The 223107-nt window shown below is 70.3% G+C and carries 213 protein-coding genes, 1 tRNA gene, 3 pseudogenes and 1 riboswitch (2 of these 218 only partly in view); of the genes and pseudogenes, 96 read left to right on the forward strand and 121 right to left on the reverse strand.

The features are described from left to right. Together ACIRB1_RS13810 and ACIRB1_RS13815 are read left to right on the forward strand one after the other, a co-directional pair. Positions 1 to 4, forward strand: partial view of a DUF2530 domain-containing protein gene (locus ACIRB1_RS13810; RefSeq protein ID WP_352183244.1) — the 3' end only. It extends 278 nt beyond the left edge of the window; 4 of the gene's 282 nt are visible here — the last part of the coding sequence; its start codon lies off the left edge, out of view; it ends in the stop codon at positions 2 to 4. Between the two features lie 113 nt (positions 5 to 117). After that, complete coding sequence (locus ACIRB1_RS13815) at positions 118 to 2514, forward strand: cation-translocating P-type ATPase (protein ID WP_403465659.1); 2397 nt, start codon at positions 118 to 120, stop codon at positions 2512 to 2514. A gap of 68 nt (positions 2515 to 2582) precedes the next feature. Here ACIRB1_RS13815 and ACIRB1_RS13820 read toward each other — a convergent pair whose 3' ends face one another. From ACIRB1_RS13820 to ACIRB1_RS13835, 4 genes are all read right to left on the reverse strand, one after another. Next, positions 2583 to 3434, reverse strand: coding sequence for a hypothetical protein (locus ACIRB1_RS13820; protein ID WP_403465660.1), 852 nt, complete (start codon positions 3432 to 3434; stop codon positions 2583 to 2585). Between the two features lie 218 nt (positions 3435 to 3652). Further along, positions 3653 to 4432: a calcium-binding protein gene (locus tag ACIRB1_RS13825; protein WP_403465661.1), complete on the reverse strand. Its 780-nt coding sequence runs from the start codon at positions 4430 to 4432 to the stop codon at positions 3653 to 3655. Between the two features lie 124 nt (positions 4433 to 4556). Continuing rightward, positions 4557 to 7685: a sacsin N-terminal ATP-binding-like domain-containing protein gene (locus tag ACIRB1_RS13830; protein WP_352183240.1), complete on the reverse strand. Its 3129-nt coding sequence runs from the start codon at positions 7683 to 7685 to the stop codon at positions 4557 to 4559. Between the two features lie 235 nt (positions 7686 to 7920). Next, on the reverse strand, positions 7921 to 8847 hold the full coding sequence (locus ACIRB1_RS13835; protein WP_352183239.1) for a DUF3027 domain-containing protein: 927 nt from the start codon (positions 8845 to 8847) through the stop codon (positions 7921 to 7923). A 443-nt stretch (positions 8848 to 9290) separates the two neighbouring features. Here ACIRB1_RS13835 and ACIRB1_RS13840 point away from each other — a divergent pair, with 443 nt between their 5' ends. From ACIRB1_RS13840 to ACIRB1_RS13855, 4 genes are all read left to right on the forward strand, one after another. After that, a complete protein-coding gene (locus ACIRB1_RS13840) occupies positions 9291 to 10715 on the forward strand; it encodes an MFS transporter (protein ID WP_352183238.1) in 1425 nt (474 codons plus the stop codon). A 72-nt stretch (positions 10716 to 10787) separates the two neighbouring features. After that, on the forward strand, positions 10788 to 11252 hold the full coding sequence (locus ACIRB1_RS13845) for a DUF2771 domain-containing protein (RefSeq protein WP_352183237.1): 465 nt from the start codon (positions 10788 to 10790) through the stop codon (positions 11250 to 11252). After that, positions 11222 to 11917 carry a futalosine hydrolase gene (locus tag ACIRB1_RS13850; RefSeq protein ID WP_352183236.1) on the forward strand — a complete coding sequence of 232 codons (696 nt, stop codon included), beginning with the start codon at positions 11222 to 11224 and terminating at the stop codon, positions 11915 to 11917. The genes ACIRB1_RS13845 and ACIRB1_RS13850 overlap by 31 nt, the downstream gene beginning before the upstream one ends. After that, positions 11901 to 12761, forward strand: coding sequence for a 1,4-dihydroxy-6-naphthoate synthase (locus ACIRB1_RS13855; RefSeq protein WP_352183235.1), 861 nt, complete (start codon positions 11901 to 11903; stop codon positions 12759 to 12761). Before ACIRB1_RS13850 ends, ACIRB1_RS13855 begins: the two co-directional genes overlap by 17 nt. Before the next feature lie 114 nt (positions 12762 to 12875). On the opposite strand, the gene ACIRB1_RS13860 is transcribed toward ACIRB1_RS13855, so the two are convergent. Continuing rightward, a complete protein-coding gene (locus ACIRB1_RS13860; RefSeq protein ID WP_019072514.1) occupies positions 12876 to 13259 on the reverse strand; it encodes a cold-shock protein in 384 nt (127 codons plus the stop codon). Positions 13260 to 13410: 151 nt separating this feature from the next. Between ACIRB1_RS13860 and ACIRB1_RS13865 the strand changes: the two genes are divergently transcribed. Next, positions 13411 to 13659, forward strand: coding sequence for a hypothetical protein (locus tag ACIRB1_RS13865; RefSeq protein ID WP_352183234.1), 249 nt, complete (start codon positions 13411 to 13413; stop codon positions 13657 to 13659). Here the strand turns inward: ACIRB1_RS13865 and ACIRB1_RS13870 are convergent. Together ACIRB1_RS13870 and ACIRB1_RS13875 are read right to left on the reverse strand one after the other, a co-directional pair. Continuing rightward, positions 13638 to 14282 (reverse strand): HAD family hydrolase, encoded by a 645-nt coding sequence (locus tag ACIRB1_RS13870; RefSeq protein WP_403465662.1) that lies wholly within the window; start codon positions 14280 to 14282, stop codon positions 13638 to 13640. The two genes, ACIRB1_RS13865 and ACIRB1_RS13870, sit on opposite strands and share 22 nt — an antisense overlap. A gap of 60 nt (positions 14283 to 14342) precedes the next feature. Next, the gene (locus tag ACIRB1_RS13875) at positions 14343 to 15338 is read right to left on the reverse strand and encodes a hypothetical protein (protein ID WP_352183232.1); all 996 of its coding nucleotides are present in this window, start codon (positions 15336 to 15338) and stop codon (positions 14343 to 14345) included. A 346-nt stretch (positions 15339 to 15684) separates the two neighbouring features. On the opposite strand from ACIRB1_RS13875, the gene ACIRB1_RS13880 reads away from it, so the two are divergent. Further along, positions 15685 to 18669 (forward strand): helicase-associated domain-containing protein, encoded by a 2985-nt coding sequence (locus tag ACIRB1_RS13880; protein WP_403465663.1) that lies wholly within the window; start codon positions 15685 to 15687, stop codon positions 18667 to 18669. Here ACIRB1_RS13880 and ACIRB1_RS13885 read toward each other — a convergent pair. After that, positions 18614 to 19144 carry an NUDIX hydrolase gene (locus ACIRB1_RS13885; RefSeq protein ID WP_403465664.1) on the reverse strand — a complete coding sequence of 177 codons (531 nt, stop codon included), beginning with the start codon at positions 19142 to 19144 and terminating at the stop codon, positions 18614 to 18616. The genes ACIRB1_RS13880 and ACIRB1_RS13885 overlap by 56 nt on opposite strands. A 135-nt stretch (positions 19145 to 19279) precedes the next feature. On the opposite strand from ACIRB1_RS13885, the gene ACIRB1_RS13890 reads away from it, so the two are divergent. Further along, on the forward strand, positions 19280 to 20923 hold the full coding sequence (locus ACIRB1_RS13890) for a DNA repair helicase XPB (RefSeq protein ID WP_403465665.1): 1644 nt from the start codon (positions 19280 to 19282) through the stop codon (positions 20921 to 20923). Positions 20924 to 20982: 59 nt separating this feature from the next. Here ACIRB1_RS13890 and ACIRB1_RS13895 read toward each other — a convergent pair whose 3' ends face one another. Then, positions 20983 to 21165: a hypothetical protein gene (locus ACIRB1_RS13895; RefSeq protein WP_352183228.1), complete on the reverse strand. Its 183-nt coding sequence runs from the start codon at positions 21163 to 21165 to the stop codon at positions 20983 to 20985. Between the two features lie 276 nt (positions 21166 to 21441). Between ACIRB1_RS13895 and ACIRB1_RS13900 the strand changes: the two genes are divergently transcribed. Then, the gene (locus ACIRB1_RS13900; RefSeq protein WP_403465790.1) at positions 21442 to 23526 is read left to right on the forward strand and encodes a HelD family protein; all 2085 of its coding nucleotides are present in this window, start codon (positions 21442 to 21444) and stop codon (positions 23524 to 23526) included. A gap of 35 nt (positions 23527 to 23561) precedes the next feature. Here the strand turns inward: ACIRB1_RS13900 and ACIRB1_RS13905 are convergent, their stop codons facing one another. Both ACIRB1_RS13905 and ACIRB1_RS13910 read right to left on the reverse strand, forming a co-directional pair. Beyond that, on the reverse strand, positions 23562 to 24254 hold the full coding sequence (locus ACIRB1_RS13905) for a copper homeostasis protein CutC (RefSeq protein ID WP_403465666.1): 693 nt from the start codon (positions 24252 to 24254) through the stop codon (positions 23562 to 23564). A 106-nt stretch (positions 24255 to 24360) separates the two neighbouring features. Beyond that, positions 24361 to 25044, reverse strand: coding sequence for a maleylpyruvate isomerase family mycothiol-dependent enzyme (locus ACIRB1_RS13910; protein WP_403465667.1), 684 nt, complete (start codon positions 25042 to 25044; stop codon positions 24361 to 24363). 36 nt (positions 25045 to 25080) lie between these two features. On the opposite strand from ACIRB1_RS13910, the gene ACIRB1_RS13915 reads away from it, so the two are divergent. Continuing rightward, entirely contained in the window at positions 25081 to 25743 is a 663-nt protein-coding gene (locus tag ACIRB1_RS13915; RefSeq protein WP_352183225.1) for a hypothetical protein, read from the forward strand. Positions 25744 to 25816: 73 nt separating this feature from the next. Then, a complete protein-coding gene (locus ACIRB1_RS13920; RefSeq protein ID WP_403465791.1) occupies positions 25817 to 26881 on the forward strand; it encodes a GNAT family N-acetyltransferase in 1065 nt (354 codons plus the stop codon). 64 nt (positions 26882 to 26945) lie between these two features. Here the strand turns inward: ACIRB1_RS13920 and ACIRB1_RS13925 are convergent, their stop codons facing one another. Next, the gene (locus tag ACIRB1_RS13925; RefSeq protein WP_352183224.1) at positions 26946 to 27212 is read right to left on the reverse strand and encodes a DUF4031 domain-containing protein; all 267 of its coding nucleotides are present in this window, start codon (positions 27210 to 27212) and stop codon (positions 26946 to 26948) included. Further along, positions 27209 to 27616, reverse strand: coding sequence for a hypothetical protein (locus ACIRB1_RS13930; RefSeq protein WP_403465792.1), 408 nt, complete (start codon positions 27614 to 27616; stop codon positions 27209 to 27211). The genes ACIRB1_RS13925 and ACIRB1_RS13930 overlap by 4 nt, the downstream gene beginning before the upstream one ends. Before the next feature lie 75 nt (positions 27617 to 27691). Here ACIRB1_RS13930 and ACIRB1_RS13935 point away from each other — a divergent pair, with 75 nt between their 5' ends. The 3 genes from ACIRB1_RS13935 (at position 27692) to ACIRB1_RS13945 (ending at position 31175) form a co-directional block, all read left to right on the forward strand. Beyond that, entirely contained in the window at positions 27692 to 28603 is a 912-nt protein-coding gene (locus ACIRB1_RS13935; protein ID WP_352183223.1) for a MurR/RpiR family transcriptional regulator, read from the forward strand. A gap of 210 nt (positions 28604 to 28813) precedes the next feature. Further along, positions 28814 to 29749, forward strand: coding sequence for an N-acetylmuramic acid 6-phosphate etherase (murQ, locus tag ACIRB1_RS13940; protein ID WP_403465668.1), 936 nt, complete (start codon positions 28814 to 28816; stop codon positions 29747 to 29749). Positions 29750 to 29765: 16 nt separating this feature from the next. Then, positions 29766 to 31175 (forward strand): PTS transporter subunit EIIC, encoded by a 1410-nt coding sequence (locus tag ACIRB1_RS13945; protein ID WP_403465669.1) that lies wholly within the window; start codon positions 29766 to 29768, stop codon positions 31173 to 31175. 93 nt (positions 31176 to 31268) lie between these two features. Here the strand turns inward: ACIRB1_RS13945 and ACIRB1_RS13950 are convergent, their stop codons facing one another. Next, positions 31269 to 31937: a class I SAM-dependent methyltransferase gene (locus ACIRB1_RS13950; protein ID WP_403465670.1), complete on the reverse strand. Its 669-nt coding sequence runs from the start codon at positions 31935 to 31937 to the stop codon at positions 31269 to 31271. Positions 31938 to 32102: 165 nt separating this feature from the next. Here ACIRB1_RS13950 and ACIRB1_RS13955 point away from each other — a divergent pair, with 165 nt between their 5' ends. Further along, the gene (locus tag ACIRB1_RS13955; protein ID WP_352183219.1) at positions 32103 to 32669 is read left to right on the forward strand and encodes a hypothetical protein; all 567 of its coding nucleotides are present in this window, start codon (positions 32103 to 32105) and stop codon (positions 32667 to 32669) included. A gap of 208 nt (positions 32670 to 32877) precedes the next feature. Here the strand turns inward: ACIRB1_RS13955 and ACIRB1_RS13960 are convergent, their stop codons facing one another. The 6 genes from ACIRB1_RS13960 to thrC form a co-directional block, all read right to left on the reverse strand. After that, positions 32878 to 33747 carry a metallophosphoesterase family protein gene (locus ACIRB1_RS13960; RefSeq protein ID WP_403465671.1) on the reverse strand — a complete coding sequence of 290 codons (870 nt, stop codon included), beginning with the start codon at positions 33745 to 33747 and terminating at the stop codon, positions 32878 to 32880. 126 nt (positions 33748 to 33873) lie between these two features. Further along, a complete protein-coding gene (locus ACIRB1_RS13965) occupies positions 33874 to 35004 on the reverse strand; it encodes an NADH:flavin oxidoreductase (protein WP_403465672.1) in 1131 nt (376 codons plus the stop codon). Between the two features lie 249 nt (positions 35005 to 35253). Continuing rightward, positions 35254 to 36882, reverse strand: coding sequence for a chaperonin GroEL (gene groL, locus ACIRB1_RS13970; RefSeq protein WP_033281228.1), 1629 nt, complete (start codon positions 36880 to 36882; stop codon positions 35254 to 35256). A gap of 327 nt (positions 36883 to 37209) precedes the next feature. Further along, positions 37210 to 37416 (reverse strand): cold-shock protein, encoded by a 207-nt coding sequence (locus ACIRB1_RS13975; protein ID WP_007493268.1) that lies wholly within the window; start codon positions 37414 to 37416, stop codon positions 37210 to 37212. A gap of 431 nt (positions 37417 to 37847) precedes the next feature. Then, positions 37848 to 38123: a MoaD/ThiS family protein gene (locus ACIRB1_RS13980; protein ID WP_352183216.1), complete on the reverse strand. Its 276-nt coding sequence runs from the start codon at positions 38121 to 38123 to the stop codon at positions 37848 to 37850. Between the two features lie 59 nt (positions 38124 to 38182). Beyond that, positions 38183 to 39499 (reverse strand): threonine synthase, encoded by a 1317-nt coding sequence (gene thrC, locus ACIRB1_RS13985; protein WP_403465674.1) that lies wholly within the window; start codon positions 39497 to 39499, stop codon positions 38183 to 38185. Positions 39500 to 39516: 17 nt separating this feature from the next. After that, a riboswitch (SAM riboswitch) is annotated at positions 39517 to 39673 on the reverse strand. A 168-nt stretch (positions 39674 to 39841) separates the two neighbouring features. On the opposite strand from thrC, the gene ACIRB1_RS13990 reads away from it, so the two are divergent. Then, positions 39842 to 40813: a glucosyl-3-phosphoglycerate synthase gene (locus tag ACIRB1_RS13990; RefSeq protein WP_352183214.1), complete on the forward strand. Its 972-nt coding sequence runs from the start codon at positions 39842 to 39844 to the stop codon at positions 40811 to 40813. A 169-nt stretch (positions 40814 to 40982) separates the two neighbouring features. Beyond that, on the forward strand, positions 40983 to 42353 hold the full coding sequence (locus ACIRB1_RS13995; protein WP_352183213.1) for a trehalose-6-phosphate synthase: 1371 nt from the start codon (positions 40983 to 40985) through the stop codon (positions 42351 to 42353). Positions 42354 to 42490: 137 nt separating this feature from the next. On the opposite strand, the gene otsB is transcribed toward ACIRB1_RS13995, so the two are convergent. The 3 genes from otsB to ACIRB1_RS14010 are packed head-to-tail and all read right to left on the reverse strand — an operon-like array spanning position 42491 to position 44948. Continuing rightward, on the reverse strand, positions 42491 to 43354 hold the full coding sequence (gene otsB / locus ACIRB1_RS14000; protein WP_352183212.1) for a trehalose-phosphatase: 864 nt from the start codon (positions 43352 to 43354) through the stop codon (positions 42491 to 42493). A 43-nt stretch (positions 43355 to 43397) separates the two neighbouring features. After that, complete coding sequence (locus tag ACIRB1_RS14005) at positions 43398 to 43649, reverse strand: DUF3263 domain-containing protein (protein ID WP_266771149.1); 252 nt, start codon at positions 43647 to 43649, stop codon at positions 43398 to 43400. Positions 43650 to 43700: 51 nt separating this feature from the next. After that, positions 43701 to 44948: an extracellular solute-binding protein gene (locus tag ACIRB1_RS14010; RefSeq protein ID WP_403465675.1), complete on the reverse strand. Its 1248-nt coding sequence runs from the start codon at positions 44946 to 44948 to the stop codon at positions 43701 to 43703. Positions 44949 to 45078: 130 nt separating this feature from the next. Here ACIRB1_RS14010 and ACIRB1_RS14015 point away from each other — a divergent pair, with 130 nt between their 5' ends. The 3 genes from ACIRB1_RS14015 (at position 45079) to ACIRB1_RS14025 (ending at position 48281) form a co-directional block, all read left to right on the forward strand. Then, positions 45079 to 46023: an ROK family protein gene (locus tag ACIRB1_RS14015; RefSeq protein WP_352183210.1), complete on the forward strand. Its 945-nt coding sequence runs from the start codon at positions 45079 to 45081 to the stop codon at positions 46021 to 46023. Then, positions 46023 to 47234: an N-acetylglucosamine-6-phosphate deacetylase gene (gene nagA / locus ACIRB1_RS14020; RefSeq protein WP_352183209.1), complete on the forward strand. Its 1212-nt coding sequence runs from the start codon at positions 46023 to 46025 to the stop codon at positions 47232 to 47234. The genes ACIRB1_RS14015 and nagA overlap by 1 nt, the downstream gene beginning before the upstream one ends. Before the next feature lie 117 nt (positions 47235 to 47351). Further along, on the forward strand, positions 47352 to 48281 hold the full coding sequence (locus ACIRB1_RS14025; RefSeq protein ID WP_403465676.1) for a 1-phosphofructokinase family hexose kinase: 930 nt from the start codon (positions 47352 to 47354) through the stop codon (positions 48279 to 48281). Between the two features lie 70 nt (positions 48282 to 48351). Here ACIRB1_RS14025 and ACIRB1_RS14030 read toward each other — a convergent pair whose 3' ends face one another. Continuing rightward, positions 48352 to 49329, reverse strand: a complete 978-nt coding sequence (locus ACIRB1_RS14030) for a carbohydrate-binding protein (protein ID WP_403465677.1) — start codon at positions 49327 to 49329, stop codon at positions 48352 to 48354. Between the two features lie 115 nt (positions 49330 to 49444). Beyond that, on the reverse strand, positions 49445 to 51103 hold the full coding sequence (gene cdgB / locus ACIRB1_RS14035; protein WP_352183206.1) for a diguanylate cyclase CdgB: 1659 nt from the start codon (positions 51101 to 51103) through the stop codon (positions 49445 to 49447). Positions 51104 to 51408: 305 nt separating this feature from the next. On the opposite strand from cdgB, the gene ACIRB1_RS14040 reads away from it, so the two are divergent. Further along, the gene (locus ACIRB1_RS14040) at positions 51409 to 51981 is read left to right on the forward strand and encodes a flavin reductase family protein (RefSeq protein WP_352183205.1); all 573 of its coding nucleotides are present in this window, start codon (positions 51409 to 51411) and stop codon (positions 51979 to 51981) included. Positions 51982 to 52075: 94 nt separating this feature from the next. Beyond that, the gene (locus ACIRB1_RS14045) at positions 52076 to 52558 is read left to right on the forward strand and encodes a GNAT family N-acetyltransferase (protein ID WP_352183204.1); all 483 of its coding nucleotides are present in this window, start codon (positions 52076 to 52078) and stop codon (positions 52556 to 52558) included. Positions 52559 to 52822: 264 nt separating this feature from the next. Here ACIRB1_RS14045 and arfB read toward each other — a convergent pair whose 3' ends face one another. Next, positions 52823 to 53251 (reverse strand): alternative ribosome rescue aminoacyl-tRNA hydrolase ArfB, encoded by a 429-nt coding sequence (gene arfB, locus ACIRB1_RS14050; RefSeq protein ID WP_266771131.1) that lies wholly within the window; start codon positions 53249 to 53251, stop codon positions 52823 to 52825. A 175-nt stretch (positions 53252 to 53426) separates the two neighbouring features. Between arfB and ACIRB1_RS14055 the strand changes: the two genes are divergently transcribed. The 3 genes from ACIRB1_RS14055 to ACIRB1_RS14065 all read left to right on the forward strand — a co-directional run bounded on the left by ACIRB1_RS14055 (position 53427) and on the right by ACIRB1_RS14065 (position 56130). After that, positions 53427 to 54002: a TerD family protein gene (locus ACIRB1_RS14055; protein WP_200717071.1), complete on the forward strand. Its 576-nt coding sequence runs from the start codon at positions 53427 to 53429 to the stop codon at positions 54000 to 54002. 295 nt (positions 54003 to 54297) lie between these two features. Beyond that, complete coding sequence (locus ACIRB1_RS14060; protein ID WP_352183203.1) at positions 54298 to 55554, forward strand: DUF1266 domain-containing protein; 1257 nt, start codon at positions 54298 to 54300, stop codon at positions 55552 to 55554. A gap of 60 nt (positions 55555 to 55614) precedes the next feature. Continuing rightward, the gene (locus ACIRB1_RS14065) at positions 55615 to 56130 is read left to right on the forward strand and encodes a GNAT family N-acetyltransferase (RefSeq protein WP_352183202.1); all 516 of its coding nucleotides are present in this window, start codon (positions 55615 to 55617) and stop codon (positions 56128 to 56130) included. Positions 56131 to 56171: 41 nt separating this feature from the next. Here the strand turns inward: ACIRB1_RS14065 and ACIRB1_RS14070 are convergent, their stop codons facing one another. Continuing rightward, positions 56172 to 57680: a M1 family metallopeptidase gene (locus tag ACIRB1_RS14070; protein ID WP_403465678.1), complete on the reverse strand. Its 1509-nt coding sequence runs from the start codon at positions 57678 to 57680 to the stop codon at positions 56172 to 56174. A 202-nt stretch (positions 57681 to 57882) separates the two neighbouring features. Between ACIRB1_RS14070 and ACIRB1_RS14075 the strand changes: the two genes are divergently transcribed. Beyond that, entirely contained in the window at positions 57883 to 58383 is a 501-nt protein-coding gene (locus ACIRB1_RS14075) for a hypothetical protein (protein ID WP_403465793.1), read from the forward strand. A 439-nt stretch (positions 58384 to 58822) separates the two neighbouring features. Here ACIRB1_RS14075 and ACIRB1_RS14080 read toward each other — a convergent pair whose 3' ends face one another. Then, positions 58823 to 59497: a pentapeptide repeat-containing protein gene (locus ACIRB1_RS14080; protein ID WP_352183201.1), complete on the reverse strand. Its 675-nt coding sequence runs from the start codon at positions 59495 to 59497 to the stop codon at positions 58823 to 58825. A 166-nt stretch (positions 59498 to 59663) separates the two neighbouring features. On the opposite strand from ACIRB1_RS14080, the pseudogene ACIRB1_RS14085 reads away from it, so the two are divergent. Beyond that, positions 59664 to 60628: pseudogene (locus ACIRB1_RS14085) on the forward strand (zinc-binding dehydrogenase). A 134-nt stretch (positions 60629 to 60762) separates the two neighbouring features. Continuing rightward, entirely contained in the window at positions 60763 to 62277 is a 1515-nt protein-coding gene (locus ACIRB1_RS14090; RefSeq protein ID WP_403465679.1) for an MFS transporter, read from the forward strand. 237 nt (positions 62278 to 62514) lie between these two features. Here ACIRB1_RS14090 and ACIRB1_RS14095 read toward each other — a convergent pair whose 3' ends face one another. Together ACIRB1_RS14095 and ACIRB1_RS14100 are read right to left on the reverse strand one after the other, a co-directional pair. Continuing rightward, positions 62515 to 63945: an FAD-binding oxidoreductase gene (locus tag ACIRB1_RS14095; RefSeq protein WP_352183198.1), complete on the reverse strand. Its 1431-nt coding sequence runs from the start codon at positions 63943 to 63945 to the stop codon at positions 62515 to 62517. Positions 63946 to 63954: 9 nt separating this feature from the next. Then, a complete protein-coding gene (locus ACIRB1_RS14100; protein ID WP_352183197.1) occupies positions 63955 to 64608 on the reverse strand; it encodes a rhomboid-like protein in 654 nt (217 codons plus the stop codon). Positions 64609 to 64630: 22 nt separating this feature from the next. Between ACIRB1_RS14100 and ACIRB1_RS14105 the strand changes: the two genes are divergently transcribed. Continuing rightward, entirely contained in the window at positions 64631 to 65584 is a 954-nt protein-coding gene (locus ACIRB1_RS14105; RefSeq protein WP_403465680.1) for an aminoglycoside phosphotransferase family protein, read from the forward strand. A 3-nt stretch (positions 65585 to 65587) separates the two neighbouring features. Here the strand turns inward: ACIRB1_RS14105 and ACIRB1_RS14110 are convergent, their stop codons facing one another. Then, the gene (locus ACIRB1_RS14110; protein ID WP_403465681.1) at positions 65588 to 66526 is read right to left on the reverse strand and encodes a LysR family transcriptional regulator; all 939 of its coding nucleotides are present in this window, start codon (positions 66524 to 66526) and stop codon (positions 65588 to 65590) included. A 233-nt stretch (positions 66527 to 66759) separates the two neighbouring features. On the opposite strand from ACIRB1_RS14110, the gene ACIRB1_RS14115 reads away from it, so the two are divergent. From ACIRB1_RS14115 to ACIRB1_RS14125, 3 genes are all read left to right on the forward strand, one after another. Then, complete coding sequence (locus ACIRB1_RS14115) at positions 66760 to 68079, forward strand: MFS transporter (RefSeq protein ID WP_403465682.1); 1320 nt, start codon at positions 66760 to 66762, stop codon at positions 68077 to 68079. Positions 68080 to 68124: 45 nt separating this feature from the next. Further along, positions 68125 to 68604 carry a GNAT family N-acetyltransferase gene (locus ACIRB1_RS14120; RefSeq protein ID WP_403465683.1) on the forward strand — a complete coding sequence of 160 codons (480 nt, stop codon included), beginning with the start codon at positions 68125 to 68127 and terminating at the stop codon, positions 68602 to 68604. A 116-nt stretch (positions 68605 to 68720) separates the two neighbouring features. Further along, on the forward strand, positions 68721 to 69725 hold the full coding sequence (locus tag ACIRB1_RS14125) for a DUF4037 domain-containing protein (RefSeq protein ID WP_403465684.1): 1005 nt from the start codon (positions 68721 to 68723) through the stop codon (positions 69723 to 69725). A gap of 30 nt (positions 69726 to 69755) precedes the next feature. Here ACIRB1_RS14125 and ACIRB1_RS14130 read toward each other — a convergent pair whose 3' ends face one another. Next, positions 69756 to 70067: an NIPSNAP family protein gene (locus ACIRB1_RS14130; RefSeq protein ID WP_352183192.1), complete on the reverse strand. Its 312-nt coding sequence runs from the start codon at positions 70065 to 70067 to the stop codon at positions 69756 to 69758. Between the two features lie 97 nt (positions 70068 to 70164). Here ACIRB1_RS14130 and ACIRB1_RS14135 point away from each other — a divergent pair, with 97 nt between their 5' ends. Then, entirely contained in the window at positions 70165 to 70479 is a 315-nt protein-coding gene (locus tag ACIRB1_RS14135; protein WP_403465685.1) for a hypothetical protein, read from the forward strand. Positions 70480 to 70611: 132 nt separating this feature from the next. On the opposite strand, the gene ACIRB1_RS14140 is transcribed toward ACIRB1_RS14135, so the two are convergent. The 19 genes from ACIRB1_RS14140 to ACIRB1_RS14230 all read right to left on the reverse strand — a co-directional run bounded on the left by ACIRB1_RS14140 (position 70612) and on the right by ACIRB1_RS14230 (position 96550). After that, positions 70612 to 71397, reverse strand: coding sequence for a LuxR C-terminal-related transcriptional regulator (locus tag ACIRB1_RS14140; RefSeq protein WP_403465686.1), 786 nt, complete (start codon positions 71395 to 71397; stop codon positions 70612 to 70614). A gap of 496 nt (positions 71398 to 71893) precedes the next feature. After that, positions 71894 to 72916, reverse strand: a complete 1023-nt coding sequence (gene gntD / locus ACIRB1_RS14145) for a guanitoxin biosynthesis L-enduracididine beta-hydroxylase GntD (RefSeq protein WP_352183189.1) — start codon at positions 72914 to 72916, stop codon at positions 71894 to 71896. 41 nt (positions 72917 to 72957) lie between these two features. Then, on the reverse strand, positions 72958 to 73578 hold the full coding sequence (locus ACIRB1_RS14150; protein WP_403465687.1) for a hypothetical protein: 621 nt from the start codon (positions 73576 to 73578) through the stop codon (positions 72958 to 72960). Further along, positions 73575 to 74828, reverse strand: a complete 1254-nt coding sequence (locus ACIRB1_RS14155; protein WP_403465688.1) for an MFS transporter — start codon at positions 74826 to 74828, stop codon at positions 73575 to 73577. Before ACIRB1_RS14155 ends, ACIRB1_RS14150 begins: the two co-directional genes overlap by 4 nt. Positions 74829 to 74866: 38 nt before the next feature. After that, positions 74867 to 83185: an amino acid adenylation domain-containing protein gene (locus ACIRB1_RS14160; RefSeq protein ID WP_403465689.1), complete on the reverse strand. Its 8319-nt coding sequence runs from the start codon at positions 83183 to 83185 to the stop codon at positions 74867 to 74869. Further along, a complete protein-coding gene (locus ACIRB1_RS14165) occupies positions 83182 to 83412 on the reverse strand; it encodes an MbtH family protein (RefSeq protein ID WP_403465690.1) in 231 nt (76 codons plus the stop codon). Before ACIRB1_RS14165 ends, ACIRB1_RS14160 begins: the two co-directional genes overlap by 4 nt. Positions 83413 to 83417: 5 nt before the next feature. Further along, positions 83418 to 84494: an alpha/beta fold hydrolase gene (locus tag ACIRB1_RS14170; protein WP_403465691.1), complete on the reverse strand. Its 1077-nt coding sequence runs from the start codon at positions 84492 to 84494 to the stop codon at positions 83418 to 83420. Between the two features lie 72 nt (positions 84495 to 84566). Then, positions 84567 to 85577, reverse strand: a complete 1011-nt coding sequence (locus tag ACIRB1_RS14175; RefSeq protein ID WP_403465692.1) for a TauD/TfdA family dioxygenase — start codon at positions 85575 to 85577, stop codon at positions 84567 to 84569. Positions 85578 to 85678: 101 nt separating this feature from the next. After that, a complete protein-coding gene (locus ACIRB1_RS14180) occupies positions 85679 to 86416 on the reverse strand; it encodes a thioesterase II family protein (protein ID WP_403465693.1) in 738 nt (245 codons plus the stop codon). Then, on the reverse strand, positions 86413 to 87642 hold the full coding sequence (locus ACIRB1_RS14185; protein ID WP_403465694.1) for a cytochrome P450: 1230 nt from the start codon (positions 87640 to 87642) through the stop codon (positions 86413 to 86415). Before ACIRB1_RS14185 ends, ACIRB1_RS14180 begins: the two co-directional genes overlap by 4 nt. Beyond that, entirely contained in the window at positions 87639 to 89441 is a 1803-nt protein-coding gene (locus tag ACIRB1_RS14190; RefSeq protein ID WP_403465695.1) for an amino acid adenylation domain-containing protein, read from the reverse strand. Before ACIRB1_RS14190 ends, ACIRB1_RS14185 begins: the two co-directional genes overlap by 4 nt. A gap of 17 nt (positions 89442 to 89458) precedes the next feature. Further along, complete coding sequence (locus ACIRB1_RS14195) at positions 89459 to 90274, reverse strand: thioesterase II family protein (protein ID WP_403465696.1); 816 nt, start codon at positions 90272 to 90274, stop codon at positions 89459 to 89461. Then, the gene (locus ACIRB1_RS14200; RefSeq protein ID WP_403465794.1) at positions 90214 to 90429 is read right to left on the reverse strand and encodes an MbtH family NRPS accessory protein; all 216 of its coding nucleotides are present in this window, start codon (positions 90427 to 90429) and stop codon (positions 90214 to 90216) included. The genes ACIRB1_RS14195 and ACIRB1_RS14200 overlap by 61 nt, the downstream gene beginning before the upstream one ends. A gap of 107 nt (positions 90430 to 90536) precedes the next feature. Beyond that, the gene (locus ACIRB1_RS14205; protein ID WP_352183179.1) at positions 90537 to 91781 is read right to left on the reverse strand and encodes a cytochrome P450; all 1245 of its coding nucleotides are present in this window, start codon (positions 91779 to 91781) and stop codon (positions 90537 to 90539) included. Beyond that, complete coding sequence (locus ACIRB1_RS14210) at positions 91778 to 92092, reverse strand: acyl carrier protein (RefSeq protein ID WP_403465697.1); 315 nt, start codon at positions 92090 to 92092, stop codon at positions 91778 to 91780. The genes ACIRB1_RS14205 and ACIRB1_RS14210 overlap by 4 nt, the downstream gene beginning before the upstream one ends. Positions 92093 to 92146: 54 nt before the next feature. Beyond that, positions 92147 to 92917: a thioesterase II family protein gene (locus ACIRB1_RS14215; protein WP_403465698.1), complete on the reverse strand. Its 771-nt coding sequence runs from the start codon at positions 92915 to 92917 to the stop codon at positions 92147 to 92149. Between the two features lie 206 nt (positions 92918 to 93123). Beyond that, positions 93124 to 94839 (reverse strand): 2-isopropylmalate synthase, encoded by a 1716-nt coding sequence (gene leuA, locus ACIRB1_RS14220; protein ID WP_403465699.1) that lies wholly within the window; start codon positions 94837 to 94839, stop codon positions 93124 to 93126. A 1079-nt stretch (positions 94840 to 95918) separates the two neighbouring features. Next, positions 95919 to 96077, reverse strand: a complete 159-nt coding sequence (locus tag ACIRB1_RS14225) for a hypothetical protein (protein WP_403465700.1) — start codon at positions 96075 to 96077, stop codon at positions 95919 to 95921. An 86-nt stretch (positions 96078 to 96163) separates the two neighbouring features. Next, the gene (locus ACIRB1_RS14230; RefSeq protein WP_403465701.1) at positions 96164 to 96550 is read right to left on the reverse strand and encodes a hypothetical protein; all 387 of its coding nucleotides are present in this window, start codon (positions 96548 to 96550) and stop codon (positions 96164 to 96166) included. A gap of 281 nt (positions 96551 to 96831) precedes the next feature. On the opposite strand from ACIRB1_RS14230, the gene ACIRB1_RS14235 reads away from it, so the two are divergent. Beyond that, complete coding sequence (locus ACIRB1_RS14235; protein ID WP_403465702.1) at positions 96832 to 97041, forward strand: hypothetical protein; 210 nt, start codon at positions 96832 to 96834, stop codon at positions 97039 to 97041. Here the strand turns inward: ACIRB1_RS14235 and ACIRB1_RS14240 are convergent. Together ACIRB1_RS14240 and ACIRB1_RS14245 are read right to left on the reverse strand one after the other, a co-directional pair. Continuing rightward, positions 97023 to 98711, reverse strand: coding sequence for a hypothetical protein (locus ACIRB1_RS14240; RefSeq protein WP_403465703.1), 1689 nt, complete (start codon positions 98709 to 98711; stop codon positions 97023 to 97025). The two genes, ACIRB1_RS14235 and ACIRB1_RS14240, sit on opposite strands and share 19 nt — an antisense overlap. Positions 98712 to 99088: 377 nt before the next feature. Beyond that, positions 99089 to 99162: transfer RNA gene (locus tag ACIRB1_RS14245), tRNA-Thr, on the reverse strand. A 260-nt stretch (positions 99163 to 99422) separates the two neighbouring features. Between ACIRB1_RS14245 and ACIRB1_RS14250 the strand changes: the two genes are divergently transcribed. From ACIRB1_RS14250 to ACIRB1_RS14260, 3 genes are all read left to right on the forward strand, one after another. Next, a complete protein-coding gene (locus ACIRB1_RS14250) occupies positions 99423 to 100559 on the forward strand; it encodes a sn-glycerol-3-phosphate ABC transporter ATP-binding protein UgpC (protein WP_352183172.1) in 1137 nt (378 codons plus the stop codon). 369 nt (positions 100560 to 100928) lie between these two features. Beyond that, entirely contained in the window at positions 100929 to 101384 is a 456-nt protein-coding gene (locus tag ACIRB1_RS14255; protein ID WP_352183171.1) for a hypothetical protein, read from the forward strand. A gap of 96 nt (positions 101385 to 101480) precedes the next feature. Continuing rightward, on the forward strand, positions 101481 to 102212 hold the full coding sequence (locus ACIRB1_RS14260; protein WP_352183170.1) for a nucleotidyltransferase family protein: 732 nt from the start codon (positions 101481 to 101483) through the stop codon (positions 102210 to 102212). A gap of 124 nt (positions 102213 to 102336) precedes the next feature. Here ACIRB1_RS14260 and ACIRB1_RS14265 read toward each other — a convergent pair whose 3' ends face one another. The 6 genes from ACIRB1_RS14265 to ACIRB1_RS14290 all read right to left on the reverse strand — a co-directional run bounded on the left by ACIRB1_RS14265 (position 102337) and on the right by ACIRB1_RS14290 (position 108706). Beyond that, positions 102337 to 103983 (reverse strand): DoxX family protein, encoded by a 1647-nt coding sequence (locus tag ACIRB1_RS14265; protein WP_403465704.1) that lies wholly within the window; start codon positions 103981 to 103983, stop codon positions 102337 to 102339. 118 nt (positions 103984 to 104101) lie between these two features. Continuing rightward, the gene (rlmB, locus tag ACIRB1_RS14270) at positions 104102 to 105043 is read right to left on the reverse strand and encodes a 23S rRNA (guanosine(2251)-2'-O)-methyltransferase RlmB (RefSeq protein WP_352183168.1); all 942 of its coding nucleotides are present in this window, start codon (positions 105041 to 105043) and stop codon (positions 104102 to 104104) included. Positions 105044 to 105154: 111 nt separating this feature from the next. Beyond that, complete coding sequence (cysS, locus tag ACIRB1_RS14275) at positions 105155 to 106555, reverse strand: cysteine--tRNA ligase (RefSeq protein ID WP_352183167.1); 1401 nt, start codon at positions 106553 to 106555, stop codon at positions 105155 to 105157. Positions 106556 to 106691: 136 nt separating this feature from the next. Beyond that, positions 106692 to 107186 (reverse strand): 2-C-methyl-D-erythritol 2,4-cyclodiphosphate synthase, encoded by a 495-nt coding sequence (gene ispF, locus ACIRB1_RS14280; protein ID WP_403465705.1) that lies wholly within the window; start codon positions 107184 to 107186, stop codon positions 106692 to 106694. Continuing rightward, entirely contained in the window at positions 107176 to 107928 is a 753-nt protein-coding gene (gene ispD / locus ACIRB1_RS14285; protein ID WP_352183165.1) for a 2-C-methyl-D-erythritol 4-phosphate cytidylyltransferase, read from the reverse strand. Before ispD ends, ispF begins: the two co-directional genes overlap by 11 nt. 295 nt (positions 107929 to 108223) lie before the next feature. Beyond that, positions 108224 to 108706: a CarD family transcriptional regulator gene (locus tag ACIRB1_RS14290; RefSeq protein ID WP_003953493.1), complete on the reverse strand. Its 483-nt coding sequence runs from the start codon at positions 108704 to 108706 to the stop codon at positions 108224 to 108226. A 588-nt stretch (positions 108707 to 109294) separates the two neighbouring features. On the opposite strand from ACIRB1_RS14290, the gene ACIRB1_RS14295 reads away from it, so the two are divergent. Continuing rightward, positions 109295 to 109918, forward strand: a complete 624-nt coding sequence (locus ACIRB1_RS14295) for a DUF461 domain-containing protein (RefSeq protein ID WP_403465706.1) — start codon at positions 109295 to 109297, stop codon at positions 109916 to 109918. Positions 109919 to 110009: 91 nt separating this feature from the next. Here ACIRB1_RS14295 and ACIRB1_RS14300 read toward each other — a convergent pair whose 3' ends face one another. Both ACIRB1_RS14300 and ACIRB1_RS14305 read right to left on the reverse strand, forming a co-directional pair. After that, positions 110010 to 110690 (reverse strand): response regulator transcription factor, encoded by a 681-nt coding sequence (locus ACIRB1_RS14300; RefSeq protein WP_009340348.1) that lies wholly within the window; start codon positions 110688 to 110690, stop codon positions 110010 to 110012. Further along, positions 110687 to 111940: a cell wall metabolism sensor histidine kinase WalK gene (locus ACIRB1_RS14305; RefSeq protein WP_266771034.1), complete on the reverse strand. Its 1254-nt coding sequence runs from the start codon at positions 111938 to 111940 to the stop codon at positions 110687 to 110689. Before ACIRB1_RS14305 ends, ACIRB1_RS14300 begins: the two co-directional genes overlap by 4 nt. Before the next feature lie 257 nt (positions 111941 to 112197). Here ACIRB1_RS14305 and phoU point away from each other — a divergent pair, with 257 nt between their 5' ends. The 5 genes from phoU (at position 112198) to ACIRB1_RS14330 (ending at position 115637) form a co-directional block, all read left to right on the forward strand. Further along, positions 112198 to 112887, forward strand: coding sequence for a phosphate signaling complex protein PhoU (phoU, locus tag ACIRB1_RS14310; RefSeq protein ID WP_352183163.1), 690 nt, complete (start codon positions 112198 to 112200; stop codon positions 112885 to 112887). 270 nt (positions 112888 to 113157) lie between these two features. Further along, the gene (locus ACIRB1_RS14315; protein ID WP_019062518.1) at positions 113158 to 113313 is read left to right on the forward strand and encodes a hypothetical protein; all 156 of its coding nucleotides are present in this window, start codon (positions 113158 to 113160) and stop codon (positions 113311 to 113313) included. 170 nt (positions 113314 to 113483) lie between these two features. Next, positions 113484 to 113732, forward strand: coding sequence for an SCO4226 family nickel-binding protein (locus tag ACIRB1_RS14320; RefSeq protein WP_200677255.1), 249 nt, complete (start codon positions 113484 to 113486; stop codon positions 113730 to 113732). Between the two features lie 149 nt (positions 113733 to 113881). Next, the gene (locus ACIRB1_RS14325; RefSeq protein WP_328830079.1) at positions 113882 to 114073 is read left to right on the forward strand and encodes a hypothetical protein; all 192 of its coding nucleotides are present in this window, start codon (positions 113882 to 113884) and stop codon (positions 114071 to 114073) included. 187 nt (positions 114074 to 114260) lie between these two features. Then, positions 114261 to 115637 (forward strand): S53 family peptidase, encoded by a 1377-nt coding sequence (locus tag ACIRB1_RS14330; protein WP_352183162.1) that lies wholly within the window; start codon positions 114261 to 114263, stop codon positions 115635 to 115637. A 60-nt stretch (positions 115638 to 115697) separates the two neighbouring features. On the opposite strand, the gene ACIRB1_RS14335 is transcribed toward ACIRB1_RS14330, so the two are convergent. Further along, the gene (locus tag ACIRB1_RS14335) at positions 115698 to 116249 is read right to left on the reverse strand and encodes a hypothetical protein (RefSeq protein WP_403465707.1); all 552 of its coding nucleotides are present in this window, start codon (positions 116247 to 116249) and stop codon (positions 115698 to 115700) included. 332 nt (positions 116250 to 116581) lie between these two features. Further along, the gene (locus ACIRB1_RS14340) at positions 116582 to 117967 is read right to left on the reverse strand and encodes a macro domain-containing protein (protein WP_403465708.1); all 1386 of its coding nucleotides are present in this window, start codon (positions 117965 to 117967) and stop codon (positions 116582 to 116584) included. A gap of 119 nt (positions 117968 to 118086) precedes the next feature. On the opposite strand from ACIRB1_RS14340, the gene ACIRB1_RS14345 reads away from it, so the two are divergent. Then, a complete protein-coding gene (locus tag ACIRB1_RS14345) occupies positions 118087 to 118971 on the forward strand; it encodes a macro domain-containing protein (RefSeq protein WP_403465709.1) in 885 nt (294 codons plus the stop codon). A gap of 68 nt (positions 118972 to 119039) precedes the next feature. Here ACIRB1_RS14345 and ACIRB1_RS14350 read toward each other — a convergent pair whose 3' ends face one another. From ACIRB1_RS14350 to ACIRB1_RS14360, 3 genes are read right to left on the reverse strand one after another with little or no spacing between them, the layout of a single operon-like run. After that, positions 119040 to 119765 (reverse strand): TIR domain-containing protein, encoded by a 726-nt coding sequence (locus ACIRB1_RS14350; RefSeq protein WP_403465710.1) that lies wholly within the window; start codon positions 119763 to 119765, stop codon positions 119040 to 119042. A 2-nt stretch (positions 119766 to 119767) separates the two neighbouring features. Further along, a complete protein-coding gene (locus ACIRB1_RS14355) occupies positions 119768 to 121372 on the reverse strand; it encodes a hypothetical protein (RefSeq protein ID WP_403465711.1) in 1605 nt (534 codons plus the stop codon). 31 nt (positions 121373 to 121403) lie between these two features. Next, positions 121404 to 122093, reverse strand: coding sequence for a hypothetical protein (locus ACIRB1_RS14360; RefSeq protein ID WP_403465712.1), 690 nt, complete (start codon positions 122091 to 122093; stop codon positions 121404 to 121406). 433 nt (positions 122094 to 122526) lie between these two features. Here ACIRB1_RS14360 and ACIRB1_RS14365 point away from each other — a divergent pair, with 433 nt between their 5' ends. The 4 genes and pseudogenes from ACIRB1_RS14365 to ACIRB1_RS14380 all read left to right on the forward strand — a co-directional run bounded on the left by ACIRB1_RS14365 (position 122527) and on the right by ACIRB1_RS14380 (position 125723). Then, positions 122527 to 123579 carry a DUF262 domain-containing protein gene (locus ACIRB1_RS14365; RefSeq protein WP_403465713.1) on the forward strand — a complete coding sequence of 351 codons (1053 nt, stop codon included), beginning with the start codon at positions 122527 to 122529 and terminating at the stop codon, positions 123577 to 123579. A gap of 2 nt (positions 123580 to 123581) precedes the next feature. Continuing rightward, positions 123582 to 124232, forward strand: coding sequence for an MAE_28990/MAE_18760 family HEPN-like nuclease (locus tag ACIRB1_RS14370; protein ID WP_403465714.1), 651 nt, complete (start codon positions 123582 to 123584; stop codon positions 124230 to 124232). 200 nt (positions 124233 to 124432) lie between these two features. Further along, positions 124433 to 125171 (forward strand): annotated as a pseudogene (locus ACIRB1_RS14375) (tyrosine-type recombinase/integrase); the annotation flags it as partial. A 57-nt stretch (positions 125172 to 125228) separates the two neighbouring features. Next, complete coding sequence (locus tag ACIRB1_RS14380; protein WP_403465715.1) at positions 125229 to 125723, forward strand: DUF5959 family protein; 495 nt, start codon at positions 125229 to 125231, stop codon at positions 125721 to 125723. 100 nt (positions 125724 to 125823) lie between these two features. On the opposite strand, the gene ACIRB1_RS14385 is transcribed toward ACIRB1_RS14380, so the two are convergent. Next, complete coding sequence (locus ACIRB1_RS14385; protein ID WP_352183154.1) at positions 125824 to 126585, reverse strand: phosphoglyceromutase; 762 nt, start codon at positions 126583 to 126585, stop codon at positions 125824 to 125826. 169 nt (positions 126586 to 126754) lie between these two features. Between ACIRB1_RS14385 and ACIRB1_RS14390 the strand changes: the two are divergent. Further along, positions 126755 to 128015: pseudogene (locus ACIRB1_RS14390) on the forward strand (MDR family MFS transporter). Between the two features lie 28 nt (positions 128016 to 128043). On the opposite strand, the gene ACIRB1_RS14395 reads toward ACIRB1_RS14390, so the two are convergent. Further along, a complete protein-coding gene (locus ACIRB1_RS14395) occupies positions 128044 to 128583 on the reverse strand; it encodes a DUF2000 family protein (RefSeq protein WP_403465717.1) in 540 nt (179 codons plus the stop codon). On the opposite strand from ACIRB1_RS14395, the gene ACIRB1_RS14400 reads away from it, so the two are divergent. Beyond that, on the forward strand, positions 128582 to 129415 hold the full coding sequence (locus ACIRB1_RS14400; protein ID WP_403465718.1) for an AraC family transcriptional regulator: 834 nt from the start codon (positions 128582 to 128584) through the stop codon (positions 129413 to 129415). The two genes, ACIRB1_RS14395 and ACIRB1_RS14400, sit on opposite strands and share 2 nt — an antisense overlap. 9 nt (positions 129416 to 129424) lie before the next feature. Beyond that, complete coding sequence (locus ACIRB1_RS14405) at positions 129425 to 130072, forward strand: class I SAM-dependent methyltransferase (RefSeq protein ID WP_352183150.1); 648 nt, start codon at positions 129425 to 129427, stop codon at positions 130070 to 130072. Between the two features lie 19 nt (positions 130073 to 130091). Here the strand turns inward: ACIRB1_RS14405 and ACIRB1_RS14410 are convergent, their stop codons facing one another. The 3 genes from ACIRB1_RS14410 to mshA form a co-directional block, all read right to left on the reverse strand. Then, positions 130092 to 131732 (reverse strand): glycosyl hydrolase family 28-related protein, encoded by a 1641-nt coding sequence (locus ACIRB1_RS14410; protein WP_403465719.1) that lies wholly within the window; start codon positions 131730 to 131732, stop codon positions 130092 to 130094. A gap of 158 nt (positions 131733 to 131890) precedes the next feature. Then, the gene (locus ACIRB1_RS14415; RefSeq protein ID WP_352183148.1) at positions 131891 to 132412 is read right to left on the reverse strand and encodes a YbjN domain-containing protein; all 522 of its coding nucleotides are present in this window, start codon (positions 132410 to 132412) and stop codon (positions 131891 to 131893) included. Then, positions 132405 to 133742 (reverse strand): D-inositol-3-phosphate glycosyltransferase, encoded by a 1338-nt coding sequence (gene mshA / locus ACIRB1_RS14420; RefSeq protein ID WP_352183147.1) that lies wholly within the window; start codon positions 133740 to 133742, stop codon positions 132405 to 132407. Before mshA ends, ACIRB1_RS14415 begins: the two co-directional genes overlap by 8 nt. 508 nt (positions 133743 to 134250) lie before the next feature. On the opposite strand from mshA, the gene ACIRB1_RS14425 reads away from it, so the two are divergent. The 4 genes from ACIRB1_RS14425 to ACIRB1_RS14440 all read left to right on the forward strand — a co-directional run bounded on the left by ACIRB1_RS14425 (position 134251) and on the right by ACIRB1_RS14440 (position 138986). Beyond that, complete coding sequence (locus ACIRB1_RS14425; RefSeq protein ID WP_403465720.1) at positions 134251 to 134955, forward strand: LAETG motif-containing sortase-dependent surface protein; 705 nt, start codon at positions 134251 to 134253, stop codon at positions 134953 to 134955. Positions 134956 to 135063: 108 nt separating this feature from the next. After that, positions 135064 to 135876, forward strand: coding sequence for a class I SAM-dependent methyltransferase (locus tag ACIRB1_RS14430; protein ID WP_403465721.1), 813 nt, complete (start codon positions 135064 to 135066; stop codon positions 135874 to 135876). A 227-nt stretch (positions 135877 to 136103) separates the two neighbouring features. Beyond that, the gene (locus ACIRB1_RS14435; protein ID WP_403465722.1) at positions 136104 to 137207 is read left to right on the forward strand and encodes an NlpC/P60 family protein; all 1104 of its coding nucleotides are present in this window, start codon (positions 136104 to 136106) and stop codon (positions 137205 to 137207) included. A 282-nt stretch (positions 137208 to 137489) separates the two neighbouring features. After that, a complete protein-coding gene (locus ACIRB1_RS14440; RefSeq protein WP_403465723.1) occupies positions 137490 to 138986 on the forward strand; it encodes a PP2C family protein-serine/threonine phosphatase in 1497 nt (498 codons plus the stop codon). A gap of 427 nt (positions 138987 to 139413) precedes the next feature. Here ACIRB1_RS14440 and ACIRB1_RS14445 read toward each other — a convergent pair whose 3' ends face one another. The 9 genes from ACIRB1_RS14445 to ACIRB1_RS14485 form a co-directional block, all read right to left on the reverse strand. Then, on the reverse strand, positions 139414 to 139749 hold the full coding sequence (locus ACIRB1_RS14445) for a DUF2516 family protein (protein WP_352183333.1): 336 nt from the start codon (positions 139747 to 139749) through the stop codon (positions 139414 to 139416). Positions 139750 to 139880: 131 nt separating this feature from the next. After that, on the reverse strand, positions 139881 to 140537 hold the full coding sequence (locus ACIRB1_RS14450) for a hypothetical protein (RefSeq protein WP_403465724.1): 657 nt from the start codon (positions 140535 to 140537) through the stop codon (positions 139881 to 139883). A gap of 58 nt (positions 140538 to 140595) precedes the next feature. Then, entirely contained in the window at positions 140596 to 141108 is a 513-nt protein-coding gene (locus tag ACIRB1_RS14455; RefSeq protein WP_403465725.1) for a helix-turn-helix domain-containing protein, read from the reverse strand. A gap of 152 nt (positions 141109 to 141260) precedes the next feature. Continuing rightward, complete coding sequence (locus tag ACIRB1_RS14460) at positions 141261 to 141632, reverse strand: VOC family protein (protein ID WP_403465726.1); 372 nt, start codon at positions 141630 to 141632, stop codon at positions 141261 to 141263. Positions 141633 to 141781: 149 nt separating this feature from the next. After that, the gene (locus ACIRB1_RS14465; protein ID WP_403465727.1) at positions 141782 to 142390 is read right to left on the reverse strand and encodes a TetR/AcrR family transcriptional regulator; all 609 of its coding nucleotides are present in this window, start codon (positions 142388 to 142390) and stop codon (positions 141782 to 141784) included. Positions 142391 to 142858: 468 nt separating this feature from the next. Beyond that, the gene (locus ACIRB1_RS14470; protein WP_403465728.1) at positions 142859 to 143296 is read right to left on the reverse strand and encodes a hypothetical protein; all 438 of its coding nucleotides are present in this window, start codon (positions 143294 to 143296) and stop codon (positions 142859 to 142861) included. 55 nt (positions 143297 to 143351) lie between these two features. Beyond that, positions 143352 to 143804, reverse strand: coding sequence for a GNAT family N-acetyltransferase (locus ACIRB1_RS14475; RefSeq protein ID WP_403465729.1), 453 nt, complete (start codon positions 143802 to 143804; stop codon positions 143352 to 143354). Positions 143805 to 143856: 52 nt separating this feature from the next. Then, a complete protein-coding gene (locus ACIRB1_RS14480) occupies positions 143857 to 144345 on the reverse strand; it encodes an HAD domain-containing protein (protein ID WP_403465730.1) in 489 nt (162 codons plus the stop codon). Between the two features lie 143 nt (positions 144346 to 144488). Continuing rightward, positions 144489 to 145112 (reverse strand): RraA family protein, encoded by a 624-nt coding sequence (locus tag ACIRB1_RS14485; RefSeq protein ID WP_403465731.1) that lies wholly within the window; start codon positions 145110 to 145112, stop codon positions 144489 to 144491. A gap of 215 nt (positions 145113 to 145327) precedes the next feature. Between ACIRB1_RS14485 and ACIRB1_RS14490 the strand changes: the two genes are divergently transcribed. Beyond that, positions 145328 to 146176, forward strand: a complete 849-nt coding sequence (locus ACIRB1_RS14490; RefSeq protein WP_403465732.1) for a nitroreductase/quinone reductase family protein — start codon at positions 145328 to 145330, stop codon at positions 146174 to 146176. On the opposite strand, the gene ACIRB1_RS14495 is transcribed toward ACIRB1_RS14490, so the two are convergent. The 3 genes from ACIRB1_RS14495 to ACIRB1_RS14505 all read right to left on the reverse strand — a co-directional run bounded on the left by ACIRB1_RS14495 (position 146173) and on the right by ACIRB1_RS14505 (position 150301). Then, positions 146173 to 148377, reverse strand: coding sequence for an aminoglycoside phosphotransferase family protein (locus ACIRB1_RS14495; RefSeq protein ID WP_403465733.1), 2205 nt, complete (start codon positions 148375 to 148377; stop codon positions 146173 to 146175). The two genes, ACIRB1_RS14490 and ACIRB1_RS14495, sit on opposite strands and share 4 nt — an antisense overlap. 308 nt (positions 148378 to 148685) lie before the next feature. Further along, positions 148686 to 149396, reverse strand: a complete 711-nt coding sequence (locus ACIRB1_RS14500) for an HAD family hydrolase (RefSeq protein ID WP_403465734.1) — start codon at positions 149394 to 149396, stop codon at positions 148686 to 148688. A gap of 26 nt (positions 149397 to 149422) precedes the next feature. Then, positions 149423 to 150301: a GntR family transcriptional regulator gene (locus tag ACIRB1_RS14505; protein ID WP_403465735.1), complete on the reverse strand. Its 879-nt coding sequence runs from the start codon at positions 150299 to 150301 to the stop codon at positions 149423 to 149425. A 166-nt stretch (positions 150302 to 150467) separates the two neighbouring features. Between ACIRB1_RS14505 and ACIRB1_RS14510 the strand changes: the two genes are divergently transcribed. After that, entirely contained in the window at positions 150468 to 150656 is a 189-nt protein-coding gene (locus ACIRB1_RS14510) for a hypothetical protein (protein WP_352183127.1), read from the forward strand. A 15-nt stretch (positions 150657 to 150671) separates the two neighbouring features. On the opposite strand, the gene ACIRB1_RS14515 is transcribed toward ACIRB1_RS14510, so the two are convergent. From ACIRB1_RS14515 to ACIRB1_RS14530, 4 genes are all read right to left on the reverse strand, one after another. Then, positions 150672 to 151586: a winged helix-turn-helix domain-containing protein gene (locus ACIRB1_RS14515; protein WP_352183126.1), complete on the reverse strand. Its 915-nt coding sequence runs from the start codon at positions 151584 to 151586 to the stop codon at positions 150672 to 150674. Between the two features lie 256 nt (positions 151587 to 151842). Continuing rightward, positions 151843 to 153108 carry a GNAT family N-acetyltransferase gene (locus tag ACIRB1_RS14520; protein ID WP_403465736.1) on the reverse strand — a complete coding sequence of 422 codons (1266 nt, stop codon included), beginning with the start codon at positions 153106 to 153108 and terminating at the stop codon, positions 151843 to 151845. 506 nt (positions 153109 to 153614) lie between these two features. After that, positions 153615 to 154592 (reverse strand): asparaginase, encoded by a 978-nt coding sequence (locus ACIRB1_RS14525; protein WP_403465737.1) that lies wholly within the window; start codon positions 154590 to 154592, stop codon positions 153615 to 153617. Positions 154593 to 154636: 44 nt separating this feature from the next. After that, the gene (locus tag ACIRB1_RS14530; protein WP_352183123.1) at positions 154637 to 155236 is read right to left on the reverse strand and encodes an aerial mycelium formation protein; all 600 of its coding nucleotides are present in this window, start codon (positions 155234 to 155236) and stop codon (positions 154637 to 154639) included. Positions 155237 to 155396: 160 nt separating this feature from the next. Between ACIRB1_RS14530 and dtd the strand changes: the two genes are divergently transcribed. Continuing rightward, a complete protein-coding gene (gene dtd, locus ACIRB1_RS14535) occupies positions 155397 to 155822 on the forward strand; it encodes a D-aminoacyl-tRNA deacylase (RefSeq protein ID WP_403465738.1) in 426 nt (141 codons plus the stop codon). 7 nt (positions 155823 to 155829) lie between these two features. On the opposite strand, the gene ACIRB1_RS14540 is transcribed toward dtd, so the two are convergent. The 6 genes from ACIRB1_RS14540 to ACIRB1_RS14565 all read right to left on the reverse strand — a co-directional run bounded on the left by ACIRB1_RS14540 (position 155830) and on the right by ACIRB1_RS14565 (position 160436). Further along, positions 155830 to 156795 (reverse strand): YgfZ/GcvT domain-containing protein, encoded by a 966-nt coding sequence (locus ACIRB1_RS14540; protein ID WP_403465739.1) that lies wholly within the window; start codon positions 156793 to 156795, stop codon positions 155830 to 155832. Between the two features lie 10 nt (positions 156796 to 156805). Then, the gene (locus ACIRB1_RS14545) at positions 156806 to 157255 is read right to left on the reverse strand and encodes a transcriptional repressor (protein WP_352183120.1); all 450 of its coding nucleotides are present in this window, start codon (positions 157253 to 157255) and stop codon (positions 156806 to 156808) included. A 16-nt stretch (positions 157256 to 157271) separates the two neighbouring features. Next, the gene (locus tag ACIRB1_RS14550; RefSeq protein WP_352183119.1) at positions 157272 to 157847 is read right to left on the reverse strand and encodes an FABP family protein; all 576 of its coding nucleotides are present in this window, start codon (positions 157845 to 157847) and stop codon (positions 157272 to 157274) included. Between the two features lie 206 nt (positions 157848 to 158053). Next, on the reverse strand, positions 158054 to 158923 hold the full coding sequence (locus ACIRB1_RS14555) for a hypothetical protein (protein WP_352183118.1): 870 nt from the start codon (positions 158921 to 158923) through the stop codon (positions 158054 to 158056). Next, positions 158920 to 159732 (reverse strand): hypothetical protein, encoded by an 813-nt coding sequence (locus ACIRB1_RS14560; RefSeq protein ID WP_352183117.1) that lies wholly within the window; start codon positions 159730 to 159732, stop codon positions 158920 to 158922. Before ACIRB1_RS14560 ends, ACIRB1_RS14555 begins: the two co-directional genes overlap by 4 nt. Further along, complete coding sequence (locus ACIRB1_RS14565) at positions 159729 to 160436, reverse strand: hypothetical protein (protein WP_352183116.1); 708 nt, start codon at positions 160434 to 160436, stop codon at positions 159729 to 159731. The genes ACIRB1_RS14560 and ACIRB1_RS14565 overlap by 4 nt, the downstream gene beginning before the upstream one ends. A gap of 129 nt (positions 160437 to 160565) precedes the next feature. On the opposite strand from ACIRB1_RS14565, the gene ACIRB1_RS14570 reads away from it, so the two are divergent. After that, positions 160566 to 160928: a DsrE family protein gene (locus ACIRB1_RS14570; protein ID WP_403465740.1), complete on the forward strand. Its 363-nt coding sequence runs from the start codon at positions 160566 to 160568 to the stop codon at positions 160926 to 160928. On the opposite strand, the gene ACIRB1_RS14575 is transcribed toward ACIRB1_RS14570, so the two are convergent. Beyond that, on the reverse strand, positions 160922 to 161119 hold the full coding sequence (locus tag ACIRB1_RS14575) for a DUF397 domain-containing protein (protein WP_403465741.1): 198 nt from the start codon (positions 161117 to 161119) through the stop codon (positions 160922 to 160924). The two genes, ACIRB1_RS14570 and ACIRB1_RS14575, sit on opposite strands and share 7 nt — an antisense overlap. Beyond that, positions 161101 to 161943: a helix-turn-helix transcriptional regulator gene (locus ACIRB1_RS14580; protein ID WP_403465742.1), complete on the reverse strand. Its 843-nt coding sequence runs from the start codon at positions 161941 to 161943 to the stop codon at positions 161101 to 161103. Before ACIRB1_RS14580 ends, ACIRB1_RS14575 begins: the two co-directional genes overlap by 19 nt. Positions 161944 to 162113: 170 nt before the next feature. On the opposite strand from ACIRB1_RS14580, the gene ACIRB1_RS14585 reads away from it, so the two are divergent. Beyond that, positions 162114 to 162479 (forward strand): hypothetical protein, encoded by a 366-nt coding sequence (locus ACIRB1_RS14585; RefSeq protein ID WP_352183112.1) that lies wholly within the window; start codon positions 162114 to 162116, stop codon positions 162477 to 162479. Further along, positions 162476 to 162751, forward strand: coding sequence for a hypothetical protein (locus ACIRB1_RS14590; protein ID WP_352183111.1), 276 nt, complete (start codon positions 162476 to 162478; stop codon positions 162749 to 162751). Before ACIRB1_RS14585 ends, ACIRB1_RS14590 begins: the two co-directional genes overlap by 4 nt. Positions 162752 to 162797: 46 nt before the next feature. Here ACIRB1_RS14590 and ACIRB1_RS14595 read toward each other — a convergent pair whose 3' ends face one another. After that, positions 162798 to 163922, reverse strand: a complete 1125-nt coding sequence (locus tag ACIRB1_RS14595) for an FAD-dependent oxidoreductase (RefSeq protein WP_403465743.1) — start codon at positions 163920 to 163922, stop codon at positions 162798 to 162800. 103 nt (positions 163923 to 164025) lie between these two features. On the opposite strand from ACIRB1_RS14595, the gene ACIRB1_RS14600 reads away from it, so the two are divergent. After that, complete coding sequence (locus tag ACIRB1_RS14600; protein WP_403465744.1) at positions 164026 to 164751, forward strand: TetR/AcrR family transcriptional regulator; 726 nt, start codon at positions 164026 to 164028, stop codon at positions 164749 to 164751. A 34-nt stretch (positions 164752 to 164785) separates the two neighbouring features. On the opposite strand, the gene ACIRB1_RS14605 is transcribed toward ACIRB1_RS14600, so the two are convergent. The 8 genes from ACIRB1_RS14605 to ACIRB1_RS14640 all read right to left on the reverse strand — a co-directional run bounded on the left by ACIRB1_RS14605 (position 164786) and on the right by ACIRB1_RS14640 (position 170642). Beyond that, entirely contained in the window at positions 164786 to 165169 is a 384-nt protein-coding gene (locus ACIRB1_RS14605) for a VOC family protein (protein ID WP_403465745.1), read from the reverse strand. Positions 165170 to 165198: 29 nt separating this feature from the next. Beyond that, on the reverse strand, positions 165199 to 165459 hold the full coding sequence (locus ACIRB1_RS14610) for a DUF3099 domain-containing protein (RefSeq protein WP_366323801.1): 261 nt from the start codon (positions 165457 to 165459) through the stop codon (positions 165199 to 165201). Positions 165460 to 165709: 250 nt separating this feature from the next. Beyond that, the gene (locus ACIRB1_RS14615; protein WP_019064558.1) at positions 165710 to 165997 is read right to left on the reverse strand and encodes a DUF1416 domain-containing protein; all 288 of its coding nucleotides are present in this window, start codon (positions 165995 to 165997) and stop codon (positions 165710 to 165712) included. A gap of 39 nt (positions 165998 to 166036) precedes the next feature. Beyond that, positions 166037 to 166876, reverse strand: coding sequence for a sulfurtransferase (locus ACIRB1_RS14620; protein ID WP_403465746.1), 840 nt, complete (start codon positions 166874 to 166876; stop codon positions 166037 to 166039). Positions 166877 to 167379: 503 nt separating this feature from the next. Beyond that, on the reverse strand, positions 167380 to 168126 hold the full coding sequence (locus ACIRB1_RS14625; protein WP_403465747.1) for a DUF2993 domain-containing protein: 747 nt from the start codon (positions 168124 to 168126) through the stop codon (positions 167380 to 167382). Between the two features lie 176 nt (positions 168127 to 168302). Beyond that, on the reverse strand, positions 168303 to 169424 hold the full coding sequence (locus ACIRB1_RS14630) for a hypothetical protein (protein ID WP_403465748.1): 1122 nt from the start codon (positions 169422 to 169424) through the stop codon (positions 168303 to 168305). Between the two features lie 8 nt (positions 169425 to 169432). After that, a complete protein-coding gene (locus ACIRB1_RS14635; protein ID WP_352183104.1) occupies positions 169433 to 169687 on the reverse strand; it encodes a MoaD/ThiS family protein in 255 nt (84 codons plus the stop codon). A gap of 52 nt (positions 169688 to 169739) precedes the next feature. Next, positions 169740 to 170642: an alpha/beta hydrolase gene (locus ACIRB1_RS14640; RefSeq protein WP_403465749.1), complete on the reverse strand. Its 903-nt coding sequence runs from the start codon at positions 170640 to 170642 to the stop codon at positions 169740 to 169742. Positions 170643 to 170835: 193 nt separating this feature from the next. On the opposite strand from ACIRB1_RS14640, the gene ACIRB1_RS14645 reads away from it, so the two are divergent. The 6 genes from ACIRB1_RS14645 (at position 170836) to ACIRB1_RS14670 (ending at position 176875) form a co-directional block, all read left to right on the forward strand. Next, complete coding sequence (locus ACIRB1_RS14645; RefSeq protein ID WP_328830149.1) at positions 170836 to 171636, forward strand: response regulator transcription factor; 801 nt, start codon at positions 170836 to 170838, stop codon at positions 171634 to 171636. Between the two features lie 119 nt (positions 171637 to 171755). Then, positions 171756 to 172781 carry a LacI family DNA-binding transcriptional regulator gene (locus ACIRB1_RS14650; RefSeq protein ID WP_078652459.1) on the forward strand — a complete coding sequence of 342 codons (1026 nt, stop codon included), beginning with the start codon at positions 171756 to 171758 and terminating at the stop codon, positions 172779 to 172781. A 164-nt stretch (positions 172782 to 172945) separates the two neighbouring features. Beyond that, on the forward strand, positions 172946 to 174208 hold the full coding sequence (locus ACIRB1_RS14655) for a S1C family serine protease (protein WP_403465750.1): 1263 nt from the start codon (positions 172946 to 172948) through the stop codon (positions 174206 to 174208). Between the two features lie 36 nt (positions 174209 to 174244). Then, positions 174245 to 174451 carry a hypothetical protein gene (locus tag ACIRB1_RS14660; RefSeq protein WP_352183101.1) on the forward strand — a complete coding sequence of 69 codons (207 nt, stop codon included), beginning with the start codon at positions 174245 to 174247 and terminating at the stop codon, positions 174449 to 174451. A gap of 151 nt (positions 174452 to 174602) precedes the next feature. Then, on the forward strand, positions 174603 to 175340 hold the full coding sequence (locus ACIRB1_RS14665) for a response regulator transcription factor (RefSeq protein WP_352183100.1): 738 nt from the start codon (positions 174603 to 174605) through the stop codon (positions 175338 to 175340). Positions 175341 to 175390: 50 nt separating this feature from the next. After that, a complete protein-coding gene (locus tag ACIRB1_RS14670; RefSeq protein WP_352183331.1) occupies positions 175391 to 176875 on the forward strand; it encodes a HAMP domain-containing sensor histidine kinase in 1485 nt (494 codons plus the stop codon). 137 nt (positions 176876 to 177012) lie between these two features. Here the strand turns inward: ACIRB1_RS14670 and ACIRB1_RS14675 are convergent, their stop codons facing one another. Next, a complete protein-coding gene (locus tag ACIRB1_RS14675; RefSeq protein WP_403465751.1) occupies positions 177013 to 178185 on the reverse strand; it encodes an epoxide hydrolase family protein in 1173 nt (390 codons plus the stop codon). Between the two features lie 58 nt (positions 178186 to 178243). On the opposite strand from ACIRB1_RS14675, the gene ACIRB1_RS14680 reads away from it, so the two are divergent. Together ACIRB1_RS14680 and ACIRB1_RS14685 are read left to right on the forward strand one after the other, a co-directional pair. Beyond that, complete coding sequence (locus ACIRB1_RS14680; RefSeq protein WP_403465752.1) at positions 178244 to 178783, forward strand: CGNR zinc finger domain-containing protein; 540 nt, start codon at positions 178244 to 178246, stop codon at positions 178781 to 178783. Between the two features lie 83 nt (positions 178784 to 178866). Further along, positions 178867 to 179592, forward strand: coding sequence for a response regulator transcription factor (locus ACIRB1_RS14685; protein ID WP_352183096.1), 726 nt, complete (start codon positions 178867 to 178869; stop codon positions 179590 to 179592). 1 nt (position 179593) lies between these two features. Here ACIRB1_RS14685 and ACIRB1_RS14690 read toward each other — a convergent pair whose 3' ends face one another. The 3 genes from ACIRB1_RS14690 to ACIRB1_RS14700 form a co-directional block, all read right to left on the reverse strand. Beyond that, complete coding sequence (locus tag ACIRB1_RS14690) at positions 179594 to 181426, reverse strand: ABC transporter ATP-binding protein (protein WP_403465753.1); 1833 nt, start codon at positions 181424 to 181426, stop codon at positions 179594 to 179596. Positions 181427 to 182485: 1059 nt separating this feature from the next. After that, entirely contained in the window at positions 182486 to 182614 is a 129-nt protein-coding gene (locus ACIRB1_RS14695; RefSeq protein ID WP_403465754.1) for a hypothetical protein, read from the reverse strand. 282 nt (positions 182615 to 182896) lie between these two features. Continuing rightward, positions 182897 to 184708, reverse strand: a complete 1812-nt coding sequence (locus ACIRB1_RS14700) for a bifunctional metallophosphatase/5'-nucleotidase (protein WP_403465755.1) — start codon at positions 184706 to 184708, stop codon at positions 182897 to 182899. 144 nt (positions 184709 to 184852) lie between these two features. Here ACIRB1_RS14700 and mshD point away from each other — a divergent pair, with 144 nt between their 5' ends. Beyond that, positions 184853 to 185782, forward strand: a complete 930-nt coding sequence (gene mshD, locus ACIRB1_RS14705) for a mycothiol synthase (protein ID WP_352183092.1) — start codon at positions 184853 to 184855, stop codon at positions 185780 to 185782. Positions 185783 to 186084: 302 nt separating this feature from the next. On the opposite strand, the gene ACIRB1_RS14710 is transcribed toward mshD, so the two are convergent. The 5 genes from ACIRB1_RS14710 to ACIRB1_RS14730 all read right to left on the reverse strand — a co-directional run bounded on the left by ACIRB1_RS14710 (position 186085) and on the right by ACIRB1_RS14730 (position 190698). Further along, positions 186085 to 186801 (reverse strand): ABC transporter, encoded by a 717-nt coding sequence (locus ACIRB1_RS14710; protein ID WP_403465756.1) that lies wholly within the window; start codon positions 186799 to 186801, stop codon positions 186085 to 186087. Further along, entirely contained in the window at positions 186792 to 188309 is a 1518-nt protein-coding gene (locus ACIRB1_RS14715) for an ABC transporter permease (protein ID WP_403465757.1), read from the reverse strand. Before ACIRB1_RS14715 ends, ACIRB1_RS14710 begins: the two co-directional genes overlap by 10 nt. Beyond that, positions 188306 to 189166, reverse strand: coding sequence for an ABC transporter ATP-binding protein (locus ACIRB1_RS14720; protein ID WP_403465758.1), 861 nt, complete (start codon positions 189164 to 189166; stop codon positions 188306 to 188308). The genes ACIRB1_RS14715 and ACIRB1_RS14720 overlap by 4 nt, the downstream gene beginning before the upstream one ends. A gap of 147 nt (positions 189167 to 189313) precedes the next feature. Next, the gene (locus tag ACIRB1_RS14725; RefSeq protein WP_352183088.1) at positions 189314 to 190150 is read right to left on the reverse strand and encodes a zf-HC2 domain-containing protein; all 837 of its coding nucleotides are present in this window, start codon (positions 190148 to 190150) and stop codon (positions 189314 to 189316) included. Continuing rightward, complete coding sequence (locus tag ACIRB1_RS14730) at positions 190147 to 190698, reverse strand: RNA polymerase sigma factor (RefSeq protein WP_403465759.1); 552 nt, start codon at positions 190696 to 190698, stop codon at positions 190147 to 190149. The genes ACIRB1_RS14725 and ACIRB1_RS14730 overlap by 4 nt, the downstream gene beginning before the upstream one ends. A 169-nt stretch (positions 190699 to 190867) precedes the next feature. Here ACIRB1_RS14730 and ACIRB1_RS14735 point away from each other — a divergent pair, with 169 nt between their 5' ends. The 12 genes from ACIRB1_RS14735 to pstB all read left to right on the forward strand — a co-directional run bounded on the left by ACIRB1_RS14735 (position 190868) and on the right by pstB (position 203479). Beyond that, positions 190868 to 191254, forward strand: a complete 387-nt coding sequence (locus ACIRB1_RS14735; RefSeq protein ID WP_352183086.1) for a GntR family transcriptional regulator — start codon at positions 190868 to 190870, stop codon at positions 191252 to 191254. Further along, positions 191251 to 192141: an ABC transporter ATP-binding protein gene (locus tag ACIRB1_RS14740; RefSeq protein ID WP_403465760.1), complete on the forward strand. Its 891-nt coding sequence runs from the start codon at positions 191251 to 191253 to the stop codon at positions 192139 to 192141. The genes ACIRB1_RS14735 and ACIRB1_RS14740 overlap by 4 nt, the downstream gene beginning before the upstream one ends. After that, positions 192138 to 193166 carry an ABC transporter permease gene (locus tag ACIRB1_RS14745; RefSeq protein ID WP_403465761.1) on the forward strand — a complete coding sequence of 343 codons (1029 nt, stop codon included), beginning with the start codon at positions 192138 to 192140 and terminating at the stop codon, positions 193164 to 193166. Before ACIRB1_RS14740 ends, ACIRB1_RS14745 begins: the two co-directional genes overlap by 4 nt. Further along, positions 193163 to 193921, forward strand: a complete 759-nt coding sequence (locus ACIRB1_RS14750) for a hypothetical protein (protein WP_403465762.1) — start codon at positions 193163 to 193165, stop codon at positions 193919 to 193921. Before ACIRB1_RS14745 ends, ACIRB1_RS14750 begins: the two co-directional genes overlap by 4 nt. Further along, entirely contained in the window at positions 193918 to 194868 is a 951-nt protein-coding gene (locus tag ACIRB1_RS14755; RefSeq protein ID WP_403465763.1) for a hypothetical protein, read from the forward strand. Before ACIRB1_RS14750 ends, ACIRB1_RS14755 begins: the two co-directional genes overlap by 4 nt. Positions 194869 to 195007: 139 nt before the next feature. Then, positions 195008 to 197377 carry an RNA degradosome polyphosphate kinase gene (locus ACIRB1_RS14760; RefSeq protein WP_403465764.1) on the forward strand — a complete coding sequence of 790 codons (2370 nt, stop codon included), beginning with the start codon at positions 195008 to 195010 and terminating at the stop codon, positions 197375 to 197377. Beyond that, entirely contained in the window at positions 197358 to 198512 is a 1155-nt protein-coding gene (locus ACIRB1_RS14765) for a CHAD domain-containing protein (RefSeq protein ID WP_352183080.1), read from the forward strand. The genes ACIRB1_RS14760 and ACIRB1_RS14765 overlap by 20 nt, the downstream gene beginning before the upstream one ends. Positions 198513 to 198553: 41 nt before the next feature. Then, positions 198554 to 198994, forward strand: coding sequence for an NUDIX hydrolase (locus ACIRB1_RS14770; RefSeq protein WP_352183079.1), 441 nt, complete (start codon positions 198554 to 198556; stop codon positions 198992 to 198994). A gap of 326 nt (positions 198995 to 199320) precedes the next feature. After that, a complete protein-coding gene (gene pstS, locus ACIRB1_RS14775; protein ID WP_403465765.1) occupies positions 199321 to 200454 on the forward strand; it encodes a phosphate ABC transporter substrate-binding protein PstS in 1134 nt (377 codons plus the stop codon). Positions 200455 to 200562: 108 nt separating this feature from the next. After that, positions 200563 to 201573, forward strand: coding sequence for a phosphate ABC transporter permease subunit PstC (gene pstC / locus ACIRB1_RS14780; protein ID WP_352183077.1), 1011 nt, complete (start codon positions 200563 to 200565; stop codon positions 201571 to 201573). Next, complete coding sequence (gene pstA / locus ACIRB1_RS14785; protein ID WP_352183076.1) at positions 201570 to 202631, forward strand: phosphate ABC transporter permease PstA; 1062 nt, start codon at positions 201570 to 201572, stop codon at positions 202629 to 202631. Before pstC ends, pstA begins: the two co-directional genes overlap by 4 nt. A 71-nt stretch (positions 202632 to 202702) precedes the next feature. After that, a complete protein-coding gene (pstB, locus tag ACIRB1_RS14790; protein ID WP_328830174.1) occupies positions 202703 to 203479 on the forward strand; it encodes a phosphate ABC transporter ATP-binding protein PstB in 777 nt (258 codons plus the stop codon). Positions 203480 to 203795: 316 nt separating this feature from the next. On the opposite strand, the gene ACIRB1_RS14795 is transcribed toward pstB, so the two are convergent. Further along, positions 203796 to 204794: an anion permease gene (locus ACIRB1_RS14795; RefSeq protein ID WP_403465766.1), complete on the reverse strand. Its 999-nt coding sequence runs from the start codon at positions 204792 to 204794 to the stop codon at positions 203796 to 203798. A 7-nt stretch (positions 204795 to 204801) separates the two neighbouring features. Then, positions 204802 to 205422, reverse strand: coding sequence for a DUF47 domain-containing protein (locus ACIRB1_RS14800; RefSeq protein WP_266770821.1), 621 nt, complete (start codon positions 205420 to 205422; stop codon positions 204802 to 204804). 197 nt (positions 205423 to 205619) lie between these two features. Between ACIRB1_RS14800 and ACIRB1_RS14805 the strand changes: the two genes are divergently transcribed. Then, complete coding sequence (locus ACIRB1_RS14805) at positions 205620 to 205973, forward strand: metal-sensitive transcriptional regulator (protein WP_403465795.1); 354 nt, start codon at positions 205620 to 205622, stop codon at positions 205971 to 205973. A gap of 20 nt (positions 205974 to 205993) precedes the next feature. On the opposite strand, the gene ACIRB1_RS14810 is transcribed toward ACIRB1_RS14805, so the two are convergent. After that, complete coding sequence (locus tag ACIRB1_RS14810) at positions 205994 to 206176, reverse strand: hypothetical protein (protein WP_403465767.1); 183 nt, start codon at positions 206174 to 206176, stop codon at positions 205994 to 205996. A 107-nt stretch (positions 206177 to 206283) separates the two neighbouring features. Then, on the reverse strand, positions 206284 to 207072 hold the full coding sequence (locus tag ACIRB1_RS14815) for a hypothetical protein (protein ID WP_403465796.1): 789 nt from the start codon (positions 207070 to 207072) through the stop codon (positions 206284 to 206286). A gap of 227 nt (positions 207073 to 207299) precedes the next feature. Here ACIRB1_RS14815 and ACIRB1_RS14820 point away from each other — a divergent pair, with 227 nt between their 5' ends. Further along, positions 207300 to 207488, forward strand: a complete 189-nt coding sequence (locus ACIRB1_RS14820) for a hypothetical protein (protein WP_403465768.1) — start codon at positions 207300 to 207302, stop codon at positions 207486 to 207488. A 65-nt stretch (positions 207489 to 207553) separates the two neighbouring features. Next, positions 207554 to 209125, forward strand: a complete 1572-nt coding sequence (locus ACIRB1_RS14825) for an FAD-binding oxidoreductase (protein ID WP_352183071.1) — start codon at positions 207554 to 207556, stop codon at positions 209123 to 209125. A gap of 198 nt (positions 209126 to 209323) precedes the next feature. Here ACIRB1_RS14825 and ACIRB1_RS14830 read toward each other — a convergent pair whose 3' ends face one another. From ACIRB1_RS14830 to ACIRB1_RS14840, 3 genes are all read right to left on the reverse strand, one after another. Next, positions 209324 to 210031: a phosphatase PAP2 family protein gene (locus ACIRB1_RS14830; RefSeq protein ID WP_352183070.1), complete on the reverse strand. Its 708-nt coding sequence runs from the start codon at positions 210029 to 210031 to the stop codon at positions 209324 to 209326. Positions 210032 to 210197: 166 nt separating this feature from the next. After that, positions 210198 to 211217, reverse strand: coding sequence for an NlpC/P60 family protein (locus ACIRB1_RS14835; RefSeq protein ID WP_403465797.1), 1020 nt, complete (start codon positions 211215 to 211217; stop codon positions 210198 to 210200). 219 nt (positions 211218 to 211436) lie between these two features. Continuing rightward, entirely contained in the window at positions 211437 to 212237 is an 801-nt protein-coding gene (locus ACIRB1_RS14840) for a trypsin-like serine peptidase (protein WP_403465770.1), read from the reverse strand. Positions 212238 to 212491: 254 nt separating this feature from the next. Between ACIRB1_RS14840 and ACIRB1_RS14845 the strand changes: the two genes are divergently transcribed. Then, the gene (locus ACIRB1_RS14845; RefSeq protein ID WP_352183068.1) at positions 212492 to 212875 is read left to right on the forward strand and encodes a VOC family protein; all 384 of its coding nucleotides are present in this window, start codon (positions 212492 to 212494) and stop codon (positions 212873 to 212875) included. Here ACIRB1_RS14845 and ACIRB1_RS14850 read toward each other — a convergent pair. Then, positions 212872 to 213810, reverse strand: coding sequence for an oxidoreductase (locus tag ACIRB1_RS14850; RefSeq protein WP_352183067.1), 939 nt, complete (start codon positions 213808 to 213810; stop codon positions 212872 to 212874). The two genes, ACIRB1_RS14845 and ACIRB1_RS14850, sit on opposite strands and share 4 nt — an antisense overlap. 98 nt (positions 213811 to 213908) lie before the next feature. Here ACIRB1_RS14850 and ACIRB1_RS14855 point away from each other — a divergent pair, with 98 nt between their 5' ends. The 8 genes from ACIRB1_RS14855 to ACIRB1_RS14890 form a co-directional block, all read left to right on the forward strand. Further along, the gene (locus ACIRB1_RS14855) at positions 213909 to 214505 is read left to right on the forward strand and encodes a TetR/AcrR family transcriptional regulator (RefSeq protein WP_352183066.1); all 597 of its coding nucleotides are present in this window, start codon (positions 213909 to 213911) and stop codon (positions 214503 to 214505) included. Positions 214506 to 214884: 379 nt separating this feature from the next. Then, entirely contained in the window at positions 214885 to 216246 is a 1362-nt protein-coding gene (locus ACIRB1_RS14860; RefSeq protein ID WP_352183065.1) for a S53 family peptidase, read from the forward strand. Positions 216247 to 216636: 390 nt separating this feature from the next. Beyond that, a complete protein-coding gene (locus tag ACIRB1_RS14865) occupies positions 216637 to 217953 on the forward strand; it encodes a peptidase S8 (RefSeq protein WP_403465771.1) in 1317 nt (438 codons plus the stop codon). A gap of 370 nt (positions 217954 to 218323) precedes the next feature. Beyond that, positions 218324 to 218632, forward strand: coding sequence for a hypothetical protein (locus ACIRB1_RS14870; protein WP_352183063.1), 309 nt, complete (start codon positions 218324 to 218326; stop codon positions 218630 to 218632). Positions 218633 to 218800: 168 nt separating this feature from the next. After that, positions 218801 to 219640 (forward strand): hypothetical protein, encoded by an 840-nt coding sequence (locus ACIRB1_RS14875; protein ID WP_403465772.1) that lies wholly within the window; start codon positions 218801 to 218803, stop codon positions 219638 to 219640. After that, the gene (locus tag ACIRB1_RS14880; RefSeq protein ID WP_403465773.1) at positions 219630 to 220946 is read left to right on the forward strand and encodes a hypothetical protein; all 1317 of its coding nucleotides are present in this window, start codon (positions 219630 to 219632) and stop codon (positions 220944 to 220946) included. The genes ACIRB1_RS14875 and ACIRB1_RS14880 overlap by 11 nt, the downstream gene beginning before the upstream one ends. Then, on the forward strand, positions 220943 to 222502 hold the full coding sequence (locus ACIRB1_RS14885; RefSeq protein ID WP_352183060.1) for an SCO6880 family protein: 1560 nt from the start codon (positions 220943 to 220945) through the stop codon (positions 222500 to 222502). The genes ACIRB1_RS14880 and ACIRB1_RS14885 overlap by 4 nt, the downstream gene beginning before the upstream one ends. Positions 222503 to 222509: 7 nt before the next feature. Next, a protein-coding gene (locus tag ACIRB1_RS14890; RefSeq protein WP_266770788.1) for an ATP-binding protein crosses the window boundary here: on the forward strand, positions 222510 to 223107 show its start. The gene runs 836 nt beyond the window's last position; only the first 598 of its 1434 coding nucleotides appear in the window; it begins with the start codon at positions 222510 to 222512; its stop codon lies beyond the right edge, outside the window.

The following is a 223107-nucleotide window of genomic DNA, read 5'->3' on the forward strand; positions in this document are numbered from 1 at the left end:
GTGATGAGTCCCCTCTCCACCCGGGGCATCAGCCCGCCCCGCCCGCCGTCCTCCCCTGGTCGGATCTTCCGGGCACTCGGCGGGTGAAGCCGTAAAACCGCACGTACCGTCGAATGCATGACGCACACCGACGCGGGCGCCGAACTCGACCCTGTGCACCCCGTCCCCGTCCCGGCGGCGCGGGCACGCGGGCTCTCCACCGCCGAGGTCGCCGAACGGGTGGCGCGCGGGGAGGTCAACGACGTCCCCGTGCGCAGCAGCCGCTCCCTGGCCGAGATCGTCCGCGCGAACGTCTTCACCCGGTTCAACGCGATCATCGGCGTCCTCTGGCTGATCATGCTGTTCGTCGCGCCGGTCCAGGACAGCCTGTTCGGGTACGTGATCATCGCCAACACCGGGATCGGTGTCTTCCAGGAGTGGCGGGCGAAGAAGACCCTCGACTCCCTCGCGGTGATCGGCGAGGCGAAGCCGACGGTACGGCGGGACGGGGCCGCGGCGGAGGTGAGCACCTCCGAGATCGTGCTCGGGGATCTCATCGAGATCGGGCCCGGTGACAAGGTCGTCGTCGACGGGGAGTGCGTCGAGGCCGACGGCCTGGAGATCGACGAGTCGCTGCTCACCGGTGAGGCGGACCCGGTCGTCAAGCGGCGCGGGGACCCGGTGATGTCCGGGAGTTTCGTGGTCGCCGGCGGCGGGGCGTTCGAGGCGACGAGGGTGGGGCGCGAGGCGTACGCGGCCCAACTCGCCGAGGAGGCGTCCCGGTTCACGCTCGTCCACTCCGAACTGCGCACCGGTATCTCCACGATCCTCAAGTACGTGACGTGGATGATGATCCCGACCGCGATCGGCCTGGTCATCAGCCAACTCGTCGTGAAACAGCACGGGTTCAAGGACTCCGTCGCGCGGACGGTCGGCGGGATCGTCCCGATGGTCCCGGAGGGGCTCGTCCTGCTCACCTCGGTGGCCTTCGCGATCGGGGTCATCCGGCTTGGCCGGAAACAGTGCCTGGTGCAGGAGTTGCCGGCCATCGAGGGGCTCGCCCGCGTCGACACGGTCTGCCTCGACAAGACCGGCACGCTCACCGAGGGCGGGATGGACGTCACCGAACTGCGCCCGCTGGGCGGGGCCGACGAGACGTACGTACGCAAAGTCCTCGGCGCGCTCGGGAAGTCGGACCCGCGGCCGAACGCGTCCTTGCAGGCGATCATCGCGGCCTGTCCGGACAGCGGGGAGTGGCGGTGCGTGGAGTCGCTGCCGTTCTCGTCGGCACGGAAGTACAGCGGGGCGACGTTCAGCGAGAGCGACGGGGAGTCGAGCACCTGGCTGCTCGGGGCGCCGGACGTGCTGCTGGCCGACGACGATCCCGCGCTCGCGGAGACCGCGCGGCTGAACGAGCAGGGGCTACGGGTGCTGCTGCTGGCGCGGGTCTCGGGAGAGCTGGACGATCCCGAGGTGACGCGGGAGGCGTCGGCGACCGCGCTGGTGGTGCTGGAGCAGCGGCTGCGGCCCGACGCGGCGGAGACGCTGGCGTACTTCGCGGACCAGGACGTGCACGCGAAGGTCATCTCCGGGGACAACGCGGTGTCCGTGGGCGCGGTGGCGAAGAAGCTGGGGCTCACCGGGAAGGTCGTGGACGCGCGTCAACTCCCCTCGGACAAGGAGGAGATGGCCAAGTCCCTCGACGAGGGCACGGTGTTCGGGCGGGTCACTCCGCAGCAGAAGCGGGACATGGTGGCGGCGTTGCAGTCGCGCGGGCACACCGTCGCGATGACCGGGGACGGGGTGAACGACGTACTCGCCCTCAAGGACGCCGACATCGGGGTGTCGATGGGGTCCGGGTCCGAGGCGACGCGGGCGGTCGCACAGATCGTGCTGCTCAACAACAGCTTCGCCACGTTGCCTTCGGTGGTCGCGGAGGGGCGGCGGGTGATCGGGAACATCACCCGGGTGGCGACGCTGTTCCTGGTGAAGACGGTGTACTCGGTGCTGCTGGCCGTGCTGGTGGTGTGCTGGCGGGTCGAATACCCGTTCCTGCCAAGGCACTTGACGCTGTTGTCCACGTTGACGATCGGGGTTCCGGCGTTCTTTCTCGCGCTGGCGCCCAACACGGAGCGGGCGAAACCCCATTTCGTGCGGCGGGTGATGCGGTATTCGATCCCGGGTGGGGCGATCGCCGGCGTGGCGACTTTCGTGACGTATCTGATCGCCCGTCACTACTACACGGGGAAGGGATCGTTGGGTGCGGAGACCAGCGCGGCGACCCTGACCCTGTTTCTGATCTCGATGTGGGTGCTGGCGATCATCGCCCGGCCCTACACCTGGTGGCGGATCACCCTGGTGGCCTCGATGGGCGCGGCGTTCGTGGTCGTGCTGGTCGTGCCCTGGCTTCAGCACTTCTTCGCTCTGAAGCTGGTGGGGGTGACCATGCCGTGGATCGCCGTGGGGATCTCGGTGGTGGCGGGGGCGGTGCTGGAAGTGGTGTGGCGGCTTGTCGACCGGCGGGCGGTGGGGTGAGCGGGCCCTGAAAAGGCGGCTGCCCGCGGCCCTTGTTGCGGGGCGCGGGCAGCTGCTCTTGGGGATGGTTACTTGACGTCCACGTAGTCGCCCGCGGCGTTGACCGGGGCCGTGGTGGGCGTGCCCGCGAAGCTGTAGCGGAAGTAGCCGTCGACCGTGGCCTTGACGGTGGTCTTCAGGCTGCCGTTCGTGGTGGTCTTGATGGTCTTGACCGTGGTGTACGTGGTGGAGTTCTTCTTGCGGAACTGGAGCTTCACCGGCTGGGTGGAGTAGCCGGTGTAGTTGTTGGCGTCCCAGTTCGCACGGGTCAGCTTGCCGACGACCGTGATGGTCTTGCCCTTCTTCACGGGCTCCGGGGTGGCGTTGACGGTGAGCTTGCCCAGGCGGGTCACCGGGACGTTGCCCTGGTCGCCCTGGGTCTTGAGAGCGCCGTCGGCGGTGATGGCGAGGCCGCCCGCCTTCCAGGTGCCGGCTTCGGCGTTCGTCACGTCGCCGTCGGACGGGCGGATGTAGATGGTGCCCTTGCAGTTCAGGACGGTGGTCGAGGCGGCGGTGCAGGTGCCCGGGTCGTCGCTGATGAGCTCGCTGGTCGCGGTGGTGATGGAGGAGCCGCGGTAGATGAGCGGGCCGCTGGCGAAGTTGTCGGTGCTGACGTCGAGGCTCGCGTCGTGCGTCACGGTGTAGGTGACCGGGATGGCGACCTTCGCGGTGGCGCCGACGACGACGGCCTTGCCGCTGTTGACCTTCACCTTGGAGAAGGTGACGTCGAGCGTGGCGGCGGCGGTGGCGCTGCCGTCGGCGGTGGCGGCGCCGAAGGCGGCCTTGCCGGACGGGGCGTCGGCGGCCTGCGCGGCCGGTACGGCGAAGGCGGAGAGGACCAGGGCGCCGGAGACGGCTGCCACGGTGGCGCTTATGCGCATGCGTTCCCCAAGTGGAGAAAGGGGGCCCCGACGCGCTGGTCGTTCCGAACGGCTCGTCGTCTGCGCCGGGACCCAAGTGATGGCGGAGCCTGTTGGCTCACGTGATCTGATCCGCGACGGGTGGGAACGGTTGTACGTCTGAGGCGGATTTTATGCGGGGATGACGAAGTCCTGGTGAAAGGCTGGCATTCCGCCTTCCACCAGGACCGGGGGACGCCTTACCTCACGTCGATGAAGTCACCCGTGGCGTTGACCGCCGGGGTGGTCGAGGTGCCCGAGAAGCTGTAGCGGAAGTAGCCGTCGACCGTGGCCTTGACGGTGGTCTTCAGGCTGCCGTTGGAGCTGGTCTTGATGGTCTTGACCGTGGTGTAGGTGCTGGAGCTCTTCTTGCGGAACTGGAGCTTCACCGGCTGGGTCGAGTAACCGGAGTACGTGCCGGCGTCCCAGTTCGCGCGGGTCAGCTTGCCGGTGACCGTGATGGTCTTGCCCTTCTTCACGGGCTCCGGGGTGGCGTCGGCCGTGAGCTTGGACAGCCGCTGGACCTGGAAGGTCTTGGCGTTGCCCTTCTGGACGTAGTCGCTGTCCTTGCCCGTGGCGATCGCCCAGACCTTCCAGCCGCCGGCCGCGAAGTTGAAGGCGTTGGTGCCCGACTGCACGTCGAAGGTCGACTTGCAGGTGGAGGTCGTGGCGTTGACCTTGGTGCAGGTGGCGCGGTGGTCGCTGCTGTTGGCGACCGCACCGGTGTCGGAGGAGTCGATGTCCGCACCGTGGTAGAGAACGGCCTGCGCCCAGCCGACGCCGGAGGCGTCCTTCACGGTGAAGCTGACGGTGAAGGTCTTCTTCGCGGTCGCGGCGACGACGACCGGCTTCCCGCCGTTCACCACGACGCCCGAGATCGTGGTGTCCCCGTGGACCTCGTCGGCCTGTGCGGCGGGTACGGCGAGGGCCGAGAGGGCCAAGGCGCCGGTGACGACGCCGAGGGTGGCACGCATGCGCATGGATTCCCCAGTTACAGAAGTGATCGTGGGCCGGTCGGCCCGGACGATCAGATCCGCGACGAAAGGGAATGGTCGTACGACTCGTGGAAGATTTCCGCGAGAGTCGTGAAGCTCGCTCCTCGGCTCAGTCGAACCACCGGTCCCGGGCCAGCTCCCCCGTCCTGGACGGGTCCTCCAGCAGCGCCGCCACCTCGAACCGCCGGGGCCACTGCCCCGCCGCCCAGGCGAGGCCGGCGGCGACGCCTTCCAGGGTGGAGGCGTGCAGGACGCCGTCCCGGCCGCGGCGCCAGTCGATCTCGGTGCCGTCCACGACGAGTTCGTCGTGTTCGACGTAGGTCGTGGGGGTGAGCGGGCCGAGGAGGACGCGGACGGACTCCGGTACGTCGTGTTCGGTGCCCTCGGAGGTGACCTCGCCGGTGACCGACTCGCTGAGCCGGCGGACCTGGAAGAGCTCGGCCAGCTCGGCGGCGCGGGACGGGCGGACGGGCAGCAGCGGGACTCCGGTGGTGAAGGGGAGCAGGTCCGGGGAGTCGACGACCACCGCGTCCGCCGCGTCCACGACCGTCACCTCGCCGTCGACCACGGCCCGCAGGTCGTCCGGGAGGGTCACCTGTTCCGGGTCGAGGTCGGCCAACGCGCCGTACAGGGCGTGCAGTTGCGCGCCGGTGACCTCTCGGTCGGGGTCGGCGAGGCGGTCGAGGAGTTCGGCGGCGCCGCCGGGCTCGTCCAGCAGGGCGGCCACGGAGGTGCGGACGCCGAGCGCCCGGAGTACCTGTTCGTCGTCGAAGCCGGTCGCGTCGGCCTCGTCGTAGAGACCGCGCAGGAGCGGGTCTCCGCCGGCCGCGAGCAGGCCCGCCGGGCGGCGGCCGTCGAGGACCGGGTGGCCACGCAGCCACCAGGCCGTGTACGGGCGTACGACCTCGTGGGTGCCGTCGGGCAGCAGGATGCGGACCTGCTGGGTGATCGCGTCACGGAGCGGGGGCTGGGCGAGGAGGGCGAGGGCCTGGGGCCAGCGGTCGTCGTCGACGAGGTCCAGGTCGCGGACGGCGACCAGTTCCGTGGCGACGGGGGGTACGGGGGTGTCCGGGAAGCGGTCGAGGACGTCCTCCGACCACACGTCCACGGAGTCCAGCAGACCCGGGTCGTCGGGTTCCGCGAAGTCGCCGTCGCGGGGCTCCAGTTCGTCCGGGTCGAGGACGACGTCGGTGGCGCGGACGAGGGCGAAGGTGGCGAGGACTCCGCAGGCGGCGAGCGGCTGTTCGCCCCAGCGATCGGCCAACTCGGCATCGACGAAGGCGAGTTCCCCCTCCCGCATGATCTGTGCGAACGGGCTTCCGGGCAGCACCAGTTCACCGGCGGGGGCGAGTTCGCCGTCCTCGTCGGGCAGGGCGAGGGCGCCGAGCCAGGGTTCGTCACCGGGTTCGAGGCCCGCGTCCCGGACCAGGGCGAGCACGGTCTCCGCCAACTCGTCGCTGTCCGGGGCGGCTTCGTCCCACATGGCCCCGCCCTCCTCGTCGAGGGAGGCGGCCACGGCGGCCCGTACCTGGGGGGTCGTGAGCACCGCGCGGGGCGTCGCGGGCAGGGCGCCGAGCTTCTCCAGGAGAGGATGCGCGGCGTCCGGGTGGGCGACCTTGAGGCCGAGGCGGGCGAGGACTTCGGGCTCCACCTGGGCGGAGTCGGCGGTGGGGAGGAGGACTTGGCGCGGCCCGATCGTCGTCCTGCCTCCCCCGGCTAGCGGCACGGGCAGTCCGGTGAGCCGGTCGGGGTCGACGCCCGCGAGGCTGTCGTAGAGCCGCCGCCACCACTCCGGGTCCTTCTCCAGGCCGGCCAGCCGGTCGACGGCGTCGGTGAGGGGGAGCCGGGCGACGCCCAACGTCCTGAGTTCCACGCGCCGTTCGAGGCCGGCGGGCAGGAGGGTGGGGAGCACCTCGGCGAGGACGCGCACGGTGTCGGCGCCCGCGCCCTCGACGACCTCGGCGTCCCGGGGCCGTAGCGCCTCGGGCAACTCCGTGTCGTCGGGGGCGGGTTCGAGGGCGGGCGGGAGGAAGGAGGTGCGCGGCAGTCGCGCCAGGATCGCCTGGCGCAGGGTGCCGTCCAGCTCTCCCTTGCCCAGCGGGCCGGGCACGAGGTCGATGATGCCGGCGGTCACCGGCCGCCAGGCGGCGAGGAGTTCGACGTAGGCTTCCGCCGCGCGCTCCACCACGAAGTCGGTCAGCGGGCCGGGCGCGGCGTGGCGGCGCGTGGTGTCGAGGGGCAGCGAGGCGATCAACAGGGCCGGTACGCCCAGGGGTTCCTCGCTGGGCGTGGGCGCGTGCACGACAGGGCTGGTGCGGGGCCGGGCGGGCGTCCCGTCCTCGTCGACGGGCACGGCCCAGGTGACGGACCAGTAGGGCCGCAGCCGCTCTTCTACGGGCCGGTCGGCGAGCAGTTCCTTGGCGAGTTCCCCGTGCGCGGCGACGGTACGCCAGCGGGTGCTGCCGTCCCGGCTGTCGTCCACGACGGTGTCGGCGCGGTCGGTGCGGCGGGTGAGGGTGCGGGGTGCCTGGTCCCCGACCTCGACCACGACCTCCATGAGCCCGGGGAGCGCGAGCAGAAGAGCGTCGTCCACGGCGTCGAGGAGGCGCTCGGCGAGGTCCTCGGCGGCGGTGTCGCGCAGGGGGAGGATGACGACGGTGTCGTAGGAGTCGGGGGCGGTGCCCTCGGCGGCGAACGGGAGGCGCAGCAGCGGGATGTGGCCGTCGCGGCGGCGGATCTCGGTGCCGAGTCCCGGGCTGTGCCGGGCGGTGTCGTCGGCGAGGTCGCGGGCCTCGGCGAGGGACCAGCGGACGCCGCCGTGGCGGCCGACGACGGCGGGTTCGTCGGTGACGGCGACTACGGCGGCGAAGCCGACACCGAACCGTCCGACGGCGCTGTCACCGGCGTCGCGTTTCGCGGAGGCGCGCAGGGTGGCGAGGGATTCGACGCCGGTGGCGTCGAGGGGAGCGCCGGTGTTGGCGGCGCACAGCACGCCGTCGCGGAGGGTGAGCCGCAGCCGGCCGGCCACGCCCGCGCGGGCGGCGGCGTCGGCGGCGTTCTGGGCGAGCTCGACGACGAGCCGGTCCCGGTACCCGCCGAGGACGAGGTCCTCCTCGGCGTTGGCGTCCTCCCGGAACCGGGCCGGGCTGGTCGCCCAGGCATCGAGCACCCCACGCCGCAGACGGGCGGTCCCGAACGGGTCGGCACCCTCGGCAGCGGGCCGCACGAACTTACTCACGTACGTTCACTCTCCTCATCGGCGTCGCGACGAAGGTACCGCGCGGAGGAGGGTGGAGCTGCCGGGGAGGGGGCGCCGGCCCGCCCCACGTCGGGCAGCGCGCGCCGGCCCCTGACTCGGGCTCCGGAACCGGGAGTTCATCCAGGTCGAGGGTGACGGTGCGGTGGACGGGGATGCCGTAGCGGCCGTACGTGGCCGTGCGGTCGTCTCCCGTGAGCCGTCGGATGACGGAGAGCTACGAGTGCCCCAGCTCCGCCGTCTCCTCGTCCGCGCCCACCGGCACCGATCCGGAATCCGGCGCGGGCCGCAGCGGGAAGGGGTCGACCATCGTCTCGTCGATCACCGGGGCCGGCGGCTGGGGCGGTTTGGGCATGACGGCTGCTTCGGAGTGGCCGCCGCAGCCGTAGGCCAAGGACACCACGTGGCCGTCGGCCGGGGAGAACTCGTTGGCGCAGATGCCGAAGGCCTGGCCCAGGGAGCCGCCGATGGCGACGAGGAAGCCGCAGCTGACGCAGGCCGCCGGGGCCGCCTGGGCCATCGGGGTCTTCGGGCCGAAGCCGTCCTCCCAGCGGTCGGCGGCGACATGCAGGCCGTAGCGGGAGAGGACGCGGGCGCGGCGGATGCCGAGTTCTTCGGCGACGGCGGCGATCGAGCCTCGGGTGGGGGCGACCGGGAGGGTGGCGGGGGTGCCCGCCATCACCTCGGCGTCCTCCGCCTCGATCAGTTCCGCCATCTCCTCGGAGACGGCGGAGTTCGGCGGGGGCTCGTCCTCGCCGGTGTAGCCGGGCTCCAGGCGCAGATCCTCCGCGTCGGTGGGGAGCAGGTCGCCGGGGCCCATGTCGCCGGGGCGGAGGCGCTCGCTCCACGGGACCCATTCGGGGGCCAGCAGGGAGTCGGGGCCGGGCAGCAGCACGACCTCGTCGAGCGTCACCAGCTTGGCGCGGGACGCCCTCGCGACCGTCACGGCCCAGCGCCAGCCCCGGTAGCCGAACTCCTTGCACTCGAAGAAGTGCGTGACCACCCGGTCACCGTCGGATTCGAAGCCGGCGTGCTCGCCGACCACGCCGGGCGCGGCGGCCTCCTCGGCTGCGGCACGGGCGAGGTCGACGGCCTCGGCGCACAGGCGGTCGGGGGTGCGGCTTCGCGTGGTCGCTGCGCTCACAGGTATCGCTTCTCTCCTACGCCGTCTCACGGGTGCGCCTGTTGCGGCGAAGGGAGCGGACGGAGCGGCTGAAAGACATGTACCAGGCCCTTGGGGGCACTGGTGGAGGGCCGCGTCGACGTCCGCACCCGATCGCGCTCGGGCACGCCTACGCCATCCATTCTGCGGGATGGCCGAGAGGCGCGCGGCCGAGAACAATCGCCACGGCGCGCTACGCACGCTACCTTCTCCCGCGCCATGCGCCCACACCGACGGTCCCGGTACGGCATCGAATACCGTCCGCGATCCCTCTCCGACGGGGCCGAGATCCGTCTGCGACGGGCCCGTGATCCGTCTCCGACACGTTCCCGATCCGTCTCCGGCCTGTCCGCGATCCGTCTCCGCACGGCTCCATACGCGCGGTAACGGCGATACTCGCGCCGTTCTCGGGGCACTATGACGGGGTGGCAGCCGCGAGGTCGCCCCAAGGCGCCACCGGAGTCGGTGGCACGAAGGGGAACATCCGAGGTGGCGGTTCGGGCCGGGTGAGCGGTTCCGTCCGCGCGATGGGTCGTGCCCTGCACTTCCCCGTCACCGGTACCGCCCGCGGTATCCGCAAGGCCACCCACGCGCACGGCGCGGGCGAGTCGGGCCTCGGCCGCCTCATCGAACTGCACGCGGTGAACGGCGCCGGCGACGTGATGATCACGGTCGCCCTCGCGTCGACCGTCTTCTTCTCCGTACCGACCGACGAGGCCCGGGGCCGCGTCGCGCTCTATCTGGCCATCACCATGGCGCCGTTCACCGTCCTCGCGCCGGTGATCGGCCCCCTCCTCGACAAGCTCCCGCACGGCCGCCGCGCCGCGATGGCCGCCGCGATGCTCGCCCGCGCCCTCCTCGCGCTGATCATCTCCGGCGCGGTCGCCAGCGGCAGCCTGGAGCTGTATCCGGCCGCACTGGGCGCCCTGGTCGCCTCGAAGGCGTACGGCGTCGTCAGAAGCGCCGTGGTGCCCCGGCTGCTGCCGCCCCGCATCTCCCTGGTGAAGGCCAACTCCAGAGTCACCCTCGCCGGCCTCCTCGCCACCGGCGTCGCCGCGCCCATCGCGGGCGGCCTGCACGCCATCGGCGACCCCTGGCCGCTCTACGGCGCCTTCGTGATCTTCGTCGCGGGTACGGTCCTGTGCTTCTTCCTGGACCCCAAGGTCGACTCCGCCAAGGGCGAGGACACGGCGCTGCTCGCGGCCGACGAGGACCATCTGCACGGCCCGCACCCCAAGGAGGTCAAGCGGCCGGGCCTGCGCACGGTCGGCATCGCCGTCACCCACGCGCTGGGCGCAAACGCGGCGCTGCGCTGGCTCTCCGGGTTCCTGACCTTCTTCCTCGCGTTCCTGCTGCGCGAGCATCCGATGACCGGGCAGAGCGCGGCCGTGTCGCTGGGCATCGTCGCGGTCTCGGCGGGTGTGGGCAACGCGCTCGGTACGGCGGTCGGTTCCTGGCTGCGGCAACGGGCCCCGGAACTCATCATCGTGACCGTCGTCGCCCTCGTGCTGGGCGCGGCCGTCACCGCCGCGATCTTCTTCGGCGCCGTGCTCGTGGCCTGCCTCGCCGCCACCGCCGGGTTCTGCCAGGCGCTGGCCAAGCTGTCCCTGGACGCGCTGATCCAGCGGGACGTGCCCGAGCTGGTGCGCACCTCGGCGTTCGCCCGCTCCGAGACGATGCTCCAGATGGCCTGGGTGCTCGGCGGCGCGATCGGCATCGTCATGCCGCTGAACGGCACCCTCGGCCTCACCCTCGCCGCCGCGGTCATCGCCGTGGGCTGGCTGACCACCCTGCGCGGCCTGCTCACCTCGGCCCGGCACGGCGGCACGGGGAGCCCGCGAGTGGCCTAACCCGCGGTACCCGGCCCGGCACGCCGCACCCCAGGTGGGGGGAGGACCGGACGGGCCCGATAGCCTTCGCCCATGACCATGCAATCCGCTGTGCGACGCCGCCGCGCCGTCGCCGCCGCCGGCGCCGTTTCCGCCGGACTGCTCGTCCTGTCGGCGTGCGACAAGCCGACGCCGATCTCGACGATCACCGTCGGGAGGAACTCGGTCCACACGGAGGCCACCTGCTACAACGACGGCGACGCGGTGAAGACCGCCGACCTGCCGAAGTGCCTGAAGGCCTCCACGTCGATCTCGGTCGACCCGGACGCCACCGTGCGCTTCGGCGTCGACCCGAAGATCGCCGACAGCGGCTGGACGATCCTGATGAACGGTCAGCCGCTGACCGACTCCAGCAAGAAGACGTACCGGACGATCCCCGGCAGCGTGTTCTTCAACACCCAGTACGGCGCGACCGGCAACTCGACCGTCGTCTCCATCAAGGAGGGCGACAAGACGGTCAAGGGCCTGTGGTCCTTCAAGTTCAAGAAGGACTCCTGACCACGTCCTCCCTCCGTGTCCTCGTCGCCACCGCCGTCCCCGCCGAACGGGACGCGGTGGCACGGGCGTTCACCGGCGACACCACCGTGGATGTCATCGCCGCCGGGGTGGGCCCGGCCGCTGCGGCAGCCGCCACGGCCACCGCCCTGGCCCGCACCCCCTACGCCCTCGTCGTCTCCGCCGGGATCGCCGGCGGCTTCCAGCCCGAGGCGCCCGTCGGCTCCCTCGTGATCGCCGACGAGATCACCGTCGCCGACCTGGGCGCCGAGACCCCGGACGGGTTCCTCCCGGTCACCGAACTCGGCTTCGGCACCGTCACCCACCGTCCGCCGAATGCACTCGTACGAGAGCTCGCGACCGCGACCGGCGCCCGCACCGGAGCCGTACTCACCGTCTCCACGGTGACCGGCACGGCCGCCCGCGCCGCGGAACTCCGCGCCCGCCACCCCCGTGCCCTCGCCGAGGCGATGGAGGGCTTCGGCGTGGCCGAGGCAGCCGCCGCCCACGGCGTCCCCGTCCTGGAACTGCGCGCGGTCTCCAACCCCGTCGGCCCGCGCGACCGCACCGCCTGGCGGATCGGCGACGCGCTCGCGGCACTCACCGCGGGATTCGGGAAGTCCGCGACCGTACTGGAGAGTTGGAACAGGCATGACCTCATCCGCTGAATCCACCGAGCCCCTTCAGATCGCCTTCTCGCCCTGCCCGAACGACACGTTCGTCTTCGACGCCTGGGCGCACGGCCGGGTGCCGGGCGCGCCCGCGCTCGACGTGACCTTCGCGGACATCGACATCACCAACGGCATGGCCGAACGCGGTGAATTGGACGCGCTGAAGGTGTCGTACGCCGTGCTGCCGTATGTGCTCGACGCGTACACGCTGCTGCCGTGCGGGGGTGCGCTGGGGCGCGGGTGCGGGCCGCTGGTGCTCACCCGGGGGCCCGGGGACCTGACGGGCCGTACCGTCGCCGTGCCCAGTGAGCGGTCGACGGCGTATCTGCTGTTCCGGCTCTGGGCCGCGGACACGATTCCGGGCGGGGTCGGGGAGATCGTGGTCATGCCGTTCCACGAGATCATGCCGGCCGTGCGGGACGGGAAGGTCGACGCGGGACTCGTCATCCACGAGGCCCGCTTCACGTACCAGAACTACGGGCTGCACAAGCTCGCGGACATGGGCGAGCACTGGGAGGCGACGACCGGACTGCCCATCCCGCTGGGCGCGATCATCGCCAAACGGTCGCTTGGCGCCGAGCGGTTGAAGCTGATCGCCGACTCCATCCGGGAGTCCGTCCGGGCCGCCTGGGCCGATCCCGAGGCTTCCCGGCCGTATGTCATGGAGCATGCCCAGGAGATGGACCCGGGCGTCGCCGACCAGCACATCGGGCTCTACGTCAATGAGTTCACGGCGGACCTCGGGGACGACGGGTACGCGGCGATCCGGGGACTGCTGACGCGGGCGGCGGCGGAGGGTCTTGTGCCCGCGCTCGCACCGGACGCGCTCACGTTTCCCTGAGCCGCGCCCACCGGGAAGCCCCGACGCAACGGGCCGAGAGGCTGGTGTCGCCGCTCGGCCCGCACTCGCCCGGATTCTCCCGGGCCGTCGAACTCCCCTGGATCTCCCGGATGTCTACACGTCCAACTGGTCCGCCACCGCCCGCAGCAGCCCCGCGATCTTCCCGCCGGAGGCCTTGTCGGGGTAGCGGCCCTTCTCCAGCATCGGGGTGATGTTCTCCAGGAGGGTCGTCAGATCCTGGACGATGGAGGCCAGTTCGTCCGGCTTCTTGCGCTGGGCCGCCGCCACCGACGGGGTCGGGTCGAGCAGGGTCACCGAGAGGGCCTGGTCGCCGCGCTGACCGGCGACGACCCCGAACTCCACGCGCTGTCCGGGCTTCAGGGCATCAACTCCGGCGGGCAGAACCGAGGAATGGACGAAGACGTCACCGCCGTCGTCACGGGAGAGAAAGCCGAAGCCCTTCTCGCTGTTGAACCACTTGACCTTGCCGGTAGGCACGTCTGTCCTCGTCCTCGTACTCGTCGGAAAACTGCTTCGGATAGCAGACCGGCGGGTCGTCGGGACCCGCCGGTACCAAGGCTAATGGTCTTCAGGCCGGTGACAAGACGTCGCCGGGTTGTTCCTTTGCGCAGGGAACTACCCTGGTCCAGTGCGCGACAAAACCCAAACGAATTCCGCCGCGGCCGGTGACCGACTCATCCGTGCCGGTGCCATCGTCTTTTTCCTCGGCGCGGTGGCCACACTCGTCACCGTGGTACCGCTGCTGCTCCACACGACGCCTTTTCCCACGTACATGTACCTGTTGAGCATGCTCATGGGCGTCGGATTCCTGCTGGCCGCCGGAGGCGTGCTCCAGTCGGTCGCCGCGGGCCGCCGTCAGGCGCGCACCGGAAGGTAGTCCGAAAGCCATCGCGGGAACTCGGTGAGATCGCCGAGCACCACGTCCGCCCCGGCCGCGCGCAGCTCGTCGGCGTCGCACGGGCCGGTCGCCACCGCGACCGCGAGGGCCCCGGCGGTGCGGGCGCCGCGCACATCGCCGACATGGTCGCCGACGTAGACGCTCGCACCCTCCTCGCGCAGCGCCTCCGCCTTCTGCTCGGCCCACAGGTTGCCGATCACCGCGTCGGCGTCGATACCGAGGTGCGCGAGGTGCAGCTTCGCGTTCGGCTCGTACTTCGCGGTGACGACGACCGCCCGTCCGCCGGCCGCCCGCACGGCCGCGATCGCCTCGGGGGCGCCGGGCATCGCGGGGGTCGCGGCGATGGCGATCGACGGGTACATCTCGCGGTACAGGTCGGCCATGGCGGGCAGGTCGTCCGCCGGGAACCAGTTGATCAACTCGTCCGCGAGCGGCGGCCCGAGCCGGGTGACCGCCAGATCGGCGTCGATGTACGTCCCCGTCCGCTCCGCCAGCGCCACATAGCAGGCGTGGATACCGGGCCGGGAGTCGATGAGGGTCATGTCGAGGTCGAAACCGACGGTCAGGGCGGGCGGGACGGAGTTCTGGGCGCGCGAGGTCATATGGGCCATTGTGCCCAGTCGCTACGACAATCCCACCGGGCCCTCGGATCGGCCGCCGCCCTACCTTTGCCGCTGCGACCGCCACACCAGGAACAGCGCCGACGCCACCGCCGCCCCCCGCACCACCCACGGCCAGGTCTCGGAGATCGCGTCGTTCATGTGGCCCTGGGCGATGGGTGTGCCCCAACGGCCGTCGTTGCGGCCCCACAGCCAGACGATCCCGGCCGCGACGGCCGCCGTCGGCAGACCGATCACCGCCGCCTTGGTCTCGGCGTCGGACAGCCGCCGGGACGCATAGGCGATGAGCCAACCCAGCAGCAGGGCGAACCAGTTGCCGAGCACCGCGCCCACGACGAGCAGCGCGGCGGCGATCAGCAACAGCGGGTTGGACCAGCGTCCGACGGGGAGCCGCGGGACCATACGGCGCCGGCGGGCCGGGGTCTCCGGCACCTGCTCGATCACCGGAGCGACCACCGTCTCCGGCGCCTTCGCCGGCTCCTTCGGGGTCTCCTTCGGCGGCGGGGGCTTGAGGAGTTCGGGGATCTCGATCCCGCCGGTGAACCCGGGCACGCTGTCGCCGAGCGCGAACCCGTTGCCGTTGCCGCTCCCCGTCCGCCACCAGTCCGGTTGCAGCACGCTCGAGCCCAGCTCGGACGCGCTCGCGAGATGCGGCGCGGAGGGGGCGTCGTCGGGCTCGGGTGCGGGTGCGGCCTTGGTGAGGCGGGTACGCGGCAGCGGTACGACCCGGCGCAGTCCCTTCGGCCGTAGATCGTCCTCGTGGTCGCGTTGTACGGGGACGGAGGGCGTCGGGGCCTGGGGGACGCCTGCGCCGGTGCCGGCCGCGGCGACGATCTCGTCCGGGGTGCCGAGGCCCTTGAGGATGCGCTGGACGGCGGCCGGTGTGTCGACGGTGGCCCCCGCTCGCCGCCGGTCGATCTCGTTGCGCAGCTCGGACACCAGCCGCATACGCGTGACCGAGGGCAGCTGGCGTTGCTGCGCCACGTCACCGACGCGGCTCAGATACTCGTAGACGACCTGGTCGCTCTCGATACCCACGAAGTCCCCTCCGGGGCGGGTGCGTTGGATACCCCGCCGGAACGACCGTAGCGCAGGTCGGGGCTCGCGTCGGCCGCGCGTCGGGGGCGCACGGCGGGTCCTGGTGCGGACCGGTACCGGATGCGGGCGGATCGGACGAGGGCCGGGCGGGAGGTGATCGCCGTAGGCGTGCGGCCTCCGGCCGGGGAGGGGGTGGCCGCCGCGTTGCCCGGGTGCGGGGACGTCTCCGGCCGGCCACCGGCCGGTCACCGACGGGCGGGTACCGTCCGCACGCGGATCGTCGCGGTGCGCTCACCTCGGGGCGGAGGACACCGGCCCGAGGCCCGCACCCGCTACCGTGGGTCGGATGAGCACCCCGGCCACGCCGCCCCGTTCGCTCGCGGAGGCCCTCCGAACCAGGGACGACGCCTCCCTTGCCGCGCTGCTGCGCAGCCGCCCCGACCTCATCACGCCCGTCCCCACCGACCTCACCCAGCTCGCGACCCGGGCCGGTACCCGCGGGTCGGTCGTGCGCGCCCTCGAACGCCTCGACCGTTTCGCGCTCCAGACGGCGGAGGCGCTGGCCGTGGCGGCGGACCCCGCGTCGTACGACGAGCTGCTCGCGCTGATGGCGGGCGACCGGCGCGATCCCGCGGTCGTGCACGCGCTGCCGCGCGCCCTCGCCGCGCTGCGCGAACAGGCGCTGGTGTGGGGCGCGGACGACCGGCTGCGGCTGGTGCGGACCGCGCGTGAGCTGCTGGCGCCGTCGCCGCAGCACCCGTCGCCGACCGGCCTCGGGCCCACGGTCGCGGAGGCCACGGCGGGCATGTCGCCGGGCCGGATTCAGGAGATCGTGACGGCGGCGGGCCTGCCCTCCACCCATGACCCGGTGTCCGCGGTGGCGTCCCTGACCAAGCTGTTCACGGCCCGGCGGCGGATGAAGGCACTGCTCGCCGGGGCCCCCGAGGAGTCGCTGGGGGTGCTCGACCGGCTGGTCTGGGGACCGCCGTACGGCCAGGTCACCGCCGACCCCGCGCCCTGGCTGCGCTGGCTCATCGACCGGGGTCTGCTGCTGCCGACGGCGCCGGGCACGGTCGTACTCCCCCGCGAGGTGGCCCTGCATCTGCGGGCCGGGCGCGCGCACCGGGAGGTCGAGCCGGTGGCGCCCGTGGTCGAGGCGAAGGCGACGCACCGTCCACAGGTTGTGGACACGACGGCGGCCGGGCAGGCGTACACCGCGCTCGCGACGGTCGAGGAGCTGCTGAAGGACTGGGACGAGGGCGGACCCACGGTCATGCGCGCGGGCGGCCTCAGCGTCCGCGACCTGAAGCGGACGGCGGTCGCCCTGGACGTGGCCGAGCCCGTCGCCGCGTTCTGGGTCGAACTCGCCTACGCGGCGGGCCTGTTGGCCTCCGACGGCGACGCCGACGAACGGTACGCGGCGACCCCGGCCTACGACGAGTGGCTGGAGCGGCCCGCCGCCCAGCGCTGGGCCCGGCTCGCGGAGGCGTGGCTGACGTCGACCCGGACGTCGGGCCTGGTCGGCGGCCGGGACGCGAAGGACCGGACCCTGTCCGCGCTGGGCCCCGGCCTGGACCGCTCCGCGGCTCCGGAGGTACGGCACCGGGTGCTCGGGCTGCTCGCCGGATTGCCCGAGGGCGCCTCGCCGTCCACGGAGTCGGTGCTGGCACGGTTGCGGTGGGAGCGGCCCGTGCGGGGGGCGGGTGGGGGGCAGCGGAGTACCGGGAGTACCCAGGGTGCGGGTTCCGGTGCGGGTGCGGGTACGGGTGCCCAGGGGGACGACGATCTGCGGAGTCGGCTTGCCCGGTGGACGTTGGACGAGGCGGAGATGCTGGGGGTGACCGGGCGGGGAGCCTTGTCCCGGCAGGGACGGGCGCTGCTGGGGCTGGAGTTGGCGGGAGCGGGTGGTGGTCGCCGGGGGGCGGCGGACCCGGCCCGGGGTGAGAGCGGGGGCGGCGGCATGGCGACCGCCGACTCTTCCGGTGTCCCGGGCGGTTCCGGTATCGGCGCTTCGGGGGTTCCGGGATCGTCCGGTGTCGGCGCTTCCGGTGTCCATGGATCATCCGGTGTCGGTTCCTCCGGTGGCCATGGATCGTCCGGTGTCGGCGCTTCCGGTGTCCCGGGCGCTTCCGGAATCGGCTCCTCCCGGGGCTCCGGCTCCTCTGGTGTCGACGCTTCCGGTGTCCCGGGCGCTTCCGGTGTCGGCGTCTCCGGGGGCTCCGGCTCCCCCGCCATCGGCTCCTCCGGGCGCCCCGGCGCTGCCGGTTCCCTCGACGGCGCCGGTTCCTCCGGCCACTCCGCCCTTGTCGCCGATCCCTCCGGCCCCGGCGACAAGCTCCCCGTCCATCACCACCGTCCGCCCACTCCCCCGGACCCCCTCTCCCCCGCCGAGCAGGCCGCCGCGAGTGCCGCCGCCGCGCGGATTCTCGCCCCGCTGCTCCCCGAGCCGTTGGACCACGTGCTGCTCCAGGCGGACCTGACGGCGGTGGCGCCGGGCCCGCTGGAGCGGCCGTTGGCGGACATGCTGGACGTGCTCGCGGACGTGGAGTCGAAGGGCGGGGCGACGGTGTACCGCTTCACCCCGGGCTCGGTGCGCCGCGCGCTGGACGCGGGCCGTTCCGCGTCCGACCTGCACGACTTCCTCACCGCGCACTCCCGTACGCCGGTCCCGCAGCCCCTCGCCTACCTGATCGACGACGTGGCCCGCAGACACGGCCATCTGCGGATCGGCGCGGCCTCGGCGTACGTCCGCTGCGACGACGACGCGGTGCTCAGCGAGATCCTCGCGGACAAACGGTCGGCCGGCCTGCGCCTGCGCCGCCTCGCCCCGACCGTGCTGGCCGCCCAGGCCGACCCGGCGGCGCTGCTCGACGGGCTGCGCGCGATGGGCTTCGCGCCGGCCGCCGAGTCCGCCGAGGGCGATGTCGTCATCACCCGGGCCCACGCCCGGCGCACCCCGCCCCGCACGGCCCCGGAACCGGTACCGGACGGCCCGCCGACCCCGGACACGACTCTCCTGTCGGCGGCGATCCGCGCGATCAGGGCGGGCGACCGCGCCTCGACGACCCCCCTCAAGACGACAACGCCCCCCAACGGTGAACTCCCCCGCACCAGTTCGGCCGAGACCCTCGCCACCATGCAGGCCGCCGTCCTCACCGGCACCACCCTCTGGATCGGCTACGTCAACGCCGAGGGCACCGCCAGCCAGCGCGTGATCGCCCCCATCCGCGTGGAGGGCGGCTTCGTCACGGCGTACGACCACACGGCGGACGAGGTCAGGACGTATCCGCTGCACCGGGTGACGGGGGTGGCGGAACTGGCCGAGGACTGAGGTAGCGGGCCAGCGCCTCCGCGCCGTCCGGTACGAAGGTCGGCCTGCCCGCCATCTCCCGCAGTTCGCCCTCCGTGACCCACGCGTGCCAGGCGATCTCGTCCGGGTCGGGGGTGATGTCCCGGTCGACGACCGCTTCATGAATGCCGAGCCAGTAGGGGCTGATCACTCCCCGGCACAGGAACTTGAGCGCGAACCGCACCGGCGCCCGCACCCCGAGTTCCTCGGTGAGTTCACGAGCCGCCGCCTCCTCGTACGACTCCCCGGCCTCCGCACCGCCCCCGATCAGCCAGTTGTACTGACCCGGGAACCGTGACATGTCCGCCGCCCGCCGATGCACCAGTACGCGGCCCTCCGGGTCCCGGCAGACAGTCGTCGCCACCCGGTGCAGCCAGTGACGGGTGATCGCCTCACCCCGCTCCACCACCCCGAGCACCCGGTCCCGCTCGTCCACCCGGTCCACCAGTTCTCCCACGGCCCCCACCCTCCGCTCGCCCGAGCCCCCACCCTCCCAGACCCCGCCGTGATCACCGGCCGGTAGTGCACACTGGACGTTTGGCCGTCCCGAGTCCTCCAGGCCCGGCCGAGGCCCGCAGAAAGGCAGTCGCGCGTGAATGGCCCCCTCATCGTCCAGTCCGACAAGACCCTTCTCCTAGAGGTCGATCACGAGCGAGCCGACGACTGCCGGCGCGCCATCGCGCCGTTCGCCGAGCTTGAGCGGGCGCCGGAGCACATCCACACCTACCGGGTGACCCCGCTCGGGCTGTGGAACGCGCGGGCCGCCGGGCACGACGCCGAGCAGGTCGTGGACGCGCTGGTGGAGTACAGCCGGTATCCCGTGCCGCACGCGCTGCTCGTGGACATCGCCGAGACCATGGACCGGTACGGCCGGCTGACCCTGAGCAAGCACCCCGCGCACGGGCTCGTCCTCACCACCACGGACCGGCCGGTGCTGGAGGAGATCCTGCGGTCGAAGCGGATCGCCCCGCTGGTCGGCAACCGCCTCGACCCCGACACCGTCGCCGTGCACCCCTCCGAGCGCGGGCAGATCAAGCAGGTGCTGCTGAAGCTGGGCTGGCCGGCCGAGGACCTCGCCGGGTACGTCGACGGCGAGGCGCACGCGATCGACCTGGACGAGGACGGCTGGGCGCTGCGCCCGTACCAGAAGCAGGCCGTGGAGAACTTCTGGCACGGCGGCAGCGGGGTCGTCGTGCTGCCCTGTGGTGCCGGGAAGACCCTCGTCGGCGCGGGCGCCATGGCGCAGGCCAAGTCGACCACGCTGATCCTCGTCACCAACACCGTCTCCGCCCGGCAGTGGAAGCACGAGCTGATCAAGCGGACCTCGCTGACCGAGGAGGAGATCGGGGAGTACAGCGGGACGCGCAAGGAGATCCGGCCGGTCACCATCGCCACCTACCAGGTGCTGACGACGCGGCGGAAGGGTGTCTACCCGCACCTGGAGCTGTTCGACTCCCGCGACTGGGGGCTCATCCTCTACGACGAGGTGCATCTGCTGCCCGCGCCGGTCTTCAAGTTCACCGCCGATCTCCAGGCGCGGCGGCGGCTGGGCCTGACCGCGACCCTCGTGCGTGAGGACGGCCGGGAGTCGGACGTGTTCTCGCTCATCGGGCCGAAGCGGTTCGACGCGCCCTGGAAGGAGATCGAGGCGCAGGGTTACATCGCGCCCGCCGACTGTGTCGAGGTCCGGGTCAACCTCACGGACTCCGAGCGGCTCGCGTACGCCACCGCCGAGGCCGAGGAGAAGTACCGCTTCTGTGCGACCACCGCGACGAAGCGGAAGGTCACGGAGGCGATCGTGCGGCGCTTCGCCGGTCAGCAGATCCTCGTCATCGGGCAGTACATCGACCAGCTCGACGAACTGGGCGAGCACCTGAACGCGCCCGTGATCAAGGGCGAGACCTCCAACGCGCAGCGGGAGAAGCTCTTCGGGGCGTTCCGCGAGGGGGAGATCAGCGTGCTCGTGGTGTCGAAGGTCGCGAACTTCTCGATCGACCTGCCGGAGGCGACCGTCGCGATCCAGGTGTCGGGTACGTTCGGCTCGCGTCAGGAGGAGGCCCAGCGGCTCGGGCGGGTGCTGCGGCCGAAGGCCGACGGGCACCAGGCGCACTTCTACTCGGTCGTCGCGCGCGACACGATCGACCAGGACTTCGCCGCCCACCGCCAGCGCTTCCTGGCGGAACAGGGGTACGCCTACCGGATCATGGACGCGGACGAGATCCTCGCGGAGAACTGACCGTCACGCGGAGACGCGGACGCGGCGAATGCGGCGGGTCGAGCGGGCCAAGCGGGCGGTCACTTACGGAGAACGCCCGCTTCCTCGCCGTACTCACCGAGGACGACCACGCTGAACGCGGCGCCCGCGAACACTTTTATCGCGCGCAGGGCATTGCCGAGGCGGTGGGGGTGGCTGCCGCCGGTGACCGGTGTCGCGCCGGTCGGGCGGGCGGGGATCGGGGTGATGGTTGCTGCGCTCATGTCTCCATGGTGCGTCTTGGGACATAAGGTCGGCATCGGTCCGTGGAGCCAACCTCCGGGCCCCCTTCTACGCCTCCGGGCTGACCCGTTCCCCTCCTGGGTGGAGGGGGTGTCCCCTAGGGGACACCCGCGCCGGCGTCAACGCGGCCGTAAAACCATTCGCCTCGCCCGTGTCCGGCGACCTAGAATCTCCGCTCTTGCCCGCCTCCCCGCAGGGAGTGCCACCGCCCGGACGGAAACCGGCCGGTACCCATCGAGCACACACCCAGCAGCCGCATCAGCAGGCCCTCCGGAGGCACCCCCTTGTCCACGCCCACCGACGATCCGCTCGCCCGCGAGCGCGCCCACCTGGCCTCCTCCCGTTCCGCGCTGCGCGCCATGCGCGAGGACGTCGAGTCCCTCGACATCAAGGACGTCACGGCGAACTGGGTCAACGCCGAGGTCCTCGCCCGCCAGATCGACGACCGCATCAAGGCGCTGGCCGACCTGAGCGACACCCCGCTGTTCTTCGGCCGCCTCACCTATCTGCACGCTCCCGGCGCCGAGCAGGCCGAGGGCGCCGAGGGCGAGCAGTTCTACATCGGCCGCCGCCATGTGCACGACGCCGACGGCGACCCGATGGTGATCGACTGGCGCGCGCCGGTCTCGCAGCCGTTCTACCGGGCGTCCAAGAAGGACCCGCTGGACGTCTCGCTGCGCCGCCGCTTCGGGTACACGGGCGGCGACCTCACGGCGTACGAGGACGAGCACCTCATGGACCCGGCCGAGGCGGCCGCCACCAGCAAGCTGCTCCAGCAGGAGATCGAGCGCCCGCGCGTGGGCCCGATGCGCGACATCGTCGCGACCATCCAGCCCGAGCAGGACGAGATCGTACGGTCCGGTCTCGGCGGGACGGTCTGTGTGCAGGGAGGCCCCGGCACCGGAAAGACGGCCGTCGGCCTGCACCGCGTCGCCTATCTCCTCTACGCCCACCGCGAGCGGCTCGCCCGCACCGGCACCCTCGTCATCGGGCCGAACAAGTCCTTCCTGCACTACATCGAGCAAGTCCTGCCCGCCCTGGGCGAGTTGACGGTCCGCCAGGGCACCGTCGACGACCTGGTCGCGCATGTCGAGGTGCGGGGCACGGACGAGGCACCGGCCGCCGTCGTCAAGGGCGACGCCCGGATGGCCGAGGTCCTCCGCAGAGCCGTCTACTCGCACGTCACGATGCCCACCGAGCCGGTGATGGTGGTGCGCGGATCACGCCGCTGGCGGGTCCCGGCGTACGAACTCGAAGCCATCGTGCGGGAGTTGCTCGACCGCGGCATCCGCTACGGCGCCGCCCGCGAGGCCCTTCCGCAGCGCATCGCGCATGCCGTGCTGGTGCAGATGGAGCGGTCCGGGGAGGCGCCGGACGACCGGGTGCAGGACGCGGTGGCGCGCAACACCGCGGTGAAGGCGGCCGTCAAGGCGGTGTGGCCGCCGGTCGAGCCCGCGAAGGTCGTGCTGCGGCTGCTCACCGACGCGGACTTCCTCGCCGCGCACGCGGACGGCATCCTCGACGAGGACGAGCAGAAGACGATCCTCTGGGCGCTGCCTGGTTCCGGAAAGCGGGCGGTGCGGAGCGTCAAGGCCGCCAAGTGGGCCGCCGCGGACGCCGTGTTGATCGACGAGGCGACCGACCTCGTGCAGCGGACGCACTCGCTCGGGCATGTGGTGCTCGACGAGGCGCAGGACCTCTCCCCCATGCAGTACCGGGCGGTCGGCCGCCGCTGCACCACCGGTTCCGCGACCGTCCTCGGCGACCTCGCACAGGGCACCACGCCCTGGGCGACGCGGAGTTGGGACGAGGCGCTGGCCCACCTCGGCAAGTCGGACGGCGTGATCGAGGAGTTGACGGCCGGTTTCCGTGTGCCGACGGACGTCATCACGTACGCCTCCCGGCTGCTCCCCCACATCGCGCCGGGCCTGACCCCGGTCGCCTCGGTCCGGGAGAACCCGGGTTTCTTCGACCTCCGCGAGACGGCCGGCACGAGCGAAGTGGTCGCCGCCTGCGAGGAGTTGCTGCGCCAGGAGGGCTCGACGGGCCTGATCGCCGCCGATGCGCGCATCCCGGCGCTGGCGGAAGCCCTCACCGCGGCGGGCATCGGCTACATCGACCCGGGCGAGGAGACGACCGCGGACACCCGGCTGACGCTGGTCCCGGCGTCGCTCGCCAAGGGCCTGGAGTACGACTACGTGGTGCTCGACGAACCGCAGGCGGTGGTCGACGGCGAGCCGGACGAACGCACCGGCCTGCGGCGCCTGTACGTGGCGCTGACCCGAGCGGTGTCGGGCCTGATCGTCACGCACACGGCGCCGCTTCCCGCCCAGCTCGCCTGAGCGAGAAGGGTGGTTCGCACAGGGGGCCGGACGGTTCAGGCGCCGTCGAGGACCGCCCGCCACTCGCTCACGGCCTCCGCCGACACCGGCCGCTCCCAGCCCCCGGGCCGGGCGGCCCCGCCGATGTGGAAGGCGTCGACGCCCGCGGCGATCAGGGTCGGCACATGGTCGAGGCGCAGGCCGCCGCCGACGAGGACGCGCTGCTCGTAGCCCGGTTCGCCGTGCAGCGCCGCCTCGCGGAGCAGGGTGGGCAGGCCGTCGTCGACGCCGTCGGCCGAACCGGCGGTGAGATAGGCGTCGAGGCCCGGCAGGCCCGCGAGCTGCTTGCGCAGGGCGTCGCGGTCGACAGCGCGGTCGATCGCGCGGTGGAACGTCCAGGCGCAGCCGTCCAGTTCGGCGACGACCCGCTCCACGGCGTCCAGGTCGACCCCGCCGTCCGGGCCGAGGAACCCGAGCACGAACTGGTCGGCGCCGGCGGCCCGCAGTTCCCCGGCGATCCGCACGAGCCGGTCGACGTCGCCCGCGGCGAACCCGTCCGCGAGGCGCAGCATCACGCGCAGGTCGATGTCGACGGCGGCACGGATGGCGGCGAAGGTCTCCACCGGCGGGGTGAGCCCGTCGGCCGCCATGTCGGTGACCAGTTCGAGACGGTCCGCGCCTCCGGCCTGGGCGGCGACCGCGTCCTCGGCGCCGAGGGCGATCACCTCCAGGACTGCACGCGTGCTCATAGGACCCCTTCCGTCGTGTTCCCTGGAGCGGCTACAGGTCTAGTCCAATATCAGGGTACGCGTGAGGATCGGGGCCCGCGAGATCACCCCCGGCGCCTGACCCGGATCACCCGCCGAAGATGTTCAGCTCCGCGGGATCGGCCCCCGCCAGCTCGTACCCCGTCCCGTCCGGCACCGGCCGTCCCGCGTACAGGCGTACGAGCGTGGGGGCGTCGCCGATGTAGCGCGCCGGGGTCAGCTCGCCCGACAGATCGCCCAGCAGCAGCGGATCGTCCAGGTCGTCGAGGTCGGCGTGCAGAGGCCGGTGGTTTCGCTGCCGGGTCACGTGGCCGAGCAGGGTGAGGGCGGACCCCAGCCCCTCGCCCCCATAGGCGCCGGGCACCCCGAGCACGTCCCGCACGTCACCTGCGTGCACCCACTCGCCCAGCGCGACGGCGTCCAGCGGTCCGCCCGCGCGGGCGATCGCCGCCCCGGCCTCGGTCATCCCCCGCTCCAGCTCGTCGACGACCTGCCCGTTCGTCCAGTCGGCCCGCTCCGCGATGTCCCGGTCGTTGGCCTCCGGCGAGAACACCCCCTCCTCGAAGCGCCGCTCCACCACCCGCGTCAGCGCGGCCGCGCAGTGCGCGAGCACGTCCCGCACGGTCCAGCCGGGACACGCGAGGGTCGCCAGCGCGAAGTCGTCGTCGGGTCGGGAACGGAGCAGCGGAATCAGGGCGTCCCGCTCGGTGACGAGCAGCCTGCCGGGCAGTTCGGGATCGCGTACGTCGTGTGCTGTGTCGGCGTAGGTCATGCGTTCCACGCTAGGGCCTGGAGGAAAATAAGGGGCATGCCCGATCTCGACGCCCTCCGCGCCCGCTGGACCCGCGCCCTCGACGGCGCCCGCCCCTCCGCCGACGGCCCCGACCCGTCGCCGTACGCCGAGAACCTCCTCGCCCGCTGGCAGGAACCCCAGCGCCACTACCACACGCTCACCCACCTCACCTCGGTCCTCGACCACATCGACGTCCTGGAGGAACACGCCACCGACCCGGACGTCGTACGGCTCGCGGCCTGGTTCCACGACGCGGTCTACCTCCCCGACCGCTCCGAGAACGAGGAACGCTCCGCGCGGCTGGCCGAGCGCGCGCTGACGGAGGCAGGCGTACCGGAGGCGAAGACGGCCGAGGTGGCACGCCTGGTCCGGCTGACCGTCACACACGCCCCGGCGGACGACGACCCCGACGGCCAGGTCCTGTGCGACGCGGACCTCGCGATCCTGGCCGCACCCCCGTCGGCGTACGCCGCGTACACGGCGGCGGTCCGGGAGGAGTACGCGTTCGTCCCCAACGAAGCGTTCAGGGAGGGCCGTTCGGCGATCCTGCGCCAACTCCTGTCCCTACCGCGGCTGTTCAGGACGCCGCACGGGGCAGCGGAGTGGGAGGCCACGGCACGCTACAACCTGACGTCGGAACTGGATCTCCTGGCCTCGGCGGACCCGACCGCCGGATGACGTCGCGGCCCGTATGCTCCCCCGCATGGGGACCACGGGCGGAAACACGGACGGAAACGCGGGCGCGGACACGCTGGAAGAGGCCGTCGCGGGCTGCGTGGCGCTGCTGCGCACGGCGACCGGCACGGACTGGCACGGTCCGGACTGGGAGAAGGCCACGGCGGGCCGGCTGGAGTGGAACTGCCGGTACACCGCCGAGCACATCGCCGGCGATCTCATCGCGTACGCGGGGCAGTTGGCCGGTCGGGCGCAGAACGCGTACTTCCCCTTCGACATCACCTTCGACGAGGGCACCGACAACTCCGGTGTCCTGGAAGTGATCTGGACGACCGGCGCCCTGCTCGCCGCCGCCGTCCGCACCACCCCGCGCGAGGTGCGCGCCTTCCACCCGTACCCGTTCCGCAGCGCGAACCGCGAGGGCTTCGCCGCGATGGGCACCGCCGAGGTGCTGCTGCACACCCATGACATCGCCGAGGGCCTGGGCCTGGACTACCGGCCCGACCCGGAACTCGCCGAGTTCGTCCTCACCCGGATCTTCCCGCACGTCCGCCCCGGCGCCTCCCCCTGGCTCACCCTGCTGTGGGCCACCGGCCGCGGCGACCTCCCCGGCCGGGACCCCGTCACCGACTGGCGCTGGCACAACAACCTCGTCCACGACACCGACCGCCTCACTCTCCAGGGCGTCACCCCCGCGTCCGCGACCGACCTCGTCGGCGGCGGTGACGGCGGCTTCGAGTGGATCGAGGGCGGCCCGTACTCGGGCACCCGGGAGGCCGCGACCTTCCTGCTCAAGGCGTATCAATCGGGCGTCCACCGCCCGGAGTTCGGCGTCTTCACCCTCGTCCGCCGCGAGGACGGCCGCGCGGTCGGCGGCCTGGGCTTCCACGGCGTCCCCGACGAGGAGGGCCGGGTGGAGGTCGGCTACGACCTGGCGGCGGGCGCCCGCGGCCAGGGCTATGCGACGGAGGCGCTCCGCGCGCTCTCCGCCTGGGCGCTGGCCCGCGACGACGTACGCACGGTCTTCGCGACGATCGAACGGGACAACCTAGCGTCACAGGCGGTCGTCACCCGGGCGGGATTCAGGAAGGTGGGCGAGGACGAGGTGGAGGGCGAGTTCACCTACGAGTTGGGCCGCTGAGGAGGGGCCGCCGGGCCAACTGGGCCGCTGAGCGGGCACGTTCGGCCGACGCCCGCCAACTCCCTCACCCGGCGCGCCCCTTGGGCCTGCGCAGCCCCGCCGCGGTCAGCAACCGCACCACCTCCCGGCTCCGCACCTCCACCGCCCCGGCGGCCACCGCGTCCGCGTAACGATGCGACGGGATGTCGTAGTGATCGCGCTCGAAGGCCCGGCGCGGTACGCCCAACTCCTCGGCGAACAGGTGGAGTTCGTCGAACGAGACATCGCTGACCAGGTGCGACCAGAGGCGGCCGTGCCCCGGCCAGGTGGGCGGGTCGATGTAGACGGTCACAGGGAGCCCAGGCTCCCGACGGCGGCGACCTTCACACCCGCCTGGTGGCAGACCCAGTGCGGGTCGGGTCCGAGTTCCGGCTCGACCTCCAGGGCGTGCGGATCGCCGGCCTCGCAGACCGGGCAGAGCGGCCAGCGGCCGTACGCCTCCAGCAGCGCGTCCTGCACATCCTGGGCGACCAGCCCGGCGACGTACGCCACGCCCTCCGGCCACTGCTCCACCCACCAGCGCCGCTCCACGACGGACTCCTCCACCATGGACACCACGTCCGCCGCGACGACCTCACGGGCGGCCAGATCGGCCAGCACGAGGGCACGGGCGGCGTGCAGCGCCCGCTCCAGCGGGCTTATGGGAACGGGCTCGTCACGGGGGGCGTCCACGGGGCCGTCCACAGGCTCGTCCATGGGGTCGTTGTCGGGGTCCATGCACCTATTGTGCGCACTCTTGACCCGACCACCGGACGAAAATATCTTTCAAGGGTGACCCAGGAAGTGAAGGAAATTTTCGGAAGCGCCTCCGGGAGTACGCCACCCGCCGCCCTGGCCGCCAAGGTGCGCACCCTCGCCCCCTCCATGACCCGCTCCATGCAGCGCGTCGCCGAGACCGTCGCCGCCGACCCGGCGGGCTGCGCGGCCCTCACGGTCACCGGCCTCGCCGAGCTGACCGGCACCAGTGAGGCCACGGTCGTCCGCACCGCCCGCATCCTCGGCTACCCCGGCTACCGCGACCTGCGCCTGGCCCTCGCCGGGCTCGCCGCGCAGCAGCAGTCCGGGCGCGCGCCCGCCCTCACCACCGACATCGCGGTCGACGACCCGATCGCCGACGTCGTCGCGAAACTCGCCTACGACGAGCAGCAGACCCTCGCGGACACGGCCGCCGGGCTCGACACCGCGCAGCTCGGCGCGGCCGTCACCGCGCTCGCCGCGGCCCGCCGTACCGACATCTACGGCGTCGGGGCGTCCGGGCTCGTCGCGCAGGACCTCGCCCAGAAGCTGCTGCGGATAGGGCTCATAGCCCACGCCCACAGCGACCCGCACCTCGCCGTGACCAACGCGGTGCAGCTGCGGGCGGGCGACGTGGCCATCGCGATCACCCACTCCGGGTCCACCGGTGACGTCATCGAGCCGCTGCGGGTGGCCTTCGAGCACGGGGCCACGACCGTGGCGATCACCGGGCGGCCGGACGGCGCGGTCACGCAGTACGCCGATCACATTCTCACGACGTCCACCGCGCGGGAGAGTGAGCTTCGGCCGGCGGCGATGTCGTCCCGTACGAGTCAGTTGCTGGTGGTGGACTGTTTGTTCATCGGGGTGGCGCAGCGGACGTATGAACAGGCGGCACCGGCGTTGTCGGCGTCCTATGAGGCGCTGGCGCATCGACACAGGCGTTAGAGGTGCGTTGTCGTCTGCGGGCGCGTTGTGGCTGGTCGCGCAGTTCCCCGCGCCCCTAGGGGGTGTGGCACCAGCGGCACTTCCAAGTGCGCGACGACAAGCCCGACATCTTCAGGGGCGCGGGCCGTATCGATGTGCGGCTCCGCCGCGTGGGCGCCACCAGCCCCCACCGGCCCGCGGACAAGGAACAACAGAAAGAGCCGCTTCTCCATGACCTCGACGTCCAACCCCCGTGAGCTCCGTGCCGAGTTGGAGACCCTCACCACGGAAGCCTTCCGCCCGGAACTCGCCGGTATCGACCAGCTCCCCACCCTCGACATCGCCCGCCTGATGAACGCCGAGGACGCCACGGTCGCCGCAGCGGTGGCGCACCGCCTCCCCGAGATCGCCGCCGCGATCGACGCCGTCGCGGAGCGGATGGGCAGAGGCGGCAGGCTGATCTACATGGGCGCGGGCACCGCCGGACGCCTCGGCGTGCTGGACGCGTCCGAGTGTCCCCCGACCTTCAACACGGCCCCCTCCCAGGTCGTGGGCCTGATCGCCGGCGGCCCGGACGCACTGGTGACGTCCGTCGAGGGCGCCGAGGACTCACGGGACCTCGCCCGGGCAGACCTCGACGCGCTGGCCCTCACCCCCGACGACACGGTGGTCGGGGTCTCGGCCTCGGGACGCACCCCGTACGCGATCGCGGCCGTGGAGCACGCGCGGAGCGACGGCGCCTTGACCATCGGCCTCTCCTGCAACGAACACAGCGCCCTCGCCGCAGCCGCGGCCCACGGCATCGAAGTCGTCGTGGGCCCCGAACTCCTCACCGGATCAACGAGGTTGAAGGCGGGCACGGCGCAGAAGCTCGTCCTGAACATGCTGTCGACGATCACGATGATCCGGCTGGGCAAGACCTACGGGAACCTGATGGTCGACGTACGCGCGTCGAACGAGAAGCTGCGCGCCCGCTCCCGCCGTATCGTCGCGCTCGCGACCGGCGCGGACGACGCGGAGATCGAGCGGGCCCTCGCGGCCACCGACGGCGAGGTGAAGAACGCGATCCTGCTGGTCCTCGCCGGGGTGGACGGCCCGACGGCCGCCCGCCTTCTGGAGGAGTCCGGCGGTCGCCTGCGCGCGGCGCTCGCGGCGGCGGGCGACTGACCAGCAGGCTCAGGGTGTGGATACTCCGTACGACACCGCCGCCGCCCTCCTCCCGCTCGTCGGCGGCCCCGCGAACGTCACCTCCGTCGCCCACTGCATGACCCGTCTGCGCCTCGGCCTGGCCGACCGTTCGCTGGTGGACGAGGCGGCGCTGCGGGCGCTGCCCGGCGTGCTCGGGGTCGTGGACGACGACACGTACCAGATCGTGCTGGGGCCGGGGGTGGTGGCCAAAGTGACCCCGGAGTTCGAGAAGTTGGTGGGCAGAGCGGGCGAACTGGCCGCGCAGGGAGCCGAGTTGAAGGAGCGGCAACAGGCGCGCAACGCCACCCCCGGCAAGCTGCTCCTCCGCCGGATCGCCAACATCTTCGTCCCGCTCATCCCCGCCCTGATCGGCTGCGGAGTCCTCGCGGGCCTCAACGGACTGCTGATCAACCTGCGTTGGCTCCCTGGAGTGACAGGGGCCCTGGCCGTCATCCCCTCCGCCTTCCTCTCCCTCATCGCGGTGTTCGTCGGGTACAACACGGCGAAGGAGTTCGGCGGGACGCCGGTGCTGGGCGGGGCGGTGGCGGCGGTCGTCGTCTATCCCGGGGTCGCGAAGGTGACGGCGTTCGGGGTCGCCCTCGCCCCCGGCCAGGGCGGAGTGCTCGGCGCGCTGGCAGCCGCGTTCCTCGGCACCTGCGTCGAGAAATGGTGCCGCATCTGGGTTCCCGCGACCCTCGACGTCCTGGTCACCCCCACCCTGACGGTCCTCGTCTCGGGCCTCGCGACGCTCTACGGCCTCATGTACGCGGCCGGGGAGATCTCCACCGCGATCGGCACCGCGTCGAACTGGCTCCTCTCCACGACGGGCCCCTTCGCGGGCCTGGTCCTCGGTGGCCTGTTCCTCCCGCTGGTGATGCTCGGCCTCCACCAGGCCCTCATCCCCATCCACACCACCCTCATCGAACAGCAGGGCTACACCGTCCTGTTGCCCATCCTCGCGATGGCGGGCGCGGGCCAGGTGGGTGCGGCGGTCGCGGTCTACTTCCGCCTGCGCCACGACACGTCGATCCGTACGACCATCAAGTCCGCCCTCCCGGCAGGCCTGTTGGGCGTCGGCGAACCCCTCATCTACGGCGTCTCACTCCCCCTCGGCCGCCCGTTCCTGACCGCCTGCGCGGGCGGGGCGGCGGGCGGGGCGTTCGTCGGCTTCTTCGCGATGCTGGGCGACAAGGTCGGCGCGACGGCGATCGGACCGTCGGGGTGGGCCCTGTTCCCGTTGCTGGCGGGGAACAGGGGGCTGGGGATGACGGTGCTGATCTACGCGGGGGGCCTGCTGACCGGATACGCGGTCGGCTTCCTGACGACGTACGCCTTCGGCCTCACCGGAATCACCCCCACCCCTTCGAACAACACCGACCCCCGAACACGGGCCCGCACGACGTGACGGGGCGTGCCGAGTCGCGACGGGGCGTCCCGAGTCGTGCCAGGGCATGCCGAGTCGTGCCGGGGCCGCCCGACTCCCTGCGCAGAACCCCTCTCACACCGCCCCCTTCCGCCACACCAGCGTGTACCGCCAGAACAGCCGGCGGCGGAGCCGGACCTTCGGCAGGACCCGGACCGCCTCGCGGCGGATCTCCGCGAAGGTCATCTCCGGCGGCCGGGTGACGGCGGTCATGGCCACCGGGCGGGACGCGGCCCTGCGACCCCGGTTCTTCAGCCAGCCGATGACGACGTTCAGGGCGACGGAGACGGCTCCGAGGAGCGAGTCGACGGCATCCGCCTCACGGGCGCAGCCGACCACCACGAGGGTTCCGCCCGGGGTGAGTCGATCGCGGAAGCGGGTCAACGTCTCGGCGAAGGGGAGGTGGTGGAGGGCGGCGACGCAGGTGATGACGTCGTAGGGGCCGGCGGGTATCCCGTCCCGGGCATCGACGACGGTGAAGACCACGGGGGCGCCGGGCGGGGTCGACAGCCGTGCCCTGGCGATGATTTCGGGATCGGAGTCGATGCCCTCGACACCGCCCGTGGTCCGTACGGTCAGCAGCCGCGCGAGGTCACCGGTCCCGCACCCCACGTCCAGGGCCTGCCCGAAGCCGCTGGGCAACCGCCGTAGCAGCCACGGGTGGTAGTACGCGTTGTGGCTCCAGGGGTGGGCGGAGTTGAAGGAGTCCAGGGCTCGGAGCAGGCGGGGCGGGATCAGGGCCATGGGGTCAGTCGATCACGGGGGAATGATCCCTTCTGCATGGATGGCAGTTTGTGCCACCAGTGCGCGATGCGCCCACCCCCGCCATCCACGGCACAGCCTCCCTTCGCCCCCGGCACAACCCCCTCCGCCCCCGGCGCGGCAAAGCCGACTATGGTCGGCAGAACCATGAACCACGCCCAGCAGACCGCCCTCGGCCGTGCCCTCCGTCTTCTCGGTGAGCACGGCGAGGCGCTCACGTCCGACACCCCCGACGCCCGGCTGCACGAGGTCAAGGCGGATCTCAGGCGCGCCCTGGACCTGCTGGACGACAGCGTCAGCGGCTCCGCGCCCACCACCCGCTGCCTGGAGCACCCGGGCGGCCCGGTCGACGAGAGCGCGCCGGACCTGTGCCTGCTCTGCGAGACCCGTCGCCGCTCGGCCCGCCGCTCCGAGTTCAACGGCCCGGCGGCGCCCCGGCCCACCGACACCACCCCGTCCCGCTACGGCGTCCGTGAGGACCGCCCGCAGGCGCAGCAGCGCTGGCTCCCCGAACTCTGGAACGGCCAGGCCTGGCAGCTCTGCGGGACCCCGCGCCGCGACCGCCACGAGGCCGAGCTGTACCTCACGGCCCAGCGCCGGGGTTCCCGCCCGGCGATGGCGTACCGCCTCGTGCACGAGTTCACGGACTACGAGGTGCTGCGGGTCTGGGGTACTCCGGTGCACGTGGACATCGAGCCGCTGGGCAACCTCTGAGGGCCCGCACAGCGAAGTCCCCGACCCGCGCGATGCGGGACGGGGACTTCAGTGGAGCGCCGGGCAGGCCTTGCACCTGCATTTCCCCGCGGGAAGCGGGGCGTCTTTCCTTGGACCACCAACGCAGCACCAGCCGACCGGAGTTACGGCGACGGGCTCAAGATCTACTATACCCGGTCCTCGCGCCGCTCCGCCAACACAGCCCGCCCTACGCTCCGTTGGGCGCATGCCGCTCGATGACCGACCGGACCTGTTCCGCGTCCAACTGGTAGACCGTCTCGTGCGCCCGGGGGTCCCGCGCGTGGAAGGTGTGGAACATGGGCCCGGTCTCGCCGCCCAGTTCGACGAGCGAGGCGGAGGCTCCCCGCACGGCCCGCTCCGTGCCGTGAGCGGTGGTGAGATCGATCCGGTTGACGACCCCGGGCGTGACCCACACCGGCGTCGCCTCCAGAAAGCCGAAGAGCTGAAGGTGGAAGTGCCCGGTGAGAACGGCCCGTACGTCACTCCCCCGGATCGCGTCCGCCAACTCCTTCGGGTTCACGAGCCCGAAGGCCCGCTGGGTCGGCGTATCGAGGGAAATCGGCGGATGATGGAAGGCGAGCACGGTCCCGTGCTCGGCGGGAGTCCTCAACTCTTCGCCGAGCCAGTCCAGTTGGGCCGCGCTGAGCCGGCCGTAGACCTCCCCCGGCACGAGCGAGTCGAGCGTGATGAACCGGTATCCGCCGACCGTGCTGACGGCCGCACACCCGAACTCCGCCGGAAACACGGCGTCCGGGGCCCCGTGCCCGCTCCCGAGCACCTTGCCGAACGCCTCCCGCTCGTCATGGTTCCCGGTCGTGTAGAAGACCGGCACTCCACCCATCAGCCGTGCGAACCCGCCCACCAACTCCTTCGCCGCCGCATACGCCTCCACCGCGCCGTCATCGGCGATGTCCCCCGTCACGACGACCGCGTCCACCCCCCGCTGGTGCCGCAGCTCCCCCAGCATCAGCCGGAGCGAGTCGGTCGCGTCGACGCCGTGACGGTTGGGGGCGTCGGTGCGCTCCAGATGGGTGTCGGACAGGTGCAGGATCCTCATGTGCGCGAACGCTAGCCGGAGTTGGGGGGCACCGACAGGTCCCGGTGCGGACGAGGCACCTTCAGGCCGATGGGGCCCGGGGGGTCAGTCCCCGGGCCCCATCGGCCCGTATCCACAACTCGACGCTCAGCTCAGCGACTTCAGCGCCGCCGCGTCATACGCCGCCAACTCCGAAACCCGCCCGGCGAGCACCTTCGCCGCCCACTCCGGGTCCTGAAGCAGCGCCCGCCCCACAGCCACCATGTCGAACTCGTCCCGCTCCAGACTGTCGAGCAGGTCGTCGATGCCCTTGACCGGAGCCCCCTCGCCGCGGAACCCCTTGAGGAAGTCCCCGTCGAGACCGACGGACCCCACGGTGATGGTCTGCTTTCCGGTGAGCTTCTTCGTCCACCCCGCGAGGTTCAGCTCGGACCCGGTCTCCTCGAACTCGGGAATCCAGTAACGCCGGGTGGACGCGTGGAAGACATCGACACCCGCCGCCGCGAGCGGAGTCAGGATCGCCTCCAACTCCTCCGGCGTCTCCGCGAGACGGGCCCCGTAGACCTCCTGCTTCCACTGCGAGTACCGGAAGATGATCGGGAACTCGGGCGACACGGTCTCCCGGACCGCCGCCACGATCTCCGCCGCGAACTTCGTACGGGCCACCGCGTCACCGCCGTAGGCGTCCGTACGACGGTTCGTCCCCGCCCACAGGAACTGGTCGAGGAGATATCCGTGCGCGCCGTGCAGCTCGACCCCGTCGAATCCGATCCGCTCGGCCGCGGCGGCGGCCTCGGCGAACGCCCCGATGACATCGTCCAGGTCCCGCTGCGTCATCGCCTTGCCGGTGGCCTCGTCACTGCCGATCCGCAGCCCGGACGGGCCCACCGCGGGCGCGTCCGCGTACGGCGGCTGTCCCTGCTCACGGACCATGCCGATGTGCCACAGCTGCGGCACGATCGTGCCGCCCGCCGCGTGCACGCCCTCGGCCACCTTCGCCCAGCCCGCGAGCTGCTCCGCGCCGTGGAAGCGCGGCACGTCGTCGCTCTGCCCGGCCGAGTCGTGGCCGACGTAGGTGCCCTCGGTGACGATGAGGCCGACGCCGGCGCCCGCGCGGCGGGAGTAGTACGACACCACGTCATCGCCGGGGATGCCGCCCGGCGAGAACTGCCGGGTCATCGGCGCCATCACGATCCGGTTAGGGACGGTCAGGCCGTTGAGGGTGATCGGACGGCCGAGGAGGTCGGCGGCTCGGGAGGCGGGGGCGGTCGTAGACACGTGTGGGGGCTCCTCGTAACTGCTGGGTACCAGTCGGTATGTGCGTATGCATTGATCATGCGTCAACGACAACCTCCCGGCCAAGCCCCTCATTCCGTCCGCCCGGCACCAGGCCCTGTGATCCCGGCCACGGCGACCCCGAAGGCATCGGGCCGGAACGCACCGGACCCGGACATGCCCGAGGGCGGTACCCCCTGTCGGAACAGGAAGTACCGCCCTCGGTAAGACCGTTGATCAACCAGAGGTCGATCAGAAGTCCATGTCACCGCCCGGCATGCCGCCACCGGCACCCGCGCCGGCACCGGCCTTCTCGGGCTTGTCGGCGATGACGGCCTCGGTGGTGAGGAAGAGCGCGGCGATGGACGCGGCGTTCTGCAGGGCAGAGCGCGTGACCTTCGCCGGGTCGATGATGCCCTCGGCGATCATGTCCACGTACTCACCGGACGCGGCGTTGAGGCCGTGACCGATGGGCAGGTTGCGGACCTTCTCGACGACGACTCCGCCTTCGAGGCCACCGTTGACGGCGATCTGCTTCAGCGGGGCCTCGAGGGCCAGCTTCACGATCGCGGCGCCCGTGGCCTCGTCACCTTCGAGCTCGAGCTTCTCGAAGACGTGGCCCGCCTGGATGAGCGCGACGCCGCCACCGGCGACGATGCCCTCCTCGACGGCCGCCTTCGCGTTGCGAACGGCGTCCTCGATGCGGTGCTTGCGCTCCTTGAGCTCGACCTCGGTGGCCGCGCCCGCCTTGATGACGGCGACGCCGCCGGCGAGCTTGGCGAGGCGCTCCTGGAGCTTCTCGCGGTCGTAGTCCGAGTCGCTGTTCTCGATCTCGGCGCGGATCTGGTTGACGCGACCGGCCACCTGGTCCGCCGAGCCCGAGCCGTCGACGATCGTCGTCTCGTCCTTGGTGATGACGACCTTGCGGGCGCGGCCGAGGAGGTCCACGGTCGCGTTCTCCAGCTTGAGGCCGACCTCCTCGGAGATGACCTCGCCGCCCGTGAGGATGGCGATGTCGCCGAGCATGGCCTTGCGGCGGTCGCCGAAGCCCGGAGCCTTGACGGCGACGGACTTGAAGGTGCCGCGGATCTTGTTGACGACCAGCGTGGACAGGGCCTCGCCCTCGACGTCCTCGGCGATGATCAGCAGCGGCTTGCCCGACTGCATGACCTTCTCCAGGAGCGGGAGCAGGTCCTTGACGTTGGCGATCTTCGAGTTGGCGATCAGGATGTACGGGTCGTCGAGGACGGCCTCCATACGCTCCATGTCGGTGGCGAAGTACGCCGAGATGTAGCCCTTGTCGAAGCGCATACCCTCGGTGAGCTCAAGCTCGAGCCCGAAGGTCTGGGACTCCTCGACGGTGATGACGCCTTCCTTGCCGACCTTGTCCATCGCCTCGGCGATGAGCTCGCCGATCTGGGTGTCGGCGGCGGAGATGGAGGCCGTGGAAGCGATCTGCTCCTTGGTCTCCACGTCCTTGGCCTGCTCCAGCAGGGCACCGGAGACGGCCTCGACGGCCTTCTCGATACCGCGCTTGAGGGCCATCGGGTTGGCGCCCGCGGCTACGTTGCGCAGACCCTCCTTGACGAGGGCCTGGGCGAGGACGGTCGCGGTGGTCGTACCGTCACCGGCGACGTCGTCCGTCTTCTTGGCGACTTCCTTGACCAGTTCGGCGCCGATCTTCTCGTACGGGTCCTCGAGCTCGATCTCCTTGGCGATGGAAACACCATCGTTGGTGATCGTGGGGGCGCCCCACTTCTTCTCGAGGACGACGTTGCGGCCCTTGGGGCCAAGGGTGACCTTGACGGCGTCGGCGAGCTGGTTCATCCCGCGCTCGAGACCGCGCCGTGCCTCCTCGTCGAACGCGATGATCTTGGCCATGTGAAGTGGTCCTCCCGGACTGGGGTGGATTGCTCCGGACCGCGCTGGCGCCCGCGACGGACGGCCTGCCTGCCCCGTGGTTCCTTGCACCACCTGGCCTGCGGGCCTCACCGACCCGGTCCTTCGTTATCACTCTCACCTTCAGAGTGCTAACGCCAATGATTAGCACTCGGCATGCCCGAGTGCAAGGCGCGCTCGCGAAGCGGGCTCCCCCAGGGGTGGCGGCCGGGCATGCCGAAGGGCCCGTACCCCAGGAGGTGACCCCCCAGGAGTACGAGCCCTTCGGTGAGGAACGAAGAACGTCGCTGCTGTTCGTCGGCGCGTGCTTCAGCCGGTCGCGAGCCGGACCATGTCCGCCTGCGGCCCCTTCTGACCCTGCGAGATCTCGAAATCGACCCGCTGACCCTCTTCCAGGGTGCGGTAGCCGTCCATCTGAATCGCGCTGTAGTGGACGAAAACATCCGCACCACCGTCGACCGCGATGAAGCCGTACCCCTTCTCCGCGTTGAACCATTTGACGGTGCCCTGAGCCATGCCTAACTCCCCTATTACTGGCCCTTGCACGGACCCGCACTTCGCGGATCCGGGTCAGACCTCACCCCCCACAGGATTGGGGGCGTGCGCCGGAACGCGTCGACCGCGGCCGAATGTATCCGTCCAACTGCCGTCTGCAACAGGTCAATCAGACGAGAATTCCGGGCAGGACCGGTCGGGAATTTACGGAGAATTCGTCCGACTTCAGGGCAAGTCGGGCCCGATAAAGGGAACATAAGGCGCAAAAGACCTGCACACTTTGGCTACTTCTCATCGCACGCGGAGCCAGTACTCATATGCGTTCGGCATGCGGAGTGGAGCGGGTTCCCCAACTGTACCGTGCTCAACCATAGAGAATTGCCCCCTCCGCTTCTCTCACGGAGGAGGCAATTGGATGAACTCTCGGTAATCTGCGTTACCCAGGGTAACGATCAGCCTCCGGCAACCGCCGGAATGATCGACACCCCGGCCCCGTCCGGAGTGGCCGTCTCCAGCCCCTGCTCGAACCGCACGTCGTCGTCATTGACGTACACGTTGACGAACCGGCGCAGCTTGCCCTGGTCGTCCAGCACGCGGGCGGAGATACCGGTGTGGTTCTTCTCCAGGTCGCTGATGACCTCGGCGAGGGTGCCGCCTTCGGCGGTGACTTCGGCCTGCCCGCCGGTGTAGGTGCGCAGGATGGTGGGGATGCGGACACTGACGCTCATGCTGATGACCTCCGGTCGGGTACGACTCATGGCTGTGGGGGGCGCGAGGAAGAACGACGCTACGACGCGAGCCCAGCTTCCCTGAACGAGTCGAGGTTCGGTCGGATGGTCGCGGTGAGCCCCGTACCGGCTACCGCGTCCAGCGTCTTGAGCCCGTCACCCGTGTTGAGGACCACCGTGGTGAGCGTCGGGTCCAGCAGCCCGCTCTCGATCAGCTTCTTCGCCACACCCACCGTGACACCGCCGGCGGTCTCCGCGAAGATCCCCTCGGTCCGCGCGAGCAGCTTGATCGCGTCGACGACCTGCTCGTCGTTGACGTCCTCGACCGCCCCGCCGGTCCGCCGGGCGATGTCCAGTACGTAGGGACCGTCCGCGGGGTTCCCGATCGCCAGCGACTTGGCGATCGTGTTCGGCTTCTGCGGCCGTACGACGTCGTGCCCGGCCTTGTAGGCGACGGACACCGGCGAGCAGCCCTCGGCCTGGGCGCCGAAGATCTTGTACGGCTTGTCCTCGACGAGCCCGAGCTTGATCAGCTCCTGGAGCCCCTTGTCGATCTTCGTGAGCTGCGAGCCGGAGGCGATGGGAACCACGAGCTGGTCCGGGATCTGCCACCCCAGCTGCTCGCAGATCTCGTACGCGAGGGTCTTGGAGCCCTCCGCGTAGTACGGGCGCAGGTTGACGTTGACGAAGCCCCAGCCCTCGCCGGCCGGGTCGCCGATCAGCTCGGAGCAGAAGCGGTTGACCTCGTCGTAGTTGCCCTCGATGCCGACCAGCTCGCCGCCGTAGATCGCGGCCATGACGATCTTGCCCTGCTCCAGGTCGTGCGGGATGAACACGCAGGAGCGGAAGCCGGCCCGGGCGGCGGCGGCGCCGACGGCACCGGCGAGGTTGCCGGTGGAGGAGCAGGAGAGGGTGGTGAAGCCGAAGGCGCGGGCGGCCTCGATGGCCTGGGCCACGACGCGGTCCTTGAAGGAGTGCGTCGGGTTGCCGGAGTCGTCCTTGACGAACAACTTGCCCGCGTCGACGCCCAGTTCACGGGCGAGGTTGTCGGCCTTGACGAGCTTGGTCCAGCCGGGGTTGATGTTCGGCTTGTCGGCCACGTCGGCGGGGACGGGCAGCAGGGGCGCGTACCGCCAGATGTTCGCGGGGCCCGCCTCGATGCGCTTGCGGAGCTCTTCGGTGTCGTAGGCCGAGAAGTCGTAGGCGATCTCCAGCGGGCCGAAACACTCCTCGCAGGCGAAGACCGGGCCGAGCGGGACGCGGTGGCCGCACTCGCGGCAGGAGAGCGCGGTGGCGGGGCCGAGATCGACGGTGTTCGCGGAGGTCGTGTCCGGGTTCGCGGGGTTCGTGGTGCTTGCGACAGTCTGCGCAGCCATGGAGGGGAGGCCCTTTCTCCTCATCTTCCTCACGACGCATCTCGCCGTGAGACGGATTTGGCACCTTCCCGAGCCGGGAGCCTCACCACGTCAGCGCGCAGCTGAGTGCCAAGACCGGCTGGAGGGTTGCCGGGGCTTCATCGGGCCGTATCCCTCTGCCCCTCTGGATGAGCGGTATTCGATTGTGTACGCCGACGGCCCCCGACATGCGATGGTCATCAGCGTTGTTCAAGACTGTAACCGAAGGCCAGGACAGTTGAAGAGAGCCGTCCGAACCGCGAGACGGATCACACACACCGTGTGACCCGCTCCCGCCGAGAGAACGTAGAGGAGCCGCGCAACGTGCTGAAAGATGTCGAGCACTGGCTGAGCACTCGCTCCTGGTCCCTGACGGACCGGCCGCTGCACAAGATCCTGGCCGCCAAACACCGCACGGGGCAGTCGGTCTCCGTGGTGCTGCCCGCGCTGAACGAGGAGGCGACGGTCGGCGAGATCGTCGCGATCATCCGTCACGACCTCATGCAGCAGGTCCCCCTCGTCGACGAGATCGTCGTCGTCGACTCCGGGTCCACCGACCGCACCTCCGAGGTGGCCGCCGCGGCGGGCGCCCGGGTCGTGCACCGTGACGACATCCTGCCCCGCATCCCCGCCGTGCCCGGCAAGGGCGAGGTGCTGTGGCGCTCGCTGCTGGTGACGAGCGGTGACATCGTCGCGTTCGTCGACGCGGACCTGAAGGAGTTCTCCTCGGACTTCGTCACCGGGATCGTGGGCCCGCTGCTCACCGACCCCGGCGTGGACCTCGTCAAGGCGATGTACGACCGCCCGCTCGGCACCGAGTCGCATGCGACCGCTTCCGGCAGGACGGCCGCGCAGGGCGGCCGCGTCACCGAGCTGATGGCCCGCCCGCTGCTGAACATGCACTGGCCGCAGCTGGCCGGTTTCGTGCAGCCGCTCGGCGGCGAGTACGCGGCCCGCCGCTCGCTGCTCGAACAGCTGCCGTTCCCGGTCGGGTACGGCGTCGAACTGGGCATGCTGGTCGACGCGTTGCACCTGGTGGGTCTCGACGCCCTCGCCCAGGTCGATGTCGGCGTCCGCAAGCACCGGCACCAGGACGGGCATGCCCTGGGCCGGATGGCCGCGCAGATCTACCGCACAGCCCAGCTGCGGCTGGCCCGCGGCCACCTCATCCGGCCGGTCCTGACCCAGTTCGAGCGGGGTCCGGACGGCTTCGAGCCGCGCACCTACTCCGTCGACCTGGAGGAGCGGCCGCCGATGGTGGACATCACCGAATACCAGTCCCGCAAGGTCGCATAAGCGGCGCAGACGGTCACGGACGGTCGTATACGGACTCATACGGTCCGCAGACGGCCGTCCGTACGTTTGAGCGTTTCCGGGCCGGGCTAGGTTGTGGCGTATGGCTTCCACGGCTTCCACCACAGCTTCCACTTCTGCGGCCTCCACGCCCCCTCGCGGTGCTGCTCAGGTGCTCGTCGCGTCCAATCGCGGTCCCGTCTCGTACGAGGTGGGCGACGACGGTTCGCTCCGCGCCAGACGCGGTGGCGGCGGGCTGGTGTCCGGACTCTCGGCCATCGGGCCCGACGCCGACGCGCTGTGGGTGTGCTCGGCGCTCTCCGACGGCGACCGCGAGGCGGTGCGGCGCGGAGTCGGCGAGGACGGCGTACGGATGCTGGACATCCCGGCCGACGTGCACACCGACGCCTACAACGGCATCGCCAACTCCGTGCTGTGGTTCGTCCACCACATGCTGTACCAGACCCCGCTGGAGCCGGTCTTCGACGCGGAGTTCCGGCGCCAGTGGGCGTCGTACGAGGCGTACAACCGGGCGTTCGCGGAGGCGCTGGCCCAGGAGGCGGCCGAGGGCGCGGTCGCGATCGTGCAGGACTACCACCTGTGCCTGGTCCCCGGGATGCTGCGCGAGCTCCGCCCCGACCTGCGCATCGGCCATTTCTCGCACACGCCGTGGGCGCCGGCCGACTACTTCCGGATGCTGCCGGACGACATCCGGGAGCAACTGCTGACGGGCATGCTCGGCGCGGACCGGCTCGGCTTCCTCACCCACCGCTGGGCGGACGCGTTCACGGCCTGCTGTACGGAGTTCGCCGGAGGCGTCGGGGACACCCGGATCGGTGTCCACGGTCTGGGCGCCGACGCCGACTTCCTGCGGGCCCGCTCGCACGAGGCGGACGTGGAGGAGCGGATCACCGCCCTCCGGGAGGAGATCGGCGCGGGCCGCCGGACGATCGTCCGGGTCGACCGCACCGAACTGTCCAAGAACATCGTGCGCGGGCTGCTCGCCTACCGCCAGCTCCTCGACGACCACCCGGAGTTGCTGGAGCAGGTCGTCCATGTGGCGTTCGCCTACCCGTCCCGGCAGGACCTCGCCGTCTACCGCGACTACACGGCGGAGGTGCAGCGAGTCGCCGACGAGATCAACTCCCGCTACGGGACCGCGGGTTGGACCCCGGTGGTGCTTCACGTCAAGGACGACTTCGCCCGCTCGCTGGCCGCGTACCGGCTGGCCGACGTGGCCCTGGTGAACCCCATCCGTGACGGCATGAACCTCGTCGCCAAGGAGGTCCCGGTCGTCTCCGACGAGGGCTGTGTGCTGGTGCTGTCCCGGGAGGCGGGCGCGTACGAGGAATTGGGCGAGGACGCGATCCCGGTCAACCCGTACGACGTGATCGGCACGGCCGCCGCCCTGCACGAGGCGCTGACCATGCCGGCCGGCGAACGGGCCGAGCGCACCAAGAGGCTGACGGCGGCGGCCACGGCCCTGCCCCCGGCCCAGTGGTTCCTGGAGCAGCTGAACGCACTGCGGAATCAGGCCGGTTGAGCGGGGCTGGTCAGTTCAGGGCGGGTGGTCGGGCGGGGCGGCCGTAGGGGTCTCTGGAAGCTGTGTGTTTTTCTAACCATCGCACTGCGTCATGACCGGTTAGAACAGGCCCCAGCTTCCCGAGGGTGCCACGCCTCTCACTCCAGGTGTGCCGCGAGCGCCGACAGCAGTTCCACGACCCCTGCCGCGCCGTCCACCACCAGGTCCGCCCGTTCCCGCAACTCCGTGACCTCGTCGTTTCCGCTGCACACCAGCAGGCCGGGGATGCCGTCCGAGCGGAGTTTCTCCACCGCCGCGAACGCGGGGAGGTCGCCGAGGTCGTCGCCAGCGTAGAGGACGGACTCGGCGCCGGTCTCGCGGAGGTAGTCGGTGAGCGCGACGCCCTTGTCCATGCCGGGCGGGCGCAACTCCAGGACCAGACGGCCGGGTTCGACGATCAGGCCGTTGCGGGCGGCGAGGTCGGTGAGGGGCGCGCGGAGGGCCTCGAAGGCGGCCTGCGGATCCTCGGCGCGGCGGGTGTGGACCGCGAGCGCGCGGCCCTTCTCCTCGATCCAGGTGCCCTGCCAGGCGCCGAACCGGTCCAGGAAACCCGGGAGTTCGGCGCGGACCGCGGCCACACCGGGGTGCGGGGCGGGAGCCGTGACCCTGCCGCTCACCGCGTCCCAGCGCTCCGCGCCGTAGTGACCGAGGACGACCAGGTGCTCCAGGCCCGGCACGCCCGCGAAGCCGCCGTTGCGCACCGCCACACCGGCCGGGCGCCCGGTGACGACGGCCACGGAGGCCACCTTCGGGGCGAGCGCGGCCAGCGCGCGCACCGCGTCCGGGTGGGCCCGGGCCTGCTCGGGGTCCGGCACGATCGGGGCGAGGGTGCCGTCGAAGTCGAGTCCGACCACCGCGGCGGCCGGTTTGGCGAGGATGGCCGCCAGGCCTTCGCGTCCGGCGCGGGTGGCAGGGGTCGGCAGTACGGCCAAGGGATCGGTGGAGTCCTGAGGGCTGCCCATGACATCGACCCTATCCGGGCGGGGCCGGGACCCACACCTGCCGCTACCGCTCCGTACGCCTGGTTTCGCGGACCCGTCTCAGCCTGTTCACCGTCACCGGGTCGTGGGCCAGGGCCCGCTCGTCGTCCAGCAGGGCGTTGAGCAGCTGGTAATAACGCACGGGGGCCAGGCCCAGCTCCTCGCGTATCGCGCGCTCCTTCACGCCGGGGCCGGGGAAGCCGCGGCGCTCCAGCGCGAGGATGTCCTGTTCCCTCCGGTTCAGCGCGGGAAGCCGGGCGGGCCTGTCCTTCTCCATGTCTGCACCGTAGCCCCCGCCACTGACAACGGCCCCGGGCACTCCGCGCCGCTACTCCCCGCCGCTCTCCGCCAGCGACGCCGACGCCTGGAGCTGCCCCAGCACCCCGCCCGGGCTGCCGTTCGCGGCCACCGCCTGGCCTATGCGCTGCTTGATGTCGGAGCTGACCGCGGCCCAGGAGGTGTTGCCGACCGGGTAGAGCGTGGACAGCGGGAGCTCGTCGAGGAACGGCCGCAGAGCCTTGTCCTGCGGGGACTCCGCCATCGTCTTGGAGGCGGAGTTGGTCACCGGCAGGAGGTCGTACTCGCGGGAGAAGGCGAGGACGTTCTTCTCGCTGTAGACGAAGTCGAGGAAGTCGCCGATCTGCTCGCGGTGGCCGTTCTGCTTGAAGGCGGTCATCCAGTCGGCGACGCCCATCGTGGACTTGGCCTTGCCGTTGCGGCCGGGCATGGGGACCGTGCCGAACTTGACGCCCTTCTTGGTGGCCTGCTGCATGAGCGTCGGGTGGCCGTTTAGCATGCCGACGTCACCGTCGGCGAAGGCGGCGAACGCGTCCGCGCGGTTGAGCTTGGCGGGGGCGACGGGCCCGGTGAGGCCCTTGGCGACGAGGTTGTCGCGCAGCCAGGTGACGGTGGAGATGTTCCGCGTGGAGTCCAGGGTGTACGTGCCGATGTCGTCGGTGTAGCCGCCGCCCCCGCCGAGCAGCCACTGCATCGTCTCGGCCTGTGCCTCCTCCGGGCCGAGCGGCAGCGCGAACGGGTACTTCACGCCCCGCGCCTTCAGCGTCTGCGCGTCGGCGGCCAGCTCGCTCCAGTCCTTCGGCGGGGTCAGCCCGGCGTCGGCGAAGAGGGTCTTGTTGTAGAAGAGGACGCGTGTGGACGCGGCGAACGGCATGCCGTACTGGATGTGGTTCACCTGCCCCGCGTCCAGCAGCGGCTCCAGGAAATCGGCTTCCACGGGGATGGAGAGCAGCTCGGCCGTCGAGTACAGCTTGTCGGCGGCGGCGTAGTCCGCGTACGCGCCGATCTGCGCCATGTCGGGCGCCTTGCCGGCCGCGACCATCTCCTTGACCTTGCGGTCGACGTCGTTCCAGGAGTAGACGCTGACCTCGACCTTGACGTTCTCGTGCTTCGCCTCGTACGCCTTGACGACCCCGTCCCAGTACTTCCGCGAACTGTTCGACGCGGAGTCGCCGTAGTCGGCCGCGACCAGCCGCAGGGTCACGTCACCCGATCCCCCGCCGAGGCCGCAGCCGCCGAGGACCGCCGTCATGCCCAGAACGGACGTCGCCGCGATCATTCCTGTCCTACGCCGCTGCACTGCCGCATCCCCACCTTTGCTCTCGTGACGTTCGCTCTGTGAACCCATAAGGTCTACACCACGTGAGTGGACTAGACCTCTCGCGGGTAGACGGGCCACACTGTCCCCCGTGAGACATGTCATCGCCCTCGACGTGGGCGGCACCGGGATGAAGGCCGCCCTCGTGGGGGCGGAGGGCGAGTTGCTGCACCGGGCCCGCCGGGCGACCGGCCGCGAGCGCGGTCCGGACGCGGTCGTCGAGCACATCCTCGACTTCGCCGCCGAGCTGCGCGCGTACGGCGAGGAGCAGTACGGCGAGCCCGCGTCCGCCGCCGGTGTCGCCGTCCCGGGCATCGTCGACGCCGAACGCGGCATCGCGGCCTACTCGGCGAACCTCGGCTGGCGCGACGTACCCCTGCGCGACCTGCTCGCCGCCCGGCTCGGCGAGGTCCCGGTCGCCCTCGGCCACGACGTGCGCACCGGCGGTCTCGCCGAGGGCCGCATCGGCGCGGGCAAGGGCGCCGACCGCTTCCTGTTCGTGCCGCTGGGCACCGGTATAGCGGGCGCGATCGGCATCGACGGCCGGGTGGAGGCGGGCGCGCACGGCTTCGCGGGCGAGGTCGGCCACATCGTCGTACGCCCCGGCGGCCTGCGGTGCCCCTGCGGCCAGACCGGCTGCCTAGAGCGGTACGCGTCGGCGGCGGCGGTGACCGAGGCGTGGGCCGCGGCCTCCGGCAACCCCTCGGCGGACGCGGCCGACTGCGCCAAGGCCGTCGACTCCGCCGACCCGATCGCCACGGCCGTCTGGCACGAGGCGATCGACGCCCTCGCCGACGGCCTCGTCACCGCCCTCACCCTCCTGGACCCCCGCACCATCATCATCGGTGGCGGCCTGGCGGAGGCGGGGGAAACCTTGTTCACACCGCTCCGGGAAGCGGTCCGACGCCGGATCACCTTCCAGAAGCCGCCGTCGATCGTCCCGGCGGCCCTGGGCGACACGGCTGGATGCCTAGGTGCAGGCCTACTGGCCTGGGATCTCCTCAACCACACCGACCGTACGGAGGTAACCGCCTGATGGCAGCCGACCCAGGGGCGCGGGGAACTGCGCGACAAGCCACGACGCACCCGCAGCCCGCAACCGGCACGAGCCCCCTCATCCTGTCCGGCGCCACAGTGGTCCTCCCCACCGGAACCGTGCGGGACGGCCGAGTGATCATCGACGGCACCCGCATCACCGGCGCCGCCCCCGAGAACGCTCGCCTCGTCGACGTCACCGGCTTCACCCTGGTCCCGGGCTTCGTGGACATCCACAACCACGGCGGCGGCGGAGCCTCCTTCACCTCCGGCACCGTCGAGGACGTCCTCCAGGGCATCCACACCCATCGTCTCCACGGCACCACGACAGTCGTCGCCTCGACGGTCACCGGCGAGATGGACTTCCTCGCCCAGCGCGCCGGCCTCCTCTCCGAACTGGCCGAGCAGGGCGACCTCGCCGGCATCCACTTCGAGGGCCCGTTCATCTCCCCGTGCCGCAAGGGCGCCCACTCCGAGGCGCTGCTCCGCGAGCCCGACCCCGCGGACGTCCGCAAGCTGGTCGACGCGGCCCGCGGCCAGGCGAAGATGGTCACCCTGGCGACCGAACTCCCCGGCGGCCTCGACTCGGTACGCCTGCTCACCGAACTCGGCGTCATCGCGGCGATCGGCCACACCGACGCGTCGTACGAGCAGACGGTCGCCGCGATCGACGCGGGCGCGACGGTCGCCACGCATCTGTTCAACGCGATGCCGCCGCTCGGGCACCGGGAGCCCGGACCGATCGCGGCGCTGCTCGAAGACGGGCGCGTCACCGTCGAGTTGATCAATGACGGTACGCATCTGCACCCGGCGGCACTGGAGTTGGCGTTCCACCACGCCGGTGCGGAGCGGGTCGCGTTCATCACGGACGCGATGGACGCGGCGGGCTTCGGGGACGGCCGGTACATGCTCGGCCCGCTTGAGGTCGAGGTGAGCGAGGGGGTCGCGCGGCTGGTCGAGGGCGGTTCGATCGCGGGGTCGACGCTCACGCTGGACCGGGCCTTCAAGCGCGCGGTGACGGTCGACCGGCTGCCGGTGGAGGACGTGGTCGCGGCGATCTCGGCCAACCCGGCCCGCCTGCTGGGCAGTTACGACGAGGTCGGCTCGCTGGAGCCGGGCAAGTACGCGGACCTGGTCCTGCTGGACGGGGAGTTCGACCTCAAGGGCGTGATGAGGCGCGGTGAATGGGTGGTAGATCCCCAACTGGGCTGAATTGCACCGCCGTTGAGGCGGCGGCCGACCCGGGAGACTGGGCGGACCGCCGCCTCTTTGGCATGATCGGGACCGAACTGGACGGCAGCGGCACACACTTCGGGGGAGGTCGGCCCGGTGATCCTCACGGTCACGCTGAACACCGCTCTCGATATCACCTATCGGGTAAGGGAGTTGCGACCGCACGGTTCGCACCGCGTCTCCGAGGTGACGGAACGGCCGGGCGGCAAGGGCCTGAACGTGGCCCGGGTGCTGGCAGCCCTGGGCCACGAGGTGACGGTCACGGGCTTCACGGGCGGCCCGACAGGACGCGAGCTCCAGGCCCGGCTCACCGGCACCTCAGGTGTCGTGGACGCGCTGCTGCCGGTCTCCGGCACCACCCGCCGCACGATAGCGGTCGTGGACGAGCTGACCGGTGACACGACTCAACTCAACGAGCCCGGCCCGACGGTCACGCCGGCGGAGTGGTCGGCGTTCCAGAAGACGTACGAGTCCCTGCTGTTTGGTGTCTCGGCGGTGGCCCTGTGCGGAAGCCTGCCCCCCGGACTCCCGGTCGGCGCGTACGCCGGCCTGATCCGCACGGCCCGAACCGCCGGCGTCCCGGTCCTGCTGGACACCAGCGGCGAACCCCTCCGCCGAGGAGTCGCCGCCCGCCCCGACCTCGTCAAGCCCAACACCGGCGAACTCGCCGAACTCACCGGCTCCCACGACCCGTTGCGCGGGGCCCGGGACACCCGCCGCCGAGGCGCCCACGCGGTGGTCGCCTCCCTGGGCGCACAGGGCCTCCTGGCCACCACCCCGGACGGCACCTGGCACGCGACCCCGCCGACCCACATCCCCGGCAACCCGACCGGCGCGGGCGACTCGGCGGTCGCGGGCCTGCTCTCGGGCCTGGTGGAGCACCTGCCCTGGCCGGACCGTCTGGCACGAGCGGTCGCCCTGTCCGCCGCGACCGTACTGGCCCCGGTGGCGGGCGAGTTCGACCGGTCGGCCTACGAGGAGCTGCTGGGGCGGGTGACGGTGACGGGGGAGGCCGGCGCGGCCTGAGACAACGGGCCAGCGCCGGCCGACGACCACCAGGCACCCGACACCGCCGTGGGCGCGCGACGCGCCCCGGTTACTTCTTGACCTGGCCCTGCTTCACCCACAACTGGTCCAGGAGGACGTTGCAGTTGTCGCCGTTCTCGCAGGACAGGGTGAGGGTGTTGCTGCCCTTGGTGAGGCTCGGCCACACGAAGCTCGTCGTCCAGCCCTTCGCGAAGTCGCCGTCGGCGGCCTTCGCGTAGTTCTTCAGGCTGAACGGGCTGCCGAACTTCTTGCCGTTGACGCTCAGCGTCATCTGCTGGTCGTCGCTGGTCGAGCTGTAGTGCGCGAAGACCGTGTACGTGCCGTCCGAGGGAATGCCGTTGACCTGCCAGCTGACCGAGGCGCCGACCGTGTTCAGGCCCGTCACATAAACGCCGCCGGCCGCGTCGGCGCCCTCGACGTCCGATGCCAGGGTCGCGCCGCCCTGGAGGTTCAGCGCCTTGGCGTCGATGGTCTGCGTCTCCAGGCCGCTCGACGCGCTGCTGCTCGCCGACGGGCTCGACGACGCGCTCTGGGACGCCGACGGGGTGGAACCCGCCTGGTCGTTCGTCTTGTTGTCGTCGCTGCCGTTCATCATCGCCACGCTGATGCCGATGACGACCGCGGCGACGACCGCGATCGCGCCGATCAGGAGGCCCTTGGTGTTGGGGCCCCGTCCTCGGCCGCCGTTGCCACCGCTGTGGTTGTACGCCGGGGGCTGCTGGCCGGCCGGGGGGCCGCCGGGGAAGGTCTCCGGGGCCTGGTAGTGGGCGTTGGGCTGGGCGCCGTAGGACTGTTGCTGCGGGACCGTCTGGCCGTACGGCTGCTGGTACTGGGCGGTGGGGGCCGCGGCGGCCTGCTGGCCGCCGTACTGGCGCTCGCCCACCGGGCGCACACGGTTGACCGAGCCCGGGTAGCCGTAACCGCCACCGGACGGCGGCTGGGCTCCGTTGGCCTGACCGTCGGCGTAGAGGTAGCCGAACGGGTCGTCGTCCTCGGGCGTGCTCGCGCCGTTGTTGCCGGGCGTCATCCCTAGGTACTCCTCAACAGGTGCGGGTGCAGATACGTCAGCAGAACTGCGAGCCTACCCGCTCCGCGTCGTCCAAACGGGTGACTCGGACCGCATCAGACCGCTGACCTGGAGATCATCCCGCGCGTCTGTGCTGTTTGGGACGAGATCGTTTCTCGATGTACATCCGTTCGTCAGCGGACTTCAGGACCTCGTCCGCCGTCATGCCGCAGTGGGCCCACCCGATACCGAAGCTGGCGCCGACCCGCATGGCCCGCCCGTCGACCCGGATGGGCTGGATGATCTCGTTCCGCAGGCGTACGGCGAGGTCGGCGGCGTCCGCCCGGCCGAGCCCGTCGGCCAGGACGACGAACTCGTCACCACCGAGCCGGGCCACCGTGTCACCGTCGCGCACGGCCCGTCCGAGCCGCCGCGCGACCTCGATGAGGACGGCGTCGCCCGCGTTGTGACCGAACCGGTCGTTGATCGACTTGAAGCCGTCGAGGTCGCAGAAGAGGACCGCGAGCCCCTTCGTGCCGTCGTCCCGCTCGCCCTCGGGGGCGACGGTGTGCACGTGGTGGTCGTAGGCGTCGAGGAGGTCGGCACCGGGCCGGAAGTCGAAGCCGTGGCCGTTCGCGTCGTAGGCCGGATGTCCGTACGCGGCGTCGATCGACTCGATCTCGCCGGGGTGGGTGGCCTGCGGGCGCTGGCAGAGGCGGGCGGAGAGGCGGGTGCGCAGCTCGGCCGAGTTCGGCAGGCCGGTCAGCGCGTCGTGCGCGGCGCGGTGGGCGAGTTGCAGCTCACGGCGCTTGCGGTCCTCTATGTCCTCGACGTGGGAGAGCAGGAAGCGCGGCCCGTCCGCGGCGTCCGCGACGACGGAGTTGCGGAGCGAGACCCAGACGTACGTGCCGTCCCGGCGGCCCAGGCGCAGTTCCGCGCGCCCGCCCTCCGCCGAGGTTCTGAGCAGGGTGCCTATGTCCTCGGGGTGGACGAGGTCGGAGAAGGAGTAGCGGCGCATCGCGGACGCGGGGCGGCCGAGCAGGCGGCACAGGGCGTCGTTGCTGCGCAGTATGCGGCCGTGCTGGTCGCCGCCCATCTCGGCGATGGCCATGCCGGAGGGGGCGTACTCGAAGGCCTGCCGGAAGCTCTCCTCGCTCGCCCGCAGCGCCTGCTGCTCGCGCTCGAGGCGGACCAGGGCGCGCTGCATGTTGGCGCGCAGCCGGGCGTTGCTGATCGCTATGGCCGCCTGGAACGCGTACATCTGGAGCGCCTCACGGCCCCACGCGCCCGGCCGCCGGCCGTTGCGCGGGCGGTCCACGGACAGGACGCCGATCAGCTCGCCGCACGAGCCGCCGGAGACGCCGGGGGTGTACATCGGCGCGAAGAGCCGGTCGGACGGGTGCCACTCGTCCTCGAAGCGGGGGGCGGGACCGTCGGTGTACCACTGCGGTACGTCGTCCTCGTCGAGGACCCAGCCCTCGGTGTGCGGGATGAAGCGCAGGTCGCCCCAGGCCTCGCCCATGCCGAGGCGCCGCTCCCAGGACTCGCGGGAGCCGACGCGGCCGGTGATGAGTGCCTCGGCGGCGGAGTTGCCCGCGAAGGCGGCGACCACGAGGTCGCCGTCGGGGCGAACGAGATTGACGCACGCCAGCTCGTACCCGAGACCGTTGACGACGCCGTCGGCGACGGTTTGCAGGGTGTCCGCCAGGCTGCGGGCGGTGTTCATGTCCGCCATGACCGTGTGCAGCTGTCGCAGGGTCGCAAGACGGACGTAGGGTTCCGACTCGGTCTCCATACTCGCCCTCCCCCCGAGACCTCGCAGTGAATCAAGGGTCATCTTCCCCGCCACTGAATCACAGCGCGCTCCCCACTCGGTACACAGGGTCAACAATTAGTACCTCTTGTGACTCAAGTCACAGCGGAAGATGAACAATTGAGGGGAGTTTCTGCATTTTCCCTGTGCGTTTACTGAACGCAAACTTTGTGGGTGTGTGGACATGATGCACGACGATGTTCCGCCGCGTGGGCCATTGGACCTAGGTCCCGACTGGGCCGCAGGTCCGATGCGGTGCGCGGTCGCCGGAGGCTAGCGTCTCAGGCGTGCTGAAGACCGCCCCGACCTCGAAGACCGTTCCCTCCGGGCATGCTGTGGGGGTGAGCAACGACGAGTTCCGCGCCGCCCTCTCCCGGCTGGCCGCGGGCGTGGTCCTGGTGACCGCGCAGGAGGAGCCGTACGACCCCGACGACCCGCAGGCTCCGGTCGGCGAGGACGTGGGCATGACGGCGACCGCCTTCATGTCGGTCTCCCTGGACCCGCCCCTCGTCCTGGTCAGCCTCCGCAACGGCTCCCGCATGGACGACCTCCTCGACGAACAGCCCCTGTGGGCCGTCTCCGTCCTCTCCGAGAGCCAGCGCCACATCGCGGGCCGCTTCGCCATGAAGGGCCGCATCAGCGACCGCCTGCTCTTCGACGACATCCCCTACGCCCGCGGAGAGGCGTCCGGCGCGCCCCTGGTCCGCGGCGCCCTCGCCACCCTTGAGTGCCGGACCGAACAGCGGGTCCCGGCGGGGGACCACACGCTGGTGATCGGGCGGGTGCTCACGGCGGAGGTGGGGAGCGCGGAGGGCGGGCCGCTGTCGTACTTCCGGGGCCGGTACCGGCAGTTGGGGTAGGCGGCGAGGACGCCGTTCCGGGCCCGGTGACAGCGGTCGGGGTGCCGGCGGGAATTCGGTGGCCCACCGGTGATCGCCCGCCTACCGTGCACGCATGACGACCAACCCCGTCCCTGGACCAGGGCCGCGCCTCGAAGAGATCACACCGGCCAACTTCGAGGCCGCCGTGGGCATCCGGGTCCGCCCCGACCAGGAGTTCGCGGTCTCCCCCGTCATGAAGTCCCTCGCCGAGGCCTACGTCCGTCCGGGCACCGCGTGGCCCCGCCTGATCGTCGACGAGGACCGGCCCGTCGGCTTCCTCATGGCCTTCTTCGACATCGACTGGCACCTGGACGGCTCCGTCATCCGCTCCGGCCTGTGGCGGCTGAACATCGCGGCGGACCAACAGGGCCGCGGCTACGGCAGGTTCGCCGTGGAGTCGGTCGCCGCGGAGATCCGGCGGCGCGGCGGCGAGGAGCTGTACGTGACGTGGCACGAGGGTCCGTCGGGCCCGGCGGAGTTCTACCTGGGTCTGGGGTTCCGGCCCACCGGGGAACTGAGCGAGGGCGAGACGGTGGGCGTGCTGCACCTGACGTAGCGAGGTCAGGGTGGGTCGGGTCGTAGCAAGGTCAGGGTGTGTCAGGGGATTCGAATCGGGCGACGAGGAATTCGCCGTCGCTTTCCGTGCCGTTCCGGGGCCCGTTCTCTTCGGGCCCGTTCTGGGGCACGCCTCTTATCGGGGAATTCGAAGCCGCCCATGGGTCACGCTCCCCCTCACCATCCGCCCCTTCTCCGTCCGCCCCTTCACCGACCGGACGGACACGACGGAGGAATGCGCCGACGGGCACCCGGCGTGGAGGAACTACCCCCAGTCCCGCCCGTTCCGCCCCCGCTTGGTGTCGGACCGCTGCTTCTTCTCCCGCAGCCGCCGTTCGTTGATACCGCGCGGAATCCGGGTGGCCCGGCGCGGCTTCGGCGGCGGCGCGGTGGCCTCCGCGAGCAGCGCGGCGAGGCGTACGGCGGCGGTCTCCCGGTTGCGCCACTGGGAGCGGTGCTCGGAGGACCGTACGGTCACGACGCCGTCGACGAGCCGTGAGGCGAGCCGCTCCAGCGCGCGCTCCTTCCACACCGGGGGCAGCGCCTCGGTCTTGGCCAGGTCGAACCGCAGTTCCACCTGGGAGTCGCTGGTGTTGACGTGCTGCCCACCCGGCCCTGACGACCGCGAGAAACGCCACATGAGCTCGGCCTCGGGCAGGGAGACGGAGCCGCGGATGGCATAGGGACCGGACATGTCCCCATGGTCGCGCGTCTGTCCGGTCCACGTCACTCCAATTACCCCGGGAGTTACGGGTAAAGAAAGTAAAGTCACCTGGAACCTTCGGTACCCCTCTTGGCGTTCATAGGGGTACCGGTAGCTTCGTCCACAGTACGAAGCCCGCACCGTAACGAGGGAAGGACTCCCAACCATGGCTGTAAGCCTGTCCAAGGGTGGCAACGTCTCGCTCACCAAGGAGGCCCCGGGCCTGACCGCCGTCACCGTAGGCCTCGGCTGGGACGTCCGCACGACCACCGGCACGGACTTCGACCTCGACGCCTCGGCGATCGCGGTCAACCCCGAGGGCAAGGTCTACTCCGAGGGTCACTTCATCTTCTTCAACAACAAGTCGACCCCGGACCAGACGATCGTCCACACCGGCGACAACCGCACGGGCGAGGGCGCGGGCGACGACGAGGCGATCAACGTCAACCTCGCCGGCCTCCCGGCCGACGTCGAGAAGATCGTCTTCCCGGTCTCGATCTACGACGCGGAGACCCGCTCGCAGAACTTCGGCCAGGTCCGCAACGCGTACATCCGCATCGTGAACCAGGCCGGCGGCGCCGAGATCGCCCGCTACGACCTCTCCGAGGACGCAGCGACGGAGACGGCGATGGTCTTCGGCGAGCTCTACCGCAACGGCGCGGAGTGGAAGTTCCGCGCGGTGGGCCAGGGTTACGCCTCGGGCCTGGTCGGCATCGCGCAGGACTTCGGCGTCAACGTCTGAGTTCCGCCACGCTCGTAGTGCCGTAGGTGAGGCCCCTGGCTGCGGTTGCGGCCGGGGGCTTCGGCATGGACGGGATGACGGAGAACACAGGGGGCGGGCCCACTCAGGAAGGTCTCAGCCACGTATGTCACTGTGCCGGGACCAGCAGCGGTGTTGATCGGACCGCCCTGGCCCGCCGATCCGCCCGGTCGGCCGTGCTGTGGCCGTCACTCGTCGGTCGTCGCTCGTCGGTCGCGGTTGCCGTGGCCGATCTGGTGTGTCGTCGTCGGCCTGCCCTGGAAGGACAGCGAGCCCTATGTCGTTCGGATCGTCCCCCGCCGGTTTCGGGCCCCCGCCACCACCCGCATGGACCCCGCCGACCGACACGGAGCACGCGCTGGTCGAGGCGCGGGCGCGCGGGGACTGGACGGCGTACTACGACGTACTGTCCCGCGTCCGCATCTACTACCAGATGTCCCGCGCGGCCTACGACGCCCAACCCGAGCGCGTCCACCGGGTGTTCACCCGCGACGAGCGCACCGGCGCCCGGTACTGGGAGCTCTTCACCGACGGCCTGCTGCCCGCACCCCGCCCCGACGACCTGGTGTATTCGGGCGCCTCACTGCGCTGGATCGCGGAGGTCTGGAATCCGCAGGACCCGCCCACGATCGTCATCAACCCCGGCACCCCCTGCGAAGTGGCCCTCCCCTACGGCCCACCCGGCACGACGGACTGGTCACGCGCGGCGAACCGCCCCGACATCCCCTCCGCCGCGATGCGCCTGCGCGCACTCCACGTGGGCGGCGCACTGCACGGCCCGGTCGCCCACGGCCTGGCCTGCGGAGCCCTCCTCTGCGTCAGCAACGGCTCCCTCTGGAACGCACTGGCCTGGCACGGACAGGGCTACGACGGTGAGCGCAGGCGGCTGCGGGAGTGGTGGGGCATCACGACCCGCGCCGAGTGGCAGTACCACCTGCGGAACCTGCTCGCCTGCGAAGCGTCCAGCTCCGTATGGGAGTTCGCGCTGAGCCTGCGCCGTACGATCGCCCGCGACTTCGGCGGTCACGTGGACACCGCCTACTGGCGCCAGGCCGTGGCCACGGTCATCCGGGCCGGCTCCGAGGGTGCCACGGTGATCACGGAGGACGGCGTCACGAAGACCGACCCGCGCCCCGAGCCGGAAACCGAGGCGCGCATAGCGGGCGTGCAGCGCCTCATCGGCCGTATCACCCGCTACGAAGCCCGTATGCGCGCCGACGGCATCCTCGACGAGAACCGCTACGTCACGTCGGTCGAGGCCTGGGACCTGGGCCGCGCCTCGAAGATGGCCCGCTGGGGCCTGGGCGCCCGCTTCGCGACCCTTCCGGAGACCGAGTCGGCCGTGGCCCGCGCGGGTCGGGCCGCAGCCCTCGCCTACCGCTCCTGGCCCGACTTCTCCGCCGGCTACATCCTCGGCCGCTGCCTCCACTTCGACGAGGAGGAGTTCGGGGAGTGGTACCAGGACATGGTCTCGGCGCACCGGATCCTGATGTCGGAGGCGGGAAGCCCTTGGCTGAACATCCCGTTCCGCTAGGCGGGGAAACGGTTCCGGTTGGAGCGCGGCGGAGCCCCAGACAGGCCCTATCGTGCCCCCATGTTCCTCGAACCGCTCACGCCGACCGAGGCCGGTGCGCTCCCCGGTGAGCTGCTCACCGAGCTGACCGCCCTGTACGCCTCGAACCACGCGTTCCACGCGCTCAGCGGCGACTTCCCGGACCCGGCGGACATCCGGCCGGAGCAGGTGGCGACCGCGCTGGCCGACGAGTTGGCCGACCCGGACGTGGAGGTCCTGCTCGCCCGCGGCGCCGGGCAGCTGATCGGGATCGCGATCACCCTCGGAACGCACCCCGACCCGGCCGACGGCGACCCCTGGATCGGCCTCCTGATGATCGACGCGGCACAGCAACAGCAGGGCTACGGCAGGCAGTTGGCGTCCCTCGTGGAGACCCGCTTCCGCGCCTCCGGCCGAACCGCCGTACGCCTGGCCGTCCTCGACAACAATCCGGGCGCCCTCACCTTCTGGACCGCCCTCGGCTACACCGTCATCGACCACCGCGTGGACCGCCAACTCGGCCGCCCCTGCACGGTATTGCGCAAGCAGCTCCGCTGATCCGGCCGCGCCTCCGCCCCGGGCAGGGGCGTGCGGGCCGGTCAGGGGCGGGCCGGTTTCCCGTCCCCGTACAGCCAGTCCTTCCAGATTCCGCCGAAGTCCTTGCCCGGGGCCATCTTCTCGACGTAAGCCGTGAAGTCCGCCGTGTCCGCGTTGCCGTGGCGGTGGGCGGCTGCCCAGCCCTGGATGATGTCGTAGAAGCGGGCGTCGCCGACCGTGCGGCGGATCTTGTGGAGGACCATCGCGCCGCGTTCGTAGACGGGGCTGTCGGAGATGTGGGCGGCGGAGGTCGGGGTGGCCGGCGGGAACGCCCAGACGGCGTCGTCGTCCGCCTTGTCGTCGAAGTAGGTGCCCTTGTAGAGGGCGTCGAAGGTCTGCTGGGCGGTGTCGCCGTCGTGGTCCTCCGCCCAGAGCCACTCGGCGTAGGTCGCGAACCCCTCGTTGAGCCACATGTCACGCCAGGTCTTCGGGGTGACGGAGTCGCCGTACCACTGGTGGGCGAGTTCGTGGACGAGGGTGGCGGTGTCGGGGGCGCCGGGGAAGAAGGGCCGGTTCTGCGTCTCCAGGGCATAGCCCGCGTCGCCGCCGCGGTCGACGATCGCACCGGTGGAGGAGAAGGGATACGGGCCGAAGTTGTACTCCTCCCACTCCATGATCTCGGAGAGCCGGGCCAGCACCTTGCGGCTCACCGCGGTCTCCTGCGGGTCCACCGCGACGTAGACGGGGAGGCCATCCTTTGTGGTGGTGCGGGTGATGTCGTAGCGGCCGATCGCGACGGTGGCGAGGTAGGTCGCCATGGGCTGCGGGGTGTGCCAGCTGTACGTCGTGGTTCGGGCGGTCCCCGTGGTGCCCGTCCCCGTGGTCGTCTCGCTTCTCAACTCGCCGTTGGAGACCGCCTGGAGGCCCTTCGGCACGGTGATCGTGATGTCGTACGTCGCCTTGTCGGACGGGTGGTCGTTGCCGGGGAACCACGCCATCGAGCCGGTCGGTTCACCGAGCGCGAGCGCGCCGTCCGCCGTGGGCAGCCAGCCCTCGTCCGAACCGTCGGGGTCGGTGATCGTCTCGGGAGTGCCGGAGTAGCGGACCGTCGTCCTGAACGTCCGCCCCTTGCGGAGAGCCTCGGACGGCCGCACCTTCAGTTCCTGACCGCTACGGGTCCAGGATGCCTTCTTGCCGTCCACGGTAAGGGAGTTGACCTTCATGCCCTGGAAGTCGAGGTCGAAGGCGGAGAGGGCGGTGGTGGCGCGGGCTGTGACCGTGGCGGTGGCGGTCAGGGCGGGGGCGGTGGGGGTGTCGCGGGTCTCGGAGGTGTCGGACGTGTCGGGGGTGTAGGCGAGGGTCAGGTCGTAGTGGGTCACGTCGTAACCGCCGTTGCCGGACTTCGGAAAGTACGGGTCGCCTACGCCCGCGCTGCCGGGGGTGGCATGAACCCCGCTCGGTCCGCTGCACGCCGTCAGACCCAGGATCAGGCTGAGGGAGAGGGCGACGGTGAGGGTGAGGGAGAGCAGGGAGGGCGTGGCAGTCGGGGCGAGCCGTGCGGATCTGGACACGTGCGCGATCCTATGAGCTCGGGGGGGCGTCGACCCCGGGCCGTCCGGCCGGTGCCGGGGCGCGCACTTCGTGCGCTCGGGCTGCTGGCCCGGCCTCCGGAGGCCGCGGAGGTGGCGGAGGCCGCGGATGTGGCGGAGGCCGCAGAGGCTCCGAAGACTCCGGCTGACCTTGGATCTCCCCGACCGTGACACCATCTCCTACGTGCTCGACATCGGCTACGCCCTCTCCAACCGCTTCCCGGACCCCCCGCAGACCGACTACCGCCGCGCGGACGTCCACGCGCTGCGGCACGACCTGTTCTGCGGTGACGTGTACCTCGCCGACACCAAGGCGGACCGGGAAGTGTCCACAGCGTGGGGATGGGTGCCGGTGCTCGACTTCGCGTGGGCGCTGTGCGACATCGTGGAGCGGATCGATCAGGACCCGGCGGGGTCGCGGGCGTCGCGGCCGCAGCGGGCGGAACTGGACTTCACCGAGTCGACGGACCGGATGCTGTTCGAGCGGCGGTTCGGGTGGGTGGATGTCGAGGCGGACTGGATGCGGGGGGATGAGGAGGCGTTGACCTTCTCCCACGCCGAACTTCGGCGTGAGGCGCGGGATTTCCTCCACGACCTGATCGCGGACCTGGTCGATCTGCACGAGGCGCTCGGCGAAAACCCGGCGATCTGGACGCTCCAGGCGAGATTCCCGAGGGTCCCTTGACACCCTGAGCTTGCCGGTTGCGGTTGCCGGTTGCCGGTTGCCCTGAGCTTCCCCGTCACCCCGCACTGATGGCGCCGTCCCTGGGGGCTGCGCCCCCAGACCCCCATCGGCCCTGAAGGGGCCTCGTCCTCAAACGCCGGACGGGCTGAATAATGCCGGCCTGAGCTGAGAGGTGGGCGGGATAATTCCAGCCGGAGTTAAGAGGTGGACGGGCCGAAGTCTGCGTGCCTGCACCCCAGGACCGGACGGACCGGAGTCTGCGAGTTCTGCGCTCAAGGACCGGACGGACCGGAGTCAGCGAAGCTTCCGCTAAAGGACCAGACGGACCGGGTGATGCCCCCCGCACCACAAGAAGCGCCCCTCACAAACCCCTGGCCCCTCCCCCTAGCCCCCTCCCCCCTCAGCCCCTCACCCCCCTCACTCCCTCACGCCTCCCCTCTCACCCCTCCACCCGAATCCCCATCTGCACGGCCAACACAGGCGCCAAATCCACCAGTTGCCCCATGCTGATCACCGCCCCGGACAACCGCTCGACCCCCCGCGCGATCTCCAGCTCCACGGCGCCCCGCAGATCCACATCCGTGAACGTCACCCCCGTGAAATCCGCCCCCTTCAGCGCGCAGTCCACGAACTCGACGCGTTCGAGGCGGGCATCGAGGAAGTCGGGCTCGACGAGGACGCAGTTCTCGAAGACGACGTCCCGGAGCCTGGCCTTGCGCAGGTTCAGGTAGTCGATCTTGCCGCCGCGGATCACCACGCGTTCCAGCACCGCACCGTGCAGCTGGACCCCGCCCATCCGCGCGTCGATCACTTCGACGTCACGCAGGGTCGACTCCGCGAGGTCCGTGCCGACGCCCCGTATGCCGGTGAGGACGGAGTCCAGTACGCGGGCGTGGTGCAGCCGGGTCTCGTCCAGCGCGCACCCCGTCAGCGCGCAGTCCATGAAGCGGGCGCCCCCGCCGTCCTGGCCCACGAAGTCCTGGTCGCGGAAGTCAAGGCCGTCATAATCCCCGTCCGGCTCCAACTCCCCACCCTCGTAAGCCTCCAGCACGGGCAACCGCACCTCCGGCCGCCGCGCCCCCTTCACTCCACCCGTCGCCGCTCTCCTCGCCATGCCCCCATCCTGCACCCCACCACTGACAACGAGGACGGCCGGCACTTGACCTCAAGCGCGCTTGAGGTCGAAGAGTGGGGACCCGCACAGCCCGTACAAGCCTGCACAACCCGTACAAGCCCGCCCAGCCCATCCGCCGGAACACGCTCGTCACCCTGGGGGCCCCATGCACGCCATCCGACTCCACGCCTTCGGTCCCGCCGAGAACCTCATCTACGAACCCGCCGCCGACCCCTCCCCCGCCCCGGCCAGGTCCGCATCGCCGTAACCGCGGCGGGAGTCCACCTCCTGGACACGGTTCTACGGAAGGGAGAACGCGGCCCCCTCCCCGAACTACCGGCCCTCCCCACCATCCCCGGCCGCGAGGTCGCCGGTGTCGTCGAGTCGCTCGGGGACGGGGTCGCCGGGCTGTGGCTCGGGAAGCGGGTGGTGGCGCATCTCGGGTTCGCGCCGGGCGGGTACGCGGAGCTGGCCGTGGTCGACGTCGACCGCGTCCACGAGATCCCGGCGAACCTCGACTTCGCGCAGGCCGTAGCCATGATCGGAACGGGCCGTACGGCGATGGGAATCGTGCAGTTCACCGAGCTGAACCCCGACTCCGTGGCGATCGTCCCGGCCGCCGCCGGTGGCCTCGGCACGCTCCTCGTCCAGTACGCCAAGCACGCCGGTGCCACCGTCATCGGCCTGGCGGGCAGCCCCGAGAAGGCAGCCCTCGCGCAGGCCAACGGCGCCGACCTGGCCCTCGACTACACGGCCCCCGAGTGGCCCGCCAAGGCACGGGCATGGCTGGGCGGGCGGCGCGCGACCGTCGTATTCGACGGAGTGGGCGGCGACATCGCGCGCGAGGCGACCGACCTCCTCCGGGAGGACGGCCGGCACCTCGTCTTCGGCTGGTCGAGCGGCGAGCCGTACGCCATCGAGGGCCGGTCCGAGCAAACGCTCGGCCCCGCGATGACGCAGAAGGCAGGCGGCCCGAGCCCGATCCGAACCCTGGAGCTGCGCGCCCTCACCGAGGCAGCGGAAGGCCGCCTCAGCCCGGCCCTGGAACGCTTCCCCCTGCCCAAGGCAGCAGACGCCCACCACGCCCTGGAAACCCGAAGGACAACCGGAAAGGTGGTGCTGGAACCATGACCGCCCCACGCCCAACCGAATCCGACCCCACCCGCACGCCCACACCCGTACCCGCACCCCCACCCGCACACACGACTCCGACTCCGACTCCGACTCGGGATGCGATAGATACCGATTCATGGTCTTCTGGCCAGATGAGTGTCACCCAAACAGGTGAATCAGCCGCGACGGACGGGCCCGATCCCCGGCGCTGGTGGGGCCTGGTGATCATCGCTCTCGCGCAGCTCATGGTCGTCCTGGACGCGACGATCGTGAACATCGCACTCCCCTCCGCACAGCGCGACCTCGGCATGTCCGACGGCAACCGGCAATGGGTCATCACGGCGTACACACTCGCGTTCGGCGGCCTGCTCCTGCTGGGCGGCCGGATCGCGGACCTGGTGGGCCGCAAACGGACGTTCATCATCGGCCTGATCGGCTTCGCGGGCGCCTCCGCACTCGGCGGCGCGGCCACGACCTCGGGCATGCTCTTCGGCGCCCGAGCCCTCCAGGGCGTCTTCGCCGCCATCCTCGCCCCCTCCGCCCTCAGCCTCCTGACCACGACGTTCACCGACCCGAAGGAACGCGGAAAAGCCTTCGGGATCTACGGCGCACTCGCGGGCAGCGGTTCGGCGATCGGCTTCATCGCGGGCGGCCTGCTCACGGAGTACCTGAACTGGCGCTGGTGCCTCTACGTCAACATCCCCATCGCGATCATCGCGGTCTTCGGCGCCTTCGCCCTGCTCCACGACCGCCCCGGCCACACCGGCGCCCGCCTCGACGTCCCCGGCGCACTCCTGGGCTGCGGCGGACTCGTGGCGATCGTCTACGGCTTCAGCGAGGCGGAGCCGCGCGGCTGGACGGACCCCCTGGTCCTGGCCCTGTTCGCGGCAGGCGTCGCACTCCTCACGGCCTTCGTCTGGTGGCAGAACAGGGCCCCCAGCCCGCTCCTGCCCCTCCACATCGTCAAGGAACGCAACCGCGCCGGCTGCTTCCTGACCATGGGCCTCGCGGTCATCGGCATGTTCGGCATGTTCCTGTTCATGACCTACTACCTTCAGGTCATCCTCGACTACTCGCCCGTGAAGACCGGCATGGCCTTCCTGCCCCTCACGGTCGCGATCATCATCGGCTCGACCCAGATCTCGGCACGGCTGATGCACCACGTCCCACCGCGCACGCTCATGGTCCCGGGCGCGGTACTGGCCGCCGCGGGCATGTCCTTCTTCACCCGCCTGACGGTCAACTCGGACTACACCACCGAACTGCTCCCCGGCCTGCTCCTGATGGGCCTCGGCATGGGCCTCATCTTCATGCCGGTCTTCGCGACCGCCACGGCCGGCGTGGCCCCGCAGGACTCGGGTGTCACCTCGGCGACCGTCAACACCGCCCAGCAGGTGGGCGGTTCGATCGGCACGGCCCTCCTCAACACGATCGCCACCACCAGCAGCACGGCCTACATCGTCGCCCACCTCCACGACCCCGCCCAGAAGGCCCTCATCACCAGCAAGGGCATCGTCCACGGCTACACGGTCGCCATCTGGTGGGCCGTAGGCGTCATGCTCCTGGCGGGCCTGGTCGCGGGCCTGATGGTCACAGCGCGAGCCCCGAAGCACGCCCCCACGGCACAGTCCCCGCTACCGGAGTCGCACTCTCAGTCGGTGACCTGACCCGAGCGGTCCGCAGCCGCGTACGGCGGCAAGGCGTCGTGTCGGGGGGTGTCCGCCCGCAGCGGTCGGCGCTCAACACCGCCGCACTCTGCACGAACCTTGCCGCGCCGATCCGAGGACGGAGACCCCCCGGCGCGGCGCCGCCCGACAACGCACCGCGGGCGACCCCAACGCACAGACACGCACTCACGAAGCCGCACCCCAAACAACCCGGGGACGCGGCACTGCGGCACCGCATCACCCCCGCCCAGCCACCCGATCCGCCCACCGAGCCAAGCGCGAGGACTCCACCCCGTACCCACCGGACTCCCGCCGATCCGCAGCCCGGTACGTCGCGTACATCCCCTGCACCCCCAACCACCGAAACGGCTCCGGCTCCCACTTCCGCACCGCATGCCCCACCCAGGGCAACCCCGTGAGCTCAGTGGCCCCCGCCTGCCCGGAATCCAACTGGACCAGATCCCGCAGGGTCCGCGCGGCGAGATTCGTCGTAGCCACCCCGGACCCGACATACCCCCCGGCCCATCCCAGCCCCGTAGCCCGATCCAACGTCACCGTCGCGCACCAGTCCCGAGGCACCCCGAGCACCCCCGACCACGCATGCGCGACCCGCACCCCCGCGAGCGCCGGAAAGAACCGCACGAGGATCTCCCGCAGCGCCTCGACCGTGGAGGCGTGCGTCCGCCCGTCGTTGTCCGTCTTCGACCCGAACCGATACGGCACCCCCCGCCCGCCCAACGCGATCCGCCCGTCGGCGGTGCGCTGCGCGTACATATAGGCGTGGGCCATGTCCCCCAAGGTCTCCAGCCCGTCCCACCCCACCGACTCCCACTGCGAGTCGGTGAGCGGCTCGGTGGCGATCATCGACGAGTTCATCGGCAACCAGGTCCGCCGCTGCCCCTTGAGGCTCGCGGTGAACCCCTCGGTGCACCGCAGGACGTAGGGCGCCCGCACAGTCCCGTACGGCGTCACCGCGTGCTTGGGCCGGATCTCCGTCACCGGCGTCGACTCATGGATGACGACGCCCAACGCCTCGGCCGCGGCGGCAAGCCCCTTCACCAGTTTCACGGGATGCAGCCGAGCCCCGTGCGGAGTCCACGTGGACCCGACCGCGTCCGCGACCCGAATCCGCTCGCCGGTCTCCCGCGCGCCGTACAGCTCCCGGTCGGTCTCGCCGTAGGACAGCTCGTGTTCGTGGAAGGCCTTCAGCCGGGCCAACTGCGCGGGCGTACACGCGACTTCGAGCACGCCACCCCGATGGATGTCGGCCTCGATCCCCTCCGCCTCCGCCACCGCGACGACCTCGCCGACGGTGTCGTTCATGGCCTTCTGCAACCGCACAGCGGCATCCCGGCCGTGAAGTTTCGCGTACCGGTCGCGGCCGGCGATCCCGTTGTACAGCCACCCGCCGTTCCGCCCCGAAGCGCCGTACCCGCAGAACTTCTGCTCCAGGACTACGACCCGCAGGAAGGGCGCCGCCTTCTTCAGGTAGTACGCCGTCCACAACCCGGTGTATCCGCCCCCGACGATCACGACATCGGCGGAGGCGTCACCACCGAGGGGCTCCCGTCGCACCGGGATGCCGTCGTCCGCGTACCAGAAGGAGACGCCACCGTTCACGACACCGTTCAGGACGCCGTTCGCGCCACCGCTCACCGAGCTGCTCATGACCGGACGCTAACCCCTGAGCGCGGCCAGTGTCTCCTTCGGATTCCATGCTTTTCCACAGCCTCTGACCAGCGGATAACACGCGAGCCCGATCACCACGGCGGTGAAATGCCCGAGATCGGTGAAGGTACGGCCGGTCGCCAGCGGCACTCCGTAGACGGCCAGTACGACCACCAGGTACGGGTACCGCCACGGCACCGCGATCCGGTACGCGAGCACCCCGACGACCCCGGCCAGCGCGTAACTCACCCCGACGTCAAGGGTGTCGACGGCGGACTCCGGCGCCATGTCGTGCTTGATCGCCCACAGCAGCGCCCCCTCACTGATCAGCGTCGCCAGCACATGCGCGGCCACACACACCATCAGCCACCGCGCCGTACCGATCCACCGCTCGGCCTGCGCGTGGAACACCGTGTAGAGCACCGCGTACGGCACCCAGCGACCCCCGTCGATCCACATCGCGCTGGCGAACAGCACCCGTACCGGCCTGTTCGACAGCTCGTGGATGTTGGTGGACCGCTGCCGCAGGAAGTCCTCTTCGAAATCCGGCGACATGTGGTGCATGGCGACCGTGGTGACGAAGAGGATCCCCAGCCAGACATACGTGCCGGGGGCGCTGCGGACGTACGCCCACACCCTGTGGAGGCCCCGGGTAATTCGCATGAGCCGATTCACGCACGCAAGTATGGTCGGAGCCGTGATCGACATCCCGGCCGCGCTGGTCACCTCGCAGGAGAGGTTCAACGGAGCGGCGGGACGCGCCTTCGTGGCGGAACTCCCGCATCGCGCGGCGGGCTTCCTCGACCGCTGGTCGCTCCGGCTCGACGGCCCTTCGATGTACGGCATGTGCGCCCTGGTCCTGCCCGTCCTGCGCGCCGACGGCACCCGGGCCGCGCTGAAACTCCAGTACCTCGACGAGGAGACCGCCGGCGAGCCGATCGCCCTGCGCGCCTGGGGCGGCGACGGCGCCGTACGGCTTCTGGAGTACGACGAGGGGACCGGCACCCTGCTCCTGGAACGCCTCGACGCGTCCCGCGCCCTCACCCACGAACCGGACTCCCGGGCCGCGGCCCTCGTGATCGCCCGCCTGCTGGCCCGCCTGACCGCGGTATCCGCACCACCGGAACTGCGCCGCCGCCTCGGCCCGCTGACGACGGCCATGCTGGAGCGGACGCCGTCCGCCCTCCTCCGCCTCCCCGACCCGGCGGACCGACGCCTGATCGGGGACTGCGCGGCGGCGGTGCGCGAGGTCGCGGCCGAGCCCGGGGACCGGCTGCTGCACTGGGACTTGCATTACGACAACGTGCTCGCCCCCACCGAACCCGAAAGCGGCACCACCACCGCCACCGCCACCGCCACCGCCACCGAAGACCGTGGCCCCTGGCTCGCGATCGACCCCAAGCCCCTCGCGGGCGACCCCGGTTTCGAACTCTTCCCGGCGCTGGACAACCGCTTCGCCCCCGACGAAATCCGTTGGCGCTTCGACGCGATGACCGACGTGATCGGTCTCGACCGGGCGCGGGCGCGGGCCTGGACGCTGGGGCGGGTGTTGCAGAACGCGCTGCGGTCGGTGGCGGACGGGCGCGCCCCGGCGCCGGATCACCTGGAGATCGGACGACGGCTGCGCGACCTGTACTGACCGTCACGCCCAGGCAGGTGTCCAGGTCTCGACGGTCTCGGCGTCGGCGTGGTCCGGGGTCGGCGCGGTGCCGAGGTGGTCGCGCAGGGCGGCAAGGCCGGGGTGCCGGTTGTCGCGGTGGCGGACCAGGGAGTGCGGGTAGACCGGCGTCGGGTTCCGGACGGCGATCCGGCGCAGGTCGTGGTGGGCGGGCCAGACCAGCCGGGTCTGCTCCCCCACGAAGGTCGCCAGCGCACGCGACCCGGCGATGGTGTCGAGCAGCGGCTCCACCCCGAAGTCCGGTCCGTTGCTCTCGATGGTGAGTCCGAACGCGGCGGCGAGTGCGTCGTAGTACGCGGCCCACTCGGTGCCCGGGACGAGGCCGGGCATCCAGATCCGGTGCCCGACGAGGTCGGCCGGGGTGACGGTCCCGGCGCCGGCGAGGGCGTGGGCGGGGCCGGTGAGGAGCTGGACGGGTTCGTCGAAGGCGCGGCTGACCTCGATGTCGTCGGGGAGCCGGCGCCCGGTCATGGTGACGGCGCGGAAGGACGCGTCGACCGTGCCGGACCGGATCGCGTCGACGGCCGCGTCGGCGTCGAACAGGGTGACGACGTCCAGCTCTATCTCGGGACGGGCGCGGTGGAAGTCCCGCAGCAGCGCGGCCGGGGCGAGCCCGCGCCCGATCACGTCGACGCGCAGCGCCCGGTGCCCGGGCCGCACGGAGGCGAACGCCCGCGCCTCGGCGCGCAGCAGATCCCGCGCGGGCGGCAGGAACGCCCGCCCGTCGACGGTCAGCTCCGCCCCGCGCGGCGTCCGCGCGAAGAGCCGCACGCCTATGGCCCGCTCCAGCGCGGCGATCCGCTTGGAGACGGCCTGCTGGGTGATCGACAACTCCGTGGCCGCATCCTGGAAACGGCCCGCGTCGGCGATGGCCACGAAGGTGCGTACGGCGTCCAGATCCACGCCTGCGACGATACTGGCGGCCACTGACAACGGACCGCCGGAAGCCGCTGAGCAGCCACTGAGTAGCCGCTGAGCAGCTGCCACAACCACGGGTTGTGAATCCCCGGCGAGTCGGTTGTTTGATCCCGGGGTCCGGCACTCGCTTTGATGCCGGTGGCCCGGACGCCGAGGTATGGCCCCGGGTCCGGATCGACGGATGTGCGCGGGCGAGCAGCGGAACGGATGGGGCGGGAATGGCGGGGAGACGGGCGCTGGGACGCCGTTTCGGCTGGCTGTGGGCGTCGTTCGCGGTCAGCTCCTACGGCACCGGGCTCGGCTTCGGCGCGTTCCCCTTCATGGCGATCCTCGTGCTGCACTCCGGCCCGACCCAGGTGGCCGCGCTGGCCGCGTCGGGGCGGGCGGTGGGCGCGCTGGCCGCCGTACCGCTGGGACCGTGGGTGGAGTTCCGCCGCAAGCGGCCGGTGATGATCGCGATGGACCTGACCCGGTTCGGGGCGCTGCTGACGGTCCCGGTGGCGTTCGCGTGCGGGCTACTCACCTTCGCGCAGCTCCTCGTCGTGTCGACCGTCGTCGCCGCGGCGAACATCGCGTTCAACGCGGCGAGCGGCTCGTATCTGAAGTCGCTGGTCCCGCCGGAGGATCTGCTGGTCGCGAACTCCCGCTTCGAGTCGACGACCTGGACCTCGACGATGCTCGGACCGCCGCTCGGCGGAGCCGCGATCGGGCTGTTCGGACCGGTGACGACGGTGGTGGCCGACGCGGTCAGCTATCTGCTGTCGGCGCTCGGCATCCGCGCCATCGGCGGCACGGAACCGCGCCCCGAGCGGAGCGGCGGGCCCCGGCTGCGCGCGGGCGATCTGCTCGACGGCTGGCGCTACATCCTCGCCCACCCCACCCTGCGCCCGCTGCTCCTCAACGCCATGACGGTCAACGGCCTGATCATGGCCGCCGAGCCGCTGCTCGCCGTACTCCTGCTGGGCCACCTCGGCTTCTCGCCCTGGCAGTTCGCCCTCGTCCTCGCGGCCTCCTCCGGCGCGGGCGGCTTCATCGGCTCCCGCCTGGCGCGCCCGCTCGCGGCTCGGTTCGGCCGGCGCAGGGTGCTGCTGACGTCCGGAACGCTCCGCGCCTGCTGGCCGGTCGGCCTGGCGTTCGTCACCCCCGGACTGCCCGGGATGCTCCTGGTCACCGCCCTCCAACTCGCCATGGTGACCTGCATCGGCGTCTTCAACCCCCTGCTCGCCACCGCCCGCCTCGAACAGACCGCCCCCGACCGGGTCGCTCGCACCCTCACGGCGTGGTCCGTCAGTACGAGCGCGGCGATCGCGGCGACGACGGCCCTGTGGGGGGTGCTGGCGGCGGCCACGACACCGCGGGCGGCGATCGCGGTCGCGGGGGTGTTGCTGCTGACGTCGCCGTTACTGCTGCCGTGGCGAGGAGAGCGGGAGCGGGAGCGCGACGAACAAGGGCCGCGGGAACAGGAGTTGCGGGAGGAGGAGTCCCGGGAGCTGCCCGCCGCTGCCGCCGAGGTGCCGGACGCGGTCGAGGGCGCCTGACGATCCGGCGCTCCGCCGCCACCCCGCCCCGGCTAGCCTCCCCTCATGATCCGCACCGCGACCCCCACAGACGTCCCCGTCATCCACGCCCTGATCCGCGAACTCGCCGCCTACGAGAAGGAACACCAGGAGGCGAGAGCGACCCCGGAGCAGCTCCACGAGGCCCTCTTCGGCGAACACCCCGGCGCCTACGCCCACATGGCGACCGACGACACCACCGGCGAACCGGTCGGCTTCGCGCTGTGGTTCCTCAACTTCTCGACCTGGCGCGGAGTCCACGGCATCTACCTGGAGGACCTCTACGTCCGCCCCACCGCCCGGGGCGCGGGCCACGGCAAAGCCCTCCTGACCGAACTGGCCCGTATCTGCGTGGCACGCGGCTACGAACGCCTGGAGTGGTCCGTCCTCGACTGGAACCGCCCCGCGATCGCCTTCTACGAGGCGCTGGGCGCCCGCCCCCAGGACGAGTGGACGGTGTACCGGCTGACGGACGAGGCGTTGCGGACGCTGGGTCAGCCCGGCTGACCGGCGATCAGCCCGCCCGACCGGCCTGCCGCGAGCGGGAGTTGGGAGGGACCGGCGAAATCGGCGTGCACGATCATGCGCGGACTGGGCAGGGTCGGGGCATGAGCTTCACGGATATGACACCTTTCTTACCGGGCCTGGAACTCTCCCGCCGTTTCTACACAGAAGCCGTCCGTCCGCTCCTGGAGGACGCGGCCCCCGACATCCCGCACTCCGCCGCCCGCATCGGCAGCGGCTCCGAGGTCCTTGGCTACGACACCCCGCGCTCGCGGGACCACGAGTGGGGCCCGCGGCTCCAGCTGTTCCTGCGCCCCCGGGACGTCCCCCGCCACGCGGGCCGTATCCGGCACCACCTGGCGGAACACCTCCCGAAGACCTTCCACGGCTACCCGACGAACTTCGCCGCGACGGCCGACGGCGACATCCGGGTCATGCGCGCCACCACCGGCCCGGTCCACCACAGGGTCGAAGTCACCCACACCGCGGCCTGGTTCAGATCCACGCTCGGCTTCGACCCCGGCCAGGAGGTGACGACCACCGACTGGCTGACCACCCCCACCCAGCTCCTCGCGGAGGTCACGGCGGGCGCGGTCTTCCACGACGGCCTGCACGAACTGGGGCCGGCCCGCCACTCGCTCCGCTGGTACCCCCGGGACGTCTGGCTCCATGTGCTGGCCCGCGAGTGGAACCGGATCGCCCAGGAGGAGGCCTTCGTGGGCCGCTGCGGCGAGGCGGGCGACGAACTCGGCTCGGCGACGGCAACGGCCGCCCTGACCCGGACCCTGATGCGCCTGTGCCTGCTCATGGACCGCCGCTATCCCCCGTACGACAAATGGCTGGGCACGGCCTTCGCCCGCACCGCCGCGGGCCACCGTCTGACCCCGGTCCTGACGGCCGCCCTCGCCGCCACGGACTGGCACACGAGGGAGAAGCACCTGGTGTACGCCTACGAAGCGACCGCGGGCATCCACAACCAGCTGAACCTGACCGACCGCGTGGACCCCGCCACCCGCCCGTTCCACTCCAGACCCTTCCAGGTCCTGCACGCCGCCCGCTTCACCCGCGCCCTCACGTCCCGCATCACGGACCCGGTCCTGAAGACCCGCGACCTGTCCGCCTGATGCCGTGGACGGTCCATGGTCGTGGATGGTCTAGGAGGTGACGTCGAGCGGCCGTAGGAAGCGGCGTTCGTACCGTTTGATGCAGCGGGTCTCGCGGGCCAGTTCGAAGGCGGCCTGGCACTCCGGGTCGGTCTTGCTGTCCGTGCGGTACTGCTCGTATGCGGCGAGGCTGGGAAAGGAGAAGAGGGCGTAGGCGATGTCGCTGTCGCCCTCGCTCGGCAGGAAGTAGCCGTGGTGCGTCCCGCCGAAGCGGTTGACGAGCCCGACCCAGCGGCGACCGTACTCCTCGAAGTCCTCGAGTTTGTCGGCGTCGATCTCGTACCTCAGATGAATGGTGATCACGCCGACATGATGCAGCAGACGGTTCGCGCTCAAGGACCGCTCTCGACAAGGGTGCACACCCCGCTCAAGGGCGCCGAACTGCCGTAATCTGGGCCGTATGACTGCCCGGTTGGACGACGACGGTGACCGTGAGGGTGTCCCCTCTCCTGGCGAGGAGGTAGCCGACCAGGAGCGTGAGTACTGGGAAAATCGCCGGCTCACCCAGGAACTGGACGACGATGAAGCCGGTCGGCGCGAGCGGCGTCGGCTGAAGGCGCAGGAACGGAAGATGCATCTGCGGGTCCGCACGCATCGCTACGCACGCCAGCAGGACCAAGGCCCGCTGCCCAGTGCCATGGTGCTCCCGCCGCTGCCCGGAGATGACGATCTCTACGATCGCGACCTCATGGACTTCGACGACGACTCGTACTGAGATGCCTCTGCCGGTCGCGTAGCTGCCCAGCGCCTGTTCCACCGGTATTCCAGCAGTGCTTGAGGATTTCCCGAGTGGGACTTGACTTCCTCGTCCTGCCGACAACCCGGATTGAGCCGCGGTGATGCTCGATCAGACCCCGACGACGGTTATCCAGCCGCGCTGGGCCGCTTTCACTCCGGCCTGGAACCTGCTGCGGGCGCCCAGCTTCTCCATGACCTCGGCGGCCATTCGGCGAGCGGTACGGGGGGAGACTCCGAGGCGCCTGGCGATCACCTCGTCGGTGTGACCGTCGGAGAGCAGCCGGAGATATTCCACCTCCACCGCGCTGGGCCGGTGCTCGTCGATTTCGCCGGGCACATCACCGAGCGGGACGGCTCGCTGCCACACCGAATCGAAGAGTTCACACAGGGCCGTGAGAACTCCCTTTCCCTTGAGGAAAAGGGCGCCGTCCGCGCTCGATTCCTCGTCCATCGGAATGACGGCCGTCTCCCGGTCGACGATCAGCAGCCGGACCGGAAGGGTGGGGACCGTGCGCACCTGACCGCCTCTGCTCGTCAGCCATGTCGCGTAGGCCACGGTCGGCTGGCTGTTGCGCAGGCTGTCGAGGTAGAGGGTGCGCATCCGCACCCCGCGCTCCAGCAGCTCCATGTCCTGTGGCCTGGCCGCCTCCATGTTCTCGACGGTCTGGGCCCCGGACGGGGCGAACGCCATGACCTCGGTGCGCACCTCGTGGCAGAGCAGGCTGATCCGGTCGCGGATCTCGTCGATGCCGGTCGCCTGCTCTATCGCGCCGGCCGCTCCCCCGGAGCGCTGCGCGAACTCCGCCACCATGCTTTCGACGGCGAGCCGTACGTCCTCGGTGCGCTTCTTCTCGGCGGCGAGCCGGGCCTCCTGACGCGCCAGGAGCAATTTCATCGCGACTTCCGGTCCGACCGCGTGCAGAGTCCTTGAATCATCCGGAGGGAGCCGGACGAGCGAGAGTTCACTCAATCGATCCAGGTGAGCACGGAGAACGGTTTCGGAAAGACCGGTTATCTGCCTGATCTCCTCGAATCCTTTATTGGGATGGCTCAGCACCGTGCGATATATCGTCGCTGTTTCCCCTTCGATGCCCAGGACGTCGAACATCCATGTCCCCCTTAGAACCTGGTGAGTTCACTTACCTCATCTCGCTCGGAGCGTACCCGCACGCTCCGGGTTCCAGAAGAACCGTCCTGGTAAGCGGGAGGCGGGCGCACAGCGCTCAACACACGTTCCGGGCCCTTTAGCGGCGCGATAAAAGGGGTGCAGACGTCGGCTGCCAGAACCTCGCCGACCTCGCCGTTCCCCGCGAAACGGGCCGGTCCTCGCGCTGGTGCGCGAGGACCGGGCGACGGCGGTGCCCGTCGGCATCGCCTCCGTGCAGCCTGGATCAGACCACGAGGCGTCCTGCGGCGGACTCCCGTGCGGACCTCGACTTACGGAGATCACGTGCGACGACCGCCTTCTGAAGCCAGCGGTCGGCTCCGTCGTAGCGTGCCGTGAACGCACGACGACCGTGCACGGCAAGGTAGTTGTCGACGACCAGCAGGGTGCCCGCTTCCACCACCACGTCCTGCTGCACACGTTCCAGCTCCGTCACCAGCTCCTTGAGCGCCATCTCCGCCACGGCGTCGCCGTCGACGCAGCGCATGAAGTACGGGTCGATGCGCAGGTACGGGGAGTCCCCGGCGCCGAAGAGCACGGCGACGGGTTCGGGGTTGTCCCTCATCTCGCGCATCCGCAGCAGGCCGGGGTCGTTGGGCCGCTGTACGGCGAGCTGACGCAGGTGCTCATCGTCGGGGAGGATGTAGAACCGCGGTTCGGACAGCACCTGCCGGGTGTCCGCCGACAGCGCCACTTCCTTCACCGAGGCCAGCGTCGTCGGAACCCGGTCGTGGTTGCGGATGCCGAAGAGGGCCAGGTAGTCACAGCGGTAGGGGTGAAAGGCGTCCTCGGTGTGCCATTCGAGGAGGACCCCACTGCCGTGTCCGCTCTGCTCGCTTTCCTCGCCTGCGATGGGCAGCACGTTCTGGATCATCCGTCCGGACTGAAGTGTGGGCCAGCTGAACACCTCGCCGAGGCACTGGCCCATCAGCGCGAGGAACAGCTCTTCTCGGCGGGTGCGTCCGGCGGCGGCGCCCTCGGCCCAGTTGCGGGGGGTCGGGCCGACGGCGTCGTCGTCGACGCCGAAGCCGCTCAGCAGGAAGCCGGCCGCTGCGTCATTGCGCCGAAAATCCTCCAGGAACCGACGAAGTCCCACCGGTACGTGCGACACCAGCTCCCAGGCGTTGTCGTAGAACGCCTGCTCACCGGGATCGTTCTGTGCCACGCTCGGGTCGGCGAGCAGCTGCTGGAGGGTGGATATCTCCTCGGCGGAGAGTTCATAGCTCAGAATGCCGCGGTACTGACTCATTAACGCCTCGCTTCTGGTGTCGAATGGTTGCTGTCAGCCTTTTATTTCGCGGGGTCGCCCGCAGGGCTCCACCATGAGATGTGACGGTCAAGAGGGCCGATCGGCATGACGGCCTTGAACATGTCGTTCTCCACATTGGCCAGTCGCGCGTCATACGGTTTGCCGACCGCGGTGAAAGCGCGACTGATTCCCGTTCGTTGCCGATCGATGGCTTTGGCGTGCCGCTCGAAAGTGCTGGCGGGCTGTAGCAGGAAGTAGGTCCGCCGGTCGCCGTAGGTGTACCGCGGGGATGTCTCCGGATAGCAGGGAGCGAAGGAGACCAGGAAGAAGAGTTCGCCTTCGATCATCGCGTACCAGCGTTCGTCCGGCCGCGGATCATCGGGGATGTACACGCTGGAGAACAATTGCGTGAGCACGGTGAAGAAGCGTCGGGTGAGATCCACCAGCGCGTCCAGCGTGACTCCGACCGACTCTTCTTCGAAGGTGATGATCATTCCGTCGCGTGAGCGTTCGGCGGCCGTGCGGAAGAATTCCGAGATGAGGTCCCGGTGCCCTGCCAGCTCACTCTCGACATCCGTGGTCCGCAGGGTGATCCCGGGCCCCATCTTCGACGTCTTGGCGAAAGGGCAGTACGACTTCCGCGTGATCTCCTCGAAGCTCATCTCCCGCTCACCACCGGCACCTTCGCCGGTTCCTGAACGGCCGCCGTGGCCCGGCATCCGATGACGTAGAACCACAGGCTGACGACCACGACCGCGATCAGGACGTAGAACATCGCGGCCGGCGCGAAATGCTGGAGGAGGAAACCGCAGAGGATCGGCCCCAGAGCTATGCCGACATGGATGAGGTTCTGTGCGCCGAAATAGCTGCCGCGCAGTTTCTCCGGAGCGATGGCGTCGATGAACGTGAACTCCGCGGGCACCACGATGACTTCGCCGAGACTGAAGATCACCACGGCGATGACGATGATGGCCGCGTTCGTGGAGAGCGACATCGCGAGCAACCCGACGGCGAAGGCGCCGATCCCGATGGTCAGCCACTTCAGCAGGTTGTCCTGCTTCAGACGGCTGCCGAGGGCGTACTGGGCGCCGATGACCGCGATGGCGTTGGCGGCGGAGATATAGGCCACCAGCTTGTAGGCGGTGTCGCGGTCCTCCACCAGGACGAGGTACTGCGACATGAAGGTCAGGAGCGGCCCATACACCACGATGCTGAGAATTCCGCCGATGGTGAAGTAGGTCAGCCGCCGGTCCGCTCCCATCACCTTGAGCACCTGACGGAACGTGGGCGTCTCTTCCTCGTCCTGCTTTTCCGCGCTCTGCTCTGATGCGCCCTGCTCTACTGCCGCGGCCGGTGTCGTCGCGCCCTTTCCGGTGGACAGGAACCGGGGGCGGAAAATGATCAGCGGCAGCAGGGAGGCGCCGATGACGGTGACGCTGAGAAGGAACGGCCCGCCCGATCCGACCGCGACCGCGGCGACACCCAGGAATGGACCCACCGCGGCACCGATGTTCTGCAACGAATAGCGCAGGGAAAACACCTTGGTGCGGTTCTCGGGTGGCACCAGTTCGGAGAGCAGGGCACTGCCGGCGACGCCCATGGATGAGGAAGCGACATTGGTCAGCAGCAGGACGCCCGTGACGGTGAACGGGTCGTGGAGGACCGTCAGACTGAGGTAGAGCAGAATGATCGCGAGGTCCAGCAGGATGACCAGGTTGATTTTGGTGACCCGGTCCGCGAGATAGCCGCCGTAGACGCTCGCCATCGTGCCGACCAGTACGCTGCCACCGATCACATAGCCGATGGCGGCACCGTCCATGCCCACCGTGTCGTACAGGTAGATGGGCATATAGGCCAGGATCGCGAAGAAGCTCAGGCTTCGTGCGGCGGTGGAGGCCAGGAGGACCTTCATCGCGAACGGAAGTTCGCGGACCATCGTCAGGAAATTCTTCATCGGCCTTCCCCCGCCGTGATCGTTTCGAGCGTACTGATGATGGACTCCTTGATGTCGTTGATCTGGTCGTCGTCGAACACATCAGGGTGGTATCCGACGGTGAAGCCGAGCTGTCGGCCCGGAGTTACCGTGATGCCGAGCGGATAATGCGGGAGGCCCTTCGCGCCGAGCGCCTGTTCACGCACCCGCAGTCCGCCGATCTCGCTTTCCGCGAGGGAATCCTCGGGGTAGCTCTGGAACACGTAGCAGGTGTCGAAGAGTTCGCCTTCTCCGAGCAGCCGCTGGATTTCGGTGAGTTCGAGGGAGCGGTGCGGGAAGATGTCCAGCTGCGATTCCTGCACCCGGGCCATGGTCGTGCCGACGGGCTCGCCCGGCTGGATGCGCACGCGCAGCGGCACGGTGTTGAGCAGCAGTCCGACCATGGACTCGACGCCGTCGAGGTCGGCCGGCCGTTCGGAGACGGTGTTGCCGAACAGCACGTCGTCGCGCCCGGTGAGACGGCCGAGCGCGATGCCCCACGCCGTTTGGAGGGCCGTGTTGAGCGTCACCCCGGCCTGGGCGCACCGGTGTTGGAGTGATCCGGTCAGCTCCGGTGACAGCGTGACGTTCAGGGTGCGCAGCGGGACGTCCGGTGCCGGCCTGGCCGTATGGACCCTGGTCGGGCCGTCGATGTCCGCCAGGTGGCGGCGCCATGCGGATGCCGCGGCATCGCGGTCGCGGGACGTGAGCCACGCCAGGTAGTCGCGGAAGGGCGGTGCCGCCGACAGCGGTTCGCCGCGGTACAGGGCGAACAGCTCCTGCCAGACCAGCGAGTTGGACCAGCCGTCGAGCAGGATGTGGTGGTCGCCGACGAGCAGCCGGTGCCGCTCCGCTCCCAGCCTCAGGAGGGTGAAGCGCATCAGCACGGGCGCCGACAGGTCGAACCGCCGGCCGCGGTCCGCGGCGAGGATCTCCGCCTCCCGGCGCTCCTGCTCCGCCGGTGCGAGCCCGGTCAGATCGTGCACGGTCCACGGCGTCTCCACCCGCTCCCGCACCACCTGCACCGGAGCCTGAAGGCCTCGGTGGGTGAAGCCGACGCGCAGGTTGTCGTGCCTCATCAGGAGTGCGTGGGCCGCCTGTCGCAGCCGCTCCGGGTCGAGCGGCCCGTCCAGGTCGAACAGGGTCTGGCTCTGATAGGGGTCGGGGCCGTGGTGGCCGGCTGCGGTGTACAGCAGGAAGCCCTGCTGGAGCGGGGTGAGCGGCAGGATGTCGCAGAGGCCCGGGTAGTCGGTCTCCAATTGGTTGATGGTCGACTGCTTGACCTGGACCAGGCCGACATCCGACGGGGTCAGCCCACCCAGTTCCGGATGTTCGGCGAGTTCCGCCAGCGCGGCCAGGAAGGTCACCCACCGGTCGGCGAGCGCCTCCACGGCGGCTTCGGAGAACCGTGTGGCATCCCAGGACCAGACGGTCTCCAGCGTCCGGCTGTCGTCGGCCTGCCGGACATCGACGCGGAGAGGGTGTTCGGTGCCGTCGTCCCCGGTGCGCATGTCGCTGTCGGCCTGGGCCGGACCGGCGGGCAGCAGGCGGAGGCAGACTTGGGAGGCCCCGTACGCGGACAGGCGCTGTGCGGCCGCGGGGTCGGCGAGCAGCGCGGGGTAGTCCCTGCCGCCTTCCGGTACGGCGCGCACCTGCTCCTTGACCCGCTTCAGCACCCGCGCCAGTTCACGCGGCTCGGCCAGCGCCTTGTCCGGGTCCGGGACGCCCGGGTTGAGTCGGACCGGGTGCGCGGTCGGCAGGCTCGTCGTGGCCATGTCGAGGCGCAGCCAGGCTCCGGCCTGCGGCAGTTGCTCGCGGCGCCACTCGACGAGCACGGGAGCGAGCGCGGCGACCGCGATGTGTTCGGGGCCGCAGCGGTAGAGGCGCGGCAGATCGGTCAGCAGCCGCTCGGCGTCCCTGCCGGCGACCCGCCGGGTGATGCGCCCCCGGTGCGTGGCGGGTGAGGCGTCGGTCACCGGGTAGGCCGGGTCCGGAGTCCGCAGGATCTTCTCCCAGGCGTCGATGTCGACGTCCACGACCGCGCCGTCGTCCGTCGGATGCGCCTCGGCGTGCTGAGCGGCCCGAGCCACCAGAGCCTCGACCGTCTGGTCGTGGAACACATCGCGCGGGGTGATCCGGAACCCCTCCGCGCGTGCCCTGCCGACGAGTTGGATGGACCGGATGCTGTCGCCGCCGAGATCGAAGAAGCGGTCGTCGGCGCCGACCGCCGCCAGGCCGAGGACGTCGGCGAAGAGTGCCGCCATCGTGGCTTCCCGCGGCGTGGCCGGTGGCCGTCCCGTCCGGGAGCCGAACTCGGGTGCGGGCAACTGCCGTATGTCCAGCTTGCCGTTGGGCGTCAGCGGCAACGCGTCCAGGACGACGACGGCGGCGGGCACCATGTGGTCCGGCAGCCGTCGTGCCGCGTGGCGGCGCAGTTCGGTGGCGAGGACGCGGCCCCGATCGGAGGCCTGGGGGTCGTTGGCCAGCAGCCGCGGCGGACGCTCGTCCTCGTCCGAGGCGAGGAACACATCGGTCAGCCCCTGCCCAGCGGCCCGCCCGGCGGCGGCGAGGAACACCACGTCGAACCGGTCGCCCTCCTCGGTATCTGTCCAGGTCGGGTGCACGGTGTAGCCGAGTGCGGCGCCGATCTCGCACAGGGTCTCGGGGTCGATCCCGGCCGGTATGCCGGCGGCCTCGGACAGGTCGCGTACGAGAGTGCCGGTGCCGGAGGCCACCCGCTGGGCGGTCGCCACCTGAGCGGTCACCCGGTCGTTGGGAACGCCGGTGACGCGCAGCGCGTGCGGCCGGGCCGTGCTCAGGTGGGTGTCGACGTCCTCGGCGCAGCTCCACTCCCGTACGGGCACGTCGGCGAGCGACACCAGGTCCGCTCCCCGCTTGTGCAGGACCACGTCGTAGCGGAAGTCCGTCAGCTCGTTGCGAAAGGAGCCTCGCTTGAGCTGCACGTCCACACCGACGACGTCCGGGACCAGATCGCCGATCCGGGTGAAGAAGGCCGGATCGAGCAGCAACTCGCTCTCCAGCTCCTGTTGGTGGGTGACCATGTCCCGCACCGTGGCCGCGGACTCGCCGGCCTCCGCGCCGTCGTGCAGGACGATGGCGGTGACGAAGGCCCGCAGCAGCCGCAGATTGCGGATGTCGCCCAGCAGGATGCGCCCGCCGGGAGCGAGCATCGCCATGGTCTGGCGCACGACGTCGATCAGGTAGTCGACGCTGGGGAAGTACTGCGCCACCGAGTTGATCACCACGGTGTCGAAGCGGGCGGGCGCCAGCGCACCGACCTCGTGGGCGGCCATGGTGTGCAGATCGACCCGGTCGTGCAGGTCGCTGCCCTCGATCGCCCTGCCGAGGGTCTGGATCAGGGCGTGGGAGAAGTCCACACCGGTGTACGTGGCGCAGTGCGGTGCGACCGGCCGCAGAATCAGACCGGAGCCGACCCCTACCTCCAGGACTCTGGCCGGCCGCAGGTCCAGAACGCGCCGGACCGTGGCCGCCTGCCACTCGGTCATGTGCTCCAGTGGCAGCGGCTCGTTGTCGTAGCTGGAGTTCCAGCCGGTGAAGTCCTGCTCGGTGCCGAGGTCGCGCTGCTCGCTGTATCCCTGCTCGTGGATCTGGTGCCACTTGCCGACGTGCTCGATGTCGTGGGCCCCGCCGTGCGCCCGGGGGACCACATAGCCGACGAGCTGCTGATGGCCCGGGGTGTCCTCGCGGACGACGACGACGGACTGCGCCACCTCCTGGTGGTCCTTCAGCACCGCGTCGATCTCGCCGAGTTCGATGCGCATCCCGCGGATCTTGACCTGGTCGTCGGCGCGGCCGACGAAGTCCACCACGCCGTACGCGCCGTTCGCGCGCCAGCGCGCCAGGTCCCCGGTGCGGTACATACGGCTGCCGGGTGCGCCGAACGGGCAGGCCACGAACCGCTCGGCGGTCAGGGCCGGCCTGCCGAGATAGCCGCGCGCCAGACCGTCGCCGCTGATGTACAGCTCTCCGGTGACGCCGGGCGGCACCGGGGAGAGCGCGGCGTCGAGGATGTACACCTTGGTGTTGCTCAGCGGGCGGCCCACCGGAATCGACGCGTCCTCGAAGCCGTCCGGGCCACTGCCGCACTCCCAGTACAGGGTGTCGACGGTGGCCTCGGTCGGCCCGTACGCGTTGATCAGCCGGCGGCCCGGCGCCCAGGCGGCGGCCAGTGCGGGCAGGCAGGCCTCACCGGCGACCATCACGTTGCCGCAGTCCGCGAGGGCGTCCTGGGCCATGCCGCTGAGGATGGTGGGCGAGAAGGTGATGTGCGTCGGCCGGTACCGGCTCATCACCTCGCGCTGCCGGTCGGCGGAGAGCAGTTCGTCGGGCGAGGTGAGCACGACGGTCGCGCCGGCGAGCAGGGTGCAGCACAGCTCGCAGAACGTCGGGTCGAAGTTGATCGAGGAGAACTGAAGGAACCGCGAGCCCTGCTGGAGCCGGAACCGCTCCAGGTAGCTGTGGGCGAGGTTGGGGATTCCGCGGTGGGTGACGGCGACGCCCTTGGGGCGCCCGGTGGAGCCGGAGGTGTAGATGACGTAGGCCAGGTCGTCCAGGCGCAGCGGTGAGCGGCGGTCCGCGTCCGTCGGCGCGTCCACGCGGTAGCGCGCCAACTCGCCCGCCGTGTCCGGGTCGTCGAACTCCAGGCGTGGCAGCTGCCGCGCCTCGCCGGTCAGCTTCGCGACGACGTCGCTCGTGGTCAGGAGCATGACGGGAGCACTGTCCGCGATCATGAAATCCAGCCGGTCCGGTGGGTAGTCCGGGTCGAGCGGAAGGTACACACCGCCCGACTTGAGGATGCCGAGCAGTGCGCACAGCAGCTCGGGACCGCGCCGCAGCGCGAGTCCGACCAGGTCCTCGCGGCCGACGCCGCGGGAGATCAGCCAGTGGGAGACCTGGTTCGACCTGCGGTCCAGTTCGGCGAAGGTCAGCTCGGTGTCCTCGTGGACGAGCGCGACGGCGTCGGGGGTACGGGCCACCTGCTCGGCCAGCAGCTGCGGATAGGTGGCGCCGGACAGCTCCAGGCCGGTGTCGTTCCACTCCTGGAGAATCGTGCGCCGCTCGGCCGCGCCGAGGACGTCGATGGACGCCAGCGGACGCGCCGGGTCGTCGGCCACCGACCGCAGCACCCGCAGCAGCCGTTCGGTCAGGGTCTCGGCCGTGGACCGGTCGAACAGGTCGGTCGCGTACTCGATCTCACCGCTGAGCCCGTCCTGCCGTCCGTCCGCGGTGAACCGCTCGGTCAGCTCGAAGGTCAGATCGAACTTCGAGGTGCGGGTCGGCACCACCTCGTGCGCGGCCGCCAGATCGCCCAGCCGCCACTGCGGGGCCACGTTGTTCTGGAGCACCAGCATGACCTGGAACAGCGGGTGGTGGCTGGTGCCCCGGGTCGGGTTCAGCACCTCGACGAGGTACTCGAACGGCAGGTCCTGATGCTCGTAGGCGGCCAGGTTGGAGGTCCTGACCCGGGCCAGCAGGTCGGTGAAGGCCGGGTCCCCCGAGGTGTCGGTGCGCAGCACCAGGGTGTTGACGAAGAATCCGACGTTGTCGTCGACGGCACGGTCGGCGCGCCCGGCGAGGACACCGCCCAGGGGCACGTCGGTGCCGGCGCCCAGCTTGGTCAGCAGGGTCGCCAGGGCCGCCTGGAGCACCATGAACAGGCTGACGCCCTCGTGCCTGGCCAGCTGCGTCAGCCGGTCGGTGAGCGCGGCCGGCACCTCGAAGGGCACGACGTCGCCCCGGTAGGTCGCCGTGACCGGGCGGGGACGGTCGGCGGGCAGCTCCAACAGCTCGGGCGCACCCGCGAGTTGCTCGCGCCAGTAGGCGAGCTGGCGTGCCATGAGGCTGTCCGCGTCCTCGGCCGATCCGAGGAGTTCGCGCTGCCACAGCGTGTAGTCGGCGTACTGGACCTCCAGCGGCGGTGTCGCGGGAGCCGTGCCGGCCCGGTGGGCGGTGTACGCGTCGCAGAGGTCGCGCACCAGCGGGGCCAGCGACCAGCCGTCGCTGGCGATGTGGTGGATGCACAGCAGCAGCACGTGCTCGTGGCCGCCGGTGCGGAACAGGTCGACGCGTACGGGGATGTCGGTGGTGAGGTCGAAGAGGTGTCCCGCCGCGCTGTCGACGGCGGCCGGCAGTTCCTCGTCCGTGATCTCGTGCACCCGGATGTCGGCTGCGGCCGTCACGGCGGCGTCCGAGGCGTCCACCACCCACTGCTCGGCTCCCAGGGGCCCGTCCACGAAGCGGGTGCGCAGGCTCTCGTGCCGCCGCAGGAGGTGGGCGACGGCCGCGCGCAGGGCCGCCAGGTCGAGTTCGCCGGTCAGCCGGACCGCGAGGGGCAGGTTGTAGGTGGAGCTGGGACCTTCCATCCGGTGGAGGAAGTACAGGCGTTGCTGGGCGTACGACAGCGGGAGCGAGGCGGCGCGGTCCATCGTGCGCAGGGCGGGCCGGGCCCGCTCGGCATCGGTGAGCCGCAGCGCGAGGGCCGCCGGGGTGGGTTCGTCGAAGACGGCGCTGATCGGTATCTCGACGCCGAGTCCGGCCCGGACGCGGGAGACGAGACGGGTGGCGAGGAGCGAGTTGCCGCCCCGGTCGAAGAAGCTGTCGTCGGCACCGACGTCGTCGCCGAGCCCGAGCACCTCACCGAACAGCTCGGCCAGCACCCGCTCCTGCGGGGTGGCGGGAGTGCGGCCCGCGCCGGTACGGGCGAAGTCCACCGGTGGCAGCGCCTTGCGGTCGACCTTGCCCGCCGGGGTCAGGGGGAACCGGTCGAGGACCCCGATGCCGGCGGGCACCATGTACGCCGGGAGCCAGGCGCCGAGGGCGTGGCGCAGTTCGTCCGGTGCGGGTGTGTGGCCGGCGGCCGGCACGACGTACCCGGTCAGCCGGGCCACGCCCGGGATGTCCTCACGCATGACCACGCGGGCCTGGGCAACCTGCGGGAGCCGGCGCAGCGCCGCTTCGATCTCGCCGAGTTCGACGCGGTAGCCGCGGATCTTCACCTGCTCGTCGACGCGGCCGACGAAGTCCAGCGTGCCGTCGGCGCGTTGCCGCACCAGGTCTCCGGTGCGGTACATACGGCTGCCGGGGGCGCCGAACGGGCAGGCCACGAACCGCTCGGCGGTCAGGGCCGGCCTGCCGAGATAGCCGCGCGCCAGTCCGTCCCCGGAGAGGTACAGCTCGCCCGTGCCGCCCCGCGCCACCGGCGCCAGGTGTTCGTCCAGGACGTGGACTCCGGTGTTCCACAGCGGGCGTCCGATGGTGACGGGCTCCCCCTCGGCCACCGGTGCCAGGAGCGACCAGATGGTGGTCTCGGTCGGGCCGTAGAGGTTCCACACCGCGGCCGTGCCCGTGGCGAGGAAGTCGGCGAGATCCTGCGGCAGCGCCTCGCCTCCGCACAACAGGCGTGCGGTGCGCGGGAGTTCGTCCGGGCTCCAGCCGGCCTCGCGCAGCAGCTGCCACAGCGCCGGAGTGCCCTGCACCAGCGTCGGCCGGGCCTCGGCCAGGCGGCGGCGCAGTGCCACTCCGTCCACGGCGGTGCCGCGCGGCACCAGGTGCACCACGGCGCCGTTGACCAGCGGCAGGTAGAGCTCAAGCCCGGCGATGTCGAAGGAGATCGAGGTGGTGGAGAACACCACGTCACCGGAGTGCACCTGGAACCGGTCCGTCAGGCAGTCCAGGAAGTTCGCCAGCGAACGGTGCGTGACGACCACGCCCTTGGGGCGGCCCGTCGAACCCGAGGTGTAGATGGTGTAGGCGCCGCGGTCCGGGTCGTAGCCGGTACGGGCCCGGCCGGCCGGCACCGGTTCCTGCCGGTCCTCCCGCTGGTCCAGGTACAGCACCGCACCCGTGCCGGCCCCGGTCGGGCGGTCGAGTCCGGCCGCCGCCTCCCGGGTGGTGATCAGCGCCCGGGGTGCGGCGTCGGCCACCATGTACGCGAGCCGGTCCGGGGGGTAGCCGGGGTCCAGCGGCAGATACATCGCCCCGGCCTTGAGGGTGCCGAGAAGCGCGGCGACCAGGTCGGGGGAGGTCGGCAGGAGGACGCCGACGACGTCCTCCGCCCGCACACCCCGGTCGATCAGCCGATGTGCCACCCGGTCTGCCAGGACGTCGAGTTCGCCGTACGTCACGACGGTGTCCCCGGCGATCAGTGCCGGTGCGTGCGGGGCACGGGCGGCCTGTTCCTCGAACCGGGCGACGAGACCGGCCGACGGTTCCGCTCCCTGGGCCCGGGGGGCGAGACGCTCCAGTTGCGTGGTCATGACGCCGGCTCTCCCGCCTCGGCACCCCGGCGCACGGGGGCCGCGTCCGTCCAGTTCTGCTCGATGTGCCCGGCGCAGGCCGTCTTCGGTCCGGGGCCGAAGACGGGGTGCCAGCCGGGGGGCACCCCGACGGAATCCGGCCACAGGGAGTACTGGCCCACGGTGTTGCGCAGCACGAGGTACACGCCGGTGGTGTCCTCGAACGGGTTGGTGGCTGTGCTGTCCATGCTGATCAGCTCTCGCCCAGGTAGTCGGTGGTGCGGGCCACGAGGTACGCGGCCTCCTCGATGCAGAGCCGCTGGCCGTAGAACTCGGAGTCCAGCACTTCCGCGGTCAGCTCTCCCTTGACGACCGAACTCCAGCCGTCGAGCGTGTAGTTGTCCTGCGCGAGCAGCAGGAGCAGATCGACGTCGGCGGGCTCGGGACGGTACGACTCCAGCGCCCGCGCGGTGCTGACGTAGGAGGTGTGGAGGCGGCGGCAGAACGCCTCGGCCCGCTCGTCGAAGCCCAGGCCCGTGCCGAACATGGCGGCGGCCGAGTTGCGCAGCGCCAGTTCGAGGTCGGCGTCCTGCGGGGTCATCGCCGGATACAGTCCCGTCGCGCCCGCCATGCGCAGGAGGCCCTCGTAGAAGTCCACGATCAGCTCGTCCTCGGACATCGGGGCGTCGGGGTCCAGCTCGATGTAGCCGTCGACCACGATCGTCCGGCCGACGGTGAGCCCGCGATCGGCGGCGATGCGGTTGAGTTCCAGGCAGAGCGCGCCGCCGCCGCAGGCGCCGAAGAGATGGAACTCGTCCTCGCCCAGTTCGTCCTGGAGCACGTCCGCGTAGAGCGCGGCGAGCCCCGGGATGTCGTCCGGCACGCTCCCGGCGCCCTCCACCAGCAAGGGGGACTGAAGCCCGTAGCAGGCCCGGTCCGCGGCCAGCTCACGGACGAGCCGGCCGTAGCCGTCGACCATGCCGTGCCCGCCGTGGACGAAGACGATCGGGGTGCGCGCACCCTGGTTGCTCATCCGGATCAGCGCGTTCTCGTTGTTGGCGGCCTGCGGCTGCGCCTTCTCCTCGCTGAGTGCGGCGATGGTCTGGAACCGCATCAGGTCGCCCATGTTGAGCCGCCAGCCGAGGCGCTGGTTGATCTGCTCGATGGTGACCAGGGCCGTCAGCGAATCGCCGCCGGCCTGGAAGAAGTTGTCGTGCACGGTCACGTCGTGCTTGAGCGTGGTGCACCAGATGTCCAGGAGGATCTGGCGCACCAGGCTCGGTCGCGCCGGTTCGGCCGACGGGAGGGCAGCCGACTGAGCTGCGTTCATGTGCTGTGTCCTTTCGGGAGTATCACGGGCGCTCGACGGGGAGTTGTCCGGCGGATCGGGCCGTGGGCCGGGTCAGGGCCGGGGTCGGCACGGTCCCTGGGCCAGTACGGGCCCCGGGCCGATCCGGTGCGACAGGCTGGGCCGCCCGTTCAGCTGGACGTAGACCCGGTGCAGCCAGCGGTCGTTGCCGTCATAGCGGGGGGTGAACCGGGTACGGCCGTGCACCACGAGGCGGTTGTCCAGGAACGCCATGTCGCCCGGCCGCAGCACCAGTTCCGACGCCACCTCGGCCAGGGCGTCGCCGAGCCGGCGCAGCGCTGCGCCGGCCTCGTCGTCGACCGCCCTGGTCGCGTTGAAGTCGACCTGGATGTCCGGATCGTCGAACGAGCCGTTCAGGACGCGGTGCGTGGTGGTCGCGTCGCCCGCGTGGAACGACGGTGGTGCCTCGGTGACGAAGCGGGGCTGGCGCAGGATCGCCAGGTCGGTGTCGTCGAGCAGCACCCGCGCCCTCCTGATGGAGGAGAACAGGGTGCCCGCCGTTCCCTCGTGGTCGCTGCGCAGGCACAGCAGCCCGATGAGGTCCGGCCGGTGCGGATGGAAGGCGTTCTCGTTGTGCAGGTCGAGCCGGACGGAACCGCCGTTGCTCTGCGAGGCGGCCAGTGCCGGGACCGGCACGACGTTGTGCACCAGCGCGCCGCGCTTCTCGTCGCGGAAGGCGAACACATCGCCGAGCTGCTGGCCGAGGAGCATCGCCGTGGAAGCGGGCACCGTGACCCCGCGCTCCACCGAGTCCGGCACCGACGGAGTGTCGGGCAGCGTCTCCGCGTCGATGGGGAGGTTGCCGACCAACAGGGTTCCACCGGGGCCGGGTTCGGAGCGGAAGTCGCGCAGGGCCTCCAGCAGCCGGACCGGCAGCCGGCAGCTGTGCAGCCGTGCCTGCGCCAGCCAGCGGGGATCGTCGACCTGCCCGGCGGCCGGGTGACGGCGCAGTTCCGCCGCCACCGCGCGCACCTCGGCGCGCTCCTGGTCGGTCAGCGTCACGCGCGACCGGTCGATGACCTCGGGGGTTCGATGTCTCACCATGGGAAGGGGCATGTCTGGTCCTTTGCGGTCTGCGCAGCCTCGATTCCGTACGGCCGCGTTCGTATGCGTGATGTCCGGCGGTCACGAGCCGCGGCAGCCGGCTACTGGTTGATCGCGGCGGCCATCTCGCGCTCGACGAGGTCGCGCAGTTCCTGGGGGAAACGGAGGAATTCCCAGTGATCGCCCGCCAGGACGTGGTAGGTCGCCGAGGCGCACTCGTCCCATCCGGGCCATACGTCGGCCTGGGGGACGACAGCGTCCTCGGTCCAGCCGATCACCGAGACGGGGATGTTCCGGCTGGGCAGTGCCTCGGCCCGGTAGCCGCGCTGCAACCGCACGTCGGCGAGCAGGGTTTCCGCGGCGATCTCAAGGAATTCCGGGGGCAGCCGGTAGCCCAGGGCCGTGCACCGCTCCTCGATCTCGGCGGTCATGTCGACCTCGTCGAGGTCGACGAAGTTGAGCCTGCCGTAGAGCCCCTTGTGCGGAGCACCCCACCCGGAGGCGAACAGCCGCCGGGGAGCCGGCAGGTCCTGCTTCTCCAGGTGCGCCGCGATCTGCAACAGGAACGGCACCGCACCGCAGTGACCGATCAGCGCGTACGGCCGGTCCAGCCGGTCGGCGATCTCCGCCACCAGGCCCTCGGCGAACTCCTGGTGGCTGCCGACATGGTCCTCCCCGAACCGGTTCTCCCGGCCCGGCGGTTGCACGGCGCAGAACCGGCCCGCGCCGAGTTCCCGCGGCCACGCCTTGAACGAGGCGGCTCCGGTGCCCGCGTACGGCACGCCGAAGACCAGGTAGTCGCCGTCGGCCGGAACGGGTTGCAGCGTCCAGACGCTCATGGCGCGGTCACCTCGACGGGAACGCTCTTGTACTCCAGCATGAAGTTCGACCGGAGCCGCACGGTCGGGCCGGCCGGGACCAGCCGGCCGGGCCGCTCCCGCAGTCCCTGGAGCAGGGCGGCGAGCGCGGTACGGCCCATCGCGGCACCGATGCAGTGATGTGGTCCGCTGGCGAAGCCGACATGGCGGTTCGGGGTACGGCCGAGGTCGAACCCGTTCGGGTCGGGGAACTGGTCCTCGTCGCGGTTGGCGGACGCCGTCCACAGCGTGACCGAGTCGCCCTCCGCCAGCTCCACACCGCGCACCACGACAGGCCTGGTGACCTGCCGCTGCACATAGGAGGCGGTGGACGTCCAGCGGACGAACTCCTCAAGACCGGTGCCGACCAGCTTCGGGTCCGCCCGCAGGCCCTCCCACTGCGCCGGGTCGTCCATCAGCGCGAGCAGACCGCCACTGGCGCTGTGCTGGGTCGTCTCGTTGCCGCCGATGGCCAGGTTCATCAGGTTGAACAGGAGCGTGTCCTCGTCGAGTTCACGCTCACCCGGCTCGGGTTGCAGCAGGATGCTCACCGCGTCGTCGCCCGGTTCGGCCCGGCGCTCGGCGATCAGGTCCAGGAAGAAGTCGAAGATGTCCGCCTGGGCGGTCGCGAGCCGGAGCCCTTCGTGCGCGATGCCGAGGGAGTGGTCCTCGTCCCGGTACCCGATCATGGTCTGGGTGAGGCGCAGCAGGTGCAGCGCGTCGGCGTGTCCGATGTTCAGCTGGGCCATCAGACCGCCGGCCGGCAGCTCGCGGGCCACGTCGGTGGCGAAGTCGCCGCCGCCGTCGGCCCACATCCTGTCCAGTACGACGGCGACCCGCTCGCGGACCGTCTCCGACACCCGCTCGATCATCTTGGCGGAGAACACCCGGTGCATCCGGCGGCGCAGCTGACGGTGGCGTTGCGCGTCGGAGGTGACGAGCATCCGCCCGGAGGCGGTGTCGACCTCGTTGCGGAACGAGCCGCCGATGACGGTTCCGTGCTCCGAGCTGAACGTCTCGGTGTCCCGGAAGGCCATCAGCACGTCGTCAAACTTGGTCAGCGCCCAGAACCCGCCCTCGGGTGTGGGGTTCCAGTGGACCGGGGCCTCCTTGCGCAGCCGCGCCCACAACTCGTGGGGGTCGCCCGTGACGAAGGCCTGGGTGTCGTTGAGGTCGATGTCCACGGCCGACTCCAGAATCCGCGTCATCCCGCCTGCCCCTTGCTCTGCGAGGCGTCGAGGGCGAGCGCCATGTCGGCCAGCACGGTGTTGCCGAGCACGTCTTCCAGACCGATGCCCGCCGCCTGGTCCCGGCTGATCCGGCGGCTCATGCGGAAGGCCAGCATCGAGTTGCCGCCGAGCTCGAAGAAGTCGTCACCGACGCTGATCCGCTCGGTGCCGAGCAGCTCCTCCCAGACCCGGGTGAGGTAGTGCTCGCTGTCCGTGCGCGGTGCCACGTAGTCGCTGCGGCGCCGGTCCCGGTCGCCCAGGAGCTCAAGGAGGGCGGCCGTGTCCCGCTTGCCGTGCGGGGTCGACTGGATCTCCGGCACCTGGACGAACTCGGAGGGCACCTGGTAGTCCGGGATGGTCGACTCGGCGTAGGCGCGCACCTCGGGCATGGTGGTCCGGCCGTGGGAGACGACGAACGCGACGAGTCGCTTGTCCTGGCCCTCTCCCTGTGGCAGCACGGCGGCGTCGAGAACGCCGGAGCAGGCCAGCAGGGCACGCTCCACCTCGCGCGGCTCGACCCGGTAGCCGCGGATCTTCACCTGGTCGTCGTTGCGGCCGAGGTAGTCCAGTACGCCGTCGGGGCGCTTGCTGACGAGGTCGCCGGTCGCGTACATCACGGACCCGGGAGTGCCGAACGGGTCGGGCAGGAACCGCTCCGCCGTGCGTGCGGGATCGTGCAGATAGCCGCGGGTCACGCCGGCTCCGCCGATGTGGAGCTCGCCCGGTGTGCCCAGCGGGACCGGCCGCAACCGCGCGTCGAGGACGTGCAGTTCCACGCCGGCGAGGCCCGCGCCGATGGGCACGCTCGTCGCGTCCGGCGCCACGTCTGTGATGGTGTACGCGGTGGCCGCGGTGGTTCCCTCGGTGGGCCCGTACAGATTGACCAGTTGACCCGCGAACCTGCTCGCGAGCACGTCGCGGCAGGCGGCGGGACGGACCACGTCGCCGCCGGTCTGGAGCACGCGGAGCGAGGAGAACACGTCGGAGTCCTCGGCCGCGATGTGGTTGAAGGCCATGGTCGGCGAGAGCAGCGCGGTGATCCGGCGGCGGCGCAGCTCGCGGCCGGGGTCGCCCTTCACCAGGTCGGGCACCGAGGGCATCATGACGATCTCGGCGCCGGCCCAGAACGAACTCCACAGCTCCCAGTGGAAGGTGTCGAAGGAGATGTTCGCGATCTGGGCCACGCGGTCGGCGGGGCTGAGCTCCGGCAGCAGCGGATTCACCGCGAAGTGCACGAGGTTGTGGTGCTCGACCACGACGCCCTTGGGGATGCCGGTGGAGCCGGAGGTGAACAGCACGCACGCGGCGTCCTGCGGAGCGGCCTCGGGGAGGTCGGCCATCGGCGCGCCGGCCAGGGCACGTTCGGCGTCGTACTCCCAGACCATGGTGCGCACGTGGTCACCGAGCTGTTCGCGCTCGCCCGGGCCGACCAGGGTGACGCGGCCGTCTGCCGCGCGGAGCATGAGTTCGCGCCGGGCCTTCGGGTAGCGCAGGTCCACGGCCACGTAGGCCGCGCCGGCTCGCAGTACGCCGAGGATGCTGATGACGAGGTCGACATCGCGCTCGCGGTGGATGCCGACCCGGTCCTCGCGTCGTACGCCCTCGTCGATGAGGCGTTGGGCCAGTTCCGCCGACGCGCGGTCGAGTTCGGCGTAGGTGAGGCGGCGGCCGGAGTCGTCCGACACCGCCGGAGAGTCGCCGTGTGCGGCGGCCGACCGGGCGAAGAGGTCGGTGAGGGTGAGGGGCACGCCGAGGGCAGTGCGGTCGTCCGTGTTCACGGTGTGAGCACTCCTGTTCATTCGGGGAGACCGTCTGCGATGACCTGAAGCAGGTCCGCCGGTGCCGATCGGTGGGTGAAGTCGTCGCCGGTCAGCAGGACTTGGTGCACGTCTCCGTAGGCCGACCACTCGTCCATCTCCTCGGGACGCATGTGCGTGTCCCCGGTCCAGGAGATGGTGGTGACGTTCAAAGGGGTGCTGCCGGGGCCCGGGGGCTGGTAGTCGCAGGTCAGTGCGATGTCGGCCCGCAGCACCTGGATGGACAGGCCGAGCAGTTCGTCCGGGGGCGTGGGCTCGCCGCGCTGCGCGCATCCGTGGCGCAGCTCCTCCCGGTACTCCTCGTCCGTGGTCTCCGGTGTGAAGGGGCCGGAGCGACCGCCGCCGAAGTAGCCACCGCGGTGGGGAGCCAGGCAGGAGGAGGCGAAGATCCGCTGGGGCAGCGGACCGCCGCGGGTGGCGAGCTCGACCGAGAGGCCGTAGCTCAGACGCGCCCCGAAGCAGTGGCCGAAGAAGGCGAAGGGCTTGTCCAGGTACGGCTGGAGTGCGTCGGCCGCCTCCTTGGCGAACGCCTCCATGGACGTGTGAGCGGGGGTCCTGAACCGGTTCTCACGACCCGGGAGCTGGATGGGGCAGATCTCGATGTCACCTGTCCGCGTGGGCCAGCCGCGATAGGCGGAAGCGCCCATTCCAGCCACCGGAAGACAGAACACCCGAGCTCGCGCATCAGGATCGGTGTCGCGGACGAGCCATTGCCGGCCGCCTTCTCGGATCCTCACGTCCGCACCCGACCCACACCGGCCGGACGCGAGTCCGCCCAGTTCTCCGATATCCACTCCAGGCAGCCGGGCTTGTCACCGCGGTATCCGGCCTCGCTCCATCCGGGGGGCACGGAAAGGCCGGCGGGCCAAATGCTGTGCCGCCCCTGCTCATTGCGCACCGCCAACCATGTGGCGCTCTCCGCTGCTTCCGATGAGGTTTCTTTCATCATCACTCCGGTCGGGATATGGGTGGGTGATATCAAGGACGGCGACACCTGCCGATTACTCGACTTCCGCCTTTTCGGCAGGTCCTGCCGAGTACCTAACACGGGGCTTCTCACAGTCTTTTCTGGACAGTGACGGGGAAATGCGTCATCCCCGCGATGAAGATCGACCGCAGATGCTGAAGCTCTCCGTCGAGTTCGATCGAACTGAACCGCACGAGCAGTTCCTCGAAGAAGACGCGCAGGGTCATCCGGGCCAGCGGTGCCCCGATGCAGAAGTGCGGTCCGAAGCCGAAGGCGACCTGACGCTTCGCATTGCCGCGCGTGATGTCGAATGTGTGCGGGTCGGGGAACTGGGACTCGTCCCGGTTGGCCGACCCGATCCACGCGACGACCGCTCCGCCGGCGGGGACCGTGCCGCCGCCGATCTCCACGTCGCTCACCGCGTACCGCATGAAGTTGCACGCGGACGATGTCCAGCGCAGCCCCTCCTCGACGAGGTTGGGCACCAGGGACAGGTCGGCGGCGGCCTTCTCGTACTGCTCGGGATGCTCGACGAGCGCCTGCACCGTGCCCGAGATGGTGTACGGAGTGGTGATGTTGGCGCCCAGAAGGATGCTGTAGCCGTCGAGGGCGATCTCCTCGTCGGTCAGCGGCGCGTTTCCCGCGCGGACGCTCATCAGGTGGTCGAGCAGACTCCCGCCCCCGCCTCCGTCCGACCGCCGCCGCCTGACCCACTGGGTCACGTAGTCGACGAGTTCGTGGTGGGCGATGGCCAGCGTCGCCGCTTCGCTGCCGAGGCTGAAGTGGGGGTCCGAAGGGGCCATCACCATCGACGTCAGCTGTACGAGTTCGTCCCAGTCCTTCTCCGGGATGCCCAGAAGCGGACCCGTGACGATCGCCGGCAGGCGCTGCACCTGCTCGCCCAGGTCGAAGGGGGAACCGTCGAGGGCCGGTTCGAGGAACCGTACGACCGCCCGCCGGATACCGTCCTGCCAGGACTTCACCTCCCGTGCGGTGAGCTTGGGAGCGATCGGCCGGCGAACCTCGCTGTGCCGGGGCGGGTCGGTGGACGTCAGCAGCACGCCGGCCGCGACGTCGTCCTCCCCGAGATGGGTGATCACCGTGCCGCGCTCCGAGGTGAACTCCCGATGGTCGCCGAGCACGCGGCAGACATCGTCGTAGCGGGTCACCGACCAGAACTCCCGGCCGTCCGCGAGCACTTGGTGATGCAGGGGCGCCTTTGCCCGCATCACGTCCCAGATCCGGTGTGGATCGCCCGATGTGTAGAGGTCCAGGTCGAGCAGATCGACGTCATCGAGGTCGATGTCGCGGCCGGCTCCCGGGGTCAGCCTCACGTCCGGTCCCTGCCCCGCTCGATCAGCTCGGCGATCCGGGCCGGGGTCTGCGCCAGATAGAAGTCGCGTACGGACAGCTGGACGCCGTACGTCTGCGACAGGCGGTCAAGGATGCGGATACCGACAAGGGAATTCCCGCCGATCTCGAAGAAGCTGTCATCCGCCCCGACTTCACGACCGTCGAGGAATTCTGCCCATATCTCCGCAACCCCTTGCGCAAGGGGAACAGACGGGTCCGGGCACGCGCCCGGCTGTTCTGACGTCTCGCCACGCTCGTATTGCGGATGGGTGGTCTTCAGTGACGATTCCATTGCCGGAATTTCCTTCGCAGTCGGGATCGATCTCTTGCTTCAGGTGGACCGTGATCACAGCAGTGCGGTCTCTTTGACCCGCTCTATGTCCTCGGCCATGAGCCGGGCCAGGCTTTCCGCTTGCTCGAACAGGTAGAAGTGGCCCCCGGGCAGGGAGTGGAACCGCACGGGCCGGGTGCAGTACGACTGCCAGTCGTCGATCAGCTCGGGCGTGGACAGCTCGTCCTCGGCCCCCATGAAGACCGACAGCGGCACCGTGACGGGTGGCCCCTCCGCGTATGCGTAGGTGTCCACCAGGTGCAGATCGCCCCGCAGGATGCCGACCACCCAGTCCGCCGTACCGGGATCGGTCAGCATCTCCTCCGGAGTACCGCCCAACTTCCTTACGAAGCCGATCAGTTGCTCCGGCTGCCACAGATCGCGGCGCTCCGAGAAGTGGGCACTCGCCAGCTTCGGCGCCGGCATCGCGGACACTCCTAGCCAGACCGGCGGACGACCGGCCCGCTCCAGCTCCCGGACGAGTTCGTATCCGATCAGGGCGCCCATGCTGTGCCCGAACACGGCGTACGGGCCGCTCACTTCGCCCAGGATGGCGGGCATGAGCAGTTCCACGGCCTCCGCCGCGTCACGGCAGTGCGGCTGATGGGAGGCCGCGCCCCGGCCCGGGAGATCGACGGCGCGCAGCCGCCAGCCAGGTGGGAAAGTCCGGGCCAGCGGCATGTAACCGGCGGCGGAACCACCCGCATGGTGAAGGAAATAGCAGGTCAGCTCCTCGGCCAGCCCGTCGGGGGACGCCTCGGGACGCTTCCGGAGATCTCTGAACATCGATGTCTCACCTCTCTCTCCTGAGCTCCGGTCGCCCGGTTGCCAAGTCGACCGTGCTGTGGCGGGCGCCCGGTCCGACGCGGGCCTACGGGGTCTGCTGCGGGCTGACGCGGACTGCCGCTGGCTTGCGCCGGCTGACGCGGACTACCGCTGGCTTGCGCCGACTGACGCGGACTGACGGCTGGCTTGCGCCAGCCGACGCGGTGTTACCGGAAGGCCCGGTTGACCGCGGAGGCGATGGCACGCACGGCCGCGTCGCCCTCGTTGGCGTGGAGGCCGACGCCCCAGACGCTTTCGCCGCCGATCGCGCACTCGGCGTAGACCACCACCGAGGAGTTGTCAGCGGTGACCGGCTGGACGGTGAGGGACTGGGCGACCACGTCCGTCCCGGCGGCCCGCAGCGCCTCGGCGAATGCCTCGCCGCCGTCGGCCCGGAAGGAGCGGGTGCTTCCGTCGAGTTCCGCATCGACCACGCCGGCCGCCGCGCCGGTCACCCGCAGCCGCGTGCCCTCGGCCAGGAACTCCCTGGTGAACAGCTCCCACACCTGCGCGGAGCCGACCTCCGTGGCACTCTCCTCGCTGTGCCGCTGGACCAGGCGGGAGAACTCCACCTGGAGGCGGCGGGGGAGGTCGAAGCCGTGCCCCGTCTTGAGCAGGTACGCGACCCCGCCCTTGCCCGACTGGCTGTTGACGCGAATGATCGCCTCGTACGAACGGCCGATGTCCTTCGGGTCGATCGGCAGGTAGGGGACGCCCCAAGGGGTCTCGTCGACGAGGACTCCGGCGCTCCGCGCCGTTCGCTCCATCGAGTCGAACCCCTTCTTGATCGCATCCTGGTGGGAACCGGAGAACGCCGTGTACACCAGGTCGCCCGCGTACGGGTGACGTGGATGGGTCGGCAGCTGCGTGCACTCCTCGGCGACCCGCCGGATCGTCTCGATGTCCGAGAAGTCGATCATCGGGTCGACACCTTGGGAGAAGAGGTTCATGCCGAGCGTCAACAGGTCCACGTTGCCGGTGCGCTCGCCATTGCCGAACAGGCATCCCTCCACCCGGTCGGCCCCGGCCAGAACCGCGAGTTCGGCCGCGGCCACTCCCGTGCCCCGGTCGTTGTGCGGGTGCACGGACAGGCTGATGTGCTCGCGACGGGTCAGGTTGCGGTCCATCCACTCGACCTGATCGGCGAACTCGTTGGGCAGCGTGCACTCGACGGTGGCAGGCAGGTTGAGGATGATCGGACGCCCCTGGGCCGGCTGCCAGACGTCCATCACGGCTTCGCAGATCTCCAGCGCGTAGTCGGGCTCGGTCGCGGTGAACGACTCCGGCGAGTACTCGAACAGGATCTCCCCGCCTACGTGTTCCTCCGCGAGCTTGGTGATCAGCCGGACCGCCTCGACCGTCATGTCGAGGATGTGCTCGCGGTCCGCGTTGAACACCACCTCGCGCTGGAGCGGGGAGACGGAGTTGTACAGGTGGACCACGGCGCGCGGGGCGCCGCGCAGCGACTCGAAGGTGCGCTCGATCAGTTCGGTACGCGCCTGCACGATGACCTGGATCGTCACGTCGTGCGGGATCAGGTCCTGCTCGATCAGCTCGCGTACGAAGTCGAAATCGACCTGGCTCGCCGACGGGAAACCGACCTCGATCTCCTTGAAGCCCATGGCGACGAGCTGCCGGAACAGCCGGTGCTTGCGCGCCAGATCCATGGGCTCGGGCAGAGCCTGGTTGCCGTCCCGGAGGTCCACCGAGCACCACAGCGGAGCCTTGCGCAGCTTGCGCGTCGGCCACCGGCGGTCGGGCAGTTCCGGGCCGACGAAGGGCTTGTACCGATGCACCGGCATACCGCTCGGCTGCTGGACGGTACCGGTCAGGGAGGTGCCGGCCGCGGAGGTGGGCCGTTCCGCAAGTGTGCTTGACATCATCTGTCCTCTGCCTGAGTCGGAAAGGAGGGTCCGTTTCTTGGTGGGCGCGCTGGCCCGGGGGGGGCGGCCTGTGGGGGTGGTGCGGGTGGTGATGGGGGATGACTGGTGGTGAGGGGTGGTTTGCGGGTGATTGCGGGTGGTGACGTGAAGGTCGGACCCGCGGGGCGGGCGGCGCGTCCCCGTCGACTGGCACGGGGTGCGGACCAGGCCGGTGAGGCGGGGAGTCCGGTGAGGCGGGGAGCGGGTGAGGCGGAGAGCGGGTGAGGCGGAGAGCGGGTGAGCGGGTGAGGCGGGTGCGCGAGTGGAAGGAGCCCGACCGCGTCCGGATCACCGGTCCGGTTCGGCGGCTACGAGTGACGCGGGGCGCGTGTTCGTACCGTGCCGGTCGATCTGCTTCTGGCAGCTCCGCCGCAGTTCTGTCGCTGCTCCACCGACTGATGGGTCAGGCGAAGACGAGGTGACGGGATCGGCCCGCGTGCCGATCGGTGGGTGGCCAGCGCCGGTGCGTGCTCCGCGGTGACCCGGCTACTCGGTGAACTGAGGGGCGCCGGCAGGGCGCGTACGGAAGAACGGACGGCCTGGTGGCGGCCGAAGGGCCCGGGGAAAGGTGCCGCGGCCCATCGGTACGGAGGGCGGGGAACATCGTCCTCGGACGGTCGTCGCGTCGGTCCGGACCGCGGGCGGGTTCGGGTTCGGGAGGGCGGCGGGCCGGCAGATCGTCGGACGCCTACGAAGGGGCCGGGGGGAAATCCGCGTAACGGCTGTGGGGCGGCGTTGTCGAAGGCGACCGTCCAGCCCTGTCGGGCGGCTTCGTCGCAAAGGCATGTCAGGAGGGCGCTTTTCCGCGTCCGGCGGTCGCTCTGCATATCGGCCGCAGTGGCCGTCGGCGACTCGTCGAAGGTCCAGTCGAGTTGTTCGGGCGGAGAAACGCGACCGAGGGTTTTCGACTGGGTTCCCTTGGTGCCGAGGAGCGGGATATTCGCCTCGATAGTCATCTGACAAGCCTCTTCCGCGGGGAAAGCGCAGGGAATCGCAATCAGGTGCGAGGGACCTCGTCCGGCAATGGAGCCGGCTCCGCGTCACTGCCAGCCGGTGGTGTCCTCACCGGCCGACGGCGTCACCGTGACGGTGTCGGCGCGGTCGACGGTGGAGCCCGTCCGCGGGGTGGCGGCGAGAGCGACGGCGGGGACGATCAGGAGGGCGACGAGGGAGGTCTTGAGGGCGTTGGCGACAGGCATGACAGCTCCTTGTTTCAGGGCAGGGCCGACCAGGGCCCCGGGTGGTGGGAGTTGGCCTTTCGGGGGAACCCCCTGGCCGATGACCATTACTTTTCCCGACCCGTATCGGGCTTGTCATCGGTTTCCACTGGCCTAAAGCGCCCTGGCATAAGCCGTCCACCCTCATCGGGGAGAAGCGCGAGCCACTCGTAGAAGGGCAACACGAACGGCACCTCGCACCGCACGAGCGCGCCCTCGTCCAGTACTGGATGCCGCGTCAGCGCACGCTCCACGAGAGCCCGAGCGGTGCCCTCGGCCGCGGCCATGGAAGGGGCTGTCACAAAGAGGCCGAGTACCGGCCCGTCCTCGGCGTCCGGGTGCAGATCAGCGTGGTCGAGTTGATCGTCGGGTTCCGCGCAGTCGCTGACGAAGGCCGCGAAATCGGTTGGCACAGGGTGATCGGAAGGGTGCAGAAGCGCGTGAACGAGATACATGCTCCCGAGCATCGGGGAACGGTACGACGCTCACCACGACAGGCACCTGGACGCTTTGTGCAACGGCCGGAAAAGGCCTCGGTCCGCGCGCCTGTCATATTGCGGACCGGGCCACTTCATGCCGACGAAAAAAGCCGGTGAAGACCATTTTTCAGCGCAGACTTGACTTCCGACTCAGCGGCGACGAGCCGACATCACTTTCGGGAGGGTCCGTCGCATCGCTGCATCCGCGCGACGCCGACGTCCCGCACCGGCTCGCCGGCCATGCGCTCCCCTTCACCATGGCTCGGGCATTCGCCGCCCCGGACCAGGCGGCCGGGGACTTCGAGCTGAGCGCCGTCCACCTGTTGTGCACCCGGGGCCTGGTGCGCCTGTCCAGCTATGACGCCGGCGGCACCCCCAGGTTCACCGTGCTGAACCCGGTACGCCACCTCCTGGCAGAGACCGCCGCGGCAGCGGCACCGGCGGGTGTTCACCGGACGTCGACGTAGTCGGTGACCCGGGCACTCCTGAGGTACCGGTCTCCGGTCTGACGGCTGAGGGCGAGGGCCCAGGTGCCGTCCTGCTTGGCGGTCACCATGCCGATGAGGTGGCCGTGTTTGTCGGTGCCCAGTTCGGTGACGTAGCGGTATGCGGTGGAGCCGCGGGGCTTGAAGTAGAGGGTGGGTGCTTGGTCGCTGAGCGGCTTCCAGGCAGTGCCGTTCTTGTACTGGAGCGTGCCGGCGAACCGAATGGGCTGGTTCTTGCGGACCGGGTCGGGCGAGGCGTGGAAGCCGGTGATACGGGTGGCGTAGCGGACCAGGTGAACGGGCTTGGTGGTGCTGGTCGCCAGGTCGGGGTTGCCGTTGAACTGGGCACGCCAGTAGGCGTTGGTGTTCGTCGTGGTGAAGGTGCGGGCGAACTCCTCCTCGAACTGGGGCTTGTTGTGCCGGATCGGGACGGGGATGGTGGTGGCGTTCTTCCAGCCGCTCTTGCCGTCCTTGGAGTACTGGAGGGTGACAGTGGGCTTGGCGGGCCAGTGCGCGCGTGCGTCCTCGTAGTAGACGTAGCCGGAGACGTGCAGGGACGAGTCGTCGTTGAGCTGCGCGCTCGTGTCGATGTGGGTGGTGTAGGCAACGTGGAGGCTGAAGGGCTCGGTGGCGACCTGCTGGAAGGGCATGTAGTCGGTGCCGGCTATGAGTTCGGCGGCCGGAGCGGCGTTGTACGAGGAGACGTGCAGCGTGTAGGAGCCGTGGCTGTCGGTGGTGGTCTCGCCGACTTCGAACGAGGGCTGGTTACGGGAGTCGAGCCCGGCAAGGCTGATCGTGGTGTTCGGCAGCGGCTGCCAGCCGGCGGTGGTCTGGATCTCCGCGCGGCCGGTGACGGTGCCGGTGGCTCCCTGCTTCAGGTTCAGGGCGTGGGTGCTGGCGGTGAAGCGGACCGGGGCCTGCGTGGTGTGCAGGTGGTACTTCTTGGGTGTCTGCAAGTCGATCGCGCCGGGGTAGGTGTCGGAGGCCCCGGGTGCGGCGGTGAGGTCGACGGACTGCTCGACGGGGATGAAGGCGGCGGTGAAGCGGCCGTCGGCCCCGGTGGTCGCGTTCAGCCGGCCGCGTCCGGTCTCGATGTCGACGGGCACACCGGCGGCGGGAGTTGGGGTGTCCGGGTGGCGGGGGTCCGTGGCGACAGCAGTGCCGCTGACGGTGACCTGCTGGTGGAGATAGTCGGGCACGGCGGGGGTGGCGGTCAGCTCGGGAATCCTGACCAGGGTCTGATACCGCAGGGTGTGCGGGGAGAGGGCACCGGTGACGGTGGCGCCCGAGGCGTCCTCAAGGTCGACGGTCACCCGGTAGTCGCCGAGGTCGGCCAGATGGACCGGCGCTCGCCAGACCCCTGACGTCGCGTCCTGCCCGGTGTACTGGGTGAAATCCTCGGCCGACCCGGCTTCCGGTCCGCCGGCTGGTCCGTCCAGCGGGTAGAAGTGGGCCGTGATGTGAGTGAGGGGGCTGTCGGAGTGCGCGGTCACGAAGATCAGCCCGGGTTCGTCCCAGCCGTCCGCGTCGGAGAGAACGGGACCGCCGGTGGCGTCGTCCGCCTGAGCCGGGGAAAGTCCCGTGAACCCCGTGAACAGGGTGGCGGACAGGGCGGCTGCCGTGGCCGTCGCCAGGAAGGTGCTGCGTCTCAAGGTGGTCCCCCCAGGGAATCGGTCGACTTCAAGCGTGAGTGTGCGGAGCGCGCGGAAGGGCTGCGCCAGGTCGAGAACCTTCAGGCCGACACTTGGACGCGAGTTCGAGAATCAGCTGATCGAGAACTTTAGTGACGCGCTCTGACAGAGCGGTGCCTGGGAGCGCCGTATGGACGGTCTGCCACCTGACAGCTCCCGAACACCCCTTGCAGATCACCCGAGTTGGCCGACAAGGGGTGATCGCCCTTCACGTCGGCGTCGGCCGGGACGAGGCGGGGCAGGGGGGGCGATAACGTCGCGCCCCCGGTCGACCCGCATCCGCATCCACAAAACACGAAAGCCCAGCTCAGACACAGTCTGGGCTGGGCTTCGGAGAGAGCCCCCTGTCGGATTCGAACCGACGACCTACGCATTACAAGTGCGTTGCTCTGGCCAACTGAGCTAAGGAGGCCTGCGCATGTGTCACCGCGCGCTTCGCCACGCGTACCGCCACGTACGGAACCGCCCGCGCGATCACATGCCCGAGCAGTGTACCCAGGTCCCCGCACCCCCCTGTCGAAAATTTCCGCGAAGTTCACATGCCCGGAGGTACTGACACGCAGGCGAACGCCAGGTACCGTCCTGACCCAGTTCACTCGCGTGGACTACACCACCACCTTCCTACAACGGATCGTCCGGCACGTTCCTGCCGGTAGAAGGGGGCCCTTCACCATGGCCACTGTTTCGTTCGACAAGGCGACCCGGATCTACCCGGGTTCCGAGAAGCCCGCCGTAGATGGACTCGAGATCGAGATCGAGGACGGGGAGTTCCTCGTTCTGGTCGGTCCGTCCGGCTGTGGCAAGTCCACCTCGCTCCGGATGCTCGCGGGGCTCGAGGACGTCAACGCCGGCGCCATCCGCATCGGTGACCGCGACGTCACGCACCTGCCGCCGAAGGACCGGGACATCGCCATGGTGTTCCAGAACTACGCGCTGTACCCGCACATGACGGTCGCCGACAACATGGGCTTCGCGCTCAAGATCGCCGGCGTCAACAAGGCCGAGATCCGCCAGAAGGTGGAGGACGCCGCGAAGATCCTCGACCTCACCGAGTACCTCGGCCGCAAGCCGAAGGCCCTCTCCGGCGGTCAGCGCCAGCGTGTCGCGATGGGCCGCGCCATCGTGCGTGAGCCCCAGGTCTTCCTCATGGACGAGCCGCTGTCGAACCTCGACGCCAAGCTCCGTGTCTCGACCCGTACGCAGATCGCCTCGTTGCAGCGCCGCCTCGGCATCACCACCGTCTACGTCACCCACGACCAGGTCGAGGCCATGACGATGGGCGACCGGGTCGCCGTACTGAAGGACGGTCTGCTCCAGCAGGTCGACTCGCCGCGCAACATGTACGACCGCCCCGCCAACCTCTTCGTCGCCGGCTTCATCGGCTCCCCCGCCATGAACCTGATCGAGGTCCCGATCACCGACGGCGGCGTGAAGTTCGGCAACTCGGTCGTGCCCGTCAACCGCGAGGCCCTCAAGGCCGCCGCCGACAAGGGCGACCGCACGGTCACCGTCGGCGTGCGTCCCGAGCACTTCGACATCGACGAGCACAACGGCGAGGCCGCGAAGTCCCTCACCAAGGACTCCGAGGACGCCCCGGCCGGTCTCGCGGTCTCCGTGAACGTCGTCGAGGAGCTGGGCGCCGACGGTTACGTCTACGGCAGCGCCAAGGTCGACGACGAGCTCAAGGACCTCGTCGTCCGCGTCAGCGGCCGTTCGGTGCCGGAGAAGGGCTCCACGCTCCACGTGGTCCCGCGTCCGGGCGAGATCCACGTGTTCTCGACCTCCACGGGCGAGCGCCTCACCGACTGACCGGATTCACCGACTGACCGGATTTCACCGGCCGGCCTGACGTCACTGCCTGACCGGATTTCCCCGGCCGGCCTGACGTCACCGGCCGGTCGGCGTCACCGACCAGTCAGGCTTCGGCGACAGCCGGCCGGGCAGCATCGGTGAGTCAGAACTCACCGTCTGATCAAACGTTCCCAGGAAGGGCCCCGCGGATCGCCGCGGGGCCCTTCCTGCTGCGTCCGGACGCCCGGCCGTGTCGACAAATACCCCGGCAGACCGGTCATTTCGAGCAGCGTTCGTCAACGCCTTACCCAATTCGAGGCACCGATCCATCCCCCGAATTGGTGACTAAATGTCGCCAAATCATTACCGGACGCTACCCTCACACGCGTGAAGCACTCCAATAACCAACAGCCGCGACGCGGCCGGGGCCCGGCCCGCCGGGTCGGCCGCACGCTCGCCCTTGTCCTGCCTGTCGTCATGGTGCTCTCCGGGACCCTCGCGGTCACCCGGGTCAACTGGTCGGGGAGCCCCTCCAGCTCGATGCTCACCGCGACCGACGTCACGGCCGCCGGAGCCTCCTCACGGGCCGCCGCACGCGCCCCGCAGGACATCCTGCGCGACCAGCTCATGACGGAGCTCCAGGACAAGAACCCCGGCGTCGTCCTGACCCACCTCCAGGAGGCGGTGAACGGCCACCCGTCGCTCGCCACGCACTGCACCTCCATCGCCCGCGCCCTCGGCCGCGCCGCGGTCCGCATCTACGGCGCGACGCGTGCCCAGTCCTACGCCCGCCCCGTGTGCGACACCTCGTTCGCCTCCGGGGTCATGGCCGCGCACAGCTGACCGGAGCCGGTGCCCGGAGTAGGAGGTCGGTAACGGCTGATTAAGGAACGGTTGCAGCCGAAAGATGCGGTCGGGCCGCCACGTACAGTTCGGGTCATGACCGATCCGAACGCCGCGTCGCGGCCCACCCAAGCCGTGATCCTGGCCGGTGGCCAGGGGTCCCGGCTGCGCCCCTACACCGACGACCGGCCCAAGCCGATGGTCGAGATCCCCGGCACCGGGACTCCGATCATCGGCCATCAGCTCGTCTGGCTCGCCGAGGAGGGCGTGACGGACGTGGTGGTCAGCTGCGGGCATCTCGCGGAGGTGTTGCAGGACTGGCTGAAGTCGGCCGATCTGCCGGTCGACGTGAGGACCGTCGTCGAGACGGAGCCGCTGGGCCGCGGTGGCGGGCTCAAGTACGCCGCCGCGCATCTGCCCCGGCCGGACAAGGCCTGGTTCGCGACGAACGGCGACATCTGGACCCGCTTCTCGCTGCGGGACATGGCCGACTTCCACACCGAGCGCGACGCGGTGGCCACGCTCGCCCTGGCTCGGCCTCGGATTCCGTGGGGGGCCGTGCAGACCGACGGGTTCGGGCATGTCACGGACTTCATCGAGTCGCCGCCGACGCAGTACGCGATCAATGCGGGCGTGTACGTCTTCTCGCCCGAGTTCGCGGGCCTGCTGCCGGAGCGGGGGGATCACGAGCGGACGACGTTCCCGCACCTCGCGCGTGAGCTGAGGCTGGCCGGGTTCCCGATTCCGCAGGGGGCCTACTGGCGGGCCATCGACACCGCGAAGGATCTGACCGAAGCCGCCAAGGAGCTTGCCGCGCTGGGGCGTTGACGGCCGGTCAGGCCGTGTTTCGGGTGCCGAAAGGGGCCCGCACCTTCGTGTGCGGGCCCCTTCGTCGTACTCACCGGGGATCAGCCGGTGGGCGGCTGCTTCAGCAAGCCGCCCACCGGCCCAGCTACCCCAACAGGCCGCCCACCAGGCCCGGCTGGCCGGAGGAGGAGGAGGAACCTCCGGTGCTGGAGCCGCCACTGGTGCCGGTGCCGCCGCCGCTGGTGCCACCGCTGGACGTGGGTCCCGAGGTGGTGCTGGGGGCCTGGCCGGCCGGGGAGGACTGCTGGGGCTGGGTGCGGCCCGCCGTGCCCTGGGTCTGGCTGGGGGTGCCGCTGGTGGCCGTACCGGACGAGGAGTGGGTCGCGCCCGGGGTCGTCGCGGCGCCCGACGGCTTGGCCGAAGGCGCGTGCCGGGATGGGGACTTGGACGCCTTGGGACTGCTGCTGTGGCTCCTGGTCGGTTCGCCCGGGAGCGGGGTGCCCGGCAGTTCGTTGCGCGGGGCCTCGCCGGGGCCGGGGACGACCACACGGCTGGAGTCGCGGACCGCACCGCCGAGCAGCGAGCCGATGAGCAGGGTGAGGCCGATGGAGACGGCCGTGACGAGGGCGCCGCGGCGCAGCACGTAGCGGCGCAGCTCCCAGATGTCGGCGCGGGGTCCGAGGCGGCGCCAGGCGCTGCCCGCGAGGCGGCCGTCGACGGAGTAGACGGGGGCGCCCGCGATGATCAGCGGGGACCAGGCGGCGAGGTAGATGATGTCGGGGGCGTCGTAGGCCGGGACGGTCTTCCAGCTGACCGTGACGATGAGTGCCGCGGAGAGCAGCGCGCCGAAGACCGCGGCGACCCGCTGCCACAGGCCCAGGATCGTGAGGACGCCCACGATGACCTGGGCGAAGGCGATGACGAGCCCGGAGCCGACGGGGTGCTGGAGCGCGAACTGCCGTAGCGGCTCGGCGACTTCCCACGGGTGCAGGGTGTTGAGCCACTTGACCATGGAGCCGCGTTTGCCGCCGTCGAAGTAGACGGGGTCGCACAGCTTGCCCATGCCGGCGTAGATGGAGATGAAGCCGAGGAAGATGCGGAGCGGGAGGAGGACGACGCCGAGGTTCATCCGGCGGCCGGGGTAATAGGCGTGCCGTACCGGGTCGTTGCCGTAGCGTCTGGCCCGCTGGTCGCGCCGCGCGTCCGACTCGTCGGCGTCGTAGTCCTCGAACTCCCGGTCCCCGTAGGCGGGTTCGTCGTAGGCGCTGCCCACGGTCCGCATCTGCGGCAGGAGTCGGTTCTCGCCGGTGTCGTGGGCGTGGCCGCGCTGGGCTCCGACCAGGGGCGTTTCCAGGGTCTGCGCGGTCAGGTCGCCGTCGTAGCCGGCGGCGTAACCGCCGTCGTCGATACGGGGGATGACCTGCGTGGCCCCGGCGTCGCCGGCCGGCTGTTCGCCGTGGCGGACGCCGCTGCCCCGTACGGCCTGGAGGAGCCGGTGGGCGCCGGTGTCGTCCGGGGCGGACTTGCCGCTCCAGACGACGGGCCTGCGGCGCGCGGCACCCGCGCCGGCCGCCGGCATCCGGGCGGTGTCCTCGGCGGCACTCAAGTGCCGTGCGAGGCGCGGGTTTTGGGTGCGCGTCGAGGCGCCCAGCTGCACGCGGAAGCTCGCATGATTGACGATGACCTGCGCCGGATCGCTCGGCACCTTCACCATGCTCAGCGCGGGAGCGTCGTCGAATCCCGACGAGCGGTCCCCCGTGGGTGTGCGGGGTGTTCTGGTGTCCACACTCATCTAACCGAGTGACGTGTGTTTAGGACACTGCTTTGACTTGCCGGATGTGTCCGGACAGCGTCAAGCTCGCCCTCGACCCACAGATCGCCCCGAGTGGGTGACGGTGCCGAACGTCCGTTCAGGAACGCTTGCGGGACGCCTCGTAGAGCACGACTCCGGCCGCCACACCGGCGTTGAGGGACTCCGCGCCGCCGGGCATCGGGATACGCACCCTGAAGTCGCAGGTCTCGCCCACGAGTCGGGACAGGCCCTTGCCCTCGCTGCCGACGACGACCACCACCGGGCCAGCCAGCGCGGGGAGTTCACCGACCTCGTGCTCACCGTCGGCCGCGAGACCGACGATCGCGAGACCGGCCTTCTTGTACGCCTCCAGCGCGCGCGTCAGGTTCGTCGCGCGGGCGACGGGCGTACGGGCCGCCGTACCCGCCGACGTCTTCCAGGCGCCGGCGGTCATGCCGGCCGCGCGGCGCTCGGGGACGAGGACGCCGTGGCCGCCGAACGCGGAGACGGAGCGGACGATCGCACCGAGGTTGCGCGGGTCGGTCACCCCGTCCAGGGCGACGATCAGCGGGTCCTCGCCCTTGTCGTAGGCCGCGTTGGCGAGGTCCTCGGCGTGCGCGTACTCGTACGGCGGGACCTGGAGGACCATGCCCTGGTGGTTGAGGCCGTTGGTCATGCGGTCCAGCTCGGGGCGGGGGGCCTCCATGAGGTGGACGCCGCCGCGCTCGGCGACGAGCTGGAGCGCCTCGCGGACCCGCTCGTCGTTGTCGATGAACTGCTGGACGTAGAGCGTGACCGCCGGGACGCCCTCGCGCAGCGCCTCGACGACCGGGTTGCGGCCGACGACCATCTCGGACGTGCCCTTGCCGCCGCGACCGCGCGGTGCGGGACGGCGCTGGACCTGCTTGGCCTTGGCGTTGGCGATGCGGTTCTTCTTGTGGCCCTTGCGCGCCTCGGCGGGCGGGGTGGGGCCCTTGCCTTCGAGGCCCCTGCGCCGCTGGCCGCCACTGCCGACCTGCGCGCCCTTCTTGCCGGACATGCGGCGGTTGTTGGCTGCCATGACCTACCTGTCTGTGTGATCCGTCGTGGAGTGCGGTGAATACGTACGTCTATGCAGTGTGCCGCCCGGGAGGCCGGGCGGCACAGTCGATCTTCGTTGACCGGGGTGGGTTCAGCGTGGGCCGAGGGTCCAGCGGGGGCCCTGCGGGCCGTCCTCGATGACCAGGCCCGACTGGTTGAGCTGGTCGCGGATGGCGTCCGCGGTGCCCCAGTCCTTGCGGCCCCGGGCGGCCTCGCGCTGGTCGAGGACCATGCGGACCAGGGTGTCGACGACGCCGTGCAGGTCTTCGCCGCGGTCCGTCTCGCCCGCCCACTGCGGGTCCAGCGGGTCGAGGCCGAGGACGCCGAGCATGGCACGCACCTCGGCAAGACGCGCTACGGCGGCTTCCTTGTCGTCGGCGGCCAGCGCGCTGTTGCCCTGGCGGACCGTGGTGTGGACGACGGCGAGCGCCTGCGGGACGCCCAGGTCGTCGTCCATCGCCTCGGCGAAGGCCGGCGGCACCTCGGCGGCGGGCTCGACGACTCCCCCGGCCTTCTCGACGACCCGCTGCACGAAGCCCTCGATCCGCGCGAACGCGGACTCGGCCTCGCGCAGGGCCTCCTCGCTGTACTCGATCATCGAGCGGTAGTGCGGGGTGCCGAGGTAGTAGCGCAGGACGATCGGGCGCCACGCCTTGACCATCTCGGAGACGAGGACGGAGTTCCCGAGCGACTTCGACATCTTCTCGCCGCTCATGGTGACCCAGGCGTTGTGCACCCAGTACTGCGCGAAGTCGTCGCCGTAGCCCTTGGCCTGGGCGATCTCGTTCTCGTGGTGCGGGAAGATCAGGTCGAGGCCGCCGCCGTGGATGTCGAAGGCGGGGCCCAGGTACTTGTGCGCCATCGCCGAGCACTCCAGGTGCCAGCCGGGGCGGCCGCGGCCCCACGGGGTCTCCCAGTCGGGCTCGCCCGGCTTGGTCGCCTTCCACATGGCGAAGTCGCGCGGATCCCGCTTGCCGGTGATGCCGTCCTCGGGGGGCTGCCGGAGGTCGTCGATGTCCTGGTTCGACAGCTCCAGGTAGTCCGGGTACGAGCGCACGTCGAAGTAGACGCTGCCGTCGGCCTCGTAGGCGTGGCCGCGCTCGATCAGCCCGCGCATCATCTCGATCATCTCGGGGACGTGGCCGGTGGCGCGGGGTTCGTACGTCGGCGGGAGGCAGCCGAGTGCGCTGTAGCCGTCGTTGAAGGCGCGCTCGTTCTCGTAGCCGATCGACCACCAAGGGCGTCCCTGGTCACGGGACTTGGTGATGATCTTGTCGTCGATGTCCGTGACGTTGCGGATGAACGTGACGTCGTAGCCGCGGTATTCGAACCAGCGGCGGAGGATGTCGAAGTTCAGGCCGGAGCGGATGTGGCCGATGTGGGGGGCGGCCTGCACGGTGGCACCGCAGAGGTAGATCGAGACACAGCCCGCGGTGAGCGGGATGAAGTCGCGAATCTGCCGGGCGCTGGTGTCGTACAGGCGAATGGTCACGGTACAAGGGTAGTGGGCGTTGCCCTGTGCCTCAGACGGTTGGGTCGATTGTTGTGTGGGGGCCCGGCGGGGGCTGGTCGCGCCCTGCGGCGGAGCCGCCGACGTCCCAGCCCCGCGCCCCTGGGAGCCGGACCGCTCAACCGTGTCTGACCACCAACGCCGTGGCCACGGCCATCAAGCCCTCGCCCCTGCCCGGGAACCCGAGGCCGTCCGTCGTCGCCCCCGAAACCGACACCGGTGCCCCGGCCGCCTCCGACAGCAGCTTCTGCGCCTCGTCCCGGCGCTTGCCGATCTTCGGTCGCGGGCCTACGACCTGTACGGCGACGTTGCCGATCGTGAAGCCGGCTTCGCGGACGATCCTCGCGGCCTCGGTCAGGAGGGTGGCCCCGGAGGCGCCGGACCACTCGGGGCGGCCCGTGCCGAAGTGCTGACCGAGGTCGCCCAGGCTCGCCGCGGAGAAGAGGGCGTTGCAGGCCGCGTGGGCGACGACGTCCGCGTCGGAGTGGCCGGCCAGGCCGGGGCCCTCGCCCTCCCACTTCAGGCCCGCGCACCACAGCTCGCGGCCCTCCTCGAAGGCGTGGATGTCGGTGCCGATGCCGACCTGGGGCAGGGGGTACGTCTCAGAAGCCATCGTTCAGCCTCCTGCGGGCCAGGACCGCCTCCGCGAGGACCAGGTCCAGGGGGCGGGTCACCTTGAAGGCCTCCTCGTGGCCGGGGACGACCACGACCGTGAGGCCGAGCTGTTCGACCATGCTCGCGTCGTCGGTGACGTTGTCGGTGACCGTCTCGTGGGCGTGGACCAGGGTGGCGCGGTCGAAGCCCTGGGGCGTCTGTACGGCACGGAGGCGGGCCCGCTCGGGGGTGGCGACGACCGGCTCCGGCGCGCCCGGGGTCTCCGCGGGCTCGACCTGCTTGACGGTGTCGGCGAGGGGCAGGGCGGGCACCACGGCGGGCGCTCCGTCGCGTACGGCCTCGATGACCGCGTCGACCGTGTCGACCGGGACGAGCGGGCGGGCCGCGTCGTGGACCAGGACGACGTCGTAGCCGGGCGGCAGCGCGTCCAGGCCGAGCTTCACGGACTCCTGACGGGAGTCGCCGCCGGGGACGACCAGGAAGTCGGTGCGCTCGGGCAGCGCGTGCGCGCCGAGGAGGGTCTTCACCTCGGCGGCGCCGTCGGGCGGGGCCACGACGACGACCAGGGACACGGACCGGGACGCGGCGAGCGCGCGGATCGCGTGGATGAGCATGGGGGTGCCGTTCAGCGCGCGGAGCGCTTTGGGGGCGCCCGGTCCGAGGCGTACGCCCCGTCCGGCGGCCGGAATCACGGCGGCGACGGAGGACTGCGCCTGCGAAGAGCGCGAATCGTCAGACATCGGTTCCTGTCAGGTTTGTGTGCTCGACCTACGTGGGTATGGCCTCAGGAGTGCCGGGCGCGACGCCTTGACCGGACCCTTCCGTGACACCGGTCGAGCCTGCTGCCCGGGCCCGGCGCACCATTATCGGGGGGCGTTTCCCCTGGCGTTCGACGAGGTCGGAGTCCCGGCGTCGCCGGTGTCGGGACGGGTCGGAAAATCTCCCCGAACATGCCGAAGCGCCCGGCGACAAGGGAGCTGTCATCGGGCACCACGGCATATCAGTGTGCTGAGCAGGGCGTACCAGTTGCCTGCGTCAGGACGCGAGAACCTCGTCGAGCAGGGCCTCGGCCTTGTCCTCGTTCGTGTTCTCCGCGAGCGCGAGCTCGCTCACCAGAATCTGGCGAGCCTTGGCGAGCATGCGCTTCTCACCTGCGGAGAGTCCGCGCTCGCGCTCACGACGCCACAGGTCACGGACAACTTCCGCGACCTTGATGACATCGCCGGAGGCGAGCTTCTCCAGATTTGCCTTGTAACGACGCGACCAGTTCGTGGGCTCCTCGGCGTACGGAGCGCGCAGCACCTCGAAGACCCGGTCCAGCCCGTCCTGACCGACCACATCACGTACGCCGACGAACTCCGCATTGTCCGCTGGCACACGCACCGTCAGGTCACCCTGAGCGACCTTCAGCACCAAGTAGGTCTTGTCCACGCCTTTGATCTGGCGAGTTTCGATAGCCTCGATCAGCGCGGCCCCGTGATGGGGATAGACCACGGTGTCGCCAACCTTGAACGTCATGTGACAGGTACCCCTTCCGTGGCTATCCAGGGTAACACGGAAACTGCGGGTTCTGAATGGCGTTTTCGCAGGTCAGGGCATATCTCGGGGCTTGACAACAGCAACAGGAACGTGCTGCGGAGGCCGAGCGGAAGAGGGTATTCGCAGGTCGGAGCGGCTCTCCGGGCGAGGTGAAACGCGTACGTTACACACATCCGGAGGCGCCTCCAAGCGGACGAACGTCCCTAAATGTCTGGTTCCAAGTGCTCGACTTCCGCTACTCCGTTCGGTGGGCGGAGCCCGGTACGAGACGAATCCGGAATTGATCACCGAGGCCCGCGGAACAGCCGTTGATCAATTCTCCGAGGTGACCTGCATTCTTCACGGAAAATCCGTCGGCGGACGGCTGAGCCGCTTATGTGAATGCCGGACAAGTGGCGGCCCCAAGTGACCCGTGAGTCACTTGGGGCACACGGGCACCCGGTTGAGGGAGGGTCGGGTGCGGTGGTGCGGGAACGGCTCGGTAACCTAAGGCCGCTGACAGACACTTAGGGCGGCTTTATTCGGGAGTCGCCCTGCTTCGCCCACGTTCAAGGAGTAGCCGCCGCCGTGAGCAGCAGCCTTCGACGCGGCGCCCTCGCCGCCGCCGCCATCGCGTTCTCGATCGCCTCGCTCGCCGCGTGCGGAGCCGGCAACAACGCACAGACGCTGGAGGTCAAGCCGGACAACGCGGCCGTCTCCGTCGGTGTCATCAAGGTGCAGAACGCGCTCGTCATCACCCAGCCCGACACCACGGCCAAGGGCCCCGCGGTGATCTCCGCGACCCTGTTCAACACCGGCAAGGACCCCCAGACCCTGGACTCCGTCAGCGTCGACGGTGCCGGCTCCGCCACGCTCACCCCCGCCAAGGGCAAGGGCAAGCTGGTCGTCCCGGCCTTCGGCTCTCTCGTCCTGGGCGGCAAGGGCAACGCCTCCGCCGCGCTGAGCGACTCCGGCAGCATCCCGGACGGCAACGCCCAGAAGGTCACCTTCACCCTCAGCAAGACCGGTGCCGTGAGCCTGAGCGCGTTCGTCGTCCCGGCGGACAGCTACTTCAGCAAGTGGGGCCCGAGCGCCATCCCCTCGACCACCCCGAGCGCCTCCGGCTCGCCGAAGCCGGGCACGAGCACGTCGGCCACCCCGACCGGCTCGGCCTCCGCGAGCGCGACGGCCACGGCCACCGCGACCGGCTGAGCGGCAGCAGTCGTACGACTACGACGATGGGCGGGACCTCGCGCAGAGGTCCCGCCCATCGTCGTAGCACCCGTAGGACCGCGCTCGCGGTTTACGGCTCGAACTTGTAGCCCAGGCCGCGGACCGTGACCAGGTAGCGCGGCGCGCCCGGGTCCGGCTCGATCTTGGCGCGGAGGCGCTTGACGTGGACGTCGAGGGTCTTGGTGTCGCCCACGTAGTCGGCGCCCCAGACCCGGTCGATGAGCTGCATACGGGTCAGTACGCGGCCCGCGTTGCGCAGGAGCATCTCCAGCAGGTCGAACTCCTTGAGGGGCAGGTCGACCTTGGAGCCGGAGACCGTGACCACGTGGCGATCCACGTCCATGCGGACCGGACCTGCCTCGAGGGCGGCCGGGGTGACCTCCTCGGGCTCGCCGCGGCGGCGCAGGACGGCCCGGATACGGGCGACGAGCTCACGGGACGAGAAGGGCTTGGTGACGTAGTCATCGGCTCCTATTTCCAGGCCGACGACCTTGTCGATCTCACTGTCCTTGGCGGTGACCATGATCACCGGAACGTTGGAGCGACCGCGCAGCTGGCGGCAGACCTCCGTGCCGGGCAAGCCCGGCAGCATCAGGTCGAGCAGGACGAGGTCGGCGCCGTTGCGCTCGAACTCGTCGAGGCCGTCGGGCCCGGTGGTCGCGATGGCGACCTCGAAGCCCTCCTTGCGGAGCATGTACGACAGGGCGTCGGAGAAGGACTCCTCGTCCTCGACGACGAGCACTCGGGTCACGGAAGGACCTCCGGGGCGGGAAGCGGTTCGTACGGGGATGGTTCAGGGGACCCCTCGACCTCGTCGTCGAGGTCGGGGTGCTGGTGGGCACGGTCGCGGGCCGCACCCGCCTCCGGCAGCCTCAGGGTGAACGTGGAGCCCTGTCCCTCGGAGCTCCACACCGTGACCTCCCCGCCGTGCGAGGCGGCCACGTGCTTGACGATCGCCAGCCCGAGACCCGTACCGCCGGTGGCCCGCGAGCGGGCCGGGTCGACACGGTAGAAGCGCTCGAACACGCGCTCCTTGTCCTTCTCGGAGATCCCGATGCCCTGGTCGGTGACGGCGACCTCGATGTGGTCGCCACCGGGCGCGGTCACCCGGCGGGCGGCTATGCCGACGCGGGTGCGGGCGGGCGAGTAGTTGACGGCGTTCTCGACCAGGTTTCCGAGGGCGGCGGCCAGCTGGCCCCGGTTCCCGTAGACATGCAGGTCGGCGGTGCCGCCGGCGGCCATGGTGATCTGCTTGGTGCCGGCCTGGTGCCGGCAGCGGTCGATGGCCTCGGCGACGAGTTCGTCGACGCGGACGGGTTCGGCGTCTTCGAGGGGGTCGTCGTTCTGGACCCGCGACAGGTCGATGAGCTCCTGCACGAGATTGGTCAGGCGCGTGGCCTCGATCTGCATGCGGCCGGCGAAACGCTCCACCGCCTCAGGATCGTCGGAGGCGTCCATGACCGCCTCCGACAGGAGGGAGAGCGCGCCGACGGGGGTCTTCAGCTCGTGGCTGACATTCGCCACGAAGTCTCGTCGTACGGCCTCGATACGGCGGGCCTCGGTGAGGTCCTCCACGAGGAGCAGGACGAGCCGGGAGCCGAGCGGCGCCACCCGGGCGGAGACCGCGAGGGCCTCCCCTCGTCCGGTGCCGCGCCGGGGCAGATCCAGCTCGACCTGGCGTATCTCGCCGTCGCGCCGGGTGTCCCGGGCCATCTGGAGCATGGGGTCGACGGAGAGTTTTCCGCCACGGACCAGTCCGAGGGCGTACGCCGCCGAGCTGGCCTTGACCACGGCGTCCGCCTCGTCGAGGACGACGGCGGAGGAGCGGAGCACCGAGAGCACGGTGTCCACACCCGGCGGAAGCACCGGGTCCGTATGCAGGGAGGTTCTGGTCGGTCGTTTCTGGTCGCGTTCGCTCCAGCGGAACGCCAGCATGGCGATGACACCGGTGAGTACCCCGGCGATCGCTGCCGCTGCGGCGACCGCCGCGTTCACGTCCATGCCCCCAGGTTAGGCATGGGATACCTCCTGGCCACAGCCATCGGAGTGCGACCTCGAACACTCGTCGCCCAGAGTTCACCTTGGAGCCAGTATTGATTCATTTGGGGTGGCGTAAACCGTCGCGTAGGAACGGGAACGTGGGAGCGTGGGGTGGAAGGGCCGGTTTACGTCACACCGACGGGCCCGGGCCCCCGAGTCCACCGAGCCCCCCTGAGCCCTTTTGACCCCCGAAGCACAACGTAGGAGAGGGAACCCTGATGCGGGACGCGTACCACGAGGAACTTGACTCGATCGGTGACGGTCTGGTGGAGATGGCCCGGCTGGTCGGGTCGGCGATCGGACGCGCCACGACGGCCATCCTGGACTCCGACCTGAAGCTGGCCGAGAGCGTCATCGAGGCCGACAAGAAGGTCGACGACCTCCAGCACGACCTGGAAGCACGGGCCATAGCCCTGTTGGCCCGGCAGCAGCCGGTGGCGACGGATCTGCGGATCGTCGTCACGTCGCTGCGCATGTCCGCCGACCTGGAGCGCTCCGGCGACCTCGCCCAGCACGTGGCGAAGCTCGCCCGGCTCCGCTTCCCCGAGCGCGCCGTGCCGCACGACCTGCACGCGACGATCCTGGAGATGGGTCAGCTCGCACAGCGTCTGATGGCCAAGGCGGCCGAGGTCATCATCACCAAGGACGTCGACCTGGCCCTCCAGCTGGAGGCGGACGACGACGACATGGACCTGCTGCACCGCACGCTCTTCCAGCACCTGCTGGACGACAAGTGGAAGCACGGCATCGAGACCGCGGTCGACGTGACCCTGCTCGGCCGCTACTACGAGCGCTTCGCCGACCACGCGGTGTCGGTCGCGAAGCGGGTGGTCTTCCTGGTCACCGGCGAGCACGCGGACGAGTTGCAGCCGGACATCCAGCCGGTGACGGGGGCGGAGGGCGCGTAGGGTCCCGGGAAGCCGGGGGAAAATCTAACCACTGTCCAGACCTGTTACCGGTTAGAAAAGAACCCAGCCCGCGGAGGGTGCAGGGTCCGGGGCGAGGCGGCGGGGACCTCCGCCCGGCCAGGAGCCCGGCCGACGCCCGGCCCGCGCCCGGCTGATACTCGGCCGGGGGCTTGCGGAGAAGCCCCAATGCGCCGTTGATGCGCCTGGCGGAGCGGGCATCCAATGGGCACAGCCACCAGCTGGGCACAGCCACAGCCTCCAGGAGGACCCATGGCCGAATCCCCCGCCACGACGCCCGACCCGACGCAGGAACGCGAGACCCAGCAGCCCGCCGAGATCAAGAGCCTCCCGCTCTTCGGCGCCTGCGGCTGCGGCTCGGGCTGCGGCTGCGGCTGCCAGTCCGGCAATCCGTGCCAGTGCGGCTGACCGCCGCGTAACACCACCGGAGGGGCCCGGGCGCAGACCGCGCCGGGGCCCCTCCGCCGTGTCCGGGCGGCCTTCCCCGTTCGCTTCGCACGGTGGCCGGGAGGACCGTACGGGCGCAGCATGGAAGGGAAGGCCAGAGCGGGCGAGCGCACGGAAGGAGGTGCGCGGCCATGGCTCAGTACATGGACGTACACCACGGAATGAAGGGCATCACGGCCGACGAGTTGATGGCGGCCCACAAGGCGGACCTCGCGGTGGAGCGGGACGAGGGCGTCCACTTCGAGCGGGCCTGGGCCGATCCGGAGAGCGGGACCGTCTACTGCCTCTCGGAGGCCCCGTCGCCCGAGGCGGTGCAGCGCGTGCACGAACGCGCGGGTCACCGGGCGGACGAGGTGCACGCGGTGCCGTACTCGATCTGAGGACCGGCGAGCGGGCCCTCGGAGGTGCGGCCAGCCCCACCCCTCATCGGGTGGGGCTCTCCATGGTTCCTGTAGGCGGGCGAAGGCATCGTAGAAGTCAGGCAGTTCGCGACCGATCGTGCAGGCACCCCGTCCGGAAGGAACGTCCCATGGAATCACAGCAGTTCATGAACGCCGGTACCACCGCGGTCGCCGGCGAGAACGCCCTCGCGCCGCTGTTGGCCGCGTGGGACCGGGCGCATCCCGTTCCGGGCGACCCCGAGTGGCGGCACCTGCTGGACGAGATCGCGCACCCGGGTACGACGGAGGCGTTCAGGCGGCTGGCCGGTTCCGCGGTCTGAGGCGGTACGCCCGCGTCAACGGGTCGGATCGCCAGGAGCGTTCGACTCCTTGGTGCTGTTTGGGCAAAGGGTTCGGCATCGACAGTTCAACAGTCTTGTCCTGTGCATGTCTCACTCGATGAGATGCGCGGAGACCATTTCGCCCGGCTGACGGCCGGACGGACTCCGCAGCACTCAGGGGGGATTCGTGCACATAGCCCGCACGAGACTGAACTTCGCGGCCGCCACGGCCGCCACCGCGACCCTCGCCGCCGCCGCACTGGCGACCGCGCCGCTGGCCGTCGTCGCCGGCGCCGCGCCCGCCGCCGTACCGCGGACGAAGGCGGTCCCGGCCATCACCGGGCACACCCTCGCGCGCGACGTGCCCAGCCCGCTGTCCAGCGCGCAGTGCGAGGCAAAGTGGCACATCGCGTGCTACAACCCGCTCCAGTACCGCACCGCGTACCACCTCAACTCCCTTTACAAGAAGGGGATCACGGGCAAGGGACGGACGATCGTCATCGTCGACTCGTTCGGCTCGCCGACGATCCAGCACGATCTCGACACGTACAGCAAGCAGTTCGGGATGCACAGCACCAAGGTGAACGTCGTCAAGTGGGGCAACGTCCCCGTCTTTGACCCGAAGAACGCCGACATGACCGGCTGGGCGGGCGAGACCACCCTGGACGTCGAGATGGCGCACGCGGTCGCGCCCGACGCGAAGATCGTGCTGGTCGAGACGGCCGTCGCGGAGACCGAGGGCGTCACCGGGCTGCCGGAGATGATGGACGCCGAGAAGCACCTGATCGACCACGGCGTCGGCGACGTCATCACGCAGAGCTTCGGCGCCACCGAGAACACCTTCCCCGGCTTCGACCAGGGCGACTTCTCCAGCATCAAGAAGCTGCGCTACGCCTTCCAGGACGCGAACCGCAAGCACGTCACCGTCCTCGCCTCCTCCGGCGACGGCGGCGCGACCGACTCCACGGCGGACGGGAAGGGTTACTACGACAAGCCGGTCAACTCCTGGCCGTCCTCGGACCCGTTGGTCACATCGATCGGCGGCACGCAGCTCCACCTGGACGACAAGGGTGACCGCGTCACGCCGGACAGCGTCTACAACGACTACGGCGCGGGCGGCGGCGGCCAGTCCCACGTGTTCGCCCGCCCGTCGTTCCAGAACGGCGTGAAGAAGATCGTCGGCACCCAGCGCGCCACCCCCGACGTCTCGATGGCCGCCGCGGTCAACGGCGGCGCGTGGACGTACTCCAGCTTCGACCCGACGGCCGTCGGCTGGGACGTCTACGGCGGCACGAGCGAGGCCAGCCCGCTCTTTTCGGGCATCATCGCCCTCGCGGACCAGGCGGCGGGGCACCGGGTCGGCAACATCAACTCGGCGCTGTACACGCTGGCGCGGCACGGCGCGAAGGCCAACGGCATCGTCGACGTCAACGACGGCACGAACAACTCGTACGAGGGCGTGACCGGTTACACCGCGGTCAACGGCTACGACATGGCGACGGGCGTGGGCACGGTGGACGCGCTGCGCTTCGTCCCGGCACTGGCACGGGCGAGCCGGCGCTGATCCGTCCGACGGCCGCGGCCCAGGCACAACATGCCTGGGCCGCGGCCGTGTTGGCCCACGTCACACGCTGATGGACTGCGCGTAACCGACCTGGTTGAGGACGTGCACGACCTGATCGCGGGACTGCACGGGGATCATCGTGGAGTGGTGCCGCCCGCCGCTGTTGACACTGACCTGCACGAACCCGGTGGTGACCCGTTCCTTCATCAGAAGGAACAGCAGCCCGATGAAGCACAGCAGGAAGAACAGGATCGCCAGCACGATCGCATGCGGCGGAATCCGCTCCTCCGTCCGGGACATGTCGGTGGCCGTCCACACCGCGCCCCTGAGCGGCATGGGCCCGGCGGGGCTCACGATGGTGTCACCGTTGACGGCGATGTCCCCGAGGGTCAACAGGGTTGCGGCGAAAGCGGGTTGGGGCTGCGGTTGCGCGTACGGCTGCGGCTGCTGCGGGGCGGCGTGCGGGTAGCCGTAGACGGGGGTCGAGCCCGGGGCCGTGGGATAGCCGTAGGCCCCCTCGGCGTAGGGACCACCGGGCGGGGTGGCATAAGGATTCTGACCGGGTTGCCCGGGCGGCTGTTCCGGAGGTGGTCCGGGGTACTGGTTCGCCATGGGTGCTCTTCCCCCCGAGAGTGCGTGCGGACGAGAGCGACAACAGGTCTGCTGGGCGGACGAGTTGCGCCGTACGCTCATCCTCCCGCCCGGTCACGTCACGTATCCACGTAATGACGAGAAATCACCGGGCGGGTCGCGGGTAAGGGGTGTCGGAATCGGATCGGAAGCGGATGGTGGCTACCCGCGGAAGCGGCCGGGGCGGTGCACTGGGGCTCGGTGAGGCCGGGTGGTGGGGCGGGCCAGGAGCCGGTGGAGGGTGCCGCATGGGGGAGCCGGAGATGCGGAGGAACCTGCCGGAGCGGGGGCTGGACGCCCGCAACTGCCCGGTCTCACCTTTGGGTTGGGCGGTCCGTGCGGTCGTCCAGGTCCGGGACCAGTTCGTGGAACCGCCGCTCGACCGGGGAGAGGTCGGTGCTGGCGAGGTCCTCCGGGCGGATCACTATGCGGAGTTCGGGTGTGAGCGCGGGGTGCAGTCGGCACGCGGCGATGAACGAGTCGACGATCAAGCCCACAAGCTGGCCTCGGTCGAGGTCGGTCACCCGGGCCAGCCCGGAGCCGATGAGCGGGACGGCGACCGGTCTGAACAGGCCGTGCACGGCCACCGAGGCCCAGAGCCGGTCCAGGCTCGCCCGCAGGTCCTCGTCCCCGGACCTGGCCACCAGGTCGTTGCCGAGCCGCGAGTAGGCGACCGCGAAGATCCGGCGGCCGTCGACGGGCACCGCGATGGTCGTGCCCACCGGGTAACGGACCCGCCGGCCGCGCGGCTTGGCCCGCACGCTCTCCGTGCCGACGGCCCGCACGCTCCGCAGCCCGGACTTCAGCTTCTCGTCCAGCAGGCGGCGCCGCCCGCCGAACAGCCGGTCGACCAGCTGACTCTGGACGCTGTCGCGACTGATGACGATGTCCTGGTCGGTCTCCGTGTCGAAGGTGTCGGTGAAGCCGACGACCAGATTGCAGTCCGTCTGCTCGAACAAGTCGCCCCGGACCAGGACGACATCGGCACGCTGGCCGGGCAACGGGACCCTGTGGCGCAGCAGTTCGGCACCATGGCGGGCGCGGAGCGCGGCGCGCAGGGTGTCCAGGACGCGGGCGGCGTCGAGGTCGTCGGGATGGTCGCGGACGATCAGCTCGGCGACCGGCAGTGCGAGGTCGGGGCGGCCCAGGTCGGCCTGCACACGGACCAGTTCGCGGCGGGCGGAGTCCAGCAGGGCGGTGAGGCGGCGGATGAACGGGGCCGCGAAGTGCTCGCCGTTGACCTCGGCCAGCGGCCTCCCCCGGACCAGGGCCAGCGCCTCGGCCAGCTCATGGGCGGCGGTCGCGGGCGGGGCGAGCAGCGCGCTGCCGACGACGGCCGTGAACCGTGCGCTGTCCAGTTCCTCGGGCCGCAGCTCCAGGCGGTAGGCGGTCTCCGGACCGTGCACGGTGACCTGCTGCTCGGTGCGCAGGACGCGGGCGGCGGTGCCGTCCTGGACGGGGTCGAGAGCGCGCCGCAGTTCCAGGACGCGCTTCTGCACCTCGTTGCGGTTGCGCTGGTCCAGATGGCGCGGGCCGTCCGCCAACCCCCATACGTCCCGGCGCAGTTGACGCACCGGCACGGCTTCGCCCTCGGCGGCCACCAGGCGGACCAGCAGCCGGGTGGTCAGCGGAGTCAGCCGGACCGGAATCCCGTCGACGTCGAGCCGGACCGGCCCCAGCACTCTGACCTGAATGCGCACTTGTCCATCGGCCACCCGCGTCGCCCCCGCCGCGTTCCTGTATCGCTGTGCCGCACTTCTTCATCACTCTGCGTCACCGATAAGTGACCAGCAGATTATCATGATGTCCTGGAGGAACCGTGAGTTCTGGATTTCCGCGGTTCTACGGCAGCGGGCGGGCCCGCAGGATTTTCGCGCGGAGCACGATGGTGGCTTTCGGCGGAATATCCGCGGTCCTTCAGTTCGTCGGGCAGTTCTTCCCCCGGAGCTTTCCCGATCCCGGCACGGTCACGGCGGTGTCCGTGGCGGCCTGCCTGGCCTGGGGGCTGGGCCAGGCGCGTCCGGTGCCGCGGGTGGAGCAGGTGTTCCGGCGCCCCGACCTCACGGTGGTCGTCGAGGCGGGCGACGTGTTCGACCAGCCGGCACATCTCGTCGTCGGGTTCTGCGACACCTTCGACACCGCGTCGGCCGCCGGTGAGGTCATCAACGCGGCCAGTGTGCAAGGGCAGTTGCTGCTCCGACGGTACGAGGGTGACGTACGGCGGCTGGACGCGGAACTGGCCGCGGCACTGGCCGGCGTCGCGCCGGTCGCGCGGGAGGACCGGGAGCGCAAGCCGCTGGGCAAACTGGACCGGTATCCGCTCGGCACGGTCGCGGTCCTGGGCGCCCGGCCGAGGCTGGTGTTCGGCGTCGCGTACAGCCGTATCGGCAACGACTGTGTGGCCGCGTCCAGTGTCGAGGACCTCTGGCTCGGGCTCGGCCGGCTGTGGGACGCGCTGCACCGGCATGCCCAACTGGAGGCGGTGGCCATGCCGTTGGTCGGCTCGGGGCTGTCCCGGCTCGACCATCTCGACCAGGACAGTCTGCTGCGGCTGATCCTGATGTCGTTCATCGCGCGGTCCCGGGAGGGCGCGGTCTGCCGGGAGTTGCGGGTGATCGTACGGCCCGCCGATCTGGAACGGATCGACATGCGGGAGGTGGGGGCGTTCCTGAGGGTGCTGGCGTCGGGACTGGACCGCGTATGAGAAACGCGCGGAAAAGAAGGAAGAAGGGACGGACGCCGGAGCGCCCGTCCCCCCTCTTTTCCGGTGATTCAGGCGAGCCGTCGGTACGCGGAGAGATTCCGGAAGTACCGGGTGTCGCGCCATTCCGGCCCGCTGTCGTCGAGTTGGCAGCCGGCCAGCCGCAGCCGGGCGGCGATCTTCGCGAGGACGGCCTCCGTGCCGTCGAACCGGATGACGTTGATGCCCGCGGTGTCGGCGACGTGCCGCAGCCGGCCCACCTCCACGATGACGGTCCGCTCGGGGTAGGCCATCAGCACCATGCCCAGCTCGATCAGGACGTTCTGCCGTGGCTGGCCGGTGAGTTGGGTCTCGTCGTCCCGCTCGCTGTTGCCGAGCAGATGCGGGTGGAGCTTGGCGACGTCGTCGGGGGTGAGCAGCACCAGGGCCGCCTGTGCCTGCGCCGGTGCGTTCATGACGACCTCGCCGAGGAAGGGCGCGGTCCTGCCGGTGGCCCGCACCAACTCCTCCCACTCCAGCGGCCGTAGGTCGAGCCGGCGCAGCAGCCCGAACATCGCCGCGCGCACCTCTTCGTCCCGGCCGTGCACGACGAAGACGCTACGGCTGCGGTCGTGACCGGCGGGCGGCGGTGCGGACGGCTGCCCGGAGGTCCGGTCGCCGGACGCCCGCCCGGAAGTCGGCGACCCGGCGGGCGACGTCACGGGCGCCGCATGGAAGTTGTAGCCGAAGCCCGAGTTCTCCCCGCCGAGGATGACCTGGCTGTTGTCTCCGAAGGTATGGCTATCGCTGTCGCCCATGCCTACTGCCCTCCTCGGCCGGCGGGCGAACCAGGGCCCGGCGGCTGGTAGTTGTAGCCGAAGTTCTCGTTGTGGCCGCCGAGGATCGCCTGGGAGTTGTCCCCGACGAGGATGTTGGTCTGCGCGCGGTCGTGGTCGGCGAGATCCACGTGGTGCTCGCCCAGGAACTGCCGGATGGTGTGCAGCAGCCTGCGCTCGACGATCTGGGAGTACTTCAGGGCGTCGGTCTTCTGGAAGAAGTGGTGGTAGGTGTCGCTGGTGGCCATTTCCCGGACGCTGGTGAGCGCGCCGCAGTCCACCGACTTCTTGGCGTAGCGCGCGAGCCGGAACTCGCTGGTGTCGACTTCCGCGCCCCCTTCGATGAACGTGACCGTGCTCCACCCGCCGCGCGCGGGCCGCACGAACCGCTGTATCCGCTTGGGCAGGAGGCGCCGGGGAACCAGCCGCAGCGGCCACAGCGCCAGCGCCAGGCACCAGCGCGGCACGGCCTTGACCATGTCCCAGGCGACCCGCACCGCCAGCCGTCCGTCGAACGCGTCGGGCAGTCGGTCGACGAGGTGGAACTCCCTTACCAGCGGCCCGAGTACGTAGGTGTAGAACTCGGTGTGCAGGGTGTCGCCCTTGAGGTCGAAGCCGACGAAGATCGAGGTCACCAGCTCCTCGTTCCAGGAGCCGACGCGGATGCACAGGTACTCGCGGGCCGAGTCGTAGTCCTCCCGCCAGTGGATGGCCGGGAGGTCGGCCATCCCCGGCAGCTGGGACCAACCGGCGCCCCCCGTACGGTCGTTGGTGCGGATCGCCGTCGTGTAGCGGCGCTGCTCGACGGTCAGCCCCTCGATCCGTTCGTCCCAGCGGGCGTCGTCGCGCAGTTCCGCGCCCATCCGCCGGGCGACGTACGTGGTGATGTCGTGGACGGTGAACGGCAGGACGGGCTTGCGCTCCACCTCGTCGAGGTCGCCCCCGGACGCTTCGAACTCCTTGCGGGCGGCGAGGCGGTTCTTCGGTGCGCCGAGCAGGAGTTGGGCGTTCGCCCAGTCGCGCAGCGGCTCACCGGCTCCGACGAAGGGCCGGAAACCGCCGTAGAAGACGAGGCCGGTCTGGCCGGCCTGTTCGCGGTCGATCTTGCCGATCAGGGCGTCGGTGAGCCCCCCGGCGACGGGGTAGGAGCCGTCGAAACCGCCGGCGGGGCCGGTCTCCTTCAGGCGGGTCATCAGGATGTGCAGGGTGACGACCCGGCGCAGATAGGCGGCGCCCCACAGCACCCAGAACATCAGCTGGGCGGCGATGAAGAAGCTCAGCGGGCCGATCGTCAGCAGCAGGAGCGCGACCGCCGAGGCGGCCACGACTCCGCACTGGACACGGCGCAGCCGGCGGGCGGCCAGCGCGTGGGCGAGGACCGAGACGGCGTCGTAGCCGTACGACGGCGCGACCACCCGGAAGCGTTTCTTGAGCAACTCCCGTATGACAGCGCGTCGGTAGACGGGATCGAGGTACGTGCCCGCGGACAGCAGGCGGGTGGCCTTGGTCCGCGCGTACACGCGGGGGACCTGCGGCGCTCCGGGCGGACGGCCGGGAGCGTGGGGGTGGTGCGGTGCCTGTGTGCTCACGATGGTTCAGCGCTCCACTCGTACGGGGATGTCAGCCGATCGGGGTTGCCGTGCCGTGTGTGATCACACCGTTCTCGACGGTGTAGGTGACGTTGTACGAGAGCGAAGTGCCGTCCGTCTGAAGCGCGTTGAGGACCAGTCGTACGACGTTCCCCTGGACGGACATCTGACTGACCGTGTCCTGCTGGGTGTTGGCGTATCCCCGCGCGAACGCGTCGTAGTCGGCATCCCCCAGGTTCTTGCCGCCGAGGTTCCAAGCGGTCTGATAGGCACGGTTGTTGACCGCGGCGAAGTAGGCGCTGACGACCGCTTCCGGCGCCGCGGTCGCGGTGGTCGCGCTGGTCGTCTCCTCCGTCGGACCGACGAGCGCGCTCCATCCCCCGGCGTCCCCGGTCTCGGTCGTGCCGGGCGCGGTCGTCCCGGGCGCGGTCGTGACCGGGTCGGTGGCGGCGTACGGGTCCGGCGCGGTGGACCGGGTGTACGCGTACGACGCCGTGGGCGGGCTCCACGGCTGGGCCTGCGCCCCGCCGCCGCTCGAGTACGCCCCGTCGACCAGCCCCAGCAGCAGGACGGCGAGCAGGGGTGCCCCGATCACGGTGAGCCCCCAGGTACGGGCGGCTCCGGAGGGCGGTATCAGCCCGTCGGCCCGGTAGGGCGTCGGGGGGTTCGGCACGGCGGGGGCAGGGGCGGGGGTGGGCGGCGGTGGCCCGAGGTCGTTCATGGGACGCTCCGACGGGACGGCGGGATGGGCGGCGTGGGGGAAGGCGAGGCTCCGGGAGATCCGCGCAAAGGGCTGATTGACCCCTTGCATGCCACCAACATCACCGCTTCCGCCACCAGAACCGATCCGCTTCCGATGCGCTTCCGGGGTCTTCACCGGGGCTTCTTCCATGCCCTGTCCCGCCCTCGCCGGGGCAGCACGAAGCCCCCCGCCGGAGGGAATCCGCGGGTGGGGGGCTTCGTCAGGAAGGGGGGCCGGTCGGGAAGGGGGCTACTTCTTCTTGCCCTGGTTCTCGCCGGGGATCTTGGGAACCTGGGTTTTTGCTGCTCAGGGGCGGTGGGCTCGCGCGCTTGGTGGTCGTCGCCGGTCGTCATTGGCCACTGTCGAGCGACCTCGGAGTAGCCGCCAGAATATTCGCTCAGACGGTTACACAATGTCGATCGGTGAAGTGATAAACCTTTATCGCGACAAAGAAATTCAAATCAGGCCCGAGTATCAAAGGCTGTTTCGATGGCCTATCGAGAAGCAGTCTCGTCTGATCGAATCAATTTTGTTGGACATTCCACTCCCCACTATCTTCGTCGCGCAGCGAGAAGACGGCGTGTGGGAGGTTGTTGACGGACTTCAGCGACTATCAACAATCCTGTCGTTTATGGGGGAGCTTCGAGACGAAAGTACGGGCGAGGTTTACCCGCCGAGCAAGCTAACCAAGACCAAGTACCTGCCCTCTCTGGAAGGGATGACCTTCTCAACCGATGCGCCGCACTTCTCCCCTGAGCTGAAAATCCACTTTAAGCGAGCGCGCCTGGATTTCAGGATTCTGCTGCGTGAATCTGACGACCGCGTCAAATATGAACTCTTCGACAGATTGAACAGCGGTGGCGTCCCGACTTCTCCGCAAGAGGTCAGGACCGCTCAATTGCTGATGATTAATTCTAGCTTCTTCGAATGGCTGGATCGCCTGCGCTCAGAAGGGCCCTTCTCGGATTGCACCCCGCTCACTGGTAGGCAGATCTCCGAACAGTACGACTTGGAGCTCGCAACTCGATTCTTTGTCCTGCGAAACGCCACCTCGTCACAGCTAAAGGGCTTCGCCGACATGGATACCTTCCTTTCGGATCAGGTTCTAGAAATGGCTGTTTCTTCGGACTTCAACTCTGCGGAGCAGCAAGTGGTTTTTGAGAACGTGTTCGAGGTGCTTTCCTCGTTGGGTCCAGATGTTTTTCGGCGTTACGACGTCCGCAAGGAGCGACCTTCAGGGGCGTTTAGTGTATCCGCTTTTGAAGCGGTGACTCTCGGTGTTGCTCAGAATATCGATGGCTGGAAAGCCTTGGAGCGGAGCGCCCAGGAATCTTTGCTACGCGCTAAGCTCTCTGAACTTTGGAACGACGAGCAGTTCCGGAAGTACTCGGGCGCTGGCGTTCGTGCTACATCGCGCGTGCCGATGATGGGTCCTGTGGGTGGTCGAATCTTTGTGGCGAGTTGACGATGACCACCATCCGCACGATTGATCATCTTGAGTCGTCGTTGACGGAAGACCTCAAATGGCGGACCCACGAGATGCAGCTCTGGGAGCAGGTTGCTTCATCGTGTCGGGCCCATCAGGTCGCTGGGGTACTTCGCGGGGGCCTAGCCCTTGTCTACGCTCACTGGGAGGGCTACGTAAAAGAAGGTGCTCGCGCCTATCTTGAGTACATAAGCAGAAAAGGACTCAAGGTGAACGAATTGCGCTCCGAGATCGCAGCCGTTGCTCTTAGGGCACAGCTAGGTCGGGGTGAGGCCTCGAAAAACTCTTCCGCGCATACGGCGATTGTCGATTTGCTAAGGGAGGCTGACACCCTACCCGCTAATCTTCCTTATGTTTCTTCAACGATTCGCACCCGATCGAACTTGAAGTTTGAGGTTTTCGCGGACATCATGCATTCAATCGGCTGCGATGCAAGCCGTCACGAGATCTATCAGTCCACGATCGACAAGCGCCTGCTAAGGCATCGTAATGATATCGCGCACGGCCGCGAGGAATACGTCAGCCTGTCCGACTGGATCGACATCAGGGATCGCGTATTGGTGATCTTGAAAGACGTGAGAAGTCAGATTTCAAATGCCGCAGCGAACGAGGAATACCGGCGAAAAACCTGAGGAGAGAATGCAAGGTCGGTGGAGCGGCTTTGGGGTGGCGCTGCTTTGGCGCGAGTGATCATGGCCCCGTAAGCTTGCGGCGCGTCGGGCAGTCTGTGGACCTGCCCGGTAAAGCACGACGTTGGGGCCATGATCTTCGAGGCTCGCGCCAAAGTGGCTCCGTAAAGCCGTGGAGCCGACCGCCCCAGCCACGACGTACCCCCCGGAACCCGTGTGCGGCTCGATCCGTCCGGCCGCCCACCGTCGATGACAGGCGCGTCGCCCCCTGGATGCCGGAACGCGTCTTCGCCGTCCGGGCCGGCATGCCCGAGCGGTTCCGGGCCATGGTCGACCTGGGTGGCGGCTGCGGTCTGCGCCAGGGCGAGATCCTCGGCGTGGCCGTCGACGCGATCGACTTCGAGTCGGACACGCTGCACGTGGTCCAGCAACTCAAGCTGAGCCGAAGCAGGGCGGCTTCGCTCCGCCCAGGGGGACAAGCTCCGGGACGTGCCGCTTCCCGGGCCGGTCGCTGATGCCCTGCGGGCCCACGTGAAGCGGTTCCCGCCGGTCGACGTCACCTTGCCGTGGAAAGTGGCGGGCTGGCCTCCGGTGACCAAGCGGCTGATGTTCACCGGACCGCGCGGGGGTCACATCTGGCGCACATCCCTCAACGAGGAAGCGTGGAAGCGGGCGCTCGCCGAGGCTGGGGTGATCCCCGAGCGCAAGCGGGGCGAACCGTACGCCGAGTCCCGCGAGAACGGCATGCACGCCCTCCGGCACTTCTACGCCTCGGTGCTCCTGGACGCCGGGGAGAACATCAAGGCCCTCGCCGAGTACCTGGGCCACTCCGACCCGGGGCTGACACTCCGCGTCTGTGCGCACCTCATGCCCTCCAGCCGGGAGTGGACCAGCAGAGCCGTGTCTGACGTCTGTTCGAAGCGTCTGCACCCCGAACCGTGAGAGCCGCAGGTGGTCCGGCAGGATGCTCGGACCTGGTCACTTCGGGGAGGGAAATGCATGGACCCGACAAATGACGTCATCAATCTGATCCACCTGGCCGACAGGCCCGGCACCAGCGGACACAGTGTCTCCGTGCGCATCCTGGGCCGCTATCAACCGGGAATCCTGACCGGCCACGACTTCCTCGACTGCGAGATCGTCGTCAAGGCGGAATCCGTCGACGGCAACTTCTCGGTAACCCTTCTCCCTGAGGACCTGGAGGACTGGGAGGACGCCTTGGCAACCCTGGAGTCCCGCCGGTTCGCCATGTGGCTCACATCCGGGCGGACTCCTTCGATGAAGTTCAAGCCTGACGAGAGCGGCGGGCTCTGGGTGTCCGTGCACGATGGACCGTCGTCAGGAGTCACTGTCACCGTCCCACTGTTCGTGCCCCCACCGAACTGGGTCACCGAGCAGCGTGACCTGCTCGCCCAGGCCCGCGAGGCCTACCCCCGCGAGGTCGTCGAGACATCACCCGGCGCCTACGAGTGGCGGCGTGCTCGCAACGTCTGACGGCCCGAACGAGCAACTGACGGCCCACAGACGGCCCAGCCCCACCAAAAAGCCCCCGCACCGCGAAGAACTCGCAGTTCGGGGGCTTGCTGGCGTCCGCTTACTTCTTCTTGCCCTGGTTCTTGACCGCCTCGATCGCCGCCGCGGCCGCGTCCGGGTCCAGATACGTCCCGCCCGGGTTCAGCGGCTTGAAGGACGCGTCCAGTTCGTAGGCCAGGGGGATGCCCGTCGGGATGTTCAGGCCCGCGATGTCCGCGTCCGAGATGCCGTCGAGGTGCTTGACGAGGGCGCGGAGGGAGTTGCCGTGGGCGGCGACGAGGACCGTGCGGCCGGCGAGGAGGTCGGGGACGATGCCGTCGTACCAGTACGGGAGCATGCGGGCGACGACGTCCTTGAGGCACTCCGTGCGCGGGCGCAGCTCCGGCGGGATCGTCGCGTAGCGCGGGTCGTCCGACTGGGAGAACTCCGTGCCGTCCTCGAGGGGCGGCGGCGGGGTGTCGTAGGACCGGCGCCACAGCATGAACTGCTCCTCGCCGAACTCCGCGAGGGTCTGCGCCTTGTCCTTGCCCTGGAGGGCGCCGTAGTGGCGCTCGTTCAGGCGCCAGCTGCGGTGGACCGGGATCCAGTGGCGGTCGGCGGCCTCCAGCGACAGCTGCGCCGTGCGGATCGCGCGCTTCTGGAGGGAGGTGTGGACCACGTCGGGGAGCAGGCCGGCGTCCTTGAGCAGCTCACCGCCGCGGACCGCCTCCTTCTCGCCCTTGTCGTTCAGGTTGACGTCCACCCAGCCGGTGAACAGGTTCTTCGCGTTCCACTCGCTCTCGCCGTGGCGGAGGAGGATCAGCTTGTACGGTGCGTCGGCCATGCCTCAGAGCGTAATCCACGCATTCGGGCCCCCGCCCGGCGCCCGGCTCCCCGCCCCACAGTTGACGGCTTCTGTTAATTGAGTGGTCCGCCACGACCTCCCCTTCGTAAGTTGTGCTCGCGGCCATCGCCGCTTACACGTCAGCTGTCCGACCGTGGGGGAACGATCCATGTCACTCGCCGCCCTGAGACGCGCCGCCCGGGAGACCGTCTCCGGCCTGCCCCGCGAGTTCTGGTGGCTGTGGACCAGCACCCTCGTCAACCGGCTCGGCGCGTTCGTCTCCACGTTCATGGCCCTGTACCTGACCCTCGACCGCGGCTACTCCGCGACCTACGCCGGCCTCGTCGCCTCCCTCTACGGCCTCGGCGGCGTCGTCTCCTCCCTCGGCGCGGGCGTGCTGACCGACCGCATCGGCCGCCGCCACCCTCCTCATCGCGCAGTCGTCGACCGCCGCGTCCGTGGCGCTGCTCGGCTTCATGCACGACCCGGTCGCCATCCCCGCCGTCGCGTGCCTGGTCGGGGCGGCGAGCAACGCGTCCCGCCCGGCGGTGCAGGCGATGATGGCCGACATCGTGCGCCCCGAGGACCGTGTCCGCGCGTTCTCGCTCAACTACTGGGCCATCAACCTCGGCTTCGCCGTCTCGTCCATGGCGGCCGGCTTCATCGCCGAGGTCAGCTATCGCGCCGGGTTCCTGCTGGAGGCCGGGATGACGGCGGTCTGCGCGGTCGTGGTGTTCCTGCGGTTGCCCGAGTCCCGGCCGACCGTCGCGGCGGACGCCGGCAAGGGGGCGGCCGACGCGGTCGGGCTCGGGACCGTTCTGCGCGACGGGCGGTTCATGAGCGTCGTAGGACTGTCCTTCCTCGTCGCGGTCGTCTTCCAGCAGGGCTCGGTCGGGCTGCCGGTCGCGATGGGCGAGGCGGGGTTCACGCCCGCGGACTACGGCACCGCGATCGCCGTCAACGGCTTCCTCATCGTCGTCCTTCAGATCCCGGTCACTCGTCTCATCGAACACCGGGACGCCAAGCGGCTGTTGGTGGTCTCGTCGATCCTCGCGGGCTACGGCTTCGGGCTCACCGCGTTCGCCGGCTCGGTCGGTGTCTTCACCCTCACGGTGTGCGTGTGGACCCTCGGCGAGATGATCAACGCCCCGACGCAGACGGGCCTGGTCGTCCGCCTCTCCCCGGTCCAGGGACGCGGCCGGTACCAGGGCATGTACACCCTGTCCTGGGCGGTCGCCGCGCTGGTCGCCCCGCTGATGTCGGGTGCCGTCATCGACCACTTCGGCGCGGAGTGGCTGTGGGCGATGTGCGCGGCGGTGGGCACGGTGGCGGCGGTGGGCTACGGCGCGCTGATGCGCCGGGTCCCGGCCGCCGGACCTACGGCCGTGGAGGCACCGGCCGCGGCGAAGCCCGAGGTCAGCGCCGCCTGAGCGGGAGAGGAGGGGAGGGTGAGGCGGGCTACGGGTGCATCCGCGCCCCCTTCACCACCTTGTCCACGCCGTTGCGCGGCCCGTACACGGCCAGCCCGACCACATCCAGCTCGGCCGTGGCGACGGCCCGGACGGCGGCCCGGTTGTCGCGGTCGTTGCCGGTGGTGAAGAGGTCGGAGGTGAAGAGCGAGCGGGGCAGGGCGCGGGACAGGGCCCGCCCGTGGGCCGCCACCAGGACCTCCTTCGTGGCCTCGAAGACCATCACCGGCTGCCGGAACATCGGGAGGTAGCCGACCCCGTCGGCGTCCTCGTACGGCTCCCCGATGACCTCGGGAATCTGCGATCCCAGGCCGCTGACCAGGAACGACGTGACGTTCAGCCGCTGCCAGGTCTCCAGGTCGTCCCGCAGCAGGACGGCGATCTTGGTGTCGAAGCGGACCGGTCCGGCGGCGGCAGCAGTGGTGGTGGTGGCGGTGGCGGCAGCCGTGGAGGTGACGGCGGTGGTGTCGGTGCTCATACGTCGAGACTGCCGACCGCCCCGCGGCTCCGTCTTGTACGTTCTTTGCATGGCCTCGCAGCCCGGCCCGTCCCGCCCCGAACAGGAAGTCTCCGCCTGGCGCCCCCGTATCCCCGGTGTCGTCGAGGTCTTCCACGCCCACTTCACCGAGTACGCGTATCCGATGCACGTGCATGACGCGTGGACGCTGCTGATCGTGGACGACGGCGCCGTACGGTACGACCTCGACCGGCACGAGCACGGCACCCCGCACGACACCGTGTCCCTGCTGCCGCCGCACGTCCCGCACAACGGCTCCCCCGCCACCCCGCACGGCTTCCGCAAGCGCGTCCTCTATCTCGACGGCACGCACCTCCCGGACGACCTGATCGGTTCCGCCGTCGACAGTCCCGACCTCCGTGACCCCGAACTCCGGCTGCGGGTGGGCCAGTTGCACACCGCGCTGGGCCACCCCGGCGACGAACTGGAGGCGGAGAGCCGCCTGTCGCTCATCGCCGAACGGCTGCACGCCCATCTGCGGCCGTCCACCACCCCCACCCCCTTCGCCCCTTTCGCCCCCACCCTCGCCCGCGACCTCCGCGAACTCCTCGACGAGCACGTCACCGAGGGCATCGCCCTCGACGAGGCCGCGCGGCTCGTGCACGCCCATCCGGCCCATCTGGTCCGGGCGTTCAGCGGCGCGTACGGCATCGCACCGCACCAGTACCTGATGTCCCGGCGCGTCGACCACGCCCGCCGCCTCCTCCTGGAGGGCCGCCCGCCGGGCGAGGTGGCCACGGTGACCGGGTTCTACGACCAGTCCCATCTCACCCGCCATTTCCGGAAGTTGGTCGGGGTCACCCCAGGGCGTTATTCACGCGACAGGGGTCGGCGTGGTGACTAGATTCCGCGCATGGACTGGCACGAGTGGCACGATGCCTACGACTCCCCCGACTCCTACCTGAGTCGGCGCCTGGCCCTCATCCAGGAACGGATCCGTGCCGCCCTCGACACCGCCCCGCCGGGCCCCCTCACCGCGATCAGCCTCTGCGCGGGACAGGGCCGCGACCTGATCGGCGTCCTGGCCGACCACCCCCGCGGCCGTGAAGTCCGCGCCCGGCTGGTCGAGTTGGACGAACGGAACGTGGAGGCGGCGATCCGCGCGGCCCGCGCCGCGGACCTCCCCGGCGTCGAAGTCGTCGCCGGGGACGCCGCGTTGACGGACCAGTACGCCGAACTCGCCCCCGCCGACCTCGTCCTGGTCTGCGGCCTCCTCGGCAACATCACCGACGCCGACGTCGAACGCGTCCTCGACCACTGCACCGCCCTGTGCCGCACGGGCGGCACACTCGTCTGGACCCGCAGCCGCGACCTGCTCCCCGACCTCGTCCCCCAGGTCTGCGCCTGGCTGGAGGAGCGCGGCTTCGAGCGCCTGTGGCTGTCGGAGCCGTCGATCCCCCAGTCCGTCGGCGCCCACCGCTTCACCGCCGAACCCCGCCGACTCCCCACCGCCACCCGCATGTTCGACTTCGTCGGCTACGACGTCCTGCGCCGCACCTGACCCACAGCCGCCGCTGCACCTACAGCCGCCGCTGCGCCTCGTACAGGTTCCGCGGCCGTACGACATCGGTCGTGCCGTAGAGCTCCAGGCGTGTGTGCAGGTCGTCGGTGAAGTCGGGGACGTCGATCTGGTCGAAATCGGTGACCGTGTTGAGGCCCACCGTGGCGCTGTACGGGGCGAGTTGGTCGAGCTTCATCAGCCCGGCGCGGCCGTTGGTGACGCGGATGTTCCAGTGGGTGAAGCGGGCGCCGAAGAGCGGCCCGGCGCTCGCGTCACCGCCGTGGCGGCCGTCGTTGTCCACCGTGATGTCGGTGCGGACGTTGGCGAAGGGCAGCCCGCGGTGGCTGTCGAAGGTGCCCATGCGCATGTCCCCGCGCGACCAGACGTTGTACGACGACAGGCCCTCGACATTGATGCCGTGGAGCTGGGTGTTGGCGGGGGCCGGGACCGTGCGCCGCTCGATGGTGAAGTCCTCGACGAGGTTGTCGTGCGAGCCCTCGCGGCAGAAGTAGGGGTGGTGGGAGCCGCGGCCCGCCACCGTCGTACGGCGCAGTGTGCACGCCGAGGCGGCCACCAGGCCGAAGCCGTTGTCGACGTGCCGGACCGTCACGTCGTCGACCCAGCAGTCGTAGGCGCACTGGAGGACCACCCCGTTGTAGCCCAGGTCGAGGAGGTGGGGCTGCTGCGGGGTCTCCACCGCCTCCAGGGTGAGGGCTTCGACACCGGATCCCGTCAACTCCAATACGTGAGTCGTGAGTTGGGGGTTCCACTCGGGGCGGAGGTCGAGGGGCAGCGGGCGTTCGAGGGTCACCGTGCGGCCGTGGACGTGGGCGACGCGGACGGGCCATTCGTAGGGGACGTACGACAGGAGCTTCGTCTTGTCGTCCCAGTAGTACGCCTCGGGGCCGGGGCCGCCGCCCGCCATGTGCTCCAGGAGGGTGTGGCCGGAGTCGTCGGAGAGGCGGAGCAACACCAGTTCGCCGGGCCTCAGTCGGGAGGCGTCCGCCACCGTCACCGTCCAGGCTCCCTGGCGGGCCGGTTCGACGGTCGTCAACTGCCGCCATTCGTCACGCTTGTTGCCGGTCCAGCCCTCGAAGGGCCAGGTCTTCGCCCGGATCGCGGCGACCAGGGAGTCCCAACGGGCCGCCGGGGCGAGCCAGATGAGGCCTCCGGCCCAGGACCAGGACGACTTGTCGCCGCCGTAGCGGGAGCCGTAGACGCCGATCAGTTCGGTCAGGTTCCGCGTCGCGTACAGCTTCGTACGGCCGCTGCCGGAGCCCCGCAGGACGACCCCGGAGTGGCCGACGCGGATCACGTCGTCGATACGGAAGGTGCCGGGCGGGATGAGCACCGTGCCACCGCCGGCCCTGCCGGCAGCGGCGATGGCACGGTTGATCGCGGGGGCGGAGTCGGTCACGCCGTCGGCGACGGCGCCGTAGCGGCGGACGTCGAGGACGAGGGGGCTCCGGGGGTGGCGTCGGGCGCCCGCTCTGCCGATGTACGGGATCTGCGGGTGGGTGTAGGGGGTGCGGGCGAACTCCCGCCAGAGGGACGGGACCTGGGCGGTGGTGGCCGCTCTCGCCGTGCCGGTCGCCGCGCCCAGCGCCACGGCTGTCGCGGTGCCGAGCAGGGCTCGTCTGGTGAAGCGGGGATTGCTCATGTCCGTACGCCCTTCCATGCGGCTCTTCATGGATGTGAACGACGTTCAGATCTGCGTCAGCCGTGAGCATGCCACGGAGCCGGGAAGGAGCGGAAGATGCCGAACAAAGACCGAACCAAGATGCCGTAGGGAGCCCTACGGAGGGGAGTCGGCCGGGATCAGTCGGTCGGCTGGGTCGGCCGCTGGGTCAGGTGTGTGAACGCGTCCAGGTTCCGCGTCGACTCCCCCCGCGACACCCGCCACGCGTACTCCTTGCGGATCGCGGTGGCGAAGCCCAGTTCCAGGAGGGTGTTGAAGCTGCCGTCGGCGGCCTCCAGGACCTGGCCGAGGAGGCGGTCGATCTCGGCGTCGGTGACGGCGGACAGCGGAAGCCGCCCGGTGACGTACACGTCACCGAGCTGGTCGACGGCGTAACTCACGCCGTACAGCTTGAGGTTGCGCTCCAGGAGCCAGCGGTGGACGGCCGTCTCGTTCTCGTCCGGGTGGCGGACGACGAAGGCGTTGAGCGAGAGGGAGTGGCGGCCGACGAGGAGGGAGACGGTCGTCGACAGCTTGCGGGTGCCGGGGAGTTGGACGACGAACGTGCCCGACTCCGGGCTCTCCCAGTCGAGTTCGGCTCCCTTGAGGAAACCCTCGATGACCTGCGCCGCCCGCTCCTGGTCCGCTGCTGACTCACCCATGGTGCGAGCGTACGTGACGGCGGTGGGCCTGTGCCGCGGCCGTGTAGACGTCGGCCGTGGCGGCGGCGGCCGTGTCCCAGCCGAAGCACTGCGCGTGCCGGGCGGCGGCCTCGCCCATGCGGGGCGCGCGCGCCGGGTCGTCCGCGAGGTCGCGCAGCACGCGCGCGTAGGCGGCGGGGTCGTGGCCCTGGACCAGGAAGCCGGTCTCGCCGTCGCGCACGGCGACCGGGAGGCCGCCCACGGAGGCCGCGAGCACCGGCGTACCGGCCGCCTGCGCCTCTATGGCGACCAGCCCGAAGGACTCGCTGTACGACGGCATGACCAGCACGGACGCGGCACGGAACCAGTCGGCGAGCTGCTCCTGCCCGACCGGCGGCCGGAACCGTACGACGTCGGCGATGCCGAGCCGCGCGGCGAGCTTCTGCAAACCCTCGGGCTTGGCGAGGCCGCTGCCGCTGGGGCCGCCGACGATCGGGACGACGATGTTCGAGCGCAGCTCGGGCCGCTCGTCGAGCAGCACGGCGACCGCGCGCAGCAGCACGTCAGGCGCCTTCAGGGGCTGGATGCGGCCGGCGAAGAGCGGGATCAGGGCGTCCTGCGGGAGCCCGAGGCGGGCGCGGGCGGCGGCGCGGCCGTCCGCCGGGCGGAAGCGTTCGAGATTGACGCCGGGGTGCACGACGGCGACCTTCGCGGGGTCGGCCGAGTAGTGCCGTACGAGTTCGTCGGCCTCTTCGGCGGTGTTGGCGATCAGCCGGTCCGCGGCCGAGACGATCTGTGTCTCGCCGATGACGCGGGCGGCGGGTTCGGGGGTGTCGCCGTCGGCCAGGTTGGCGTTCTTGACCTTGGCCATCGTGTGCATCGCGTGCACCAGGGGCACGCCCCAGCGCTGGGCGGCGAGCCAGCCGACGTGGCCGGAGAGCCAGTAGTGCGAGTGGACGAGGTCGTAGTACCCGGGGCGGTGGCCGGCCCACGCCTGCATCACCCCGTGCGTGAACGCGCAGAGCTGGGCGGGGAGTTCCTCCTTGGCGAGCCCCTCGTACGGCCCCGCGTCGACGTGCCGCACGAGCACGCCGGGTGCCAGTTCGACGGCCGGGGGGAGGGCGGCGGTGGTGGCCCGCGTGAAGATCTCCACCTCGATGTTGATCGCGGCGAGGCGCTGCGCGAGCTCCACGATGTAGACGTTCATGCCGCCCGCGTCGCCCGTGCCGGGCTGGTGCAGCGGTGAGGTGTGCACGGAGAGCATGGCGACCCGGCGTGGCTTGCGGTGCAGCCGCAACCGTGACGACGAGGCCGTGGAACGGCGCCCGAGCCTGGTCCCGTACTGGCTCACGTGGCGTTCCTCCTCGCTGCGGGCATGACTGCGGGAGGGCGTGGGGTCCCTCCAGGTGTCTGCAACGCCGGGGGCGGGGGGTCGCATTCCGGGAGCGAAGGATTTTGCCTAGACGTTGCCGGGGGTCGGGCAACTGTTCGAGGGTGTGGGGCGTCGGGGGTGACCGGGGTGGGGGCTCGGGTTGTTTGCCGGGTGGAGTTGGAGGCTCAGGTTGTGTCCGGAGTGCGGGTGGGGTGTGGGTCGGGTTGGGGGTGGGTTGTTCCGTTGTGTGCGGGGTGCCGGTGAGTGGGGGCTTGTCGCGCAGTTCCCCGCGCCCCTTAGGGGGTGGGGGTGGGCGGGGTCGGTTCGTCTGGGGTGCCGTGTGGTCATGACCATGGCGTGACCATTCGCAGGGGCGTACCCGACCTCACCTTCGCCACGTCTTGACCCGCGGCGCCGCAACCGTGACAGGGGGCTCACAGGTCTTGTAAGCGCGTCCGACCCCGGACTCCCCAACGTAAGGACAGACGTGTCACTCTCTCCCCGCGCCGCCGGAGCGGCCCGCGTCCTGGGCACCTCGGCCGCCGCGGTCGCGCTCTCCCTCGCCGCCGCCCACACCGCGCTCGCGTGCAACATCGGCGACTTCACGGCGACCGCCCTCTGCGACGCCCACGACAACGGCGTCATCCGCGTCACCGACAAGGACGCGAGCGGCACCCCGGCCAAGATCAGCCTGTACATCCAGCTCAGCATGCCCGGCGGGGAACGGTGGTCCGACACCCAGACCATCGAGCACCCCACCGCGGAGGGCACCAGCGTCGACCTCCACCCGCAGGACTGGCACCCCGGCGTCTCCTACCGCGTCCATGTCCAGGCCGGCGACCAGGTGGACGACGACATCACCCCGCTGGTGGTCATCCCGGACGTGACATGCGGAGCGTCGGCATCGGCTTCCGCATCCGCCGAGCCGTCGATGTCCTCGACACCGTCCCCCGCCTCCTCCGCGACCCCGAGCGCGACGCCCTCGTCGTCCCCCTCCTCCGCCGAGAGCAGCAGCCCGGTGCCCGCGGCGAGCAGCGCCCCGTCCCCGGCCGGCGGCGGCACCCACCTCGCTGACACCGGCGCGAGCGACGGCACCACGGCATTCGCGGGCACCGCGGCGGCCCTGGTCGCGGCGGGCGGCGGCATCGTCGTAGCCCTGCGCCGAAGGTCGACGGCACGCGGCTCGCGCTGATCGGCCGGGGCGGACCGGCCGGGTCGTGCCGTGAGTGCGGCGGGGGCGTGCTGCTCACCGGGGCGGCACGGCCTGGCTCCCGCCGGGAAGCCGCATACCCTCGTACCCATGAAAGCCCGCGCAGCGACCCGCCCCATCGGTACGGCGACGCGCGGCACCACCAATCCCAACCGCCTGCGCCGCATGGACCGCTGGATCGCGGCCACGCACGGCGCCGAGCTGCGCCGGACCGCCGCCCCCGTCGCGGTGGACCTCGGATACGGCGCCGCGCCCTGGACCGCCGTAGAACTGCTGGCGCGTCTGCGGACCGTCGCCCCGCGGACCCATGTGGTCGGCATCGAGATCGACCCCGCACGGGTCGCCGCGGCGAAACCCTACGAGCGCGACGGCCTCACCTTCCGGCACGGCGGGTTCGAGATCCCGCTCGCGCAGCGCCCGTCCCTGATCCGCGCGGCGAACGTCCTGCGGCAGTACGACGAGGCACAGGTCGCCGAGGTGTGGGCGCACCTGTGCGGACGGCTCGCGCCGGCGTCAGCGGGCTCCCGGGGCGGGCTCCTCGTCGAGGGGACCTGCGACGAGATCGGGCGGCGGCACGTATGGGTCGCGCTGGGTCCTGAGGGACCCCGCACGGTCACCTTCGCCGCGCGCCTCGGCTCCCTGGAACGGCCCTCCGACCTCGCCGAACGCCTGCCCAAGGCCCTCATCCACCGCAACGTCCCCGGCGAACCGGTACATGCCTTCCTCCGCGACTTCGACCGCGCCTGGGCCGCCGCCTCCCCCTACGCCTCCTACGGCGCCCGCCAGCGCTGGATCCGCGCGGTACGGGACCTCACCGCGGACTGGCCGGTGACGGACGGACCGGTGCGCTGGCGGCAGGGCGAAGTGACCGTGTCCTGGGGGGCGTTGGCGCCACGCGGGTGAATCCGGTTGCGGGTGGGGCGCGTGGGGAACGATCCCCTGCGGCCGGACGTCACACGAGCGGGGAGATCGTCACCGGGCATGACCTGGAAGGAAAGGAGAGAAGTACGGGAAGTACTACCTCTGTCGTTTTCTGTAGGGACATGGCACGATCCCCCAGGCGTCCGTAAGTTACTGACGGGCAATCAGATTGCGGTCACAGACGGCTGACGTGGATGTGGGGGCAGGGGATGAGCACGGGGACGGACAGGGGCACGGGCAGGCGGGCCCTGATCACCACGGCCGTGGCGGTCGTCTGCGCGGTCACCGTACTCGCGGCACCCGGCACCGCGTTCGCGAGCCCGGCACCCACCCCGACCCCCTCGGCGACCCCGTCCGCGTCCGCAACGCCCGTGAGCAACAAGGACCTTGAGGCCGTACGCACCAAGCTCGACGCCCTCTATCACGCCGCCTCCGTCGCCACCGACGCCTACAACGCGGCCGAGGAGCAGACGAAGAAGCAGTCCGCGGAGATCGTCGAGCTGGCCAAGAAGATCGTCAAGGGCCAGGAGAAACTGGACGAGTTGAAGGACCGTGCCGGCGCCGCGGCCCGCTCCCAGTACCGCACGGGCGGCATCCCGGACGAGGCGCAGCTGCTGCTGAGCGACAACCCGCAGGCGTTCCTGGACGGTACGGGCCGGGTGCTCCAAGGCCAGCGCGCCACCAAGGGCCTGATCTCCGAACTGACCCGCACCCAGCAGGACTTGAAGCAGTACACCGCCGACGCGTCCGCGCAGTGGCAGCAGTTGGAGAAGAACCGCCAGGCCAAGGCCGCCGCCACGAAGAAGATCACGACCCAGATCGCGGCGGCCGAGAAGCTCGAGTCCCAGTTGGAGAAGCAGGAGAAGGAGCGGCTGGCCAAGCTGGAGCAGCAGGCCGCCCTGAAGGCGCAGACCGCCTGGCTCGACTCCGGCGCGCTCAAGGACGCCACCGGCAAGGCGACCTCGCCGGGCAAGGCCGCGGTGGCCTACGCGACGGCCCAGCTCGGCAAGCCGTACGAATGGGGCGCCGAGGGCCCGTCGACGTACGACTGCTCGGGGCTGACCTCGCAGGCCTGGGCGAGCGCGGGCCACCCGATCCCGCGCACCTCGCAGGAGCAGTGGAAGCAGCTCCCGCACGTCGCCGTGAAGGACATGCGCCCCGGCGACCTCATCATCTACTTCGCCGACGCCAGTCATGTCGCCCTGTACATCGGCGACGGCGCGATCATCCACGCCCCGCGACCGGGGCGGACAGTGACGGTCGCGGGGGCGGGCTCCATGCCGATATTGGGTGTTGTACGCCCGGATGCGTGATACGTCCCGTCAACGGGCGTAGGCCTGCCGGTGACCCCGGCCACGTGACCCAGCGCACGCACCGCCCGCGCCAAACCCCCGCCCGGCGTGACCTTCGTCATCCCAGGGTAAGAGCCGCCTCGCCCAACTCCCGTACGGAACACGGCATATGACAGTGGCCGCCTGCCAGGCGACCTGTCTCACACCATTCCTTTACTGCGCCCACTACCGCTATGGTCCCCGTCGGTGGGTCGAGGTCCCTCGCCCCACCGTGCCCTCGGGGGGAGGGAAGGAACCAGGACGATGCCCGCACCCATACCGCGGCAGAGAGCGATCCCGGCCGCGGAAAGTGGTCAGGCGCCGGCCGAGCCCGCGATCGACGGACCCTTCGGAGACCGCTCCGGAGACATCACCGGCGACAGCTCCGACGGCAGCCCCGGCGGCAGCTCAGGCGGCAGCTCCACGACCGTGTCCGGACCCGTTTCCGGAGACGTGGACGCCCCGCGCCCGCAGGACACGACCGACGAGAACACGGCCGACGGCGCCGAGAACGGCGAGAGGGCCGACCAGGCCGAGGCCGCGCCCCGCGCTGCCCACTCCCCCGCCCACGCCGCCCCCGCCGGCCACCTCACCCTCCTGATGATCGAGGACGACCCCGGCGGCTCGCCGGTCGTGCCCGAGCTGCTCGACCCGACCGGCAAACCGATCCGGGTCCGCACCGCCCGCAACCTCACCGAGGCCGAGCGGCTGCTCACCGACGACGTGCACTGCATCCTGCTCGACCTCGCGCTGCCCGCCCCGGCCCGCGCGGCGGACGGCACCGACGACGAGCTCGCCGTACTCAAGCACGTACTGCGGCTCGCCCCGCACCACGCCGTCCTCGCCCTCACCGCGTCCGGCGACACCGAGCGCGGCGCCGAGGCGGTCCGCGTGGGCGCCCAGGACTACCTCTTCCGCGACGAACTCGACGGGCGGCTGCTCAGCCGCGCCATCCGCTACGCCGTGGAGCGCAAGCGCTCGGACCGCGCGGAGCGCAAGCTCACCGAGTCCAAGCTGCGCGCCCAGGAGAACGCCCGCCTCGAACGCGGCCTGCTGCCCACCCCCCTCCTGGAGGGCTCCCCGCTCCGCTTCGCCGCCCGCTACCGCCCCGGCCGCTCCCGCGCGCTGCTCGGCGGCGACTTCTACGACACCGTGCGCACCCCCGACGGGACCGTGCACGCGATGATCGGCGACGTCTGCGGCCACGGCCCCGACGAGGCCGCGCTCGGCGTCGAACTCCGCATCGCCTGGCGCGCGCTGACCCTGGCGGGCCTCTGCGGCGACCAGTTGCTCGGCACGCTTCAGCAGGTCCTGGAGCACGAGCGCTCCGACGACGAGATCTTCGCGACGCTCTGCACGGTCGACATCGCTCCCGACGGCCGCCGCGCGGGCCTCTGCCTGGCCGGCCACCCGTCCCCGCTGCTCGCCCGCCCCGGCCGCCCCGCGGAACTTCTCCCCTTCGACAACAACGGCCCCGCTCTCGGCCTGCTGCCCGGTGCCCGCTGGCCCCGGATGCAGGTCGAACTGGGCGCGGAGTGGAGTCTGATGCTCTACACCGACGGCCTGATCGAGGGCCGGGTCGGTGAGGGCCGCCGTGAACGGCTCGGCCAGGAGGGCATGGTGGCCATGGTCCGCCGCCAACTCGCCGAGGGCCTGCGGGGCGAGGAACTGCTCCGGGCCGCGGTCAACGAGGTCCGCGACCTCAACGGCGGCGAGCTGACAGACGACGTGGCGGTGCTGATGCTGGAGCGGACGCCGTAGCTTCGGGGCGGGGGGTCGGTGTGGGGGGCGCGTCGTACGGCTGACGGGAGCGGTCGGTGCGGGGCCGCCGTACGGCTGACGGGAGCTGTCGGTGCAGGTGCCGCCGTATCGCTGAAGCGCGGTCGGTGTGGGGGCCGCCGTAGGGCTCGGCGAGGGGTCGGCGTAGGAGCCGCTGTACGGCTGAAGCGAGCGGTTGGTGCGGGTCCGCCGTAGGGCTGAAGCGAGCGGTCAGTGCCGGTGCCGCCGTAGGGCTGAAGCGCGGTCGGTGTGGGGGCCGCCGTAAGGCTCAAGCGAGCGGTCGGCGTAGGAGCCGCCGTACGGCTGAAGCGAGCGGTTGGTGCCGGGGCCGCCGTAGGGCTCTGCGAGGGGTCGGCGTGGAGCCGCCGTAGGGCTCGGCGAGCGGTCGGCGTAGGGACCGCCTACGGCTTCAGCGGCCGCCGTTGTACGGGCCGTACGGGCCGTCGCTGCTGGAGCCGCCTCTGCGGCTGCGGCCGCCGCCGGGGAGGCCGCGGAGGGCCGGGCGGACGTCGACCATGTACACGATGGTCGCGACGAGGCCGATGATCGGCAGGAACGACAGGATGTTGAAGATGAGGTTCACCACGAAGGCGAGCCCCAGGATGATCAGCCAGAACGGCTTGGTCTTCTTGTCCGCCGCGCGATAGGCGTCCTCACGACGCGTGGCCGCGTCGACGAGCGCGAAGCCGCTGAAAACGATCAGGGCGACACTCAACAGCCACATGAACCCTGCGAAGCCCTGCATCAGCACTACGTCCACCACCCGACTCGGCCAGTTCCTGTCCGGTCACCGTACCGGCAACCGGATTCCCGCTACCCGAAGAACGGGCCGGGCACTCAAGGAGTGCCCGACCCGTTACCGATCACCCGTACGTGTCACTTGGCGGGCGGCGTGGTCTTCTTCGCGGTGGTGGTCTTGCGGGCCGGGGCCTTCTTCGCGGCGGGCTTCTTCGCCGGGGCGGCCGGGGCCGGGGTCTCGGCCTTCACCACGACGGGCTCGGCCACCGGCGTCACGACGGGCGCGGGGTCGGGCTCGACCGCGACGGCCAGCTCCTCGATCCCGTCGGCCGCCTCGCCGCGCCAGGTCTTCACGGCCTGCTCGCCGTGCTCGGCGACCTTCTCGTACGCCTCGCGCGCCTTGACGGCGTACTCGGCGGCGACGCCGACCCCGCGCAGCGCGAAGTCCTGGGCGGACTCGCCGAACTTCTTCAGGTCGGCGTCGAGGGTGCTGCTGAGCTTCTTGAAGTCACCGTCGAGGCTGGTGATGAACTCGTTGACCTTGGTCTGGAACGTCTCCTGCGCCTCCTTGGCCTTGGCACCGGCCTCCTTGGCACGGGCGGCGGCCTTCTCCTGCACGGCCTTCGGGTCGGTGCCGCGCACGGCGTCGATCCGGGCCGGCGCCTCGGCCCGCAACTGCTCGACCAGGCCGGGAACCTTCTTGGCCTGCTGGAGGGCGAGGTCGGCGGTGCCGGCGGCGAAGTAGAGGGGGGTGGGGTCGCTCAGGGTCTTGCGCAGGTCATCGGTGATGGCCATGGTGATGGACCTCCCGGTCGCTATCAGCTGAGGGTTTTGTGTGAAGTACGTCCGCGGGTCAACCGGCGGTCTCCTGCGGCCCGGTGTGGTCTCCACCGCCGCCGCCGACACCGCTGTCGTCCCGTCTCGCCGTCCGCTCCGGCGGTTCGGCACCGCTGCCGTCGGCCACACCGAGACCGAGGTCTGGAACGGGGTCCAGGCCGTCGCCCCCGTCGGCGATCTCGAACCCGTTCTCCTTGCGGAAGGACTCGTAGATCTGAAGCAGCACTTGCTTCTGCCGTTCGGTGAGCGTGGGATCGGCGAGGAGGACGGCACGCGTCTCGACCTCGTCCCGGTCCCGCTCGGCATCGAGGATGCCGGCCCGCACGTACAGCGTCTCGGCGGAGATCCGCAGCGCCTTGGCGACCTGCTGCAACACCTCCGCGCTCGGCTTGCGCAGCCCGCGCTCGATCTGGCTCAGATACGGATTCGACACCCCGGCGGCATCGGCGAGCTGCCGCAGAGACAGCTGCGCGGTGCGCCGCTGCTCACGCAGATACTCGCCGAGATTGCCGACGTTGAGCGTTGCCATGACTCCACCTTGCCCCACCCCCGCTAACTATTGCAAGCACCCGCTTGCAAAAGTGTGCCGTGCCACTCGGGCCTGCTCTGTGGGAGTCCTACGAAGTTGTCCTGTCTCTGCGACGTGTAGGCGGTCCCGCTCTTCTGTAGGAAGGGGGCCGATCAGCGCATGCTGATGCAGAAGGGATGCCCGACCGGATCGGTGAGGACCCGCGCCTTGTCCCCATGCGGCTGGTGATCCGGCTTGCCCGCACCCAACTCCAGCAGCCGGGCCTCGGCCACGGTCAAGTCCTCATCGACCTTGAAGCAGATGTGAAGCTGCTGGGGAACGATCTGGTCGGGCCAGCTCGGAGCCCGGTAGCCGTCGACCCGTTGGAAACCGATCAAGAGTCCGTGCTCACCGTTGAGGCCCGCGAAGTCGGCATCCGACTTCGGATGCAGTTCAAGGCCGGTGGCCTGCTGATAGAACGCCGCCAAGGCCAGCGGATCAGGGCAGTCGAGCGTTATCGCAACCAGCTTCATCCGCAGGGACATGGGGCCTCCGGGCCGACCGGTGTGATTCCGCGATGAACACCCTAGAGGCGGCTTCCTATCTGGGACAGGACACCCGCGCAGCTCGGTCCGACCCCGCCGGAAAAGGTCGGCAACGAGACGCTGCTCCGTCAGTGACTGCACCATCCGTGTCAGCGGGTGTATTCGTCGACGGCATCCCGGTGCGGCCTGAGGCCGTCCATCAGGAGGTCGAGGAGGCGCCGGGGCTGGTCGGGGTCTCCGGAGCGGGGGGCTACGGCGAGCATGGCGAGGATGCCGGCGGAGACGTCCTCGGGGCGGACATCGGCACGGACGTCACCGGCGGCGGCGCCGGCTTCGAGGATCGTGGCGATGGCCGCCAGGAGTTCCTGGCGGGTGTGCGCGAGGGAGATCGCGCCGGCGTCGACCATGGCGAGCAGGGTGTCGGTCATGCCGTGCTTGGTGGCGACCCACTCCCCGAACAGGTCCATCCACAGCCGCAGTGCCCGTGCGGGCGGGTGACAGTCGAGCAACTCCCGTGCCCCGGCCGTGAGTCGGACGACCTGGTCCTGGTACACGGCATCGACGAGCGCTTCCCGGGTCGGGAAGTGACGGTAGACCGTGGCGATGCCGACGCCCGCCTGCCGGGCGATCTCGCGCATCGACGGCTCGGTGTCGGAGGCGGCGTAGGCGCGGGTGGCCGCCGCGAGCACGCTCTCCCGGTTGCGCACGGCGTCGGCGCGCGGCTGCGGGGAGGCAGCCGGGGGCGGGTCGGCGGTCATCTCTGAACGGATCGCGTTCCGGTTGGGACGGTCATGGGGTCAGCCTAGACCCCGGGCCAGACGACGGAACGCGTTCCGATTGGCCCGGAGGAGACCACGTGACCGCGTCCGATTCCGCACCAGATTCCGCGTCGGCACCCCCTTTCCGCGCCGGACCCCCTGCGCACCGTCCGCTTCCACGAGAACGGCGAGCCGCCGACCCCCTCCGCCTGGAGCCGCTCCCGCTCCCGCGCCCGTGCCCGAGCGGGTCAAGGCCCTCGGGATCAGCCTGACCGGGCACGCCCAGGGACAGGTCCTGCTGTTGCCCGGCGTCAGCTACGGGCTCACCCGAACTCGACCTCACCGGCACGAGCTGACCGACGCGGGTCGACTGACGCCGCTGACCGACGACAGACCGCCCCGCGCCACCCGAGACGAAGTCGACACCCGAGACGAGGTCGACACTCGGTACCGTCCGCCGCCGCCACCTCATCGCTCGTCGCCCTCCCGCTCGGAACGCGCCGACGCCGGGATCGGGACCAGCAGCACCGCCGACAGCAGCGTCAGCAAGGACAGGGACACGGCGTTCAGGACCTGGTCGCGCGTGCCGTACATGTCGAGATGCTGAACGTGATAGCTGAAGTGCGGCACGTTGAAGACCAGCCAGACCGCCCCCGTCGTCTGCACCAGCCGGGTGTTCCGCACCTGCCGCAACGCGATGATCGTCAGGCAGGACAGCGCGAGGAACATGGACCCCGCGTCCTTGACGAGGTGCTCGTTGTAGGGGCCCAGTGGGGGCAGCCACTTCAGCCCGAGCCCGGGGAAGTTCGCGTACCAGCCCGACGGCGAGAAGTAGGCCCACAGCCCTGTGTACAGACTGACCACGGCCAGCAGCCCGAGGCTGACGTACCGGATTCCTGTGTTCATACCCGTACGACGACACAGCCCCCACGAATGTCACGGCGGCACCCGAAGCCACAGGTCAGCCGCCCGCCTCCCGCACCATGAACACATCCACCGCGTCCTCGGCCTCGACGACGAACCCGAACCGCTCGTACAGCCGCCGGGCCGGACTCCCCCGCAACACGTTCAGCCGTACGACCCGGACACCGTCACGGTCACACCGCTCCAGCAGCTCCCCCAGCACCCCGGACCCGATGCCGGCCCCCTGAAACCGGGCATCCAGATAGAAATGCTCCAGCCAGTGGCAACGCCCCTCCGCGTCCGCCCGCAGCGCCACGCACCCGGTGAACTCCCCGCCCACCTCGATCACCCAGGTGTGCCCCGCCACGAACCCGTCCCGCAACCGCTGCCGGACCCGCCGCGCGTCATACCGCCCGACCCGCTCCAGATCGCCGCGCAACACCGCGGCCCGCAACTCCGCGATCGCCTCGACGTCCCCCGCCGAAGCGTCCCGTATCACCCAGTCAGCCATGCCCACCCCGACCGCAGATCCCGACCATTGATCCTCAACTACCGCCGACCATCTACCTGTTGACCGCCAGCCAAGCCTCCATGGCCTCGAAGTCCGCGCGCGTGATCCCCTGTCGATGGTCGACGCGGTGCAGGAGGGCGCGTTCGGGGTGGTGGGCGGTGACCCAGGCACGGTCGGTGTCGCCGATCTCGTCGTCCACCCAGAGGAAGGGGCGCGCGGCGGCCCAGGCGACCAGCGGCCGGGTCTTCCAGTGCAGGCCGCCGGGCGCGTTGTCCTCGGCCGGGTCGGGCCAGTCGACCAGGGGGAGTTGGGGCAGTCCGAGCCAGGGCGCGAGGCACACGTTCGCGTCGTCCATCCACGTCGTGGCCCACACGAGTTCGCACCCCAGCGCGGTGAGCCGGGCCCCGAGCGCGGGGTCGACGCGGGTCAGCAGGGGCGGGGCACCGGCGACCGGCGGCGCGAAGCGCGGCTCGTACGCCGGGTACGGCCGCGACGCACCGAAAGGGAGCAACGTCCCGTCGACATCGAGAAAGAGAAGCATCGCGACCAGGATCGAGCACATCGCCGTTCCACGCCACGCACATCAGCCGTTCCACGCCACGCGCATCGGCCGTTCCACGCCACGCACATCAGCCGTTCCTCGCCCTCTCCTCCCGAGCCGAGCACCCGCTCCCCCACCCCGGGTCACCCCTGGAACCCGCCCGCCCGCAACAGCTCGTCAACCCGAGCCCGGTGCGCCGCCTCCCACGCGTCGAGACCCTCCGCCGCCTCCTTGGCCAACCGCTCCCGCGCCCCGGCGAGCACCTCCGCCCGGCGCCCGCCCGGCACGACCACGACCCCGTCCTCGTCGGCCACCACGACATCCCTGGGATCGACGGCGACTCCCCCGCACCGCACCCGCTCGTTCAACGGGAGTACGGCCTTCTTGACCCCCGGGATCGGTACGACGCCCCGCCCGAACACGGGAAACCCCGCCTCCCGTACCTCCCCCACGTCCCGGATCACCCCGTCGACGACGAACCCGGCGATCCCGCGCCGCTGCGCCACCGCGCACACATTGCCGCCGGCGAGGGCGTACTCCACGTCTCCGGACTCCACGACGACGACCGAACCGGGCTCGGCGCGGTAGATCGCGGCGTGCAGCATGAGGTTGTCGCCCGGAGGGCAGCGCACGGTGAACGCCGGTCCGGCGAGGCGGGGTGCCGGGGCCCACAGCGACCGGATGCCGAGGTCCAGCACCTGCGCGTGGCCCAGCAGATCGGCGAGGGTGGTCGTGGGGACGTCCTGGAATTCGCTGGCCTCAGTCATACGCCGGACGCTACCGTCACCCTCATGACTGCCGGGTCGGCCTTGTGCCGTGAGCGAGTCGGGTACCCGGCCTCCGAGTGAGGCCCTGGTGGGCCAGAGGCCCGCCGTCTGTCGTGCGTCCCGTAGAGACACGTCGAGTAGCCACATCAGCGCGTTCGTCGCGCCCTCTCCACGCCTCCGGACCAGCAACGACAGAGAGAAGAGTCCACCACCCGATGCCCCATGACCTCAACCAGCCGATCATCGACGAGTTCCGCGCCAACAAGGGCCGTATGACCGGGTACTTCGAAGGTGCCCGGCTCCTCCTCCTCACCACCACCGGCGCCCGCACCGGCGCCCCCCACACCACCCCCGTCGGCTATCTCCCCGACGGCGACCGGGTCCTGGTCATCGCCTCGGCGGCCGGTTCCGACCGGCATCCGGACTGGTTCCGCAACCTCGTCGCCCACCCCCAAGTCACCGTCGAGAGCGGTGTCTTCACCTACGAGGCGCGAGCCGTCGTCCTCACCGGCGAGGAGCGCGACGAGGTCTTCGCCCGCGCCGTGGAGGCGGACCCGGGCTGGGCGGCGTACCAGGAGAAGACCGAACGGATCATCCCGGTCGTGGCCCTGCACAGCCTGGCGCAGGGCGGCCCCGGCACCATCAACGCGGCCTCCTTCGGCGAGGCCATCAAGGTGGTGCACGACGCATTCCGCCACGAACTCGCGCTGATACGCGGCGAGTTGAACAAGACAGCAGACGCCGGTACCGAGTTCTCCACTCTGGGCGCCCAACTCCGCGTCAACTGCCTCACGTTCTGCCAGGGCCTCCACAACCACCACGCCGGCGAGGACACCGTCCTCTTCCCCCTCATCGCCGAACGCCACCCCGGCTCCGCAGCGGCCCTGACCCGCCTCCGCGAGGAGCACGAGCAGATCGCGGCCCTGGTGGACGCCCTGCGCGAGACCCTCGCGACCCCCACGGACCCGGCGAAGACCCGCACCGAGGCAAACCGCCTGACGGCCGCACTGGAGGCCCATCTCGACTATGAGGAACAGGAGTTGATTCCTCTGTTCGACGCCTAACCCAGCGCCCGCGTCAGATGCGGCGTGGCCATCCGGCTGGCCGGCAACCCCAGGCAGCCGGTGGCCACGGCGAGGGTGACGTCGTAGGAGTCGACCGCTCTGCGGACGTTGGGGGCGTCGAGATTCACGCCGGTAACCAGGCGGTCGAGGTCGATGTAGGCGGAGCGGATGATCTCCAGGGAGCGGTAGACGTGCCAGTCCTCCTCCCAGCCCTTGGTGTAGACCTCGCCGAGGGTGTTCGACCAGCGGCGGAACATGCGTTTGCGGATCTCCGGCTGGGTCGGGGTGAGGTGCATGTGCCGGACGAGGTCGTAGAGCGGGTCGCCGACCACCGCCATTTCCCAGTCGATGAGAGTGAGCGCGTGGGCGTCGGCGCGGCGCACCAGGTTCCAGGGGTTCAAGTCGCCGTGCAGCAAGGCGGGTTGACGCTCGGTCACCTGGTGGCGGGAGAGCATCTCGTGCAGCCGGCCCGCGTCCGGCAGGCCCAGCAGCCGGGCCGCGCGCTTGGACTCGTGCGGCAGGTCGCCGACCAGTTCGGCGAGTTGCTCGCTCAGCCAGGCGTAGAAACGTCCCTCCCCGATGGCCGGGGCGATCGGCCGGTAGTCGACCTCGGTGAGGGCGCAGAGCTGGTCGACGAGCCCGTCCGCCTCGTTCGGCCGCAGGCCGTGCACGGGGTGGTCGGGCAGTCGGCCCGTGTCCTTGGGCCCTTCGTACGTGTGGATGGCGAACTTTTCGCCCTGATAGCTGGTGCCCAGCGCGAGGATGCGGGGCGCGGCGACTTCCACCGGCGCCTGCTCGATGGCCCGGAGCACCTTGTGCTCCTCGAGGAAGCTCTGTTCGCGGCGGCACAGGCGCGCGGCCATCCGCCGTACGACGACCAGCCGGTCGTGGTCCTTCACCCGCACGCGGACCACGGAGTTGAGGTGGGCCGTGCCCTTGAAGACCAGGCGGCCCGGTGCCGCGCCCTCGGCGACGAGGGCGTCACTCACCGCCCGAAAAGGGAACTCACCACGCTCTGGGACACCATCGGCGGGCGTCCAGCCCGTGCCGACGACCGGCCGGCCGCCGCTCGCGGTGTGGCGCCGGGAGTCCTGCCAGCGGTACAGCACCCGTTCGATCTCGGCGTCGTCCGGCACCGTGCGCAGCCGCAGCGGCCCGGCCGCCGACTTCAGCGCCGCACGCACCGACGCGGTCGCCTCGCGCAGGCGCCCTTGGTCGAACTTCTCCTCCAGCGACTTCGCCGCCCGCATCACGTCGGGGTAGACGGACTGCGCGCGTTCGAAATCGACGTAGTGCCGCAGGTCCTTGGCGAGTCCGTTGACGGCGGCCGGCCGGACGGCGCGCATGGCGTCCGCCCAGGCGTCGACGACGTCGCCCCACTGGTGGGCCGGGTAGCGCATGCGGACCAGATGGGTGGCGAGGTCGTGCAGGGGGTCGCCGTAGGTGGCGAGTTCCCAGTCGACGCAGATGAGGGGTGGTGTCCCGCCGTGCGTCACGATCAGGTTGTCGCGGTGCAGATCCGTGTGGAGCAGGCTGTACGGCCGTCTCGCCATCACCGGCACCCGCTCCGCGAGCCGCTCCAGCGTGTCGTCCGGGATGCCCAGGGCGGCGAACAGGCCGCCGAAGTCTGACCAGTTGGGCCGCCTGATCTGTTCGTCGGTGAGCCGCACCAGCGTGCGCAGGAAGCCCTGGCTGTCCTTGTCGTTGCGCGGCCAGTCAGCCGGCAGCCGCGGCAGGGACTCCCGGCGCACCTGGGCCATGCGGGCGAGCAGTCCGGCCAGCTGCTGGATCCGCAGGGGGTCCACGGCCTCGCCCGGACCGCAGGTGGCGGAGAGCGGCTCTCCTTCCACATAGCTGTGGAGGGCGAAGCCGTCGCCCTCGAAGAGGCACTCGGGCGTGTTCGGCAGCACGGCACCGAGGGCGCCGAGGATCTCCGACTCCTTCGCCCAGGTCCTGATGACCACGGGCAGCGCCTCGCGGCGCCGGATCCGCACGGTGACCGCCGTCCCGGGCGCCCGGCCGACCCGCTCGGCCATGGACTCCGTCAGCCGCAGGACGTAGTTCTGGTTGTGGTAACCGTGAATCGCGCGGCCCTGCCGGGTGGCGTGCTGCAGGAACGCCGTGGAGACGGCGTCCGGCAGGTCTTTCGTGGCGCGTTCCCCGTCGAGGTGAGGAGGACGGGGAACGGATGGTGCGCCCACTGGCCGCTCCGGGTTGTTCGCACAGGACGTGGAAGGGTACGCAAGACGTTAATCGCGAGTTGTACTCCGCACGACCAGAGTGCCGCTCAAGTGGCGACAACGGGTGGTTTGCCACTCTTCTGCGTGAGGTCGTTCGGATGCGAATGTCGGTTGGCTTGTTCGCCCATCCATACGCACGATCGGGAGCGGTTGCTCACCGGGTGGCCGCATGCTATCCGACCCCCTGGACCACTGGACGCACAGTCCGGTTGCACTGTTGTTAAGACGTCGCTCCCGCCTGATGAGACGTCGATCCCGGCTGCCGGACGTCACCCATTCCCCCGGAGCTGTTGCAGGATCGGTTCCAGAGAGCCGACGACGGCCCCGGCGCCGGCCTCTCGCAGCAACGTTTCCTTCTCCTCGTTACGCGCGTAGCCCAGGAACGGAACTCCGGCCCGCGCCGCCGCCTCGCAGTCGGCCGGGGTGTCGCCGATCATCAGGGAGTCGGCGGGTGCGCCGCCCATCGCGCGCAGGGCGCGGTTCAGGCAGTCGGGGTTCGGCTTCATCAGATCGAGGTCGCTGGTGCGGCCGTAGACATGCGTGTCGAAGCAGTCGAGCAGGTCGCGGCCGCCGAGGTAGTCCTTCACCGTGCGGGGCGAGTTGTTGGTCGCCACGGCGAGCCGACAGCCCACGGCACGCCACGTACGGATCAACGGGTCTGCGTACGCGGTGGGTTGAGCGGAGCCGACCGCTTTGAGTTCCTGCTGGGTGAGTCTCTCTTCCAGTTCGGCCACCAGATCGCTGCGCGGATGGCGTTCGTTGACCGCTTTGAGGACGACATGCGGGTCCGGGTGCTTCCGCTCCCGGTCTGTCAGCAGCGCGCGGAGACCATGGGCCTCCAGCCAGCCCACCAGATCCTTCGCCACGTCGTCGGCCGAGTGCCCCGCGAAGAGTTGGCAGATCGGCCCGTCGAAGTCGAAGAGCACGAAACGGGCGTTCGTGATCAGTTCACGCACCTTGTCCGCCCCTGCTTTCGCCATTCCGGTCTGCGTCGCATCAGAAGTCACTAGGAGAGTGTCAGGTCCGTCGTGATGGTTTCCCAGAGGGCGTCGAACCACAGCTGGGATTGCTCCACGAACGCGGCGTCCCGTTCACCGGCATTGCGCAGGAAGGAGAAGAGGACCGACCGGGAGCCGAGGGTGTCGTACATCTCCAGGGTCTGGCTGTTGTACTCCTCCTCGCGTTCGTCGAGGACGTAGTAACCGAGCAGCGCCTCCTCGCCGTTGAGGAGGTAGAGCTTGATCGGGGGGGTGAAGGGGAGGGCGCGGAAAGTGACGTGGACGTCGATGCCGTGGGTGGCGCGCAGGGCGAGCAGGTTGTGCTGGAGAACCTGGGCCTGGGCGTTGCGCATCATCAGCCAGCGCTGGTGGACCGGGTCGTCCTCGCCGCGGCCGTCGACCGGCACCGGGAAGGCCAGGGCGATCTTCCGGGAGGGAAGCAGGACACGGACGTCGATCGACTTGGGGCGGACGCGACCCTCGTGGATCAGCCGGACCGACTCCCCCACGGCCAGCATCAGGCTCTCGGCGGTCAGGCAGGCGGCGTCGAGCCGGACCCGGGTTGCCGTGAACGCCTCGGACAGCCGGGGCGCGAGGGCCACCATGGTCGGCTGCGGCTCGCCCGCCACGGGGCTACGCTCCGCGATCCGCGGCGGACTCCCCTTGCTGACGTTCGTCAGCAGGCCCGCCTCCTGGAGGAGCTTCAACGCCTGGCGTACGGCGCCTCGTTCGACCCCGAACTCCTCTGCCAGGTCGGCTTGGGTGGGCAGGCGGTCGCCGGCCTTGAGGTCGCCGGTGCGGATGCGGTCGCGTAGGGCGTCGGCGATCTCCTGGGGCGAGAAGCTTCTGCTGCCGTTCACTGCCACGTTCTCCTGGGTCACTACCAAACGGTATAACTCTGCCCCATCTAAGGGGAGTTGTTTGGAACCTGATTGTAAGTAGGTGTGAGTAGGTACCAATCGGGAACAACTTAAGCAGAGTTGGCTGCCAACTTCTCAGAGTTGCTTCAAGTTGGTGGAAGTTTTGCTTCCGCAGCCCGAAGGGGGAACCACCGTGCCTGCCATCGCCCTCCTCTCCGCCGTCTTCGTCGTCGGCTTCGAGCAGATCGTCCAGTGGAAGTACGGCGCCACCGGAATCATCGGCCTGCTACTGCTCACCGTCGGTATCAAGGCCAAGAGCCCGGCCATCAGCTCCATCGGGGCCGTCGTCCTGGCCCTTCTGGTCACCGGACCGGCTCTGTGAGTCACCCGGAGGCGGTCAGCTCGGGGGCGTGAGTGTCAGCTCCGAACTGATCGTCTCCCACAGCGCGTTGAACCACAGATGCGACTGTTCCACGAAGGTCGTGTCCCGCAGTCCCGCACCCTGGTCGAAGGCGAACAGCATCGACTGGGTGCCCTCCGCGTCGTACATCTCCACCTGCTCGTGACCGATCTCCGCCTCCCGCTGGGACAGCGTGTAGTAGGCGAACAGTGCCTCCGAGCCGTTGAGCAGGTACAGCTTCACCGGTGGGGTGAAGGGGAGCGCGCGGAACGTGATGTGCACATCGATGCCGTGCGTCGCGCGCAGCGCGAGCAGGTTGTGCTTCAACACCTGCCCCTGGGCGTTGCGTTGGGCGAGCCAGCGCTGTTGCAGCCGGCCGTCGGCGGGGGCGTCCACCCGGGAGGGGAAGGCGAGTTCGATGTCACTGCTCGGCAGCAGCACTCGGACGTCGACCTTGGCCGGTTTCAGTCGTCCGGCGTGGATCTGACGCAGCGGTTCGCCGATGGCGAGGGTGAGCGAGACGGCCGTCAGACACAGGGCCTCGATCTCCACGTGCGGCTGCGCGAAGGCCTCCGCGATGCGCGGCGCGAGGCCCACCATCGTGGGCTGCGGCGGGGCTCCGGGCCCGGTCAGGGCCGCGCTGAGGTCGGGAGCGACGGTCGCCGGGCTGCCCTTGGTCACATTGGTGAGCAGACGCTCGGACTGAAGGATGCGCAGTGCCTGTCGTACGGCCCCGCGCTCGACGCCGAACTCGTCCGCCAGCCTCGCCTGGGTGGGCATGCGCTGGCCGGGCCGCAGTACACCGGACCTGATCCGGGTGCGCAGCTCGTCGGCCAGCTCGCGGTGTGACCACTGTGGCCGTGGTGACCTCGACCGTCCACTGACGGTGGCGTGTTCCGGGTCCACGACCAAACACTACAACTTCCCGCCATCTTTCGGCAGTTCAGGGAAAGGTGGTTATGAGCCGCTTCCAATCGGAGATAACTAGAAGTGAGTTGGTCGCCAACTTAGCCAACTTGGCCGACCGGGTCTCTCTCCTGGAGGGGAGCCGAGAGCCCGGTCAGCCGGTACCACCGCAGGACAACCACAACTGAACAGCTACGGATGAGTCCAGTACACCCAGTGGTTCCAGTCCATCAAGGGGCGGCAGCGGAAGGGTCGTTCAGGTTCAGAAGATGTCCGGGCACCATGGCCGCCTGGACGTACGCAGCAGGGCGTCGGCCACACGGGCGGCGCCCGCTCGTTCTTCCCGGACCCGCCCCAACGCCGCGAGCCGCACGGCAGACTCGTCCCCGAGCCACAGCGCCCCCAACTCCCTTATATCCAGGATGAGTTCGGCGCTCTCAGCGGTCGGCGTGCAGGAGGCCCCCTGCGCCGCCGACGCCTCCAGCCGGTAGCGCCCACCGGCCAGCCCGGCACCGTCGAGCACCTCGAACACCAACGCGCCCTCCCCCTCGTACGACCGCGCCTCCATGGCCCGTACGACATCCAGGACCCGCACCCACAGCCAGTCCGCCTGGGTCGTGATCGTGGCCGCGCGCGGGTCAGGCAGAAGGAGGGGAAGCAGGTCGTCGGGAGCCCGCCAGTCCGACGTCACCTTGGTCACCCAGTCGATGGAGCAGATGTGGTGCCACAGGGCGCGCTCGGCGGCCGGGGTGGTCGCGATCAGCCCCTTCACCGTGGCCGTGTCCATCGGCTGCTTGGCATCCGTCCACGTGTCGTCGCAGACGTACGCGGCCAGGCCCTCCACCTCACCCTCCGCCGACCGGTACACGGCGTAGAACCGCTCCGTCCACTCCGGGGAACGGGTCAGGCGCAGGGCACCGGTGGCGACCTGCCACCAGCGGTCGTCGCGGTTGATCACACCGGGCTGGCTGCGGCGGAGCTGTTCGTGCAGCTCGGGACCGAGCTTGCGTACGTCCGCGCCGTCCACCAGGTCGATACGCCCGCCGTTCTCCGGGGCGGACCAGCGGGGGTCCAGGCCCGCCCTGGTGACGTCGATCTGCCACTTCGTCGCACTGGTGGCGGGACCGAAGCCGTAGCGGCCGTAGATCCGGTACTCGGCCGCGATCAGGGTGGCCACCACGTCGCCACGTTCCTTCGCGGCCGCCAGGTCCTGGGACATCATGCGGGTCAGGAGGCCTCGGCGGCGGTGGGTGGAGGTAACGGTGACGTTCGAGATGGCGTCTGCGGGGACGGGAGTGCCGCCTACCGCGGTGAGTTCCTGCGGGAAGGAACGGAAGGTGGCTACGCAGCGGCCGTCGTCGAATGCGCCCAGGGTGCGGGACGGGTCGATGTAGGTGCTGCGGTCGGCGATCTCTTCCTCACCGACGTCCGGGGTGCGGAGGAAGCCGGTGTTCAGGGCGCGGATCCAGTCCGGGATCTCGGGCTGGGTGATGGGACGGACAGCGAGGGTCTGGTCGGGGCGGGTCATGGATTCACGGTAGGTCGGGGTGGGCGGGGGCTGCCGGGATTTTCCTCGCCCCCGCCGGGCGGCCTGACGAGTGCGAGCCTGAGCCGAGAAGTTGCCGGTGGGCTGAGTGGTGTGGTGATGAGTGCGTGATGAGCGCCAACCCGGCTGAAGGCGGGGCTCTAAAAAGGCTGGCTGCAAATCTAACCGCTCACCCACCACAAGAATGGTTAGATTTGTACCCAGCTTCTTGGGACCACTCACCGGCGGACAGCCGCTGAGCCGACGCGGCGTGCTGGCGAGACGCGAGCGCGCACCCCTCACACCGGCTGGCAAGCCAGTACAGGCAGGGGCGTAGACACCTGGGCCACCCATTCCTCCGGGTCACTCGCTCGCTTCTCAAACGGGCTGGAGCGGACCGAGTCAAGGGTGGAGCGCAGCGGAATCGGCGCAGCCGACGCGACCGCAGGGAGCGCCCTTTACTCGGGCCGCGGAAGCCCGACACTGGCCAAGAAGCGAGTGGCCCCCCCCTAGAACACCGCCCGGATCTCGCCCACCTCGCGCCCCCCGCCCAGCACCACCGACCTCCCGAGCGCCTCCGCCGGTACACCCATCGCACCCAACGCCCGCCCCAACACCGCCCCCAACACCCGCCCCGCCCCGTCCTCCACCTTGAACGCCAACGCCCGCCCGTCCGCCAGAGCCACCGCCTGCACCCCCTCCGCCCCCATCTTCGACAGCACCCCGGGCACGGCACGCATCAAGGCCGTATCGGGACGACGGCTCCCGGCGACGTACTCGGGGTGGGCCCGCATCGCGTCCGCGACCCGCCGCTCCGGCGAACCGGGGTCCGCCAGGACGAACGAGCGGTACGCGCGGGCAAGCCCGGTCAGTGTGATCGCCATCAGCGGGGCGCCGCAGCCATCCGTGCCCACGGCCGCCACCCGCTCCCCCGACATTTCTTCCACAACCCTGTGGATAAGTTTCTGTAGCGGGTGATCCGGATCCAGATACGACGACAACGACCAGCCCCGCAGCGCGGACGCCGCCAGCATCGCCGCATGCTTGCCGGAGCAGTTCATGGCGATCCGGTCGCGCACGGCACCCGACGCCAGATACGTCTCCTGCTCGACAGGGTCCAGCGGAAGATCCGGCGGGCACTGCAACTGCCCTGCGTCCAGGCCGTGTTCGGCGAGAAGTCGGCGTACGAGATCACGGTGGAAGAGTTCACCGGAGTGGCTCGCCGCGGCGATGGCGAGGCGTTCGCCGGACAGGTCGAGGCCCGCGCGCAGTACGCCCGCCGCCTGCATCGGTTTGTTGGAGGAGCGGGGGAAGACGGGGGTCGTCACGTCACCCAGGGCCCGTTCCACGGAGCCGTCCGCCGCGAGAATCACCAGGCTGCCCCGGTGCCGGCTCTCCACGAAGCCGGACCGGACCACCTCCGCCAACACCGGCACCGGCCCCGGCCCCGGCACGGACGCCGACGCCGACGCCGACGTAGAGGACATGTCATACGGGTCGACTGTCACACGGAACCCCTCACGTCAGCCCCTCACGTCAGCAGGTCGTCCACCTGTGCCTCTCCCTCACGGTACCTGCGCGCGATCTCCGCGCTACAGCCGTCAGCCGTGTGCTGGAGGACCTGACGGCGCCGGGACACCTGCTGTTCGTACCGGACGAGACGACCCATCGCGGTGGTCAGTTCGAGGTCGGTACGGGCCTCCAGGTCGGACAGTTCGACCTCGGCCAGCATCTCGGCGGCGAGCAGCCGGTACTCCTCGCTGTGCGGGGTGCCGAGCGTGACATGCCGGGCGGAGGAACGGTGCCGGGCCGGGGCGTCCGCGAGGATCTCCGACAGCCGGTCGACGACGGAGGCCGCGCCCGCCGGGGACCGCCGGGCCAGTTCGGCGCGGAGGATGTCGATACGGCCCTGGAGGAGCCGGCGGACGTAACTCAGGTCGGCCTCGTCGCGCTGCGCGTCACGGCGGAGTGCGCGCAGTTCCGGGAGCCGCAGGACGGTCAGGTCGGGCGCGCGCGGATCGGGCAGCAGCGGGCTGTCGACGCGCTGCACGGGCGGACGGCGCCCGGCCGGTCCCCCCGCGCGGATCAGCGAGACAGACCCGGGGGGCTGCCCGGTACTCGGTGTGCTCATGTGCCTCAACCCGTCCCCTCGACCGGCGTGTGGACAGCATCGTGCCACCCCAAGTGGCCGCTATGTGACCGAGTGCCCCCGAACGGCCCCAGATGGGGGGTTAAGGATCAAAAATCGGCCCCTTACAGCCCCTCCCCGCCCGCAGGGCATCATGGGACCCATGCGAGCAGTGGTGCAGCGGGTGGACGGCGCGAGCGTCGTCGTGGAAGGCGAGACCGTCGGGGCGATCGACGGCGAGGGGCTGTGCGTCCTCGTCGGCGTCACGCACGACGACACCAAGGAGAAGGCGGCCCAACTGGCCCGCAAACTCTGGTCGATCCGCATGCTCCACGACGAGAAGTCGTGCAGCGACATCGACGCCCCGCTGCTCGTCATCAGCCAGTTCACGCTCTACGGCGACGCCCGCAAGGGCCGCCGCCCCACCTGGAACGCCGCCGCCCCCGGCGACATCGCGGAGCCGCTCGTCGACGAGGTCGTCGCCCAACTCCGCTCCCTGGGCGCCACGGTGGCGACGGGCCGCTTCGGCGCCCAGATGCGCGTCTCCCTCACGAACGACGGCCCGTTCACCGTGGTCGTGGACCTCTAGGAAGCCCTCAGGGCGCTACGACGACCTCCTGCGCGGCGGCCGTGCTGTCGGCCAGCAGCGGGGCGTCCAGCGGAACGTTCCGCTTCACCAGGGCCAGGGCGATCGGGCCCAGTTCGTGGTGGCGTACGGAGGTGGTGATGAAGCCGATCTTCCGGCCCTCCGCGCCCTCCGCCGCGAGCCTCAACTCCGTGCCGTGGCCCGGGAGATGGACCTCGCTGCCGTCGAGGTGGAGGAAGACGAGGCGGCGCGGCGGCTTGCCCAGGTTCTGGACGCGGGCGACCGTCTCCTGACCTCGGTAGCAGCCCTTCTGGAGATGCACCGCCGTGCCGATCCAGCCCAGCTCGTGCGGGATCGTGCGGTGGTCGGTCTCGAAGCCGAGGCGGGGGCGGTGGTGCTCGACGCGCAGCGCCTCGTAGGCCAGGATGCCGGCCGGGGGACCCGACTTCTCGGCGTACGACTCCAGGTCCTCGCGCGGGAGGAAGAGATCGCGGCCGTACGGCGTCTCGCGGACGACCGTGCCGGCCGGGACCTCGGCGATGGACCCGGCGGGGACGTACACCACCGCGAACTCGCTGGTGCGGTCGGTGACTTCGACGCGGTAGAAGAACTTCATCGACTCCAGGTAGGCGATCAGCGCCTCCTGGGTGTCCGGTTCGGTGTGCATCCAGACCGTGGTGCCGTCGTCCACGAGGTACAGCGCGTGCTCGATGTGGCCGTGCGCGGAGAGGATCAGCGCCTCGGTGGCGACGCCGGTGGGGAGGTCGCTGACGTGCTGGGTGAGCAGGAGGTGCAGCCAGCTCAGCCGGTCGTCCCCGGTGACGGCGACGACCCCGCGGTGCGAGAGGTCCACGAAACCGGTGCCGTCGGCGAGGGTGCGCTGCTCACGGAACAGGTCGCCGTAGTGGGCGGCGACGCCTTCGTCCACTCCTTCGGCGGGGACGGCGCCGGGCAGGGACAACAGGGGGCTCTTCATACGGGTAAGCCTACGACTCGGTAGTCGAAGTCTTCGTGGGCGTCTTCAGGGAGCAGTCCCGGCACCTGCCGAAGATCGCGAAGTGCTTCATGTCGGTCTCGAAACCGAACGTGTCCCGCAGCTTGGCCCGGAACTCGGCGGCGACCTCGACATCGGCCTCGATGACGTTCGTGCAGTCACGGCAGACGAGGTGGATGTGATGGTGCCGGTCCGCGAGGTGGTACGTCGGCGCCCCGTGCCCCAGATGCGCGTGACTGACCAGCTGGAGCTCCTCCAGGAGCTCCAGGGTTCTGTACACGGTCGAGATGTTGACCCCCGACGCCGTCTTCCTCACCTCGATGAGGATGTCGTCGGGGGTCGCGTGCTCCAGGGTGTCCACGGCTTCGAGCACGAGTTGCCGCTGCGGCGTCAGCCGGTAGCCGCGCTGCCTGAGGTCACTCTTCCAGTCGGTGCTCACCACACCTCAGAGTCTAGGACTACTTGAAGAAAGCGATCCCGTCGTCCGGCATGTCGTCCGGGAGGGCCTTCGCCCAGCGCTCGACGTCCTCCGGAGTGACGACCTTCTTCAGGTGGGCGGACATGTAGGGGCGGAGTTCGACCTCGGGGGTCTGCTTCTCGCCGACCCACATGAGGTCGCTCTTGACGTAGCCGTAGAGGCGCTTGCCGCCGGTGTACGGGCCGGAGGCGGCCGTGCGGGCGACGGCGTCGGTGACCAGGTCGATCTGGGGCTTCTGCTTGGCGAGGTCGCCGTACCAGATCTCGACGACTCCGTCGTCCCTGGTCATCGTGACTTCCACCTTGCGGTCGGCGTCGATGCGCCAGAAGCCGGACTCGGTCTCCAGGGGGCGGACCTTGTTGCCCTCGCCGTCCAGGACCCAGGTGTGCGAGTGGTACTCCAGGAAGTCGCGGCCGTCGTGCGTGAAGGAGACCTCCTGGCCGAAGTTGCACTTCTCGGAGCCGGGGAAGTCGTGCACGCCCGCGCCGGCCCACTCGCCGAGCAGGAAGACGAGGGGGACCAGGTCCTTGTGGAGGTCGGACGGGATCTCGATCATGGCGTCAGCAGTTCCTCGGTGGGGGTCAGCGCTGGCCCTGGTACAGCTTCTTCACGCTCAGCCCGGCGAAGGCGAGAACGCCGACGCAGACCAGGACCAGCAGGGTTTCGAAGAAGATCTCCACGGGTGCTCCTCGAGCGGTACGTGTACACGGGGCCGGGGCCCAGCTTACGCGGCTGGACCCCGGCTCTCTCTGCGAGGTGCGGCTAGCCGAGCAGCTGGCTCTGGAGGGTGACCGTCTGTTCGAACGGGACCTTCTTCGCGCCGCCCTTGCGGGACTGCACGATCAGCCCGAGGGTGTCGCCGGCCGAGAGGTAGGCCTGGCGGACCTCCTCGGCGCCGTAGGGCTTGCTCTCGGTGTACGCCGAGGCCCGGACGTGGTTGGCGAGGATCTTGTCCGAGACGGCGTCGTCGTAGCTCGTGGCCGGGGCGCCGGTCAGGGCGAAGACGGGGCTGTCATACGAGATGAGGCCGGGCGAGAACAGGGTGTCCGCCACGGCCGAGGTGTCGAACTGGAGCAGGTAGATCCGGGTGTGCGTGCCGTCCGGCGCGGTCCAGCCGCGGGCCGCGATGTGCCGGAGGCCGTCGTCGGTCAGCTTCTGGGCGAGGTCCTTGCGGTCCTCCGGATCGGCGTACTGCGCGAGGAACGCCTTCGTCGGCAGCCAGCCGTCCGTGCCGCGCAGCGAGGCGTCGGCCTCGGCGCCCTTGGGCGCCGGCAGGAGCAGGGCCCGCTGATCCGCGTAGTGGGCGTTCGCCTTGTTGTCCGCGGCGAACGGCCCCGGGCTGCCGGAGGGCAGCGGCGGCCGGGTGATCTCCGGGTAGTCCCAGCGGCCGTCCGAGGCGGTCGCGAGACCGGGTACGTCGGACCGCTTCAGCTGCGTGATGCCGTACGCCGTCCCCGCCCCGGCCGCCGCGAACACCACCACGGCGGCGGTCCAGCGCAGGGCGGCACGCAGGACGCGGCGGTCCTTGCGCACGGGAGCCGAGGACACGGGCTCTGGCTCGTGCTCGTGCTCGTGTTCGTGCTGCACCCCGGACACCGGCGAGGGCGCCGCGAAATGTTGCTGGTCGGTCATACCGCCTGCCCCGTCGTCTTGATGCGTTCCAGTTGTTCGCGGAGGAAGGCCGCGATGCCCTTCCGGTCCATGGACTTGGTGCCGGAGGCGTCGAGGGTGATGAGGACGTCGCCGATGTTGGCGAAACAGAGCATCTCGTCGAGTTTCTCGGCGGACGACGCCTTCGGCAGGAAGCAGCGTGCGTCCTTGTGGCCCGGGACCGTCGGTCCCTTGCGGAACACGTCCGTGGTGCTGTCCAGGAGTCCGTTCTCGTACGTGGCGAGGGTGTGCGCCGCCTTCTCGTCCATCCGGACCAGCTGGACCTCGACGGTGTAGGCGTTGGTCTCCTGAGCCGCGGCGTAGACGTAGCTGCGCATGGCGATGCCCTTGATCTGCTGCCCGTCGATCTGCTTCTCCAGCAGGAGCCGTTGGGAGCGGGGCAGGCCGCTGACCTCCTGCTTGCGCAGGGCGGTGGCCTGGCGGCCGGTGAGCTGGGCGTCGGCGCCGAACTTCGCGATGTCGGGGCCGCGTTGGTAGGCGAGGTTGTACGGGTTCAGCATGCCGCCGAGCCCCTTCGCCGGCGCCGCCTTGCCCTGCGCGGCGGACTTCGGGAACGTCCAGGTGGGGGCGCCCGCGTCCCGGTCGGCGCCGTTCACCGTCACGACGGTGTAGCCGACGCCGCCCACGACAGCGACGGCGAGCAGGGCACAGCCGACGACCGCGGCGATACGACCCCTGCGGGCGGGTTTCTTCGGAGTCTCGGGTGCGACCGGTTCCGTGGACGCGTCGAACTCCACCTGGCCGACCTCACCGAACTGGTTCTCGGTCACAGCCGCTCCATCTGCCGCTCGGCCAGATCCATGATCTTCTTCTTCGGGATCGGCTTCGTGTCGTAGATCCAGATCTCCATGGCGATGTCACCGCGCCAGGCATGCGCCTCGGCGCTGTAGTCGCCGTCCGAAGGATTGTGGACGTACGCCATACCGTCGCCGGTGCCGGGGACGGCCCAGTTGTCGGTGTGGGAGGTACGGCCCGCGTAGTAGAAGGCGTCGGTGGTGGCGACGGAGGCACCGAGGCTGTTCTCCTGGCGGTACTGCACCAGGACGACGTCCACCTGGCGTGAGCCCTCGCTCCAGTTGGTGACGGCCGCGCGCCGGAACTCCTCCCGGTACTGGTAGGCGAAGGAGGTGTCCGGCTCCGTGTACGTCTCGGAGTAGCCGGCCAGGTCGAGCCAGCCGTCGCTCCCCAGCGGGAAGAGGGCAGCCCGCGCCCCGGCGGGCCTCTTCAGCAGCAGTTTGCGCAGGTCGCCGTCGACCTTGACCTTGCGGTCCTGGGCGGCCGACAGCGGCTCGGGCGCCGGGCCCTTCGCCTGCGTCAGGGTCGGCTGCGCGAGCGAGGGCAGCGCGTCCGGTGCGCGGTCTGCCTGCACGAGGAATCCCGTGCAGGCACCGGCGACGACCCCGAGTACGGCGGCGACGGCGATCAGGAGGGTGGTGCGGCCGCGGCGGCGCGGTCTGTGTTCAGGTGTTTCCACGGGTACTTCAGGTACCTCGGGTACTTCCAAGACGTCCCCCACAGAACGTGACGTGCGCATTCCATATGCGCGCACAGAAGACCCATGGCTACTGAAGGGAGTTGTAGGGGAGTTGATTACGATTCGGTCATGTCGAAGAAGCTCGTGATCAAGGTGACGGCCGGTTCGGACGCCCCCGAGCGCTGCTCACAGGCGTTCACGGTGGCCGCGGTCGCCGTAGCCAGCGGAGTGGACGTCTCGCTGTGGCTGACCGGAGAGTCCGCATGGTTCGCCCTGCCGGGGCGCGCCGCGGAGTTCGAACTCCCGCATGCCGCCCCGCTGCCGGACCTGATCGACTCGATCCTGGCAGCGGGCCGCATCACGCTGTGCACGCAGTGTGCGGCCCGGCGGGACATCTCCGAGAAGGATGTCATCGAGGGCGTACGGATCGCCGGGGCGCAGGTGTTCGTACAGGAGGCGATGGCGGACGAGACGCAGGCGTTGGTCTACTGACCCTTGACCGACCCGATGAACTCCGCCCACGCGCCGACCCCGAGCAGCACGGTGCCGTGGGCGGGGTTCTTGCTGTCGCGGACGGGGACGAGGCCGGAGAGGTTGGGGGCAACTTCGACGCAGTCGCCGCCGTCGGTGTTGCTGTAACTGCTCTTGCGCCACGCCACGTTGCTCAAGTCGATGGCTCGCACGGCACTTCCTCCAACGTCTGCAGGATGAACATCCGCGACTCGGCCGGGGACAGCGCTTGGTCGCGCACCGCATCATATGCACGCTGCAGCTGCTCAACCCGTTCGGTTTCCTCGATCAGTTCGCCACGCACATCGTTCTCCGCGTAGGCCACACTCCGGCCGTCCGGCAGCTTCAGGAACATGGTGTTGGTGTTCGCCAGACCGTGAATTCCGGAACCGAACGGCAACACATGGATCGTGACGTTCGGGCGCTCAGCCGCGTCCGCCAGGAACTCCAACTGCGCCCGCCACGCCCGCTTGTCACGCAGCCCCGTTCGCAACACCGCTTCGGAGATGATGGCGCGGAACGGAGGCGCGGCATCCCCCTCCAGCAACTTCCGTCGGCTCACGCGTGCTTCGATTTGTTGCTCCAACTCCTCGCCCTTGGCGCTGCCAGCCGCGAGCGCTTCGCGCACGTAGCCGTCTGCTTGAAGCAGACCCGATGGCGCGGTCGCGGCGTAGTGCCACAGGCTCAACGCCTCGGCCTGCAGCAAGAAATACCGGCGGTACTGCTCCTTGAACCGCGTCGGGTCGCCAACTGCCAGCTCCCACAAGGTGAGTAGCAGCGAACCCGACCCGTAGAACTGATCCAGCGCCTGCACCACCTCGGGCCCACCCAGCGTGCCCCCACGCTCCATCTTGCCGAACAGCGAGGCGTCCCACCCCACCGCCTTCTGCAAGTCCCGCAGGCTGAGACCCCGTTGCATCCTCAACCTCTGCAACTCCTCGGCGAACCGCTTCCTGGGTTCATGGCTCAACGTCGTGACAGCCACCCGTTGCGGCATCACAACCTCCTGTGGAATTTGTGGAATTTGGAGCACCCGGCGTTGAAGTTGAGCCCGTTGGCGCTGTGTTCGCCTCCGACCTGGGCCATCCTCGTAACACACCCAGGAATGCACAGAGTAGTGCAACTAGCGCATTCCGTACGTTAGTTGCATAAAAAGGAGGAGAGCCGATGGAACCCGGAGCGCTGCTCTACGACCCCGACACCGGCAAAGTGGGCGAGTACCAGGACTCGGCCGGCCCGTACGCCCTCCTACGTCCCGTCGGCGGTGGCCGCGAATGGCAGGCGGACCCCGGGTCACTCCGACCGGCCACGGACGCGGAACGCATCAGCGCGGGCGTCCACGCGGCGAACAACCGCGCCCGCACCGACGCCCCGTTCCTGGTCAACGTGCCACCCCGCCCGGTCCCCGACTGCGCGCCCTGCGAGGAGCTGGCCGAACTCCGGTCGCTGGCCCGCGCCGAGCACGACCACAGCGCCGAGACCGACGCGAATGTCCTGCTCCGCAAACACCGCAGCGAGGCCCACCCCGTATGAACCGCCCCCGCCCCCACCAACTGATCCAGGTCCCCCCGGCCCAGGCGGTACCGCCCCCGGTCATCCCACCGGCGCCGTTACCCGTCGTACGACAGCACAGGCCCCCGGCACCACCACCCCCTGCGGCACCTCCCACCGCACCAACCACCCCGGCCCGCCGCCGACGCCGGTTCCGGACACCCCGTGCCCTCCGCGAGGACGCCTTCTGGACCGGCGCGCTCACCGCGATGTGCATCGGCGGACTGCTGATGGCGATCATCGCGACGAGCTGAGGCGTCACCCCGCGCCCAGGACACCCGCGCCAAGGGCAACCGCGCCTCAGGACGGCTTCGCTCCGGGGGCGAACGCGGGCAGCCTCTCAAGACTGCCGCGCACGGCCTCCGCGCCGTACTCGAACATCTGCCGCTCGTAGTCACCGACCGCGTCGAGCAGATCCCGCCGGCCGCCGTCCGCCTCGATCAGGCGGCGGCGCAGCAGGTCGGCGTCGCGCAGCGCGGTGTTCGCGCCGTTGCCCCCGGTCGGGGAGGTCGCGTGGATCGCGTCGCCGAGCAGCGTGACCGGGCCGGGCGCCCAGCGCGCGGCGGGCTTGACCACCCGGATGGACAGCAGGGTGCTGCTGTCCGGGTCGGCCCGCTCGATCAGCGCGCGCAGCTCCGGGTGCCAGCCGTCCATCCGGGACAGCACGGCGTCCTGCGGGGTCAGGTGCTCCAGCGAGCCGCCGGACGGCAGGATCATCGCCCAGCGCACGTAGTCGCCGATGTCGGGCAGCGTGACGTCGGGGGCCAGTCGCTCGGCGGCCTGCTTGGGCGGGGTGCGGAAGCGCATCGCGCCGAGCAGCAGGCTGACGCCGTCGCCCGCGATCTTCGAGCCGTACGCCTTGGACAGGCCGGCGAACTCGTCGGTCAGCGGGGTGCGGCCGATGACGAAGCGGACGCCGGTGTCGGTCGGGGTGGTCTCCGGCGACAGCACCCCGCGGACCGCGGAGGTGACGCCGTCCGCGCCGACGAGCAGGTCGGCGGTGGCCGGGTCGCGGTGGGCGAACCAGGCCTGGACGGTGCCGTCGGGCCGCACGTCGTAGCCGGTCAGAGCGGCGTCGGTGTGCACGGTGAGGCCCGTCAGGAGCAGGTGTCGCAGCACCTGCCGGTCGACCACGATGCCGGTACGGCCCGCGCCGAGTCTGCCGATCTCGTTCAGCCGCGGGTCCAGGATCAGCTGCTCGGCGGAGGCGTCCATGACGATCTCGTCGAGCAGCGGGTGCCAGCGCGTCGGCAGGCAGTCGCGCACCGCCTGGAAACCGACCGGGTTCAGCACGAGCCGGTAGCCCTGGAACCGGGCGACGATCCCGGGGTCGCGCTCGAACACGTCGGCCCCGATCCCGGCACCGCGCAGACCCTGGGCGAGAGCGAGACCTCCCAGTCCGGCTCCGACGACGGACACGCGCATGACGTACCTCCGGGATGTCGATCCGATCCAACGAACTAAGTTCGTTCTGACGATCTAAGTTCTACTCAACGAACTTAGATCGTGTCAAGGTAAGGTGGTGGGCATGCCCGCAGATCCCCGCCAGCGCCGCGCAGCCCGTCACGCCCAGCCCGGGGCGGAGGCAGCGGCGCCGCCGGCACGCAAGAAGCCGATCACCGTCGAGCGGATCACCGACGCCGCCCTGGAAGTCGTCGCCACCGAGGGGTACGACGCACTGACCATCCGCCGGGTCGCCGCCGTGCTCGGCACCGGCCCTTCGTCGTTGTACGCGCACATCGTCAACAAGGACGACATCGACGACCTGCTGATCGGCAGGCTCTACGCCGAGGTCACGCTCCCCGAACCGGACCCGGCCGCCTGGCGCGAGCAACTGGCCGGGGTGTACACGCAGATCCGCGACCTGTACCTGAAGTACCCCGGGATCTCGCGTGCCGCGCTGGCCGCGGTGCCGACCAGCCTGGAGACGCTGCGGGTCGGCGAGGGAATCCTGGCGATCCTGCTCGCGGGCGGCATCGAACCGCGGACGGCCGGCTGGGCCCGCGACGCGCTGTCCCTCTACGTCAGCGCGTACGCCCTGGAACAGTCACTGGTCCGGCAACGGCGCCGGCACGAGGACCCCGAATGGGTGCTCGACCACGAGGAGTTGCTGGCCCGCTTCACGGCTCTGCCGGCCGAGAGGTTCCCGCAGACCCGGGCCCACGCCGCCGAACTGATCTCCGGCACCGGCCCCGACCGCTTCGACTTCACTCTCGGCCTGCTCCTGAACAGCCTGCGTCCCGCATCCGGCTGACCGTCGGCGGCCGGGGTCCCGTGACGGCCCTCGGTCACACCGCCTGCTCCTCCCGCCACAGGCAGAACGGATGCCCGGAGGGATCGAGCAGAACCCGCACGTCGTCCTGCGGCTGGTGGTCGTGCGGCGTGGCTCCGAGGCCCACCGCGCGCTCGACCTCACCCGCCAGGTCGTCGACCTGGATGTCGAGGTGCAGCATCATCTGCTGGTCGCCGGGGGTGCGGGTGGGCCACACCGGCGGGACGTACTCCGGCTCGGTCTGGAAGGCGAGGCCGGTGCCGCCGTCGGGCGGGCCGATGAGGACCCAGTCGGGTTCCTCGGCGCGGACCTCGTACCCGAGGAGACGGGCGTAGAAGTCGGCCAGCTCATGCGCGTCCCGCGCGTCGAGCACCACGGTGGACAGTCTCGTAGGCGACATGCCCGCCCTCTACCCGCTCACCGCGTGTCTCACGGGCGCCGCTTCTTGCCGTCCAGCTCGTCCCACCACTCGTCCGACTTGGGATCGCCGGAGGGGTCGTCCCACCAGCGGTCGTCGGGGCCTCGCCGGTTCGCGACCATCGCGGCCACCGGCGGGATCAGCATCGCGACCACACACATCCCGACGGCCGCGGGCACCGACCAGATCCGCACGACTCCCCAGGCCAGGACGAAGAGCCCGATGCAGATGCCCATCATGACGAAGTACACGCGACGGCGACGTGCCAGCATTTCTCCAGGGTAGGCCCGCATCGATACCTACTCCACAGATGCGGGCCCACCGACGCCGACGGCCGGAGGCCGACGCAGCGCTCCGCAGCCTGCGAAGCAGTGCAAGGAGCGCATCAAAAAGAGGTCACGCGACGGCGACGTGCCAGCATTCCGCCAGGGTAGGCCCGCGCACGCCAAAGGGCCGCGCCCAGGGAACGGCGAAGGGCCGCACCCCGAACAGGTGCGGCCCCTCGGACGTCGGGCGCTGCCGTCAGACGGCGATCGCCACCTCCGCCAGGCCGCCCGTCTGGGCGACCACCGTGCGGTCGGCGGTGGCGCCGGGGACGAGGGCGCGGACGGTCCAGGTGCCCTCGGCCGCGTAGAAGCGGAACTGGCCCGTCGCGGACGTCGGGACCTCCGCGGTGAACTCGCCGGTCGAGTCCAGGAGCCGGACGTAACCCGTCACGGGCTCGCCGTTGCGCGTCACCTGGCCCTGGATGGTGGTCTCACCGGGCTTGATCGTCGAGGCGTCGGGGCCGCCGGCCTTCGCTCCACACATGTCTTGTTTTCCTTCAGGTCGCAGCGGTGGTGCGGTTGCTTACTTGTTGGCGCCGAGCTCGATCGGAACGCCGACCAGGGAGCCGTACTCGGTCCAGGAACCGTCGTAGTTCTTGACGTTCTCGACACCGAGCAGCTCGTGCAGCACGAACCAGGTCAGGGCCGAGCGCTCGCCGATACGGCAGTACGCGATGGTGTCCTTGGCGAGGTCGACCTGCTCGTCGGCGTAGAGCTCCTTGAGCTCGTCGTCCGACTTGAACGTGCCGTCGTCGTTGGCGTTCTTCGACCACGGGATGTTGCGCGCGGACGGGACGTGACCCGGACGCTGCGACTGCTCCTGCGGAAGGTGCGCCGGCGCGAGCAGCTTGCCGCTGAACTCGTCGGGCGAACGGACGTCGACCAGGTTCTGCGAACCGATCGCCGCCACGACGTCGTCGCGGAACGCGCGGATCGCCTTGTTCTGGGGCTTCGCCTTGTAGTCGGTGGCGGGACGCGAGGGGACCTCTTCCACCAGCTCGCGGGCGTCCAGCTCCCACTTCTTGCGGCCACCGTCGAGCAGCTTGACGTTGTCGTGGCCGTAGAGCTTGAAGTACCAGTACGCGTACGACGCGAACCAGTTGTTGTTGCCGCCGTAGAGGATCACCAGCGTGTCGTTGGCGATGCCCTTGCCGGACAGGAGCTTCTCGAAGCCCTCCTGGTCGACGAAGTCACGGCGTACCGGGTCCTGGAGGTCCTTGGTCCAGTCGATCCGGATCGCGTTCTTGATGTGGTTCTTCTCGTACGCCGACGTGTCCTCGTCGACCTCGACGATCGCCACGCTCGGGTTGTCGAGGTTGGCCTCGACCCAGTCGGCGTCGACCAGGACGTCACTGCGGCTCATGCTTTTCTCCTCCGGGGCAGTTACGGCGGTGCGGTGCGTGAGAGAGGGGTGCGCGCTCGCGCGAGTGCCCTGATCAAGGTCAAGGGCACGGGGGAAGACGGAAGGCTGCGCTTCCGCTCAGAACGTGCGACAGAGCATGGCGGCGACGCGGCACAGGTCAACTGCCCGCCGCTTCGTGAAGTCCGCCTGTCCCCGCGACCGGAGGACGCTCAAAGTGCACTGCATAGCGACGATCGTAGGGACGGATCGCCGCACATGTCACCGGTGTGTCGTATTTTGAGACACGATCGTCCGTGATGTGAGACGAGAAACCCGCTGGGCGCCCCACGGCAGGGAATCCGGACCCTCGCGGCCGTTGATCCCGTCGCCGCACGGACACCGCCGTCTCGCCCCTCGGACAGACACCGCCCGCACGGACGGCGCCCGGCGGGCCCGCCCGGACCGCGCCCGGACCGCGCACGGACCGCGCATGGAGCACGGATGGACCGCTCCCGGCACCCGTCCTACCCGGCCAGCTTGACGTTCGAACCCTTCACCTTGATGTCCACACCGCTCTTCGCCGCCCGCACACTGTCCAGCTGCACCCCGCCGGGCAGCTGATTCAGCGTCTGCTGGAAGTCGGTGATCGTGCGAACCCGCGAGTCCGCGAGGTCGACGACCAGCTTCGGCAGGTTGTCCGCGTGCACCTTCACCGTGTTGCCGACGACGGTGACCGTGCTGAGCACCGGATACGTCGTCGTCCCGATCCCGGTGACCGTCACCTTCATGTCGGCCTTGATCTTGCCGTCGCCGCCGTCCGAGAGGCCGACGATCTGGGCCGTGACGCCGGTGAAGACGCTCGTCGGGGCGGACTTGGCGGCCTTGAGCAGCTGGTCGTAGGAGATGCTCGCGGTGCCCGTCGCGCTGGCCGCCGTCGCGGTGCTGTAGCCGCTGGAGAACTTGACGCCCTTCATGTCGGCCTTGAGGTCGTCGATCCGGATCGACGTGGCGCCGCCGCTGCCCGCGGTGTTGCCGGTCGGCGCCTCGTACTGGCTGACGCCGAGTACTACGTCGTCCAGCTTCCCGGAGGCGACCTGGGTGAGGAAGGGGAAGCCCTTGATGGAGACGTCAGGGGTGCTGGCCAGGTTCTCGCTGGTCTTCACCTTGGACGCGGCCTCCTGCTCCGCGAAGTGGACCGCGACCCGGTCCACGACCACGAACAGGGCCCCGAGAATCACCACGACGATCAGAAGTATTCGTAGCCCACGCATGTACGGAGATCCCCACCTGGTGGTCGTCGACGAAAGCGGTACAACGACCTGGTGGCCGCCCAGCGCGAGAGTAGTCCTGTCCGGCACGGGTACCGCGAAATTGTCGATCACCTGTGACAGGTCTCTTAACTCCCGCTCACGGCACGGCACTTGGCCGTCGGGCCCGGGTGCCTGGCCTAGCCGAGCGCGCGCCCCAGCACGTACACCGCGGGGGCCGCAGCGGCCAGCGGGAGGGCCACACCGGCCGTGAAGTGGACGAAGCGGGACGGGTAGTCGTAGCTCGCCACGCGGTGGCCGATGAGGGCGCAGACCGCCGCGCCCGCGCCGAGCAGCGCGCCCTTCGCGCCCATGCCCGTCATGCCGCCCACGGCGATGCCCGCACCGGCGGCGGCGAGCAGCGAGACGACGACCGACGCCACCGTCGGCAGCGGCAGCGCGCGGGCCAGGATCGCCACCGCGACCGCCGCCGCGCCGACCGTCACCGCGTCCGGGTCGGCCGCCAGGTGCCCGGTCGCGACGATGGCCAGGGCCGCCGAGGCGACCGTCGCCATCAGACCGGTGATCCGGGTGTCCGGGTCGGCGTGCGAGCGCAGCTGCGTGACGAGGGAGAGCAGCACCCAGACCCCGAGCGTGCCGAGGATCGCGGCCGGGCCGTTCTCCCGCCCGGCGGCGAGCAGCGCCACGTCCGCGACGAGCGCCCCCGCGAAGGCGAGCGCGATGCCCTGCCGCGCGGGCCACATCCCGTTCAGCCGGAACCAGCCCGCCGCCGTCACCGCCTGGAGGATGACGAGCGGCACGACGAGGGCGTACGACCCGATCTGCGCGGTGACGGAGAGCAGGAGCGCCAGGACGGCGGTGAGGCCGGCGGGCTGCATGCCCGGCTCGATGATCGGCGAACGGCCTTCGAGCCTGGCCCGCTGGGCGTCGGTGACGCGGGCGTTGCCCCCGAGGGAGGGCGGGCCGTAGCCGTCTCCGGCCGAGGGGGCGGGTTGCTGCGCCTCGGGCACGTCGGGTCTGGGGGGCTGGGCCTGCGCGTAGGGGTCGTAACCCTGCGGTTCCGCCTGGTAGTTCTGCGGCGGGAAGTACGCCAGGTCGGACGCGGCGGGCCTCGTCTGCTGGACCTGGGTGTCCCAGGTCTGGCCCTGCCACTGCTGGGTGTACTGCTGGTCGGCCTGCGCGTCGTCGTACGCCTGCTGCTGATGCCCGGGCCAGGCCTGCGCCTGTGTCTGCTGGGGCTGCTGTTGCTGGGCGTAGGGGTCGTAGCCCTCGCCATAACCCTCGTACGGCTGGTTGCTCATCGCTTCGCTCATCCTCCTGCGAACGGCGGGAGCACCTCGACCGTGCCGCCCTCGGCCAGCCGTACCGTCTCATGTCCGCGGGTGCCCACGGGGTCACCGTCGATGAGGAACGAGCATCGCAGCAGTACGCGGGCGAGTTCCCCGGGGTGTCGCTCGCGGACGGCGGTGAGGGCGTCGGCGAGGGTGTCCGCGTCGTACGGCTCCTCGGCGGTGCCGGCCGCGGCCTTCGCGGCGGCCCAGTAGCGCACCGTGACCTTTGGCATGTGCTTCCTCGATAGATCGGTGTCGACGGATTCGGCGTCAACACCCGTCAGGCTAGCTCTCCTGTGAACCGCCCCAGCGACCGATGCGGGCCAGCAGGTCGTCGGTGGCCGCGTGTTCCGCGTGGCCCATGCCCGGCTCCAGCCAGAGTTCGGCGTGGTCGGCGGCGGCTTCGGCCAGCATCCGGGGGTGGTCGACGGGGAAGTAGCCGTCACGGTCGCCGTGCACGATCAGCAGCGGTGTGGGCGCTATGCGCGGGACCGCCTCGACCGGGGAGAGCGGGACCGGGTCCCAACCCCCGTTCTGTATACGGGTCTTGAGGCCGTAGCGGCCGACGAGCCGGCCCTCGGGGCGGGTCACCAGCCAGTGCAGCTTCCGCATGGGGGCGGTGCCTCTGTAGTACCAGCGGGCCGGCGCACTCACCGAAACCACCGCGTCCGTGTGCGCTTCCGTGCGCCCCTCGCGCCCCGAACCCCCGGAATCACCCGGTGAACTTTCAGAACGGCCCGATCCGTACAGCGCCGCGTGCCGCAGCACCACCGAACCGCCCATCGAGAAGCCCACGGTGACCACGCGCGCGTGCCCCTGTTCGCGCGCCCAGGCGACCGCCGCGGCCAGATCGAGGACCTCGCGGTCCCCCACCGTGGACCGTCCGCCGGAGGCTCCGTGGCCCCGGAACGAGAACGTGACCACCGCTCCGTACTGCGCCAACGCCTCGGCCACGCGCCGCACATGGGGCTTGTCCACGTCGCCCGTGAAACCGTGCGCCACGACGAACACGGGATCACCGGAAGGTGACCGGGAGGCGTCGTATACGACGGCCCCCGGTTCGTATACGGAATCGATCGTCACCCCGTCGTCGGTGTGCAGAAACGTCCGCAAACGTGTACGTCTGATCGTCTCAGAGTTCGGACGAACGGTGGATCGTGCCACATGACCTGCCGTACCAGCGCTCATGTGGGCTATTCTGCTGGACAGAGGACTCGGGCAGAGAAGCCCCCGGGTCCTTTTGTGCTTTCAGGAGCGTTGTATACGAAGCGGTACACCACGGGAAACCACAGGTGGACGCCGGTGATACAAGGCCCCCGGGACCGCAAACGCTGTGCCGCACGACACACGTCCTCGCAGGGACCGAGGAGGAACCAGACATATGAGTTCTCTGCTGCTCCTGACCAATGCCCTCCAGCCGTCGACGGAGGTGCTACCGGCCCTTGGCCTGCTGCTGCACAACGTGCGCGTGGCACCGGCGGAAGGCCCCGCCCTCGTCGACACCCCCGGTGCCGACGTCATCCTGATCGACGGCCGCCGTGACCTGCCCCAGGTGCGCAGCCTGTGCCAGCTGCTCCGGTCCACCGGCCCGGGGTGCCCGCTCATCCTGGTCGTCACCGAGGGCGGCCTCGCCGCCGTCACCGCCGACTGGGGCATCGACGACGTCCTGCTCGACACGGCGGGCCCCGCCGAGGTCGAGGCGCGGCTGCGCCTGGCCATGGGCCGCCAGCAGATCGTCAACGACGACTCCCCCATGGAGATCCGCAACGGCGACCTCTCCGTGGACGAGGCGACGTACTCCGCCAAGCTCAAGGGCCGGGTCCTCGACCTGACCTTCAAGGAGTTCGAGCTCCTCAAGTACCTCGCCCAGCACCCGGGCCGCGTCTTCACCCGCGCCCAGCTGCTTCAGGAGGTCTGGGGCTACGACTACTTCGGCGGCACCCGGACGGTCGACGTCCACGTACGGCGCCTGCGCGCCAAGCTCGGCCCCGAGCACGAGTCGCTGATCGGGACCGTCCGGAACGTGGGTTATCGATTCGTTACCCCCGAGAAGGGTGACCGGGGCGGCGAGGAGGCAAAGCTCAAGGCGAGCGCCGCTCTCGCCGGGGCAAAGCCGGAGGATGCGGACCAGACGGCCGACTCGACCGCCCTGGACGCGGCCGAGATCCCGGCCGAGGCGTAAGCCGTATCCGGGCAGGGCGTCGCTTATCGGTTCGCCTCCGCGCACGGATGGTGCGCGGAAGCACGGAGAAGCTTCGAAACGCCCTGCCCAGAGCCGGTCCATCCGCGTAGACTCCGCGCGTGGCCAAGGTGACTCGGGATGATGTGGCGCGGCTGGCGGGTACTTCGACCGCCGTTGTCAGCTATGTCATCAACAACGGACCCCGGCCGGTCGCACCGGCCACGCGCGAGCGTGTCCTCGCCGCGATCAAGGAACTGGGGTACCGGCCGGACCGGGTCGCCCAGGCCATGGCCTCGCGGCGCACGGACCTCATAGGCCTGATCGTGCCGGACGCGCGCCAGCCCTTCTTCGGGGAGATGGCGCACGCGGTGGAACAGGCCGCCTCCGAGCGCGGAAAAATGGTGCTGGTCGGCAACTCCGACTACGTGGGCGAGCGCGAGGTGCACTACCTCCGCGCGTTCCTCGGGATGCGCGTCTCGGGCCTGATCCTCGTCAGCCACGCGCTGAACGACAACGCGGCCGCCGAGATCGAGGCCTGGGACGCCCGGGTCGTCCTGCTGCACGAGCGCCCCGAGGCGATCGACGACGTGGCCGTCGTCACGGACGACCTCGGTGGCGCCCAGCTCGCCGTACGCCACCTCCTGGAGCACGGCTACGACTACGTCGCCTGTATGGGCGGTACGGCGGAGACGCCGTCCGTCGGCGACCCGGTCTCCGACCACGTCGAGGGCTGGCGGCGCGCGATGACCGAGGCCGGGCTGCCGACCGAGGGCCGCCTCTTCGAAGCCCCGTACAACCGCTACGACGCCTACCAGGTCGCCCTCGGCATCCTCTCCGGCCCCCGGCGCCCGCCCGCGATCTTCTGCTCCACCGACGACCAGGCGATCGGCCTGCTGCGGGCCGCGCGCGAGCTGCGCATCGACGTACCGCGCGAGCTGGGGGTCATCGGCTTCGACGACATCAAGGAAGCCGCCCTCGCGGACCCGAAGCTGACAACGATCGCATCGGACCGCCCGGCGATGGCCCGCGCGGCCGTCGACCTCGTCCTCGACGACGGACTGCGGGTCGCGGGGTCGCGGCGCGAGCGGCTGAAGGTGTTCCCGTCCCGGCTGGTGATACGGCAGTCCTGCGGCTGCGAGGGCTGAGCACGCCGACCCCGTCCATCCCGGAGGTCACCGGAGTCGCTGAGTTCGCCTGGAGCCCTGTGTTCACGGGGCTCCGGCGTCTTTATATCGGGCATACGAGGTTCTGTCGGGCTTCTCAGCGGGCACTCAGGTACCTCTCATGATCGCGCGACAGGCTCTGTGCCATGACCGAGAGCTTCCGCCGCAGCGGCGAGTACGAGACCCCCCAGGGCGACCAGCCGCAGGCGTACCCCCAGCAGCAGCACGCCTCTTCTCCCGTGAACCCGGAATGGCCGCCCCCGCCGGCCTACCAGCCGCAGCAGGCCCAGCAGGCCCAGCAGCCGGCGCAGCAGCCCGCGCAGCCCGTCCAGCAGACGCAGCAGCCGGCCGCGCCCGGGTGGCCGACGCACACCCCCGCACACTCGCCCGCCCCGCAGGCCGCCTTCGGCGCCGACGGCGGCGCGTACGGCGGCGGTGACGGAGCGGCCCTCGCCGCGGACGGCGGCGGTCACGACGGCGGCGACACGGCTCTCCTCACCCACGTCCAGGGCGACGCGCCCCGGCCGAAGAAGACCCGGCGCGGCCCGATCGCCCTGCTCGCGGCGGTGGCGATCGTCGCCGCGGCCGTCGGCGGCGGCACGGCCTACGCCTTCCAGGAGCTGACCGGCAAGGACACCGTCGCCACCTCCAGCACCACCACGGCCGTCGTGCCCTCCAGCAAGAAGGGCGACGTCGCCACCATCGCCGCGACCGTCAGCCCGAGCGTGGTCGAGGTCAACGCGACGCTCAGCAACGGCTCGTCGACCGGTTCCGGGGTCATCCTCACCAGCGACGGCCAGATCATCACCAACAACCACGTCATCTCCGGCGCCTCGTCCATCAAGGTCAAGACGAGCGACGGCAAGACCTACACCGCGAAGGTGGTCGGCACCGACAGCAAGAAGGACCTCGCGCTCCTCAAGCTGGAAGGCGCCTCCGGTCTGAAGGCCGCCACCCTCGGCAACTCCGCCGGCGTCCAGGTCGGTGACACGGTCGTCGCGATCGGCTCCCCCGAGGGCCTCACCGGCACGGTCACCAGCGGCATCATCTCCTCCCTCTCCCGTGACGTGACCGTCTCGACGGACGAGAACCAGGGGCAGAGCTCCGGCGGCGGAGGCCAGTGGCCGTTCCAGTTCGGCGGCCAGCAGTTCAACGGCGACACCGGTACGTCCACCACCACGTACAAGGCGCTCCAGACGGACGCGTCCCTCAACCCCGGCAACTCCGGCGGCGCCCTGATCGACGCGAGCGGCAACATCATCGGCATCAACTCCGCGATGTACTCGGCGAGTTCGAGCTCCTCGTCCTCGTCGTCCGACGCCGGCAGCGTCGGCCTCGGCTTCGCCATCCCGATCAACACCGTCAAGGCCGACCTCGCGTCGCTGCGGGCGGGCGGCTCCGACAACTAGGCACCGCGCCACACGAACCAAGGCAGGGAGTACGTCATGATCAAGCAGGTTTCGCACACGGTGACCGACACCGGAGCGGCCGGCCTCGGCCTGGCCCTCGGGGTGGCGTACGCACTGCACGCGCCGCGGGTGCGGGCGCCGGAGGTGGCGTCCGTCCCGGAGCTGATGGGCCTGCGCACCAGCGCGGCCCGCCCGCACCACCGCAAGGTCCCGCTCAACCGCCTCCAGACGATGCGCGGCTGACACCGGCCTCCGGCCGAGGCCCCCTGTTTCGCCCCACCCCTCCCTTCTCATCCCCTCTTCTCCTCTTTACGCACCGGGCGGGAAACATGCGAGGCTGATGGCGACCAGCCGTTCGTTGCCCCCGTCCCACCGCACCCGAGGAATCCAGCCCATGAGTCCCGCCGAAGGCGACCGTGACACCCAGCGCATCCTGATCGTCGACGACGAGCCGGCGGTACGCGAAGCACTCCAGCGCAGTCTGGCCTTCGAGGGGTACGACACCGAGGTGGCCGTCGACGGCGCGGACGCGCTGGAGAAGGCGACCGCGTACCAGCCCGACCTGGTCGTCCTCGACATCCAGATGCCGCGCATGGACGGGCTGACGGCGGCCCGCCGGATGCGCGGCGCGGGCACGACGACGCCGATCCTGATGCTCACCGCCCGCGACACCGTCGGCGACCGCGTCACCGGGCTCGACGCGGGCGCGGACGACTACCTGGTCAAGCCCTTCGAACTCGACGAACTCTTCGCACGGGTAAGGGCGTTGCTCCGCCGCAGCTCCTACGCGGCGGCTGCCGCGGCCGGTACGGGACCCGAGGACGACTCCCTCACCTTCGCCGACCTCCGCATGGACCTCGCGACCCGCGAGGTCACCCGGGACGGCCGCCAAGTCGAGCTGACCCGCACGGAGTTCACCCTCCTGGAGATGTTCCTCGCGCACCCGCGCCAGGTCCTCACCCGCGAGCAGATCCTCAAGGCCGTCTGGGGCTTCGACTTCGAGCCGTCCTCCAACTCCCTGGACGTGTACGTGATGTACCTCCGCCGCAAGACGGAGGCGGGGGGCGAGCCGCGGCTTGTGCACACGGTTCGTGGTGTGGGGTACGTGCTGCGACAGGGTGGGGCGGAGTGAGCAGGCTCGGACATCGGTTCCGCACGCTGCCGATCCGGTCGCGGCTGGCGATGCTGGTCGCCGCGGCGGTGGCGTTCGGGGTGGCGGCGGTCTCGGTGACCTGTTGGTTCATCGTGCAGGGGAAGCTGTACGACCAGGTCGACGGTGATCTGAGGAAGATGGCGCAGCCCCAACGCGCAGGCCAGGTACCCGAGTTCCTCAGCAGCTGCCCGCAGGCCCCCCAGACGGATACGAATCAGGACAACACCGCCGACTTCAACAGCTTCTCGTCCCAGACCAGCTATATCCAACTGGTCGAGTCGGACGGGAAGGCGTGCATCGCCCCGACCTCGGCGGGCGTCATCAAAGTCACCGCCGACGACACGGGCGTGATCAAGGACGAGAGCAATCTCGGGCAGATCTCGGACACCCTCAAGGGGGTGTACCGCAACGGCGTCGACTCCAAGGGCAACTCCGTGCGGGTGCTGACCACGCCGCTGCTGGTCAGCCCAGGCCCGGCCGGACCCACCCAGCTGTACCCCGGCACCGCGCTCCTCGTCGCCGTCCCCCTCAAGAGCACCCAGAACACGCTCAACGACCTCGCCCTGATCCTCCTCCTCGTCTCTGGTATCGGCGTGATCGGCGCGGGCGCGGCCGGGCTCGCCGTGGCCCGTGCCGGTCTCCGGCCCGTCGACAAGCTCACCGAGGCCGTCGAACACGTGGCCCGTACCGAGGACCTGGCCATCCGCATCCCCGTGGACGAGGACAGCGACGACGAGATCGCCCGGCTCTCCCGGTCCTTCAACTCGATGACGACCTCGCTCGCCACCTCCCGCGAACTGCAACAGCAGCTCATCGCGGACGCCGGCCACGAACTCCGCACCCCCCTCACCTCCCTCCGCACGAACGTCGAACTCCTCACCCGCAGCGAGGAGACGGGCCGCCCGATCCCGCCCGCCGACCGCAAGGCGCTGCTCGCCTCGGTGAAGGCCCAGATGACCGAACTGGCGTCCCTGATCGGCGACTTGCAGGAGCTGTCCCGCTCGGAGGGCCAGCGGGGCGAGCGCGTGCAGGTGGTCTCGCTCCAGGACACCGTCGAAGCGGCCCTGCGCCGAGCCCGCCTGCGCGGGCCGGAGTTGACTATCACGGCGGATGTCCAGCCCTGGTTCGTGCAGTCCGAGCCCTCCGCCATGGAGCGCGCGGTGGTCAACATCCTCGACAACGCGGTGAAGTTCAGCCCCGAGGGCGGCACCATCGAGGTCCGGCTCACGAACGGCGTCCTCACCGTCCGCGACCACGGCCCCGGCATCCCCGCCGACGAACTCCCGCACGTCTTCGACCGCTTCTGGCGTTCGCCGAGCGCCCGCGCGCTGCCCGGCTCGGGCCTGGGCCTGTCGATCGTCGCCCGCACGGTCCAACAGGCAGGCGGCGAGGTGACGCTGGCGCACGCCCCGGGCGGCGGCACGGTGGCGACCGTACGACTGCCGGGAACGCCCACGGCTCCGCCGCCCGAGACCTCCCAGTACCCGGACGACTCGGAGCTGTCGCACGGATGAGTATTGGTGCGGCCGGCAGGGACGGGCCCACCTCGTGTGGTCCGGCTTGATGGTGATGGGAGTCCCAAGTGCCGCCCCCGGCGCCGGTTTCCGCGAGCCGCCGCCGACGCCGACCCCCAAGCCATAGAGCACCGTCCTCAGTTCACCGACCTGAAGAACTCGGTGATGTCGTCGGCCAGCAGTTCGGGTTCCTCGTGGGCCGGGAAATGGCCGCCCCGGGGCATCGTCGTGTACCGGGTGAGGTGGTACCTGCGTTCCACGAAGCCGCGTGGGGCGGGGGCGCCGAGGTTGGCGGGGAACAGGGCCAGGGCGGTCGGTACCTCCACCCGGTCCAGCTTCGCCAGGAGGCCCTGGCCGGAGACGTAGTAGGGGATGAACGACGTCCCGATCGTGTTCGTGAACCAGTACAGCGACGCCTGGGTGAGCAGGAAGTCGTCCGTGAAGCGGGTGGAGAGGTCGCCGCCGCAGTCGCTCCAGGACCGGTACTTCTCCACCATCCAGCCGAGCAGTCCCGTCGGGGAGTCGCTCAGGCCCTGTGCCAGGGTGAGGGGGCGGGTGCGTTGCTGGTGGGCGTACGCGCCCTCCTCCTGGGACCAGGCGGCGATGGCGGTCAGGTACTCCCGCTCCTCGTCGGTCAGTCGGGCGTCGGAGGCGTCGGGGGGCGTGCTCAGGATGTCCAGCACGTGGATGCCGACCACGCTCTCGGGGTGGGCCCCGCCGAGGCGGGCCGTGATCCCCGAGCCCAGGTCGCCGCCGTGTGCGCCGTAGCGCTCGAAGCCCAGCTCGTCGTGCATCAGGCGGTGCCACAGTTCGTGGGTGGGCGGTGACTGGTCCAGGCTCGCGGGCGGGGACGAGAACGTGAAGCCCGGGAGGGACGGCACGATCACCGTGAACGCGTCCCGCGGATCACCGCCGTGGCGCGACGGCGCCGAGAGCCTTCGGGCCAGTTCCACCAGTTCGTAGAACGTGCTCGGCCAGCCGTTGGTCAGGACGAGGGGCAGGGCGCCCTCGTGTTCGGCGTCGAAGCGGAGGTAGTGGACGGTCGTGCCATCGATGTCGGCGAAGTGGGACGGCAGCGCGTTGATCGCGGTCTCGTGTGCGCGCCAGTCGTAGCCGTCGGCCCAGTACTCGGCCAGGCGCCTCAGCTCGTCGGCGTCGGTTCCCGCCCGCCACCCGGCCACGGGCCACGGTGTCGCCCATCTCGTCCGGCGCAGGCGGTCCCGCAGGTCGTCGAGGGCCGCTTCCGGGACCTCCAGCAAGGGGCCGCGGGGGGTGTCCGTCGTTGGGGTCGTCCAGGTTTTCGACACCATTCAAAGCTATAGCCGGTGTCGCGACTCGTCAACACCGCCTTAGCGGTACGGTGGTGTCGTGAGTGATGGCGTCAAAGATCTCGTGGTGGTCGAGCAGTTCCTCAACACGCTCGACGAAAGAGCCTTCAGCTGGCACGGGGAACGGCACACCGGCAACGACGAACTGACCTCCGTCCAAGCCCTGTCCGCATGGCTGGAGACCCATGACCTGGTCGGCGCGGGGCGGGAACTGCGGGCGTCCGACCTGGCCGCCGCCCGCGCACTCCGAGCCGGTCTGCGGGACGCGCTCACCGGCGACGACAGCGCCGGGACCGCGCGGGCCCTCGCCCCCTTTCCCCTGGTCCTGGCCCCGGACGCGGGCGGCGGCGGGCTGCGGCTCGTCGCCGACAGCGGTACGCCCGGGCTCGACGTCCTCGTGGAGACCGTCGCAGCGAGCGTCGCCGGCGGCGGCTGGCGCCGCCTCAAGCTGTGCGCCTCGGCGGACTGCCGCTGGGCGTTCTACGACACCTCGCGCAACGGCGGCGGGCGCTGGTGCTCGATGGAGGTGTGCGGGAACCGGAACAAGACCCGCGCCTACCGCCGCCGCCACGCGGACTGAACGACACCCCCTGCCCTCGGGCCCTCAGCCCACGCACACCTCCCTGCCAGCCCCACCACAGCCGCCCGTCACACCGTGTTGAGATGGCGCGGAAGATCCTGCTGGCCGATGACGACGCGGACGTACGGGAAGGGCTTGGGCGGCTGCTCAGGTTCGAGGGGTACGAGACCGTTCTCGCGGGGGACGGGCGTACCGCGCTCGATCTCCTCGGGCCGGTGGACGATGCCGCCGCCCCCGATCTCGTGCTGATGGACGTGACCATGCCCGAGCTGGACGGGCTGGCCGCCACCCGGCGGATCCGGGCCTCCGGGTCCACCGTGCCGATCCTCATGCTCACCGGGCGGGACGCGGTCGGGGACCGGATCGTCGCGCTCGACAACGGTGCCGACGACTACCTCAGCAAACCGTTCGCCGTCGAGGAACTGCTCGCCCGTGTACGGGCGTTGCTGCGGCGCAGCGTCCAACCCGCCGCCGGGGCCGAGACGTTGCCCGAGCTGGAACGGCTCGTCTTCGAGGATCTCGTCATGGATCTGCGGACGCGTGACGTCACCCGGGGCGGCCGGCCGCTCGATCTCACCCGGACCGAGTTCATGCTGCTGGAGTATCTGCTGCACCATCCGGGGACCGCTCTCACCCGGTCGCGCATCCACCGGCACGTGTGGGGCTTCGACTTCGAGCCCGCGTCCAACACCCTTGATGTGTACGTGATGTACCTGCGCCGGAAACTGGAGAGCCGCGGCGAACCGCGGCTCATCCACACCGTGCGGGGGCTCGGGTACAGCCTGCGCACCGCTCCGCCCGCCGACTGAACTACCGCTTCGGGAGCCGCAGGATCATCGTCTCGTCCGGTGCCCGCGGCGGGACCGCGCGCAGGGTCACCGTGTCGTCCGACCGCCGTCCCGCGAGGGCCAGTTCGGGGAGCGGGCCGGCAAGCCGGGCGTACGCGCCGCGCCGTGCCACCAGCTCCGCGTGCGTGCCGGACTCGACGAGGCGTCCGCCCTCGACCACCAGGATGCGGTCCGCGTCCGGGGCGAGGCTCAGATCGTGGGTGATCATGATGGTCGTACGGCCGGACATCAGGCGGCGCAGGGGCTGGATCACCTGGCGGGCGGCCACCGAGTCGAGGCCGGCCGTCGGTTCGTCCAGGACCAGGACCGGGGCCTCGCGGAGCATCGCCCGTGCGATCGCGATGCGTTGGAGCTGGCCGCCGGACAACGCCGCCGTGCCGGGGGCGAGTCGGGTGTCGTAGCCCTCGGGGAGTGCGGTGACGAAGTCGTGCGCCGCCGCCGCGCGTGCCGCCCGTTCGATGTCCTCGTCCGTCGCGCCGGGGCGGCCGCACTCGATGTTCTCGCGGACCGTGCCGTTGAGGATGAGGGTCTGCTGGGGGAGCAACGCGACGTTCTCCCGCAGGAATTCGAGCGGTACGTCGCGGAGGGGGACGCCGTCCAGGCAGATCACGCCCGTCGAGGGGTCGTAGAAGCGGGTGAGGAGTTTGGACAGGGTGGACTTGCCCGCGCCGCTCTCGCCCGTGATGATCACCAGCTCGCCCGGGTCCGCCCTGAAGGTGACGTCGGCGACCGAGTTCCGGGTCGCGCCCGGGTAGGCGAAGCTCACGCCGTGGAAGCTGACCCAGCCGTGGACGGGCCAGGCCGGGACGGGTTCGCGGGGGTCGCCGACGGACGGGGTGGCGTCCAGGATCTCGTTGACGCGGGCGGCGCCGGCCGTGGCGGCGGTGAGGGTGAGGCCGAGTTGGCCGAGGTTGCGGACCGGGGGGTAGAGGTAGCCGATGAAGGCGGCGAAGGCGAGGAGTGCGCCCAGGGTCATGCGGTCGGCGGAGATCTCCCAGACGCCGAGGCCGATGACGGCGAGAACGCAGAGGGTTTCCACCACCTCCACGAACTGCTCGTACATCTCGCTGAGGCGGGCGCCGCGCACCGACGCCTTCATCCATGCGCGGGCCTCCACGTCGAGGCGCTTCTCCTCGTCGCGGCGGCGGTTGTAGGCCTGGGTGAGGACGACGTTGCCGAGGGACTCCTCGACCACCGAGGTGATCGCGCCGTCCGCGACCCGCTCGTCCTGCGAGGCCTGCTTGATGCGGCCGGAGAAGCGGCGGGCGGCGAGGAGGAAGAGGGGGGCCAGGACGAAGGTGGCGAGGGCCAGGTCCCAGCGGAGGTACAGGGCGGCGCAGGCGTAGAACACGGCGGAGAAAGCTGCCGAGATGGTGCCCACGACCCCGGACACGACCATCTGCTCGATGGCCTCCACGTCTCCGGTGAGGCGTTCGACCAGGTCGCCCCGGCGGTGCTTCTGGAAGAAGTGGGGCGGGAGGTCCTGGACATGGCGGAAGACGTTCGCGCGCAGGCGCAGGACGAATCTCTCCGCGGTCCAGGTGGCGAGGGAGTTGCCGAAGTAGCCGACGAGCGCGCCCAGTGCGGCGACGCCGAGCCAGGCGGCGGCCGGGCCCCAGAAGTCGGACAGCGAACCGGCCTTCAGGGCGTTGTCGGTGAGGTCCGCGAAGAGCAGGATCGCGGCGGTCTCGGAGAGCGCCGACACCACGACACACGCGATGATCACCGCGAGCCACTTGCGGTCACCGCGGGTCAGCGGCCAGAAACGGCGGAAGGCCTCACGGGCTTCCCTCATGGTCAACAACTCCCTTCGGAGCAGGTCGGGTTCAGTGGCCGGCGGACGCGGTCCCACGGCCCGGACATGGCCGAGGCGGGGCCACCGGAGCGAGCACGCCCGCTCACCAGTGGCCCCGCCTCACGTGCCGCGGGATCAGCCCTTGTGGGCGACCGGCCGCTTCGGAGCGGGCTTCTTCGGCGCGGACTTCCTGGGCGCCGGGGCGGGCTTGCGGGTCTTCTTGACGGGGACGATCTTGTGGAAGCTCATGACGGGGTCCCTCCCGGTAAGTGCCGCGTGCCTGCGGCGAGTTGTGGAGTGCTGCGGGTCCTGCGGGTGTGGAGAGTGCTGCGAGTCCCGCGGGTGTGACGAGTGCTGCGGGTGCCGCGCGTCTTCTACGGCGGGAGCGACGGCTTACTTGTGACCGACCGGGCGGCGCTTCGGGGTCTGCTTCTTCGGCGCGGGCTTCTTCGGGGCCGGGGCGGGCTTGTGGGTCTTCTTGACCGGGGCGATCTTGTGGAAGCTCATGACGGGGTCCCTCCCGGTAAGTGCCGCGTGCGTGCGGCGAGTTGTGGAGTACTGCGGGTCCTGCGGGTGTGACGAGTGCTGCGAGTCCCGCGGGTGTGGAGAGTGCTGCGGGTGCTGCGCGTCTTCTACGGCCGGAGCGACGGCTTACTTGTGACCGACCGGGCGGCGCTTCGGGGTCTGCTTCTTCGGCGCGGGCTTCTTCGGGGCCGGGGCGGGCTTGTGGGTCTGCTTGACCGGGGCGATCTTGTGGAAGCTCATGGCTGTGTCCCTCTCTGGTGTGGCCGCTGCGGTGTCTGCCGCTGTTCTGCAACAGTTCCTCTACCGATCTGCTGCAACTGCCTTTGATTTACTTCTGAATTACACCTGTAAATTCTCTGTCAGCCCTTGTGGGCGACCGGGCGACGCTTCGGAGCGGGCTTCTTCGGCGCCGGCTTCTTGGGGGCCGGAGCGGGCTTGCGGGTCTGCTTGACGGGGTGGATCTTGTGGAAGCTCATGATTTATTTCCCTCCCTGGGAATTCTTATCTCTGGTTTATCGAGGCTGGTCGGGCTGGTTACTTGTGGCCGACCGGGCGGCGCTTGGGGGCGCCGACGGGCTTGCCGAGGGGCTTCTTGGCCGCCTTCTTGGGGGCCGGGGCGGGCTTCGCGGCCTTCTTCACCGGGGCGATCTTGTGGAAGCTCATCGGGCTCTCCTTCGTCTCTTACGTCTTCTCGCGGCTTTTCGCGCCTTCTTGTCGTTTGCGCTGTTCGCTTTCGACATGGAAAACACTACTGGACTCCTGACGCAGAAAAAGCCTTTTCCGCTGAGACCTTCCTGAGCAATCCCTGTGGAAGACTCTTATGGAATGCGCGGAACCGAACCCGCCCTTACACAGAATTTAGAACGGGAAAACAGCAGGGGCCCGGTGCCGACCTACCGGCACCGGGCCCCTGCGCGGGGGAGACCGCTGAAGAACCGCCGACCGCTACCGCACGATCGTGATCCGGTCCGCCGCCGGGGGCGCCAGCGGGGCCGAGGCCGACGAGTTCGCCGTCAGATAGTCCGCGAGCGCGGCCAGGTCGTCCGTACCGACCAGGTCACCGGTGCCCTGCCCCAGCGTGGTGAAGCCGTCACCGCCACCCGCGAGGAAGCTGTTCGTCGCGACGCGGTACGTGGCCGCCGGGTCGATCGCCGCACCGTCGAGGCGGATGGAGTCGGTGACCACCCGGTCCGAGCCCGTCTTCGTCAGGTCCAGCGTGTACGTCAGCCCGGACGACACCTGGAGCACCTTCGGCGCCGCCGCGTTCGCCCCGCTCACCTGCTCCTTGAGCGCCTGCACCACCTGGGCGCCGGTGAAGTCCTGGAGGTTCACCGTGTTGGCGAACGGCTGCACCGTGAACCCCTCGGCGTACGTGACCACACCGTCGCCCTCGGCCCCGGTGGCCTTGTACGTCAGCCCCGCCCGGACCCCGCCCGGGTTCATCAGCGCGAGGTCGGTCTCCGGGTCCAGCTTCTTGCCGTAGGCGAGCTGGGCGTCGGCGATGAGGTCGCCCATCGGGGACTCGGTGCCGGTGTTGTTGACGTCACCGGAGATGTAGCCGATCGGGCGGTTGCCGATGGGGGCCGCGAGGGTGTTCCACTTGGCGATCAGGCTGGTCAGGTCGGCGGCCTTGGGCACATCGCGGGTGACCACGTGGTTCGCGGACTTCACCGCCGTACGCGCGATGTCGCCCGTCCTGCGGTCGTAGGTCAGCGTGGTGTCCGTGTAGAGGCGGCCGAAGCTGGAGGCCGAAGTGACCATACGGGGCTTGCCACTCGGGTCGTCGATCGTGCAGACGTACGCGTTGTGGGTGTGGCCGGTGACGAGGGCGTCCACGGCCGGGGTGACGTTCTTCGCGATGTCGACGATCGGGCCGGAGATGCCGGAGCCGCCGCCGGACGCGTCGCAGTCGTAGTTGTAGGACGCGGAGGCCGGGAAGCCGCCCTCGTGGATCAGCGCGACGATCGACTGGACGCCCTGCTTCTGCAACTCCTTGGCGTACTTGTTGATCGTCTCGACCTCGTCCTTGAACTGGAGGCCCTTGACGCCGTCCGCCGAGACGATGCCCGGGGTGCCCTCCAGCGTGACGCCGATGAACCCGACCTTGACGTCCTTCTTCTTCCAGACCCAGTACGGCTTGAGGATCGGCTTCCTGGTCTTCTCGTCGAGGACGTTGGCCGCGAGGTAGGGGAAGTCGGCGCCCGTGAACTTCTTGTCCGTGTAGCAGCCGTCGGTGGGGTGGCAGCCGCCGTTCTGGAGGCGGGCCAACTCCCTGGCGCCCTCGTCGAATTCGTGGTTGCCGACCGAAGTGACGTCCAGGTCAAGCTTGTTGAGCGCCTCGATGGTGGGCTCGTCGTGGAACAGGCCCGAGATCAGCGGGGACGCGCCGACCATGTCACCGCCGGCCGCGGTGATCGAGTACGGGTTGCCCTTGCGGGCGTCGCGCAGATGCGTGGCGAGGTACTCGACACCGCCCGCGTCGATCGTCTTCGTCGTGCCGTCCGGCTGGAGTTCGGTGACCCGGCCGGAGGAACCGGACGGGGGCTCAAGGTTGCCGTGCAGGTCGTTGAAGGACAGCAGTTGTACGTCCTGGTAGCGGCTGGGCTTGGGGTGGTGGCCGTGGCCGCCCGAGTCGCCGTGGGCGTCGGCGGGCAGCGCGGAGGCCAGCGCGGCCGCCGTGGCGAGGCTCACGGCGGTGGCGAGCAGTGCGGCGGTACGGCGTCCGCGTGGACGGTGCGGCTGGGTCGTGGCTGGCATGAGCCCCCCTGTGTGTCGGCTGAGAGTCACCACTTTCCGGCGCAGCCTAGGGTCAACGCGCGTAGCGCGGCAGGGGGTTCTTGGTTACATCCTGGTTTCTTCTTTGCCGCCACTTTGCTGGCACCTCCGCTTACCCTGATGCCCATGACCAGCGACGACACCGCACGGCCCGCGCCCTCCTCCCGCTCCATCGAGACCTATTCCGCGCTCTCCCCGGACCAGGGCGCGGCCGTCCTCGCGCTGATCGCCGAGGCCGCCCGTGTCGACGGGCAGCAGGCGGTGTCCGAGCAGGGGCGGTTGCGGATCCGCGGGGGTGAGCGGGCCGGGGTCTCCCATCTGCTGCTGACCCTGGGCGACGAACTGGTGGGGTACGCGCAGCTGGAGGACACCGATCCGGTGGAGGCGCCGGCCGCGGAGCTCGTCGTGCATCCCTCGTACCGGGGACACGGGCACGGGCGGGCGCTGGGTGCCGCGCTGCTCTCGGCGTCCGGGAAGCGGCTCCGGGTGTGGGCGCACGGGGGGCACTCCGCCGCGCGTCATCTCGCGCAGGTCCTGGGGCTCACGATGTTCCGTGAACTCCGGCAGCTGCGGCGGCCGTTGACCGGGCTCGAACTGCCCGAGCCGGTGCTCTCCGAGGGCGTGACGGTACGGACCTTCGTGCCCGGGCAGGACGACGCGGCCTGGCTCGCCGTCAACGCGGCGGCCTTCGCCCACCATCCCGAGCAGGGCTCCCTCACCCAGCGCGACCTCGACGACCGTAAGTCCGAGTCCTGGTTCGACCCGGCGGGGTTCTTCCTCGCCGAACGGGGCGGCGAGCTGGTGGGCTTCCACTGGACCAAGGTCCACGCGGAGGAGGGGCTCGGTGAGGTGTACGTGGTGGGGGTGCTGCCCGGGGTGCAGGGGGGTGGGCTCGGCAAGGCGCTGACGACGATCGGGCTGCGTCACCTTGCCTTGCAGGGGCTTCCTACGGCGATGCTGTACGTCGACGCGGACAACAAGGCGGCGGTGTCCGTGTATGAGCGGCTGGGGTTCACGACGTACGAGACGGATCTGATGTACCGCTCGGAGTCGTGAGGCGGGGGTTGGTCCGGTGACCCCCTGGGGGCTCCGCCCCCAGACCCCCATCGGCCCTGAAGGGGCCTCGTCCTCAAACGCCGGACGGGCTGGGTGTTGCGGGCCTGGGCTGAAGGGTGGACGGGCCGGAGATTGCGGACCTTGGCCGGAGGACGGACCGGCCGGACATTGCAGGCTTCGGCCGGACGACGGACCGGCCGGACATTGCGGACCTCGGTCGGAGGGTGGACGGGCCGGATACTGCGGGTCTCATAAAGCGGCGCGCCCACCCCACCCACGCGGCGTTCGATCCCCCGCCGTTCTCAAGCCCCCGACAGGCCGGACCGGGCCGGCCTCCGCGTCGGGAGCAACCGCCTGCGGTGGATCGGTTCCGGGCCGCACGCGGACCATGCCAGTGCCGCGGCCGTGAGGATCATCGCCCAATGGTCGTGTCCCGGGGCCCAGTTCTTCGTGTCCGGGGTGGCGAACAGGCCCCAGTCGGCGGGGAGCAGCAGGGCGGCTGCCATGGACGCGGCCAGCAGGGCGACGGCCACTCGCGGGCCCGGTTCCGCCTCGTCCGTGAGGCGGACCGCCGCGGCCGACGCGGCGAGGGCGACGACCGCGGCGGCGACCGCCTCCAGGGTGATGTCACCGACCGGGGGCCGTACCTTCGCCGGGATCAGCAGCACGGCCGCCGTCCACCACAGCACCGCGAGCGGGGCGACCAGCGCGGTCCGCAGGGCGCCGCGCACCATGCGCCGGGTCGGTACCGCGACGGTGACCTGCCGGGCCGGGTCGTCGAGCAGGAACGTCAGACCCAGCGCGAAGGCGAGCGCGGCACCCCGCAGCAGCAGCAACGCCGTCCACGGGTTCGGGTCCGACGAGGCGACGCGAGGCAGCGCGGCCAGCACCAGCCCGGCAACGGCACCGGCCCCGAGCGCCCGCCAGGGCATCGCACGGACGACGGGCCGCACCAACTGCGCCAACTGCCCTGCCCCGCCCGCCGATCTCCGGCCCGACTCCCCCTCCCTCAGGCGCACTTGTCCGCCCCCGCCGGTGCCTTGACGCCCAGCAGTTCCGCCACCCGGGCCGTGGTGACCTTCGGGGCCGTCAGTTCTGCCCAGTGGGCCTTCACCTTCGGGGCGACCGATGTGCTGCCCGCGGTGAACAACTCCCTGACGACGGTGGTCTGTTCGGCGGTCATGGACATCGGGTCGGTCGGGGAGAGGACCAGGGCCGAGCCGGTGGTGCTGTCGTCCAGGCGGACCTTGCTCAGTTCGGCGAGGGGGTCGGACTGCCAGCCGAGGGCGAGCCACATGATGGTGACCATGCGGCCGTCGCACATCTGCTCGGCGGCCTTCTCGGTGCGCAGGACCAGGACGGAGGAGACGGCGGCGGCGAACTCGGGTACGCGCGGGCCGCCCCAGCCCGTACCGACCGTGACCTGGTACGGGACGGGGGACGCCTGGATCGCGCCGTCGCCGTCCATGCCGTAGCGGGCGTCGACGCGCTGGCGTACCAGCAGGTGTTCCCTGGACGCGGTGCCGCCGGCGAGGGACTGGACGTGGTCCGTCACGTTCGCCCAGGTCGTGGCGCGGGGCATCCACTCCGGGTAGGCGCAGTACGTCGCACGGCCGTGCCGTTCGCAGGACTGGACCTTCTCCGGGGTGACGGTGGCCACCTCACGGGCGGTGATCGTCGCCTTCGGCACCTTGCCCGCCTGGCCGACCGCACCCCAGGTGCCGAGGCCGATCGCCACCGCCAGCAGCGCCGCCACGGTCTTCGTACGGCCGCCGTTGACCAGGACGGCGGCGAGGCCCGCGGTCAGCGCCAGGCCCAGCAGGTACAGCGCGTGCCAGGCCGCCGGCCGGCCCAGGAGGTCGGACGGGAGGGACGTGCTGCTGGAGCCGCCGACCACCGGGACCAGCCAGCGCGTCGCGTCGCCGGTCGCCGCCGCCCCGAGGAACAGGCTGGAGAAGAGGGCCAGCACCAGGAACATCGCTGCCGCGTACGGTGAGCGCACCACGCGGGCCAGCAGCACGCCGATCGTGCCGGCCAGCAGGACCGTGAGCGGGCCGACGAGGAGTTCGTTGACGGAGCCGTGGCCGACGGAGCCGGGTTCGAGCACCGCCCAGGTGAACTGCGCCGCCACCAGCAGCGCGGTGAGCGCGGCGGCCGGTACGACGGACAGCGCGTGGGCGACCGTACGGCGCCAGGGTTCGAGGACCAGGACGCCGAAGTGCCGGTCGGTGTCCTGGCGCCGGGAGCGCAGGACGGCCTGGTTCGCGCAGAGCAGGACGGCCAGGGCGGGCAGCATCGGCCCGGTCTGGGTCGCGCGGTCGACGTCCTGGAGCGCCGGGAAGCCGTTGCCGGTGCCCGGCGTGCGCCACACGATCCAGGCGGCGTGGAGCACGAACATGGCCAGCACCGGTACGCACAGCAGGAGTTTGCGTGCCTCGAAGCGGGCCAGCTGCAACACCGCCGCCCAGGACTGCCGTTGGCCCTCGGTGCGTGCGGCGAGGGGTGCTTTGTCGAGTACCGCGCTCATGCCGACACCTCCGCGACCATGCCGTCGAGGGTGATCAAGTAGCCGTCCTCCAGGGTGGGTTGGACGAGGTCCGCGCCGGCGGGCGGGTCGCCCACGTTGCGGAAGACACCGAGGCCGGTGCGCCAGCCCGCCATCGCGCCGGGGTCGCGTTCCGCGCTGCTCCACACCCGGCCCGCGGCCCGTGCGGTGAGTTCGGCCGGGGTGCCGTCGAAGCGGATGACGCCGCCGGCCATGACGACGACGCGGTTGCAGAGCATCGCGACGTCCTCGGTCTGGTGGGTGGAGAGGAGGACCGTGCGGCCCTCGCCCGCCCTGGCGATCAACTCCCGGAACCGCATGCGCTGTTCGGGGTCGAGACCGACCGTCGGCTCGTCCAGGACCAGGAAGCCCGGGTCGCCGACGAGTGCCGCCGCGAGGGCCACCCGCTGCCGCATGCCGCCCGACAGTTTCTTGATGCGCTTGCCGCGCACGTCCGAAAGGTCGACCTCCGCGAGCACGCGCCGTACCTCCTGGTGGCGTCCGGCGCGGTCGGTCAGCTCCTTGAGGATCGCGACGTAGTCGACGAACTCGAAGGCGGTGAAGTCCGGGTGGAAGCCGGGCGTCTGCGGGAGGTAGCCGAGAGCGCGCCGCACCTCCTGGCGTCCGGCGGTCGTGCCCGGGTCGTGGCCGAGGACGGTGAAGCTGCCCGAGTCGGCGGGCGTGGCGGTGGCCAGCACCCTCAACAGGGTGGTCTTTCCAGCCCCGTTGGGGCCGAGCAGGCCGGTGACGCCTTCGCCGAGGCGCAGCGATACGCCGTCGAGGGCCTGCGTCGAGCCGTAGCGCAGGCTGAGCCCGGCCGCGGAGACGGTGGTGGTCATGTACGGCACTCCAGTCAGAGGTTCACAGAGGTCGGAGTTCAGAGGTGGTGCGTTCGCGCGGGCAGGCCGAAGTGCCCTGTCGCGCAGGGGTGGTTGGAGAGGGCGGGGCGCATGTCGTGCCGCGCGGCCGGCGGAGCGGAGCCGGTGTCAGGCCACGCCCGGGGACGCCCCCGGCCGGGTGTCGAAGCGGTCCCGCAGCAGGTAGAGGAGTCCGGCGGCGAGCGCGGCCACCATCGCGGCCACCCCCTGGCCCGCCGGGGTGAAGGGTGCGAGCGTGCCGCCGTGGATCTCGTAGGCGGCGAGCAGGGACAGGGCCCAGCCGCCGCCCACCAGGGACGGGGCGAGGACCGGGCCGAGGCGGGGGATGAGGGCGAGGCCGGTGGTGGTGAGGGCGAGCGCGGGCAGCAGCCAGCCCAGGGCGCGCAGGCCGTACTCGGGCAGGGCCAGGGTCGCCAGGCCGTTGAGGCCGAGGCAGGCGGTGAGGACGGCGACCGTGCGGATCATGAGGAGCCGGAAGCCGTGCAGCGGGGCGACGACGGCCATCTCGTAGGTGGGGTCGAACCTCGGGCCGTAGGAGAGGGCCACTCCGCCGAGCGGCAGCAGGGGGGCGAGGACCAGGAAGGGGGTGGGCGAGACCGACGCCCGCTGGGCGTTGGTGACGAGCACGGTCATCACGAGCAGGGCGACGACCGCGCCGAGCCACGAGCGGCGCAGCACCGGGGTCGCCGACAGCAGCCGTGCCGTGTGGTCGGCCACGCCGCACCGGACCAGCAGGGATTCGAGCAATCCCCTTGCGGGGGCGTCGAGTTCGGCGTCCAGGCGGGCCCAGCCGGCGTCGAGGGCCACTGGGTCGGTGACCGACGCCAGCAGGGCCCGGCACTCCGCGCACCGGGCGAGGTGGGTGTCGGCGGACCAGAGCAGGGGCGGTGCCAACTCGCCCCGCGCATAGGCGCGTACGTCGTCTTCGGCCACATGCCAGGTCATGCCAGCTCCTCCCGCAGTTGCTTACGGGCCCGCATGGCCCGCGTCTTGACCGTGCCGGCCGGAATGCCCAGCAGGACGGCGGCCTCCCGGGTGGTCAGCCCGTCGATCACGGTGGCCTGGAGGACCGCCCGCAGTTCCGGCGAGAGCCGGACGAGCGCCCCGGCGAGGTCCCCGTGCTCAACCCCCGCGAGCACGCGTTCCTCCGCCGAGGCCTCGTCCCGGTGCCGCAGCCGTGCCAGCGTCTGCCGCAGCCGCCCGCGCGCCCCGTCGCCGCGCATCAGGTCGATCATCCGCCGCGACCCGATCCGCCACAGCCACCCGGCGGCGCCTTCGGAGGACCCGTCCTCCCGGTAGCGGGCACTGCCCCGCCACACCGCGAGAAACGTCTCCTGTACGACGTCGTCGACCATCCCGGCGTCGGCGCACCGGCCGCGCAGCCTGGCGGTCAGCCACGGCGCGTACCGCCGGTACAGCTCTTCGAACGCGCGCCGGTCGCCGTCCGCCGCGATGGCCCGCAGCAGCTCCCCGTCGCTTCCCGTATCGCTCACATCTCCTCATCGGACGAGCCCCGCCGATCGGTTCACGGATCGGCTCATGAATCTCCGTGGATCCCGGTCGGCCTCCGCTGACCTCCGTGGACCTGTCCCGTCTTGACTTTCTCAGGCCCCTTGCACCACCCTTTCACTACTCAATTAGTGAAAGGGTGGTGGAACCCCAGTGGTCGAGTACCGCATCGACCGGCACAGCGGCGTGGCCACCTACGTACAGATCGTCCAGCAGACCAAGCAGGCCCTGCGCCTGGGCATGCTGGAGCCCGGCGACAAGCTGCCCACGGCCCGCGAGGTCGTCGAGGCCACCGCCATCAACCCGAACACCGTCCTCAAGGCCTACCGCGAGCTGGAGCGCGAGGGCCTGGTCGAGGCCCGCCGGGGTCTGGGCACCTTCGTCCGCCGCGGCCTCGCCACCACGCCCGCCGACTCGCCCCTGCGCACCGAACTCGACGACTGGGCGGACCGCGCCCGGGCCGCCGGACTGGGGCGCGACGACGTCGCCGCGCTCTTCACCGCCGTACTCGACAAGCACTTCCAAGGAGAACCTTCATGACAGGCACCGCCGCGATAGAGGCCGCCGCGCTCGGCAAGCGGTTCGGCCGGCGGGGAAGGTGGGCGCTGCGGGACTGCGCCTTCCGGCTGCCCGCGGGGCGGGTCTGCGCGGTCGTCGGCCCGAACGGCGCCGGCAAGTCCACGCTCCTCGCCCTCACGGCCGGACTGCTGGCCCCCACCGAGGGCTCGATAGCCGTCCTCGGCGAACGCCCGGGCGCCGCCCGCGAGCGGGTCGCCTACGTCGCGCAGGACAAGCCCCTCTACACCCAGCTCACGGTCGCCGAGACACTCCGCATGGGCGCCGACCTCAACACCGACCGCTGGGACGCCTCCGTCGCCGAACGCGTCGTGGCGGACGGGGACCTGAACCCGAAGTCCGGTGTCCGCTCGCTCTCCGGCGGCCAGCGCACCCGGGTCGCGCTCGCCCTCGCGCTGGCCAAGCGGCCCGAACTGCTGCTCCTGGACGAGCCGATGGCCGACCTGGACCCGCTGGCCCGGCACGAGATGATGGGCCTCCTCATGGCGCAGGCCGCCGACTCCGGCACCACCATCGTGATGTCCTCGCACGTGGTCGCCGAGCTGGAGAACTCCTGCGACCACCTCCTCCTGATCGGCGACGGACACGTCCGCCTCGCCGGGGACATCGACGACCTGCGGGCCGCCCACACCCTGGTCTCCGCCCCGGCCGACGCCGTCGACCTCGGCGCGCACACGGTCGTCGAGTCCCGCACCACCGGCCGCCAGCTCACCGCGCTGATCCGCCCGGCGGCCCCGCTGCCCGACGGCTGGCGGGCCGGCCCGCCCTCGCTGGAGGAGCTGGTCCTCGCCTATCTGCGCAACCCCGCGGCCCCCGCCGCCCCCGTCAAGACCGAGGAGACCGTCGCGTGACCGCGCTCGCCACCCCCGCGCCCCCGGCCGCGGCCCGCCGTCCCGCGCGCCCGCACCTGCTCCGCTGGCTGATCCGGCTGCACCGCCCCGCCCTGCTGGTCTGGCTCGGCTCCGTGGTCGTCCTCGGCGCCCTCCTGCTGTGGCTCGGCGGCCCGCTGACCGACGCGTCGGCCGCCGCGTGGAAGGAGTACGACGCCTGCTCGTGGTCCTCCCGCTGCACCTACGACATGGACGCGATCGGCCGCTACAAGGACTGGTACACCTACACGACCATCGCCGTCCTCGCCGTCCCGTTCCTGGCCGCCGCCTGGTCCGGCGCCGCGCTGGTCAGCCGTGAACTGGAGCAGGGCACCGCGCAGTTGGCGTGGACCCAGTCGGTCTCCCCGGCCCGCTGGCTCGCCTTCAAGCTCGCCGTCCCGGCCGTCGTGATCGCCGTCGGCTCCGGACTCCTGGTCGGCCTGCACCACTGGGCCTGGGCGGCGAGCCAGGGCCGCATCGACACCGCCAAGCACTGGTACGACGTCGGCACCTACGCCGCGAACGGCCCGGCCACCGTCGCCCTCGCCCTGGTGGGCCTGGCCGTCGGCGCCCTCTTCGGCCTGGTCAGGTGCGAGTCCCTCGTCTCGCTCGTCGGCGCGCTGTGCGCCACGGCGTTCGCGTGGGGCGCGCTGGCCTACGCGACGCCCTATCTCTGGCCCACGGCCACGAAGATCAGCAGCCTCGGCCACGACCGCCCGGCCGGTTCCGGCATCGTCGTCAGCCAGGGCCTGGTCACGTCCGGCGGCGCCCGCATCGCGGACCCGCACTGCGGTCCCGTCACCGACCAGGCCTGCCGGGTGGTCTACCACAAGCTCGACGCCGTCAGCTACTTCAACGAATACCACCCCCAATCCCACTACTGGCCGCTCCAGTTGACGGCGACCGCGCTCCTCCTCGCCACCGCCGCCGCCCTGACCCTGGCCGCGTTCCGCCTTCTCCGGCGCCGCATCGACCCGGCGCCCGTCCGCAGGGCAGCCGCCGTATGACCGCCCCGGCCGTGACCTCCACCGCCCGTCCGCGCAGCGCCGCCCTGCGGCTGCACCGACCGGCGCTGATCGTGTGGGGCGTGTTCCAACTGCTCGCTGTAGGCGCCCTGTTGTGGGTGCACGTGTCCCGGGCACCCGCCGCGCGAGCGGACCACTCCGCCTCCTATTTCGTCCTCACCGACGTCAACAACGTCATGAACCTCCTCGGCGAGGTGCTCAGTTACGTCTCCATCGCCGTCGCCGCCTGGGCGGGCGCCGCTCTCGTCGGCCGCGAACTGGAGGACGGCACCGCCCGGTTGGCGTGGACCCAGTCCGTCACCCCGGCCCGCTGGCTGACCGCCAAGCTCACCGCGGCGGCCCTGCCCCTCATCGCCGGCACCACCCTGCTGGGGCTGCTCTTCGCCTGGGTCTGGACCACCGACCAGGACGTCCTGGTCACCCACTGGTCCTGGGACCGCGTCCTCGTCCCGGCGGGACCGCTCGCCGTCGCCCTGGCCGTCCTCGCTCTTGCCGCCGGCGCCCTCGCCGGAGTCGCCCTCCGCCGCGCGCTGCCCGCCCTGGCGGTGGCCGCCGGGGTGACCTACGCGGCCCGGTCCTTCTTCGGCAGCACCTGGGACGACGTGTGGCCCAGCCGCCGTTTCTGGCCGGTCCAGCTCACCGCGACCGCGCTGCTCCTCGTCCTCGCCGCCCTCGCCCTCACCGCCGCCTACGCGCTGCTCGGCCGGCGTACCAACATCAAGGGAGCCGCCGTATGACCGCACTCGCCGCGGACCCGGCGGTCCGCCCGAGACCGGCCCGCGCCTGGCGCGCCGTGCTGCGGCTGCAACAGGGCGCCCTGATCGGGTGGGGCGTGTACGTCGCCGTCGTCGCGGGGCTGCTGCTGTGGGCCTACGGCCCCGGCGGGAGCGCCGCGCGGGCCGACTGGCGGCGCAAGTGCACCGCGCACGGCTGCGACTGGAGCAGCGCGGTCAGCCTCTACCACCTGGCCCGCGCCGTCGCCGAGTTCGCGATCGGCTGGGCGCCCCACCTCGCCGCGATCTTCGCGGGCGCCGTCCTCGCCCGCGAACTGGAGCGCGGCACCGCCCGCCTCGCCTGGACCCAGAGCGTCTCCCCCACCCGCTGGCTGGCCACCACCCTCGCCGTACCGGCCGCGGCGGTCGCCGCGGGCAGCACCCTGATGGTCCTGCCGCACCGGCTGCTGTTCGACGCCCACCTGGTGCCGGTCAGCTGGCACTGGTGGGACGACGGGAACTTCACCGCCAACGGCACCCTCGCGATCGTCTACCCGCTGCTCGGTCTCGCCGTGGGCACCCTCGCCGGCCTGCTCACGCGCCGCGCGCCGTCCGCGATCGGCCTCTCGATCGCCGTCATGGTCCTCACCCGCACCGCCCTCACCCACGCCCGCCCGCACCTGTGGCCGTGGGTGACCCGCACCAGCCCCCTGAACACCGGCTACGACATCCCGCGCAACGTCCTCGTCGGCGAACGGGGCGCCCTCACCTCCGGCGGCGGCCACATCCCCGACCTGTGCTTCGAGCAGACCACGTGCCTCAAGTCGGCCGACGTCACCGGGTATTACGTCCAGTACCACCCCGCCTCCCACTTCTGGCCCCTCCATCTCGTGGAGACCGGCATCGCCCTGGCCCTCACCGCCCTGGTCCTCGCCGCCGCCTTCACCCTCCTGCGCCGCCGCACGGCCTGACCGGTTCCCCCCTCACCGCGGCTCCCAGGCATCCGTTACGTTCGTTTCCGTGCCGTAGACGTCCGGGAGCCGCCCCCCGATATCCCGCACGCCATGTCGCCGTAACCAACGGTTCAGACGGGCTTGCGAGGCTCGGCGAATGCAGCCCGTCGTGCCAGAGCCCTCGCCGCCTCCCGAGGTGAACGGGAGGAACGGGGACGCTCCCACCGCGCTCACGCTCCCCCCGGCGCTCTCCGACGCGCCCGTATCACCCCCGGCGCGGAACAATGGGCACATGAGCAGCCAGCCCAACGCCCAGGCACAGGTCCAGCACGCGCAGCCCTCCGTGGGCTCCATAGCCGCGCACCGCCCGCACACCGTGTCGGCGGCGGTCTCCGATCTGGAACCCGACATCGACGCCGACCTCGACGAGTACGAGGAGTCGCCGTACGACGGGCCCCAGCTGCCGCAGGGCCGCTTCCTCGACAGGGAGCGCAGCTGGCTCGCGTTCAACGAACGGGTCCTGGAACTCGCCGAGGACCCGAACACCCCGCTGCTCGAACGGGCGAACTTCCTCGCCATCTTCGCCAGCAACCTCGACGAGTTCTTCATGGTCCGGGTGGCCGGCCTCAAGCGCCGTATCGCCACCGGTGTCGCCACCCGCTCCGCCTCCGGCCTTCAGCCGCGCGAGGTGCTGGAGATGATCTGGGCCCGCTCACGCGAGCTGATGGCGCGGCACGCCGCCTGCTACCACGAGGACATCGCCCCCGCGCTCGCCGAGGAGGGCATCCACCTGGTCCGCTGGAACGAGCTGACCGAGAAGGAGCAGGCCCGCCTCTTCACCCTGTTCCGGCACCAGATCTTCCCGGTGCTGACCCCGCTGGCCGTCGACCCCGCGCACCCCTTCCCGTACATCTCGGGTCTCTCGCTGAACCTCGCGGTCGTCGTACGGAACCCGGTCACCGGACACCGCCACTTCGCGCGCGTCAAGGTGCCGCCGCTGCTCTCCCGCTTCCTGGAGTCCTCCCCGGGCCGGTACGTCCCCCTGGAGGACGTGATCGCCGCCCATCTGGAGGAACTCTTCCCGGGCATGGAGATCCTGGAGCACCACGCGTTCCGGCTGACCCGCAACGAGGACCTCGAGGTCGAGGAGGACGACGCGGAGAACCTGCTCCAGGCCCTGGAGAAGGAGCTCATGCGGCGCCGCTTCGGGCCGCCGGTGCGCCTGGAGGTCGAGGAGTCCATCGACCGCGAGGTGCTCGACCTGCTGGTGCGCGAGCTCAAGATCAGCGAGGCCGAGGTGTACCCGCTGCCGGGCCCGCTCGACCTCACCGGCCTGTTCCGCATCGGCTCGCTGGACCGGCCCGAGCTGAAGTACCCGAAGTTCATCGCGGGCACCCACCGCGACCTCGCCGAGGTCGAGTCGGCCTCCGCGCCCGACATCTTCGCCGCCCTGCGCAACCGGGACGTGCTGCTGCACCACCCGTACGACTCGTTCTCCACCTCCGTCCAGCGGTTCCTGGAGCAGGCGGCCAACGACGACGACGTCCTCGCGATCAAGCAGACCCTGTACCGCACCTCCGGCGACTCCCCGATCGTCGACGCGCTCATAGAGGCGGCCGAGGCCGGCAAGCAGGTCCTCGTCCTGGTCGAGATCAAGGCCCGCTTCGACGAGCACGCCAACATCAAGTGGGCGCGCAAGCTGGAGGAGGCGGGCTGCCACGTCGTCTACGGCCTGGTCGGACTCAAGACCCACTGCAAGCTGTCGCTCGTGGTCCGCCAGGAGGGCGACACGCTCCGCCGCTACAGCCACGTCGGCACCGGCAACTACCACCCGAAGACGGCCCGCCTCTACGAGGACCTCGGCCTGCTGACCGCCGACCCGCAGGTCGGCGCCGACCTCTCGGACCTCTTCAACCGGCTGTCCGGCTACTCGCGCCGCGAGACCTACCGCCGTCTGCTGGTCGCCCCCAAGTCCCTGCGCGACGGCCTGATCGCCCGGATCAACAAGGAGGTCCAGCACCACCGTGCCGGACGCCCCGCGTTCATCCGCATCAAGGTCAACTCGATGGTGGACGAGGCGATCATCGACTCGCTCTACCGCGCGTCCCAGGCGGGCGTCCAGGTCGACGTGTGGGTGCGCGGCATCTGCGCGGTGCGGCCCGGGGTCCCCGGCCTGTCCGAGAACATCCGCGTACGCTCCATCCTCGGCCGCTTCCTCGAACACTCCCGCGTCTTCGGCTTCGGCAACGGAGGCGAGCCCGAGGTGTGGATCGGCAGCGCCGACATGATGCACCGCAACCTCGACCGTCGGATCGAGGCCCTGGTCAGGGTCACCGACCCGGCCCACCGCGCCGCGCTCAACCGGATGCTGGAAACCGGTATGTCGGACACCACCTCGTCCTGGCACCTGGGCCCGGACGGCGAGTGGACCCGGCACGCGACCGACGCGGAAGGCCAACCCCTGCGCAACGTCCAGGAGATGCTCATAGACGCCCGGAGGCGCCGGCGTGGCACAGCAACACCTTGACCCTACGGACCCGGCCACGGCCAGGCCCTCCCCGCCCGACCCCGGCCGGGCGGGCGGGGCCGCCACAGGTGACGCCCTCGCGGGCTACCTGAGGGCCCAGGCCACGGAGTTCCTCCGTGCCCTGCGGCTGCACCGGGAGACCGGCGGCGGGCAGAACGGCACGGAGGAGTCCGTCGACGCGGCGCGCGCCCTGCGCCGCTCGGCCCGCCGGATCAGCGGCAGCCTGCACACCTTCCGGCCGCTCCTCGACAACGACTGGTCCGAGGAGATGCGCCCCGAGCTGGCATGGCTGTCGGGCACGTTGGCCCTGGAGCACGCCTGCGCGGCCCGGCTGGAGCGGCTGCTGCTCGCCCTGCACCGGCTCTCCGGCTCGGCGGCGTTCCCCGCCCAGTCGGCGGCCTCCGCGATCGGCGGCCGGGTCACCGGCGCGGGCCGGGGCATCCCCGCCCCCGCGGGCGCCCGCGCCCCCGGCACCGGCCCCGCCGCGACCCCCACGGCCACCGCCGAGCGCGGCAACCTCACCGTGGGCGCGGCCAAGGCGGGCGCCCTGCTGGAGCGCCAGCTCACCCTGGCCAGGACCCGGGCCCACTCCACCGCCCTCCAGGCCCTCGGCTCGTCCCGCTTCCACGCGGTCGCCGACAAGGTCGCCGTACTGGCCAGCGAGGTCCCGCTGACCCCGGCCGCGGCCACGGCCGACCTGCGCCCGCTGGCCGCCGCCGCCGGGGAGCGCCTCACCGACGCGGTCACCGCGCTGCCGCTGGTCACCGCCGGGCACCCGTACAACGCGGAGGCCCTCATCCACGGCCTCTCCCCCGACCCGGCCCCGCACCCCCAGGACGGCCCCTGGCACCAGGTCCGGCTGCTGCTGCGGCTGCACCGCTACGCCGGCGAGGTGCTGCACGGGGACGGCGCGCCGACGGACGTACGCCTGCTGGCGGCCGGCCAGGCCCTCAATCTGCACCGGGACGCCTCGGAGGCCGCCGCGGCGGCCGCGTCGGCGGCCCGCACCCCGCGGATCGCCCCGGCGACCGCGTACGCGCTCGGCGTGCTCCACGCCGACCAGCGCCACGAGGTGGAGGCGGCCCGCTTCGCCTTCCAGCAGTCGTGGCAGAAACAGGCGGCGGGCACCCCCTGACGCCCCGCACCAACCCGCGCGGAGGAGACGGTGAACGACCAGTGACTTCCACGAACGACACCACCGTCCAGGCGGCCGGCTGCGTCCTGTGGCGCCGCCCGGCCGCCGGAGAACTCGAACTGGCGCTGGTCCACCGGCCCAAGTGGGCCGACTGGTCGTGGCCCAAGGGCAAGCTCAAACGCGGTGAGACGTTCGAGGAGGCGGCCCGCCGCGAGGTGCTGGAGGAGACCGGCTACACCTGCCGGCTGGGGACGCGGCTCCCCTCGGCCCAGTACCTCGACCACCACGGGCGGCCCAAGGAGGTCCACTACTGGGCGGCGGAGGCGACCGACGGGGCGTTCGCACCGAACGACGAGGTCAACGCGCTGTGCTGGCTGAGTCCCGACGCGGCCCACGAGCGGCTCTCCTACGAGCGGGACCGGGATCTGATCTCGCTGGCGCTCATCGCCATCGGCACGGACGAGGACGGGCACGAGCGATGAGGGGCGCACGCGATTCTCCCCGGCGACCGCCCGAAACCGCCTCGCCCAGCCGGGGGAACGCGCCCTCGTGGAGGCGCTGCGGACGCTCCGCACCTGGCATAGTCCGGAATCAGCCCGTGTCCTCGACGTGAGCGTTCCGTGACCTAACCGCACCGCCCACAGGGGTTCACCCTCCGTTCACTTAGGCCCATAGGCGCCTTCACCTGTTCTGCCTAATTTCGGCCTTACGCGATGCGAGCTGCGACCTGGGGGTCGCCACCCGCGTCACCCCGTCTTCGCACGCCGCCGTAATTCAGGACGGCGGCTCTCGGAAGGAACTCTTTCAAGTGAAGCTTCAGCGCATGAACCGGCGGGCCCTCACCCTCGGTGCTCTCGCCGTCTCCGGCGCCCTGGCCCTCACGGCGTGCGGCTCGGACGACAACGGCGGCTCGTCGAGCAGCAGCAGCTCCTCGTCGTCGGCCAACGCCAGCTCCGCGAACTGCGGCACCGCGAAGAAGGGCCAGCAGCTCCTCGCCGACGGCTCGTCCGCGCAGAAGAACGCGATCGACGCGTGGGTGAAGGCCTTCAGCCAGGCCTGTGGCGTCCAGATCAACTACAAGGGTGGCGGCTCCGGCGCCGGTGTCACCTCCTTCAACCAGGGTCAGCTGGCCTTCGCCGGTTCCGACTCCGCGCTGAAGCCCGACGAGGTCACCGCCTCGAAGCAGGTCTGCTCCGGCGGCCAGGGCATCGACCTCCCGATGGTCGGCGGCCCGATCGCGCTCGGCTACAACGTCCCGGGTGTCGACAACCTGGTGCTGGACGCCCCGACGCTCGCCAAGATCTTCGACAGCAAGATCACCAACTGGAACGACGCGGCGATCAAGAAGCTGAACCCGTCCGCCAAGCTGCCCGACCTCAAGATCCAGGCGTTCCACCGCTCGGACGAGTCCGGCACCACGGACAACTTCACCAAGTACCTGATCGCCACCACCGCCGCCAACTGGAAGTACTCCGGCGGCAAGGCGTGGCAGGCCAAGGGCGGCCAGTCCGCCGCCGGCTCCGCGGGCGTGGCCCAGCAGGTCAAGGCGACCTCGGGTGCCATCGGCTACTTCGAGCTCTCCTACGTCGGTGACGGCGTCAAGGCCGTCAGCATCGACACCGGCGCCTCCGCCCCGGTCGCCCCGAGCACCGACAGCGCCACCAAGGACATCGCCGACGCCAAGGTCGTCGGCACCGGCTCCGACCTGTCGCTCAAGCTGAACTACAACACCAAGGCCGAGGGCGCGTACCCGATCACCCTGGTGACCTACGAGATCGTCTGCGACAAGGGCAACAAGGCCGACACGCTGCCCGCGACGAAGGCGTTCCTCACCTACATCGCCAGCGAGGAGGGCCAGAAGGTCCTCTCCACCATCGACTACGCGCCGATCCCCGACGCGATCATCACCAAGGTTCGCAGCACCATCGCGAGCATCAGCTAGTCCGAGTGTGCGGCCGGGTCCCGCTCCAGGGACCCGGCCGCACCGTCCGGTGCACCGCCGCCACGGACCGCACACCGCACGTGTGGACCCGCAGACCGGAGAATCCCGATGGATATATCTACGAAGAACCCTGAAGAAGCACCGCCCCCCACCCCCGAACCCTCGCCCGCGGAGCAGAAGCGTGTAGCCCGTGGCGCCACCCGACCCGGTGACCGGATCTTCCTCGGTCTCTCCCGCGGGTCGGGCATCCTGCTGTTGGTGATCATGGCCGCGATCGCGGTCTTCCTCACCTATCGCGCCTCCCTCGCGATCAGCAAGGACCACGCGAACTTCCTCACCACCTTCGAGTGGAACACCAACCTCGTGCCGCCGAAGTTCGGCATCGCCGTCCTGGCGTTCGGCACCGTGGTGTCCTCGATCATCGCCATGGTCATCGCGGTCCCGATCGCGGTCGCCATCGCCCTCTTCACCACCCACTACGCCCCGCGCAAGCTCCGCGGCCCGGTCTCCTACGTGATCGACCTGCTGGCCGCCGTACCGTCCATCGTGTACGGCCTGTGGGGCGCCCTGATCCTCGTCCCGCACATGGTCGGGCTCTTCGGGTGGCTGAACGACTACTTCGGCTGGACCGGGATCTTCTCCTGGGACCAGGGCGCCCCCCGCTCCATGCTCACCGTCGGCATCCTGCTGGCGATCATGATCCTGCCGATCATCACCAACGTGAGCCGCGAGGTCTTCCGCCAGGCCCCGCAGATGATCGAGGAGGCGGCCCTCGCACTCGGTGCCACCCGCTGGGAGGTCATCCGCATGGCGGTGATCCCCTTCGGCCGCTCCGGTGTGATCTCCGCCTCGATGCTCGGCCTCGGCCGCGCGCTCGGCGAGACGATGGCCGTCGCCACCGTGCTCTCCCCCGACTTCATCATCCACGCCAGCCTGCTCAACCCGGGCGGCGGAACCTTCGCCCAGAACATCGCCAGCAAGTTCAGCGAGGCGACGGCGGACGGCCGGGACGCGCTCATCGCCTCCGGTCTCGTCCTGTTCGTCATCACCCTGCTGGTCAACGGCGCGGCCCGACTCATCATCGCCCGCCGCGCGGAGTACTCGGGGGCCAACGCATGAGCACCGCAGCCGTAGCCGACAAGCCCGTGAGCACCCTCCAGGGCGCCACCCTCCCGAAGTGGTCGCCGTACGCGATCGCCGGCGGCTCCATCGTCCTGGCCGTCCTCATCGGACTGGTCGGCGGCCTCGACAGCAAGATCCAGTGGGGCCTGATCGCGGCCATCCTCTTCGTCATCGGCACGTACGTCATCGCCACGCGCGTCGAGGGCAGCCGCCAGGCCAAGGACCGCATCGCGACCAGCCTGGTCTGGGTCGCCTTCCTCCTCGCCGTGATCCCGCTCGTCTCGCTCCTGTGGACGACGATCTCGCGCGGCGTGAAGGTCCTCGACGTCTACTTCCTCACCCACTCGATGGGTGTGGTCGCCGACAGCGAGCCCGGCGGCGGTATCTACCACGCCATCATCGGCAGCCTGGAGCAGGTCGGCCTCGCCACCCTGATCGGCGCCCCCATCGGGGTGCTCACCGCGATCTACCTGGTCGAGTACGGACAGGGCAAGCTCTCCAAGGCGGTCACGTTCTTCGTCGACGTCATGACGGGCATCCCGTCGATCGTCGCGGGTCTGTTCATCCTGTCCCTGATGCTCATGTGGGACATGCAGCCCTTCGGCTTCGCGGGTTCCTGCGCCCTGGCCATCCTGATGATGCCGGTCGTGGTCCGCTCCACCGAGGAAATGCTCAAGCTCGTACCGAACGAGCTGCGCGAGGCATCGCTCGCCCTCGGCATCCCGAAGTGGCGCACGATCCTCAAGGTCGTCCTCCCGACCGCGATCGGCGGCATCACCACCGGCATCATGCTGTCGGTGGCGCGTATCGCCGGTGAGACGGCGCCCGTCCTGCTGCTGGTGTTCGGCAACCCGTTCATCAACAACGACCCGTTCCACGGGGCACAGGCGTCGCTGCCGCTGTACATCTACCAGCAGTTCGCGCAGAGCGCGGGCTCCGGTGCGGCCTACGACCGTGCCTGGGCCGCGTCCCTCACCCTGATCGCCTTCGTGATGATCCTCAACCTGGTGGCCCGCGGCATCGCCCGCTGGAAGGCCCCCAAGACCGCTCGCTGACGTATCACCACGCGGCTACCGCCGCACGGGGCCCCTCCAGCGACACACAGACTTTTGGAAGTGAAGTAGTCATGGCGAAGCGAATCGACGTAAGTGGGCTGACGGCCTACTACGGCTCCCACAAGGCGATCGACGACATCTCGATGACGGTCGAGCCCCGCACGGTGACGGCCTTCATCGGCCCCTCCGGCTGCGGCAAGTCGACCTTCCTGCGCACCCTCAACCGCATGCACGAGGTCACCCCCGGCGGCCGGGTCGAGGGCAAGGTCCTCCTGGACGACGAGGACCTCTACGGCCACGCGATCGACCCGGTGTCCGTGCGCCGCGAGATCGGCATGGTGTTCCAGCGCCCGAACCCGTTCCCCACGATGTCGATCTTCGACAACGTGGCGGCGGGCCTGCGGCTGAACGGCAGCTACAAGAAGAGCGAGCTGTCGGACGTGGTCGAGAAGTCCCTCAAGGGCGCGAACCTCTGGAACGAGGTCAAGGACCGCCTGAACAAGCCCGGCTCGGGCCTCTCCGGTGGCCAGCAGCAGCGTCTGTGCATCGCGCGGGCGATCGCGGTGGAGCCGAAGGTCCTCCTGATGGACGAGCCCTGCTCGGCCCTCGACCCCATCTCCACCCTCGCGATCGAGGACCTGATCGGCGAGCTGAAGGAACGCTTCACGATCGTCATCGTGACGCACAACATGCAGCAGGCGGCGCGCGTCTCGGACCGTACGGCCTTCTTCAACCTCGCGGCGGTCGGTCAGCCCGGCAAGCTCATCGAGATCGACGACACGGAGCGCATCTTCTCCAACCCGTCGGTCCAGGCCACGGAGGACTACATCTCGGGCCGCTTCGGCTAAACCGAGCGTCGCTCTCCTGAGACTCCTCGCGGTGCTGCATGGCGGTGCCACCGCGAGGCCGAAAAGGGCCCGCCCCTGGCTCCCGGGGGCGGGCCCGTTCGTGTATGGGCGGGTGCGGGCCGGTGGGGGTGCGCGTTCCTGGTTTCCCGCCCACCCACCCGTTTACGGTCGGCCGAGAGGTGAGCGATTCACGTCACCCGGGGGCACACGGCACGGCTACCGGTGTCTCGCCCTTGCTTCTACGGTGCCCTCCTGGCCGACCGTAAACGGGTGGGTGGGCGGGAAACACCGGGGGCCAGGGGGCGCAGCCCCCGGCCTACAGGATCGCCAGGTTCACGATCCAGAACGCCAGGGCCGCGACAATCGCCGCCGCCGGCATCGTGATGAACCAGCCCAGGACGATGTTCTTGGCGACACCCCACCGCACGGCATTCACCCGCTTCGTCGCCCCGACACCCATGATCGCCGAGGTGATGACATGCGTCGTGGAAACCGGCGCCTTGAAGAGATACGCGGTGGTGAACATGATCGCCGCCCCCGTGGTCTCCGCCGCGAACCCCTGCGGCGGATCCAGCTCAATGATCTTCCGCCCCAGCGTCCGCATGATCCGCCACCCACCGGCATACGTCCCCAGCGACAGCATCAGCGCACAGACGATCTTCACCCAGACCGGAATCGGATCGCCGTACGTCGAGTGGCCGGAAATCACCAGTGCCATCACCACGACACCCATGGTCTTCTGCGCGTCCTGGAGCCCGTGCCCGAGCGCCATCCCCGCGGCCGACACGGTCTGCGCGATCCGGAACCCCCGCTTGGCCTTGTGCGGATTGGCCTTCCGGAAGATCCACATGATCGCGGTCATGACCAGATAACCGCCGACGAGCCCGACCACCGGCGACACGAACATCGGCACGATGATCTTGTCGACGACCCCGTGCCAGATGACCTCCGTACCGCCGGCCAGCGCGGCCCCCACCATCCCGCCGAACAACGCGTGCGAGGACGACGACGGCAGCCCGAAGTACCAGGTGACCAGGTTCCAGGTGATCGCACCGATCAGCGCGGCGAAGAGGATTCCCATCCCCTTCGACCCCTCGGGCGTCTCGATCAGCCCCTCGCTGACGGTCTTGGCGACCCCGGAACCGAGAAACGCACCGGCGAGGTTCATCACGGCGGCCATCGCGAGCGCCGCCCGCGGCGTCAGCGCCCGCGTCGAGACCGACGTGGCGATGGCGTTGGCGGAGTCGTGAAAACCGTTCGTGTACGTGAAAAAGAGCGCGACCAGAATGGTCACGACCAGAGCGAAGGTGTCCATGGAGAGGTCAGGACTCCTTGACGGCGATGGTCTCCACCGTGTTCGCCACGTGCTCGAACGCGTCCGCCGCCTCCTCCAGCACATCCACGATCTGCTTGAGCTTCAGGACCTCGATGGCGTCGTACTTGCCGTTGAAGAGCTGGGCGAGCAGCTTGCGGTGGATCTGGTCGGCCTGGTTCTCCAGGCGGTTGACCTCGATCCAGTACTCGGTGAGGTTGTCCATCGTGCGCAGGTTCGGCATGGCCTCGGCGGTCAGCTCGGCCGCCCGCGCCAGCACCTCGATCTGCTGCTCGACGCCCTTGGGGAGTTCCTCGACGTTGTAGAGGACGACCAGGTCGACGGCCTCTTCCATGAAGTCCATGATGTCGTCGAGGCAGGAGGCGAGGTTGTAGATGTCCTCGCGGTCGAAGGGCGTGATGAAGGAGGAGTTCAGCTGATGGAAGATCGCGTGCGTGGCATCGTCACCGGCGTGTTCAGCGGCCCGCATACGCTCTGCGATCTCGGCCCGGCCGGCGGTGTCCGCCCCGAGCAGTTCCATGAGGAGTTTCGAGCCCGTGACGATGTTGTCCGCGGACGCGGCGAACATGTCGTAGAAGCTCGTCTCCCTGGGGGTCAGACGAAAGCGCACAAGGGGTCCTCGGGATGCATCGGTTTCGGTCAGGCTGATGCTAAGTGCATCATCCGGCCACGGCTAATGGGCCGTCCCCCAGTGTCGCCCATCAGGCACAGTGATCCGCACGGGGGCGTACCAAGGGCCCTATACCCAGCAAAGTTCGTTACGATATACCCACTAGGGGTATATGTCTGGAGGACGCGATGGACGCGATGACGACCACCGAGGCCGGCGCGGCGGCGGCGCCCTCCGGGCCGGCGGCCGAACCGGCCCACGAGCCGGTGACCCACGGTTACCACAAGCAGAAGGACGAGCACCTCAAGCGCCTGCGCCGGATCGAGGGCCAGATCCGCGGCCTCCAGCGCATGGTCGACGAGGATGTCTACTGCATCGACATACTCACCCAGGTGTCCGCCTCCACGAAGGCGTTGCAGTCGTTCGCGCTGCAACTCCTGGAGGAGCACCTGAGGCACTGCGTCGCCGACGCGGCCGTCAAGGGCGGCGAGGAGATCGACGCGAAGGTCGAGGAGGCGACGAAGGCGATCGCCCGTCTGCTCCGCACCTGACCCCCGGTCCCTTCGATCCCTCAGTCCCCGGCGCCGCCGAAGCCGTCCCGTTCCTCGGCGACCTTCAGCACCTCGTCGATGCTCTCCAGGCTGAGCCGGTCCTGGGCGGCCGAGGCCGCGATGATCAGGTCGCCGCACAGCTCGATCTCGGCGAGGGCCACGTGGTCCTGAACTGCCGTACCGCCGACCCGAGCCACGTGCATCACCTCTTCTCTGCCGTCACCGACTTCCTAGAGTAGGGAGCGGTCTACACAACGCGCATGGCACGGACGGGCTAGTCCGCACCCGGACTCACACCGATCGGTTCCGGTCACTTCTCGGCGATCTGCCCGGCGTAGATGTCCTTCGACGCCGGAAGCCGTACGTCCACGGCGGCCCCGAAGTCGTACAGCAACGTCGTCGAGGTGACCGCCACCGTGCTGTGGCGCTGCCCGTTGACGAAGCTGAAGCGCTGGCCGAGCTTGCGGACGCGGCCCTGGTCGTCGAGGTAGACGTCGAAGGGTACCCGCGCGGTGGCGAACCCTTTCGCCGCCGCCCTCAGAGCCGCTTGGTTCGCCGCCGACGCGCTGCGCGCCGCGACGGCGAGATCGGCGACCCCCCGATAGTGACGCACCGGGGCCCCGGCCACCTCCGTCTTCCCGAGATACGTCGCCGCAGTCGTCCCGCGCAGCAACTCGGCGGCGGCGTACGGATCAGTGGCCCCACCGGTCACCAGGTTCCCGTCGGACAGCGTCCCGGTGTCGACCCGTACCCATTTGTCCGCGGGCACGCCCGCACCCCGGTTCTTCATGAACAGGGCGCCCGGCGCGAGGAGTTCGGTGATCGGCCGGTGCTCGCTGGTGCCCGCCGGGTCCTGCGGCAGCTGCACCGTCAGCCGCCCGAGCCGGCGCCGGAAGTCGTAGACGCCCTCTCCGCGGATGGTCACGCGGGTGCCGCCGGTGGCCATCTGCATGGACGTGCGGGCCTGTGAACTCCCCGCCGCCGTCAGGGAGTCGGCCGCCCGCCGCACCACCGCGACCGGGTCCCCGGCACCCCGCGCGTCCGCGCTCGCCACCCCGTCGGCGCTGCATCCGCCGGCCCCGACGCAGACCCCGACCATGAGCCCCGCAGCGACGACCGCCCCGCCCGCTCGCCCCCAGTCCCGGCTCCGCTCGACCGGGGTGACCCCCACCTGCTGCCGCTCCATAGCCTGCCGTACCCCCGGTACGTCGTCACGGGAACCCCGTCGTTCCGCTTAACGACGGGTAGGTGACCCCGTCACGCGGACCCGGTACCGAGCCGACGGCATACGCCCGCCATACGAACCCTTTACGCAACCTCGGTACCGTGGTCGATGTGGCGCAGCAGGACGAGGGACAGGCTCCCCCCGCACATCCCGAACACCGCACGACGACGGTCGAGCAGGGTCCCTTCTGCTTCGCCCGCTGTGTCTGCGGCTGGCGTGGCCCGGCGAGACGCGCGAGAAGCCAGGCCAGGACGGATGCGACCGGGCATCTGCCTGTTCCGAACCTGTGACATGACCACGAGAACTTGTGGGGTCCGCGCTGTATCTCACTTGACGGAACCCCACAGGAGGCGAAATGCAACGGCGTTCGTTCATAGGCGGCGGCGTGGCCGCGATAGCGGCGGCCGCGGCCACCGCGTGCAACGGCAAGAACACCGGCGGCGGTGGCTCGTCCGCGACGGCGACCAGTGCCTCCACCTCGACGAGCACAGCGGGCCTGCGCACCACCACTGCGGCCGCGGCGGCCAACTGGTCCGCCCTGGCCCGCGAGCTGGACGGCACCCTGGTCCGCCCCGGTGACGCCTCCTGGAAGACGGCCCACCAGCTCTACAACACCCGCTTCGACTCCCTGAAGCCGGCCGCGGTGGCGTACGTCGCGAACCCCGACGACATCCGCTCGGTCCTCTCCTACGCCCGCGCCCACAGCATCCGCGTCTCGATCCGCAACGGCGGCCACTCCTACGCCGGCTACTCCTCCGGCGACGGCCGCCTCATCCTCGACGTGTCGAAGCTGAACAAGATCCGGGCGAGCGGCTCCTCCGCGGTCGTCGGCGCCGGAGCCAAGCTGATCGACGTGTACCGGGGTCTCGCCGCGAAGGGTGTGACCATCCCCGCCGGTTCCTGCCCGACGGTCGGCGTCTCCGGCCTCACCCTGGGCGGCGGCCACGGCGTGGTCTCCCGGGCGTACGGCCTGACCTGCGACAGCCTCACGCAGGCCACGCTGATCACGGCGGACGGCAAGCAGGTGGTGGCCAACGCCACGGAGAACAAGGACCTGTTCTGGGCGCTGCGCGGCGCGGGCAACGGCAACTTCGGCGTGGTGACCGAGCTTCAGTTCAGGACCCACCCCGCGCCCCAGGCCGTATCGGGCTATCTGACCTGGCCGTCGTCGATGGCGGCGGCCGTGGTGAAGGCCTGGCAGGAGTGGGGCCCGAACCAGCCGGACGAGATCTGGTCGTCCTGCCACCTGACGAACACGCCGGGCGGCACCCCCAGGGTCTCCGTCGCGTGCTTCTCGCTGGGCACCTACACCGAACTCCAGAACGCGGTCGACAAGCTGGCCCACCTGGTCGGCGGCAACGCGTCGAGCGTCTCGCTGAAGCGGCACACGTACGAGGAGTCGATGGAGGCGTACGCGGGCTGCACGTCCTTCTCGACGGACGCCCAGTGCCACCTGCCGGGTTCGACCCCGGGCCGCTCCCCGCAGGGCGCGCTGGGGCGGGAGACCTACGTGGGCCGCTCCGACTTCTTCGACCGGTCGATCTCGGCCGCGGGCATCCAGACGATGCTCCACCAGCTGAAGGCGGTCCGCGGCAACTCCGGCGACATCGCCCTGACGGCCCTCGGCGGCGCGGTCAACCGTGTCTCCCCTACGGCGACGGCCTTCGTCCACCGCCGCTCCCGCATGCTGGCCCAGTACATAGTCTCCTGGCCCGCCGGCACGGCCGGCACCTCGGCCCAGTCCTGGCTGACGTCCTTCCACACCGCCATGAAGCCCTACGCCTCCGGCGCGGCCTACCAGAACTACACGGACCCCACGCTCACCAACTGGCGCAAGGCGTACTACGGCGACGCGGCCACCCGCCTGACAACCCTGAAGAAGCAGTACGACCCCGCCCACTTCTTCACGTACCCGCAGGGCCTGTAGGGGGACTGAGCCGGGGCGGAACGTACCGGCCCCGGCCAGACGCACCCCCTAGGGGCGGGACGAGCCTGCGCGGAACGTGCCAGCCCCGGCCAGGCGCACCCCCTAGGGGCGCGAGGCTGTATCAATATGCGGCTCCGCCGCGCGGGCGCGACCAGCCACGACGGACCCGCAGCCAAAGAACCGCCCCCGGCGGAGCCGTCACGCCGCGAGGTCCCGCTCCTCCGTACCGGACGTCTCCGTCCGCGCCCCCGGAATCACGGCCCCCCGCCCAACCCCCCGCACACCGGCCGAGGAAACGACCCACCCACCCCAGGCCGACCCCTCGACCGCCTTCAGCACCGGCGTCAGCAGAGCCATGGCAAGCGGGGACAACAGCAGAGCGACAGCCGTACCGAGCGCGAACCCACCGATCACATCGGTCGGATAGTGCACGCCCATATAGACCCGGCAGAACCCTTCGACCAGCGCGAGCCCGATCCCCACCAGCCCGAACCGCCGATTCGCCACGAACAGGGCGACCCCCATCGCCATGGTGATCGTGGCGTGGTCGCTCACGAACGAGTAGTCGGTCTTCCCGGAGATGAGGACATCGAGCCCGGTGTGGTCGCGGAAGGGCCGAGGCCGCTCCACGAACCCGCGTATGGGCACGTTCACGAGGACAGCGAGCGCGGCGGCCAGCGGCGCCCACACCAGCCCGGCGACGGACGCCGCCGAGTCCTCGTCCCCCCGCCGCCGCACGGACCACCAGCACCACACCACCAGCAGCACCATCGCGACCAGCAGTCCGTACTCACCGACGAACTCCACCACCCGGTCGAACCAGTGCGGCGCGTCCTTCGCGAGTCCATTGATGTCGTAGAGCAGATCGACGTCGGGGTTCGACCCGGATTCGGCGAGTACAGCCATGGTGCTGCGGCTCCTTCGTCGTAGTTCCGGGCGCATCTCTCGTGCGCATTACTCAACAGGAACGCACGGTCCCTCTTATTACGTTCCACCATCCACCGAATGATCACTCAGACGTTATCGAAGAGAGACTCATCGCCGCAGCTCAGGGGGTGGGTTCACGCTCGGTTCACACCGTCGTGGGGAGTGCTTTCGCGCCATCTTCGGTGACCCGGGTGGCGCCGAAGTAATCGGGGGTGTCAATGGGGTCGAACCGGATCACAGCACCCGTCCGGGGTGCGTCGATCATGTACCCGCCGCCGACATAAATCCCCACATGCCGGATGGCCCGGGAATTGGTGAGGTCGTCCGAGAAGAACACCAGATCTCCCGGCAGCAATTCGGCCCGCTGCGGATGCGGTCCGGCGTTGTACTGATCGTTCGCGACACGCGGCAACGTGATCCCCGCCGCCGCGAACGCGGCCTTGGTGAGCCCCGAGCAGTCGAACCGCCCGCCCTGGTCGGCGGTGCCGTTCCCACCCCAGAGATACGGCGTACCGAGCTTGCTCTGCGCGTAGGTGATCGCGGTGGCGGCCTGCTCGGAGGGATCGACCCGGCTGACGGGCGCGGCGAAGCTCTGCGACAGCGTCGTGATCGTCTTCACGTAGTTCCGGGTCTCGGAGTACGGCGGCACGCCTCCGTACTTGATGACCGCGTACGCCCCCGCGTTGTACGAGGCGAGCATGTTCGCGGTCTGGTTCCCCGGCACGTCCTTCACGTACGTGGCGAGCTCGCAGTCGTAGGTCGCGGCCGACGGGATCGCGTCATTCGGGTCCCATACGTTGCGTACGCCGTCGCCGTTGCCGTCGATCCCGTGCGTGGCCCAGGTGCCGGGGATGAACTGCGCTATGCCCTCGGCCTTCGCCGGGCTCTTCGCGTTCGGGTTGAAGCCGCTCTCCTGGTAGAGCTGGGCGGCGAGCAGTGCGGGGTTGAGGGCGGGGCAGAGGTTGCCCCACTTCTGCACGAGCGCCGAATACGCCGTCGGCACCGCGCCCTTGGCGAGCGCGACACTCCCGCCGCCGGCCCCGTTCACGAGGTTCCCGGCGACGAGGTAGACCCCGACGACGAGCAGCATCACAAAGCTGAGCCCCAGCCCAGCCGCGACCCCACCGGCCACCCATACTTTTCGCACGGCCCAACCCTCCCCCATGTCGGCCCTGTTCAAGGCCATTTCCGGGGAGGGTGGCGGCATTTCGCCGTGCTTCCGCCACATCTGACGCGTATTCAGCGAGTCGCACCCACCGCACACCGCGCCTTACAGCACCTCAATACGGACGATCCATACGACTCCGGACCACCGGCCCCACGACCGGCCCACCGGCCCTACGACCGGTACCCGTGCTGGGACCGGTCAGCCGCCTGCGACCGGTCACCCGTCCTGCGCCGGGTCGGCCGTCGTCGCGTCCTTGTACAGCTCGGCCGCCTCTTTCGCGAACACGACGCTGTACGAGATGTCCGGTGTCAGCCCGCCCTGCTCGTGCCCGCCGATGACCCCGACGACCTGCTCGTCCCCGTTGACCCAGGGGCTCCCGCTGGTGCCGCCGGTGAAGCCGGGGCAGTCGATGCGCTGCTGGGTGCCGCTGTGCAGGGTGGGCTTGTTCGTGCAGCTGATGGGCTGGTCGGTGGCGGAGGGGTACCCGGTGACGGTCACCGCCGTGGCCCCGGTCGCCGTCCCGGTCGTGAACCGGTCGGCGCCGACCACGTCCTCGATGTTCTTGCCGCCGACCTCCACGAGCGTGGCGAAGCCGATGTCGCTGTCCTCGGCCTGCCCCTTGGACCAGCCGTCCGGCAGGAACCGCTGGTTGACCTTCCACACCCCGTACGGCGCCCTGCCGTCCCGGTAGCCGGGCACGAACACGTCACCGGAGTCCCCGTCCAGGCAGTGGGCCGCGCTGACGATGAGGTCACGCCCCGGACTGTGCACCACGGACGCGGTGCAGTGGTGCCCGCCGGCCAGGCTGGTGGCATGGGCCGCCCCGAACAGGGCGCCGATCCGGACGCTCTGTTTGCTCACCTCGGTCACGGTGGTCACCCCGAAGGGCCCGGGACCGTCGTCGGCGGTCGCCACGGACGCCGAGGTCAGTGCCAGCGTGACCACGGCGACGAACAGCGCGTACCTGCGGTTGCCCGCGAGGCGGGCGGAACGGGAGATGCGTGAGCTGCGCTTCATCGGGCCCCACTCTGTCCCACAAAGGTGAGAAAGGACGTCGACGTTTACTGAGATTTCGCTGTGAACAGCGCGTTCGTACAGCGGTCGACGCTCGGTCCGGCGGTCAGTCCACCGTACTGTCCACCCGCCCCGCCCGCCTCTTCTGCGCGCTACCCCCCGTCTCCCCGGGCCCGCACGAAGAAAACCCGCGGGCCCGGCATCCCCTCTGGCACCGTCTTCGGGGTCCCCTCCGAACCCACCCGGGAGCGAGCCCCATGCACAGAAGCCGAGTCTTCGCCCTGCTGATCGACACCCCCGGCCCGGAGGCCGCCGCGGCCGCCGCCTTCTGGTCGGCCGCGCTCGGCGCCCCCGCCGGACCGGTCCCCGGCGAGGAGCAGTTCACGACGCTCCATGAGGCAATCCCCGGCCTGGTCACCGCCGTTCAGTCGATCGGCGACCCCAACCCGCGCTTCCACATCGACATCGAGACCGATGACGTGGAGGCGGAGACCGCCCGCCTGCTCTCCCTCGGCGCGGTCCAGACCGCCCGGTGGCTGGAGTGCCGGGTCCTGCGCGCCCCCGGTGGCCACCTGCTCTGCGTCCTGCCCGTGCACAGCGACCCCGAGGTCTTCAACGCCCAAGCCCGCAGCTGGGGCTAGCGCGCGGCGACCGTGAGCGGGAACACCGCTCCCGTGAGCTCCTCCGACGCGTCCCACAGCCGTCGTGCCGCCGTGACATCGCTCGCCGCCGTGCTCCGCCCGACGAGTGTCGGCTCGCCGCGCATCTCGACCGGCCCGCTGGGGCCGACGAAGCTTCCGCCCGGGAGGTCCTCCGTCGCCGCGAAGAGGGTCGGGAGGGCGCCGCCCTTGTCGTCCTGGGCCACGACCTTGTTGCCCAGGGCCATGAGGACGCGCGCGACCGGGTTCGCCGTATGGCTCTGGAGGTTGGTCGCCGCCCAGCCCGGGTGCGCCGCGAGGGAGCGGACGGGCGAGCCCGACTCGGTGAGCCTGCGTTGCAGTTCGAGCGTGAAGAGCAGGTTCGCGAGCTTCGACTGGGAGTAGGCGCGCTGCGGGGCGTAGATGCCGTCCAGGTTCAGGTTCTCGAAGTGGATTCTGCGGTCGCCCATCCGGTGCGCGCCGGAGGAGACGGTCACGACGCGGTCGGTGACGTACGGCAGCAGCAGGTTCGTGAGCGCGAAGTGGCCCAGGTGGTTCGTGCCGAACTGCATCTCGAACCCGTCGCGTGTGCGCCCCTCGGGGAGCAGCATCACGCCCGCGTTGTTGATCAGCAGGTCGATCGGCCCGTCCCACCCCCCGGCGAACTCCCGCACGGACGCCAGATCCGCGAGATCCAGCCGCCGCACCTCCGTGCTGCCGCTCACCTTCGCCGCGGCGGCCCGCCCGCGCTCCAGGTCCCGTACGGCGAACACGACGTGCGCGCCCGCGCGGGCCAGCTCGGTGGCGGCCACGAGGCCGATCCCGCTGTTGGCACCGGTGACGACGGCGGTGCGCCCGGAGAGATCGGGGATGCGCCCGGCGTCCCACTTGCCCTTGGTCCCGCTCTTGCTGCTGATGGCCTTGCCCGTGTTGTCCATGCCTCCAATGTAGGCAACGCCAACAATGCTGTCAATGACAACAATGGTGACGCCGACAACAATGCTGGCGCCGACAACATCGCGATACCATGGCTCGCATGTCTGTACGCCCCTATCACCACGGAGACCTGCGCTCCGCCCTGCTCGCGAGCGCGGAAGCCACCCTGCTGGAGAAGGGGGTCGCGGCCCTGTCCCTGCGCGAGCTGGCCCGCGACATCGGCGTCAGCCACGCCGCTCCCGGCCGCCACTTCAAGGACAAGCAGGCCCTGGTCGACGCGCTCGCCCTGACCGGCTTCGAGCGCATGACCAAGGAACTGACCGCCGCGGACCACCCCGACCTGCCCCTGGAGGCCCGCCTCACCGAACTGGCCACGGCCTACGTCCGCTTCGCGGTCACCAACGCCGAGCTGCTGGAGGTCATGTACTCCCGCAAGCACGACGCGGACATCTCCGAGCAGCTCCGGGCAGCGGTGGACGGCACGACGGCCCAGTTCGTACAGATCGTCACCGACGCCCAGGAGCGCGGCGAGGTGATCCCCGGTTCCCCGTGGACCATCGCCCTCGTCATCGGCGCCGCCCTCCACGGCACAGCCTCCTTCGCGGCCCAGGGCACCCTCACGCCGGAAGCGGCGATCTCCGACATCCCCGCCCTGATCCACCACTTGCTGACCGGCCTGACACCCCGAGAGAACTAGCCGACCCCCAGCACTTCTTGACCCCGCGATCCCCAACCCCCTTCAGGGGCGCGGGGAACTGCGCGACAAACCCCCACCGACGCGCACCCCGCCGACGACCTGAGCCACCCACCCCCTCCTCGGCCCTTGTCAACGCGCGTCCCGCTGTGAAGTTCCCGTGCAGAGGGTCAAGCCCGAGCCATCCCCACCCCATCCCGCCGCCACTGATCAGCAATCCCCCAACCCCCTTGAGTAACGCGGAAGTCAGAACTCCGGAACCCACCTTGTTGTCACGTACTCAACAAGAGAAGGTCATCGCGGGCCGCCGCCCCCGCCGGGAACCTCACCGGTGGACCCCCCACCCGCAGGCCTCTGCCAACCTCTCTCTGGAGGCTGTACGTTGCGTACGTCACCCCCCAATTCCCCCCACATACGTGGCAACTGGCGCAGACTCGGCTCCGTGGCCGCCGCCACCGCCGCACTCCTGCTCGCCGGCCTCGGCACCGCGGCCCACGCTGGCGCGGCCACCGCCCCCCACAAGGTGACCGCCAGGACGATCGCCGCCCAGGTGGCCAAGGCGCATGTGCAGTACGCGAAGATCGGGTGCGCCGCCACCCCGAAGAAGGGTTACGCCGCGTGCAACGCCCTCCGCGTCACCGGCGGCACCACGGCCTTCATGGAGAAGCAGGCCGCCCTGAAGGGCGTCACGCCGAAGACCATCTCCCCGAAGGCCGCCTCCGACGACCCCACCGGCTACGGCCCCTCGGACATCCAGTCCGCCTACGGCCTGGCCGACGCCGCGGCCTCCAGCGGCTCGGGCGAGACCGTCGCGATCGTCGACGCCTACGACGACCCGAACGCGGAGTCCGACCTCGCGACCTACCGCTCGTACTACGGCCTCTCGGCCTGCACGACGGCCAACGGCTGCTTCAAGAAGGTCAGCCAGACCGGTTCGACGACCTCGCTGCCGACCGCCGACAGCGGCTGGGCCGGTGAGGAGTCCCTCGACGTCGACATGGTCAGCGCCGCCTGCCCGAACTGCAACATCCTCCTGGTCGAGGCCAAGTCGGCGAGCGACGCCAACCTCGGCACCGCGGTGAACGAGGCCGTCAAGCTGGGCGCCAAGTTCGTCTCGAACTCCTACGGCGGCTCGGAGTCCTCCTCGGACACGTCCTACGACACCTCGTACTACAAGCACCCGGGTGTCGCCATCACCGCGAGCGCGGGCGACGAGGCCTACGGCGCCGAGTACCCGGCCGGTTCGCAGTACGTCACCTCGGTCGGCGGCACCAAGCTCTCCACGTCCTCCAACTCCCGCGGCTGGACCGAGTCCGTGTGGAAGACGAGCAGCACCGAGGGCACCGGCTCCGGCTGCTCCGCGTACGACGCCAAGCCCACCTGGCAGACCGACACCGGCTGCACCAAGCGCATGATCTCCGACGTCTCCGCGGTCGCCGACCCGGCCACGGGCGTCTCGGTCTACGACACCTACGGCGCCGACGGCACCGGCTGGGGCACCTACGGCGGCACCAGTGCCTCGTCCCCGATCATCGCGAGCGTCTACGCGCTGGCCGGCACCCCCGGCTCCAGCGACTACCCGGCGAAGTACCCGTACGCCAAGGCCGGCACCTCCGCCCTGAACGACGTGACGAGCGGCAACAACGGCTCCTGCTCGACGAGTTACTTCTGCACCGCGGGCTCGGGCTACGACGGCCCGACCGGCTGGGGCACCCCGGAGGGCGTCTCCGCCTTCACCGGCTGACGCACCCGGCACGGAACCTCCCCGTCGGGTCACGGGGAGCCGCCGGCAAGAGGGGGACGTGGGGTCCCCTCGGCGGAGCGAGTGGCAACGGGCCGCGGCAACCAGCCGCGGCCCGTTCGCCATGTGCTAAGCACCCGCGTGACCAGTGGAAACACCATGGAAATACTGTGAGTTGGGTCAAGCGGGCGCCACCGGATGGCCATCGGAGAGCCATCGAGAAGTAAGGCCCCGCCCCTGTTCGGTAAGACGGAAGTCAGGATTCCAGCAGCCCCTTGTTGTCGCGTACTCAACAAGGGATGGTCATCGCGGGCCGCCCCCCAGCGCCGGGGAAACCGTACCGGCGACACGCACCCGCACCGCCCCTGTTCCACCGACTCAGGAGGCTGCACCTTGCGTACCACCACCCCCAACTCCCCCCACACGCACGGTAGATGGCGCCGCATAGGGTCCACCGCCATAGCCACCGCCGCGCTGGTGTTCACCGGCTTCGGCTCCGCCGTACAGGCCGACGCCGCACAGAGCGCCGCCACCACCTCCACCAAGGTGACCTACGCCGCGACCCCCTGCGCGACCCCCAAGAAAGCCGGCGAACTCGCCTGTAACTCCTACCGGGTGACCGGCGGACTCACCGCGTACCAGCAGGCACAGGCCAAGCGGACGGGCATCACCCCGAAGGCCGCCGACGCCTCGACCCCCTCGGGCTACAGCCCCACCAACATCCAGGCCGCCTACGGCCTGACCTCCGCCGCCGCCTCCAACGGCGCCGGCGAGACGATCGCGATCGTCGACGCGTACAACGACCCGAACGCCGAGTCCGACCTCGCCACCTACCGCTCGTACTACGGTCTCTCGGCCTGCACGACGGCCAACGGCTGCTTCAAGAAGGTCAGCCAGACCGGCTCCACCACCTCGCTGCCCAGCAGCGACGCCGGCTGGTCCGAGGAGATCTCCCTCGACCTCGACATGGCGAGCGCGGTCTGCCCCAAGTGCAACATCCTCCTGGTGGAGGCCACTTCGGCCACGATGGCCAACCTCGGCACCGCGGTGAACCGCGCGGTCACCCTCGGCGCGAAGTTCGTCTCCAACTCCTACGGCGGCTCCGAGTCCTCCTCGGACACGTCGTACGACTCCTCGTACTTCAACCACGCGGGCGTCGCCATCACCGTCTCCGCCGGCGACTCGGCCTACGGCGCGGAGTACCCCGCGGCGTCGAAGTACGTGACGTCGGTCGGCGGCACCAAGCTCTCCACCTCCTCCACCACCCGCGGCTGGACCGAGACGGTGTGGAAGACGAGCAGCACCGAGGGCACCGGCTCCGGCTGCTCCGCGTACGACGCCAAGCCCACCTGGCAGACCGACACCGGCTGCACCAAGCGCATGATCTCCGACGTCTCCGCGGTCGCCGACCCCGCGACGGGCGTCTCGGTCTACGACTCCTACGGCGTCACCGCCGGCTGGTACACCTTCGGCGGCACCAGCGTCTCGTCCCCGATCATCGCGAGCGTCTACGCCCTGGCCGGCACCCCGTCCACCAGCTCCTACCCGGCGTCCTTCCCCTACGCCAAGGCCGGCACCTCCGCCCTCAACGACGTGACCAGCGGCAACAACGGCACATGCAGCACGTCGTACTTCTGCACCGCCACCACGGGCTACGACGGCCCGACCGGCTGGGGCACCCCGGAGGGCGTCTCGGCCTTCACCGGCTGACGCACTCCCCGCCCCACGCGAACTGATCCACAGTCACATGTCATGCCACCGTGGGTCGTGGGGGCCACACGTGGCACGGGAGAACGGGCCGCGGCATCCAGCCGCGGCCCGTTCATCATGAGAACATCAACGCGAACCAAATCCAGTAATCAGGGGCTAACGACCAAACCACGGACAGGTTCCGCACCGGAATCGTTGCCCGGCGTTACCTACCGTGATACACAGAGTGACCGTACGGGGTATTCGTACGAAACCCGCCAATCAATGACGCCAAGTCGACATCCGACGGCGTCTTTGTCAGCGACAATGATGCCTGACCTCTGCGCACCCGCAGGGGATGCGGAACTACCCATCAGGGGCGGTGACTTACATGCTCTCTGCGGCCGGCAAGGGCGACATCAACACCATCATCGGCGGGATTGCTCCGGACTGGGGGCCCTTCGGCAGCCTGGGCAACGAGGCCAAGGTGATGATCGAGGTGGTGATGGCGGTCGCCATCCTGCTGTGCCTCGGGATCGCCGTATGGGGTGCGGCCAAACAGCGCATCGGCGCGACGGCGCTCCGCGACACCTTCAGCGCGGAACAGGGCAAGGGCCTCATCATCGCCGGTCTGACCGGGGTCTTCATCATCGGCTCCCTCGGCACCCTCTTCACCATCGTGTACGGCATGGCCGTGTAGCCGGTCCCGACCGGAGCCCCGCTCCCCACCCCACCCGCCCGTCGTGCCCACCGGCTGAGGTTGCGTTTCCCTGATGTCGAGTCACCACACCGCGCCCGCGCGGGAACCAGCACGGCTACCGTCGTACTTCCAGATGTTTCTGGACGACGGCGAAGGGGCGTACCCGGCATGAGTCCCGGAGACGAGCACGAGACCTCCGGCGGTTACGGCGGCACCGGCCAGACCCGCACCCGCCTCCCCCAGGGCGGCACCGACATCTACGGCGGCGCCCGCAGAGGCGGCCGCTCCTCGTCCAGAAGCCTGGTGACGGTGGTCGGAGTCGTCGTACTCCTCATCGCCGCCATCGCCTTCGCCAACCGCGGCGACGGCACGTCGTCCTCGAACGACAGCAGCACATCGAGCGGATCGCAGCCGGATGCCGCCACCACGGCGGCGAGCGGAACACAGCCGGTGCGGACGAAGGCGAGCGGCATCCCGTCCGGCTTCGCGCACGACCAGCAGGGCGCGGAGAGCGCGGCGACCAACTACGCCACCGTGCTCGTCTCGGCGGACATCCTCAAGCCGGCCCGCCGGACGGAGATCGTGCGCCAGGTCTTCGTCGCCGACCAGCAGACCACGCTGCAGAACAGCCTCGACCAGGCCTACTCCAAGGACTTCCTGAGCAAGCTCGGCCTGGACGCGAACGGCGACGCGGCCGCGGGCAGCACGTACATCTCCCGCACGGTGCCCATCGGCACCAAGGTCACGAACTACTCGGAAACCACGGCGACGGTGGAGGTCTGGTGCACCGGCCTCTACGGCACGGCGGGCGCATCCTCCACGAACCCGGTGACCAGCGACTGGTTCACCCTGACGCTGCAACTGCACTGGGCGGACAACGACTGGAAGGCCGACAGCTTCTCCCAGAAGGACGGCCCAGCCCCCGTCCCCGGTGACAACAAGGCATCGACTGCCGACGCCATGGCCAAGGCCGTCCAGGAGTACGGAGGGTTCACCTATGCCCGGTAACTCGCGTCGCGTGCTCAACGTCGCGGCCGCCGTCACCGCTGTCCAGACCACCGCAGTGCTGCTGGCCGCCCGCGCCTTCGCGGCCCCCTCACCGACCCCGACACCCACGGGATCGGGAAAGCCGGAGTGCAGGCTCCTCGTCGCCGACGCCAAGGAGATCTGCGAGAACGGCAAGGCCGGTTCCACCTCCGGCACGACCCCCAGCACCACCGACACCCTCGACCCCCTCTCCTCCCTCGGAAAGGGCTGTGCCGAAGCCGCCTCCTGGACCATCGACAAGCTCAGCGACGCCGTCAAGGAGACGGCGAACGTCGACTTCACGAACCCCAGGTTCCTTCAGCAGTACGCCGTCGTCTTCGCCGCGTCGACGATCCTCACCCTCCTCCTGTGGCTCCTCGCGGTAGCGAAGCGCGCGGTACGGGGCGTCCCCCTCACCACCGCGATCTCCGAAGCCGTCGGCTTCCTCTGGCTCACGGTCATCGCCTCCGCGTTCACCCCCCTGATCCTGTACACCGTCGTCTCCGCCACCGACGGCATCACCGAGGTCCTCGCGAAAACCACCGGCGACCAGACCGACACGTTCTTCGGCACCTTCTCCGGCGCCCTCGCCAAGGGCAACAACATCGGCGGCGGCCCGATCATGCTGATCGTGGTCTCCCTGGTGTCGATCCTCGCCGCCGGCGTCCTCTGGCTGGAGCTCGTCATCCGCGCCGCCCTCCTCTACGTCGGCGCCCTCCTCGGCACCGTCGTCTACGCGGGCCTCGTCGACAAGAACCTGTGGGGCCACGTCCGCCGCTGGGCCGGCATCATGATCGCGGTGATCCTGGTCAAACCGGTCATCGTGATCGTGCTCGGCCTGGCCGGCGCCCTGTCCAGCGCCGACGGCCCGGACTCGTTCTCCGCCGTCGTCTCCGGCCTCGCCATCATCCTGCTCGCCATCTTCGCCAGCGCGATGATCTACCGCTTCGTCCCCGGCTTCGGCGACGAGATCGCCAGCGGCCGCAACAACCGCATCATGCAGGGCGCCGAGGGCAAGGCAGCCGCGGTCATCAGCTCCCCCGCCACCATGGTCGCCCAGGGCATCAAGACCCACAGCGCCCGTACGAACGACGGCGGGGGCGGCCAGTCCTCGTCCGGCGCCCGCCCGTCCAACCCGGTCTCCGGCGGCGTGGCCGCGCACAGCAGCCGCCCCTCCGGCGGCGGCGGAGCCGTCCCCACCGCCGCGCCCGCGCCCCGCCAGAGCCCGGCGAACACCCCGCACGCCAGCAACGCCCGCAACAACCGCACGGGAGGTGAAGGGCGTTGACGACAGAGTCCCACCTGTCCCATCCGATCACGCCCCGCCGGACTTATCTCATCGGCCGGGCCCGGCCGAACGCGATCGTCGGCAAGAATCGTGAGACCGGTGAGATCGCGCTCATCATCGTGGGCGCGTTCCTCGGCATGATGTGCGGGCTCCTCGTCCCGGTCCTGTCCCTGCGCATCGTGCTGCTGACGGGCTTCCCGATGCTGGCGCTGATGGCGGTCTACGTGCCGTACAAGCGCCGTACGTTCTACAAGTGGTTCGAGATCAACCGCAGTTACAAGCGCACCCTGCGCCAGGGCACGACCTACCGCTCCTCCGTCATGGAGGCCGGCGTGCACCTCGACGGGCGCGAGGTGGAGGTCGGCCCGCCGCCCGGGATCGGCCGCATCAACTGGCTGGCCGCCCCCTTCGGCCCGGACGAGATCGCCGTACTGCTGCACGCGGACCGCCGTACGGTCACCGCGGCGATCGAGATCGAGGGCCCGGGCGTCGGCCTGCGCGACAGCGAGGACCAGGAGGCCCTCGTCGACCGCTTCGGCACGCTGCTGAAGCACGTGGCCAACGGCGACGGCTTCGTCACCCGCATCCAGATGCTCGCCCGCACCCTGCCCGCGGACCCGGACGCCCACGCCAAGGACGTCGCCCTGCGCGGCGACGAGAAGTCACTGACGTGGCTCCAGCACTCCTACGACCAGCTCCAGTCGATGGTGTCCACCAGCAGCGAGCAGCACCGCGCCTACCTCGTCGCCTGCATGCACTTCACCCGCGAACTCTCCGCCGAGGCCCACGCGATGGCCCGCGCGACCCGCCCCCACGCGGGCCGCAAGCTGGACCGCGACGCCGGTCTCGCGGTCGTCATGGCGCGTGAACTCACCGACATCTGCTCGCGGTTGCAGGAGGCGGACATCCGCGTACGGCAGCCCCTCGGCCAGGGCCGGCTCGCCTCGCTGATCCACTCCATGTACGACCCGGACCACCCCATCGACCACCTCCAGGCGATGACGAAGCGCAACGCCTGGCCGGCCGAACTCGACGCCATGGAACCGACGTTCCTCCAGGCGAAGACCCGTGAGTCGTCGACCCGTGACCCGTGGTGCCACGCCACGGCCTGGGTGAAGGAGTGGCCGATGACCCCCGTGGGCGTCAACTTCCTCGCCCCGCTGCTGGTCCACACCCCGGACGTGATCCGCACGGTCGCCGTCACGATGGACCTCGAACCCACCGAGGTCGCCATCGAGCGCATGCTGACCGAGAAGACCAACGACGAGGCCGACGCCTCCCGTGCCGCCAAGATGAACCGCACCGTCGACCCGCGTGACGTCGCCGCGCACGGCCGCATGGACCAGCGCGGCGAGGACCTCGCGAGCGGCGCGGCCGGGGTGAACCTCGTCGGCTACATCACCGTCTCCTCCCGCAACCCCGAGGCCCTCGCGCGGGACAAGCGCACGATAAGGGCGTCCGCCGGCAAGTCGTATCTGAAGCTGGAGTGGTGCGACCGCGAGCACCACCGCGCGTTTGTGAACACACTGCCGTTCGCCACCGGTATCCGGAGGTAGGGCTCAGATGCGGGATCCGCTGTCCGTCCTCACCGACGCCTTCACGTCGTTCCTCTTCGGCAAGATCGAGTCCACCCGGCTCCCGGTCCGCACCTCGACAGGCCAGGCCCAGGCGGTCTACCTGCCGACCGCGGCCCCCGGCCTCGGCGACTCGGGCGTCATCATCGGCCGCGAGGTCTACTCCGGCAAGGGCTACATCTACGACCCCTTCCAGCTCTACGGCCAGCAACTCCCCGCCCCCCACTGGCTGGTGCTCGGCGAGTCCGGCAACGGCAAGTCGGCCCTGGAGAAGACGTACGTCCTGCGCCAACTGCGCTTCCGCGACCGCCAGGTGGTCGTCCTGGACGCCCAGGGCGAGGACGGCGTCGGCGAATGGAACCTGATCGCGGAGGAGTTGGGGATAACCCCCATCCGCCTGGACCCGACGGCCGCCCTGGACATGGGAATTCGCCTCAACCCCCTCGACCCGGCGATCACCACCACGGGCCAACTCGCCCTGCTCCGCACGATCATCGAGGTGGCGATGGGCCACGGCCTCGACGAACGCTCCGGCTTCGCGCTGAAGGTGGCGCACGCCTACGTCAACGAGACGATCGTCGAACGCC

Source organism: Streptomyces sp. NPDC096013 (genome assembly GCF_044763565.1).
Classification (GTDB): domain Bacteria; phylum Actinomycetota; class Actinomycetes; order Streptomycetales; family Streptomycetaceae; genus Streptomyces.

What these genes read in the sequence shown, in the direction of transcription:
- ACIRB1_RS13815 (WP_403465659.1), top strand. Translation starts at nt 118, where the DNA reads ATGACGCACACCGACGCGGGCGCCGAACTCGACCCTGTGCACCCCGTC.
- ACIRB1_RS13820 (WP_403465660.1), bottom strand. Translation starts at nt 3,434, where the DNA reads ATGCGCATAAGCGCCACCGTGGCAGCCGTCTCCGGCGCCCTGGTCCTC.
- ACIRB1_RS13825 (WP_403465661.1), bottom strand. Translation starts at nt 4,432, where the DNA reads ATGCGCATGCGTGCCACCCTCGGCGTCGTCACCGGCGCCTTGGCCCTC.
- ACIRB1_RS13845 (WP_352183237.1), top strand. Translation starts at nt 10,788, where the DNA reads ATGACCATGCAATCCGCTGTGCGACGCCGCCGCGCCGTCGCCGCCGCC.
- ACIRB1_RS13855 (WP_352183235.1), top strand. Translation starts at nt 11,901, where the DNA reads ATGACCTCATCCGCTGAATCCACCGAGCCCCTTCAGATCGCCTTCTCG.
- ACIRB1_RS13870 (WP_403465662.1), bottom strand. Translation starts at nt 14,282, where the DNA reads ATGACCTCGCGCGCCCAGAACTCCGTCCCGCCCGCCCTGACCGTCGGT.
- ACIRB1_RS13880 (WP_403465663.1), top strand. Translation starts at nt 15,685, where the DNA reads ATGAGCACCCCGGCCACGCCGCCCCGTTCGCTCGCGGAGGCCCTCCGA.
- ACIRB1_RS13895 (WP_352183228.1), bottom strand. Translation starts at nt 21,165, where the DNA reads ATGAGCGCAGCAACCATCACCCCGATCCCCGCCCGCCCGACCGGCGCG.
- ACIRB1_RS13905 (WP_403465666.1), bottom strand. Translation starts at nt 24,254, where the DNA reads ATGAGCACGCGTGCAGTCCTGGAGGTGATCGCCCTCGGCGCCGAGGAC.
- ACIRB1_RS13910 (WP_403465667.1), bottom strand. Translation starts at nt 25,044, where the DNA reads ATGACCTACGCCGACACAGCACACGACGTACGCGATCCCGAACTGCCC.
- ACIRB1_RS13915 (WP_352183225.1), top strand. Translation starts at nt 25,081, where the DNA reads ATGCCCGATCTCGACGCCCTCCGCGCCCGCTGGACCCGCGCCCTCGAC.
- ACIRB1_RS13930 (WP_403465792.1), bottom strand. Translation starts at nt 27,616, where the DNA reads ATGGACGAGCCTGTGGACGGCCCCGTGGACGCCCCCCGTGACGAGCCC.
- murQ (WP_403465668.1), top strand. Translation starts at nt 28,814, where the DNA reads ATGACCTCGACGTCCAACCCCCGTGAGCTCCGTGCCGAGTTGGAGACC.
- ACIRB1_RS13950 (WP_403465670.1), bottom strand. Translation starts at nt 31,937, where the DNA reads ATGGCCCTGATCCCGCCCCGCCTGCTCCGAGCCCTGGACTCCTTCAAC.
- ACIRB1_RS13955 (WP_352183219.1), top strand. Translation starts at nt 32,103, where the DNA reads ATGAACCACGCCCAGCAGACCGCCCTCGGCCGTGCCCTCCGTCTTCTC.
- ACIRB1_RS13960 (WP_403465671.1), bottom strand. Translation starts at nt 33,747, where the DNA reads ATGAGGATCCTGCACCTGTCCGACACCCATCTGGAGCGCACCGACGCC.
- groL (WP_033281228.1), bottom strand. Translation starts at nt 36,882, where the DNA reads ATGGCCAAGATCATCGCGTTCGACGAGGAGGCACGGCGCGGTCTCGAG.
- ACIRB1_RS13975 (WP_007493268.1), bottom strand. Translation starts at nt 37,416, where the DNA reads ATGGCTCAGGGCACCGTCAAATGGTTCAACGCGGAGAAGGGGTACGGC.
- ACIRB1_RS13980 (WP_352183216.1), bottom strand. Translation starts at nt 38,123, where the DNA reads ATGAGCGTCAGTGTCCGCATCCCCACCATCCTGCGCACCTACACCGGC.
- thrC (WP_403465674.1), bottom strand. Translation starts at nt 39,499, where the DNA reads ATGGCTGCGCAGACTGTCGCAAGCACCACGAACCCCGCGAACCCGGAC.
- otsB (WP_352183212.1), bottom strand. Translation starts at nt 43,354, where the DNA reads ATGGGCAGCCCTCAGGACTCCACCGATCCCTTGGCCGTACTGCCGACC.
- ACIRB1_RS14005 (WP_266771149.1), bottom strand. Translation starts at nt 43,649, where the DNA reads ATGGAGAAGGACAGGCCCGCCCGGCTTCCCGCGCTGAACCGGAGGGAA.
- ACIRB1_RS14010 (WP_403465675.1), bottom strand. Translation starts at nt 44,948, where the DNA reads ATGATCGCGGCGACGTCCGTTCTGGGCATGACGGCGGTCCTCGGCGGC.
- nagA (WP_352183209.1), top strand. Translation starts at nt 46,023, where the DNA reads ATGGCAGCCGACCCAGGGGCGCGGGGAACTGCGCGACAAGCCACGACG.
- ACIRB1_RS14030 (WP_403465677.1), bottom strand. Translation starts at nt 49,329, where the DNA reads ATGACGCCCGGCAACAACGGCGCGAGCACGCCCGAGGACGACGACCCG.
- cdgB (WP_352183206.1), bottom strand. Translation starts at nt 51,103, where the DNA reads ATGGAGACCGAGTCGGAACCCTACGTCCGTCTTGCGACCCTGCGACAG.
- ACIRB1_RS14045 (WP_352183204.1), top strand. Translation starts at nt 52,076, where the DNA reads ATGACGACCAACCCCGTCCCTGGACCAGGGCCGCGCCTCGAAGAGATC.
- arfB (WP_266771131.1), bottom strand. Translation starts at nt 53,251, where the DNA reads ATGTCCGGTCCCTATGCCATCCGCGGCTCCGTCTCCCTGCCCGAGGCC.
- ACIRB1_RS14055 (WP_200717071.1), top strand. Translation starts at nt 53,427, where the DNA reads ATGGCTGTAAGCCTGTCCAAGGGTGGCAACGTCTCGCTCACCAAGGAG.
- ACIRB1_RS14060 (WP_352183203.1), top strand. Translation starts at nt 54,298, where the DNA reads ATGTCGTTCGGATCGTCCCCCGCCGGTTTCGGGCCCCCGCCACCACCC.
- ACIRB1_RS14065 (WP_352183202.1), top strand. Translation starts at nt 55,615, where the DNA reads ATGTTCCTCGAACCGCTCACGCCGACCGAGGCCGGTGCGCTCCCCGGT.
- ACIRB1_RS14080 (WP_352183201.1), bottom strand. Translation starts at nt 59,497, where the DNA reads ATGGCGAGGAGAGCGGCGACGGGTGGAGTGAAGGGGGCGCGGCGGCCG.
- ACIRB1_RS14090 (WP_403465679.1), top strand. Translation starts at nt 60,763, where the DNA reads ATGAGTGTCACCCAAACAGGTGAATCAGCCGCGACGGACGGGCCCGAT.
- ACIRB1_RS14095 (WP_352183198.1), bottom strand. Translation starts at nt 63,945, where the DNA reads ATGAGCAGCTCGGTGAGCGGTGGCGCGAACGGCGTCCTGAACGGTGTC.
- ACIRB1_RS14100 (WP_352183197.1), bottom strand. Translation starts at nt 64,608, where the DNA reads ATGCGAATTACCCGGGGCCTCCACAGGGTGTGGGCGTACGTCCGCAGC.
- ACIRB1_RS14105 (WP_403465680.1), top strand. Translation starts at nt 64,631, where the DNA reads ATGGTCGGAGCCGTGATCGACATCCCGGCCGCGCTGGTCACCTCGCAG.
- ACIRB1_RS14115 (WP_403465682.1), top strand. Translation starts at nt 66,760, where the DNA reads ATGGCGGGGAGACGGGCGCTGGGACGCCGTTTCGGCTGGCTGTGGGCG.
- ACIRB1_RS14120 (WP_403465683.1), top strand. Translation starts at nt 68,125, where the DNA reads ATGATCCGCACCGCGACCCCCACAGACGTCCCCGTCATCCACGCCCTG.
- ACIRB1_RS14125 (WP_403465684.1), top strand. Translation starts at nt 68,721, where the DNA reads ATGACACCTTTCTTACCGGGCCTGGAACTCTCCCGCCGTTTCTACACA.
- ACIRB1_RS14135 (WP_403465685.1), top strand. Translation starts at nt 70,165, where the DNA reads ATGACTGCCCGGTTGGACGACGACGGTGACCGTGAGGGTGTCCCCTCT.
- ACIRB1_RS14140 (WP_403465686.1), bottom strand. Translation starts at nt 71,397, where the DNA reads ATGAAATTGCTCCTGGCGCGTCAGGAGGCCCGGCTCGCCGCCGAGAAG.
- gntD (WP_352183189.1), bottom strand. Translation starts at nt 72,916, where the DNA reads ATGAGTCAGTACCGCGGCATTCTGAGCTATGAACTCTCCGCCGAGGAG.
- ACIRB1_RS14150 (WP_403465687.1), bottom strand. Translation starts at nt 73,578, where the DNA reads ATGAGCTTCGAGGAGATCACGCGGAAGTCGTACTGCCCTTTCGCCAAG.
- ACIRB1_RS14155 (WP_403465688.1), bottom strand. Translation starts at nt 74,828, where the DNA reads ATGAAGGTCCTCCTGGCCTCCACCGCCGCACGAAGCCTGAGCTTCTTC.
- ACIRB1_RS14160 (WP_403465689.1), bottom strand. Translation starts at nt 83,185, where the DNA reads ATGACCACGCAACTGGAGCGTCTCGCCCCCCGGGCCCAGGGAGCGGAA.
- ACIRB1_RS14165 (WP_403465690.1), bottom strand. Translation starts at nt 83,412, where the DNA reads ATGGACAGCACAGCCACCAACCCGTTCGAGGACACCACCGGCGTGTAC.
- ACIRB1_RS14170 (WP_403465691.1), bottom strand. Translation starts at nt 84,494, where the DNA reads ATGAACGCAGCTCAGTCGGCTGCCCTCCCGTCGGCCGAACCGGCGCGA.
- ACIRB1_RS14175 (WP_403465692.1), bottom strand. Translation starts at nt 85,577, where the DNA reads ATGGTGAGACATCGAACCCCCGAGGTCATCGACCGGTCGCGCGTGACG.
- ACIRB1_RS14180 (WP_403465693.1), bottom strand. Translation starts at nt 86,416, where the DNA reads ATGAGCGTCTGGACGCTGCAACCCGTTCCGGCCGACGGCGACTACCTG.
- ACIRB1_RS14185 (WP_403465694.1), bottom strand. Translation starts at nt 87,642, where the DNA reads ATGACGCGGATTCTGGAGTCGGCCGTGGACATCGACCTCAACGACACC.
- ACIRB1_RS14200 (WP_403465794.1), bottom strand. Translation starts at nt 90,429, where the DNA reads ATGATGAAAGAAACCTCATCGGAAGCAGCGGAGAGCGCCACATGGTTG.
- ACIRB1_RS14210 (WP_403465697.1), bottom strand. Translation starts at nt 92,092, where the DNA reads ATGGAATCGTCACTGAAGACCACCCATCCGCAATACGAGCGTGGCGAG.
- ACIRB1_RS14215 (WP_403465698.1), bottom strand. Translation starts at nt 92,917, where the DNA reads ATGTTCAGAGATCTCCGGAAGCGTCCCGAGGCGTCCCCCGACGGGCTG.
- leuA (WP_403465699.1), bottom strand. Translation starts at nt 94,839, where the DNA reads ATGATGTCAAGCACACTTGCGGAACGGCCCACCTCCGCGGCCGGCACC.
- ACIRB1_RS14225 (WP_403465700.1), bottom strand. Translation starts at nt 96,077, where the DNA reads ATGCCTGTCGCCAACGCCCTCAAGACCTCCCTCGTCGCCCTCCTGATC.
- ACIRB1_RS14230 (WP_403465701.1), bottom strand. Translation starts at nt 96,550, where the DNA reads ATGTATCTCGTTCACGCGCTTCTGCACCCTTCCGATCACCCTGTGCCA.
- ACIRB1_RS14235 (WP_403465702.1), top strand. Translation starts at nt 96,832, where the DNA reads ATGGCTCGGGCATTCGCCGCCCCGGACCAGGCGGCCGGGGACTTCGAG.
- ACIRB1_RS14250 (WP_352183172.1), top strand. Translation starts at nt 99,423, where the DNA reads ATGGCCACTGTTTCGTTCGACAAGGCGACCCGGATCTACCCGGGTTCC.
- ACIRB1_RS14260 (WP_352183170.1), top strand. Translation starts at nt 101,481, where the DNA reads ATGACCGATCCGAACGCCGCGTCGCGGCCCACCCAAGCCGTGATCCTG.
- ACIRB1_RS14265 (WP_403465704.1), bottom strand. Translation starts at nt 103,983, where the DNA reads ATGAGTGTGGACACCAGAACACCCCGCACACCCACGGGGGACCGCTCG.
- rlmB (WP_352183168.1), bottom strand. Translation starts at nt 105,043, where the DNA reads ATGGCAGCCAACAACCGCCGCATGTCCGGCAAGAAGGGCGCGCAGGTC.
- ispF (WP_403465705.1), bottom strand. Translation starts at nt 107,186, where the DNA reads ATGGCTTCTGAGACGTACCCCCTGCCCCAGGTCGGCATCGGCACCGAC.
- ispD (WP_352183165.1), bottom strand. Translation starts at nt 107,928, where the DNA reads ATGTCTGACGATTCGCGCTCTTCGCAGGCGCAGTCCTCCGTCGCCGCC.
- ACIRB1_RS14290 (WP_003953493.1), bottom strand. Translation starts at nt 108,706, where the DNA reads ATGACGTTCAAGGTTGGCGACACCGTGGTCTATCCCCATCACGGGGCC.
- ACIRB1_RS14305 (WP_266771034.1), bottom strand. Translation starts at nt 111,940, where the DNA reads ATGGACGTGAACGCGGCGGTCGCCGCAGCGGCAGCGATCGCCGGGGTA.
- phoU (WP_352183163.1), top strand. Translation starts at nt 112,198, where the DNA reads ATGCGGGACGCGTACCACGAGGAACTTGACTCGATCGGTGACGGTCTG.
- ACIRB1_RS14315 (WP_019062518.1), top strand. Translation starts at nt 113,158, where the DNA reads ATGGCCGAATCCCCCGCCACGACGCCCGACCCGACGCAGGAACGCGAG.
- ACIRB1_RS14320 (WP_200677255.1), top strand. Translation starts at nt 113,484, where the DNA reads ATGGCTCAGTACATGGACGTACACCACGGAATGAAGGGCATCACGGCC.
- ACIRB1_RS14325 (WP_328830079.1), top strand. Translation starts at nt 113,882, where the DNA reads ATGGAATCACAGCAGTTCATGAACGCCGGTACCACCGCGGTCGCCGGC.
- ACIRB1_RS14335 (WP_403465707.1), bottom strand. Translation starts at nt 116,249, where the DNA reads ATGGCGAACCAGTACCCCGGACCACCTCCGGAACAGCCGCCCGGGCAA.
- ACIRB1_RS14350 (WP_403465710.1), bottom strand. Translation starts at nt 119,765, where the DNA reads ATGGGCGACAGCGATAGCCATACCTTCGGAGACAACAGCCAGGTCATC.
- ACIRB1_RS14360 (WP_403465712.1), bottom strand. Translation starts at nt 122,093, where the DNA reads ATGAACGACCTCGGGCCACCGCCGCCCACCCCCGCCCCTGCCCCCGCC.
- ACIRB1_RS14365 (WP_403465713.1), top strand. Translation starts at nt 122,527, where the DNA reads ATGTCGATCGGTGAAGTGATAAACCTTTATCGCGACAAAGAAATTCAA.
- ACIRB1_RS14370 (WP_403465714.1), top strand. Translation starts at nt 123,582, where the DNA reads ATGACCACCATCCGCACGATTGATCATCTTGAGTCGTCGTTGACGGAA.
- ACIRB1_RS14380 (WP_403465715.1), top strand. Translation starts at nt 125,229, where the DNA reads ATGGACCCGACAAATGACGTCATCAATCTGATCCACCTGGCCGACAGG.
- ACIRB1_RS14385 (WP_352183154.1), bottom strand. Translation starts at nt 126,585, where the DNA reads ATGGCCGACGCACCGTACAAGCTGATCCTCCTCCGCCACGGCGAGAGC.
- ACIRB1_RS14400 (WP_403465718.1), top strand. Translation starts at nt 128,582, where the DNA reads ATGGCCTCGCAGCCCGGCCCGTCCCGCCCCGAACAGGAAGTCTCCGCC.
- ACIRB1_RS14395 (WP_403465717.1), bottom strand. Translation starts at nt 128,583, where the DNA reads ATGCAAAGAACGTACAAGACGGAGCCGCGGGGCGGTCGGCAGTCTCGA.
- ACIRB1_RS14405 (WP_352183150.1), top strand. Translation starts at nt 129,425, where the DNA reads ATGGACTGGCACGAGTGGCACGATGCCTACGACTCCCCCGACTCCTAC.
- ACIRB1_RS14410 (WP_403465719.1), bottom strand. Translation starts at nt 131,732, where the DNA reads ATGAGCAATCCCCGCTTCACCAGACGAGCCCTGCTCGGCACCGCGACA.
- ACIRB1_RS14415 (WP_352183148.1), bottom strand. Translation starts at nt 132,412, where the DNA reads ATGGGTGAGTCAGCAGCGGACCAGGAGCGGGCGGCGCAGGTCATCGAG.
- ACIRB1_RS14430 (WP_403465721.1), top strand. Translation starts at nt 135,064, where the DNA reads ATGAAAGCCCGCGCAGCGACCCGCCCCATCGGTACGGCGACGCGCGGC.
- ACIRB1_RS14435 (WP_403465722.1), top strand. Translation starts at nt 136,104, where the DNA reads ATGAGCACGGGGACGGACAGGGGCACGGGCAGGCGGGCCCTGATCACC.
- ACIRB1_RS14440 (WP_403465723.1), top strand. Translation starts at nt 137,490, where the DNA reads ATGCCCGCACCCATACCGCGGCAGAGAGCGATCCCGGCCGCGGAAAGT.
- ACIRB1_RS14445 (WP_352183333.1), bottom strand. Translation starts at nt 139,749, where the DNA reads ATGCAGGGCTTCGCAGGGTTCATGTGGCTGTTGAGTGTCGCCCTGATC.
- ACIRB1_RS14450 (WP_403465724.1), bottom strand. Translation starts at nt 140,537, where the DNA reads ATGGCCATCACCGATGACCTGCGCAAGACCCTGAGCGACCCCACCCCC.
- ACIRB1_RS14455 (WP_403465725.1), bottom strand. Translation starts at nt 141,108, where the DNA reads ATGGCAACGCTCAACGTCGGCAATCTCGGCGAGTATCTGCGTGAGCAG.
- ACIRB1_RS14460 (WP_403465726.1), bottom strand. Translation starts at nt 141,632, where the DNA reads ATGTCCCTGCGGATGAAGCTGGTTGCGATAACGCTCGACTGCCCTGAT.
- ACIRB1_RS14465 (WP_403465727.1), bottom strand. Translation starts at nt 142,390, where the DNA reads ATGACCGCCGACCCGCCCCCGGCTGCCTCCCCGCAGCCGCGCGCCGAC.
- ACIRB1_RS14470 (WP_403465728.1), bottom strand. Translation starts at nt 143,296, where the DNA reads ATGAACACAGGAATCCGGTACGTCAGCCTCGGGCTGCTGGCCGTGGTC.
- ACIRB1_RS14475 (WP_403465729.1), bottom strand. Translation starts at nt 143,804, where the DNA reads ATGGCTGACTGGGTGATACGGGACGCTTCGGCGGGGGACGTCGAGGCG.
- ACIRB1_RS14480 (WP_403465730.1), bottom strand. Translation starts at nt 144,345, where the DNA reads ATGCTTCTCTTTCTCGATGTCGACGGGACGTTGCTCCCTTTCGGTGCG.
- ACIRB1_RS14485 (WP_403465731.1), bottom strand. Translation starts at nt 145,112, where the DNA reads ATGACTGAGGCCAGCGAATTCCAGGACGTCCCCACGACCACCCTCGCC.
- ACIRB1_RS14490 (WP_403465732.1), top strand. Translation starts at nt 145,328, where the DNA reads ATGCCCCATGACCTCAACCAGCCGATCATCGACGAGTTCCGCGCCAAC.
- ACIRB1_RS14500 (WP_403465734.1), bottom strand. Translation starts at nt 149,396, where the DNA reads ATGGCGAAAGCAGGGGCGGACAAGGTGCGTGAACTGATCACGAACGCC.
- ACIRB1_RS14520 (WP_403465736.1), bottom strand. Translation starts at nt 153,108, where the DNA reads ATGACCCGCCCCGACCAGACCCTCGCTGTCCGTCCCATCACCCAGCCC.
- ACIRB1_RS14525 (WP_403465737.1), bottom strand. Translation starts at nt 154,592, where the DNA reads ATGTCCTCTACGTCGGCGTCGGCGTCGGCGTCCGTGCCGGGGCCGGGG.
- ACIRB1_RS14530 (WP_352183123.1), bottom strand. Translation starts at nt 155,236, where the DNA reads ATGAGCACACCGAGTACCGGGCAGCCCCCCGGGTCTGTCTCGCTGATC.
- dtd (WP_403465738.1), top strand. Translation starts at nt 155,397, where the DNA reads ATGCGAGCAGTGGTGCAGCGGGTGGACGGCGCGAGCGTCGTCGTGGAA.
- ACIRB1_RS14540 (WP_403465739.1), bottom strand. Translation starts at nt 156,795, where the DNA reads ATGAAGAGCCCCCTGTTGTCCCTGCCCGGCGCCGTCCCCGCCGAAGGA.
- ACIRB1_RS14550 (WP_352183119.1), bottom strand. Translation starts at nt 157,847, where the DNA reads ATGATCGAGATCCCGTCCGACCTCCACAAGGACCTGGTCCCCCTCGTC.
- ACIRB1_RS14555 (WP_352183118.1), bottom strand. Translation starts at nt 158,923, where the DNA reads ATGACCGACCAGCAACATTTCGCGGCGCCCTCGCCGGTGTCCGGGGTG.
- ACIRB1_RS14570 (WP_403465740.1), top strand. Translation starts at nt 160,566, where the DNA reads ATGTCGAAGAAGCTCGTGATCAAGGTGACGGCCGGTTCGGACGCCCCC.
- ACIRB1_RS14580 (WP_403465742.1), bottom strand. Translation starts at nt 161,943, where the DNA reads ATGCCGCAACGGGTGGCTGTCACGACGTTGAGCCATGAACCCAGGAAG.
- ACIRB1_RS14585 (WP_352183112.1), top strand. Translation starts at nt 162,114, where the DNA reads ATGGAACCCGGAGCGCTGCTCTACGACCCCGACACCGGCAAAGTGGGC.
- ACIRB1_RS14590 (WP_352183111.1), top strand. Translation starts at nt 162,476, where the DNA reads ATGAACCGCCCCCGCCCCCACCAACTGATCCAGGTCCCCCCGGCCCAG.
- ACIRB1_RS14595 (WP_403465743.1), bottom strand. Translation starts at nt 163,922, where the DNA reads ATGCGCGTGTCCGTCGTCGGAGCCGGACTGGGAGGTCTCGCTCTCGCC.
- ACIRB1_RS14600 (WP_403465744.1), top strand. Translation starts at nt 164,026, where the DNA reads ATGCCCGCAGATCCCCGCCAGCGCCGCGCAGCCCGTCACGCCCAGCCC.
- ACIRB1_RS14605 (WP_403465745.1), bottom strand. Translation starts at nt 165,169, where the DNA reads ATGTCGCCTACGAGACTGTCCACCGTGGTGCTCGACGCGCGGGACGCG.
- ACIRB1_RS14610 (WP_366323801.1), bottom strand. Translation starts at nt 165,459, where the DNA reads ATGCTGGCACGTCGCCGTCGCGTGTACTTCGTCATGATGGGCATCTGC.
- ACIRB1_RS14615 (WP_019064558.1), bottom strand. Translation starts at nt 165,997, where the DNA reads ATGTGTGGAGCGAAGGCCGGCGGCCCCGACGCCTCGACGATCAAGCCC.
- ACIRB1_RS14620 (WP_403465746.1), bottom strand. Translation starts at nt 166,876, where the DNA reads ATGAGCCGCAGTGACGTCCTGGTCGACGCCGACTGGGTCGAGGCCAAC.
- ACIRB1_RS14625 (WP_403465747.1), bottom strand. Translation starts at nt 168,126, where the DNA reads ATGCGTGGGCTACGAATACTTCTGATCGTCGTGGTGATTCTCGGGGCC.
- ACIRB1_RS14630 (WP_403465748.1), bottom strand. Translation starts at nt 169,424, where the DNA reads ATGAGCAACCAGCCGTACGAGGGTTATGGCGAGGGCTACGACCCCTAC.
- ACIRB1_RS14635 (WP_352183104.1), bottom strand. Translation starts at nt 169,687, where the DNA reads ATGCCAAAGGTCACGGTGCGCTACTGGGCCGCCGCGAAGGCCGCGGCC.
- ACIRB1_RS14640 (WP_403465749.1), bottom strand. Translation starts at nt 170,642, where the DNA reads ATGAGCGCTGGTACGGCAGGTCATGTGGCACGATCCACCGTTCGTCCG.
- ACIRB1_RS14645 (WP_328830149.1), top strand. Translation starts at nt 170,836, where the DNA reads ATGAGTTCTCTGCTGCTCCTGACCAATGCCCTCCAGCCGTCGACGGAG.
- ACIRB1_RS14655 (WP_403465750.1), top strand. Translation starts at nt 172,946, where the DNA reads ATGACCGAGAGCTTCCGCCGCAGCGGCGAGTACGAGACCCCCCAGGGC.
- ACIRB1_RS14660 (WP_352183101.1), top strand. Translation starts at nt 174,245, where the DNA reads ATGATCAAGCAGGTTTCGCACACGGTGACCGACACCGGAGCGGCCGGC.
- ACIRB1_RS14665 (WP_352183100.1), top strand. Translation starts at nt 174,603, where the DNA reads ATGAGTCCCGCCGAAGGCGACCGTGACACCCAGCGCATCCTGATCGTC.
- ACIRB1_RS14670 (WP_352183331.1), top strand. Translation starts at nt 175,391, where the DNA reads ATGCTGGTCGCCGCGGCGGTGGCGTTCGGGGTGGCGGCGGTCTCGGTG.
- ACIRB1_RS14675 (WP_403465751.1), bottom strand. Translation starts at nt 178,185, where the DNA reads ATGGTGTCGAAAACCTGGACGACCCCAACGACGGACACCCCCCGCGGC.
- ACIRB1_RS14685 (WP_352183096.1), top strand. Translation starts at nt 178,867, where the DNA reads ATGGCGCGGAAGATCCTGCTGGCCGATGACGACGCGGACGTACGGGAA.
- ACIRB1_RS14690 (WP_403465753.1), bottom strand. Translation starts at nt 181,426, where the DNA reads ATGAGGGAAGCCCGTGAGGCCTTCCGCCGTTTCTGGCCGCTGACCCGC.
- ACIRB1_RS14695 (WP_403465754.1), bottom strand. Translation starts at nt 182,614, where the DNA reads ATGAGCTTCCACAAGATCGCCCCGGTGAAGAAGGCCGCGAAGCCCGCC.
- ACIRB1_RS14700 (WP_403465755.1), bottom strand. Translation starts at nt 184,708, where the DNA reads ATGCCAGCCACGACCCAGCCGCACCGTCCACGCGGACGCCGTACCGCC.
- mshD (WP_352183092.1), top strand. Translation starts at nt 184,853, where the DNA reads ATGACCAGCGACGACACCGCACGGCCCGCGCCCTCCTCCCGCTCCATC.
- ACIRB1_RS14715 (WP_403465757.1), bottom strand. Translation starts at nt 188,309, where the DNA reads ATGAGCGCGGTACTCGACAAAGCACCCCTCGCCGCACGCACCGAGGGC.
- ACIRB1_RS14720 (WP_403465758.1), bottom strand. Translation starts at nt 189,166, where the DNA reads ATGACCACCACCGTCTCCGCGGCCGGGCTCAGCCTGCGCTACGGCTCG.
- ACIRB1_RS14725 (WP_352183088.1), bottom strand. Translation starts at nt 190,150, where the DNA reads ATGACCTGGCATGTGGCCGAAGACGACGTACGCGCCTATGCGCGGGGC.
- ACIRB1_RS14740 (WP_403465760.1), top strand. Translation starts at nt 191,251, where the DNA reads ATGACAGGCACCGCCGCGATAGAGGCCGCCGCGCTCGGCAAGCGGTTC.
- ACIRB1_RS14750 (WP_403465762.1), top strand. Translation starts at nt 193,163, where the DNA reads ATGACCGCCCCGGCCGTGACCTCCACCGCCCGTCCGCGCAGCGCCGCC.
- ACIRB1_RS14755 (WP_403465763.1), top strand. Translation starts at nt 193,918, where the DNA reads ATGACCGCACTCGCCGCGGACCCGGCGGTCCGCCCGAGACCGGCCCGC.
- ACIRB1_RS14760 (WP_403465764.1), top strand. Translation starts at nt 195,008, where the DNA reads ATGCAGCCCGTCGTGCCAGAGCCCTCGCCGCCTCCCGAGGTGAACGGG.
- pstC (WP_352183077.1), top strand. Translation starts at nt 200,563, where the DNA reads ATGGATATATCTACGAAGAACCCTGAAGAAGCACCGCCCCCCACCCCC.
- pstA (WP_352183076.1), top strand. Translation starts at nt 201,570, where the DNA reads ATGAGCACCGCAGCCGTAGCCGACAAGCCCGTGAGCACCCTCCAGGGC.
- pstB (WP_328830174.1), top strand. Translation starts at nt 202,703, where the DNA reads ATGGCGAAGCGAATCGACGTAAGTGGGCTGACGGCCTACTACGGCTCC.
- ACIRB1_RS14795 (WP_403465766.1), bottom strand. Translation starts at nt 204,794, where the DNA reads ATGGACACCTTCGCTCTGGTCGTGACCATTCTGGTCGCGCTCTTTTTC.
- ACIRB1_RS14805 (WP_403465795.1), top strand. Translation starts at nt 205,620, where the DNA reads ATGACGACCACCGAGGCCGGCGCGGCGGCGGCGCCCTCCGGGCCGGCG.
- ACIRB1_RS14810 (WP_403465767.1), bottom strand. Translation starts at nt 206,176, where the DNA reads ATGCACGTGGCTCGGGTCGGCGGTACGGCAGTTCAGGACCACGTGGCC.
- ACIRB1_RS14815 (WP_403465796.1), bottom strand. Translation starts at nt 207,072, where the DNA reads ATGGTCGGGGTCTGCGTCGGGGCCGGCGGATGCAGCGCCGACGGGGTG.
- ACIRB1_RS14825 (WP_352183071.1), top strand. Translation starts at nt 207,554, where the DNA reads ATGCAACGGCGTTCGTTCATAGGCGGCGGCGTGGCCGCGATAGCGGCG.
- ACIRB1_RS14830 (WP_352183070.1), bottom strand. Translation starts at nt 210,031, where the DNA reads ATGGCTGTACTCGCCGAATCCGGGTCGAACCCCGACGTCGATCTGCTC.
- ACIRB1_RS14835 (WP_403465797.1), bottom strand. Translation starts at nt 211,217, where the DNA reads ATGGGGGAGGGTTGGGCCGTGCGAAAAGTATGGGTGGCCGGTGGGGTC.
- ACIRB1_RS14840 (WP_403465770.1), bottom strand. Translation starts at nt 212,237, where the DNA reads ATGAAGCGCAGCTCACGCATCTCCCGTTCCGCCCGCCTCGCGGGCAAC.
- ACIRB1_RS14845 (WP_352183068.1), top strand. Translation starts at nt 212,492, where the DNA reads ATGCACAGAAGCCGAGTCTTCGCCCTGCTGATCGACACCCCCGGCCCG.
- ACIRB1_RS14850 (WP_352183067.1), bottom strand. Translation starts at nt 213,810, where the DNA reads ATGGACAACACGGGCAAGGCCATCAGCAGCAAGAGCGGGACCAAGGGC.
- ACIRB1_RS14855 (WP_352183066.1), top strand. Translation starts at nt 213,909, where the DNA reads ATGTCTGTACGCCCCTATCACCACGGAGACCTGCGCTCCGCCCTGCTC.
- ACIRB1_RS14870 (WP_352183063.1), top strand. Translation starts at nt 218,324, where the DNA reads ATGCTCTCTGCGGCCGGCAAGGGCGACATCAACACCATCATCGGCGGG.
- ACIRB1_RS14875 (WP_403465772.1), top strand. Translation starts at nt 218,801, where the DNA reads ATGAGTCCCGGAGACGAGCACGAGACCTCCGGCGGTTACGGCGGCACC.
- ACIRB1_RS14880 (WP_403465773.1), top strand. Translation starts at nt 219,630, where the DNA reads ATGCCCGGTAACTCGCGTCGCGTGCTCAACGTCGCGGCCGCCGTCACC.